General features: G+C 57.0%; 187 protein-coding genes, 2 tRNA genes and 2 pseudogenes (2 of these 191 cut by a window edge). 100 read left to right on the plus strand and 91 right to left on the minus strand.

Annotated elements, in window-relative coordinates; genetic code table 11:
• On the minus strand, window positions 1–610 hold the 5' portion of the coding sequence (locus OHL23_RS06230; RefSeq protein WP_263350923.1) for a TIGR00266 family protein. Its footprint begins 146 nt before the window's first position; 610 of the gene's 756 nt are visible here — the first part of the coding sequence; the start codon lies at window positions 608–610; its stop codon lies beyond the left edge, outside the window.
• A 248-nt stretch (window positions 611–858) separates the two neighbouring features.
• On the opposite strand from OHL23_RS06230, the gene OHL23_RS06235 reads away from it, so the two are divergent.
• The 5 genes from OHL23_RS06235 to OHL23_RS06255 all read left to right on the plus strand — a co-directional run bounded on the left by OHL23_RS06235 (window position 859) and on the right by OHL23_RS06255 (window position 4,760).
• The gene (locus OHL23_RS06235) at window positions 859–1,479 is read left to right on the plus strand and encodes a hypothetical protein (protein ID WP_263350924.1); all 621 of its coding nucleotides are present in this window, start codon (window positions 859–861) and stop codon (window positions 1,477–1,479) included.
• A 69-nt stretch (window positions 1,480–1,548) separates the two neighbouring features.
• On the plus strand, window positions 1,549–2,292 hold the full coding sequence (locus tag OHL23_RS06240; RefSeq protein ID WP_263350925.1) for a hypothetical protein: 744 nt from the start codon (window positions 1,549–1,551) through the stop codon (window positions 2,290–2,292).
• Window positions 2,289–3,266, plus strand: a complete 978-nt coding sequence (locus OHL23_RS06245) for an ATP-grasp domain-containing protein (protein ID WP_263350926.1) — start codon at window positions 2,289–2,291, stop codon at window positions 3,264–3,266. The genes OHL23_RS06240 and OHL23_RS06245 overlap by 4 nt, the downstream gene beginning before the upstream one ends.
• A 176-nt stretch (window positions 3,267–3,442) precedes the next feature.
• Complete coding sequence (locus OHL23_RS06250) at window positions 3,443–3,919, plus strand: DinB family protein (RefSeq protein ID WP_263350927.1); 477 nt, start codon at window positions 3,443–3,445, stop codon at window positions 3,917–3,919.
• Window positions 3,920–4,022: 103 nt separating this feature from the next.
• Window positions 4,023–4,760, plus strand: a complete 738-nt coding sequence (locus OHL23_RS06255; RefSeq protein ID WP_263350928.1) for a DNA polymerase ligase N-terminal domain-containing protein — start codon at window positions 4,023–4,025, stop codon at window positions 4,758–4,760.
• A 57-nt stretch (window positions 4,761–4,817) separates the two neighbouring features.
• Here OHL23_RS06255 and OHL23_RS06260 read toward each other — a convergent pair whose 3' ends face one another.
• Window positions 4,818–5,150 (minus strand): hypothetical protein, encoded by a 333-nt coding sequence (locus OHL23_RS06260; RefSeq protein WP_263350929.1) that lies wholly within the window; start codon window positions 5,148–5,150, stop codon window positions 4,818–4,820.
• A gap of 138 nt (window positions 5,151–5,288) precedes the next feature.
• Between OHL23_RS06260 and OHL23_RS06265 the strand changes: the two genes are divergently transcribed.
• The gene (locus tag OHL23_RS06265; protein ID WP_263350930.1) at window positions 5,289–6,359 is read left to right on the plus strand and encodes a class I SAM-dependent methyltransferase; all 1,071 of its coding nucleotides are present in this window, start codon (window positions 5,289–5,291) and stop codon (window positions 6,357–6,359) included.
• A 50-nt stretch (window positions 6,360–6,409) separates the two neighbouring features.
• Here OHL23_RS06265 and OHL23_RS06270 read toward each other — a convergent pair whose 3' ends face one another.
• On the minus strand, window positions 6,410–6,865 hold the full coding sequence (locus OHL23_RS06270) for a hypothetical protein (RefSeq protein WP_263350931.1): 456 nt from the start codon (window positions 6,863–6,865) through the stop codon (window positions 6,410–6,412).
• A gap of 160 nt (window positions 6,866–7,025) precedes the next feature.
• Between OHL23_RS06270 and mnmG the strand changes: the two genes are divergently transcribed.
• Complete coding sequence (gene mnmG / locus OHL23_RS06275) at window positions 7,026–9,056, plus strand: tRNA uridine-5-carboxymethylaminomethyl(34) synthesis enzyme MnmG (RefSeq protein ID WP_263350932.1); 2,031 nt, start codon at window positions 7,026–7,028, stop codon at window positions 9,054–9,056.
• Between the two features lie 28 nt (window positions 9,057–9,084).
• Here mnmG and OHL23_RS06280 read toward each other — a convergent pair whose 3' ends face one another.
• Together OHL23_RS06280 and OHL23_RS06285 are read right to left on the minus strand one after the other, a co-directional pair.
• Window positions 9,085–10,374 carry a cytochrome c3 family protein gene (locus tag OHL23_RS06280; protein WP_263350933.1) on the minus strand — a complete coding sequence of 430 codons (1,290 nt, stop codon included), beginning with the start codon at window positions 10,372–10,374 and terminating at the stop codon, window positions 9,085–9,087.
• 46 nt (window positions 10,375–10,420) lie between these two features.
• Window positions 10,421–11,011, minus strand: coding sequence for a nuclear transport factor 2 family protein (locus OHL23_RS06285; RefSeq protein WP_263350934.1), 591 nt, complete (start codon window positions 11,009–11,011; stop codon window positions 10,421–10,423).
• Between the two features lie 115 nt (window positions 11,012–11,126).
• On the opposite strand from OHL23_RS06285, the gene dnaB reads away from it, so the two are divergent.
• The 4 genes from dnaB (at window position 11,127) to OHL23_RS06305 (ending at window position 14,755) form a co-directional block, all read left to right on the plus strand.
• Window positions 11,127–12,533 (plus strand): replicative DNA helicase, encoded by a 1,407-nt coding sequence (dnaB, locus tag OHL23_RS06290; protein ID WP_263350935.1) that lies wholly within the window; start codon window positions 11,127–11,129, stop codon window positions 12,531–12,533.
• A gap of 117 nt (window positions 12,534–12,650) precedes the next feature.
• On the plus strand, window positions 12,651–13,580 hold the full coding sequence (locus OHL23_RS06295; RefSeq protein ID WP_263350936.1) for an STM4504/CBY_0614 family protein: 930 nt from the start codon (window positions 12,651–12,653) through the stop codon (window positions 13,578–13,580).
• A gap of 142 nt (window positions 13,581–13,722) precedes the next feature.
• Window positions 13,723–14,325, plus strand: a complete 603-nt coding sequence (locus tag OHL23_RS06300; protein ID WP_263350937.1) for a nucleotidyltransferase — start codon at window positions 13,723–13,725, stop codon at window positions 14,323–14,325.
• Complete coding sequence (locus OHL23_RS06305; protein WP_263350938.1) at window positions 14,303–14,755, plus strand: hypothetical protein; 453 nt, start codon at window positions 14,303–14,305, stop codon at window positions 14,753–14,755. Before OHL23_RS06300 ends, OHL23_RS06305 begins: the two co-directional genes overlap by 23 nt.
• 23 nt (window positions 14,756–14,778) lie before the next feature.
• On the opposite strand, the gene OHL23_RS06310 is transcribed toward OHL23_RS06305, so the two are convergent.
• Together OHL23_RS06310 and OHL23_RS06315 are read right to left on the minus strand one after the other, a co-directional pair.
• Window positions 14,779–15,324, minus strand: a complete 546-nt coding sequence (locus tag OHL23_RS06310) for a hypothetical protein (RefSeq protein ID WP_263350939.1) — start codon at window positions 15,322–15,324, stop codon at window positions 14,779–14,781.
• Window positions 15,324–15,632 (minus strand): PadR family transcriptional regulator, encoded by a 309-nt coding sequence (locus OHL23_RS06315; protein WP_263350940.1) that lies wholly within the window; start codon window positions 15,630–15,632, stop codon window positions 15,324–15,326. Before OHL23_RS06315 ends, OHL23_RS06310 begins: the two co-directional genes overlap by 1 nt.
• Window positions 15,633–15,790: 158 nt before the next feature.
• On the opposite strand from OHL23_RS06315, the gene OHL23_RS06320 reads away from it, so the two are divergent.
• On the plus strand, window positions 15,791–16,780 hold the full coding sequence (locus OHL23_RS06320) for an NAD(P)-dependent alcohol dehydrogenase (RefSeq protein WP_263350941.1): 990 nt from the start codon (window positions 15,791–15,793) through the stop codon (window positions 16,778–16,780).
• Window positions 16,781–16,810: 30 nt separating this feature from the next.
• On the opposite strand, the gene OHL23_RS06325 is transcribed toward OHL23_RS06320, so the two are convergent.
• Entirely contained in the window at window positions 16,811–19,006 is a 2,196-nt protein-coding gene (locus OHL23_RS06325) for a S9 family peptidase (RefSeq protein ID WP_263350942.1), read from the minus strand.
• A gap of 172 nt (window positions 19,007–19,178) precedes the next feature.
• On the opposite strand from OHL23_RS06325, the gene OHL23_RS06330 reads away from it, so the two are divergent.
• Complete coding sequence (locus tag OHL23_RS06330) at window positions 19,179–19,754, plus strand: cupin (protein ID WP_263350943.1); 576 nt, start codon at window positions 19,179–19,181, stop codon at window positions 19,752–19,754.
• Window positions 19,755–19,826: 72 nt separating this feature from the next.
• Window positions 19,827–20,846: a carbohydrate kinase family protein gene (locus OHL23_RS06335; protein WP_263350944.1), complete on the plus strand. Its 1,020-nt coding sequence runs from the start codon at window positions 19,827–19,829 to the stop codon at window positions 20,844–20,846.
• 16 nt (window positions 20,847–20,862) lie between these two features.
• On the opposite strand, the gene OHL23_RS06340 is transcribed toward OHL23_RS06335, so the two are convergent.
• The 4 genes from OHL23_RS06340 to OHL23_RS06355 form a co-directional block, all read right to left on the minus strand.
• A complete protein-coding gene (locus OHL23_RS06340; RefSeq protein WP_263350945.1) occupies window positions 20,863–21,672 on the minus strand; it encodes a DUF4145 domain-containing protein in 810 nt (269 codons plus the stop codon).
• A gap of 331 nt (window positions 21,673–22,003) precedes the next feature.
• Entirely contained in the window at window positions 22,004–22,423 is a 420-nt protein-coding gene (locus OHL23_RS06345) for a RidA family protein (RefSeq protein ID WP_263350946.1), read from the minus strand.
• 55 nt (window positions 22,424–22,478) lie between these two features.
• Window positions 22,479–22,874, minus strand: a complete 396-nt coding sequence (locus OHL23_RS06350; RefSeq protein WP_263350947.1) for a hypothetical protein — start codon at window positions 22,872–22,874, stop codon at window positions 22,479–22,481.
• Window positions 22,871–23,572 (minus strand): RNA polymerase sigma factor, encoded by a 702-nt coding sequence (locus OHL23_RS06355; RefSeq protein ID WP_263350948.1) that lies wholly within the window; start codon window positions 23,570–23,572, stop codon window positions 22,871–22,873. Before OHL23_RS06355 ends, OHL23_RS06350 begins: the two co-directional genes overlap by 4 nt.
• A 196-nt stretch (window positions 23,573–23,768) precedes the next feature.
• On the opposite strand from OHL23_RS06355, the gene OHL23_RS06360 reads away from it, so the two are divergent.
• Entirely contained in the window at window positions 23,769–24,233 is a 465-nt protein-coding gene (locus OHL23_RS06360) for a hypothetical protein (protein ID WP_263350949.1), read from the plus strand.
• Window positions 24,234–24,335: 102 nt separating this feature from the next.
• Here OHL23_RS06360 and OHL23_RS06365 read toward each other — a convergent pair whose 3' ends face one another.
• Complete coding sequence (locus tag OHL23_RS06365; protein ID WP_263350950.1) at window positions 24,336–26,303, minus strand: DUF6600 domain-containing protein; 1,968 nt, start codon at window positions 26,301–26,303, stop codon at window positions 24,336–24,338.
• Window positions 26,304–26,478: 175 nt separating this feature from the next.
• On the opposite strand from OHL23_RS06365, the gene OHL23_RS06370 reads away from it, so the two are divergent.
• The 6 genes from OHL23_RS06370 (at window position 26,479) to OHL23_RS06395 (ending at window position 31,958) form a co-directional block, all read left to right on the plus strand.
• Window positions 26,479–27,111, plus strand: a complete 633-nt coding sequence (locus OHL23_RS06370) for a hypothetical protein (protein ID WP_263350951.1) — start codon at window positions 26,479–26,481, stop codon at window positions 27,109–27,111.
• Between the two features lie 232 nt (window positions 27,112–27,343).
• Window positions 27,344–27,922 (plus strand): hypothetical protein, encoded by a 579-nt coding sequence (locus OHL23_RS06375; protein WP_263350952.1) that lies wholly within the window; start codon window positions 27,344–27,346, stop codon window positions 27,920–27,922.
• Window positions 27,923–28,022: 100 nt separating this feature from the next.
• A complete protein-coding gene (gene pyrR, locus OHL23_RS06380; RefSeq protein WP_263350953.1) occupies window positions 28,023–28,598 on the plus strand; it encodes a bifunctional pyr operon transcriptional regulator/uracil phosphoribosyltransferase PyrR in 576 nt (191 codons plus the stop codon).
• Window positions 28,599–28,639: 41 nt separating this feature from the next.
• Window positions 28,640–29,677 carry an aspartate carbamoyltransferase catalytic subunit gene (locus OHL23_RS06385; protein ID WP_263350954.1) on the plus strand — a complete coding sequence of 346 codons (1,038 nt, stop codon included), beginning with the start codon at window positions 28,640–28,642 and terminating at the stop codon, window positions 29,675–29,677.
• Window positions 29,674–31,017, plus strand: a complete 1,344-nt coding sequence (locus tag OHL23_RS06390; protein ID WP_263350955.1) for a dihydroorotase — start codon at window positions 29,674–29,676, stop codon at window positions 31,015–31,017. The genes OHL23_RS06385 and OHL23_RS06390 overlap by 4 nt, the downstream gene beginning before the upstream one ends.
• 32 nt (window positions 31,018–31,049) lie before the next feature.
• Window positions 31,050–31,958: an alpha/beta hydrolase gene (locus OHL23_RS06395; RefSeq protein WP_263350956.1), complete on the plus strand. Its 909-nt coding sequence runs from the start codon at window positions 31,050–31,052 to the stop codon at window positions 31,956–31,958.
• 15 nt (window positions 31,959–31,973) lie between these two features.
• Here OHL23_RS06395 and OHL23_RS06400 read toward each other — a convergent pair whose 3' ends face one another.
• Entirely contained in the window at window positions 31,974–32,789 is an 816-nt protein-coding gene (locus OHL23_RS06400) for a hypothetical protein (RefSeq protein ID WP_263350957.1), read from the minus strand.
• 67 nt (window positions 32,790–32,856) lie between these two features.
• On the opposite strand from OHL23_RS06400, the gene OHL23_RS06405 reads away from it, so the two are divergent.
• The 4 genes from OHL23_RS06405 to OHL23_RS06420 all read left to right on the plus strand — a co-directional run bounded on the left by OHL23_RS06405 (window position 32,857) and on the right by OHL23_RS06420 (window position 35,797).
• Window positions 32,857–33,174 carry a hypothetical protein gene (locus OHL23_RS06405; protein ID WP_263350958.1) on the plus strand — a complete coding sequence of 106 codons (318 nt, stop codon included), beginning with the start codon at window positions 32,857–32,859 and terminating at the stop codon, window positions 33,172–33,174.
• Between the two features lie 49 nt (window positions 33,175–33,223).
• Entirely contained in the window at window positions 33,224–34,975 is a 1,752-nt protein-coding gene (gene dacB, locus OHL23_RS06410; protein WP_263350959.1) for a D-alanyl-D-alanine carboxypeptidase/D-alanyl-D-alanine endopeptidase, read from the plus strand.
• Window positions 34,976–35,070: 95 nt separating this feature from the next.
• Window positions 35,071–35,400: a c-type cytochrome gene (locus tag OHL23_RS06415; RefSeq protein ID WP_263350960.1), complete on the plus strand. Its 330-nt coding sequence runs from the start codon at window positions 35,071–35,073 to the stop codon at window positions 35,398–35,400.
• A gap of 13 nt (window positions 35,401–35,413) precedes the next feature.
• On the plus strand, window positions 35,414–35,797 hold the full coding sequence (locus OHL23_RS06420; protein ID WP_263350961.1) for a hypothetical protein: 384 nt from the start codon (window positions 35,414–35,416) through the stop codon (window positions 35,795–35,797).
• A gap of 5 nt (window positions 35,798–35,802) precedes the next feature.
• Here OHL23_RS06420 and OHL23_RS06425 read toward each other — a convergent pair whose 3' ends face one another.
• Window positions 35,803–38,484, minus strand: coding sequence for an LPS-assembly protein LptD (locus OHL23_RS06425; RefSeq protein WP_263350962.1), 2,682 nt, complete (start codon window positions 38,482–38,484; stop codon window positions 35,803–35,805).
• 258 nt (window positions 38,485–38,742) lie between these two features.
• On the opposite strand from OHL23_RS06425, the gene OHL23_RS06430 reads away from it, so the two are divergent.
• Window positions 38,743–40,416 (plus strand): RDD family protein, encoded by a 1,674-nt coding sequence (locus OHL23_RS06430; protein WP_263350963.1) that lies wholly within the window; start codon window positions 38,743–38,745, stop codon window positions 40,414–40,416.
• Between the two features lie 82 nt (window positions 40,417–40,498).
• Here OHL23_RS06430 and OHL23_RS06435 read toward each other — a convergent pair whose 3' ends face one another.
• The 3 genes from OHL23_RS06435 to OHL23_RS06445 all read right to left on the minus strand — a co-directional run bounded on the left by OHL23_RS06435 (window position 40,499) and on the right by OHL23_RS06445 (window position 44,842).
• The gene (locus OHL23_RS06435; protein ID WP_263350964.1) at window positions 40,499–41,410 is read right to left on the minus strand and encodes an ROK family protein; all 912 of its coding nucleotides are present in this window, start codon (window positions 41,408–41,410) and stop codon (window positions 40,499–40,501) included.
• A gap of 133 nt (window positions 41,411–41,543) precedes the next feature.
• The gene (gene sthA, locus OHL23_RS06440; RefSeq protein ID WP_263350965.1) at window positions 41,544–42,944 is read right to left on the minus strand and encodes a Si-specific NAD(P)(+) transhydrogenase; all 1,401 of its coding nucleotides are present in this window, start codon (window positions 42,942–42,944) and stop codon (window positions 41,544–41,546) included.
• Between the two features lie 191 nt (window positions 42,945–43,135).
• A complete protein-coding gene (locus tag OHL23_RS06445) occupies window positions 43,136–44,842 on the minus strand; it encodes a HAMP domain-containing methyl-accepting chemotaxis protein (protein WP_263350966.1) in 1,707 nt (568 codons plus the stop codon).
• 196 nt (window positions 44,843–45,038) lie between these two features.
• On the opposite strand from OHL23_RS06445, the gene OHL23_RS06450 reads away from it, so the two are divergent.
• The 4 genes from OHL23_RS06450 to OHL23_RS28725 all read left to right on the plus strand — a co-directional run bounded on the left by OHL23_RS06450 (window position 45,039) and on the right by OHL23_RS28725 (window position 47,283).
• Window positions 45,039–45,587 (plus strand): YceD family protein, encoded by a 549-nt coding sequence (locus tag OHL23_RS06450; protein WP_263350967.1) that lies wholly within the window; start codon window positions 45,039–45,041, stop codon window positions 45,585–45,587.
• Between the two features lie 146 nt (window positions 45,588–45,733).
• Window positions 45,734–45,922, plus strand: a complete 189-nt coding sequence (gene rpmF, locus OHL23_RS06455; protein WP_263350968.1) for a 50S ribosomal protein L32 — start codon at window positions 45,734–45,736, stop codon at window positions 45,920–45,922.
• 14 nt (window positions 45,923–45,936) lie between these two features.
• A complete protein-coding gene (plsX, locus tag OHL23_RS06460; protein ID WP_263350969.1) occupies window positions 45,937–47,019 on the plus strand; it encodes a phosphate acyltransferase PlsX in 1,083 nt (360 codons plus the stop codon).
• Window positions 47,020–47,028: 9 nt separating this feature from the next.
• The gene (locus tag OHL23_RS28725) at window positions 47,029–47,283 is read left to right on the plus strand and encodes a Trm112 family protein (protein WP_396127292.1); all 255 of its coding nucleotides are present in this window, start codon (window positions 47,029–47,031) and stop codon (window positions 47,281–47,283) included.
• On the opposite strand, the gene OHL23_RS06465 is transcribed toward OHL23_RS28725, so the two are convergent.
• The 7 genes from OHL23_RS06465 to OHL23_RS06495 all read right to left on the minus strand — a co-directional run bounded on the left by OHL23_RS06465 (window position 47,268) and on the right by OHL23_RS06495 (window position 57,947).
• Entirely contained in the window at window positions 47,268–47,432 is a 165-nt protein-coding gene (locus OHL23_RS06465) for a hypothetical protein (RefSeq protein WP_263350970.1), read from the minus strand. The two genes, OHL23_RS28725 and OHL23_RS06465, sit on opposite strands and share 16 nt — an antisense overlap.
• Window positions 47,425–48,792, minus strand: coding sequence for an ABC transporter permease (locus OHL23_RS06470; protein ID WP_263350971.1), 1,368 nt, complete (start codon window positions 48,790–48,792; stop codon window positions 47,425–47,427). The genes OHL23_RS06465 and OHL23_RS06470 overlap by 8 nt, the downstream gene beginning before the upstream one ends.
• A 248-nt stretch (window positions 48,793–49,040) precedes the next feature.
• Entirely contained in the window at window positions 49,041–52,829 is a 3,789-nt protein-coding gene (locus tag OHL23_RS06475) for a TonB-dependent receptor (RefSeq protein ID WP_263350972.1), read from the minus strand.
• Window positions 52,830–53,077: 248 nt separating this feature from the next.
• On the minus strand, window positions 53,078–54,064 hold the full coding sequence (locus tag OHL23_RS06480; RefSeq protein WP_263350973.1) for a transglutaminase family protein: 987 nt from the start codon (window positions 54,062–54,064) through the stop codon (window positions 53,078–53,080).
• 78 nt (window positions 54,065–54,142) lie between these two features.
• A complete protein-coding gene (locus OHL23_RS06485; protein WP_263350974.1) occupies window positions 54,143–55,105 on the minus strand; it encodes an alpha-E domain-containing protein in 963 nt (320 codons plus the stop codon).
• Between the two features lie 114 nt (window positions 55,106–55,219).
• Window positions 55,220–56,608, minus strand: a complete 1,389-nt coding sequence (locus OHL23_RS06490; protein WP_449701813.1) for a circularly permuted type 2 ATP-grasp protein — start codon at window positions 56,606–56,608, stop codon at window positions 55,220–55,222.
• A 322-nt stretch (window positions 56,609–56,930) separates the two neighbouring features.
• The gene (locus OHL23_RS06495; RefSeq protein WP_263350976.1) at window positions 56,931–57,947 is read right to left on the minus strand and encodes a glutamine synthetase; all 1,017 of its coding nucleotides are present in this window, start codon (window positions 57,945–57,947) and stop codon (window positions 56,931–56,933) included.
• Window positions 57,948–58,279: 332 nt separating this feature from the next.
• On the opposite strand from OHL23_RS06495, the gene OHL23_RS06500 reads away from it, so the two are divergent.
• Window positions 58,280–60,292, plus strand: a complete 2,013-nt coding sequence (locus OHL23_RS06500; protein WP_263350977.1) for a M61 family metallopeptidase — start codon at window positions 58,280–58,282, stop codon at window positions 60,290–60,292.
• 111 nt (window positions 60,293–60,403) lie between these two features.
• Here the strand turns inward: OHL23_RS06500 and OHL23_RS06505 are convergent, their stop codons facing one another.
• Complete coding sequence (locus tag OHL23_RS06505; protein ID WP_263350978.1) at window positions 60,404–61,561, minus strand: YncE family protein; 1,158 nt, start codon at window positions 61,559–61,561, stop codon at window positions 60,404–60,406.
• Window positions 61,562–61,777: 216 nt separating this feature from the next.
• Between OHL23_RS06505 and OHL23_RS06510 the strand changes: the two genes are divergently transcribed.
• Window positions 61,778–63,721 carry a CocE/NonD family hydrolase gene (locus OHL23_RS06510; RefSeq protein ID WP_263350979.1) on the plus strand — a complete coding sequence of 648 codons (1,944 nt, stop codon included), beginning with the start codon at window positions 61,778–61,780 and terminating at the stop codon, window positions 63,719–63,721.
• On the opposite strand, the gene OHL23_RS06515 is transcribed toward OHL23_RS06510, so the two are convergent.
• From OHL23_RS06515 to OHL23_RS06525, 3 genes are all read right to left on the minus strand, one after another.
• Complete coding sequence (locus OHL23_RS06515) at window positions 63,718–64,254, minus strand: TlpA family protein disulfide reductase (protein ID WP_263350980.1); 537 nt, start codon at window positions 64,252–64,254, stop codon at window positions 63,718–63,720. The two genes, OHL23_RS06510 and OHL23_RS06515, sit on opposite strands and share 4 nt — an antisense overlap.
• Before the next feature lie 77 nt (window positions 64,255–64,331).
• Window positions 64,332–65,447 (minus strand): hypothetical protein, encoded by a 1,116-nt coding sequence (locus OHL23_RS06520; RefSeq protein WP_263350981.1) that lies wholly within the window; start codon window positions 65,445–65,447, stop codon window positions 64,332–64,334.
• A gap of 421 nt (window positions 65,448–65,868) precedes the next feature.
• On the minus strand, window positions 65,869–66,867 hold the full coding sequence (locus OHL23_RS06525) for an Ig-like domain-containing protein (RefSeq protein ID WP_263350982.1): 999 nt from the start codon (window positions 66,865–66,867) through the stop codon (window positions 65,869–65,871).
• A 330-nt stretch (window positions 66,868–67,197) separates the two neighbouring features.
• On the opposite strand from OHL23_RS06525, the gene ruvA reads away from it, so the two are divergent.
• The 4 genes from ruvA to OHL23_RS06545 all read left to right on the plus strand — a co-directional run bounded on the left by ruvA (window position 67,198) and on the right by OHL23_RS06545 (window position 69,693).
• Window positions 67,198–67,788, plus strand: a complete 591-nt coding sequence (ruvA, locus tag OHL23_RS06530; protein ID WP_263350983.1) for a Holliday junction branch migration protein RuvA — start codon at window positions 67,198–67,200, stop codon at window positions 67,786–67,788.
• Between the two features lie 21 nt (window positions 67,789–67,809).
• On the plus strand, window positions 67,810–68,619 hold the full coding sequence (locus OHL23_RS06535) for a DUF2461 domain-containing protein (RefSeq protein ID WP_263350984.1): 810 nt from the start codon (window positions 67,810–67,812) through the stop codon (window positions 68,617–68,619).
• 248 nt (window positions 68,620–68,867) lie between these two features.
• A complete protein-coding gene (locus tag OHL23_RS06540) occupies window positions 68,868–69,164 on the plus strand; it encodes an HU family DNA-binding protein (RefSeq protein ID WP_263350985.1) in 297 nt (98 codons plus the stop codon).
• Between the two features lie 97 nt (window positions 69,165–69,261).
• The gene (locus OHL23_RS06545) at window positions 69,262–69,693 is read left to right on the plus strand and encodes a DUF4260 domain-containing protein (RefSeq protein WP_263350986.1); all 432 of its coding nucleotides are present in this window, start codon (window positions 69,262–69,264) and stop codon (window positions 69,691–69,693) included.
• Here OHL23_RS06545 and OHL23_RS06550 read toward each other — a convergent pair.
• Window positions 69,641–70,762, minus strand: coding sequence for an oxidoreductase (locus OHL23_RS06550; RefSeq protein WP_263350987.1), 1,122 nt, complete (start codon window positions 70,760–70,762; stop codon window positions 69,641–69,643). The two genes, OHL23_RS06545 and OHL23_RS06550, sit on opposite strands and share 53 nt — an antisense overlap.
• A gap of 169 nt (window positions 70,763–70,931) precedes the next feature.
• Between OHL23_RS06550 and OHL23_RS06555 the strand changes: the two genes are divergently transcribed.
• Window positions 70,932–71,312, plus strand: coding sequence for a hypothetical protein (locus tag OHL23_RS06555; RefSeq protein WP_263350988.1), 381 nt, complete (start codon window positions 70,932–70,934; stop codon window positions 71,310–71,312).
• 71 nt (window positions 71,313–71,383) lie between these two features.
• Here OHL23_RS06555 and OHL23_RS06560 read toward each other — a convergent pair whose 3' ends face one another.
• Both OHL23_RS06560 and OHL23_RS06565 read right to left on the minus strand, forming a co-directional pair.
• Complete coding sequence (locus OHL23_RS06560) at window positions 71,384–73,435, minus strand: EAL domain-containing protein (protein WP_263350989.1); 2,052 nt, start codon at window positions 73,433–73,435, stop codon at window positions 71,384–71,386.
• A 143-nt stretch (window positions 73,436–73,578) separates the two neighbouring features.
• Complete coding sequence (locus tag OHL23_RS06565) at window positions 73,579–74,328, minus strand: methyltransferase family protein (RefSeq protein WP_263350990.1); 750 nt, start codon at window positions 74,326–74,328, stop codon at window positions 73,579–73,581.
• 121 nt (window positions 74,329–74,449) lie between these two features.
• Between OHL23_RS06565 and mnmE the strand changes: the two genes are divergently transcribed.
• The gene (mnmE, locus tag OHL23_RS06570; RefSeq protein WP_317891651.1) at window positions 74,450–75,856 is read left to right on the plus strand and encodes a tRNA uridine-5-carboxymethylaminomethyl(34) synthesis GTPase MnmE; all 1,407 of its coding nucleotides are present in this window, start codon (window positions 74,450–74,452) and stop codon (window positions 75,854–75,856) included.
• A gap of 122 nt (window positions 75,857–75,978) precedes the next feature.
• Here mnmE and OHL23_RS06575 read toward each other — a convergent pair whose 3' ends face one another.
• Window positions 75,979–80,346 carry a PAS domain S-box protein gene (locus OHL23_RS06575; RefSeq protein ID WP_263350991.1) on the minus strand — a complete coding sequence of 1,456 codons (4,368 nt, stop codon included), beginning with the start codon at window positions 80,344–80,346 and terminating at the stop codon, window positions 75,979–75,981.
• 98 nt (window positions 80,347–80,444) lie between these two features.
• Window positions 80,445–81,785 (minus strand): sigma-54-dependent transcriptional regulator, encoded by a 1,341-nt coding sequence (locus tag OHL23_RS06580; protein WP_263350992.1) that lies wholly within the window; start codon window positions 81,783–81,785, stop codon window positions 80,445–80,447.
• A gap of 600 nt (window positions 81,786–82,385) precedes the next feature.
• Between OHL23_RS06580 and OHL23_RS06585 the strand changes: the two genes are divergently transcribed.
• Both OHL23_RS06585 and OHL23_RS06590 read left to right on the plus strand, forming a co-directional pair.
• On the plus strand, window positions 82,386–83,210 hold the full coding sequence (locus OHL23_RS06585; RefSeq protein WP_263350993.1) for a sigma-70 family RNA polymerase sigma factor: 825 nt from the start codon (window positions 82,386–82,388) through the stop codon (window positions 83,208–83,210).
• 93 nt (window positions 83,211–83,303) lie between these two features.
• Entirely contained in the window at window positions 83,304–84,266 is a 963-nt protein-coding gene (locus tag OHL23_RS06590) for an aldo/keto reductase (RefSeq protein WP_263350994.1), read from the plus strand.
• A gap of 173 nt (window positions 84,267–84,439) precedes the next feature.
• On the opposite strand, the gene tsaA is transcribed toward OHL23_RS06590, so the two are convergent.
• The 6 genes from tsaA to fdhF all read right to left on the minus strand — a co-directional run bounded on the left by tsaA (window position 84,440) and on the right by fdhF (window position 90,764).
• Window positions 84,440–84,886 (minus strand): tRNA (N6-threonylcarbamoyladenosine(37)-N6)-methyltransferase TrmO, encoded by a 447-nt coding sequence (tsaA, locus tag OHL23_RS06595; RefSeq protein WP_263350995.1) that lies wholly within the window; start codon window positions 84,884–84,886, stop codon window positions 84,440–84,442.
• A 26-nt stretch (window positions 84,887–84,912) separates the two neighbouring features.
• A complete protein-coding gene (locus tag OHL23_RS06600; protein WP_263350996.1) occupies window positions 84,913–85,710 on the minus strand; it encodes a HugZ family pyridoxamine 5'-phosphate oxidase in 798 nt (265 codons plus the stop codon).
• Window positions 85,711–85,759: 49 nt separating this feature from the next.
• A tRNA-Ser gene (locus OHL23_RS06605) sits at window positions 85,760–85,849 on the minus strand.
• A gap of 143 nt (window positions 85,850–85,992) precedes the next feature.
• Complete coding sequence (locus OHL23_RS06610; protein ID WP_263350997.1) at window positions 85,993–87,204, minus strand: L-lactate MFS transporter; 1,212 nt, start codon at window positions 87,202–87,204, stop codon at window positions 85,993–85,995.
• 50 nt (window positions 87,205–87,254) lie between these two features.
• Entirely contained in the window at window positions 87,255–87,740 is a 486-nt protein-coding gene (locus OHL23_RS06615; RefSeq protein WP_263350998.1) for a DUF1641 domain-containing protein, read from the minus strand.
• Window positions 87,741–87,758: 18 nt separating this feature from the next.
• A complete protein-coding gene (gene fdhF, locus OHL23_RS06620; protein ID WP_263350999.1) occupies window positions 87,759–90,764 on the minus strand; it encodes a formate dehydrogenase subunit alpha in 3,006 nt (1,001 codons plus the stop codon).
• A gap of 383 nt (window positions 90,765–91,147) precedes the next feature.
• Between fdhF and OHL23_RS06625 the strand changes: the two genes are divergently transcribed.
• The gene (locus tag OHL23_RS06625; protein ID WP_263351000.1) at window positions 91,148–92,257 is read left to right on the plus strand and encodes a LacI family DNA-binding transcriptional regulator; all 1,110 of its coding nucleotides are present in this window, start codon (window positions 91,148–91,150) and stop codon (window positions 92,255–92,257) included.
• Between the two features lie 21 nt (window positions 92,258–92,278).
• On the opposite strand, the gene OHL23_RS06630 is transcribed toward OHL23_RS06625, so the two are convergent.
• The 5 genes from OHL23_RS06630 to rpmH form a co-directional block, all read right to left on the minus strand.
• Entirely contained in the window at window positions 92,279–94,387 is a 2,109-nt protein-coding gene (locus tag OHL23_RS06630) for a S46 family peptidase (RefSeq protein ID WP_263351001.1), read from the minus strand.
• 197 nt (window positions 94,388–94,584) lie between these two features.
• On the minus strand, window positions 94,585–96,303 hold the full coding sequence (gene yidC / locus OHL23_RS06635; RefSeq protein WP_263351002.1) for a membrane protein insertase YidC: 1,719 nt from the start codon (window positions 96,301–96,303) through the stop codon (window positions 94,585–94,587).
• A gap of 161 nt (window positions 96,304–96,464) precedes the next feature.
• Window positions 96,465–96,803 carry a membrane protein insertion efficiency factor YidD gene (gene yidD, locus OHL23_RS06640; protein WP_263351003.1) on the minus strand — a complete coding sequence of 113 codons (339 nt, stop codon included), beginning with the start codon at window positions 96,801–96,803 and terminating at the stop codon, window positions 96,465–96,467.
• The gene (gene rnpA / locus OHL23_RS06645) at window positions 96,800–97,300 is read right to left on the minus strand and encodes a ribonuclease P protein component (RefSeq protein ID WP_263351004.1); all 501 of its coding nucleotides are present in this window, start codon (window positions 97,298–97,300) and stop codon (window positions 96,800–96,802) included. The genes yidD and rnpA overlap by 4 nt, the downstream gene beginning before the upstream one ends.
• Before the next feature lie 110 nt (window positions 97,301–97,410).
• Entirely contained in the window at window positions 97,411–97,566 is a 156-nt protein-coding gene (gene rpmH / locus OHL23_RS06650; protein WP_263351005.1) for a 50S ribosomal protein L34, read from the minus strand.
• Window positions 97,567–98,201: 635 nt separating this feature from the next.
• Between rpmH and dnaA the strand changes: the two genes are divergently transcribed.
• Complete coding sequence (gene dnaA, locus OHL23_RS06655) at window positions 98,202–99,662, plus strand: chromosomal replication initiator protein DnaA (protein WP_263351006.1); 1,461 nt, start codon at window positions 98,202–98,204, stop codon at window positions 99,660–99,662.
• Between the two features lie 104 nt (window positions 99,663–99,766).
• On the opposite strand, the gene OHL23_RS06660 is transcribed toward dnaA, so the two are convergent.
• A complete protein-coding gene (locus tag OHL23_RS06660; protein WP_263351007.1) occupies window positions 99,767–101,728 on the minus strand; it encodes an alpha-L-arabinofuranosidase C-terminal domain-containing protein in 1,962 nt (653 codons plus the stop codon).
• A gap of 136 nt (window positions 101,729–101,864) precedes the next feature.
• Window positions 101,865–103,976 carry a molybdopterin-dependent oxidoreductase gene (locus tag OHL23_RS06665; RefSeq protein WP_396127293.1) on the minus strand — a complete coding sequence of 704 codons (2,112 nt, stop codon included), beginning with the start codon at window positions 103,974–103,976 and terminating at the stop codon, window positions 101,865–101,867.
• A 111-nt stretch (window positions 103,977–104,087) separates the two neighbouring features.
• Here OHL23_RS06665 and OHL23_RS06670 point away from each other — a divergent pair, with 111 nt between their 5' ends.
• On the plus strand, window positions 104,088–104,561 hold the full coding sequence (locus OHL23_RS06670) for a YybH family protein (RefSeq protein ID WP_263351009.1): 474 nt from the start codon (window positions 104,088–104,090) through the stop codon (window positions 104,559–104,561).
• Here OHL23_RS06670 and pabB read toward each other — a convergent pair.
• On the minus strand, window positions 104,549–106,510 hold the full coding sequence (gene pabB / locus OHL23_RS06675; RefSeq protein ID WP_263351010.1) for an aminodeoxychorismate synthase component I: 1,962 nt from the start codon (window positions 106,508–106,510) through the stop codon (window positions 104,549–104,551). The two genes, OHL23_RS06670 and pabB, sit on opposite strands and share 13 nt — an antisense overlap.
• 24 nt (window positions 106,511–106,534) lie before the next feature.
• Window positions 106,535–109,960, minus strand: coding sequence for a carboxypeptidase-like regulatory domain-containing protein (locus OHL23_RS06680; protein WP_263351011.1), 3,426 nt, complete (start codon window positions 109,958–109,960; stop codon window positions 106,535–106,537).
• Window positions 109,961–110,218: 258 nt separating this feature from the next.
• Between OHL23_RS06680 and obgE the strand changes: the two genes are divergently transcribed.
• The 3 genes from obgE (at window position 110,219) to OHL23_RS06695 (ending at window position 113,030) form a co-directional block, all read left to right on the plus strand.
• Window positions 110,219–111,256 carry a GTPase ObgE gene (gene obgE, locus OHL23_RS06685; RefSeq protein WP_263351012.1) on the plus strand — a complete coding sequence of 346 codons (1,038 nt, stop codon included), beginning with the start codon at window positions 110,219–110,221 and terminating at the stop codon, window positions 111,254–111,256.
• A 440-nt stretch (window positions 111,257–111,696) separates the two neighbouring features.
• Complete coding sequence (locus tag OHL23_RS06690) at window positions 111,697–112,023, plus strand: hypothetical protein (protein WP_263351013.1); 327 nt, start codon at window positions 111,697–111,699, stop codon at window positions 112,021–112,023.
• A gap of 101 nt (window positions 112,024–112,124) precedes the next feature.
• Window positions 112,125–113,030: a YidC/Oxa1 family membrane protein insertase gene (locus OHL23_RS06695; protein WP_263351014.1), complete on the plus strand. Its 906-nt coding sequence runs from the start codon at window positions 112,125–112,127 to the stop codon at window positions 113,028–113,030.
• Window positions 113,031–113,379: 349 nt separating this feature from the next.
• Here OHL23_RS06695 and glgP read toward each other — a convergent pair whose 3' ends face one another.
• The 4 genes from glgP to OHL23_RS06715 form a co-directional block, all read right to left on the minus strand.
• On the minus strand, window positions 113,380–115,149 hold the full coding sequence (gene glgP / locus OHL23_RS06700) for an alpha-glucan family phosphorylase (protein ID WP_263351015.1): 1,770 nt from the start codon (window positions 115,147–115,149) through the stop codon (window positions 113,380–113,382).
• A 500-nt stretch (window positions 115,150–115,649) separates the two neighbouring features.
• On the minus strand, window positions 115,650–116,804 hold the full coding sequence (gene galK / locus OHL23_RS06705) for a galactokinase (RefSeq protein ID WP_263351016.1): 1,155 nt from the start codon (window positions 116,802–116,804) through the stop codon (window positions 115,650–115,652).
• 99 nt (window positions 116,805–116,903) lie between these two features.
• Window positions 116,904–117,917 carry an aldose epimerase family protein gene (locus OHL23_RS06710; protein ID WP_263351017.1) on the minus strand — a complete coding sequence of 338 codons (1,014 nt, stop codon included), beginning with the start codon at window positions 117,915–117,917 and terminating at the stop codon, window positions 116,904–116,906.
• A 113-nt stretch (window positions 117,918–118,030) separates the two neighbouring features.
• A complete protein-coding gene (locus tag OHL23_RS06715; protein ID WP_263351018.1) occupies window positions 118,031–119,467 on the minus strand; it encodes a pyridoxal phosphate-dependent decarboxylase family protein in 1,437 nt (478 codons plus the stop codon).
• A 222-nt stretch (window positions 119,468–119,689) separates the two neighbouring features.
• On the opposite strand from OHL23_RS06715, the gene OHL23_RS06720 reads away from it, so the two are divergent.
• Window positions 119,690–119,890 carry a cold-shock protein gene (locus OHL23_RS06720; protein ID WP_117300112.1) on the plus strand — a complete coding sequence of 67 codons (201 nt, stop codon included), beginning with the start codon at window positions 119,690–119,692 and terminating at the stop codon, window positions 119,888–119,890.
• Window positions 119,891–120,028: 138 nt separating this feature from the next.
• Here OHL23_RS06720 and OHL23_RS06725 read toward each other — a convergent pair whose 3' ends face one another.
• From OHL23_RS06725 to OHL23_RS06735, 3 genes are all read right to left on the minus strand, one after another.
• Complete coding sequence (locus tag OHL23_RS06725) at window positions 120,029–121,324, minus strand: glycosyltransferase (protein WP_263351019.1); 1,296 nt, start codon at window positions 121,322–121,324, stop codon at window positions 120,029–120,031.
• A 56-nt stretch (window positions 121,325–121,380) separates the two neighbouring features.
• The gene (locus OHL23_RS06730; protein ID WP_263351020.1) at window positions 121,381–122,946 is read right to left on the minus strand and encodes an adenosine deaminase family protein; all 1,566 of its coding nucleotides are present in this window, start codon (window positions 122,944–122,946) and stop codon (window positions 121,381–121,383) included.
• 62 nt (window positions 122,947–123,008) lie between these two features.
• Window positions 123,009–123,965, minus strand: coding sequence for a hypothetical protein (locus OHL23_RS06735; RefSeq protein ID WP_263351021.1), 957 nt, complete (start codon window positions 123,963–123,965; stop codon window positions 123,009–123,011).
• 170 nt (window positions 123,966–124,135) lie between these two features.
• Between OHL23_RS06735 and OHL23_RS06740 the strand changes: the two genes are divergently transcribed.
• Window positions 124,136–124,210: transfer RNA gene (locus tag OHL23_RS06740), tRNA-Phe, on the plus strand.
• 68 nt (window positions 124,211–124,278) lie between these two features.
• On the opposite strand, the gene OHL23_RS06745 is transcribed toward OHL23_RS06740, so the two are convergent.
• Window positions 124,279–125,397 (minus strand): tyrosine-type recombinase/integrase, encoded by a 1,119-nt coding sequence (locus OHL23_RS06745; protein ID WP_263351022.1) that lies wholly within the window; start codon window positions 125,395–125,397, stop codon window positions 124,279–124,281.
• A gap of 55 nt (window positions 125,398–125,452) precedes the next feature.
• Between OHL23_RS06745 and OHL23_RS28730 the strand changes: the two are divergent.
• Window positions 125,453–125,515: pseudogene (locus tag OHL23_RS28730) on the plus strand (hypothetical protein); the annotation flags it as partial.
• A 198-nt stretch (window positions 125,516–125,713) separates the two neighbouring features.
• Here OHL23_RS28730 and OHL23_RS06755 read toward each other — a convergent pair.
• The 4 genes from OHL23_RS06755 to OHL23_RS06770 all read right to left on the minus strand — a co-directional run bounded on the left by OHL23_RS06755 (window position 125,714) and on the right by OHL23_RS06770 (window position 129,621).
• Entirely contained in the window at window positions 125,714–127,207 is a 1,494-nt protein-coding gene (locus OHL23_RS06755) for an ATP-binding protein (RefSeq protein ID WP_263351023.1), read from the minus strand.
• A gap of 150 nt (window positions 127,208–127,357) precedes the next feature.
• Window positions 127,358–127,699 carry a hypothetical protein gene (locus OHL23_RS06760; RefSeq protein ID WP_263351024.1) on the minus strand — a complete coding sequence of 114 codons (342 nt, stop codon included), beginning with the start codon at window positions 127,697–127,699 and terminating at the stop codon, window positions 127,358–127,360.
• A gap of 561 nt (window positions 127,700–128,260) precedes the next feature.
• Window positions 128,261–129,382: a tyrosine-type recombinase/integrase gene (locus OHL23_RS06765; RefSeq protein ID WP_263351025.1), complete on the minus strand. Its 1,122-nt coding sequence runs from the start codon at window positions 129,380–129,382 to the stop codon at window positions 128,261–128,263.
• A 14-nt stretch (window positions 129,383–129,396) separates the two neighbouring features.
• A complete protein-coding gene (locus tag OHL23_RS06770) occupies window positions 129,397–129,621 on the minus strand; it encodes a helix-turn-helix domain-containing protein (RefSeq protein ID WP_263351026.1) in 225 nt (74 codons plus the stop codon).
• Between the two features lie 1,244 nt (window positions 129,622–130,865).
• Between OHL23_RS06770 and OHL23_RS06775 the strand changes: the two genes are divergently transcribed.
• Complete coding sequence (locus OHL23_RS06775; RefSeq protein WP_317891671.1) at window positions 130,866–131,066, plus strand: cation:proton antiporter; 201 nt, start codon at window positions 130,866–130,868, stop codon at window positions 131,064–131,066.
• 363 nt (window positions 131,067–131,429) lie between these two features.
• On the opposite strand, the gene OHL23_RS06780 is transcribed toward OHL23_RS06775, so the two are convergent.
• Window positions 131,430–132,506 carry an IS30 family transposase gene (locus OHL23_RS06780; RefSeq protein WP_263351028.1) on the minus strand — a complete coding sequence of 359 codons (1,077 nt, stop codon included), beginning with the start codon at window positions 132,504–132,506 and terminating at the stop codon, window positions 131,430–131,432.
• Between the two features lie 1,056 nt (window positions 132,507–133,562).
• Between OHL23_RS06780 and kdpF the strand changes: the two genes are divergently transcribed.
• The 13 genes from kdpF (at window position 133,563) to OHL23_RS06840 (ending at window position 151,220) form a co-directional block, all read left to right on the plus strand.
• Window positions 133,563–133,658, plus strand: coding sequence for a K(+)-transporting ATPase subunit F (kdpF, locus tag OHL23_RS28735; protein WP_396127294.1), 96 nt, complete (start codon window positions 133,563–133,565; stop codon window positions 133,656–133,658).
• A 1-nt stretch (window position 133,659) separates the two neighbouring features.
• Window positions 133,660–135,390 (plus strand): potassium-transporting ATPase subunit KdpA, encoded by a 1,731-nt coding sequence (gene kdpA / locus OHL23_RS06785; protein ID WP_263351029.1) that lies wholly within the window; start codon window positions 133,660–133,662, stop codon window positions 135,388–135,390.
• Between the two features lie 35 nt (window positions 135,391–135,425).
• Entirely contained in the window at window positions 135,426–137,459 is a 2,034-nt protein-coding gene (gene kdpB, locus OHL23_RS06790) for a potassium-transporting ATPase subunit KdpB (RefSeq protein WP_263351030.1), read from the plus strand.
• An 11-nt stretch (window positions 137,460–137,470) separates the two neighbouring features.
• Window positions 137,471–138,037, plus strand: coding sequence for a potassium-transporting ATPase subunit KdpC (gene kdpC / locus OHL23_RS06795; protein ID WP_263351031.1), 567 nt, complete (start codon window positions 137,471–137,473; stop codon window positions 138,035–138,037).
• A gap of 717 nt (window positions 138,038–138,754) precedes the next feature.
• The gene (locus OHL23_RS06800) at window positions 138,755–140,680 is read left to right on the plus strand and encodes an outer membrane beta-barrel protein (protein WP_263351032.1); all 1,926 of its coding nucleotides are present in this window, start codon (window positions 138,755–138,757) and stop codon (window positions 140,678–140,680) included.
• A 200-nt stretch (window positions 140,681–140,880) separates the two neighbouring features.
• Window positions 140,881–142,023: an efflux RND transporter periplasmic adaptor subunit gene (locus tag OHL23_RS06805; protein WP_263351033.1), complete on the plus strand. Its 1,143-nt coding sequence runs from the start codon at window positions 140,881–140,883 to the stop codon at window positions 142,021–142,023.
• Between the two features lie 30 nt (window positions 142,024–142,053).
• Entirely contained in the window at window positions 142,054–145,215 is a 3,162-nt protein-coding gene (locus tag OHL23_RS06810; RefSeq protein ID WP_263351034.1) for an efflux RND transporter permease subunit, read from the plus strand.
• The gene (locus OHL23_RS06815) at window positions 145,212–146,501 is read left to right on the plus strand and encodes a TolC family protein (RefSeq protein ID WP_263351035.1); all 1,290 of its coding nucleotides are present in this window, start codon (window positions 145,212–145,214) and stop codon (window positions 146,499–146,501) included. The genes OHL23_RS06810 and OHL23_RS06815 overlap by 4 nt, the downstream gene beginning before the upstream one ends.
• A 70-nt stretch (window positions 146,502–146,571) precedes the next feature.
• Window positions 146,572–147,231 (plus strand): bifunctional 4-hydroxy-2-oxoglutarate aldolase/2-dehydro-3-deoxy-phosphogluconate aldolase, encoded by a 660-nt coding sequence (locus OHL23_RS06820; RefSeq protein ID WP_263351036.1) that lies wholly within the window; start codon window positions 146,572–146,574, stop codon window positions 147,229–147,231.
• Between the two features lie 287 nt (window positions 147,232–147,518).
• Entirely contained in the window at window positions 147,519–149,006 is a 1,488-nt protein-coding gene (locus tag OHL23_RS06825) for a sensor histidine kinase (protein WP_263351037.1), read from the plus strand.
• On the plus strand, window positions 149,003–149,740 hold the full coding sequence (locus OHL23_RS06830; protein WP_263351038.1) for a response regulator transcription factor: 738 nt from the start codon (window positions 149,003–149,005) through the stop codon (window positions 149,738–149,740). The genes OHL23_RS06825 and OHL23_RS06830 overlap by 4 nt, the downstream gene beginning before the upstream one ends.
• Before the next feature lie 208 nt (window positions 149,741–149,948).
• On the plus strand, window positions 149,949–150,554 hold the full coding sequence (locus OHL23_RS06835) for a cadmium resistance transporter (RefSeq protein ID WP_263351039.1): 606 nt from the start codon (window positions 149,949–149,951) through the stop codon (window positions 150,552–150,554).
• Window positions 150,555–151,088: 534 nt separating this feature from the next.
• A complete protein-coding gene (locus OHL23_RS06840) occupies window positions 151,089–151,220 on the plus strand; it encodes a hypothetical protein (RefSeq protein WP_263351040.1) in 132 nt (43 codons plus the stop codon).
• A 651-nt stretch (window positions 151,221–151,871) separates the two neighbouring features.
• Here OHL23_RS06840 and OHL23_RS06845 read toward each other — a convergent pair.
• Both OHL23_RS06845 and OHL23_RS06850 read right to left on the minus strand, forming a co-directional pair.
• Window positions 151,872–152,006 carry a hypothetical protein gene (locus OHL23_RS06845; protein WP_263351041.1) on the minus strand — a complete coding sequence of 45 codons (135 nt, stop codon included), beginning with the start codon at window positions 152,004–152,006 and terminating at the stop codon, window positions 151,872–151,874.
• Window positions 152,007–152,324: 318 nt separating this feature from the next.
• On the minus strand, window positions 152,325–153,014 hold the full coding sequence (locus OHL23_RS06850) for a metal-dependent transcriptional regulator (protein WP_263351042.1): 690 nt from the start codon (window positions 153,012–153,014) through the stop codon (window positions 152,325–152,327).
• 221 nt (window positions 153,015–153,235) lie between these two features.
• Between OHL23_RS06850 and OHL23_RS06855 the strand changes: the two genes are divergently transcribed.
• Window positions 153,236–156,679: a TonB-dependent receptor gene (locus OHL23_RS06855; protein WP_263351043.1), complete on the plus strand. Its 3,444-nt coding sequence runs from the start codon at window positions 153,236–153,238 to the stop codon at window positions 156,677–156,679.
• 440 nt (window positions 156,680–157,119) lie between these two features.
• On the opposite strand, the gene OHL23_RS06860 is transcribed toward OHL23_RS06855, so the two are convergent.
• The 3 genes from OHL23_RS06860 to OHL23_RS06870 form a co-directional block, all read right to left on the minus strand.
• Complete coding sequence (locus OHL23_RS06860; RefSeq protein ID WP_263351044.1) at window positions 157,120–157,521, minus strand: methyltransferase family protein; 402 nt, start codon at window positions 157,519–157,521, stop codon at window positions 157,120–157,122.
• A 101-nt stretch (window positions 157,522–157,622) separates the two neighbouring features.
• A complete protein-coding gene (locus OHL23_RS06865) occupies window positions 157,623–158,498 on the minus strand; it encodes a hypothetical protein (protein WP_263351045.1) in 876 nt (291 codons plus the stop codon).
• A 92-nt stretch (window positions 158,499–158,590) separates the two neighbouring features.
• Window positions 158,591–159,553 carry a nucleotidyltransferase domain-containing protein gene (locus OHL23_RS06870; RefSeq protein ID WP_263351046.1) on the minus strand — a complete coding sequence of 321 codons (963 nt, stop codon included), beginning with the start codon at window positions 159,551–159,553 and terminating at the stop codon, window positions 158,591–158,593.
• 294 nt (window positions 159,554–159,847) lie between these two features.
• On the opposite strand from OHL23_RS06870, the gene OHL23_RS06875 reads away from it, so the two are divergent.
• The 5 genes and pseudogenes from OHL23_RS06875 to OHL23_RS06895 all read left to right on the plus strand — a co-directional run bounded on the left by OHL23_RS06875 (window position 159,848) and on the right by OHL23_RS06895 (window position 162,448).
• Window positions 159,848–160,552: a tyrosine-type recombinase/integrase gene (locus OHL23_RS06875; protein ID WP_263351047.1), complete on the plus strand. Its 705-nt coding sequence runs from the start codon at window positions 159,848–159,850 to the stop codon at window positions 160,550–160,552.
• A 129-nt stretch (window positions 160,553–160,681) separates the two neighbouring features.
• Window positions 160,682–161,014 (plus strand): annotated as a pseudogene (locus OHL23_RS28740) (DUF6878 family protein).
• Window positions 161,015–161,087: 73 nt separating this feature from the next.
• Window positions 161,088–161,447: a DUF6915 family protein gene (locus OHL23_RS06885; RefSeq protein ID WP_263351049.1), complete on the plus strand. Its 360-nt coding sequence runs from the start codon at window positions 161,088–161,090 to the stop codon at window positions 161,445–161,447.
• A 44-nt stretch (window positions 161,448–161,491) separates the two neighbouring features.
• Window positions 161,492–161,710, plus strand: coding sequence for a toll/interleukin-1 receptor domain-containing protein (locus tag OHL23_RS06890; protein WP_263351050.1), 219 nt, complete (start codon window positions 161,492–161,494; stop codon window positions 161,708–161,710).
• Between the two features lie 114 nt (window positions 161,711–161,824).
• A complete protein-coding gene (locus tag OHL23_RS06895) occupies window positions 161,825–162,448 on the plus strand; it encodes a hypothetical protein (protein WP_263351051.1) in 624 nt (207 codons plus the stop codon).
• A 140-nt stretch (window positions 162,449–162,588) separates the two neighbouring features.
• Here OHL23_RS06895 and OHL23_RS06900 read toward each other — a convergent pair whose 3' ends face one another.
• The 3 genes from OHL23_RS06900 to OHL23_RS06910 are packed head-to-tail and all read right to left on the minus strand — an operon-like array spanning window position 162,589 to window position 164,832.
• Window positions 162,589–163,113: a hypothetical protein gene (locus OHL23_RS06900; RefSeq protein ID WP_263351052.1), complete on the minus strand. Its 525-nt coding sequence runs from the start codon at window positions 163,111–163,113 to the stop codon at window positions 162,589–162,591.
• A complete protein-coding gene (locus OHL23_RS06905) occupies window positions 163,095–163,667 on the minus strand; it encodes a phospholipase D family protein (RefSeq protein WP_263351053.1) in 573 nt (190 codons plus the stop codon). Before OHL23_RS06905 ends, OHL23_RS06900 begins: the two co-directional genes overlap by 19 nt.
• A 37-nt stretch (window positions 163,668–163,704) precedes the next feature.
• Window positions 163,705–164,832: a Fic family protein gene (locus tag OHL23_RS06910; protein ID WP_263351054.1), complete on the minus strand. Its 1,128-nt coding sequence runs from the start codon at window positions 164,830–164,832 to the stop codon at window positions 163,705–163,707.
• Between the two features lie 336 nt (window positions 164,833–165,168).
• On the opposite strand from OHL23_RS06910, the gene OHL23_RS06915 reads away from it, so the two are divergent.
• Entirely contained in the window at window positions 165,169–165,579 is a 411-nt protein-coding gene (locus OHL23_RS06915) for a hypothetical protein (protein WP_263351055.1), read from the plus strand.
• Window positions 165,503–165,724: a DUF3768 domain-containing protein gene (locus OHL23_RS28745; protein ID WP_396127320.1), complete on the plus strand. Its 222-nt coding sequence runs from the start codon at window positions 165,503–165,505 to the stop codon at window positions 165,722–165,724. The genes OHL23_RS06915 and OHL23_RS28745 overlap by 77 nt, the downstream gene beginning before the upstream one ends.
• 92 nt (window positions 165,725–165,816) lie before the next feature.
• Here the strand turns inward: OHL23_RS28745 and OHL23_RS06920 are convergent, their stop codons facing one another.
• The 5 genes from OHL23_RS06920 to OHL23_RS06940 all read right to left on the minus strand — a co-directional run bounded on the left by OHL23_RS06920 (window position 165,817) and on the right by OHL23_RS06940 (window position 169,240).
• On the minus strand, window positions 165,817–166,641 hold the full coding sequence (locus OHL23_RS06920) for an HAD family hydrolase (RefSeq protein WP_263351056.1): 825 nt from the start codon (window positions 166,639–166,641) through the stop codon (window positions 165,817–165,819).
• A 147-nt stretch (window positions 166,642–166,788) separates the two neighbouring features.
• Complete coding sequence (locus tag OHL23_RS06925) at window positions 166,789–167,061, minus strand: hypothetical protein (RefSeq protein WP_263351057.1); 273 nt, start codon at window positions 167,059–167,061, stop codon at window positions 166,789–166,791.
• Window positions 166,985–167,815: a ParA family protein gene (locus tag OHL23_RS06930; RefSeq protein ID WP_263351058.1), complete on the minus strand. Its 831-nt coding sequence runs from the start codon at window positions 167,813–167,815 to the stop codon at window positions 166,985–166,987. The genes OHL23_RS06925 and OHL23_RS06930 overlap by 77 nt, the downstream gene beginning before the upstream one ends.
• A 418-nt stretch (window positions 167,816–168,233) precedes the next feature.
• Window positions 168,234–168,602: a hypothetical protein gene (locus OHL23_RS06935; protein WP_263351059.1), complete on the minus strand. Its 369-nt coding sequence runs from the start codon at window positions 168,600–168,602 to the stop codon at window positions 168,234–168,236.
• Window positions 168,599–169,240 carry a replication initiator protein A gene (locus OHL23_RS06940; protein ID WP_263351060.1) on the minus strand — a complete coding sequence of 214 codons (642 nt, stop codon included), beginning with the start codon at window positions 169,238–169,240 and terminating at the stop codon, window positions 168,599–168,601. Before OHL23_RS06940 ends, OHL23_RS06935 begins: the two co-directional genes overlap by 4 nt.
• A 656-nt stretch (window positions 169,241–169,896) precedes the next feature.
• Here OHL23_RS06940 and OHL23_RS06945 point away from each other — a divergent pair.
• The 10 genes from OHL23_RS06945 to OHL23_RS06990 all read left to right on the plus strand — a co-directional run bounded on the left by OHL23_RS06945 (window position 169,897) and on the right by OHL23_RS06990 (window position 181,682).
• The gene (locus OHL23_RS06945; protein ID WP_263351061.1) at window positions 169,897–171,291 is read left to right on the plus strand and encodes a glutamate decarboxylase; all 1,395 of its coding nucleotides are present in this window, start codon (window positions 169,897–169,899) and stop codon (window positions 171,289–171,291) included.
• Between the two features lie 172 nt (window positions 171,292–171,463).
• The gene (locus tag OHL23_RS06950) at window positions 171,464–172,462 is read left to right on the plus strand and encodes a hypothetical protein (protein WP_263351062.1); all 999 of its coding nucleotides are present in this window, start codon (window positions 171,464–171,466) and stop codon (window positions 172,460–172,462) included.
• Between the two features lie 63 nt (window positions 172,463–172,525).
• Window positions 172,526–173,470, plus strand: coding sequence for a hypothetical protein (locus OHL23_RS06955; RefSeq protein WP_263351063.1), 945 nt, complete (start codon window positions 172,526–172,528; stop codon window positions 173,468–173,470).
• A gap of 39 nt (window positions 173,471–173,509) precedes the next feature.
• The gene (locus OHL23_RS06960) at window positions 173,510–174,850 is read left to right on the plus strand and encodes a hypothetical protein (RefSeq protein ID WP_263351064.1); all 1,341 of its coding nucleotides are present in this window, start codon (window positions 173,510–173,512) and stop codon (window positions 174,848–174,850) included.
• Between the two features lie 2 nt (window positions 174,851–174,852).
• Window positions 174,853–175,404: a hypothetical protein gene (locus tag OHL23_RS06965; protein ID WP_263351065.1), complete on the plus strand. Its 552-nt coding sequence runs from the start codon at window positions 174,853–174,855 to the stop codon at window positions 175,402–175,404.
• Window positions 175,405–175,530: 126 nt separating this feature from the next.
• On the plus strand, window positions 175,531–177,741 hold the full coding sequence (locus tag OHL23_RS06970; protein WP_263351066.1) for a hypothetical protein: 2,211 nt from the start codon (window positions 175,531–175,533) through the stop codon (window positions 177,739–177,741).
• A 113-nt stretch (window positions 177,742–177,854) separates the two neighbouring features.
• Window positions 177,855–179,027, plus strand: a complete 1,173-nt coding sequence (locus OHL23_RS06975; RefSeq protein WP_263351067.1) for a hypothetical protein — start codon at window positions 177,855–177,857, stop codon at window positions 179,025–179,027.
• 89 nt (window positions 179,028–179,116) lie between these two features.
• Window positions 179,117–179,350 (plus strand): hypothetical protein, encoded by a 234-nt coding sequence (locus tag OHL23_RS06980; RefSeq protein ID WP_263351068.1) that lies wholly within the window; start codon window positions 179,117–179,119, stop codon window positions 179,348–179,350.
• A gap of 47 nt (window positions 179,351–179,397) precedes the next feature.
• Window positions 179,398–180,813: a dipeptidase gene (locus OHL23_RS06985; RefSeq protein WP_263351069.1), complete on the plus strand. Its 1,416-nt coding sequence runs from the start codon at window positions 179,398–179,400 to the stop codon at window positions 180,811–180,813.
• A complete protein-coding gene (locus OHL23_RS06990; RefSeq protein WP_263351070.1) occupies window positions 180,810–181,682 on the plus strand; it encodes an amidohydrolase family protein in 873 nt (290 codons plus the stop codon). The genes OHL23_RS06985 and OHL23_RS06990 overlap by 4 nt, the downstream gene beginning before the upstream one ends.
• A gap of 57 nt (window positions 181,683–181,739) precedes the next feature.
• Here the strand turns inward: OHL23_RS06990 and OHL23_RS06995 are convergent, their stop codons facing one another.
• Window positions 181,740–182,189: a response regulator transcription factor gene (locus tag OHL23_RS06995; RefSeq protein WP_263351071.1), complete on the minus strand. Its 450-nt coding sequence runs from the start codon at window positions 182,187–182,189 to the stop codon at window positions 181,740–181,742.
• A gap of 531 nt (window positions 182,190–182,720) precedes the next feature.
• On the opposite strand from OHL23_RS06995, the gene OHL23_RS07000 reads away from it, so the two are divergent.
• The 4 genes from OHL23_RS07000 to OHL23_RS07015 all read left to right on the plus strand — a co-directional run bounded on the left by OHL23_RS07000 (window position 182,721) and on the right by OHL23_RS07015 (window position 187,212).
• A complete protein-coding gene (locus OHL23_RS07000) occupies window positions 182,721–183,695 on the plus strand; it encodes a CHAD domain-containing protein (protein WP_263351072.1) in 975 nt (324 codons plus the stop codon).
• Between the two features lie 186 nt (window positions 183,696–183,881).
• Window positions 183,882–184,355: a (2Fe-2S)-binding protein gene (locus tag OHL23_RS07005; protein ID WP_263351073.1), complete on the plus strand. Its 474-nt coding sequence runs from the start codon at window positions 183,882–183,884 to the stop codon at window positions 184,353–184,355.
• Entirely contained in the window at window positions 184,352–186,652 is a 2,301-nt protein-coding gene (locus OHL23_RS07010; RefSeq protein ID WP_263351074.1) for a xanthine dehydrogenase family protein molybdopterin-binding subunit, read from the plus strand. Before OHL23_RS07005 ends, OHL23_RS07010 begins: the two co-directional genes overlap by 4 nt.
• Complete coding sequence (locus tag OHL23_RS07015; protein WP_263351075.1) at window positions 186,649–187,212, plus strand: hypothetical protein; 564 nt, start codon at window positions 186,649–186,651, stop codon at window positions 187,210–187,212. Before OHL23_RS07010 ends, OHL23_RS07015 begins: the two co-directional genes overlap by 4 nt.
• A 31-nt stretch (window positions 187,213–187,243) precedes the next feature.
• On the opposite strand, the gene OHL23_RS07020 is transcribed toward OHL23_RS07015, so the two are convergent.
• Window positions 187,244–187,645 (minus strand): DUF1801 domain-containing protein, encoded by a 402-nt coding sequence (locus OHL23_RS07020; protein WP_263351076.1) that lies wholly within the window; start codon window positions 187,643–187,645, stop codon window positions 187,244–187,246.
• 91 nt (window positions 187,646–187,736) lie between these two features.
• Between OHL23_RS07020 and OHL23_RS07025 the strand changes: the two genes are divergently transcribed.
• The 6 genes from OHL23_RS07025 to OHL23_RS07050 all read left to right on the plus strand — a co-directional run bounded on the left by OHL23_RS07025 (window position 187,737) and on the right by OHL23_RS07050 (window position 200,004).
• The gene (locus OHL23_RS07025; RefSeq protein ID WP_263351077.1) at window positions 187,737–188,342 is read left to right on the plus strand and encodes a hypothetical protein; all 606 of its coding nucleotides are present in this window, start codon (window positions 187,737–187,739) and stop codon (window positions 188,340–188,342) included.
• A 506-nt stretch (window positions 188,343–188,848) separates the two neighbouring features.
• The gene (locus tag OHL23_RS07030) at window positions 188,849–190,141 is read left to right on the plus strand and encodes an MFS transporter (protein ID WP_263351078.1); all 1,293 of its coding nucleotides are present in this window, start codon (window positions 188,849–188,851) and stop codon (window positions 190,139–190,141) included.
• A gap of 103 nt (window positions 190,142–190,244) precedes the next feature.
• Window positions 190,245–191,978 carry a CRTAC1 family protein gene (locus OHL23_RS07035; protein ID WP_317891652.1) on the plus strand — a complete coding sequence of 578 codons (1,734 nt, stop codon included), beginning with the start codon at window positions 190,245–190,247 and terminating at the stop codon, window positions 191,976–191,978.
• A 490-nt stretch (window positions 191,979–192,468) separates the two neighbouring features.
• Window positions 192,469–196,161 carry a Plug and carboxypeptidase regulatory-like domain-containing protein gene (locus tag OHL23_RS07040; protein ID WP_263351079.1) on the plus strand — a complete coding sequence of 1,231 codons (3,693 nt, stop codon included), beginning with the start codon at window positions 192,469–192,471 and terminating at the stop codon, window positions 196,159–196,161.
• 214 nt (window positions 196,162–196,375) lie between these two features.
• Window positions 196,376–198,433, plus strand: coding sequence for a tetratricopeptide repeat protein (locus OHL23_RS07045; protein WP_263351080.1), 2,058 nt, complete (start codon window positions 196,376–196,378; stop codon window positions 198,431–198,433).
• A gap of 293 nt (window positions 198,434–198,726) precedes the next feature.
• Entirely contained in the window at window positions 198,727–200,004 is a 1,278-nt protein-coding gene (locus OHL23_RS07050; RefSeq protein ID WP_263351081.1) for a PAS domain-containing sensor histidine kinase, read from the plus strand.
• Between the two features lie 94 nt (window positions 200,005–200,098).
• Here OHL23_RS07050 and OHL23_RS07055 read toward each other — a convergent pair whose 3' ends face one another.
• The 10 genes from OHL23_RS07055 to OHL23_RS07100 all read right to left on the minus strand — a co-directional run bounded on the left by OHL23_RS07055 (window position 200,099) and on the right by OHL23_RS07100 (window position 215,145).
• Window positions 200,099–201,148, minus strand: coding sequence for an NHL repeat-containing protein (locus OHL23_RS07055; protein WP_263351082.1), 1,050 nt, complete (start codon window positions 201,146–201,148; stop codon window positions 200,099–200,101).
• Between the two features lie 33 nt (window positions 201,149–201,181).
• Entirely contained in the window at window positions 201,182–203,467 is a 2,286-nt protein-coding gene (locus OHL23_RS07060) for a PPC domain-containing protein (RefSeq protein WP_263351083.1), read from the minus strand.
• A 191-nt stretch (window positions 203,468–203,658) separates the two neighbouring features.
• Entirely contained in the window at window positions 203,659–205,098 is a 1,440-nt protein-coding gene (locus OHL23_RS07065) for a WD40 domain-containing protein (protein ID WP_263351084.1), read from the minus strand.
• Window positions 205,099–205,105: 7 nt separating this feature from the next.
• Entirely contained in the window at window positions 205,106–207,748 is a 2,643-nt protein-coding gene (locus tag OHL23_RS07070) for a DUF1549 domain-containing protein (RefSeq protein ID WP_263351085.1), read from the minus strand.
• Between the two features lie 82 nt (window positions 207,749–207,830).
• Entirely contained in the window at window positions 207,831–209,210 is a 1,380-nt protein-coding gene (locus OHL23_RS07075) for a DUF1501 domain-containing protein (protein ID WP_263351086.1), read from the minus strand.
• Window positions 209,211–209,418: 208 nt separating this feature from the next.
• Window positions 209,419–209,616 carry a CsbD family protein gene (locus OHL23_RS07080; protein WP_263351087.1) on the minus strand — a complete coding sequence of 66 codons (198 nt, stop codon included), beginning with the start codon at window positions 209,614–209,616 and terminating at the stop codon, window positions 209,419–209,421.
• A 217-nt stretch (window positions 209,617–209,833) separates the two neighbouring features.
• Window positions 209,834–212,119 (minus strand): PA14 domain-containing protein, encoded by a 2,286-nt coding sequence (locus tag OHL23_RS07085; protein ID WP_263351088.1) that lies wholly within the window; start codon window positions 212,117–212,119, stop codon window positions 209,834–209,836.
• Window positions 212,120–212,269: 150 nt separating this feature from the next.
• Window positions 212,270–213,010 (minus strand): serine O-acetyltransferase, encoded by a 741-nt coding sequence (gene cysE, locus OHL23_RS07090; protein ID WP_263351089.1) that lies wholly within the window; start codon window positions 213,008–213,010, stop codon window positions 212,270–212,272.
• A 92-nt stretch (window positions 213,011–213,102) separates the two neighbouring features.
• Window positions 213,103–214,074, minus strand: a complete 972-nt coding sequence (gene cysK, locus OHL23_RS07095) for a cysteine synthase A (protein WP_263351090.1) — start codon at window positions 214,072–214,074, stop codon at window positions 213,103–213,105.
• A gap of 255 nt (window positions 214,075–214,329) precedes the next feature.
• Window positions 214,330–215,145, minus strand: a complete 816-nt coding sequence (locus tag OHL23_RS07100) for a transglutaminase-like domain-containing protein (RefSeq protein ID WP_263351091.1) — start codon at window positions 215,143–215,145, stop codon at window positions 214,330–214,332.
• Window positions 215,146–215,294: 149 nt separating this feature from the next.
• Between OHL23_RS07100 and OHL23_RS07105 the strand changes: the two genes are divergently transcribed.
• Entirely contained in the window at window positions 215,295–216,014 is a 720-nt protein-coding gene (locus tag OHL23_RS07105; RefSeq protein ID WP_263351092.1) for a peptidase, read from the plus strand.
• On the opposite strand, the gene OHL23_RS29170 is transcribed toward OHL23_RS07105, so the two are convergent.
• Window positions 216,011–218,629 carry an FG-GAP-like repeat-containing protein gene (locus tag OHL23_RS29170; RefSeq protein ID WP_263351093.1) on the minus strand — a complete coding sequence of 873 codons (2,619 nt, stop codon included), beginning with the start codon at window positions 218,627–218,629 and terminating at the stop codon, window positions 216,011–216,013. The genes OHL23_RS07105 and OHL23_RS29170 overlap by 4 nt on opposite strands.
• A 445-nt stretch (window positions 218,630–219,074) precedes the next feature.
• Between OHL23_RS29170 and typA the strand changes: the two genes are divergently transcribed.
• From typA to OHL23_RS07125, 3 genes are all read left to right on the plus strand, one after another.
• Entirely contained in the window at window positions 219,075–220,892 is a 1,818-nt protein-coding gene (typA, locus tag OHL23_RS07115; protein ID WP_263351094.1) for a translational GTPase TypA, read from the plus strand.
• Between the two features lie 197 nt (window positions 220,893–221,089).
• The gene (locus OHL23_RS07120; protein WP_263351095.1) at window positions 221,090–221,422 is read left to right on the plus strand and encodes a hypothetical protein; all 333 of its coding nucleotides are present in this window, start codon (window positions 221,090–221,092) and stop codon (window positions 221,420–221,422) included.
• 143 nt (window positions 221,423–221,565) lie between these two features.
• Window positions 221,566–222,609, plus strand: a complete 1,044-nt coding sequence (locus OHL23_RS07125) for an LOG family protein (protein ID WP_263351096.1) — start codon at window positions 221,566–221,568, stop codon at window positions 222,607–222,609.
• A 21-nt stretch (window positions 222,610–222,630) separates the two neighbouring features.
• On the opposite strand, the gene OHL23_RS07130 is transcribed toward OHL23_RS07125, so the two are convergent.
• Together OHL23_RS07130 and OHL23_RS07135 are read right to left on the minus strand one after the other, a co-directional pair.
• A complete protein-coding gene (locus tag OHL23_RS07130) occupies window positions 222,631–223,581 on the minus strand; it encodes a class I SAM-dependent methyltransferase (protein WP_263351097.1) in 951 nt (316 codons plus the stop codon).
• Between the two features lie 19 nt (window positions 223,582–223,600).
• Complete coding sequence (locus OHL23_RS07135; RefSeq protein ID WP_263351098.1) at window positions 223,601–224,257, minus strand: TetR/AcrR family transcriptional regulator; 657 nt, start codon at window positions 224,255–224,257, stop codon at window positions 223,601–223,603.
• A gap of 78 nt (window positions 224,258–224,335) precedes the next feature.
• On the opposite strand from OHL23_RS07135, the gene OHL23_RS07140 reads away from it, so the two are divergent.
• From OHL23_RS07140 to OHL23_RS07160, 5 genes are all read left to right on the plus strand, one after another.
• Window positions 224,336–225,025, plus strand: a complete 690-nt coding sequence (locus tag OHL23_RS07140; protein ID WP_263351099.1) for a DUF2306 domain-containing protein — start codon at window positions 224,336–224,338, stop codon at window positions 225,023–225,025.
• A 30-nt stretch (window positions 225,026–225,055) separates the two neighbouring features.
• A complete protein-coding gene (locus OHL23_RS07145) occupies window positions 225,056–225,814 on the plus strand; it encodes a hypothetical protein (RefSeq protein WP_263351100.1) in 759 nt (252 codons plus the stop codon).
• A 198-nt stretch (window positions 225,815–226,012) separates the two neighbouring features.
• Window positions 226,013–227,188 carry a hypothetical protein gene (locus OHL23_RS07150; protein WP_263351101.1) on the plus strand — a complete coding sequence of 392 codons (1,176 nt, stop codon included), beginning with the start codon at window positions 226,013–226,015 and terminating at the stop codon, window positions 227,186–227,188.
• A gap of 98 nt (window positions 227,189–227,286) precedes the next feature.
• Window positions 227,287–228,513, plus strand: coding sequence for a glycosyltransferase (locus OHL23_RS07155; protein ID WP_263351102.1), 1,227 nt, complete (start codon window positions 227,287–227,289; stop codon window positions 228,511–228,513).
• A gap of 84 nt (window positions 228,514–228,597) precedes the next feature.
• Window positions 228,598–230,310: an amidase gene (locus OHL23_RS07160; RefSeq protein ID WP_263351103.1), complete on the plus strand. Its 1,713-nt coding sequence runs from the start codon at window positions 228,598–228,600 to the stop codon at window positions 230,308–230,310.
• A gap of 68 nt (window positions 230,311–230,378) precedes the next feature.
• On the opposite strand, the gene OHL23_RS07165 is transcribed toward OHL23_RS07160, so the two are convergent.
• Window positions 230,379–230,686 carry the 3' portion of a glycoside hydrolase family 13 protein gene (locus tag OHL23_RS07165; protein ID WP_263351104.1) on the minus strand. It continues 1,504 nt past the right edge of the window, so the window shows 308 of its 1,812 coding nt (coding positions 1,505–1,812); the start codon falls outside the window, past its right edge; the stop codon is at window positions 230,379–230,381.

The following is a 230,686-nucleotide window of genomic DNA, read 5'->3' on the forward strand; positions in this document are numbered from 1 at the left end:
CGGTGAGTGCCGCGAGAAAGATGCCGTCTCCGCCGAAGATCATGTTCTTCAGGCCGCGAACGATGGTGATCTGGAAGGAAACCGAGCCTTGGAACGCGCCGACGTGCCCCGGATGAACGCGCAGCGTCTCGCCCGGCGCGAGATCCTTGACCACCACTTCGCCGGAGAGCTCAAGCCACGCCGTTCCGATGCCGCCGACCTTCTGCAGCAGGAAGCCATCTCCGCCAAAGATACCCGCTCCGAGCGACTGCTGAAATCCGACGCTCAACTGGATCTGCTCCGTCGCGCACAAAAAGCCATGGCGATGGATGTAGTACTCGTAGCCCGGCTGCACCTCTACCGGCAAAATGTGCCCCGGTACACGCGTTGCAAAGGCAACCTCGCCCACGCCGCCCCATGCGCGGTATTCCGTCATGAACAGGCTACCGCCGCCAGCCACGCGCTTGAGCGCGCCAAAGAATCCGCCGCCGCCCATCATCTGCGTATGCGTCGTCATCTGGATAGCGCTGGACATCCAGGAAAGTTCGCCAGCCTCGGAGATGATGGCGTCATTCGGCTGCAACAGGAACTCAAGAACGGGCATCGTTGTGCCCACAATGCGGCTTTGCATGGCGATTCTCCTCGCGCGGCGTAAGTTAGCGCCTTTCGAGGGGAAGTATACAACGCGGGCCATCTTCGCGTGGCCGGTTTCCAGCCGGTTGCGGCTTCCACTCCTCACCGCAAATGTTTTGATTCCCTTCCCGAATGAAACGTTGGCGCTTCTCCGCTCACTACCCTCACACACGTTGCAAGCGGATTTCCCGGCCCAGCCGGCGATGCCGTCCTAGTTGCGAACCCCATCGACAAGGAGAAATCAAAGTGCCTACCAAACAGTTCATTGAAAAGCAGATCGCTTTGGAGAAGGATCTGAAGCGCGAGTACAAGGAAACCAAAGAAACCAAGGACATCAAAGATAAGGACAAAGACAAGGATAAGGACAAGGAAAAGGAAAAAGAGCACAAGGAAAAAGAGATTTTCAAGGAGATTCACAAAGAAGAGCTTCTTGAGTTTCCGCAGACTCATTATCCGGGCGTGGGCCCTGGGCCCGAGGCGACCCAGCCCGCTGTGGAAGCCAACAAGATCGTCGAAACCAAACAAGTCGCCGAGAAGTTCAGCGTCAAGGAGTTCAAGGTCGAGAAGTACGAGATCAAGGAGTACAAGCACGAAATCAAGGAATTTAAGCACGAGATTAAGGAAATCGAAAAGATTCCCATCGAAGGGAAGGTGTTGACGGATGGACCCTACAACCCCGGCCAGGGTGGCGATCCTTACGCCCAGCGTCTTGCGGCTCTCGAAGCTACCGTGGCGCAGCTCGTCCATTTCATTCCCGCCGAGTTGCGGCCTGATCTCAGCCAGGGCGCGCTCAAGCAGGAGCCGGAGGCGACAGAGGCCACGGCCTCCAAGGCAACCGCGCCGAAAGAGAAAGACGCCAAGAAGTAAAACCATCAACCCGTAATGGGATGGATCGGGCAGGCATCAAACCTGCCCATTCTTCCGGAGATCTTCGCCATGTGGCTTGTACTGTGTTCCTCCGCAGATGCCTCGGCATTGTGGGCCTATCAGAGTCTCAAACAAATGGGGATAGCTCCGCTGGAACTGGTGACAGCGGAGAGCCTGGCTTGCGCCAGCCGATGGGAGCATCGGCTTAACAGTACCTCGACCCAGATCAAAATCACGCTTGCGAATGGCCTTGTCATTGATGGCTCGCGAGTCCGCGGCGTCCTCAACCGCCTCCACGCGCCCTCGGAATACGCGACACAACACGCCGTTGCAGCGGACCGGGACTACGCTCAGGCGGAACTCCTTGCCTTCTATCTGAGCTGTCTGCACGCACTGCCAGGAGTGGTCGTCAACCGGCCTACGCCGATCGGCCTCTGCGGACCATGGTTCCATCCTTCGGAGTGGGCATTCCGCGCCTGCCGCGCTGGCCTGCGCACTCCCGTCTATCGCCAAAGCGCCCGCGACGATCACAGGCAGCGCTCCCATCCTGCTTCCGCTGAGAACGCGGTTATGCAAAGCGTCGTTGCCCTGCGTGGAGAGGTCTTTGGCGGTGAAGTTCCCGGCAGTGTCTCCAAAGGCTGCGGTAAGCTCGCGGCCGAAGCAGAAACCGAGATGCTGGGCATCGATTTGAGCCTGGATTCCAACGGGCAGTGGCAATTTGCGAGCGCAGCGCCGTCGCCGGATCTCAGGCTTGGCGGGCCGCGACTGGTGCAACGACTCGCGCAGATTCTTCTTCAAGGAGCACGTTCATGATTCTTATTTGTGGCATCCCTTCCGAAACACCGCTGCGCATGGTTATCAATCGCCTCGAAGAAGCGGATGCGGAGTTTGTTCTCTTCAATCAGCGGGACTTCGCCGATTGCGACATATGGTTTGAGATTGAAGATTGCGAAGTTCGCGGAGAGCTCCGCATCGGCAAGCGCACTTACAATCTGCAGGAGTTCACCGGCGTCTACCCAAGGCTCATGGATGATCGCCTGCTGCCTGAGTTATCGAACGAACCGGAACACTCGCCTCTGCGAACTTACTGCCGCGCCTTCCACGACACACTCGTTCGCTGGATGGAGATTTCCTCCGCGCGAGTCATCAATCGCTGCGCGCCCATGGCCAGTAATTCCTCGAAGCCTTACCAGGCGCAGCTCATCCGCGAGCAGGGATTTCTTGTTCCCGAGACGCTGATCACCAACGATCCGGACCTTGTCCGCGCCTTTCGCGCCCGGCACGGACGCGTGATCTACAAATCAATCAGCGCCATTCGATCCATCGTGCAGGAACTGACCGACGGCGACGAAGAGAGACTCGAATTCATTCGCTGGTGCCCGACGCAGTTTCAGGCCTTCGTCGAAGGCATCAATCTGCGCGTGCATACCATCGGCGGAGAAGTCTTTCCCACGGCAGTGGATAGCGAAGCCACGGACTACCGCTATGCAGCCCGGCAGGCCGGCGAAGCTGCCGAGTTGCGCGAAGTAGTTCTTTCCGACGAACTCGTCGAAAAGTGCCTGCGTCTCTCCGCATCGCTCGGCCTCGAGTTCGCGGGCATCGATCTGAAGATCACCCCGGACAACGAGGTCTATTGCTTCGAAGTCAACCCCAGTCCGGCGTTTAGTTATTACGAGGCGAATGCCGGGCAGCCTATCTCGGCTGCCGTCGCGCGTTGCCTGGCAAGCGGCACGGCAACGCGCGAGGGGGCTACACGGGAAAGCTCGATGGCAGTCATGGCTGGGTAATTCCGGCTGGTTAGTCCAATGTGCAACGGTGCGCGTTAATAAGTTGCCGCAAATCGGGATTCCTTGCATCCTATCCAGAAGATTAGTGAGATTGGTGGCGGCCCTGCGCCGATGACGCGGTTTCTGCGCAAGCACGGAAACTGTTGCGAGCGACAGCCTGAATAGGAGTCAAAGAGATGCCAGAAGACGCACAGCTAAGACAGCACCTACTAAGCCTGCTCAACGACGGCAACGCGCACGTGACCTTCGAGACGGCCATCGAGGGCCTGCCACCGGAAAAGCGTGGAATTCGGCCCGACGGAGCGGATCACTCTCCCTGGGAGCTGCTCGAACACCTGCGCATCGCCCAGTGGGATATCCTCGATTTCTCGCGCAACTCGAACTACAAGGCGCATAAATGGCCCGATGACTACTGGCCTGCAACCCCCGCGCCTCCAAGCGATGCCGCCTGGGACGAGAGCGTGAAAGCCTTTCGCAAAGACCTCAAGACGTTCTGCGAGTTGGTCGAAGACAAATCCACCGATCTGTTTGCCAAAATCCCCCACGGCGACGGTCAAACTATCCTGCGAGAGGCGCTGTTGGTCGCTGACCACAATGCTTATCACGTCGGTCAACTGGTGCTGGTGCGCCGGCTGCTTGGCGCTTGGGGATAGGCGGGGTTAAGTTCCCGATTGCCGTCGAGTCTTTAATCCCCACAGGCAAAATTTCTCTTGCAAAAAGCGAATAAAAGGCGAATATTGGTCGCGAGGTGATCCAATGACGCGCAGGCGCACAAACAAGCGAATCAAGAGAAACGGCACAAGTGGTATTTCCACCCAAATTGAACTGTTTCATTTCAATCCTCCTATCTCTTTCGAGGCACGGGATGGCCGAGGCAGGACGCTAAAAAGCGCAGAGGAAATTGCAGTACACAATCGTGCTGCTGCGTTGCTGCGATTTGTTGTTAAGAAACATCGGGCAAGCCGCCTCCACTACGATTTCAGGCTTGAGTGGAATGGTGTGTTGATGAGTTGGGCGGTGCCGGAAGGGCCTAGTTGTTGCCCCAGTGTTCGCTGTGAGGCCATAGAAGTTGCAGACCATAAGATAAAAAACATCGCGTTTGAAGGCGTGTTCCCGGACGGTATGCCTGGCGCGGGCCCTACGATGCCGTGGGACTTAGGGTGGTGGGAGCCTTTACCGGGATATCTGGACGTCGACGATTGCTTTCGCAACGGGTGCCTCAAATTTACGTTGCGCGGCGAGAAATTAAAGGGCAACTGGATGCTCCTCCGGCGGCCCGGCAGTTGCAAAGGTGGTCGAAGGCAGGTTTGGGATCTCGTGAAGTTGCCCGATTCATTTGCGAGAAGTATGGACGCACCAGCCATCGTGGACGAACAGCCGAACAGCATTCTTTCCGGAAAGAGCCTGGAAGAAGTGGAACGTGAAGGAAAAGCAGGCAGGACAGGCAGGAAAAGACGCAGATCGGAAACAACGCTATTCAAAATGGATGAGTGAAACGCTGGCTCAGCTGAACACAGAGTCGCTCACCGGCAATCCACTCTGTCAGCGATTTCAGAAATGAATGTCCCGGTAGAAGATGCAGTGCGTCTCCAGATACCAGGCGAGCAGAAAAAGCACCGCCATGATTCCAGTCGTCCAGAAGAAGAGTTTGACCGGGAATGTGCTCGTGAGGTAGGGGCTGGCTGCGGCCGGATGGTGCTTTCCTTCGCTGAAGGTCAATCCGCTCAACAACGAGATTCCGGCGGAGAGCAGCAGCACTCCAAGCGAATCGTAAAGCCGCTGCTGAAAGCTCGTCTCCGACCCTAGAAATGCGGTGTGAAAGACAGCAAGCAGAGAGATCATGCTGGCAAGTAAAGTAACCGGCCTGGCCAGCTCCAGCAACATGCCGCGAACCTCACGCTGGCATCATTTTAGCGCGGACCCGGTATTTCCTGCGATAGACGAAGACTTCCGATATTTGCTGGTGCTATGATCTGCTCCAAATTTTGACGCCGAGCAAGTCGGAGCAAGGAGATGCAAACCATGTCCCAAACCATGACCATCGACACCGAGAAACTGCACGCGCTTCTGGGCAAAGCCGTAGTGGACTTTGGCGCAACTTTTCACGCAGCGCTGGTGCGCGTCGGAGACAAGCTGGGCCTGTACAAGGCAATGGACGCAGGCGGCCCTCAAACTCCCGCAGAACTGGCCAAGCGTACCGGGACGTCGGAACGTTACGTGCGCGAGTGGCTCTGCAATCAGGCTGCGGGTGGGTATGTCACTTATGACGACCAGACCGCTAAGTTCTATCTTAGCGAGGAACAAGCCTTTGCGATGGTCGACGAGAATAGCCCCGCGTTCCTTCCGGGCATGTTCCAGGCCGCGCTGGCTGCGATCAAAGCCGAGGAACTGATCACGGAGCGCTTCAAAACCGGAGAAGGTTTAGGCTGGCACCAGCATCACCAGGATTTGTTCGTAGGCACCGAGCGATTCTTCCGCCCCGGCTATGCGGCAAACCTCGTAAGTTCGTGGATCCCCGCCCTCAACGGAGTGAAGGAAAAACTTGAGCAGGGAGCAACAGTTGCAGATGTTGGCTGCGGCCTTGGCGCCTCCACCGTGTTGATGGCAATGCACTATCCAAAGTCCAGGTTCTTCGGATTCGATTATCACGACAAGTCCATCGAGACGGCTCGGCAGCGCGCCGAAGACGCTGGCGTAAGTGGTCGAATTGAATTCAAAGTTGCAAAGGCGAAGGACTATCCCGGAGAGGGCTACGATTTTGTCACGTTTTTCGATTGCCTCCACGATATGGGCGATCCGGTTGGCGCGGCTGCCCATGTGCGCGAAACTCTTTCAGCGGATGGAACATGGATGATTGTTGAGCCATTCGCCGGGGACAGGATTGAGGACAATCTGAACCCCGTCGGCCGGGCCTTCTATGGTGCGTCGACGCTTATCTGCACTCCTGCGTCGCTCTCTCAGGAAGTAGGTCTGGCTCTTGGCGCGCAGGCAGGAGAACAGCGGCTGCGGGAAGTGGTCTCGGCTGGCGGGTTCCGCCATTTCCGCAGGGCCACACAAACGCCGTTCAATCTGATTTTTGAAGCGAAGGCGTAGAGCAGGCAATCGACTTCCAGGGGAGAACTGTCTTGGTTCTGGAGCCGTTTTTAGCGCTCCCAGGACTCTCGTTTCCAGAGGGGATAGCCAGATAACTTTGCGGCTCCGGCGAGGAAGACGAGGCCAAAGACCAGTACTCCCGGCGCGATGGTCCAGCGGCCTTCAATGCAATCCATTCCGGCATCGAAGAACTGAACCAGAGCTACAAACGCCATCAGATTGCCGAGCGCGCGTTTCGCACCCAGGCCCAGCAGAGCGAGCAGCAGAATCGCGAGCGCGAAGTTGCGCGACGCAAGATAGCCCGCGTAGATATGAACCGCTCCATTGATCGCGTCCTGCGGAGAAACCAACATCGCCGGATTCACCAGCGCAATCACCGCGCCAGCGCCTGTGAGGAGTGCGCCCAGGCAAACGGCGATTCGAATCCACCATGGAATCGTGGAGACTCCATTCGTCGCGACTGTGGCGATGGCTCTTCCTTCCGGATGCTCATTTTGTGTCGGCATCGTGCTGTTTCCTCCGTTTCGCAAGCGATTGTGAGGCCAATCAATTGTGAGCTTTGTCCGCATGCAATACGCGATTAAACGTCGCTAAGTTCCACTCCAATGGCATATAACACGATTGCCTGCGGCACAGAAATTCGGAAGTCCGTAAAATAAGGAGACGATGAGCTTCACCGAACAATTCGATGTGGCCGTAGTCGGCGCGGGCCACGCGGGCTGCGAAGCGGCCATGGCCGCGGCGCGCATGGGCCTGAAGACGGCGATCATCACCATGAACCTCGACCTGATCGCGCAGATGTCCTGTAATCCCGCAATCGGCGGCATCGCCAAGGGCCATCTGGTGCGCGAAGTGGACGCCCTCGGTGGCGTCATGGGCGAAGTCGCAGATGCGGTCGGCATCCAGTTTCGCCTGCTTAACACCTCGCGCGGCCCTGCCGTCTGGAGCCCGCGCGCCCAGTGCGACAAGCAGCTCTACCGCGTAAAGATGCGCGAAGTGCTGGAGAATCAGTCGAATCTGCACATCAAGCAGGCTGAAGCTGTCGATCTGGTGATCGAAGAAATCGGCGATCCCGCCCCTGCCGCAAACGACGCGGCAAGGGTGGGGCACCCAGATTTGTTGCCTCGACGCCGGGTGCTCGGCCTGAAGCTGCGCGATGGCCGCCAACTCCTTGCCGGAGCCACCATCATCACCACCGGCACTTTCCTCAATGGCCTCATCCACTGCGGCGAAGAGCGCTACCCCGCCGGCCGCAGCGGTGAGCCCGCGTCAGTCCTGCTCGGCGAAGCCCTGCGCCGTCTCGGCCTGCGCACCACCCGCCTCAAGACCGGCACGCCGCCGCGCCTCGACGGACGCACCATCCGCTGGGAGGCGTTTGAAGAGCAGCCCGGCGACGCCGACCCGACGCCCTTCAGCTTCCGGACGACGAAAATTGTCCAGCCGCAGATAAGCTGTCACATCGCTTACACCACGCCCGAAACACTCCAGATCATCCGCGACAATGTGGGCCGTTCAGCCATGTATTCCGGTCAGATCGAGGGTATCGGCCCGCGCTATTGTCCGTCCATCGAAGACAAGATCGTCAAGTTTCCCGAGAAGACGCAGCACCAGTTCTTCCTCGAACCCGAGGGCCTCAACACCCACGAAGTCTACGTCAACGGCATGTCCACTTCGCTTCCTATGGAGGTGCAGTTCCGGATTGTCCGCAGCATCCCCGGCCTAGAAAACGCCGAGATGCTCCGCCCCGGCTACGCCATCGAATACGACTCCGTCGACGCCACCGAACTCGACCGCGCGCTGAAGATTAAGTCCATGGAGGGCCTGTACTTAGCCGGCCAGATCAACGGCACGAGTGGATATGAGGAAGCCGCCTGCCAGGGCATCATGGCTGGCATCAATGCCGCGCTCAAGCTCAAGGGCGAGCCACCATTTACCCTCGACCGCACGGAGGGGTATACCGGCATCCTCATCGACGACCTCATCTCCAAGGGCACCAACGAGCCCTATCGGATGTTCACCTCACGCGCCGAGTTCCGCCTGCATCTGCGCATCGACAACGCCGACCGCCGCCTGACTCCCTATGGCCGCAAGCTCGGCCTGATCGGCGACGAAGCCTGGACGGAATACGAACAGAAGCAGGCGCGCATGGTTGCGCTGGCGCAGCTTCTCGCGACAAAGAAAGTCGATTCAGACGGACTGGCAATTGCCGCCGAAGGACTGGACCTGAGTGCAGTAACCGGCCAGACGTGGGCGCAACTCCTCAAGCGGCCCGAAATCCAGATTGAACAGCTGCTAAAGGCGCTCGCATCCGAACTCCATCGGGACCCGCTCCTGGTCGGCCTGATCGAAGTCGATGGTGAGCGCCTCGCCTCCGTTCCGCGCAACGAAGCCCGCGCCGTCGAAACCGAAATCAAGTTCGCCGGATACCTGGAGCAGCAAAAGAAAGCCATCCTGAAGCTCAAGGAAGCCGAAAACGTCCGCATCCCGGAGTGGCTCAACTACACCACCATCAGCGGCCTCTCCCGCGAAATGCAGGAGAAGCTGGGCCGCGTCCGCCCGCAGACCATCGGTCAGGCCAGCCGCATCCCGGGCGTGACGCCTGCCGCGCTGGGGCTGGTGCACGTGTCAATTCGAATCCAAGGCAAACAACAGAGCGATGCGCCCGGCGAGCGACAAGAGAAACAAGGCGTGGCATAAGGTCCAGCTTCCCTTTGTTCCGCGCTGACTACTGGGCTACACGCCACGGAGAAGTCGTGGTCCAGCTTTTCAACTCATTCTTCGCCCAACCAGTCGATTTGTCCGTGTGGCACGACGTGCATGGATTCGGAATCCCGGACTGTTCCGTCTGCGCAGGAGTAATAAAACGGAACGTGTGCGCGCTCACGAAGTTATCCTTGATCGTCTGCTCGATCTTAGGCATATGGCAGGCGACGCATTGGCTGCCCGCGCTGCCTGCGGCGTGATGCGTGTGTTCGCTCACTGTGCCCTTCAGGCCAGCCGGGTTGTCCTGTGTGTGGCACGAGAGACAGAGTTCGTTTCCGGGTAGCTTCAGACTCGCCGTGTTCTTGCTGCTATGCACATCGTGGCAGTCGAAGCAGCGCAGTTCACGGTGATACATGTTGCTCTGCACAAAATCATTGCCCTGCATCCGATTCTTATGTGCAGTAAGATCGGCAAACTGGAAGAAGTTTGTAGTTCCCGGTTTAACCTCCTCCAGCTTCCATACATCGGCCAGACGCTGTCCGGGCAGATAGCCTACCGGCCAATCGTAGTATTTTCCCGCAATTGGATTCGCCAGCGGCTGCCCCTGGCTATGGCACTGGATGCAGGTATCGTTGCCGCGCACAGAATCCAATGCGCGGGGATTGACGATATTCGCCTTGGTCGGATGAGCAACGTGCAGACTTCCGGGTCCGTGGCACTTTTCGCAGCCCACATTCCATTCTGTTACCTGCTTCGTTTCAATGTTGTAGTTCACCGAGTGGCAGCCGTCGCACGTCGGTCCCGTCGGACGATCAAAGTTGCTGGGACCGTAGTGCGGAACCCACCAGTCTGTGCCCTCTTCCACATGGTAGGGAAGCCACTTAGCCTTCTTCACATCCCACTGAGCCGGCAACGGAAAATAATCCTCGCCGCGTTTTGTGAAATAGCGCTGCTTCCAGCGGCTGCCGTAGACAAACGCAACCTCATCGAGGCCAAATGACCGGACCGGATCGGGATGGGCGAAGTCGCCGAGCACCGCTTCGGGATGCTGATGCGGGTCGCGTACCACATTCGCCATGCGCGTTCCCTTCCACCCCGCATAAGCCTTGGCGTGGCAGCCCGCACATTTTTCCGAGCCCACGAACTGGGCCTTAGCCTCAACTTCTTTGTCGTCCCGGGCGGGTCTTTGCAGGGCCAGCGCTGAACAGTAAAGCCCCAGCGCGACAAACACAAATCCCGCAGTCTTGAACGCTTCCCTCATGCGCAATTGCATATCCACTCCGCCGGCAATCTCGGCAGCCAAGGCGATCAAGACACCTCGTCTGCCGATTCTGGCATTAGGTCTAAGTTGCAAGGAGCTACTGGTTGGAACTGTTGCTCTTGTCGCTTTTCGAGAACAGCGGAATGTGGAACGGCAGCTCTGCGTCGGACTTCGTTTTCGCCTTGGATGCCTTCTTTCCCGGCGCTTCTTCGCGCAGTAGCGTGCGCTGAGCGTTCAGGCAGACCCAGTTTCCGTGCTGGCGCTGGAAGACGTGTGTGAAGACGCCCTTTTCCTCGACCATGTTGCCGTTGAGCTTGTGGGTATAGGTATACGTTCCGTTGGCCACGGCCACATCGCCCAACATGCGCACCGTGATTACCCGCGCATCGGTTGTCGCCGTCTTGTCTTCCTGGTTGATCAGGGAGACCACCTGCTGGTTGCGGGTAGTGATGTCGCCATTCGCGGAAACGTTGACAAACAAAGGCGATAGCACCAGCTCCAGGCCATACTGATCGCGCTGGTTCAACGCATTGTCCCAGGAGTCCTCAATCTTCTGCAGCTCTCGAATCTCAGGCGACTCCGCCGAGGTGGCCGAAGTAGCTGACCCAGCGGCAGCCGGAGTCTGGGAAAATGCAGCGCTGGAAGACAGCGAAAGGACAGCAAAAGCGGCAAAAATGGCGGATTTCATAAACGATTACCCCTATAGACCATGATAGAACGCCGCAGGTGAGCCAACTTTTCGTACCCGGTTATGCACCCTCATCCACACTTTCCACACGCCGCCCATTCCGTACACTCTAGAAATGGCCGCACCATCCAGCTTCGCCCCCGGTTTCGCATCAGATTCCGGCCTTCCATCCAATGTCTCCGCCGAAAAAATGATCCTCGGCGCCATCCTGCTCGAGAACTCCGCCATCTCCGAGGCGGAAGAACGGCTCACCCCCGAAGATTTCTCCCTGGACTCGCACCAGCGCATCTACCTGCGCATGACCGAGCTCGGCGGCGAAGGTCACGCCATCGACCTCGTTACCCTGGCTAACCAACTGGCCAAGTACAAGGAAATCGAGTCCGTCGGCGGCGTCGCCTATCTCTCCTCGCTCACCGAAGGGCTACCGCGCCGCCCGGTCATCGAAGAGTACATCCGCATCGTCAAGGACAAGAGCCTCCTGCGCCAGCTCATGCTCATCTGCTCGGCCGCTATCGCCCGCGCCGCAGACCAGAGCGAGACTGCGCTCGACGTTCTCAACGCAGCCGAATCGCAGCTCATGGTGGTCGGCGAAAAGAGCATCACCAAGGGTCTCGCGAGCCTCGAAGAGATCGTCGCCGGGTCTTTCGGCAGCATCGACAACCTCTACAGCCAGGCCCGCGAAGTCACTGGTCTCGCTACTCACTTCACCGAGTTCGACAAGATGACCTCGGGTCTGCAAAAAGGCGAGCTCATCATCATCGCCGCCCGCCCGTCGATGGGCAAAACTGCGTGGGCCATCAACATCGCGCAAAACGCCGCCGTGCAGGGCGGAGCCGTCGTCGCCGTCTTCTCGCTCGAAATGTCCAAGGAAGCGCTGCTTCGCCGTATGCTGGCCTCGCAGGCATGGGTCGACCAGCGCAAGCTGCAAACCGGCTTCCTCGGCCGCGAAGATCAGGCCAAGCTCAGCCACGCGCTCGAACAACTGGTTGAGTCCAAGGTCTTCATCGACGACACGCCGGGCATCTCGCTCGCCGAAATGCGCGCCAAAACCCGCCGCCTCAAGCAGGCCAACGGCGGCAAGATCGACCTGATCGTAGTCGACTACCTCCAGCTCATGTCGGCCAGCCTGCCCAGCCAGGGCGGCAAGAAATTCGAAAACCGCACGCAGGAAGTCTCCGCCATCTCGCGCGGTCTCAAAGCCCTTGCCAAAGAGATGGATGTCCCTGTCATCGCGCTCTCCCAGCTATCGCGTAACAGCGAGCGCCGCGGCGACGACAAGAAGCCGCTGCTGAGCGATCTTCGCGAGTCAGGATCAATCGAGCAGGACGCTGACGTAGTTACATTCATCCACCGCGAGAGTTACTACAACCGCGACAAAGAAGAAAACCCCGAAGATAAAAACAAAGCCGAAATCATCATCGCCAAACAAAGAAATGGCCCGACGGGCACGGTTGACTTAGCGTTCCTGAGTCAATACACGCGGTTTGAGAATCTGGATACTGTGCACGGAGATGGCGGCTAGTGCGCAGTCCCGTTCTTAATGATCCACTGGTCAGATAGCGAGTGGCCAGAATCTTAGTTAGTTGTAAGGCAGAAGCCGCTCAATCAAGATATCTTACTTCGTCTTCGGAGTATTTGCATGGGGATAAAGGAAAAGTTCTCTCTACGTCAACGAAAGCTCAAAGGCCAAGTTTCAGATGTTTTCATCTATGACCACTTGCCGAGAGCCCTGCGGTCGCAGATTTGCCATATTTTGGCAAGGTGTTTAGGGGCCGAGCAGCGCGACTATGTCGGAAAGAACCGCGCCTATCGGGAGCTTCGACAAAAGATGGCCGAGGAGCTGGGCGTCTTCAATATTGGCAATCCCCTTCGCGGAGATGACGCCGCCATCATGGAGTTTTTCAGAGATGATGCAACTGACGAAGAGGCACTAGATTTAATAGAGACTGCATTTAACTACGCTTTAGAGAGGAACGGGGATTGGCAGTGGCGACAGGCATTCTGTGTAACGGTGTCAATGGACGAAGCTATTAACGATCTAAATAGACGCTTTTTGGAGCATCAGGTCGGCTACACGTTTCTGGGCGGCGAAACTCCTCAACTCATTAAACGAGACAATGACCATTTGCATCAGGAAGCCATTCTACCGGCGCTACGTTTGCTACATGAGGAGGGATTTGAGGGCGCCAACGATGAATATAGGAAGGCTCACGAGCATTATCGCCAAGGCAATCAGAAAGAATGTTTAAGCGAGTGCCTAAAGGCATTCGAAAGTACGCTGAAGACCATCTGTAATCGCAGAAAGTGGGAATGTAAGCCTACAGATACTGCAAAGCCCCTGATTGACATCTGTGTGGACAACGGGCTCTTTCCTTCTTTTATGGAGAGCCACCTCGGAGCGATCAAAGGAGCACTTGCGACCGCTATTCCGACAATTCGAAACAAGATGGGGGGCCATGGGCAGGGCGAACTGGCCGTAAGCGTGCCGCAGTTTTATGCCGAGTATCTCCTACATGAGACTGCCGCTACGATTGTGTTCTTGGTCGACGCCTATAAAGCAATGGGATAGATAGAATTCAAATTTCTAAAAATCTTTGGAGCCTGCCCCCAGGTATCGCTTTTGAGACCTGGGCACTCATTCATGTGCAGCAGGAACCCCAAATTGGCCATTCTCTACAATTGTTCTCAAAAAGAGTACAATTGTTCTCGAAATGAGAACGGAATCAAGCCCACTCGGCGAGTTGCTATTTGGACAGACCAGAGGACGCATACTGCGGCTCCTCTTCGGCCATCCTGATCAGCTATTCTTTGTCCGCCAGATCGCCAGAGAGACCAGCATAAGCGTCGGCTCCGTCCAGCGCGAGTTGGAGGCTCTGTCACAGGTTGGCCTGATCGTGCGTTCAACGTCTGGCCATCAGGTCTACCATCAGGCCAATCGCAACCATCCGGTCTTTGCCGAAATCCACGCATTGGTTGCAAAGACCGTAGGTGTCTTCCAACTGCTGAGTTCCGCTCTCGCGCCGCTCGCACAGCGAATCTCGCAGGCATTTGTGTATGGCTCGGTCGCCAGCCGCAGCGAGAACGCTGAGAGCGACGTCGACCTGATGATTGTCGGGGACGTAACTCTCGATGAAACCCTTGCGCAATTAGCTTCGGTCGAACCGCTGATAGGACGTACTATCAATCCAACCATATATTCGTCAAAAGAGTTCGAATCCAAGCTTCAAAGCGGCAACCACTTCCTCAGATCAGTTATGCGCAGCGAAAAAGTGTTCCTGATCGGAGCAGAAGATGACTCTCGCAAAGTGGGCTGAATATGGCTGGCTCAAAGCCGAACCAACCAGCCCGGAAGAAATCCGCGATCTACTCGGAATCGTGAGCCGTGACCTTGGCGACGCCAGCGTCGAAGCAATTTCAGACGACCGTCGATTCGAAGCCGCCTTCAGTGCCGCTCGTACCTGTTCCAACGCAGCGTTGCGAGCTTGCGGCTACCGTACCGCAGTCCAGCAAGGCCACCATCAGAAGACCATCGAGTCTCTGGAGCTGACGATTCAAGCCGACTCCAGGCTCATCCACAAATTAAGAGTTCTGTCGAAAAAGAGAAACGCAACCAGCTACGATGCAGCCGGCAACGTTTCGCACAATGAATTGGACCAGGCAATTCAGGTCGCCCACGAACTCCAGCAGATGGTAACAACCTGGCTACGCCAGAACCACCCAGAGTTGATCAATGGGCCAAAGTAGGCCGATTCGTGAGCAGCACCAAGTTAGCGGCTGACAAGGAAAACCACGACGTGAGCGCCCATCAGAAGGGCCGGCACCAGCAGTCCGACAGCCACCGGCGCTCGATTGCGTCGCCACAACAGGATCGCGGCTACCACCACAATCACCTCGGTCGGTACGATCACCGAAAAAATGTGGCTCCACATGGTGCGCGGAATGCCGACTGCCAGAAGCGCATCGGCGATCACGTTGCGCAGAAGAAAAGCGACGACTCCCAACGCCAGAGCCATTCCGATTCCTGACAAAACTCCCAACGTCTTTTTTCCTGTCGAGTTCATTTTGTTTTCCTCCTGAATTGGTCGGATTCCCAAGAGATTTGCGATTTGCCTCCGAAGCCACTCACCCCATCCGCGCAGGCACTCCCGGAAGATCGCAGTTGTGCATCCCAAGGCCCAGAACAGCGCGGGCCACTCGCCTTCGATGAAGTCCAGCTCGCGCAGCATCGCCTCAACCCAGGCGCGTTTTTCCTCCGGCGCGTACCGCAGCATGGCCTGCAGCAGCTTTGCGGCGAGGGTGCGTGCTGCGCCCACTAGCCTCGCGCCTCATTCAAAACTGGCACGCCGACAGAGCCCGCCATGCGCGACTCGCGCCGCTCGCGGGCGAACTGCATCCCTTCCGGAGTAAACCGGTACATATGCCGTGGCGGCTTACCCATCTCACTTGCCTCCCACGCTGTCTCCAACAGCTTGCGGTCGGCGAGCCGCATCAGGATCGGATAGAGGGTGCCCGACTTCAGCCCGGTCGAACGGCTGAGGTCGTAGCCGTACTTCCATTCGGCTGGATGATCGAGAAACGCTTCGAGGATCAGCAGGGTTTGCGGGGAGAGCTTCAGTTTCATGCGACAAACTCTACATATGTAGAGTTTGTCTGTCAACTGCTATTTCTGGATTTTCGGTTGACGCTGAACCGAGCCGGAGTTGGCCGCGCATACCTCATTTTTGAGAGTCGCAGCGCGAGGCAACTGGAGTATGGTTGTTGCTGTCAGCGAGCATGGTTATGAATGCGATCGTATTCACGCAATACGGGCCACCGGATCTGCTGCGCTTCCGGCAGATACGCACCCCCGTCCCTGCGGACAATGAGGTTCTGATAAAGATTTGCACGGCTTCTGCCAATCCTCTGGACTGGCGCATTATGAGGGCCGATCCATTCTTCGTGCGCCTTTTTATGGGTCTGTTCAAGCCTAAGAGCCAATTTCTCGGTTCGGATTTCGCGGGGCGCGTAGAAGCGGTCGGCAAAGATGTAAGGCAGTTCCGGCCCGGCGACGAGGTCTTCGGAGCCAAGGGCTTTCAGGGCGGTGCATTTGCCGAATATGTCTGCGCTCCGGAAGACCAACTTGCCATGAAGTCAGCCAGTGTTTCTTTTGAAGACGCGGCTTCAATGCCGGTGGCCGCCATCACCGCCCTGCAGGGGCTTCGGGATAAGGGGCAGATCAGAAAAGGACAAAAGGTTCTGGTGGATGGAGCTTCTGGAGGCGTTGGGACGTTTGCCGTCCAGATCGCCAAATCATTTGGGGCTGAAGTCACAGCGGTATGCAGCACAGCGAAGATGGATACCGCATTGTCGATTGGCGCGGACTACGTGATCGACTACACGCAAGAAGACTTTACGCGGAACGGAAAACGTTACGATCTGATACTTGCGGCGAACGCGTTTCATTCGATTTTCGACTACAGGCGCGCGTTGAGTGCGGATGGGATCTGTGTCAAGGCCGGAGGCAAGCCGAGTTTTCAGGGTGTGTTCCTGGATATGTTTGTGGCGCCTGTCCTCAACCTGCTGGGGAGCAAGAAAACGTGCGGTGTCTTCGCAAAGATGAACCAGAGCGATCTGAGGATTCTGACCGAGATGCTCGAAACGGGAACGGTCGTTCCCATTATCGATCGACGTTACCCTCTATGCGACACGGCCGAGGCTCTTCGGTATCTGGAAGAAGGCCATGCGCGCGGAAAGGTTCTTATTACTGTGGATGACTGCATCGGTATTTAGCTGTTCCGCTTGTTGAATACGCAGTTTCTCTCAAGGCTTGAGATAGCGCGCAAAGAAATCCGTTTCGGCGTCGTAGGCTTTCAGCCAGTCCCGATGCAGGAGGAAGTCGTGAATTTCATCGGGGAAGATGAGTTCCTCGATGTGCACGTTTTGCTTGCGCAGCATCCCGGCCAGCTTGGGTGTCTGCGAAAACTGCACGTTGCGGTCATCGTCGCCGTGAATCAGGAGCACCGGCGAGCGCCATGTCGAGACAGAAGCGACTGGCGAGGACTCATAAGCGACACGTGCGCGATTGGGGTCGGCGTTGGGATCGAAGGCCGTGTTCCAGTTGCCTAGTTCGATGTTCCAGTCGTGAACGCCGTGGAAATCCACTCCGGCTGCGAAGAGATCAGAAGCGCGGGCGAGTGCCAGCGCCGTCAGATAGCCTCCATAGCTGCCGCCCCAGGAGCCGATGCGCGCGGGATCGACATCGGAGCGGCTGCGCAGGTATAGACCCGCGCCGAGGACGTCGTTGAACTCGCTCGCGCCCGCGGCTCCGTAGTTGAGCGCCTCGCGAAAGTTGAGCCCATAGCCGATGCCGCTGCGGTAGTTCACTGAAAGCACTACGTAGCCTTTGCTGGCCAGATATTGATTCATTCCGTAGGAGTTGTTGTAGTACTGCATGTAATGCCAGCCGAGCAGCATCTGCCGCCGCGAGCCGCCGTGGAAGAAGACCAGTGCGGGATGCTTGCCTTCGCTACCTGCAGGCGGGAGGAAGAGCTGTCCGTGAATCATCATGCCGTCGGCGGAAGACAGGATTACCTGCTGCGGGACGACGAGTTGGCTGGCGGGAAAGTCTTTCGGGATCGCTTGAGGGTCGAGATCGGCGAGTGTGCCGGATTCCGTAACGGAAGCTACGCGGAGCGGCAGGCGAGCGTCGGAGCGAAGGAGGAAAACTGTCTTGTCATCGCTGGCGACTACAGGCTCCACTTCAATGCCATCGCCGCTGGTGATCGCGATTGGTTTGGCGATGCCCGAGTCTGGATTCGAGTCGGAAAGAGAGAGTTTCCAGATATGTCTGCGGTCGATGTCGTCCTGGTTCGAAGAGTAAACCAGAGTCTTGCGGTCCTCGCTGAGAGCCACGTGCTCGACCTCAAACTCGCTGGGAGTGGCCAGCGCAGGTATGCCGCCGGAGACAGGGAGAGCGTAGAGGTGCAGCCAGCCGTCAAGCTCGCTGGGAAAGACGATGCGGTTGCCTGCGGTCCAGAAAAGCTGATCGGAAGAGGCGAGCGGACGAAAGACGCTGCCCTGTCCGGCGGCTGCCTTCCAGAGTTCGCGGCTGCGGCCAGTCTTGGGGTCGGCGATCCGGATCGACCAGGGCAGCGCGGCCGTGCGGCTGGGGGCGAATTCGTAGTCGTCGTTCCCGGTCGCGGTGCGGATGTAGGCGATCTGGTCGCTCTCGGGCGACCATGCGGGAGCGATGTCGTCGTCCGTGCTTGGGTCAAGATAGATCAGCGATTTGGCTCGCAGATCGTAGACGCCGATGAAGCTGTGGTCGTCGCGTTTGCTCACGAAGGCAAGGAGCGATCCGTCGGGCGAAAGCCTGAGCGAGCCGATGTTGCCGCGCGTGTGCAGCAACTGCCCTGGCTTTGGCTGTTCGGCTGTGGCTGGCGCTGCTTTGGATTTGCCCGGTTTCGTGTCCGATGCGAGCTGGACGCTCCAGAGCTGACCGCTGGAGAGATAGATCAGGGCGTCGCCTGCGTGAGTAAAAACAGGAGAACGCCCGGCGGCGATCTTGACTGGCTCGGTTGCAGCGCCGGATTTCAGGGAAATGAGCCAGATGTTCTGGTCGATCCCCTCGGGCAACAGCGCGGGGTTTGCGCCGGGCTTTGCGGGCGCTTCAAAGTCGCCGCCGCGAACGTAGGCGATCTGCTGCGCGTCGGGCGACCATGCCACTTCGCCCAGGTCGACGCCGTCGTCGGCGGAGTAATGCGTAAGCTGGCGCGCGCTGAACTTGCCTTGAAGCTGCTCCGCGATCCACAGATTGCGTCGGCCTTCCGTATTGGAGAGCCAGCTGATCCGTCCGAGAGCGGGCGCAGAACGCAATTCCGTAGGGAAGGGTGCGCTGAGAACCTGCGGCAAAGTAAAGCCGCCGGTGGCGGGACTCTGTGCGCAAGCCAAAGATCCGGGAACGAGACAGAGGTTGAGGGCAACCATCAAAACGCGGCGGGACACAATTCGAAGCAAGTCCGATTCTCCCTGGTTCATATCAGCATTCGTTCGGCGTGCGTATCTAAATTCGTATTTAGGGATGCTTTCATTCGCCCTGCGAATTGTCCAGAGACTTTTGGTTCCGGCGTGGCATTGGACGCATCGAATGCTGGTGAGTTCGGAGCGTTGCCCATCGGGAGGAGTTTCAATGGATCGAAGACGATTTAATACATTGCTGGCGATGGCGGGTGCCGGGATGGGAACTCGTGCATTTGCGGCAGAAAGCGCTCCGGAAGTCCTGCGCCTTTCGCGTAATGGCTGGATGCCAAACAACGAAGTGCTGCCCGTGCTGCTGTACCGTGGCGCTTTCGCGCCGAGCAGCGATATGGCCTCCGCGATGGAGGCTGCTTTCGAGCGGAACGGCTGGCCTCCGCAATGGCGCAACGGCGTCTACGACTTTCACCACTACCACTCGACGGCGCACGAAGTACTGGGGTTTGCGCGTGGCTGGGGCCGATTGGTGCTTGGCGGCGAAGGCGGCCATGAACTGGTCGTCAAGACCGGCGATGTTGCCCTGTTGCCAGCCGGCACAGGACACTGTCGGCTTGAGGCGAGTCCTGATTTTCTTGTGATTGGCGCTTATCCGACGGGCGAAACCTGGGATGTCTGCCGCAGTGCTCCGGATGAGGCGGCCCTGGAACGGATGCGCAAGGTCGTCTTTCCGCAGTCGGATCCGGTCAGCGGAGTTGGCGGTCCGCTGATGAAGCATTGGCGCGTCGCGTAGATGAGATCTGATCAGATAGGGGTTCGATTGGAAACGAGTCTGGTAGCGAATGTGCCCATTTATAGTGAAGAGATGACCGAATCGTCTCCGATTGGCCTGGTGGATCTGGTTGGCGTTGGACTGAACGCCACCGACACGCTGATTCCCCTGGCAAGCTATCCCGAACGTGGCTCCAAGATGGAATATCGCTCGGAAACGATCCTACCGGGCGGCCAGGTCGCCTCCACGGTCGTGGCATGCCAGCACTGGGGCCTGCGCACACGGTATGTCGGCAAGCTCGGCGATGATGCTGCTGCGGCCTTGCACCACGCGGCTTTTGACCGCGAGGGAGTCGAAACGCGGATTGTGACTGTGCCCGGAGGCGTCAGCCCGCAGTCGTTGATTCTGGTGGAGGGTTCGGGCGAGCGGACGGTGCTCAATCGGCGCGATGACCGGCTTGTTCTGCAACCGGAGGAACTGACGCGTGATTGGATTGTGCGGGCCCGTGCGCTTCACGTGGATGGCCACGACACCGCCGCTGCGATACTCGCCGCTGGCTGGGCTCGCGAGGCCGGCATACCTGTCGTTGCCGACCTCGACGAGCTCTATCCCGGCGTTGAAGTCCTGCTCGAAAAAATCGACTATCTCATCGTCAGCCGTGATTTTCCCTGCCGGTTGATGGATGAGGCCGATCTTGAGACCGCGCTGCGCGGCATGCGGGAGCGCCATGGCTCCATTCTTGCCGCCGCGACGCTGGGGCAGGATGGCGTGCTGGCCTGGGATGGAGAGCGCTTCCACCACACGCCCGCGTATTGTGTGCCTGTGGTCGACACCACCGGCGCTGGAGACATCTTCCATGCCGGGTTTATCTACGGGCTCTTGCAAGGCTGGTCTCTTGATCGCCAGCTCGATTTTGCGTGCGCGGCCGCCGCGCTGAACTGCACTGCGGCCGGTGCGAGGGGTGGAATCGCGACGACAGGCGAGATCGAAACTCTCATGGCAACTGGTATCCGGCACGATTCGGCATTCCACGGCGCATATCCTGTGAGCATTTCCAAAAAGCTCGCGGATTCTGTGCTCGATCCGGCGCCGTATGCGGCTGCGCGCCGCTAAAAACTGCGACGAGGTTCTATCGTTGCAACAGCATTTGCAGGGCTTCCCGGGCATTTTGCAGGCATCCGCGCGCTTCATCTTCTGACAGCAGTCCCTGATGGACAGCCTTCTTTCCTACGTCGTTGACCTGATTGGCCAGGCGTGGGAAATCCGGGGCAATGCCGGTCGCAAGCAGGTTGTTGTTGATTTCATGCAGTAGATTGCCGAGCGTCGGCGTGTTCCGGTAGCGGGAACGAATCAGCCTGCGCAGTTCATCGGGAAGCTTCTGCTTGATCGCTTCCTCCAAGACCGATCGGCACATGACGGCGCAGGCGGTAAAGAGGGCAAAGAAATAACAGCGTGTCGCTTCATCCAGATACCGGTCGGCTTCCTCCGATGAGGCTGAGGCGACGACGCATTCGCGCAAGTGCGTGGCGCGTGCCACGGCCGGCTCGACCAGGTCGAGGAATTCCGCAGCTACGGCGGCGCGCAGCAGGTCATTCTGCCGGGAATCGAGGGCGCGCTGGATCGACTTCCATGCTGGAGTAAATCGGCTGTCCGCCTGCTGCAGCCGGGTGAGAGAGGTGAGTCGTTGGCGCGCATGCTGGATGAAACCATGCTGCATCTCGTGCGCAAGATTCTCCCACTGCTCGATGAATCCGACGGGATCGCGCTGATAGCGGTCCCAGAGCTCGTCATAGACTACGGGTGGGAGAACCTGCCCGAGGTTGGCGAAGCGGCCCGTGCGCGCCAGATCCGCGATGGCTGCGGAGAACTCCCGTCCCGGGGCGTTCTCGTCGGCCATCTTCAGGAGCAGCTCTCTCAGACGATCAATCTCAATCGCCATGGCCGGATCGCTCGCCGATGAGATTCCCCTCTGCGCTCCAACGCGTGCTGAAGCAGAAACAGGAAAGATGTGGCCTCGACAAATTTGGCGAAGAGGACTTTTTCTTGGCGAAAAAGTCCGTCGAGATCCGTGCCTCCGGATACAGCAATCCTGTTTCTGCTTTGATTGTCTCGCGAACGCTCGGTCCGAAGCTCATGCCTCAGTGTAGGGGCGATTTCGGGCCCCAACTACTCGAAATTCGTACGCAAGAAAGATCGTTTTCCCCACTGGGGAATGCTCTGAGAAGGGACCGGAAACGGGACAGGCGCGCCAGAGCGTCTGTGACCGGCGCTCAATCGGCGGTGACGATGGCTACGAGATCGATTTCGACGAGCACGTCCTTGGGCAGGCGGGAGACTTCAACTGTGGTGCGGGCTGGCGGCTGGGAGCCTGCGGCGGCGAGATGGTCGGCGTAGATGGCGTTCATGGCCGCGAAGTCGTCGAAGTTCTTGAGGAAGACGGTGGCTTTGACGACTTGCGAGAAGCTGCTGCCGCCGGCCTCGAGAATTGCCTTGAGATTGGCGAAGACCTGGGTTGTCTGCTCGGCGATGCCTCCGGTGACAACCTGCTGTGTCTCGGGGTCGAGCGCGATCTGGCCGGAAGTGAAGAGCAGGTTTCCCGCGCGCACGCCCTGGGAATAGGGGCCGATGGCTCGCGGGGCTTCGTTGGTTGCGACGATGCTTCGGGTCGTGCTTTCAGGCGCTTGGCTCATGAACACATTGTATCGGCTGGTGTCCGTGACGGCGATACGTGGGCTGGTTGTGCGCCTATCGCGCAGAGCGCATCCCGGTGAGCCGGCGGCAAAGCCATACGCAGCCCCAGGAGCCGGCGATTGCCAGCAAGGCAGGCACTGCCTGGGTGCGCAGAAGCGTTGCATTCACAGCATTCGACGGGAGCCAAGCTGGGAGGTCTATCGCGATTGACGAGGGCAGGCTGGTGGTTCGAAGGGCTGTATACAGGAACCAGAGTCCCGCTACGCAAGCGATGAACAGCAGCGCGAGTCCAGGCAACGCGAACTTCCACGGGAATGGGAGGGGCGCAGGGGCGGCGGACTCCTGTTGGATCGCGTCCAGGACGGATTGCGCGAAGCCAGAGGATGGCAAAAGAGTGTCCTGCGTAAGCAGGATTTTGTCCAGATTATCTTGCTGATTCATCGAATTCATCGCTTTCCTCCGTTCTCCGGTCGGGCGCCTGATCCTGCCGTCTGCTCTCGCAGTTGCGGGAAGCGCTGCCGGAGCATCTCTCTCGCCCTCGAAAGCCTTGCCTTCATCGTACCTTCGGGAAGTCCCATGGTCGCCGAAGCCGCCGTCAGGTCCATTTCATGAAAGTAGTACAAGATCAAAGGCTCCCGGTACTTGACCGGCAGTGCAAAGACGGCGCGTCGCACCGCTTCATCCCTGGCTGCGCCGTCCAACTCGGCGTCCTGGACGAATGCGTGAAAGGGTTGGGAACGCTCCGGGAGTTGATCGTAGGAGAGGCTGACTGGCGGGATACGTTTCAGTTCGGTGCGGTAAACATTGGCTGCGACGGAGAAGAGCCAGGTCGAAAAGCTACCCTCGCGCCGCCATTTGCCAAGCCCGCGCCAGATGCGAAGGAATGCCTCTTGAGCCATCTCTTCCGCGCGCACCCAATCATGACAGTAACGCCACGCCATGTTGATCAGCGGTCCCTGCCAGCGTTCTACGATTGCCGCAAAGGCTTTGACATCCCCAGCCAGTACGCGTTCCACGGCTGCGACATCCATTGCGACATTCTCGGAGGAGTGCGAGGATGCGGAGCCTTCGATCAAGGAGTGGAGCGACCGCCGGGCGACTCCGGAGTCGGGCCGGTGAGGATCTGCGGCGATGGGATTCAGATTCACTCCCGATGGCTCCTTCCCCCAGGATGACGCACAACATTACTGTGGGTGGGACCAAGCGTACTCGAGGTTGGTTGCATTATCTTGGCTGACTACGCTACAAGCAGGATCGACCGCCTCAGCCCAAGAAAATGCAACCGCAATTGCCGGCCCTCTGTCGTACAGGTCGCAATGGGAGACACCCAGCCAGGAGGAAGCCATGGTATCAAGCGGTCTGAGTATGTTGTTGACGGAAGACTATCGCGCGGTTGCGGGGGGAGCGCTGTTTCTCTTCCTGAGCGTATTGATGATTTCGGTATTTACGTTCGTTTCGATTGCTGTGTGGACGGAGGCGCGACGCAAGGAGCGAGAGGCGTATTACAAGGCCGAGTCATTGCGGCGAATTGCGGAGATCCCGGGCGAGGGGGGCAAATATGTAATCGAGATGATGCGGGAAGAGGAGCGTATCCGGCAGGAGCGAGAGCGCAGTCAGCGGGGCAAGAGCCGCGAGGGGTTTATTGTCGGAGGGATGGTCAATATCGGTATTGGAGTGGGATTGGGCATCTTTTTGTACAGTCTTGGCGGCCACGACTCGCCGTATCTTGTCGGAGCGATTATGGTTTTTATCGGACTGCCGCTGCTCATTTATGGCCTGTTCATGCTACCCAAGCCTTCTGACCGGTAAAGCCGCTGGAACGGCTTCATCCTGGCGTAAAGCCCCGTACAGCCGGGTCTGGAATGACCGGTGATACGGGGCTTTTCTGTGAAAGGAATTGAAGAGAATCCGCTATTCCGGTTTCTTTTCCTCTTCTTTCTTCTCGTCTTTCTTCGCTGGTTCCGGCTTCTTCTTGGCGTTGTTAGCCGTTGGAGCAGGTTTAGCCCCTGTTGTAGGAGCAGGCTTTGTTTCCGGAGCGGCTGGCACTGGTTTGGCTGCCGGCGCAGGTTTGGTTGTTGGCGCCGGTGTCGGCTTCGCGAGCGGAGCCGTTGCCTTTTCAGGCGCAGCCGGAGCCGGTGCCTTTGCCGACGGCGTTTCCTTTAGAGGCGCAGCGGCTGCCGGCGCTGGCGGTCTGACCGTGGGCGGAGCCGGAGCCTTTGCGGTAGGAGCTGCCGGTTCGGGTTTGATTGCTGGCGTAGGTGCCGGTTTGACGGGCGGAGCCGTTCCCCTTTCAGGCGCAGCTGCCGGTGCGGGGGACTTGGCTGCCGGTGGCGCTGGTTTGGCTGCAACCGGCGCGGCGGGCGCAACCGGTTTGCCGCCTACAGTTGGCGTTCCGATTGCAGCGTGCCCAGGGATCGGCTTCGGAGCCGGTGGCACGGCTTTCACAGGAACGGCCACTGGCTTGGCATTGGGAGCGGCAACCGCCTGCTGCCCCTTGTTATTGATCAGCACGGGACGCTGCTGCGGCGCGGCGGCTGGCTTGGCTATCGGGTGCAGAATAACGGGCCGCGCGGGGGGCTGGGCAGCCGGTGCAGCCGGCTGGATATGAGCCAGTTGTTGCGGTTCGATCTTGACAGCGGCTACTGCTCTTGTCGATTTGCCCGCGGCAAAATCCTCCTGCCGCATGGCGGTTACGCCAACTGTGCGGTTGACGTAAGTAATGTTCGTCACATTGGTTACGTTCACGACGTTGACGTAGGTGGTCTGCACGTGAACGACCCGCGACTCATGGATGTTGGTGATGTTGATCCGATCGACGTATTGGGGGCTGCACGGATACCAGGGCTTGTAGGGCTCTCCCGGGCCGAGCGGGAACCAGACGGATACTCCGCCGCCGCCGAATGAGACGCCTCCAGCAAAGACTACCTGCGCGGGAGACCAAACGGGATGCCCTTCGCGCGGGCCGGGAATCCAACCCCAGCGTCCGCCGACCACAACCCAGCGGCCATAGTGGAATGGCGCGGCGCCCCAGGGTTCATCGGCAACCCACGACCAGCCGAAGAACGGAATGTGGACCCAGTGCCCGTAATGATATGGAGCCCAGCCGGCCTCGACACGCGGGAACCAGATGGGACCGTAGTCGGATTCCGGCTGCCAATCTCCGGCAGCATCGAGTTCGTCATAGCCTGGCATCTCCGGGCTTACGTAGCGGGCCGAGATGGAATTGAAGCGGTGCGTTTCGAGGGCGCTGCTCCAGTGCTCAAAACCGTCCGGTTCCGCTGGTTGCAATGGTTGTGCGTAGACGGGGTTGGTGCCGGTGAGCTGGATCGATTGCCCTGGCGGCAAAGTCATATAGAAGCCGCCACCGCCATTGAGCGTGAGCACGCTCTCGTTGGGATAGTTGGTGATGATGGTGGTCTGCTGATCGGGATAGACGTCCACGCGAAACCCGGCCCTGGTTGCTACCGTGATTGCGCCGTTCGGGGTCTGGACGGAGAATCCGTGACCGGGCTCAAACCCATCACTGAAGATGTTGAAGGAGCCCTGCCCCACGCCGAGATTCACGGATATGTAGTCGAGATTGACCAGGGTCAAGTCGGAGTTGGCGCCGAAATAGGCGCGTATCTGGGCTGCCTGTAGCTCGCCCATACCGCTCTGGTCGGTGAAGATGCGGTCACCCGCAGAGGCTGGCATGTTGGAATAGGCTTGTCCCCAATCATCGACACCATAGGGTTGGATTGAGACATTTCCTCCAAGATGAGCGAGACGGGCTGATCCCATCGGGGGATCGTTTTGTGCACGCGACGGAGTAGCAACGAGCGCCATTCCGGCAAGCGCGCCGGCTAGGAGCAGAGTCTGAGCAAGGGAAAAGTGGTTCACGTACATATGTCGTTCCTTCAGATTGGCATTCGTGCTGCCTGTTCTGTTGTTGCGAATCGATACCTGGATACTACTGCTCCCTAACCCGGAAACATGCAAAAAGATGTGCGCACAGGGTACATTTGGTGGAACGGACAGTCCGCATTTGGCGTAAGTCCCTGATGAGGTGGAAAGTATGGAACCCCGGAATTTCAGAAAATTTTTCGGCCTCGCGGCCATTGGAGCAGCGCTGGCGGCGTCGGTTGGCCTTGCCGGATGCCGCGTAAATGTAGATAAAGATGCAAATGGCAAGGAGAAGAAGGTCCAGGTGGATACTCCGTTTGGCGGGGTACACGTGAATACCGATCAGACCTCTGCTGCCGATCTCGGGCTGCCTCTTTATCCTGGAGCAGAGCCGGTTACCGACGACGACAAGCACAAATCCGCGGACGTCCATCTGGGTTTCGGCGAGTGGCAATTGCGAGTGAAGGCAGTCTCATACAGCACGCCGGACAGCCAGGAAAAAGTCGCCGCCTTTTATAAGAAAGCACTGACGCGCTTCGGAGATGTGATTACCTGCCACGGAAACAGTCCGATCGGAACCCCCACTGTGACCCACGAAGGGTTGACCTGTTCGGACAATGGCAAGAATAGTAAGGTCAAATTCGACGATAACGACTTCCGGCAGGACTTCCAGTTGAAGGCCGGCTCAAAGCGTCATCAGCATATTGTGGGATTCGAGGACGCCAAGGCGGGCAAGACCCGGTTCGCCCTGGTGGCGTTGGATTTGCCTGCCAATCTGGATAATGACGACGATAAACAGCAGTAGCCGGAAGTTGGGCCAAATCGCCCACGGATTGCGGTGTTTTGGCCTGAGGGTATAGCTTCAGGGATGGGACTGGTCGATAGAAACGGATTTGGAAGCCACCTGCCAACGATGCCACGAAACGCTCCGCGAGACGGACAGATACTGTCCTGTGTGCGGATTACCCCAGCTGACATATGTCGACGGCGAATCGCCGACGGTCCTGCAGGGTGATGATTCTGCCCAGAATCGAGGTGTGGCGACGAGTGGCCGCGCCGGTATGGCGGATGGTATCGCCTGGCGTCCTGCCCTCAAAGCTGCCCTCATGTTGGCTGTTCCCGCCGCCGTGCTTTGTTCCGGGCTGATACCGGTCGGGCAATCCCTTGGGGTGCTCTGGATAGCAGCAGCGGCTGCGTGGGCGGTCAGCCTCTACTCCAAACGAACCAGTTCAGGTTGGCTTCCCACGGGGACCGGCGTTCGAATTGGTCTCGTTACGGGACTCCTCGCCAGTTGGTTAACGCTGAGTGTCAATGGCGTCTCGCTCTGGTTGGCTCGATTCGTCCTGCACCAGGGCGGCCAGATGGATTCGCTATGGCAGAACGAAGTCGAGACCAGCCTGCAGGCGAGCCAGCAGATGGTGGCCCAGATGGGCATGACCAGTGCCCAGGCAGCTGAGTCCACGCAGTTTTCACGCGCACTGATGCTTTCCGCGGAGGGACGCGCGGGAATCGCGCTGTCGACATTTCTGGCCGGGGCGGTATTTCTGGTTCTTTTTGCCATGATCGGCGGAGCGCTGGGGGCGCGATGGCTGGCCCAGCCTCGGCGGCCATCGTGACGGCCTGGGTGACAGGCCCGCTCGCCGAATGAGTGGCCGCACCGCGCCTGAACGCGAGGCCATACAATAGATCGAAGCCCGCATCGGAACGAGAGAGTTTATGAGCGAAACACCGGAAACAAAGCAACCAGTACTGCGCGAAAAAGGCCGTTTGATGTCCGCGTCAGAGATCGAGAGGACGCTGGTACGCCTGGCCCATCAGATTGTCGAAAAAACCAATGCCAGCGAAGGCCTGGCTCTTGTCGGAATCAAGCGCCGCGGCGTACCGCTGGCAGAGCGGCTTGCAACTCTGATTGGCGGCATCGTAAAGCATCCGGTGCAGACCGGCGTACTCGATATTCAGTTCTACCGCGACGATCTGAGCACGCACGGTGTGCGCCCTGTGGTCCGCGAAGGCGAATTGGGTCTGGATGTGAACGACCGCGATGTGATTCTGTGCGACGACGTGCTGTACACGGGCCGCACGATCCGCGCCGCACTGGACGCGCTCTTCGCCCATGGCCGTCCCCGCCGGGTGCAACTGGCTGTGCTCATCGACCGGGGACACCGCGAACTACCCATTGAAGCCACGTACATCGGCAAGCACGTACCTACCAGCAGCCGCGAGATTATCGAGGTGAAATTTCGCGAAGTCGATCACGACGAACAGGTGCTGCTTGTGGAGAAAGTCGACTAAAACGTAATCCTGCCCTGCATCTCAACTGTTTGCTGGATCTTATGTCACTGAAGGCCGTTTCTGCCCGCCCTATCATCGTTCCGCCGGAACTACCGGCAAATATTTCAGCCTCTTCCGCCGGGGTAACCGGGTCGGTGCTCTCCGCGAGCGACCTTACTCTTGAAGCGGTGAGCGAAATCCTTGCTCAGGCCACGCTGTTGGAGCGCGAGGACCCGATCCAACGCGCGCAGCGGCTGGCCAAGCGCCGCATCGCGCTGCTCTTTTACGAATCGTCGACGCGCACGCGCACCAGTTTTGAGCTTGCCGCGAAGGGGCTGGGCGCGGATACGACCCTAGTTTCAAGCCTCTCGTCGAGCATCGAAAAAGGCGAGACGCTGAAGGATACTGGGCTCACGCTGCGCGCGCTGGGAGCCGAGGCCATTATTCTGCGTCATCCTTCGTCGGGTTCTCCGTGGCTGCTGGAGCGCGAAACCCAACTGCCGGTGTTGAACGCCGGGGACGGGATGCATGAGCATCCGTCGCAGGCATTGCTCGATCTGCGCACGATTCTGGCGCATCTGCGGCCTGGCATCGAAGCGGTGACGGCGGAGACGCTGGCTGGCGTTACGGTCGCCATCACTGGCGATATTCTGCACAGCCGCGTGGCGCGCAGCAACATGACTCTGCTGCCTAAGCTGGGCGCGCGGGTAATTCTTTGCGGCCCAAGGGAATTGCTGCCTGAGATTGCTGCGCAAACCGGACCAGGCGTCGAAATCGAGCGCGATTTCACTCGGGCGCTTCAACAATCGCAGGTGGTGATGATGCTTCGCATTCAAGCCGAACGGCTGGCCGGGTTGCAATTGGATCTTGAAGAATACAAGGCCGGTTATCAGCTTACCGAGGAGCGGCTTGCCAAGCACGCGCCGAAGGCGTTGGTGATGCATCCTGGGCCAATCATTCGCGGGCTGGAGCTGACCGGTGAAGTCGCGGACGGGCCGCAATCGTTGATTCTCGAGCAGGTGCGTCATGGTGTCGCAATCCGAATGGCGCTTGTACAGCGAGCTTTAACGGCGCAAGTGCGAAAAGGGGCAGGCGCATGAGCACAGTTTTGATTCGCGGCGGCCATCTCATCGATCCTGCGGCTGGCGTTGACGCGCCACGCGACATTGTTCTCAAGGATGGCCGTGTCGCGGAGGTGGCGGAGCCGGGCAAGACAAGTCTTGGCAAAGCGAAGGCCAGTTCTGATCTTCAAATCATTGATGCGAAAGGGCTAACTATAGCGCCTGGGCTGGTAGACATCCATGTCCATCTGCGCGAACCGGGTCAGGGCCACAAAGAGACTATCGCTACCGGCACGACCGCCGCGGCGGCGGGCGGATTTACCTCCGTTGCTGCGATGCCGAACACGGTGCCGACCAACGATTCGCCGGAGATTACCCGCTGGATGCAGGCTCCGGAGCGCGGCGCTTCCGTTCGCGTCTTTCCTATCGGCGCTGCCACTCGCGCGTTGAAGGGCGAAGTGCTCAACGACTATGCGGCATTGAAGGCGGCTGGAGTTGTCGCTGTGACTGACGATGGCCATCCGATCCTCAAAGACAGCATCATGCGCGAGGTGCTGATCAACGCGACGCGCAGCGGGCTCAGCGTGATTCAACATGCGGAGGACACGCGCCTGACCGGTGGTTGCAGCATGAACGCCGGGCCAATGGCTTTTCGGCTGGGACTGCGCGGTATGCCGCCTGAGGCCGAATATGGCCTGGTGGAGCGAGATATTCGGCTCGTGACCGAGCTTTCCATGAATGGAAAGGGCGACAAAAATGGCCATCGGCCGCATCTGCATGTGGCGCACACATCCACGGCTCAGGCGGTTGCGGCGGTAAGGCAGGCGCGACGCAATGGACTGCGCGTCACCTGCGAGGTTGCGCCACATCACTTCCTGCTTACGGAAGAGCATGTGGGTGCGTACGACACCAATGCCAAGATGAATCCGCCGCTCCGTTCGGCTGCCGATCGCGACGCGATGATTCAAGGCATTCTCGACGGCGTTGTGGATGCTATCGCCACGGACCACGCGCCGCACGCCGCGCATGAGAAAGAAGTGGAGTTCGAGCGCGCGCCGAATGGCATTACCGGCCTCGAATCCGCGCTGGGCTTGAGCCTGCGCTGGCTGCATCATGAGTGGAAGCTGCCGATCGGTCGCGTATTGAGCTTGTTGAGCGCTCAGCCGGCTGCGCTGCTGGGCTTGAAGGGCCGCGGCACGCTCACTGTGGGCAGCTTTGCTGACGTGATGGTCTTCGATCCGAAGCAGGAGTGGACCTTCCATGCGAAGGACTCGCGCTCGAAGTCGAAGAACACGCCCTTCGATGGCTGGACGATGCAGGGCAGGGTCCATTGGACGATCAGTGAAGGCCGCGTCGTCTACAAGGCCGAGGCTTTGTAAGCGAAGTGGGTCTGCGCCGTGGAGGAATTCCTATGATCAAGTGGCCGATTGTGTCGATTCTCTTTACTGCTTGCGCGGTGCTATTCGCACAAACCCCTAACCATGCAACTGGGATCGTGCACACCGAAGAGGTCGATATTGGCTATGAGACCTTTGGTGTTCCGGGTCCGGCGATTCCAGTGATTGCCGTGAACGGCGGCCCTGGGCTGTCGCACGCTTACATGGTTCAAAACGATGTGTGGCAACGCGTTGCCAAGCATCGCCTGGTTGTCTTGTACGATCAGCGCGGCACAGGCGTCTCCAAACGCATGAAGCCCGGCGCTCCGCAGACGATGGACGCGCAGGTTGCGGATCTGGATGCCGTTCGCGGAAAGCTTGGGCTGGATAAAGTCGCTCTGGTGGGTGACTCCTACGGCGGGATGCTCTCCATGGCCTATGCGGTCGCTCATCCCGAGCATGTTGCGAAACTGGTTCTGTCGGATTCCCCGCCGCCGTCCTGGAAGACTATGGTGCATCTTCTCCCAGAGGTATTTCCCGACATAGAAGAACAGGATGCGGCTGAGGAGAAAAAGCTTGGCGAGTCCACGGACGCGGCAGCTAGGGCAAGTCTGCGGAACCATTTTCGGATGATTTTTTACTCGCCGGAGAAGTGCGACGCTTATATGGCGAATGTCGACGATCTGGGATTTGAGCCAAAGGTGGCGGAGGCAGTGCAGCAATCAACCGCTGACCTGGATCTAACCGCGAAGCTGGCGGACTTCCGCTTCCCGACACTCGTCATCACTGGTCGCTTCGATATGAATGTGGCCCCACTCACAGCATGGCGGCTGGCTCACGCAATTCCCGGAGCGAAAATCGTCTTCTTCGAGAAGAGCGGGCACCTTCCGGCGTACGAGGAGCCGGAACGATATGTGGAAGTCCTTGAGAAATTCCTCGACTGAGGCTATTCCTTCCGCTCAGCCCTTGCGCCGGTAGAGAATCTGGAACTCGTAGCTGTCATTTGCGGGGAACAACGTGGCGACATGGCGCAGTCGCTCCGCAAGCGCAGGCGCGGCCAGCAGCGGGTATTCACGCTCTCGCAGATCGTGATAGTCGAAGTCCAGCGAGAGCGACAGCATATAAATCGCGAGTGAGTCAGAGAATGCCGACTCCTCGTAATTTTTGCGGGCGCGTTCGTCGAGGGGCATCGCGGTTCCCTGGGCATTGGTGACTGGATCGAGAGCGCGGCGGCGGGTTTCCCAGGCATCCTGGCTGGTTTCGCCGCGCACCCCGGCCTGGGCCTGGGACCAGGTCAGCGATGCAAAGCTCTCCGGAACGCCGACGGCGTCGACGAAGTTGTGCGCCACGTTGATGAAGAACTCAAAGGCCAGTCCGAAGCGATCCTCGACGAGTCTTGTCGACAGAAAGACTGCGTCAGTGGAGCCTAACGTAACATTGCGGTGGCATACGGCGCGGTCGCCAAGATCGACTGTATAAGCCGGAGCGGCCACAGGCTGATCGCCTTCCACGATGACGAGCGGAACGAAATAGTAGCAGCGCTTTACTAGGGCGGGAGCCAGGGTGCGCGGCACTGCTCCGACGAGCCGTTCCAACTCCGGTTGCGAGACGCGCGTCTCGCCCCATGCCGCGAATCGGACGCCATTGGGAGCTTCTGCGATCGAACTGGCGGCGGCAACCTTGTCTGCCGGCCACGGTCCGGACGATGCTGGCGGCAGAACCTGGCCGGGAGGGATTTCAGAAGGAACAAAGTCGCTTTGTACAGGAGCAGTCACAACTCCTTATACTAAAGCGGAAGAGTGGTTCCTGCACTGCGAAGGGCCGGTTTTACAGAGGAGAATCATGGCTAGAGGCGTGAATATTGCCAATGCGGGACTCGATTCCGGGCGGCTATCCGGTTCATTTCTAGGCTTTCCGCTTGAGGGATTCGGCTTTTTCACGAGCCTGTTGCTGGCGCTCAGTTCCGGCTTTTTCACGTTTTTTCTGGTGACGGCGCTGTCGATTTTTGGGCTGCTGATCTGGAATCAGGTCCTACATCACAGCGTGAATTACGCGAACGCCTATCTGTTCTTTGGCTTTCCGGCAGCTGTCGCGGTCTGGACGATTGCCTTCGCGGTCTTCGGAACTCTGTGGATTCGCGCCAGGATTCATGCCCAGTAATCCTTCCCCGCGCGGCATGTAATACACTCTGCCCATGATATTTAAAGATGTGGCTTCCCTTCGTTTCCTCCGCGTTATCTGTCCGCTGCAATCTCTGGCGTTGTTGATGCTCATTGGAGCGTCTTCGAGTGCTGTGCCAGCCTCCGCGCAGAGTCCTGTTCACGCGGCCGCCCTGCACAAGCAGGCCGGACCGAAAGTCACCGTCTCAAAACAAGACGCGAAGCTGGCTGCTGCGATCGACGCCCTGTTGGCTGATCCGGCGCTCGGGCACGCACATTTCGGTATCAGCGTGACCAGCCTGGATGGACGGAAGCTATTTGGCCTGAACGATGGAGAGCTCTTTGTGCCTGCTTCGAACGCGAAATTGCCGACGACGGCTGCCGCATTTGCGTTGCTTCCCGTCGACCGGCTGACCTGGACCACCAACCTGGTTACCGCCGGTAGTGTCGATGCGAGCGGCCATTTGCATGGGGATCTCACATTGCTGGGGGCTGGCGACCCAACGATGAGTGGCCGGAGCTATCCATATCACCGCAGGATCGACAGCGGAAACCAGAGCACCCCCGCGCCGGCGCCGAAACCTCTCGCAGCTCTTGAGGAGATGGCTGATCAGATCGTGCGCTCCGGAATCCGGGCGATCGATGGGGATATCGTCGGCGATGACACATTCTTTGTGAGCGATCCTTATGGAAGCGGCTGGAGTTGGGACGACTTGCAATGGAGCTACGGCGCACCGGCCTCGGCGCTGAGCGTGAACGACAACGTGGTGACGCTGCATCTGTTGCCTGATCCGGCGAGCAGTGGGGCAAATACCTCTACTTCGGGCAGGACCCTTGCTTCGTGGCAGCCGGAAACGCCGTTCTACACGCTTCAGGGGGCGATGCTGCTGGCCGCTGCTGGAGTGAAAGCGGTGCCGGGCGTGGGGCCTGGTTTAGAGAGGCCGCTTGGTTCGCGGGTCATTCGCGTCTGGGGAACGGCGCCTGCCGAGGGTTATCATGCCGTGCTGGCCATCGACGATCCAGCCGAATATGCGGCGCGTTCTCTCTTGGCCATGCTCACGGCACGCGGAGTTGCGGTTAGCGGAACGGCGCGCGCACGGCATCGTTACTCAACCTCGACCGACGGATTCAGCGGCGGCCCGGGTGCTGCCGGCGCAATGATTCCGCTGAGCCTCGAAACGGTTGAGGCGCCACTTGAAGGCCGGCGGGTGCTGGCCTCCCATGTTTCCGTGCCAGCGGTCGAAGACCTCACGTTGACAAACAAAGTGAGCCAGAATCTTCACGCTGAACTGACGTTGCGTCTGCTCGGGCGGCTGTTCGCGGGACAGGGACCGGATCAATCCGCAGCGATGGAAGGCAATGCGCCGGAAGCGCAGGGCAGCGTCTCCGAAGGAACTCGCGTGGTACGGCGGTTCCTGTTAAGCGCGGGAGTGGCGCCGGAGGATTTCTTTTTCTACGATGGCTCGGGCATGAGCGCGAACGACCTGATCGCGCCCCGTGCTTATACAACGCTGTTGACTTACGCGGCCCGCCAGCCGTGGGGCGACGCATGGAAGGCGACTTTTCCAGTGGCTGGAGTGGACGGGACGCTGGGCGGGCGGTTCAAGTCGTCTCCGCTGGAGGGCAAGCTTTTTGCCAAGACGGGCACTCTGAATGAAGTGAACGCGCTTTCCGGTTACCTGACGGCGGCGAGCGGCAAGACGCTGGCGTTTTCTATCCTTGTCAACGGACACCTGCCCGGCAGTGACGCCGAGATTCATGCCATGGACCGGATTTGCGAGGCGATTGCGGTTGCGGAATAAGCGCTATTGCCCCGGTTCAATGTCTCGAACCTCTCGCGGTATCATCGCTACAGATGCTTTCCCGTTTTTTCCGTTCTGAAGTTAAGGGGTTCGTAGTGGTCAATCTTCTTGCGTGCGCGGGAATCCTGACCGGCTGCAAGCCGTTGCCACCGTCGAAGCCTGAGGCGCAGTTCACGCCGGAAGAGGCACGCGGAGCGCAGGTATTTCACGCGTACTGCGCGCGATGCCACTATCCCACGACTACGAGAGGATTGAAGGGACCGGGATTGCAGGCGCTTACCAAGGTCAAGGCCATGCCTTCAGGCGCCCCACCCACGGATGAGCGCATCACTCAGACTATCCGCCATGGACACGGCATGATGCAGGCCGTGCCGGTTGGCGATGAGGATCTGCAATATCTGCTGGCGTACCTGCACACACTATGAGCCTATATACGCTATGAGCATCGAACCAAAGGAAGTGCTGCAAGACGAGCCCGGGACTGACGGCGCGAGAAAGAGTACGCTGCCGCTACCCGGGATGGTGGCCATTGGGCTGTATATGCTGGTGCTCGCGGCAGCGGTCACCTTTGGAGTGGTGAGCGGGCATATCCCGCGACTTCTGCTGATTCTGGTGCCGCTCTTTGTGGCTGCCAGCTTCGGATTGCTGCGCTTGTTTCGCTGGGCCTGGGCGCTAACGCTTTCGGCGGTGTTTCTGTTGATGACCTACAACCTGTGGATCTTTTTCGAGCAAAAACAAGCCCCCGGTGCAATTCAAGGCATTCTGAATCTGGTTTTTTTCTTCTACCTGGTGCGACCCGACGTGCGCTCCCGACTGCATTAGCGTTCTCAATACATCAGGTTCAGCAAGGCGGGTGTCGGGAAGACCGACGATGTACGGTGAATGTTTCCGGCGGTTCCGATGCTGGACAGTGTGAATCCCCACAGCCACTCTCCTTCATCGCGCAGGGAACCTAATTCAAAACGGCGATAACCGGCCTGCAGGCCACAGCAATTCCAGTTGTAGATTGCCTCGACTCCGCCGTATTGCAGTGTGCCCTGGGTGAAATCATAGCTGGCGTTCATGGCGACGCTCAGGCCTACATCGGATGGCTTACCGAAGTAAACAAAAGGCTTCACCAACTGGCTCTGAAGGACGGTTGCGCTGCTGCCGCTTTCATCGACGGCATTCAGCAGCGCATGGCCGACTCCTATGGTGGTGCGACCCCAGCTGTAACCGGCAAAAAGATTGTTGGCGCCGAAGCGTCCGGCCTTCGGATCGTAATCCAGATCCCACTCGACGCGCAGATGGTCGATGGCCTCAAATCGCAGCCGTGAAATGACTGGCGAAATGTTGCGTGGAGAGGTGAGAAACGCAATTCCGGTCAGATCCAGCGTGGAGTCGAAGACATTGCGGCGGTTAGGGATCAGCGCGCCACCGAAGTTTGGATCGATGAAGAACTTCTGCGCAATCTGCCAGCTCGCCCACTCACGCGCAGGCGGGCGACACGTACCAGTCTGGTCTGTCGAATTCGTTGTCGTGGACTCCTGGCCGGAAACATCCCCACCCATGGGGTCGAGATTTGGCACGTTCTGATTCGGTACATCCTGAGAATTTTGTTCCTGTGCGCCTGCTTCGGAGTTCCCCCGGGAATCGCACGGCTTGGCCTGGGTGTTCTTTACATAAAAGCGCTGCGTGAAGGAGTAGCCGGCTTCGTTGGTGTCGGTGGCGATGTCCACCATGTCAAATTGCAACGTTTGCTGCGCCTGGTTGATGCCGGTTACGTAGTGGTAGAAGATCTCTGGCTCAATGACGTGGCGGAGTTCGCGATGGAGCCCAGGCAGCTCAAAGTCGCGCTCGACCGCCGGAGGCCGAATGTCCAGGGAGGCTTCGACATCTGATCGGTTCAAGGCATTGTGCTGTACATACGGAACTCCGCCGAAGTGTGTGCCTGTCAGGTCTGGGATCTGGCTGCCGGAGTACTCGGTGGTGCGCACGGCAAACTGGGGCAGGAAGTTCCAATCGCCTAGATGAATGGGCCATTCTATGTGCGGGTAAAGATCGAACCGGCCGACATTGCGCGCATGGAATCCGGGTTCGGCGCGGTCCAGATCGACAACCGAGGTGTCCAGTCCCCAATAAACAGGGGACAAAGCCCTGGAGGAGCTGGGCAGCAGGGGACGGTCAACCACGTCATATCGTAGAGTGGGAAGGTGCAATATGCGCACCTCTGGGACGCTCACCACCGGGCCCGTTGTCGTTGTGCCCGCATAGCTCTCGAAGCGATCCAGTGAGAGCGACGGTACAAAGCCGTTGTGCCAGTGCGTCAGGGCGGCGTTGCTAACCACTTCGGAACTGGTGGCCTGTGCCAGATTCTCATCAAATGCCAGGCGATAGATGTAGCTTGAGAGGTACTCGACGGCGCCGGCAACACGGGTCTGCGGGCTGAAATACTTGTGGCCATAAGCGATGATGTCCGCGCCACCCTGGTTGACCAGCGTTGGCGTGGTTGCGCCGGTTAGGGTCTCCTCGATGCCGCGATCCAGCAGGGCATTCCAGCGCACCGTCAACGCATCCAGGCCCGGCCCGCGGTAGCGGAAGTCGCCTGTGGGAGCATAGCCGCGCTTGCTCCAGTATTGCGCGCCGGCCGTAATATCCATGCTGCGGTTGATAGCCCAGTAGAATTCTTCTCCAATCACCAGACCCTTCACGCTGGAGTTCTCGCCCTCTGGCAGTAGAAATCCGCTCTCTCGTCCGGTTTCGTCGAGGTTTCGCTGAACAAACGGCAGGTAGACCAGTGGAATATGCCAGAACTCGAAGAAGCTGTTGCGCGTGGTCGCCTTTCCGTTCACAACCTCAATCGAGCGCGTAATCAGTTGCCAATCGGGTTTTGGCAGCCGGCAGGAGGTCATGGAGCCATCCACAATCCGGTAGGCTTCTTCGCCCGTCTGCAACAAGACCCGGCCCGTAAAGATAAAGGGATCCGGTGTGCTGTAGATCAGGGTCTTGCCAATGTGGCGCACGCCGAAGGAGCCGGTTACGTCGTAAAAGGTCGCGGTGTTCTCCTGCAAATGCATTTCCCCGTGCGATGCGGTCATGACAGCGTCATTGGGGCCGCCTTCCAGTTGCAAATGTCCTTCCGCTTCCACGGTCGATGTGGAGTGGTGATAGACAATCCTGTCGGCGTGGAGGACGTAATTCTTGTAATAGAGCACGACTTCGCCAGTCACTGTCGAGACGTCTCCGACATGTTCCTGATAGCCATTTGGCCCGGTTGTCCAATGGACGGGAACGCCCGTTGTGGGCAGAGGCTCTGGCCTGGCAATCGGCAATATCTGCTGGCTGGGGTCGTCCGGAACATCGGGGGAAGCGGATGCGGCAGCGGCCGGAATTGCAGGCTGCTGCACCTGCTCCTGAACCGCTGCATTGCCAGCGCCGGTTCCGGGTAACGCATTAGTTAACAGCTGCGCATGCATCTGCTCATGACAGAGCAGAAACAGCGTGATAAACCAAAAGTAGCGAGAATACATCACCGGATCAATGCCCAGCATAACAAAGCTGTGTAGTGCACTCAGGTAAGACGGGATTCTCGCAGCTCTGGCTGCAAAGAAAAGCCGATCTCTCTCCGCGCGGGCTGCATCCCCGTGCGAAAGGTGCTATTTGGCGCAATCTTCTTTCTCTGCGACTTCTTCTCTTCGGTGCCAGGGATGTCCGGACGCCCAGATTGATCGAAGCGGCCTCCGGCCAGCAACCGCAGTCATCGCGCTGCGACAGAAGGGAACCAGCTTTTGAGCAAATCGGCCAGCTTACCCGCACAGCCATTTGACGCATTCGATCCACCATCGAATGAATCCGCCGCCACGCCTACCTGGAAGCAGGAGGTCAACCAGCGTCTGGCGGCACATCGGAATCGTCGCGGAGGGCCACAGGATTCCGCAGATGGCCACGCGGCAGAAAGTCCGCGTGCGACCAGCGCCCGCGCCGCTGAAGCTGCGGCCCGTGTCGCCGCTCGCTATGCCAAGGCTCCAAGCTATAGCGAACTGCTGGCTGGCGAGGCGAGAGCCGTGGTCCGCGCGGCAGGCGCTGCCGCTGAAGCCGCGCGCAATGCCCAGGCCGCAGCTCAGGCCGTGCTGGCTGGTCTTGAATCCGGTCCAATCGCCTCCGGCTTCTGGGAGCCGCATCAGCATGAGACTCGGCGGGAATCGAATGCCTCCATTCCCGCTGCTCTGCCAGAGACGGTCGCTGCGCCGCGATGGCAGGACGAACCACCTGTGTCTGCCACGGAGCGCGCCCGAGAGAATAAGGAAAACAACGAAAACTCCCTCACTCCTTGGGCGGGAGCTCAGCCGAGGTGGGAAGAGACATCGCCGATGGCCTCTTCAGCACCGCAGCAGGGCCAGGATGTCTGGTCGGAGATGCGCCTCCATTCTGGGCATGAGATTGAGTACGGGCAAGGGGCCAAAAGACACGTAAGGCAAGGTCATGCGCAGAACGTGGAAGAGCTAGAACTCTTTTCAGAAGAGTCATTGGATTTTGACGACTCGTATGATTCGCGAGATCCTCTGCGCAGCGCCACCGTCGAACCGGTGCAGCATCTTCCCGCGAACCTGATCGAATTTCCCCGGGAACTGGTCGCCACGCGTAAAGTGCGCCCCCGGTTGGCCGAGGGGCCGTTTTATAACGCATCGCACGAGAACTCGCAGCTCAGCATCTTTGAGGTCGATCCAGACCTTCTGGCTTCGCCAGCCGACTCGGCTCACGCTGTCGCGCCACCGGAATGGGCTTCAATCGAGCTGGATCATCCGGAGCAGCATACCGGGCAGCAGCACTCCACTGGCGGTGAGGACCAGCAGGTTTACGTTGAGCATCGCTATCCCGCAGAGATGCATGGCGGCAACGTCGAGGCAAGGCAACTGTCGGCAACTGCCGTCGAAGAGCTGCCCGTGTCGCCTGTGCCGGAACCGTTTGTCAACTCAGTGAGGAACGCGCCCCCGAAGCGAAGTTCGCAGGCGCAGGTTTCGGCATCTGCTCCCGAGAACGCTCCTGCCGAACTGCTGGTGGCGACGCTCAGCGATCGCCTGTTGGCAGCGGTTGTCGACGGGGCGCTTGTGACGCTGGCTTTGGCAGCAGCGGCTGTTGTGGTGATCGCTTCCACATCGCATCCGCCCACCGGACGCCTCGCGTTGATCGCGAGCGGCTGTGGATTGCTGCTCTTTGGATTGCTGTACCAATTCCTGTTCCTGAGCTACGCCGAAGAGGGCACGTTGGGCATGCGTTACGCGCGCATCGCACTTTGCACCTTCGACGACGACAATCCTACCGTTGACCAAATGCGCCAAAGGATTCCGGCGCTGCTTCTGTCCGCTTTGCCTGCCGGGCTGGGTCTGCTCTGGGCGATCTTTGACAAGGACCATCTGGGCTGGCATGACCGCATGACCCGCACCTACCAGCGCAAGTACTAGAGCGATCTACAAACTACGAGGCCGATGGAACGATTCGTTCCATCGGCCTCGTAGTCTTTTATGTGGCTCTCGCCGACTTCCCTTACCAGCTCTGCGAACGCAGCGCGGCCACTCCTGCGCCGAGGATGGCCGTGTCGTCATCTTCCTTGAGAACTTCCAGGGAATAGCTTTGCAGCGGGCTCATTTTGACCATGGCTTCGAGGTATCCGCGCAGAACCGGCAGATCGAGGAAGCCCACATTCAGCCCGGTAATATAAAACTTTCCAGGACCGCCCAGATGTATCGCCGTTGCAGTGCCGGCTGCAAGGGCGCGATGCCAGAGATCGACGAAATCGCGGCAGCGTGAGTCACCCTGCTTGGCGTTGTCGAAAACCTCCTCCGGCTCCAGATCGAGGAAGCGCAGCCGCATAGCGCGATTGCCCATAATTCCTTCCAGATGGCCCAGTCCGCCGCAACCGCAGTATCGCTCCTTGGGGTCCAGCGTGACCGTCGTATGACCACCCTCCCACACGCCGTCCACCTGGGGCCAGCGTCCGTAGCCGATGCCGTTGCCCAGCGTCCACACCCGAATCAGACGGTCGAGATGGCCGCCCGAGGCCGCAAGGCCGGCAGCAACGGCGTCCGCGTCGTTGAGCACATAGACAGGCGTCTTGATGCCCTGCGATGAAAGCACTTCTCCCAGCGCGTCGGCCAGGCGAATGCCTTTGATCTGCTGAAGGTTCGGCGAGTCTTCCACGACGCCGTTGCGTACGATGCCCGGTACGGCGACGCCAATCGCGGCAACCGGTTCGCTGCTCTCGGCGATCAGGGGTGCAATCTGGCTGGCCAGCAGTTCATACACTTCGCCAGCCGGCAATCCGATCAACGCTTCCGATTCCGAGGGATCGACGGGAAAGCGCAGCCGTCCTCCCTCCAGTTTTTGGTGCCCGAGTGGACCGGTAAGGCGGCCGGCCACAATGTGCTCGGTCATTACTACGCCAATTGAGGTGGTCATCTGAGTCTCCAATTTCAATGCAGACGATAGTACCGCTTTAGCCGGGTTCTGCGGCAAGCGGCGGCTGGAGTGGAGCGCATTGCCAGCCTGAACGCCTGCCTTTATAAGTTTTCTCGACCGTTCCTTTTGCTTGTCACTGATAGCGATGAAGCCGTCCCACGCCATTGAATGCCGCAATCTTGTAACACTCGGCAAGCGTCGGGTAATTGAAGACTGTTTCGATGAAGTAATCGACTGTGCCGCCCAGGGTCATGACGGCCTGGCCGATGTGGATCAATTCGCTGGCGTTTTCCCCGATGATATGGACACCCAGCACCTTGCGCGTATCGCGATGGAAGATCAATTTCAAGCGGCCAGTGGTGTCGCCGCGAATTTGCCCGCGGGCAACTTCCCGGTAATAGGCCATTCCTACTTCGTATGGCACATCCTCGTCGGTAAGCTGCTCTTCCGTCTTGCCGATGAAGCTGATCTCGGGAATGGTGTAGATGCCGTAGGGATAGAAGCCGGGGTTAGAGACGGTGATCATGTCGTTAAAGGCACGCGCGACGGCGATTCTGCCTTGTTCCATGGACACGGAGGCGAGCGATGGAAAGCCGATGACGTCGCCAACCGCGTAGATGGAAGGCGTCGAAGTCTGAAAATTCTCGTCTACCGAGATGCGACCTCGAGAGTCTGCTTTCAGACCAGCGTTTTCCAACTGGAGGTCTTCGACGTTGCCCTGGCGGCCGACCGCGTAGAGCAGAGCGTCGCCGGAGATACGTTTGTTGCTCTGCATGTTGGCAACAACGGTTCCGTCTTCCAGCTCTTCGACGCTGGCCAGTTCCTCGCCCAGACGCATCGTGACACGGCTGTCGCGCAGATGGTAGCTGAGGGTCTCCACGATCTCCTGGTCCGCGAATTCAAGCAGCTTATTGCGCTTTTCGATTACCGTGACGCGAACGCCCAGAACCGCGAACATACAGGCGTATTCCACGCCAATGACGCCGCCGCCAACGACGATCAAGGTGCGCGGCAGCTTGGGCATGTCCAGAATCTGATCGCTGTTGATGATTGTGCGGCCGTTGATCGGCACCTGATCCGAAGTGGCTGGTCTGGTGCCAACGGCGATGATCACCCGGGCCGCTTCGAGAGTTGTACTTGTCTCCGGACCCTCCACGCGCAGCGTCTCGGGAGTGACGAAGTGCGCCACTCCGTGGATGACATCGATTCCGTTGCGGGAAAGCTGGGCTTCGGTGACATCGACTTCGGTTTTGACCACGCCTTGTACGCGGAAGGCTAGATCGGCCATGGTGATTTTTTCTTTGACGCGGTAGTTCATCCCGTAGACAGTGCGGTAGTTGTAGCCGGAAAGATGCAGCACGGCTTCGCGCATGGTCTTGGATGGAATTGTGCCGGTGTTAATGCAAACGCCGCCGACGACCGAACGAGATTCGACGATCGCAACTTTCTTCTTCAGCTTGGAGGCAGCGACTGCGGCGCGCTGCCCGGATGGTCCGGAGCCGACAACAATCAGGTCATACTTGACGGCGCTCATGCGTTGATCCCCCAGGGAAGGAAGAGACAGGTATTCAAGAGACTCTCCACAACCGGAGGCTAACACAGTGCGCTGCCTCGGGCGATGTAACGGAGGTGAGGATTTTCGCGAAATGCAAGACTGGGAGCGACTTTTTCCGCTCCCAGTCTTCGGTTCCAAATACCGCTTGAATCCGGTTCGTAAGGGTTCAATTACGCAGTCCGCCAGGACCGGGAAACCGGCTCTGACGCCTTGCCGCGAAGGTTTCCGCCGGGCTGCGTTTCCTCCTGGAGATGGAACTGCCGGATGACGCCGTCCAGATCGTTCGCAAGCCCCGAAAGTTGCTTGCAGCCATCCGCGGTCTCCTCCGCGGTCCGCGAATTTTCCATTGCCAGTTGCGAGATATGCGCGGCGGATTCGGAGATTTCGCCGGCCGCGGAGGTTTGCTCCGTGGCGGCTGTCGCAATCAGGCGAATCATGTGCTCCACTTCGCGCGCCGATTCGATGGTCGCTGCCAGGCTCTGCCGCGCTCGGCTGGTTTCGCCTATTCCGCTGTCGACGGCGCGGTGGCTTTCTTCCATCAGGTCGAGCGTGGCGCGCGTCTCGTCCTGAATGCCGCGAATGGTGCCGGCAATCTCCTCGGTAGCGCTTCTGGTGCGTTCGGCAAGGCGGCGAACCTCGCCGGCAACTACCGCGAATCCGCGTCCATGGTCACCCGCGCGGGCGGCTTCGATTGCTGCATTCAGAGCCAGCAGGTTGGTCTGCTCGCTGATGTCCTGAATCACGGTGACGACCTTCCCGATCTCCTCGGAGCGCGCGGCCAGACCGGTCATTTTGCCCGCCACGGAGCTCGTCGCCGAAGAGATTCGCTCCATGGTCAGCGCGGCCGTTTGCATCACGGCGCCGCCTTCGCTTGCGGTTTCAGCAGATTTCCGGCTGATGTTCGAGGCCGTCTCGGCATTCCGGCTGATCTCTCCGATGGTCGCGGTCATCTCCTGCGCGGCGGCGGCGATCTGGTTGGTCTTGCCCGATTGAGCCTGCGCATTGGCGTTGGCCTGCACCGATCGCACGCTCATCTCTGTTGCGGAGGCCGTTAGGTTTTCGGCTCCCTGGGCAACAGTTCCCAACACCAGACGCATCGCGGCAACGCAGGTATTCAGCGCAGTGCACATGCGGCCGATTTCATCGGTTCCAATCGCTTCTACGCTCACTGTTAAGTCTTTGGCTGCCACCTGCTCCAGAGCCGTGGTTGCCGCGCGCAAAGAAGGTGCAATGAGGTGGGTGAGCATGACCCCGGTCAAAGCGCAGAGGACGACAGTGACTATCACCAGGCTGACGATCAGCATCAGAGATTGGCGGCTCCGGCTGATGGCTTGATTCCCTTCCTGAACACCGACGTTGAAGGCCAGATCGTTGGCGCTGTCGGCGGCTTGCTGGGCCAGGTCGACGGCTTTGGTCGCCGATGGGTCCATGAAGATCTTCATGGCGACATCTACCTTGCCTTCTGCGGCGGCTTCGCGCCCCTGCGCGCTCAGCCTTTGATACTCGGCAAAGTTTTGCTGGAAGCTTTCAGAGAGGGCCTGCTCGCCGGGATGGCTGATCAGCGGGGTGTATGTACGTACGCCGGCGGCAAAACTCTCCGCCGCCTTTTCGCGCTTGGCTTTGTATGTCGTGGTGCATTCGTCGGTGGCGCAAAGCAGCAGAGCCAGATCTGCTCGCCGGGTCTGGGTGATCGCCATGCGGATTTCGCCCAACGCCTGCCTTGCCGGCATCGCGTTCTCCGCCATGTCGCTCAGAGTCGAGTTGATTTTGACGAATCCATAGATGGCGAGCGCTCCCTGCAAGGCACAGAGCAGGCAGACGATTCCGAAGGCGAACACAAACTTGCGTGCGATTGGGAGGTTGCGAAAAATTGACATTGGAAGTGCTCCGTTTTCTGTGGATTAGGGCCGGACACCTTCGGATCTTGCGGTTCCGCGCGCAATCCGTGGCCGGGAATCTCCGGACATCACCGTCATCGGCAGTTAGGTGGGGGACTTGAGGCAGAGAGGATCGGCTCGCCTGCGTAGCCGATTGCGTATTGACGCGGAGATTCCCGCGTCTTAGGCTCGAAATATGCAATTTCTACTCAGCGACCTCGAACGCGAGCCGATCCAGTTCTCCGTGGCGCTGCCGGCAGCCGCCATTGACTTCGGCGGAGAAGCCGAGCAGGTCGGCAATCTGGCAGCGGAAGGGCGCGCCGAGGTGCTTCATGAACATCGCGGACCCAAGGAGATCGTCTCCGATATTCGCCTGAAGGGCAGCTTCCAGGGTGACTTCCAGGTGCCGTGCGCCCGTTGCGTCGAACCGGTCCAGCACCACCTCACGGGTGACTTTGATCTGCTGTTTCGTCCGCCCGGAGTGGATGCAATCGGTTCTGAACACGCAATTTCCACGCCGGAGACGGAAATCGGGTATTATGAAAACGGTGGCCTTGCGCTTGAAGACGTGCTCCGGGAACAGGTGCTCCTGTCCCTGCCGGCCCGGACGCTTTGCCAGCCAGATTGTAAGGGACTTTGTCCGCGCTGTGGCCAAAACCGCAACGAGACAGCCTGCTCCTGTGATTCGGGTCCAAGCGACCCACGCTGGGAAGCGCTGGCCGGCTTAAGCCGGATGAAGAACTAAAGACGGGATACACGAAATTCCGGAAAGACCTTGAAACGGTTCTTTCGACGCCCGGCGGGATCAACCCTAAATGCCCGCGCCAGTGTTGCTTGCGCGATGAGCGTAGGGAAAAACCACCCGGGCCGGAACAAGAGAGGAACAGTACCATGCCTAATCCGAAACGGCGTCACTCGAAGCGCCGCACTGCACTTCGCCGCTCGCACGACTTCCTGACCGCGGGCTCGCTTTCGATCTGCCCCAACTGCCAGGAAAAGAAGCTGCCTCACCGCGCTTGCCCCAAATGCGGCGAGTACAAGGGCCGCGCGGTTATCGAAACCAAGGAAGCCGTCAGCTAATCTTTAACTCTCCTATGCTTCCAGCGCCCAAGCTTCCGGTTCCAACGCTGATCGACATCGCGCTGGACGCTTTTGGTTCGGACAAGGCTCCTGAGCCGGAGATTCGTGGAGCTATTGAGGCCTGCAGGGCTCTCCCCGTGCGTGTGCACATGGTCGGGCCTGAGCCGGAGCTGCGGGATCTGCTCGACGAGTATCTCGAGGACGAAGATCTTCCCATCGTCATCCACCATGCCTCGGAACGCATCGGCATGGAGGAGAAAGCTGCGCACGCTGTCCGCTCCAAAAAGGACAGCTCCATGCGCGTCGGCCTTAAGCTGGTGAAGGAAAAGAAGGTCGCAGGCTTCGTTACCGCCGGAAACACCGGCGCGGCGATGGCAACGGCCAAGATGGTGCTCGGCGCGCTGCCGGGCGTGGACCGTCCGGCTCTGACTGCGCGTATGCCTACCGTGACCGGTTCGCCCTGTGTGCTGCTCGACGTTGGTGCCAATGTGGACTGCAAGGCATACAATCTGGAGCAGTTCGCGGTGATGGGCGAGATGTTTGCCCGCTTTGTGCTCAAGATTGCCCGGCCGCGGGTCGGCCTGTTGTCGATTGGCGAAGAAGAAACCAAGGGCAACGATCTGACTCGCGAGGCTTTTCCGTTACTCAAAGCTCTGCCCATTCATTTCATTGGGAACGTCGAGGGGCGGGATATTTTCAACGGTAGCGCGGACGTGATCGTCTGCGACGGCTTTGTCGGGAATGTTGCGCTGAAGACTGGCGAGGGAATCGGCCGCCTCTTCCGCGACCTGCTGCGTGAATCTCTGACGCGCACGGTAACGGCGCAGGTTGGAGCCATGCTCTCCCGCAAGGCATTCAACGACTTCCGCCGCCGCCTGGACTACAACGAGTATGGCGGCGCTCCGCTGCTTGGTGTGCGCGGCGTCTGCATCATCGGCCACGGCTCCTCGAACGAAATCGCGATCTTTAACGGCATCCGCGTCGCCATGGAATTCGCCAAGGCGGGTATCAACACCCGGATTGAACACGAACTATCCAACCGGCCGCAACATCCTCCCAGTTCCAACGCGAAGCCGGACGATTCGATCATCCAGTAGTATCGCCTCATGCCCGTCCCGCACCGCTCACACGAACAATCTCGCGAGTTCAACGGCCACGGTTTCGACAGCCTAACTCTGGAGCAATTGGTGTGCCCGGTTTGTTTTGGCGCGTTGCGGCTCGATTTGCGGGATTCACGGATTCATTGTGTCGATTGCAAGCGGGGTTATCCGCTCATTGACGGAATCCCAGTGTTGATTCCTGAACGCGCTGTCTGTCGTGAAATGCCTGATTCGGACCGAGACAACTACTGTCGCGCGTAAAACGGCCAGATGACCATCGCGGCAAAGCCCATCGCCGCCAGCAGACCCAGCGCCAAAAGTGCATAAAGCGGGATCAGATTTGGGCTCTTCGGCTCTGTTTTCCGTTCTGATTCCGGCGAACTCTGCAGGTCGTCCGCTAGTTTACTCATATTTGAGCGACTCCACCGGATCCATCTGTGCTGCGCGTGTCGCGGGGACGGTGCCGAAGATTACACCAACCAGCAGCGAAACGCCGAGCGCGACGACGATCGACCACGGCGAAATCGGAATCGCGTAACTGGTAAACAGCCGCACGGAAAGCGGAAGGGCAAGGCCGAGTATCGTGCCAACAGCGCCTCCTGCCAGCGAAATCATCACGGCTTCGGTCAGGAATTGCAGTCGAATCTCGCGCGAGGTGGCTCCGAGAGCCTTGCGAATTCCGATTTCGCGAATACGCGCGCGTACGTTGGCCAGCATGATGTTCATGATGCCTACGCCGCCGACAGCCAGTGTAACCATAGCTACGGCAATCAGCACCGCGGTCAACCCTTCGGATATTTCAGCGGCTGTGGTCAACAATTCCTTCAAATCGGTCGTTTTGTATACCGAGTTGGGTTTGTGCCGCGCCTTGACGATGTTACGTATGGCGATTGCCGCGTCCGGCACGTCGTCCATGCTGTGCAGGGAAAAGTAAATCTGCTTCACATTGTCTGTGCCGGTGAAGTATCGCGCGACCGAATACGGGATCAGAATGGTGTTGTCGGTGAGTTCGGACTGCCCGAAATCGTCCACACTCTCTCTGAAAGTTCCGATGATCGTGAACGGGATCCCGCTGATCTCAAAGCTCTGGCCAACCGCCGCGTCTGCGCTGCCATATCTCTCAATCGCAAATGGGATCGTCACGACGGCACACTTGATATGCGCGTTTTCGTCTTGATCGTCCATGAATCGGCCGTCCGTCACAATCAAATTCCGCACCTGTTGATACTGCGGAACGACGCCGAGGACGAGCGTGTCTTTGACAACTCCTCCGCCAAAGCTGATCCTGTCGTGCATTTCGAGCACGGGCGAGGAGAAGAGAACGCTGGGCACCTGCGAATCGACGGCTCGTTCATCGTCGCGAGTCAGATAGTCGTTGTACATCGCGCTTTCCGTGCCGGTTGCCCCGCCGCCTGCGTACTCCAACTCAACCATGTTGGTGCCAATCTTCTCGATCAGCCCCAGCGCGTAGTCGCGTCCCGTCAACCCGATGGTGACCACCAGAATCACGGAAGCGGAACCGATCACCATTCCCAGTGCAGTCAGCGCAAAACGTCCTTTGCTGGCGCGAAAGCTATCGATTGCCAGGCTCATGGTTTCGCTGAAGGCGATGGTGCGCCGCGCACTGAGGAGGGTGCGTTTGAAGGAGTCGTACCGGGCCTGGTCCTGTTTGGTTTGGTCCTGTCGGTCCCGCTCCTGCCGCGAAACCGGCTCGGGCCTCGCAACCACCTTCTTCTGTGCTTCTTCCCGGGATTGTTCGACAGGATTCATAGGATTCTCTTCTTGGATGCGGCCGGAACCGAATTGCTTCCCAAACCTTTTCGCAAAGCCGCTCTTCCTCAACTAGCTTACTCGCCATGCCCACCAAGCTCGGGGACGGGTGTGGGAGTTTGAGCCGATACGCTCGTTCGAATCCCGCAAAGCAGGGGCATTCTTAACTCTACAGGCACAAAATGAAGAACGCCGGAGGAGTGGAACTCCCCCGGCGTCCGGCTTTGATCCGAATGAATCAAGTCCTCTCAGAAGTCGTATCGGAGCCCGAACTGCATGCGGCGGAAGTTGCTCTGTGCCGGAAGAGTCGTACCGTAAGCGCCAAGCGTGCCGCCGGTGAGGCCCTCGGTAAGGCTGCTTGTGTCAAAGCGGTTGGTGTTGGTCACGTTGTACACTTCGCCGTCGAACTTCAACCTGCCTATGTCTCCCATCTTCCAGACCTTGCTCAGGGTGTTGTCGATGTCAAAGTAGCCGTCGCCACGAAAGTTATTGCGGGAACCTGGTTCACCGGGATAGGGCAGGCGAACGGGACCAAGCGAAGTTTCAACTCCGGCGTTAATTGCCGAGGGATTGTCAAAGACCTGCTCCTGTCCGTTGATGGAGTGCTTACGGGTCTTGACGTATCCGGTCTGTTCGCCGTAGCCCTCCAGATTCCAGTCGGTAGTCCAGCCAGGCTCAAAGAGGGAGAACGGTAGTCCGCTCGTCCAGCGCGTAATTCCGCCTATCGTCCATCCTCCAAGAACGCTGTCAATCAAGGCTGTGCTGCTGCCGAGGAATCTCTTGCCTCGGCCGACTGGCAGGTCATAAACCAGATCACCAGTCACGAGATGGCGCGTATCAAAGTCCGAGACACCCTTGTTCAATTTCGGACTCCAGGTATTTTGGATCGCCGAGCCGCTCAGGGTGTCAATTTGGGCGAATTCTGAGGCGCGTTCCGTTCCGGAGTTCATGTCGATCGACTTGGACAGGGTATAGCTGACATCGACGCTTACGCCGTGGCTGGTGGGGTGCCGTAAGGTCGCCTGCAGGGCGTTGTAGGAGCTGGTGCCGATAGTGTCCCATGCGTAGAGAGAGGAAAACTGGCCCTGCCAGAACTTGCTCCCGCCGTTTTGGCAGTAACCCCCGTAGTTGCAATAAAAATCGATGTCTGCGAGCGCGGTCGTTTCCCCTGCCACGTAGCGATTGGGCGCCCATTCATGGTTATAAGTCGCCTCGGTCGCCGATTCACCCATGAAATCGAGGTTCTTCATCTGCGGGAAAACGTCCTCGAAATACTGAATTGTCGGTACCGAGACCGGCGTCATGCCATTTCCGGAGCTTCCAGTGCCATAGGCTCCCTGGTGTTGGTCCACGAGCTTCGAGAGCTGGGCGGCGGCAGCAAAGTACGTTCCGCCACCTTGCGGGTCGTTGAAGTTCACCGGTTCGGCCAAGTCGATCTGCTGCAGAAGATGCCGTCCAAGTCGCCCAACATAGGCCTCTTCAAAGATGAAACCTCCGGGCAACTCTCGCTGAAATGAGAGGTTGAATGCCTCGGAGTAAGGAGTTTTCAAACGGTTATCCACGCCAACGGTGTCCAGAAACGAACGGGTCGGCGGCGTATATGGAAATGTCGCCGATTGGACCGGGGCCGGCAGACTGATGGCGGGCAGTGCGCTCGCGCTGGTAAAGCGCGGTGAAGTCTCAAAGCCGAGAACATCCCCCTGGTTCTGGAGATCGGTGCTCAGGCCAAAAGAGCCATTCTGGCTGAAGTTACTGGTCAGAGCCTCGCCGTAATGGTCAAAGTAAATACCCGCTCCGACGCGAAGCGAGGTTTTGGTATTGGGCGACCAGACTGCAGCGAGCCGGGGCGCGAAGTTATTCTTTGCCTTTGGCCAGTATCCAGGCGCGTTATTGGCCTTGCCGGCAGGAGAGAATTGCAGAGCTGGCTCGTAAACGACTCCCTGCGCTGCGGCGTCGCCGCGTTGTTTGAACCAGGCATCGGTGTTGATCGTAGGGGCGACCTGCTGACCGTTGGTTTCGTAGGGAGTTTGGAGAATTGTATGACGCAAGCCAAAGATTAAGTTGAGATTAGACCGGACGCGCCAACTGTCCTGTACATACCACTCATACTCGTTGGCCTTGAAATGACGGCTGATGGGCGCTCCGTCGACCATTAACGTAGCTGCGGTTGGCGAAGATACCTTGTAGTTGTACGCATTGGTGAGCTGCGGGACGGTTCCCACGAGCGTCGCATAGGCAATCACATACGAGTTCTCAAAACTTGAACTCACGGCGGGAAGACCGGTGCCAAGCGAGGAGGGGTCGGCGGGAGAGCCACCAAGCCAATACGGATTGGTGCTGGCGTTGTTGAACGAAAGAGCATCTGAATTGTTGATGCTTTGCACCAGGCGCCAGTTGGCGCCGAGAGTGATGGTGTGGTTGCCCTTGGTCAGGGTAAAGGTGTCCGTGATGTTGTGGACCGGCACATCATTCACGGTCATGAATGTCTGTGCAGTTGGCTGCACGATGAATCGGAAACTGATGTAGTCGCCTGTTACCAGTCCCGACTGACCGTACCCCTGGCGCACATAGCCGTAACGGACATCATTGACGATGTTGCTGGTCGGCGTCCAGGTATGCCCAAAGGCAAGACCCTTGGTGTTGAATTCCTTCAGATAGGAAGGAGGCTGGCCCGGCAGATTGGCGTCTCCGGCGTAGGTATCTTTCTGGTAGTTGCCACGTGCAAAAACCTGCTGTTTGTTGGTCAGATTGGCATCTAACTTGATGATGCTCGTGTTCTGCGTCGTCGGCACCTTGACCGGGAAGAATAGCGAACCGTTGTTGAGTCCGTCGCCCGATGCCGATCCGGTTGCAACGGGTACTTTTGCGTAATACGACAGTACATTGGGATCGGGACCCGGACCCCAGGGGCATACCGGCGCGCCATTGAACGTGTTGGAAGCGCATGGGGCGTCCAGGGCTTGAAGCTCTGGAGTTGTAATAGTGTCGGTGTTGCCGTTGCCGTCCTGATATTGAATCGTCCCGGCCTGAAAGGCGGCCGTAGGGACAGTTTGCGTGGCGATGTCGTCAATAGCTTGGCGCAGCCCTTCGAAGTTCGCGAAGAAGAAAATCTTGTCCTTCTTGATAGGGCCACCAGCGCTTGCTCCAAATACGTTCCTGAGATACTTCGCCGGAATATTGGGCTGACCAGCCGAGAGTTGTGAGTTCTTCAGAAACCAGTTGTTGCTGACGGTGTTGGTCGGACGGTAATACTCGTACGCCGATCCGTGATATTTATTGGTGCCCTTCTTGGTGATCAGTGAGATCTGGGCTCCGGAGGAGCGTCCGGCGTCCGCCGTTCCATTGGACGTGGTCACGCGGAACTCTTCTGTCGAGTCAAGCGTCGAGCGCAGAACGCCGGTAAAAGCGTATCCGTTAACCTGATCGTTGTCATCCAGCCCGTCGAGGGTAATGTTTCCCTGATCGGAACGGCTGCCGGAAACGGCTCCCTGTCGGCTGTCGGTGTTCTCCTGGTTTCCGGTGGCACTGTTGCCGCCGCCTTCGCCGAGATATAGCACGCCGGGTTGGAGGGCGAGCAGCGAGACCGGATCGCGGCCATCCATGGGCAGGGATTGAATCATCTGATTGTCCACCGAGTTGCCCATGGAGGCGTCGGTGGTGTTCAGCGTCTGTGCACTGGCGGTTACATCCACCGTGACCGAATTCGTCTGAATGGAGAGCTTGAAGTCGATGGTCGCCGGCTGGTTCACAAGCAATTCGGCGGTTTTGGACTCGCTTCCCAGCCCCTGGGCCGTAACCGTAATCAGATATCGTGCTGGCGGGATCTGCGGAAACTGGTAGGTGCCTTCATTGTTGGTGGTTGCGGTTAGCGTCTTATCTACGCTCTGATCTGTAATAGAAACCATTGCGTTCGGAACGAGGGCGCCGCTGGGATCCTTGATCGTACCGCGAAGCGAAGTGGTTGCGGATTGGCCGAAAGCGAGGCTACAGGAAAGGACGATGCACAAGAGCATCGCTCCCAGATGGGATCGTTTCACGTCTATTCCTCCGAAATCGTTCAGGTGCAAAAGGGTGAGTTTTATTGGGGATTATTACAATTCCCCGGGATGGTCTTGCCGGCTGGGTCCAGATAGAGGTGGTTGTCGGACCTTCCCACTCTTATAAGTGCCTATATCTTGCACGATAATTCTTTAAGATTCAACAGGAATTATTCCCTCCGTTTCGTTGTGAATCCTGATAAAGGAACCATGGTGCACATAAGCACAATCGCTAATTCCATGGCGGTCTACTGCTGTTGCTGTTGCATCTGCTGGGCGTCAAGCATCGGGATCGCCCGCTCCGGGGGCTGCTGAGCGCGCTCCACGAGAACGGACCAGTCGTCCGGGATCGGGAGCTTCCGGTCGAGCGGCGGCGGATCCATGCTAGCTTCTACATGCACTGCGACATACAATTCGCTGTCGGTTTTTCCACGAAATATCCCATGCGTCGGAGGCACATCGGCATAATCGCGCCCAACGGCCGTGCGAATGTGCCGGTTGTATGCGATCAGGTCGTTGGTGGGGTCGAGGCCGACCCAGTTCAGATGTGGCAGCAGTACCTCGACCCAGGCGTGCGAGACATCCGGCGTGGAGCGGTCATGATCTTCCCTGCTGCGATACAGATATCCGCTCACATAACGCGCAGGTATGCCGATATGGCGTAGCAGCGCAATCATGGTGTGCGCGAAATCCTGACAGACGCCCTGATGGCTTGCGATTGCCTCGTCAATTGGCGAGTCCACGCGCGTCGAACGCGGCACGTACTCAAAATACTCATAAATGCTACGGTTCAACTCGTGCACGACCATGAGTGGATCGTCCCGGCGAACCACGTTCAGCTTTCTGGCCATTTCCAGCAGTGCGGGAGTTGGCTGTGCAAATGTGCTGGGCAGGAGCATCTCGCCGTAGTCGCCGTCGGCCACCATAGCGTCCAGAGCATCCCATGCATCAGGGGATAAAAAAGCGGGTACATCCACCTGGGCCTGCTGTTCCACCAGGGACTCGGCCACGATCACCAACTGGTCGTGCTCGCCGGGAATATCGAAGTGCTGCACATTGTTTCCGTATTGATCGCGATAGCTGAAGACACGGCACCGAGGGCTTACAGAAAGAGAAAAAGACAGGCAATGCTGATTGTGATCCGAGCGCGGATGCATCCGGGTTTCCATGATGCTTTCGCTTACCGGGTCCTTGTAGCGAAAGCGGGTAAGATGACGGATCGAATAGAAATTCATGCTCGCTCCCGATGCGGATAGGCCTTTGGAAAAGTGTCAAAGAGTTACGGCGAGTTACAGCGCGTGGCTGGGAAACTCCTAAACTGCCAGCGCTGACTGGATGGAATATTGCACGTAATACCGATAGATCAACTCATGAATCTGCTTGCATTGCTCACGGATGGAGTGCAGAAACGCGCCCGGATTGCCTTCAAGGATCTCATTGATCGTTGTGTAGCGAAGCATGGAGTGCAGCTTGCCCGCGGTCGCGAGCAACTCATCCGGTGGACGCCGTCCTCCCGCGCGCTGGATGGCGTCGAGCGATTGCCGGACCCCGTCAATCGAATAGCGCAGTGCGTGCGGGAAGTCCCGATTGAGCAGCAGGAATTCGAGAATGCGATCCGGAGAAAGATCCGCTGTATAGACCTGGCAGTAGGCTTCAAACGAGGTGCAGCAGCGCAGCAAGCCCACTTGCTCCAGGTATTGATAACCGGAATGCTCTTGTTCGGCCAGATTCAGCAGGCTCTCCTGATACACCTCCAGCAGCGTGGCCGTGGCATAGGCCCGCTCCAGATAGCGCCCAAGGCGAATGAACTGCCAGCCCTCGCCGTGAATCATCGTTGTATCGCTCACGCCTTTGAAGAGGTGAATGCCATCGATGATCGATGCGAGGAAGTCGTTCATATTGGCCCGGAATTGCGCCTGCGCATGGGGGGAATGCATCTGGTGGTAGAGCCGGTTTAGTCGCTGCCATTGTTCGGTGCTGATCTCCTCTCGCACTTGGCGCGCATTTTCGCGGGCTGCATTGATGCAGGTGGTAACGGAAGCGGCATTGGTCGGGTCGAAGATCAGGGCGCGGGTCATCCCGTCCGCATCGCCGGTCCACTCCACTCCTGGCGGGTTGCCTAGCGAGGTCAGCAGGCGCTGCCAGCGAGTGTCCGCACTGGTCTCTGAGGAATCTAGCAGCAGACTCATGGTCACGTCGAGCTGGCGCACAGTGTTTTCCGAGCGCTCCAGGTAGCGGCTCATCCAGTAGAGGCTGTCGGCGACGCGTGAAAGCATTTGGACTCCTGAAAATGAGCTGCTAGCTGCCAGCTCCTAGCCGCTAGCTTCCTCTCTGTTCGATCAAACCGCTTCCTAGCTGAAAGCTGGAGGCTAGGAGCTAGAGGCTGAAAGTTACTCCAGCACCCACGTGTCTTTGCTTCCGCCTCCCTGTGAGGAGTTCACTACCAGCGAACCTTTTTCCAGAGCGACGCGGGTCAGGCCCCCGGGGACGATGTTTACCTTGTCGCCGAAGAGGATGTAGGGCCGCAGGTCGACGTGCCGGGGCTCAATTTGGCTGCCGAAAAGGCATGGCGCGCGCGAAAAATCCAAGGTGGGCTGGGCAATGTAGTTTCTCGGATTCGCCTCGATCGCCCGGGCAAAATCCGCTCGCTGAGCGGTCGTCGACTGTGGTCCGATCAGCATTCCGTAGCCGCCGCTCTCGCCTACTGCTTTCACTACGAGTTTGTCTAGGTTCGCCAGCACGTGCTGACGAGACTTTTCCTCGGTCAGCAGGTAGGTCTTCACGTTGGGCAGGATCGGGTCTTCGCCGAGGTAGTACTTGATGATATCCGGCACATACGCATACATGGCTTTGTCGTCGGCGAGGCCGGTGCCAAAGGCATTCGTGACCGTGACATTGCCGGCGCGATAGGCATTGAAGAGGCCGGCGCAGCCCAGTCCCGAGTCGGCGCGGAAGATCAGCGGATCGCTGAAGTCATCATCGACGCGGCGGTAGATCACGTCCACCCGCTTTAGACCGTCTGTGGTGCGCATGTAGACGATGTTGTCGTGCGTCACCAGATCGCGTCCCTCGACGAGTTCGATCCCCATTTGGCGGGCAAGATAGGTGTGCTCGAAGTAGGCCGAGTTGTACACGCCCGGAGTCAGCAGCACGATATTCGGCTCCGGCCTGCCTTCGGGAGCGAGCGACCGCAGGGTATTCAGCAGCAGTTGCGGATAGTGCTCGATCGGCCGCACACCGTAGCTGTGGAATAGCTGTGGAAAGGTCCGCTTCATGACCCTGCGATTGGTCAGCATGTAGCTGACGCCGGAGGGGACGCGAAGATTGTCTTCCAGCACGACAAACTCGCCGGTCCGCAGCCGGAGCAGGTCCGTGCCGACGACGGCAATATACACATTGCGCGGCACTTCCAATCCGCACATCTGACGCCGGTAATGCTTGCAGCTATAAACGATGTCGCGTGGAACGACGCGGTCGTTCAGGATCTTGCCTTCGCCGTAAACGTCGCGCAGAAAGTGATTGAGAGCGGTGATGCGCTGGGTCAGTCCTCGTTCGATCCGATCCCACTCCTGGGCGGAGATCATCCGGGGCACCAGGTCGTAGGGGAAGATTCGTTCCGTTCCCTCATCGCGGCCATACACGGTGAAGGTAATGCCCTGGGTCAGGAACGACAGGTCGGCGGATTGTTTGCGCCGCAGCAGTTCCTCCTGCGGCAGGCAAGCCAGTGTCTCGACCAGCGCCTTGTATTGCGGTCGGATGCTCCCATCCGGCGTGCGCATCTCGTCATAGGCTCCGTCCAGCAGGTAATCGCGGAATAGCCTCTCTACTTCGATAGGCTTGCCGGCGCCGGAGGCACTGACGGGTACGTTGGCACTCATCTGAGAGATGGCGGAATCCTTAAAAGAAAGATGTCGATCATGAAAATTTGTTGGGAATCGTGTTGCAGTTCCCAATAGAGTACACCGGAAGGAGGAAACGGCAACCCAGGAAAATGTTCCGGTGCGGGAGAAGCCGCGACCGTTACACCACGAACAAGCGGCACACCCGTTACAGGTATGCCGCGTTCTCGCTTTTTCGATTTCCGCTCTGTCCCCCTTTGAATCAGGGCTTGGGAACGTTGTTGATCGTATGCAGAATCCGCGAGACGATCTGGTAGGGATCGCCTTCGGAGTTCGGCCGGCGATCTTCCAGATAGCCTTTGTAGCCATTCCGGATGAAGTTGACGGGCATCCGGATCGAAGCGCCGCGGTCGGAGAGGCCGTAGCTGAACTTGTCGATTGCCTGCGTCTCGTGATGACCGGTCAGCCGCAGATGGTTATCTGGGCCATAGACGGCGATGTGTTCGGAGACATTTTCCCCAAACGCCTTCATCAGCGATTCGAAGTATTCTTTGCCGCCCACCTCGCGCAGGTACTTCGTCGAGAAGTTGGTGTGCATGCCTGACCCATTCCAGTCGCCCTTGATCGGTTTGCAATGCAATTCCACATCGACTTCGTATTTCTCGCAGAGACGCATCATCAGATAGCGAGCGGTCCAGAGATCGTCGGCGGCTTTGGCCGAGCCTTTGGCGAAGATCTGGAACTCCCACTGGCCCTTCGCGACCTCCGCGTTGATGCCTTCATGGTTGATTCCCGCGGCGAGGCAGAGTTCCAGGTGCTCTTCGACAATTTGGCGGGCGATGCTGCCCATGTACTTGTAGCCGACGCCGCAGTAGTACGGACCCTGCGGAATATTCGGATAGCCACCTTCCGGGAAGCCGAGCGGACGGCCGTCCTTGAAGAGGAAGTACTCCTGCTCGAAGCCTATCCACAGGTCCGGATCATTTTCGATCGTGGCGCGGTAATTGGTGGAGTGCGGCGTGCCATCGGGATGCATGACTTCGCTCAGGACGATATATGCGTCCTTGCGGCTTGCATCGGGATAGAGAGCCACCGGTTTCAGCACGCAATCGGAGCTTTTGCCCTCGGCCTGCATGGTGGAGCTGCCGTCAAAACCCCAGTGGGGCAGGTCGGCAAGGGTGGGCGGCGTCGCAAAATCTTTGAGAAGAGTCTTTCCGCGCAGGCCAGGAACCGGCTTCTTGCCGTCAAGCCAGATGTACTCGAGTTTGTATTTGGACATAAATCTCCTTTTGAAATGAAGGAATCAAAACAGGACAAATCTTGGGGTTCAATTTTCGAGAACATCAAGGAAACGGCCTTGATGCGCTTTTTGTCTGCGAGGTACTTCAATTCAATAACAACAACGCAGCAAAGGAAGTGGTCTGCTGATGATTGTGAATTCAGGGTAAACCGGGAGAGGCCGAGACATATAAAGAAAACGTAAGCGCGCGGCCAAGGCCCGGAATTTTGCACGGAACATGACTACGCGGGGCGCGGACTTGCGGCTCGGGTTTCGCTCTGCCCGGCATTCCGGGACTGATAGCATCGTTTTCAAGGAGATTTAACCTAAATATGTCTTCCCGGCGTCGCCCCTGCCTTAGCCCCAGACTCTTGTCCGGCCTATCGATAGTTGCCCTTGCTGTATTCCTCGCTGCGAGCCCGTCCCCGATTCAGGCCGAAAAGCAATCCCCGAAAAAGACCGAGAAAGCTGCCGGGCAAACGGCTCCGCGCACCCCCATCCAGATCACGGCCATCCTGACCGACGCTCCGCGCAAGCTGTATCACGCCGAGGTGGATCTGCCGGTCACAGAGGGCGCGCTCACGTTGACGACCCCGGAATGGATTCCGGGCAATCATCGCCCTACCGGTCCGGTCGATGACATCACCGGCGTGGTCTTTACCGCCAACGGTCAGACGTTGCCGTGGCGTCGTGATGATGTGGATCTGTATCAGTTTCATCTGACCATCCCCAAGGGAGTGACCACGCTGCACGCGCATCTGGATTGCATCGTCACCGCCCGCGTCACGCAGAAGATGGCGGTCCTTGAATGGGAAAAGCTGCTTCTGTATCCAGCGCATGTTCCGGTCCGCGATATTCCGATTCAGCCTTCGCTGATCGTTCCCGCAGGCTGGGGAATCGGAACTGCACTGACGCCGGAAGGCTCCGGCCCATATCCCGTTCCCGCTGCCGGGGCGACGACCAAGTACGCGGTCACGAACGTCGAGCAGCTTGAGGACTCGCCGGTCATCTCCGGTCAGTACTTCCACGAGTTTCCACTCGCTCCCGAGATCACCCCGAAGCACTATATCGATGTCGTCTCCGACCAGCCGGAAGACTCAAATCTCCGTCCTAGTGTCCTGGCGGAAGTGAGCAACCTGGTCCGCGAAGCCAGCGTCGAATACGCCTCGCATCACTACCACGTCTACCACTTTCTGCTCACGCTTTCCGATGTTGCCGGCGGCGAAGGCCTGGAACACGGCCAGTCCTCCGACAACGGAGTCGGCGAAAAAGGCTTCGCCGACGACAATCACCAGTTGGCCGAGTCCGACCTGCTCTCGCATGAATTCACCCATAGCTGGAACGGAAAATACCGTCGTCCCGTCGGCCTTTACCAGCCTGACTTCGCCACCCCTCAGCAAGGCGCGTTGTTGTGGGTCTACGAAGGAATGACTCAATATCTGGGCAACGTTCTCGCCGCCCGCTCGGGGCTCAAATCCCAGGTGCAGTACCGGGAAATGCTCGCATTGTCTGCCGCTCAACTCGATTACAAGGTGGGCCGCGACTGGCGCCCAACGGAAGATACTGCGGTTGCCGCCAGCATCCTGCGCGGAGGCAATCCAGCCTGGTCGAACTGGAAGCGCGGGCAAGATTACTACCAGGAAGGCGAACTGCTCTGGCTCGATGCCGACACGCTGATCCGCAAGCTTACCGACAATAAGAAGTCTCTTGACGATTTCCTGAAGATCTTTCTCGGCTTAAATGGCGACACCGGGCCGGATATCGTGACCTACGACCGCGAAGAGCTGATCAAGGACTTGAACGCGGTGGTCCCTTACGATTGGGCCAAGTTCCTCCATGACCGCGTCGACCTGATCAACACGCGCGCCGACGTCGCCGGCATCGAGCAGGGCGGCTACAGGCTCGTCTACCACGACAAGCCGTCGAAATCCGAACGGACGATGGCCTCCGCGGGTGGCCCGCGCCGCGCCGGACTTGACTGCTGGTACTCGCTCGGCCTTCGCGTCAATTCAGAAGGCATGATCAGCGACGTTCGCGAAAACGGTCCGGCGGACAAATCCCGAATCGCGCCCGGCTACAAAATCCTCGCCGTCGATGGGAATGTCTTTTCCAACGATGCTTTGAAAGACGCGATCAAGGCTGCGAAGGGTAATACTGACCCGATCCACCTGATCGTCCAGGCCGATACCTTCGTTTCCAGTTTCGACATCGACTATCACGACGGCGAACGCTACCCAGTTCTGGAGCGCATCGAAGGTACTCCGGCGTATCTGGATAACATCACCGCACCGAGAACCACGCCCGAAAAAGCTCCGGCAGAAGCAAAGAAGGACGACGAGCAGTAAGCAGATTCAGTCAACAAACCAACAAGCGAAGGTCCCCACCGCGATCAGGACACCGTTCCCGGTGAGGACCTTTGCCATTTGGCGCAAGTGAAACGTTGCGCCGAGATGCAGTTAATCCAGATTCAAAGTCCAGACGATCAGCGTCGATGTATTGTCGTCCACTGCGGCAAAGAACGCCTGATCCTCTGTCGTGCGTACTGCCAGGCCGAACGATCCACCCTGAGCCGGATCGACCGAAATCTCCTTTACAAACTCACCTTCCTTGGTAAACTCGACGATTTCGCTCGGTTGATTCGGGTCGGGATTGATGCCGTCGTTGTTCGTAACCAGCAAATGTCCATTGGGAGCTTCTGCCAATCCCAGTGCCCCATGCAAATGAACATTGTCTTCATAAACGATCGAACCTATGCCACCATCGCTCTTACGGTCGGCCGCGTCCCATACCTTATAGACCGCGTTGTCGCCTGTCGAAGCGACATAAAGCACGTCACGCCTCGCGTCGTAGACCAGCCCTGTAGGCGCAACGAAAAACGTCACCGGATCGCCCCGATGCACGTATCCGGAGGCAATTGTCGTTGCCTTCAATAGCTTCAAGCCACCGGAACTCACGCTGAAGTCCAGCCGGCTCACCGTCCCGGTCAGTGCGTTCGTGACAAATGCGATGGCGCGGTCGCCACGGTCCACTAGAGCCATATCCCAGGGACTTTGAATCCACGCACTTGTAATTGTCTGGATGAGCTTGCCCTGGTTGTTGATGACGAGCAACGACCCTGGTCCCGCCGTCGCGGAAGTGCCGTCGACGGACGGAGCATTGCCGACTACAACGAAGCCAGATCGCAGCGTTCCCAGCGCCGTGGAGAGGCCTATTCCGGCGCTGCCCTGGAAGAACAGCGTTGCCGGTCCGCTCTTCGGAACCCGCACGATGGTCGTTCCGGTGCCCTGCAGATTCAGGCTGTTGTTGAAGTTAGAGACGAGAATGTCCCCGTGCAGTAACGGTCCTGACCCAGTCGGGAAATCGCGAGGCACAAAGGCTACACCGTAGGGATTCACATCTCCGTTGGCGGGCACAGTCGAAACGACTCTAACTGGGCTGGGCAGAAAAGCATCATCCCGGTCATGATCTCGATCATGGTCCTGCGCAATGCCAATTCCAGTTGTGCCGGTCACTACGACGAAGACAGTGAGAGCCTTCTGCCAGTGGGACATCGCGGCACGACGGGCTAGCGGAACATTCTTTCCATCAAAGGTGAAAATTCCCAGAATTCGCATGTCGTTCTCTCCTGACGGTGCGATTCTTCGTCCAGCGCGGAACGAACCAGGTTCCAGACCGCAGATAAAGGCGCAATCCGCCGCCCCAACACTATCTCTGGCCAGCGATGAAACTTGTCTTTCTTTTGTCATTTCATTGTCAGCGTCTCGTAATGCTGCACGCGGAGCGGTCGTGCTCGTAGCGTAATCTGTTGGCTCAGGAGATTCCGCTCACCTATGCCGAAAGCATTCAAGACTTCCCTGTTATTTCGATTCAGCCTGCTCGTCATGCTTCTTGTTCCCGCGTTGCCGTGGCTCCCGGCCCAGCAGCCTGATGCGCCGCAGGAAAACTTCGTCAAGTCGCACTACACCAAGTACGAGTACCGGATCCCCATGCGCGACGGCAAGAAGCTCTTCACCGCCGTCTACGTGCCCAAACAAAGCGCATTTCCTGGCGATCCCGGTCCGTACCCGTTCATGATGGATCGCACCCCGTATAGCGTTGGTCCTTACGGGGAAGACCAGTATCCCGCGCATCTCGGTCCATCCGATGAGTTCGAAAAGGGCGGCTATATCTTCGTCTACCAGGACGTGCGTGGGCGTTGGATGAGCGAGGGCGATTTCGTCGAGATGCACCCCCACATCGATGAGAAGAAAGGTCCGCAGGACGTGGATGACTCCAGCGACACCTACGACACCGTCGAATTCCTGCTCAAGCATGTCGACAACAACAATGGCAAAGTAGGCATCTGGGGCATCTCCTACCCCGGCTTCTACACCTCGGCCAGCATCATCGATTCGCACCCGGCTATCGTCGCCGCCAGCCCTCAGGCGCCGATGACTGACCTTTTCAAGGGCGACGACTCCTACCACGGCGGAGCCTTCATGCTCTCAGCTAACTTCGGCTTCTATGTCTTCTTCTATCCGCAAACCGAGCCGCAGACACCGCACCCGACGCCTGGCTTCGATTTCGGCACTCCCGATTCGTATCGCTTCTATCTCGACGCCGGCAGCCTTGCCAATATGGAAGCGAAGTATCTCAAGGACTCGAACTGGCTCTACAACGACCAGATGAAGCACGACACCTACGACGACTACTGGCAGGCACGCGACCTCTCTCGCCACATGAAGAACGTAAAGTGCGCCGTGCTTGTCGTCGGCGGCTGGTATGACGCCGAAGATCTCTCCGGCCCCTACAAAACGTTCAATGCCATCAGTAAATTTAATCCCGAAACACCAACGACGCTTGTGGAGGGCCCGTGGGTCCACGGCGGCTGGGCGCGCAGCGATGGCAGCCGCCTCGGCGACATCGACTTCAATGCAAAAACTGCCGAGTACTTCCGCGCTAGTGTGCAGTTTCCTTTCTTCGAGCACTACCTCAAAGGCAAGGGTGCAGCCCAGCCCAAGGCTGTTGTCTTCGAAACCGGCGCCAATGTCTGGCACAACTTTGAGAGCTGGCCACCGAAGGCCGCAACTCCAAAGACGCTGTATTTCCACGCCAACGGCAAGCTGGGTTTTGACCCCCCGACGGAAGCGGCAAGTTCGGACAGCTACGTCAGCGACCCGGCTCATCCTGTGCCATTCGTCGGATACACGACGGACACCGTACCGCAGCGCTACATGGTCGACGATCAGCGCTTTGCCAGCTACCGGCCCGACGTGCTCGTTTACGAGTCCGACATCCTCACTGAGGACGTGACCATCGCCGGTCCAATCAGCCCCAAACTCAAGATCGCAAGCACTGGCACCGATTCCGATTTTGACGTGAAGCTCATCGATGTTTATCCGGAAAACTATCCCGACCCCGAAGAATCCGGACGGCCTAACAAGCGTGTTCTCGATACGCCTCCGCTGCACATGGGCGGCTATCAGGAACTGCTGCGTGGCGAGCCGATGCGCGCCAAGTTCCGCAATAGCTGGGAAAAGCCGGAGCCGCTCACGCCCGGCAAAATGACCGAGGTCGATTTCACCATGCCCGACCTCTACCATACTTTCCGCGCCGGCCATCGCATCATGGTTCAGGTACAGTCGAGCTGGTTCCCATTAACCGATCGCAATCCCCAGACATTTACTGATATTCCAAACGCAAAGCCCGATCAGTTTGTGAAGGCCACGGAGCAGGTTTTCCACCAGAAAGATGCAGCCTCGGGTGTCGAAGTGCTGGTGTTGCCCAGGCCTTAATAGCGCTTCGTGACGGGCGTGGGAGCGGGGCCGGTTCTGCCATTGAGCAGCCAATCCACTGGCCCCTTCACGTCGTCTTCGTGTGCCTCACCCATCACCCTGGCGACGATTTCCCCCTGCTCATCCAGAATCACGGTAGCGGGCAGCACGTTGCCCAGTTGCAGTCGATCGAGCATGTCCAGATCCGCGCCGAGCCACACCTCCATCGCCAATTTTTGATGGCTTAGAAACAGGTCAATCTTCGCCCGCGTCTTGGGATTGTCAGCAGACTCATCCGCTGAAATCGCAACAAAGCGAACCTTCTTGTCCGCATACTCCTGGCTAAGTTGAGAAAGCAGCGGCAATTCCTCCACGCATGGCCCGCACCATGTTGCCCAGAAATTGATAACAGTAATGGAACCGCGCAAGTCTACGATCTTTTGCGTTTGCCCGCTCAGGCTCTTAAATTCCAGATTTGGCGCGCGCTTTGCCTGGGCCATCGGAATCAGGCAACAGACCAGCACGACAGTCAGGCTACGAAGATATCTGCTCATAATTCTTCCTCTTTGCGAATAAGTAGAGCCCTATCGGCACAGGCCTGCCGATAGGGCATTGTTCTGCAGAATCGAAGTTAGAAGCGATGCGTCCAGCTTGCCAGCCAAACGTACTGGGCAAACGCTGCATCGCCATGTGTGTGATACACAGAGTCCGGATAGCTCGAAGTCCGGTCTCGATGCACCGCTTTATATATTCCCGCAGTCAGGATGTTGTGCCCGTGCACATATTGCCCTCCCGGACCTGCCGTGACTGCAAAGCCTGGTCTGCGAAATCCATCGTTGCTGTTCGGGAAGAGGTTATAGGCGGGGACGCCTTCATCACGGGGCCCAAATGTCGCGCTCAATCCCTTAACTTTGTTGATCGGAACCTCAACCCCCGCTTCCAACAGATACTGGTCCGAGATAGCCACATAGTTGTTCAAGGGTTGCGTCGTGCTCAGTGTCGCGCCACGCTGTACGCCATTCGTGCCGCCCTGCGTGGCAATGTAGTCGCCGTCGCTGTAAAAGGTCAGCGACTTGTTCAACCGCTCATATCCAGACCATTGCATTACCATCCCCCAGCCGCCGTTTCCCGGTTGGATCGAGTAGTCCACCGGCGCCGTGACCTCGACAGGAGCGCCAACACCGGAGGTGTTGCTGTCGTATGTGTTCTGCACGTCGTCGTTGCCGGAAGGTATCAATACGCCCAGACCCAGCGACAGATTGTTGCGCGGCCCGTGCTCAGGATTGCGAATCCACACATTCGCGCCCAGGATCGTGTCGCCCAAACCCGATGCGGCGTACTTGATTGGCGAATTCTGGCTCTTGCGTGTCGCAAATAGCCACGGCATATCGATCTCGAGGCTGATCCGCGGTGTCCATTGGTAGGTGAGATTCATCGTGAGCAGGTTGATCCGGTTCTCGACCTGCGTATGATCCTGGGCGCGGTACTCCTGGTACACATCGCCCACATAGTGCTGGTAGGAAAATTGGTGCCGCTCGCCCACGGTGATCTGAAAGTGTCCGGGTTCCAGCACACCGCCTTCACCGGTTGGCAACCCACCCTGCTCCGGTGAGCGTGCGAGGATGCAGCCCTGCGCCCATAGCTGCCCTCCTGACAAAGACAGCAGAGCAGCCGCCGCAAACAGCACGGTCAGCCTTCTTGCGGTACTTCCGGTTCTAACTACGTTTCGCTCTTGCCTGCGTGTCATGGCATAAGTTCGGGATAAAAGATTCTGCACTTTCGGCGACCTCTCAAATGGGGATTTACTTGCAGGTCACGGACAGGGCGCACGAAGGCATAGACAGAATAGGGCGAAGAAACGCCGTCCTATTGGTCATTTCAGATCGTGGACCTACTCTGTCGTAACTCGCAGATAACCTTAGCGAGATGGGCTGCGGAAGCGCATCCAGCCAAGCATTGAGTTATTTATGCATATTTCGATGGAGAGAGGCGCGACAAGGTTGAGGTGTCTTGCGATCTTGCTTTCGATCCTGAAGCTCCTGCCTAAGTCCCGCGTGAAAAGGGTCAGTGGTAATTCGGACGAATGCGTCGATCTCCAAAAGAAAAGAGCGCAAACTGTAACAACCCAGTTAGCGCCCTTCGCATTTTCCGATCAACTTTTGGCTGCGTCAGTTCACCGTCAGAGGCATGGTAAGGAACTGCTCGGCAGCGGAGACGCCGTTGCTTGTCTGCGCCCAGATCGTGAGCGTATACGCTCCTGGAAGCGTACCGTAGTTGGGCGTCGGCGGATGATTCAGGTATTTGTAACGTGCATTGCAAGCGGAAGTCCCAAGCACGCCGATTGCTCCCACCATCAGCACGAGGGCGACCTTCCCAAACAACTTTCGTTTGCGGCCAAGCACGCCGAGTCCGATGACTCCAGGCAAGAGCACTGCCAGGACAAGCGGAGCTCCCGCATCGCGTCCGCGAACTGCGTTCAGGCCTTTGCGATTCTGCGCGAGTTGTCCGGCCGGAGCCGTCGTTTGAACCGAAAAAGAGGAAGTGAAGGTTTTCGCAGAGGAGGTTACCTGCAGGTTCTCAGGCGTAAAGAGGCAAGTAACGCCGACAGGCAACGCGGAATCCGTCGCCGAGCCTGTGCTCACAGGCGGACCTGCGCACGAGAGGCTGACAAAGCCCGTGAATGCGGACCCCGGTGTGATCGTAGCCACCACGGTAGCAGCGTCGCCGGGCGCCGCGATGGTCACGGAGGTCGGTGCGATAGACAGCGCAAAGGTGTCTGCGCTCACCTCTGGACTCACTGTCACGCTCTCCGATTGCGATGCTGCATGCACCGTGTCACCGCTATAAGAGGCGGTCAGAAGATGATTACCGGCAGCCAATCCGTCAAGCCGGATATTGGCCTGGCCTGTAGAATCAAGCGCTGCGCCGGCCAGGTTCTTGCCTTGCTCGGTCAGCATGACGACGCCCTTCGCCGGCGTGTCGTCATCCCCTACGACATTCGCCGTGTAGGTTGTCACGGTTCGTCCGCCAACTTCAACCGAACCGGTCGTCAGCGTGGTGTGCGTTGCAAAGCTCGCCGACTGCGCCAAGCCCGCCGTTGTGGCCAGCAAAGTCGCGAAACCGGCGGCCAGCGCCACAACCATCCATTTTCGCGCCAAACGGCGCATGCCCATCAATCTCGTCACCCGCTGTCAACCCCTGTCCCGAAAGTCTTGCTTCGACTTGAAACCCCGAAAAACCGCACCAAACCGTAGCTTGAAACCCTATTGTATCTTCCAGCCCCCACCCCTAGCGAACCGAGGATGAAGATCCGTCCCGGGCAAACCCGCGAGGGACAATGCGGAAGCAACCTGCATTGAAAAGACGAATTCACAGCTCCGAAGTAAGCCAATTCCAACCAGATAACGGTCGTGCGCCCGGAGCGTCACGCTAATATCAAGACTGCGGAGCACCAGACAGATACGAGGGCAGACCCCAAGGCAGACCCAGGGAAGACAATGATCGCTCACCTACGCGGCAAACTGATCCACAAACAACCCGGCCAGGCCATCGTCGAAGCTGCCGGGGTGGGTTACGACGTCACCATCTCCGTCCCCACCTTCACCGCGTTGCCTGCAGTTGGCGCGGAAGCTTCGCTGCACATCCACACCCAGGTTCGAGAAGATCAGATCGCGCTCTTCGGCTTTCTGGAGCGCGACGAAAAACGCCTCTTCGAGCGGTTGATCACCGTCACCGGCGTCGGCCCCAAGCTGGCCGTCACCCTGCTCAGCGGACTCTCGCCCGAACGCGCCGTTACCGCCATCCGTGCCCAGGACCATGCAAGCCTCACGCGCATTCCCGGCGTCGGCAAGAAGCTGGCTGAGCGCCTCGTGCTCGAGTTGAAAGACAAATTAGACGACTTCGCCACCGCGCCCGTCCCAGCCGCCGTTCAGGGAGCCGCGGCCGAGGACGTGCTCTCTGCGCTGACCAACCTCGGCTATCAGCGCCCTGCTGCCGAAAAAGCAATCCAGCTTTCGGTTGCAAAAGAAGCCGCGTTAGCCGCCGATTTCGATGGTTTGTTCCGCGCCGCGCTGAAAATCATTCGCTGATTTTGCTAATCTTGCGAGGTCATGCCAAGTCCCGCAAAGCCCCGCCCGGCTAAATCAACTGCAACCGCCCCGCACCTTCGCAAGGAAGGCATGGCCTTTCTCCGTGCGCTCATTCGCGTCAACAAGACCGACCCTGTCGAAGCCCGCGAATGGTTCCAGGCCAACAAGGCTGTCTATGAGGCCGAGTTGAAGGAGCCGATGCTGGCCATCATCCGCCACGTCACGGACGCCATGCTGGACTTTGCCCCCGAGCACGTTCGCCCGGCGGAAAAATCCCTCTTCCGCATCTACCGCGACACACGCTTCTCCAACGACAAGCGCCCTTACAAGGAGCACATCGCCGCCTGGTGGACGCACACCGGGCTCGACAAGACTTCGGGCGCGGGCTATTACTTCCACATCTCTTCGAAGGACGTGATTATAGCCGCCGGGGCCTACATGCCGGAGAAGGATCAACTCGCCGCCATTCGCCACTGGCTGCTCGATCATCATGCGGAGTTTCGCAAGCTCCTCGAAAAGCCCGCCGTCAGGAAGGCATTCCGCGAGTTCGAAGGCAACGCTCTCACGCGCCCGCCCAAAGGCTTTCCCGCAGATCATCCTGCTCTCGATCTCATCCGCTGCCGCCAATGGGGTCTGGCCGCCACGCTGCCAGCCGAGGCCGCATTGGAGCCCAATCTTGCCGCTCAAGTCGTGCGGCATTTCAAGCTCGCGGCACCCGTGGTGGCGGCTCTCAATACGCCTATTGCGGCAGCTTTGGAAGAGACTCGCAAGCCACGCAAACCGGTGCTCTTTGGTCTGCCGCAAGGCCCAAAAACGGCCAAAAACCGGTAAAAACCGAATTTTTCGGGCAAAAACCCTGAAAATCTTGTGGAAATATGGCTTTTCGGGTTGACTTTATGCCCCCAAAAGACGCAAGGTATCCATCGACAGGTTTCACCGGACCCGCGTCAACACTGGAGATTTGCGCACACGTTGTCCAATCTGTCTAGGCGCATTTCTTCGGCGGGCAACACCAAAACCGGCGCTACCACGGCAACAATACGGATGCCCTAAGCGGCAGACATCGGAGGAAACAAAGAATGGCAACAGGATTGACCAAGACAGCCCTCATCCGCCTTCTGGCTGAAAAGCTGGAACTCACCAACAAGCAGGTTGCAGCGTTTCTCGACACCCTGGCGGAAACGGCCGTCAAGGAGACCAAGAAGAACGGGGTATTCATCATCCCCGGCATCGGTCGCCTCGTCAAGGCCGAGCGCAAGGCACGCGTAGGCCGCAACCCGCAAACCGGCGCGGCCATCAAGATCAAGGCCAAGACCGTGGTGAAGTTCCGCGTAGCCAAGGCTGCCAAGGACGTCATCGCGCCCGCCAAGAAGTAACGCAGGCCCACCGCCGCAACGAAGAGAAGGCGAGCCGCAAGGTTCGCCTTCTTTGCAGTCGTGTGGCGCAGCGATCCCTGCCTGCATCCAATCCACCATGACTTCAGCCAGCTCTCTACCCGCCGAGAAGCCTGCCGTCGCGCCGCCGGTTCTCTGGTGGCTGCGCCTGGAGGGTCTTGCTGTCGCAGCACTGGCAGTCGTCCTGTACGCACGCACAGGCGCAAGCTGGTGGCTCTTCGCGGTGCTCTGGCTAGTTCCAGATCTATCGATGGTCGGCTATTTTGTCGATCCGCGCCTGGGCGCCAATTGCTACAATGCAATCCACTCCTACCTGCTGCCGATAACCCTCGCGGTCGCCGCGCTATCGTTTCAACGAGCTGCGCTGCCCTTTGTCCTGATCTGGTTCAACCACATTGGGGTGGATCGGCTGCTGGGTTACGGCCTGAAATACCCAACAGCCTTTGGACACACCCATCTCACCGAGCCGCGACGTTTGCAAGCTCCCAGGCAGCACGCTCCTCAGAAGTAAGCGGAATGGGCAGCACCTGCCCCAGACGTCCGGACTCGAACGATGCCTCCAAGATAGCCATCACAGCGACGCCATGCTCTCCCGAGATTGGAGCCGGCTGTCTCTCCAGGATTGCGTCCCGCACACCCGCATAATAGGGCCGCTGATCGCCAACCGGCGCAGGAATTTCGGTCTCTTCCCCAGTCTCGCCGTCGTAGAGAATTCCCGGGTCATCGTCGACGCCAAAACCCGGCGCATCCGGCAGCATTCCGGCGATCAACTGCGGTTCCTGCACGTCTCCGCCGAACTTGGCCCAACTGGCGCGCGTGCCATGCAGCGCAGACCGTGGCCCTCCGCTCACGCCATTTCCCCATGCCACCAGCAACGAGGCTTGCATCACCACGCGGAGCCGGTCGTAATTGAGTTGCACATGAGCCCAGTCGTCGGTCTGGCCGCCCTCCCGCTGAATCGCGAAGTTGGCATTTACCGAATTGGGCATCCCGAAAAGGTGCAGTGCCTGATCGATCAGATGCGGCCCCAGATCAAACCACAACCCCGCGCCGACTCCGGGCTCCTCACGCCATCGCTGGCGCACATTGGGGCGAAATCGATCCATGTGGCATTCATAGTGAACAATCTCGCCCAGCGCGCCAGATTGAATGACAGCCCTTGTTGCCAGCACTTCGCTGTACCAGCGCCGGTTCTGGAAGACCGAGAGGATGCGGTTGTTTTCGCGCGCAATCCGGGTCAGTTCCCGCGCTTCGGCAAGCGTCACGGTGAAAGGCTTGTCGACCACGACATCTTTGCCCGCCCGCAGCGCCGCTGCCGCAAGCGGAAAATGGCTGTCGTTGGGCGTGGCGACGACCACCAGATCGACATCGGGATGAGTCGTCGTTTCTTCTGCGGAACAGACCGCAGCCTCAGGAAAATCCTTGATCACTTCGTCGCGTCGCGTTGATCCGACAACTGTCACTTTTAATCCAGGTACCGTTCGAAGCAGCGGGCCATGAAATGACCGTCCTGCAAAGCCATATCCAATCAATCCAACCCGAATTTCGCCAGTTTGCATCGCGTCTCTATTTTTAGTCATTCCGTCCTCACGACTATCGTAACCGTCGAGCCGGAGAGCAAATTCCACACCTCCTCCGTGTCGTTCAAAAATCCCCCGTGAAAATTTGCATCGATGGTGTACTGTGAAATGTCTGTAATGGAAGCGCAATTTCCCGTCGCTTGCCTCATTCACATAGGAGTGCCTCAACATGAAGATTGTGACCCTGATTGCCCGTGTGTTGCTCGGTCTCACGTTTGTTGTCTTTGGACTTAACGGATTTCTGAACTTCATTCCCCAGCAGCCGCTGCCCGCCGGGCCAGCGCTTCAGTTCATCCTGGCGCTCGCGGCCACGCACTATGTCCATGTCGTCTTTGCCATCCAGCTCATCGCGGGAATTCTCTTCCTCGTGAACCGGTTTGTGCCGCTCGCGCTCACGCTGATCGCTCCTGTGATCGTAAATATTCTTCTCTTCCACGGGTTCATGGCTCCCAGCGGTATCCTGCCCGGCGCGCTCGTGACCATCTTCTGGATCATCCTTTACGTGAATCACCGCCATGCCTTCGCGGGAATCTTTGAGGCTCGCTCGTGAGGTCCGGTCATTTCAGGGTGTCGGTAAGGGCATCGGTCTAGCGATTGGGAGCAGGATGACGGCAGGGGCCTCTAGTTCGTTGAGTTGGACAGCACTCCAAGTTGCTCAATGCGCTTTTGTAATTTTGCAATCCGGTCCTGTATCGCTAGTTTCTCGCGTCTGAGGCCGTCAATGTCGAGCACCGCAACCACGCCGCCTACGATCTCCCCGTCCGGACCGCGGACCGGCGCGGCAGTGGCGCTGACCCACCCATCCGAGCCGTCGGCGCGGCGAAGGAGCAATTCCTCCGGCCCCACCGGTTCCCCGCTGATCAGGGCGCGCGCCAGTGGATATTCTGTGGCCTCCATCGGACGCCCGTCGGTCGTGTGGGCTCCTGCTTTTCGATAGTCGTCGATTGTGTCGGCGACGATCACATTGGGAGGAAGGAGGCTCTCTGCCTGCGGATTGCTCATCACAATGCGCCCGCTGGGTTCCGCAATGATGAGCCCGACCGGCACCGCACTAAAGACGGCTTTTAGCAGCGCCTCGCTCTCGATAAGCGCCTGTTCCGTCTTCTTGCGGTCGTCAATGTCTTCCACGCTGCCGTACCAGCGGATGATCTTGCCAGAATCATTCCGCCGCGGAGAACCACGTGTTCGCATCCACCGCCACTCGCCATCTCCTTTGGAGATTCGGTATTCCATGTCGATAGACTCGCCGGTCTTGAGCATCACTTCCATCCTGTCGACGACACGGGTAACGTCATCCGGGTGCAGCGCCTCCAGCCAGCCAAGCCCTTGGGACTGCTCCAACGTAAGGCCGGTCACCTCCTTCCATCGCGGGCTGATTTCCGTGTTCATGCCGTCGGCATCCATCGTCCATGGAATCTGCGGATTGAGTTCCACGGAATGGCGGTAGTGATCCTCGCTTTCTTTCAGAGCCACTTCGACGAGCTTGCGGGCCGTAATATCGACGACCCCAACCGAAACGCCGATTACTTCATCGGCCTCGTCGCGAGCTGGCTGGTATGAAAGCAGGAGCGTCCGGGGCCGGGGGTCGGGTCCGCGCTTCGGAGAAGTTATTTCAATGCCGCTCAGTGATTCTCCCCGCAAGGCCCGTTGGATGAACGGCTCGACGATTTTGAACATGTCAGGATGCACATCCACAACGCGCCGTCCGAGATGATCGACGACGGGAGCTCCGTTCATCTCCGCAAGGCGTTTATTGATACTCACGTATCGCATGTTGGTATCAAGGAAACAGAGTCCAACCGGCGCTCCATCGTAAATCGCCTGAAGTTGCGCCAGTTGCTGAGCAGGCCTGCCCTCCAGGCTGGCCGTAATTGTTTCGCTCGTAGACCCGGAAGGCGATTCCGTAACGGGAGAGAAATTCCCTCGCGAGACGACCGCAGCAAGCTTTTCCCGCGGTACGGGCCGGCCATAAAGCCAGCCCTGGCCTTGTTCGCAACCCAGCCAGTGCAGCATCTCCGCCTGCGCTGCGGTTTCGATGCCCTCAGCAACGGTGATCAGGCCAAGACTGTGGCCCAGTCCAACCACGGCCGCCGCAATTTTTCGACTCTCGCGCGTCTGATCCATTGAGCGAACAAAGCTCGCGTCGACCTTGAGTTCGTCAAAATGCAGAGCCTGCAAATGGCCAAGGCTGGAGTAACCCGTGCCAAAGTCATCGAGAGCAAGCCGGACACCTATCTCCTTCAGTCCCTGGGAAATCTCGCGCGCCTGCTGCATGTTATCGACCAGAGCGCTCTCGGTGACTTCGAGAATCAGGCGATGCAACGGAAACCTGCCGATGTTTGCGGCCTGCTCAATCTTCAGCGGTAACTCCCGATCGCGAAACTGTACCGGAGAGATATTCACAGACAGGGATAACGGACCAGGAATGTCAGAGGCAGCCGCAAATGCCTTGCGCAGCAGCCTTTCAGTAAGCAATCCAATCAGGCCCGTCTGTTCGGCAAGCAGAATGAACCTATCCGGCGGAATCATGCCCGAGATTGGGTGAATCCACCGGGAAAGTACTTCGAATCCAGTGAGTTTGCCCGTGTGCAGCTCCACTATCGGCTGAAAATATGGCACGATCTCATCGCGCTCTAAAGCTTCGGCGAGGTCAACTTCGGTGGGGGAAGCCATGCTGACTAGACATACTACGCCTGCCAGAGACTTTTAGCGTCCTCCACTCATCGGTAATTGACAAAGTCATGCACTTGTAACACTCGAAATCGCCGGATGCACAGCATTCCAATCGTTCTTTTCAGCGTCAGGCGAGCCCAGTCTCACCGCCCAGCAACCGGCTGAGGCGATCCTGGTCTGGGCAGAATCACTGCCCGCACCACAAGCGACAATCCAAAGCTGATCAGCACAGCGCGGATCAGCAACTCTGCGTTGTATTGCCAGCTCAACGTCGCAAAGCTGGCAAGGACTCCCAGCGGCATTATCTCGCCAAGCAGCGCGCGTCGCCAATGGGGCTTCTGCCCGCTCGCCACCACCCGAGGCCGCAGGCTGGGAACCAGGCGGGGAACAGCTTTGAAGTAAGCGGCGTATGACTCGCCCAGTTGTGCGTCGAGAAAAGCTTCTTCGCCCAGAATCAATCGCAGCAGGAAAATGGTGAGCAGAACCATCGTCACAAGCGCGCCGGTCGGTGACATCAACACAGAGATAGCAGCCACCATCAGCCAGCTTCCGAGATAGAGCGGATTGCGCACATATCGGTACGGACCATCGGCCATGACCGCTCCGGCCTTCATCTCAGTGTTGTTGACAGTTCCCGTGCCCAGGTGAGCCGTTCCCCACACGCGCACAGCGGCAGCCGCAGCCGCAACCAGAATCGTAAGCGCCGTCGCCAACCGAATGCCCACTGCGGAAGAGATCCCCAACCCGCTAATTTCAAATCCGAGCCACAACCACGCTGTGGTTCGTGTACCCCAGTGCAGATACTCGATCCACGGCGCCCAGAACCCAAGCACGATCACCAACGTCATGAAAATCAACCGAAATCGGAACTCCAGCGCAGTGGCTTTCATCATCTTCCTCACCCATCGTCCAGACTAAACTGATCCACACGAAATCGATGCAGGCAATCCGTCGTAGCGAATTCCACGATTCGCCAGCTCAACCCGCGAGGGCCACATTGCCTACAATGACAGAGTGTCCATCGACGTCTCAGCCAGCGAAACCATTGCAGCCATTTCCACTCCTGCCGGCCGCGGCGGCATCGGCATCGTTCGACTGAGTGGTTCCGAAGCCCTCCAGATTGCCGAGCAGCTCGTGAGCCTTCGTGGTCCACTGGAACACGCGCGTGCCCGCCTCGCGGACGTCCTTGATCCCGAGCGCCCTGAAGATAGTTCCAGAATCGACGAAGCGTTGGTCACGTGGTTCGCCGCGCCCAATTCCTACACAGCCGAAGACCTCGTCGAGATAGCGGCGCATGGTTCGCCCATCGTACTCAATCTGCTCCTTCGCCAGGCCCTCGCCCTGGGAGCGCGCCTCGCCGAACCTGGTGAATTCACCCATCGCGCCTTTCTCTCGGGACGCATCGACCTCACGCAGGCTGAAGCAGTGCGCGATCTGATCGAAGCGCAAACACTGACTCAGGCGCGCCTCGCCGCCAGCCAGATGGGCGGCGCGTTGAGCGCGCGCGTCATGCCCGCGAAGCACGAATTGCTGGAGTTGATAGCATTGCTTGAGGCAGGAATCGACTTCGCTGAGGACGACCTCGCCGTAGCGCCGGAGTCCGAAATTGCGCGCCGAATCGCCGCGATTCGCCCGCCGCTCACGACGCTCCAGGCGACATTTGCTCACGGACGCATCTTTCACGATGGCCTGACGCTTGCAATTGTTGGCCGTCCAAACGCTGGCAAAAGCTCCGTCTTCAATGCTCTTGTTGAGCGAGATCGCGCCATCGTGACCGCAATTCCCGGTACGACGCGCGACACCGTCACCGAGCGCATCGCGCTGGGCGGCATTCCGCTCGAACTGGTCGATACAGCCGGTCTGCGTGAGGCAGCCGACGAAGCCGAGCGGCTGGGCATTGTGCGCAGCCGCGAAGCACTGGCCGATGCAGCGATTGTGCTCATCGTCATCGATGCGTCTGAGATGGGACCGGCCACTAAGCTCCATGACGAAGAGCGCCGCCTCATCGAGTCCGTGCAGGGCCGCGCGGCGCTTATCGCGTTGAACAAATGCGACCTGGTCTCCGGCGTATCGAACCCCGCCGTACACGATTCGCTCGACGGCACAGAGTTGCCGGTCCTTGCGACCTCGGCTGTAACAGGGCAGGGGATTTCCGAACTGCGTGAAGCCATCCTTAAACTTGCCACCGGCGGAGCCGCAGCCGAGCCAGGAATGCTGACCAGCTTTCGTCATCACCAATCCATCACACAGGCCATCGAAGGACTGGACGACGCAGCTAATGCCGTCGCCTCGGGCATTCCCCACGAGATGGTCTTGCTGGACCTCTACCGTACACTGTGGGCGCTCGATTCGCTGACAGGACAGACCACTCCGGACGACATTCTGAACCTGATCTTCAGCACCTTCTGCATCGGAAAGTAGCCGGAATTGTTTCTGATTCTCGCATTCGGTATTGCCGGCGAAGCGAGGAGCGAACAGCGCAGGCCACGTGCATAAAATTTGCTCGTTCCGTATTGCTATGTAAACAAAGTGCGTGAAGGAAGTCAGTTTTGGTTCAGCACCCCACGGATTTTACTTGCTAGTTCTAGTCGCGTATATGGCTTATTCAGTAACTCTACCGTTTCGCTCAAGACTCCCCTTTGAATAAAGGCGTCTTCTGCATAACCAGAACAGAACAGAACCTTTAAGGCCGGGTTAAGCTGGCGCGCTTCTTGGGACAGTTCATGGCCATTCATTCCGCCCGGCATAACCATATCCGTAAACAGGAGCTTGATGCTGCCGTTTTCTCGAACGGCATTCAGCGCGTCTTTTCCGGTAGCTGCCTCAATAACTTGATAGCCTAGAAGACCCAGTTGCAACTTCGCAAACTCGCGCACATTGTCGTCATCTTCCACCAGCAGGATAACTTCCGAGCCACTGCCTCCAGGAGCAGGCTCCTGTTGACTCATCGCTATCTCGCTTTCCTGAACGGACCGCGGAAGGTATATCTTTACTGAAGTGCCAAGCCCAGGCTCTGAATAAATCTTCACATGGCCCCGAGACTGTTTGACAAAGCCATACACCATGCTCAGTCCCAGGCCAGTGCCTTTTCCAATCTCCTTGGTGGTGAAGAATGGGTCGAAGACACGGCTTAGAATCTCCTGGCTGATACCGCTGCCTGTGTCAGATACTTCAATGAGGAGATAGTGCCCCGGTGTAACTTCCCGGTTATGTTGTGCGTAGCCAGCGTCCAGAATCTTGTGATCTGCCCGTATCGTAAGAGTTCCGCCCGAGGGCATGGCATCCCGTGAATTTAGGCAAAGGTTGAGCAACGCGCTCTCCAATTGGGTGGGATCAACATTTGCTTCGCAGTTATTCGGGCCCAGGATCACGCGCAGGTCAATCTCGGCGCTGAGCGTACGACGCAGAAAACCTTCCATACCCAAAAGCAGCTTGTTGATGTCGACCGTCTTCGGCTGTAGAGTCTGCCGGCGAGCAAACGCAAGCATCCGATGCGTCAAATCCGCGCCGCGTTGGGCTGCGGTTGATATCATACCCGCCATTTTGCTGAGACGCGGATTCTGCTGAACCTCCTCGCCGATCACCTCGGAGCAGCCCAGAATAACTGTCAGCAGGTTATTGAAGTCATGGGCAATCCCTCCGGTTAGTTGGCCCACCGCTTCCATCTTTTGAGCCTGGCGGAATTGATCTTCCAGTTGCCGCCGCTCCGTGATATCACGGAAGGTCCAGATCCGGCCATAGTAATTGTTTGCCGCGTCCCGAACGGGAGACGAATATCGCTCCAGGATGGAGCCGTCGAGAAACTCAATCTCATCCCTGCTGACTTCCTCAGGATGAGACATGAGATAGCGGGCCTTCTCAGCAAACTGACCGGGGTTCTTGATCCGCGAGGTGACAAAGTCTATCTGTTGGGAAAAGTCCGAATTCTCAAAAACATCTTCCGGCAGTTTGAGCAGGTCGTTCAAGCGCCGGTTTTGGAGTATCTTGTGACCTGCGCCGTCGACGACTAATACGCCGTCCAGAGAGGAGTCCACTTGCGCTTCAAAAAGCGCGGTCCGCCAGCGTAAATCCTTCTCTGCTTTTTGACGGATTTTTTCATTTTGATTTACTTCAAGGGCAAAAGATATATCCATCGCCATTTCGTCCAGAACCTTATTCTCGTCGTCATCGAAAAATCCCAACTCGCCTGCATAAAGACAGAACGTGCCAATGACCTGGCCGCTAGATCGCAGCGGAAATGCTCCGATCGATCGATAACCGTTGTTCAGTGCCTCGGCTCTCCATGGCCGGAATAACTCGTGTTCGACGTCATTGCAGAGGACGTGCTCTCCTTCAAAGAAGCACTGTGCGGCTGGTCGATTGGCCCTTTCCGGATCGTTCAGGTCGATCTTGACGTGATCGAGATATCCATTCACAACGCCGGCGAATGCGATTGGCCGCAGTTCCTGTGCCGTCGCATCGACCATGCCGATCCAGGCCATCCGGAACTCACCCTTCTCCACAGCGATGCGGCAGGCAGATTCCAGAATCGCCTGTGAGTCTTTCTCCCGAACAATTGTTTGATTAATGTCGCTGAGGACCGTATACACACGGTTGAGTCTTCGAACGTGCTCTTCCGCCCGTTTGCGTTCCGTGATGTCGATGTCGATCTCCATCACGCCAGCGGCCTGTCCATCCTTTTGCCGTTGCATGGCCCAGCGGCTGGCTACCACGATCTGTGAGCCGTCCCGGGTAGTATGCAGCAGTTCACCTTCCCAGCGCCCTTTTTGCAGCATGGTCGCTTCGATCTCAGCGAGTGGCTGGGGGAAGACGGTGCCGAGCAGATCGTGCGAGCTTCTGCCCAGCGCCTCTTGCTTGGAGTACCCGTACATCTCTTCCGCGCCACGATTCCAAAAGCGAATCATCCCTTCCGTATTGCGGACCATGATGGTGTCGTGAGCCAGTTCAATAAGATCACTCTGCTCGCGCAACGCAGCCTCTGCGCCGATTCGTGCGCTGATGTCGTTAAAGACAATCGCAACCCGTCGCTGCTCCGGCTCGCCCACGCGATAAGCGCGAACCTCATAGTGACGGTTTAACGCTTTGGCTTCATTGACGAAATGCGCTGGCTCACCGGTTAGTGCGATCTTTCCATAAATCTCAAACCAATGCTCCTCGTGGGATGGAGCAATCTCCCGCATCCGTCTTCCAACTGCGTTATGCACTCCGGTCTGTCGTTCAAACGATGCGTTGACCTCCAGGAAACGGTAGTCGTTCGCCCGGTCCTGCGCATCGAACAAAACTTCAATGACGCAAAACCCTTCATCCATCGAGTTAAACAAACGCCGATAATGCAATTCGCTTTCGCGCAATGCAGCTTCGGCCTTTTCGCGCTCAGTGATATCTTCCGTGAAAACCACAATCCCACCCACTTCGCCAGATGTATGACGCCATGGATGCATTTCCCAGCGAATTTGCTGCAATGAGCCGTCAGATCGTTGGAACGACTCAGAGTCCACGCGCAGCACTTCACCAGCCATTCCGCGACGGTGGGGTTCTTCCCATTGCTCAGAAGCTTTCGGGAAAAGCTCGAAGTGCGACAGACCGGCCACGTTCCTGTCTTCCAAACCATAGTCGGCCAACCAGCGGCGGCTGGCGCAAATGTAGCGCATTGCGGAGTCAAACATCGCCAATGCCACAGGAGCATGTTCGATGAAGACACTGAGTTGTCCCGTGGTTCTCTTAAGAGATTCCGCTGCAATAGTTCGCTGTGTGACATCCAAAGATGTACCGGACATCCGGACTGGAACCCCGGTTGCGTCGCGTATCACGTAGATGGTGTTGCTGAGATACCGCATGGGACCGAGGGCTGGATTTGTTCGGCTTTCAAATTCAAACGCCTCGGCTGAGTCAGCAATATTGTCCATCTGGTGCACAATCGTTCGCCGGTCGTCCTGGTGAACCATCTCGAGAAAATCCTCGAAGGTTGGAGCGCCGGAGGTGGGATTGCGGTAGTAGATGCGGCACATTTCGGCGGACCACGTTCCCTTCCGTGTCGCCAGGTCAACTTCCCAACTGCCAAGATGGGCCAACGCCTGGGCGGTGGCTAAACTGGCCTCGCTAGCAAGCAAGGATTTCTCGATACGCTTTCGTTCCGTAACGTCCATGCTGACGCCGATGAATCGATCAGACCGGCGTTCTTCGCCCTCTCCGATGAAGTACACACGGCCATCCGATGCCAGCCAGTGAATCGAGCCATCCGGCCAGACAACGCGAAAAACCTCGTGCCATACCCCTTCGTCGATTCGGGCCATCGCCTGCCGGAAGCCAAATTCCACTGTCGCGCGGTCGTCCGGATGAATGCGCCCAACCACCTCGTCAAAGGTGATGTGATCATCTGCTTGAAATCCGAACATCCTCCGGCAGTTATCATCGGCGGATATTTCTTGCGTTCCACGGCGGAACTCCCAGGCTCCCAATCCAGCCGCATCGATCGCCAATTGCTTGTATTCCGATACCTGACGCAGCTTGTCTTCGCTGCTTCTGAGGGCTTGTGCTTCCTTATAAGCCGCCACAGAGCGCTGGCTTCGCCGATAGCTCTCGGCTATCAGACTCATGAGTATTCCCATGACGGTGAAGAAAGAAAGAGTTACGACTTGCGAGGCCTTTGCGATTCCAGGCTGTCCCACCGCAGGCAATATCAGATAGCGCGTCGCCAATGCGGATAAAACTGTGGCAAATAGTCCGGGCCAGAATCCGGCAATCATGGCGATCACCATGATTGCTGGGTAGAAAGTGAGAAAAAGGGGTAACTCCATGCGGAAGTACTGAACCATACCGTATCGCAGCAACAAGGATGCAATCACGATTGCGAACGCAATAGCGTAACCAATCGCCGGTCTGTTAGTTACTTGCTTCGAAATTCCAGGCATCGTATTCGTTAAAAAATAACTTCATTGATCGCTCAGTTAGCAAACAATAGCACAGGAAAAGACCATAACATGCTGTCTGAGTGCGCCAAAAATCATACTTAGACACCATGTTCCTGGATCTTGGCATACAGGGAGCTTCTGGGCATTCCCAGACGTTGTGCAGCACGGACAACATTCCCCCCCTCCGCTTCAAGAGCCTGGAGAATATGCCGTTTTTCCATTTCCTTCAGGGTAAGAGTTCCATTTGTAGCATTTTCGGTGAAGTCCTGGCGCAACGGAGCTTCGAACTCAAGTCCAGCCTTGTCGATGACGCCGTCATCGGAAAGCAATGCGGCGCGTTCAAGCACATTGCGTAACTCGCGAATGTTTCCAGGCCAGGAGTATCGCTGTAGTGCCATTCTGGCGTTGTCAGAGATCCGAAGTGGGCCGTGGTTCATGTCGCTTCCAAGTTGCGCCAAAAGCCTGTCCGTGATCAATGGAAGATCTTCCGGGCGTTCGCGCAGCGGAGGTATGCGCAGAGGGAAGGTGTTAATGCGGAAATACAGGTCGCTGCGAAAGGTGCCTTCCGCCGCCAGTTTCTTCAGATCGCGATGGCTCGCCGCAAGGATCTGTACGTCGGTTTTGCGCTCCAGCACATCTCCCAGTCTGTAGAAACGCCGCTCCTCGACGACCTTAAGGATCTTAGGCTGAACCTGCGGATCCATGTCGCCAATCTCATCCAGGAATAACGTGCCATGATTGGCCGCTTCCAGAAATCCGACCTTATTGCTGACCGCGCCGGTGAAGGCTCCTTTTTGGTGACCGAATAGCTCCGATTCAAATAACTCACGGGAGAGCGCCGCGCAGTTCAGATCCACAAAAGCTTCATTGGAACGCGAACCCATTTTGTGCAGCCAGCGCGCCAGCACTCCCTTTCCCGTGCCTGTCTCACCCTGAATCAGCACGGTGACGCTCGCCTCCGACGCCCGCTTCGCCATCTTCCTTAACTCCAGGATGGCCGGACTGTTGCCAATGAAAGGGTCTCGGGCATGGCGCGATTGCTCCAGTTTGCTAACGGCATCCTTTAGCTGGAATCTGGAATGCTCCAATGTATGGCGCAGCATCTTAGTCAGAAAACCGAAGTCGACGGGCTTCGGGATGAATTGTTCGGCCCCGTTCTTGACAGCCTGAACCGCCAGGTCAAAAGTCGCTTCACCGGTAAGCACAATGACTGGAACACGTACGTCGCGGGCCTTGAGCCATGCCAGTAATTCGAATGCTGTGCCGTCCCCTAACTGATAATCCGTCAGAATGACGTTAGGGGTCGATTTCTGAATCTCTAACAAGGACTGGGAAAGGCTATCCGCCGTGATGACTTCGAATCCTTCGACGCCAAGTCTGTCGGAAAGCAAATCCAGCATCAAATCATTGTCATCGACAACCAGAATCTTGTTTCCCATCTCACACTCATCCCGCTTACGATTTCATTCTTTTTCCTTGGGAGCCCGGATGATCTAGAACGATTCAATGAGAGCTACATAGCAAGTCTCAATATCTAAACGGTCTCGGTAGAAAGGTGAGCGCGCAGGGCTCCTCAATCCGACGATCCTCCAGTGATACAAAACATGCTCCATAGCCCGAATCCAACAACGAACATTCCCGTGAAAACATCTCTTTCGAAATATGCCGTTAATTCACAGAAACTTTCGCTTCTGCATGAGCGATGGGGGTGATCTTGAACTCTCCGAAAGCCGAGGCCATGATGTCGTCTTCTGAACAAAATCCAGAATATAGACAATTACGGGAATTCGTCTGGATTATAGACAGACAACCTAACGATCTTCCGCACTTCGTTTGCGGATGATGGGCATAACTGCCATTAAATCAACGCAATAAAAATCAACAGGGCCAATTCCCAAAATGGCCCCATAGATGCAATAGGTACAGCAACGTGACCTCCACATAGTTCAAGTTGCCATAGAACAGGACCGGCAGGACACGTCAGAAGTTGGATATTTTCAGACTCACCCAAATATAGGGACTGACGAAGAGAGGATCTTATGCGAACCCGGACAACGACACATGCAGTACTGCCTGGCCCCGTTTCGAAGCAGAAAGTGGCCCTGATTGACTATTTGCCAATGGTGCGATTTCAGGCGAAAAAAATCCATAGACGGCTTCCTTCCAATGTCGAAATCGATGACCTCTATGCCGCGGGTTTGGTTGGCCTGTGGGAAGCCTATGCCAAATTCAATCCCGGGAAAAACGTCCAGTTTTCGACTTTTGCCCAGTTTCGCGTCCGAGGCGCCATTCTGGATAGTTTGCGCAGCGTCGATTGGGCTCCCAGGAATCTGCGGTCCAAAGGGCGGGCAATCCAGGAGGCGGTCGGGAAGCTGACTTCCCGCCTTAACCGGGCGCCATCTGAAGAAGAAGTCGCCGCTGAACTCAAAATCAGCCTCGAAACTTACCAGCATCTGTTGGGAGAACTGCACAGCCTCGAGGTCGGGACAATTCACCGGACGCCTGATGAAGACTCGGGGGATGAAGTGATGATCTCAATACCAGGCGCGCCGGGCGATGACCCGCTCTTTCGCTGCCTCCGAGGAGAGGTCACCGACCGCATTGCAGGAGCGATAGAGAATCTTTCCGAAAATGAGCGGTTGGTTGTGACCCTTTTCTACTACGAAGAGTTGACACGTCGCCAAGTCAGCGAGGCGCTGGGGATGACGGAAGCCAGAGTGCAGCAGATTCGCAACTCGGCCGTTCTTCACCTGCGCTCAGCACTTTCAGATCTAGCAAGAAGTGGTAATAAGGGCCTCAAACTCGTCCGGAAGACAATCTCGAAATCGCTGCAGCCTGTGATGAAACTGGGTCCCGCAGCGTAATCGTTGCGGGATCGTGTTTGTGCGTTGGCCCACGGAGACCAAGTGAGACTTTCAGCGAATCTACACCTTCTAATACAAAGAGGAGATTCGTTGATGGAGAAACGAAAACTGGGATCTGCCGGGCCTGATGTGCCGGTAATTTGTCTGGGTGCAAACGTCTACGGGTGGACATTACCCGAGGCGGAAACTTTTCGGCAGCTGGACATAGCGCTTGACGCCGGGCTGAACTTTGTCGACACTGCAGATGTCTATTCGCGATGGGCGCACGGTAACATCGGCGGCCAGTCGGAAACGATCATCGGTAAGTGGTTCGCGAAGACCGGCAAGCGCAAAGATGTAATCCTGGCGACCAAGGTCGGGATGGAAATGGGCGAGGGCAAAAAGGGGCTTAAGCCGGCATACATCCGGCAGGCGGTTGAGGATTCGCTGCAGCGCCTCCAGACCGACTACATCGACCTGTATCAGGCACACAAAGACGACGCCGAGACTCCTCTCGAAGAGACGCTTGCGGCCTTCGATGAATTGATCAAGCAAGGCAAAGTACGATACATCGGCGCCTCGAACTACAGCGGTGCGCGATTGACAGAGGCATTGGAAATAAGCAGTAAGCATGGCTTCGCGAAGTACGTCTCCTTGCAGCCGCATTACAACCTTGTCGAGCGTGAGTCCTACGAATCCGATCTGCTGCCAGTAGTGGAGAAGTACCAGGTAGGTGTGATTCCCTACTTCTCGCTCGCCGCTGGCTTTCTCACCGGCAAGTACCGCAGCAAGCAGGACACGGAGCAGGCCGCGCGCGGAGCGATGGTGCAAAAGTACCTCAACGACTGGGGATTCGGAGTCGTTGCAGCACTTGATGAAGTGGCAAACGCCCACGGATCGACTCCCGCGCGTGTAGCCCTCGCGTGGCTCCTCGCTCAGCCCGGCATTACCGCGCCGATTGCCAGCGCAACCAGCGAGAAGCAATTTGCAGATCTGGTCGAAGCCACAAAGCTGAAACTGGATGCTCCATCGATTCAGAAGTTGAACGAAGCCAGCATGCAAAAGTCTCTCGCATAAGCTCGAGCGGCAAAAGGCCTAAAGACGAAACGTCATCTCAGACCGTGTCCGATCCCCCGCGAACGATGCGGGTAGTCGGACCGATTTGATTTCCTGACAAATCGCGATAGAAAAAGCAATCAACCGAGGACAGAGATTCGAAGTCAGTCCTTTGCGAGCCTCAGGCAAGAGAGTTACTCATTTCGAGCTTCAGCTTCCGCCAGCCATCCGCGACGAAGTTTTTCCAACGGAATGCTGGACAGATAGGGTTTGATATCGAGAATCGGAGTTCCATCGAGCATGTCTACACCCAGAACGTGGAGCGATTCGCCCTCTCGGCGTAGCAGCTCAACTACAGTGAGGCCGATTGGATTCGGCCGGCGCGGTGAGCGAGTTGCAAATACACCGTGCGGCCGGTCGTCGGCGGGCGGTTTGCCGATCAGGTCGAAGCCGCCAGAGCGGTCGAAGACCCAGAGTACCATCAGATGCGAGAACCCCTCGATGTTTGTAAGCCCAACTTCGAACTCAGGAAGAATTTTGAGCACGTCCTCTGCCTCGTGCCTGGCGCCAAGGCCCTTGGGAATTGCCGCTTTATCCGTGTAAGGGCTGCTCACGAAGCCAATCGGCCGTGGTGTAAACATAGCTTTCTCGTCCTGTTATGTGCGGATCAGCTTCCCGCCTTAGCTTGCCGGACCATCTCGACCAGCACGGCGCGAGTGTCCTGCGGGGTAGCAACTTCGCGAAGAAAGCTGATGCGAGCGCCTTTTATCCCGCCATTAGTTTTCAATCTCAATGAAAACCCCAGGCGATCAACCGAAGTCATCGCTGCTTCGGTCGCTTCGATCCCTGCGTATGACCGGGCCAGCAGGATCATCGCATCCACATGATCCGCGTTCATGTGAGTGAGGATGCCGGGCGCGGTCTGGGCAAGCGGGTCTGGAGCTGCGCGTTCATAGTCCTGGGAGTCAACCCAGCCCATTACGCCAAATCCACCGACGTAATACAAATCAACAGGTTCAAGGCGGAAGAAGTTGAAGTCGGAAAAGTCAATCCAGTAGCGGCTGTTTTCATGGCGAGTGAGATACTGCTCCCGAACAGAAGCGAGCTCCTCTTCTGACACCGGTTCGGCATGCCCCAGCAGAGTGGCTCGCGCGGCCCCAAGTGCGTCTCCATCTGAACTCGGTTCGCCGACGAAGAGGCTGCAGCGCGGATCTTCCTTCAAATTCTGCGTATGCATCGCCATGTTGCTGATGAGGAAGATGGGCCGGCCTGCAGAGTCCAGCGCGAAGGGCATCAATGAGCCGAATGGAAACCCCGGATGCTTCCGGGAGAGAGTAGACAGCGTTCCGGTCGGCACGAGTGACAGGAGGGTCTGGACGCGCTCGGCGTGGGTCGGTTCCGGTAGTTGCGGCGCTACTGGCCCGGTATGTGCGTGCTGGCGGGTTGTGGATTCATTTGGCACCATTAGCGTTCCACTCGCTTCTCCCATTGCAACGGGTTGGCGATAGGACGAGTGGCGGAGGGAGAGGGATTCGAACCCCCGGTACCTTTTCAGGCACAACGGTTTTCAAGACCGCCGGTATAAACCGCTCACCCATCCCTCCGATCGGGAATCTAAACCTTAGATCATTGTACCCCGGTTCCGTTCTTGCATTGAGCCGGAACCGGGGTCGTGAGGCCTATCGTGTGTGCCGCAGCGCTATTGGATCGCTTAAGCAGGCCTTGAGGCAGGGCAGAGTGGTCCAACTCATTGAGCGCGAGCTTTTGGAGGGGAAACAAAGAGCGGAAAGAGCGTAGAGACAGCCATAATTCCACCAATAACGTGCAACCCTCCGCCGTAGGATCCCGACGCCTGACGAAGATTGGCTATCAGCAAAGGACCGAAGGCGCTCGCAGCGCCCCACGCCGTGAGCATCAACCCGTAGATGGGCCCTACGTTCTTGGAGCCGAAATAGTCTGCCGCAAACGCGGGCATCGTTCCAAAACCGCCTCCGTAGCACATCAGAATCACGAACGAAATTGCGGTCACGATGGCCACGGAAGTAAGACTGGGAAGAAGCCAGAAGAGCGCCACCTGCAGGACGAACATGACCACGAAGGTCCATCTGCGAGTGATGGCGTCCGAGACCCAGGCCCAGAAAACACGCCCGAAAGCATTACCGATGGCGACGATCCCGACCATTCCGGCGGCGACTGCCGCAGATGCCTTTGTAAGTTCCTGAAAGATCGGTGCTTCCTGCGAAATGATTGAGATGCCGGCGCAACTGTTCAGGAAGAGAAGAAGCCAAAGCGCCCACCATTGCCAGGTCTTGAGCGCGCCGCCCAGGGTATAGTCTGATTTAGCGCGCTGGGAGGCCTGACTGGCTGAGGGTTTCCAGCCAGCAGGCTTCCAACCCGCCGGCGGGTTCTGCATAACGAAGCCTGTGGCCATGGTGATCACCAGGAATCCGATTCCGAGCCACGCAAAAGTTTGCATGATGCCAATGCTTTGAATCAGCCGATTAGCCAGTGGGGCAGTGACCAGCGCTCCAGCCCCGAATCCGCCGACGGCGATTCCAGTAATAAGTCCACGGCGATCAGGGAACCACTTCACCAGAACGGCAACCGGGACAATGTAGCTGAAGCCAAGTCCGATGCCGCCAATGACACCATAGCTGATGTAAAGCCACCATAGTCTGTCCGCGGAAAAGCTTGCCAGGAAAACGCCGAGGCCATATAGAAACCCGCCGGTAAGCGCCACAGTGCGCGGGCCGACGCGGTTATTCCACAGACCGCCAAAGAAAGAAGAGATACCGAGCACCGAAATGCAGATGGTAAAGGTGAGAGTGACGTCCGACGCGGACCAGTGAAATTGACGAGTGAGAGCTTTCTGAAAGACGCTCCAGGCGTAGACAGCTCCTAACGCCATCTGCAGCAAGATGCCGGCGGCTGCGATGCCCCAGCGATTTGAGCTTTGCAAGTAAATTACTCCTTTGATGCTTTTGATGCCAGGCAAATACTTCGGGAGTCTTAATGGTTTCGGTTTGATTGCGTTCGTATCTTTAACTGGTAAGCGAGATTCTTCAGTAATGTGCTGATAAGTGCCATGCCTCGACGCAAATCCCTGCTCGCGAGGGCTGTAAAAAGCGCAAAAAGACTGGGCGGCTCATACGCAACGGACTTTGCGTTGCCAAAGGTCTGGCTGATCGCTTCGCACGTGCCATGTAAGACTTCGGGATCAATCGAACCCAGCATCTTGGCCAGAATGATCCCGTTCCGCATGATACGGATCGCCTCCGGCGAATTCGCCCCAGCCGAAGCCGCCTCGACGAGCTTGTCCGATGCCTCGAGAGCTCCGCGTACTGTCGTGAATACGCCGTGCTCGTGTAACTGCTGTAATAACTCGTAGCTATCCAGCAGCGCCGCGGCATATTCAGCCGGGGCCTGTTCCAGGCGCGTAAGCAACTCCTGTTTAGGATCGCGAGGAGGTATCTTGAGTGCAATCGGTTGAGCCATAGCTATTCCTCTCCTTGCTTAGTTTCCCGCTGTCTTGATCTGTACCAGTTCCTGCCCCGGCATCCGGTAATCCGCGCGCTTCCACTTGCGCTCCACCTCAACACCACGCTGTGGCGTCGGATGGCCGAAGCGCGAATTCGTCTTTGGCAGCGGACTCTTTGCGGGGGCCGCAGTTGTCGAAGCCAGCACCTTCATGTGTACGGATGTTTCCTTGTATGCCGGTGTGTGCGTAGCGGTATCGGTGTGGCTGCTGGTGAGACGATTCACGGCCTCATCCATGTCGTCCATGGAGTTCATCGGCATATACAGTTCGTGGTCATGAACTCGATCTGTGACGAGCGTCTGTACGCGCACTTTCCCATAACGTGATGTAAGCTGTACCCAGCTACCCGATTGAATTCCCCGTTCGCCCGCGAGAGACGGCGAGACCTCAACAAAGGCACAAGGCGTCTTCTCGCGAATGCCCTCCGTGCGATAAGTCATATTTCCTTCGTGGAAGTGCTCCAGAAGACGCCCGTTATTGAGATGCAGATCATACTCTTCGTCAGGCTGATCTGTAGGCTCCGACCATGCAACGGGATAAAAGCGCGCCTTGCCGTCCGGGAATGCAAACTCCTTTGTGTAAAGCAAAGGCTGATCGCTGCCATCCGCTGCCACCGGCCATTGTAGCGTCTTATATCCTTCCAGCCGCTCATAAGTCACGCCCGCCATCAGCGGGGTTAGCGGAGCTATCTCTTCATAGATTTCAGATGGGTGCTGGTAGTTCCAGTTCGCTCCCAATCGGTTGGCAATCTCCTGAATGATCTTCCAGTCCGGGCGACTCTCTCCGAGCGGCTCAAAAACCTGATAGAGCCTCTGAATACGCCGCTCCGTGCTCGTGAATGTGCCTTCCTTTTCAAGGCTCGGGCTCGCCGGCAAAATAACATCGGCAAAACGGCAGGTCTCCGAAAAGAAGATCTCCTGCACGACAAAGAAATCGAGCTTGGCTAATGCGTCGGCGACATAATTCGCATTCGAATCCACCAGGCTCATCTCTTCGCCAAAGAGATACATGCTCTTCAGCTTGCCTTCGTGAATCGCATCGATCATCAAGTGGTTGTCGAGGCCCGGCTTCGGTGGCAATGGTACGCCCCACGCCTTCTCGAACTTGGCCCGAATCTCCGGATCGTCAACCTTCTGATAGCCGGGGAAGTAATTCGGCATCGCGCCGTGATCGCTGGCCCCCTGCACATTGTTATGCCCGCGCAGCGGATACGCGCCCGCCCCAGGGCGCATATAATTCCCCGTGGCAAGCAGTAAGTTCGAGATAGCCGTCGAAGTATCCGACCCCATCGAGTGCTGCGTAACTCCCATCGCCCACAGCACGCAAACGCCATCGGCTTCGGCGATCATGTGCGCCACCTGCTTGAGTGTCTCGACAGCAATACCGCAGCGCTCGCTGGCCATCTCCAACGTGAAACTATCGAGGCTCTTCCAATAAGTGTCTGTACCGTTGACCCACTGCTTCAGGAACTCAGTCTTGGCCAGTCCGTTATCGAGAATGTAGCGCGTAATTGCAGAGAGCCAGAGCAGATCGGTGCCAGGGTTGGGATGCAGGAACACATCGGCGCGCCGCGCCATTTCATGCTCGCGCAGATCGGCAACAATGAGCTTCTGCCCGCGCAGCTTGTGCGAACGCTTCACACGAGTCGCGAGCACCGGATGGCTCTCGGCGGTGTTGCTGCCGATGATGAGCACCAGCCCGGCCTTTTCAATATCCTCGATCGATCCCGCATCGCCGCCGTAGCCGACCGTGCGGAAGAGCCCCGTCGTTGCAGGAGCCTGGCAGTAACGTGAGCAGTTATCCATGTTGTTCGTGCCGACAACCGCGCGCGCCAGCTTCTGCATCAGATAGCTTTCTTCATTCGTACACTTCGAGGAAGAGATGAAAGACAGCGCGTCCGGACCGTACGTAGTCTTTATCTCGGTGAACTTACTCGCAACCAGCGTCAGTACCTCATCCCACGTAGCCTCGCGGAATTCGTTTCCTTCGCGAATCAGGGGTTTCGTAAGCCGCTCCTGGCTGTTCACATACTCCCAGCCGAACTTGCCCTTGATACAGGTAGAAATCCCATTCGCGGCGCCATGCGCCGGCTCAACCTTCAGAATGTGCCGCTCGGTCTTCGACTCCTGCGTCCAGATATCAAAGCTGCAACCGACGCCGCAGTAAGTGCACACCGTTTTGGTCTTCTTGATGCGGTCTTCGCGCATCGCAGATTCAATCTCCGAAACCTGGAGAATCGCCCCGTATCCCAGCTCCGGCTCAATGCCCTTGACCACGTCGATCATGTTATTGAGCGCCTGCTTCGGCAGACCCGTAAAGTAGCCCGCGTGTTGCAGCATGGGCTTCTCCATCAGCGCATTACACGGACACACCGTCACGCAGTGGCCGCAGGAGACGCAACTCGATTCTCCAATCGGCGCGCCTCCATCCCACAGCACTCGTGGATGATCCAATTCCCAGCCAATCGACAGCGTCTCATTCACCTGCACATTCTGGCAGGCCTCTACGCAACGCCCGCACAGGATGCACTGATCCGGGTCATACCGATAGAAAGGATTCGACATATCCACTGCATACGGCTTGGGCTTATATGGAATCGTCTGATGCTCGACTCCCAGCAGCGCTGTCGTGTTATGAACCGTGCAGTTGCCGTTGTTGTTATCGCAGACCGTGCAGTAGAGCAGATGATTGCCTAGAATGCGGTCAAACGCCTCACGTTGCGCCGCGTCGGCCAGAGGCGATGCGGTCAGGACGTGCATCCCTTCCGCCGCTGTCGTTCCGCAGGCCCGGGCGAGCTTTCCATCGATTTCGACCATACAGGTATCGCAGGTCTGAATGGGACCAAGCCTGGGGTGGTAGCAGACTTGTGGCAGAGCAGCGCCCGAATCAGCAATGGCCCGATTGATCGCCTCAATCAAAAGTTCGCCAGGCTTAACTTTGCAGGTCTTACCGTTGATCAGGATCGTAGGAGCTGAGGACATAGCTAATTGAACCTTCCTGGGCACGAATTCCTCGCGCCACTAAAAAAGGAATAATACTCGCCAGATTCGCGACACGAAAGCCGCTTGTCTGCCAAGCATTTGGATGCCACAAGCTTCCGATTCGGCGCAGCGACGTTCGAGAAAAGAGGTAGCTCCGATACACGCGACGCAAACACGATTTGGCCCGATGAAAACAGTTACGCTGACTCATCGAAAGGTCGTCGGGAACGGGCGTTCCACCTCGCCAGATTGCAAAGAAGCTCGGTCAAAGCAGCCATCCCTGCCGTTTGCCATAAAACTAGTTGAACGCTTGCGTCGGGGCTGTGGCGCGCACCGGCGAGAATTCAAGGCCAGAACCTGCCCGAAAGTGCTACAAAGTGTTCATGGCAAAGCGCAAAGCCTCCGGACCCCTGCCGGGTCAAACCATCAGTCTGCGAACGCTGGGCGAGTACCTCAATCTCTCGCCGGCCACGATCTCTCTGGTCCTGAACAACGCCGCCGGCGTACGATCCATCCCCCAGGAAACACGCGAGCGTGTGCGCGAAGCCGCCAAGCTCTTTGATTACAGGCCAAGCTTTTTCGCACGTTCCCTGCGCAAAGGGCAGACATTCTCCGTCGGCGTGCTCGTTCCCGACCTCAGTGACGGTTACGCCGCTCAGGTTCTCGAGGGCGTCGAGGATGTGTTGCTGGAGGAAGGCTATTTTTATTTCACCGCCAGCCACCGACGCCGGCAGGATCTCCTGGAGGAGTATCCACGCCTGCTTCTATCCCGCTCCGTCGAGGGGTTCATTGCCATCGACACCGCGCTGGAGCATGAACTGCCGGTTCCCGTCGTGGCTGTCGCAGGCCATCGCAAGATTTCGGGAGTGACCAACGTCGTACTCGACCAGACGCGCGCGGCCCAACTCATCCTGACCCACCTGCACCAACTCGGCCATCGCAAGATCGCCTTTATGCGTGGCGGCAGCCATAGTTCCGACGCCGACGAGCGCTGGGAATGCCTGATGCGGGCCGCGCGCGATCTGAAGCTGGCTATCCGGCCCGAGTGGCTCGTGCAACTCGAGCTCAAAATCTCAACGCCGGAGCTTGGCTACGTTCCAACCATGGAGCTTCTGAACCGAAGAACAAATCCGGCGGACCCGGACGGTCAATTCACTGCCCTGGTCTGCTACAACGACATCGCCGCCATCGGAGCGATCCGGGCACTGCGCGAGAACCGGTTGCGAGTGCCGGAAGACGTCTCCGTCGTGGGTTTTGACGACATTCAGGCCGCAGCCTTTCAAAATCCCAGCCTGACTACGGTTCGACAGCCATTGCGCAACATGGGAACCACAGCCGCGAAGATTCTCTTGCGTCGGATTCGCGCCCAGGGGAGCGACCCTGAGATGGTTCCAGTAATTCCCGAACTGGTGATTCGCGAGTCGACCCTGCCACCCAAGACTTCCAGATCGAGGAAATCTCGTGCTCGTGAGCCGTTAGCTTCCAGCCTCTAGCTAAAAGCTGGCAACTGGAGGCTACTCTTGCCGCTTGCCCTCGATCTCATCCGCCAGCTCGCCCGCCCCATACAGCTTGCGCAGCGCTTCGATCATGCCCGCGCTGTGCACAGCAACGGCGCGGTTGCGCTCGCCCTCATACACAAAGTCCCCGGCCAGCGATTCGATATTGCCATCGAAGATCAGCCCGACCAGTTCCCCATTGCGGTCAACCACCGGCGAGCCGGAGTTGCCGCCAATAATATCTCCCGTCGAAACAAAATCAATCGGTGTCGCCAGGTTCAACTTCGATTGAGCATCGGCAAAGTGCTTGGCCAGGTCAAAGGGAGCCTTGTCGCTGAAGCTCGTCGCGCGGTCATACAGTCCATAGAAGGTCGTAAACGGCGGAGCAACCGTGCCGTTCATCGGGTAGCCCTTGACCGTTCCATAGCTGAGCCGCAGCGTAAAAGTCGCGTCGGGATAGGCATTCTTACCGTATGCCAGGAAGCGCGCCTTCCCCAGCTTCTCTTCAGCCGGTGTCAAGACGCTTTCGATCTCATCGTGGATCATGCGGTTGCGTTCCCGGACAATCGGGTCCAGCCGCCTGGCCACTACGATCATCGGATCGGTGGACGCAGCAACGGCCGCCTCGCCGCCATCGAGAAGCGCTTTGCGAACCGCCGGATCGGCAAGCTTCGTCCCGTCCACTAATGCATTGGAAACCGCCACGGGGTCGCCGCCCTGCAGCACGGCCTGCATGTACGCGTCATCCTTGCCCAGCTTCTCGGTTCCCTGCGTCAGCGCGCTGGTCATGAAAAGCTTCTCCGTAGCTGGATAAATCGGCGCGGGCGACAGAAGCTGGTAGCGCAGCGACTCCAGGCCAGCCTCATGGAAAGCAGCCAGCCGCTCGCCGTCCGGCTTCTTCACCTCAGCCACATACTGCACGATCTGCAAGGCCAGCCTCATAAGGGTGCTGTCCGTGCGGCGGTAGATGCTTCCGGGGAAGAGAGGCCGCTGCTTGCCGACTGCTGCCGAGATCGTCTCCCACGTATTCCCGTACTCGCGCTTCCATTCCGGATTCGCGTCGATCCTGCTTCGAAAATCGGTCTCCTCAGCCTGTTTCTTTGCGGTTACGGCCTTATCATTTAACGCCTCGTCGCGTCCGACATAAGCTTTCAAGGCGTTCTGCAGTCCAAAGATAAGCGTAGCAACCTGGCGCGCCTGCTCCGGCCCCTGTGTGGCATACTGCTGGGCGACCTCAATGCGGTGTTTGAAATAGGCGATAGCGGCCGGCTCAACTACTTCGCGCTCCATGCTCAATTGAGCCACGGTATCCTGCCGTTGCGTCGAACCGGGATGGCCGGAGATGAAGATCAGGTCGCCATCCGCGGCGCCCTTTACGTTCCATTTCAGAAAGTTGTCTGTGTGGATCGGTTTGTCGTTCTCATACACCCGGAAGATGGCCATGTCCAGGTCATAGCGCGGATAGGTAAAGTTATCCGGATCGCCGCCAAAGAAGGCCGCCTGTTGCTCCGGCGCAAAGACCAGCCGCACATCGTTGTATTTCTTGTAGCGATACAGCCAATACTCGCCGCCGTTGTAAAGCGCAACTACATCCGAGCGAAGCCCGGTCTTGTCGGTGCTCTCTTTTTCGATAGCCGCAATCGCCGCGTCGCGAGCCTTCAGCGCCTTTGTCTCCTCCGCAATTCCCCTGCCCGAGGCATCCACCTTCTCTGTCACGTTCTCCATGGATTCGAGCACATCCACTTCAAGATCGGGCGACTTCATCTCCTGATCCGGAGTGGTTGCGTAAAATCCATTCCGTATATAGTCGTGCTCGGCCGTCGAGTTCTTCTGGAGCTGGCCCCGCGCCACATGATGGTTCGTGAGCAGCAGCCCGTCCGCGCTCACAAACGAACCCGATCCCCCATCGTTCAGCCGCACGCTTGAGAGCCGAAGATGGTCCAGCCACTCCTTCGTGGGAACGAAGTTGTATTTCTCCTTGAGCAGCTTTAGCGGAGGATTGTCAAAGGTCCACATGCCCTCTTCTGCATGCAGAATCGGAGTGACAGTCGCAACCGCAACAGTCAGCGAAAGGGCAAGAAACGGCTTTGCCTGCCGCTGGAGCAAGGAAAGAAATCGCGTGAACATTCAGGGCACCTCAACTTCAACTTGCACGAACACTCTGAAATCTAGTTCGATTGAGCAAGTGTAATTTGAACCGGCGCCGAATCGCTGAAATCTGTTTTCAGCGCAAAACTGACCCAATTCCAAATGACGCCCAAAAGGAAAACCCCACTTCGATTCGCTCGAAGCGGGGTCCAGTCCTGTGATTGGGGCAATTGCCGTCAGCGCCGTCCCTGGATCGTTTTGTTGCCGGTCTTTGCAGCGCGTTTCGCCGCCAGCGCGTGTAACTCTCGCCCCATGCCGGAGTTATTGATTCCCAACTGAATTCCCAGGTTGAGCAGGTTGCCCGTGGCCCAGTAGAGCGCGAGGCCGGAAGCAAATCCCCACATCGAAAATCCAAAGATTGCTGGCATCATAAAGGCCATCATCCGCCTCTGCGCCGGGTCCATCCCTGGCGACGGCGTAATAAACTGCACCAGGAACATGCTGGCAATGATCAGAATAGGCAGAATATGCCAGGGATCGGCAATCGCCAGATTCGGCAGCCACCCCCAGCTTGCCTGGCGTAGCTCGATGACGTTGGCCAGCACCCGATAGTAAGCAAAGAAGAGCGGCATCTGCACCAGGATCGGCAAGCAACTGCCATACATATTGATGCCTTCCTCCTTGTAGAGCTGCATTGTCTCCGCATTCATCTCAGCGCGTTTCGGATCGGTAGCCTTGAGATGCGCGTACTTCTTCTTGATCGCCTCCATCTTCGGCTGAACGCGCTGCATTTTCAGCGAAGACTTCATCATCATGAGCCGGGTCGGCAGCATCAGCAGGTTGAAGAAGAGGGTGACGAGAATAATCGCCCAGCCCCAGTTCCCGACGTACCGGTAAACAAAGCGCAGCAACAGGAAGAGCGGCTCGGCGATGACCTTGAGGAAGCCGAACTGGATCAGCGGCTTCAGATCTTCTCCGTCGGTCTTGCCATCCGGGCTGGTCGTGTGGATCGAGCCCAGAACATCGAATTGCAGCGGTCCGGCAAAGAGCCGCGTATTCGTCACGCCGCTCGTGTCGCCAACAGCGACGCCAAGGACCGGCGACTTGAACTTCTCTGCGTTCGGCTGCGCGGCGTCCTTCGGCGCATCGATGGCGTTATGCAGAGTAATGACCGTAGCCCGCGCAGGGACAGACGGCAGAAACGCAGCAGCAAAGTACAGGTCGATCGCCGCTGCATAGTCATACGACTGCTCCAGCGTCGCATTGCCGCTGACCTTATTGGCTGTCACGGAGTCCCGCTTGCCGTCAATCGAAGTGGCGAACTTGCTCGCCGCGTACTGCGACACTTCCTCCTGGTCGCCCAGTCCGCTGGGCCACGCCACCAGCGCCCGCACCGGCAAACCAGATCGAATCACCGAAACCTGCGCATCGATCACGTAGCTGTTGTTGAAAGTGAAGGTTTTGGTGACCGTCAGCGGTCCATTGGCGTACTTGAAGACAATTCCCGCGGGCGCGGCGACGACGCCAGTAGCGGAAGGCTGAAACAACGCCTGATTCAACTCTGCCGTCAAAGCCGGCTCATACGTGTAAAGCGAGAGCGGATAGCCGAAACTCGCCGCCGCGTTCTGATTGACCATATCCAGCGGCCGCCCGTGCGAATCCTTGTACTTCTTGAGAATCCAGCTCTTCACCTGCGCACCGCGATTGGTGAAGGTGATGCGATACAGCTCATTCTCAACAATCGTCTGGCTCTCAGAGGTGGCAACGACTGCCGGGGAAGCGCTCATCGCCGTCACCGCTGACGCGCTGGAGGCAGGCGAGCCCGCAGTCTGCGCCGTCTGATTCGCCGCCTGAGATTGCTGTTGCTGCGTTGGCGTGGGCGTCTGGGGTTTGAAATATTGAAAAGCAAGCAGCGCCACAATCGCCAGCACCGTAAAGGCAAGCATGGAGCGCATATCGCCCCCACCGCTACCCCCCGGGCCCTGTGTTGGAGCGTTCGGATTACGAAGTTCAGCCAATGGGTCAGTCCTATCGTTGTGCGGCCTGTCGTTTCACGGCCTATCGTTGATTGCTGTTGTCTGCTGCGGAGACGCGCCTGATCAAAAGCGCCACCCCTCTATGGTAATGGTTCGCGAAGGGCCGCGTTCGCCAGGCGGCCATGGTCTAAATGGTCTAAATCATCCAACTTGTCCAGATCGGGAATCGTAGAGACCGCCCTGCCAGCTTCCAGTAGCGGAACCGGGTCAAATCCTCCCCGGCTGAATGGATGGCAGCGCAGCAGCCTGCCAAGCGCCATCCCGCCACCGCGCAGCGCTCCATGCACAGCGATCGCCTCGGAGGCATATTGCGAGCAGGTTGGCTGGAATTTGCACCCGGTTGGCAACAGAGCATGAAGTACTGGAGAAGCCCAGTAACGGTAGAGCCGAAGAAATGCGAGCAATATGCGCCTGGTCATGGATTCAGCTGTGTATTCGGCTGCTTATTTTCCGGAGTCTTCGTTCCGCGTACCTGTGCCGCAGCCTGACGGAATATACGCAAAACCTCGCTATCCAGTTTCACAAAATCCATCGTCATCACCGAACGCCGGGGATGCAGGATCAGATCCACTCCATCCGGGAGCGCCGCAATGTGCTGCCGAACAACCTCACGCATCCGGCGCTTGATGCGATTCCGTTCATGCGCCTTACCCAGCACCTTGCCGGCCGTGAGTCCGACACGCGGCCCTTGACTCCCATCCACGCATTCTTGCGCTTCAGCGCGCGCGGCCAGGAACCAGGTCATCGAAGTCGAAAACTGCTTCCGGGTCGCCTTGTACACTCGCTGATAATCAGCGTGTTTGCGCAGCCGCGCGTCACCCGTCCTGGCATCTGGCACATTGGCAGGGTTCTTCGAGCCAACCACGTTGTGTCCTGCAGGCGGCTTCGGGAGCGGAGATTGCGAAACTTGGATCATGGTCAGTCATTGCAGGCTCATACAGCTATTACGCCGCAACCTGATCGGAGTTGCCGCCGCCTCAGCGCTCGTAGAAGCAATTTTGGGCGAGGCGGCGAGGGCTGGCAGTGCTAGTCGCGGAATCCGGCGCTGACAGCGACGCGCTTGCGACCTTGCGCGCGACGGCGGCTGAGCACGGCGGCTCCGCTCTTGGTCTTCATGCGGGCTCGGAAGCCATGGGTCTTGACGCGCTTGCGGCGGTTCGGCTGAAATGTGCGCTTGGGCATGGGAATGCGCTCCTGAATCGTCTTGAGAAAAATTTTGCCTGGTCGAAAGGTGCAACCGGTTCAGTGTACCGGAAATTCCTGCCTGAACGGCAAGTCTCAAGTATAGCGCAGACCCGTTTTGGAATCCAGTCGCCGGCCCGCTCAATTACCGGAAAGACGCCACGGAAAGCTGTTACGTCCGGTGCTTTTCCGGTGGCCCCTCGGGGTGTAAAATCCGAATTCGTACCCAAAATTACCTTGGTTGCGACGGATAGGTATAGCAGTGCAGATGGAAACGAGATCGGTGGTTTTGGTGGACTCACAGCGAGCGCCCAAGTCGGCTTTGGGCTGGTTTCACCAAGGCTGGTGCAATTCCCGGAGTTATGTGAATGAGACGTTGCAGAGGCACCAAATTGTGCTAGTATCGGACCCGTTCAGCAAAGATTCCGAACACACCGCTCAACTGAGTTTCTGTCTACGAAGTCGATGCAAATTTCAGGCGATTCAGCCTGACCGTCTCTCGGCAGATAAGTAATCCAAACCGACGCGCAGTTACCTGCTGCGCGCCGAGGGCGAAGCATTGTTTTTAGGGATGTATCAATTTGGAACAGCGGCCGGAATCTTCGGTTAGTACACAGTCAAGTAAGGAATTCATGATGTCATTCGCAACTACGCCAGCAACGGCGATCAACCCCTGGATGCAGATTCTGGCGGCCCTGGAGAAGAAGGTGAACCGCCAGTCCTTTGAAACCTGGCTCAAGCCCACCCGATTCAGCCACATCGCCGGTCGCACGCTTTACGTGCGCATTCCAACGGAGGAGTTTCAGCATATTGGCGACAAGTACAGCGATCTCGTCCAGGAGGCGATCGATCTGCTCAAGCTGGATCTGGACGACGTAGCTTTCGTCACTGCGGAAGAGGATCCGTCCCAGCCACCGGTTCGCAAGGACGGCGGATTCGGGCCAGTGCCGACTCATGCTATGAGCGCTCCGCCTGTGAACAACGGCGGCCACGCGAATCATTCACCTCAACACGGTCGCCGCGGGTCCTATTCCTCGCAGCCGTTGGAGCAGCAGAGCCGTTTCGACTGGTCCACTGCGGCGCAGCTGAATGCTCGTTACACCTTCGACAACTTCGTCATCGGCAACGGCAACCAGTTCGCGCGCGCGGCCTCGCTGGCCGTGGCCGAACGGCCATCCCGCGCCTACAATCCCCTCTTCCTCTACGGCGGCGTCGGTATGGGCAAAACCCACCTCATGCACGCCATTGGCCACGAGGTAAAGCGACGTCAACCTATTGCAAACATATGCTACGTCTCCGCGGAAAAGTTTACCAACGAGATGATCAATTCGCTGCGAAACGACCGCATGACCAGCTTCCGCGATCGCTTCCGCGGCGTGGATGTTCTGCTCATTGACGATATTCAATTCATTGCGCAAAAAGAGCGCACGCAAGAGGAGTTCTTCCACACCTTCAACGCGCTGCACGAGAGCATGAAGCAGATCGTCATCGCCTCTGATCGCCCGCCCAAGGAGCTTGCGGAGATAGAAGATCGCTTGCGCTCCCGTTTCGAGTGGGGCCTCATCGCCGACATTCAACCGCCGGATCTTGAGACCAAGGTTGCCATCCTGCAGAAGAAGGCAGAGAGCGAACAATCAAGTCTTCCCACGGATGTGGCGATGTTCATCGCTTCCAACGTACGCACTAACGTGCGCGAACTGGAAGGTGCTCTGGTGCGCCTGATCGCCTGGTGCCAGATGAACAACATGGACATCACCCTCCAGTCCACGCAGCAGTGCCTCAAGCAGTTCATCGACACGCAGGTTCGTAAGATCACCATCGATGCAATTCAGAAAGCAGTGGCCGAGAACTTCGCCATGCGCGTAAGCGAACTCAAGCAGAAGAACAACTCGCGGGCTGTGGTCGTGCCTCGCCAGATCGCCATGTATCTGGCCAAGAACCTTACCGAGGCCAGCCTGCCTGAAATCGGACGGCAGTTCGGCGGAAAGCACCACACTACCGTGATGCATTCCATCGGAAAAATTGACGAGCTGCGCCGCACCGACAAGGATCTCAACCGTACCATCAACAAACTTCAGGAGATACTGAACGGATAGTCTCTCCGGTAATTTAGCCTAGTCCTTTCAGTAACCAGAAAAATAAGATGGCCGCCTCCGAAGTTATTCGAGGCGGCCATCTTATTTTCGGGGTATTTTTCTTGTTACTTGGTATGTAGTTCGATCAATTCAAAGGAGTAACCGGGAATAACATGCTTCAAGTTAGTTGCAGTAACCGGAATCGAGCTCTCCACAGGAACGATATGCTTCGGATCGGTAATACTGTTGGTGTCCACGGGCGAAAGCGCATGCAATCGCGTCAGCTTCGCCGGACCAGTCACGCTGTCGACGCCCTTCAGTTCAATCTCCAGTTCCTGCGAGGTCGGCGCGCCATTCACAATCTTCAGGAAGACCTTCCCGGTCGATTTCTGGTTCGTAACGGAGTAGGCAACCCGCGGCCCGACGCCCGTCAGGCTCGATTCCGGAACCGAATCGCCCACATTCCCGGCAAAGAGCGAGAGCACATAGTAGCTCGGCGAGCCGTAGCTGGTCAGGCCGTCATACCCAATCAGGTCCGGATGCCACTGCATCCCGCCGTTGTGCACATTCACCAGCAGCGGCGCGTAGCTCGACATCACCACCACGTCGCTGTTCCGCTCCACTCCCGTCAACCAGGCTGCGTCCCCCAGCGCCGCGCCAAAGTCCGCGGTCGGTGAGCCTTCCATCGTGGCATATTCTCCCATAAAGATCTTCGGGCCGTTGCGATCGAACTTGTCGTAGTGGTGAATATCGTTGAAGTAGTTCTCCGCGCTCAGGTAAAAGTGGTCGTCGAGCACGTCCGGCTTGACACTCTTGACCGGCGCGGTGGCAATCAACTGCTGATCGGGATACTTCGCCTTGATCGCGTCGTGGAACTGCTTGAATCGTCCGTCATAGCTGCCGGATTTGTCGAACCAATCCTCATTACCGACTTCGACATACGCCAGCTTGAAGGGCGCCGGATGCCCGTCCTTGGCCCGCTCCGCGCCCCATTTCGTATCGGTCCCGCCGGTCGCGTACTCGATCTCATCCAGCGCATCCTGTACGTATGGTTCGAGCGCTGGCCCCGGCTCCACGTGCTCCTGCTTCATGGAGTAGCCGCCGTAAACGGCCAGCACCAGGTTCATATGCAGATCCTCGCACCACTCCATGAACTCAAGCAGTCCAAGGCCGTCCGACGAGTGGTAATTCCACGGGCTCGGATGCGTTGGCCGGTCCACCAGAGGCCCAATGGTCTTCTTCCACTCATAGCGCTCGTTGATGTGGTCGCCTTCCAAGTAGTTGCCGCCAGGGAAGCGCAGAAAGGCCGGATGCAGACCCGCGAGGATCTCCATCAGGTCAACCCGGTTGCCGTTCTCGCGATTCTTGTATGTCGGCGGAAACAGAGAAACCAGCGTCATCCAGACCGTTCCCGGTTTGGTCACGGTGAGTTCGAGGTGGTAGGCCTCCGATGCCTCGATCTTTCCCGTATGCAGAGTAACCGTATACTGCTTCCAGTCGCTCCCGATCGACGCAATCTCGGCGCTGGCCACGCTCTTGCCTGTCCGGTTGCTGACCAGGTTCCAGTGCAGCGGGCCAACCCCGGAACCTGGGCCAGCAGAATCCGCCTTGGCATACATCGAGCCCTTGTACGTCATATCCGGCCGCAGCGGATAGCCCCAGTAACCCTGGTTGCGCAGCCCGGCAGGCTCTTCAGGCGAAGCTGAAGTCACCGTCAACTTGATGCTGTCGGTGAGCGCCTCCGATGGCCCGGTCGTCTTGTCTTTCTCCATCGTTGCGCCGGCGCTTGCATTCTGTACCACCAGCCAATCCTGCTGGTTCCAGTTCGGGTCTCGCAGCGTCCGGTTGCGCACCATCTCTGCGTAAAGGCCCCCGTCGTAGGAGTAATTGATCTCCTCCGTCATCATCCCGTAGAGCGTTGGGCTCACGCCATGCAGCGTCTTGTTGACCTGCACGCTTAGCACCGCCGCCGGCTTGGCAGTTGACTGGCCGGATACAAACACGCTGGAAGAAGTAACCAGGAACAGACCCACCAACATCCGAACGGCAGGCTTGCGCAGATTCGTCAAAACTCGAATGAAAGACATTTCAGGAGCCTCTTTGGGTAAAGGTTTACTCGAAAAGCGAGTTTAGCCGTTACACCTGCACTTGGCAAGGCTTCTAGCTACTTTCGCAAGGAGTCGAATCCGGAACCCGATCAGAGCCTGCCGGAGTGTTTCTGGATCACGCCCTGGCCACTTCCACCAGCGTCGAGTAAAACGTAGGAGCCGCGCCAATGTCGGTAAGCCGCTCGCTCGTGAGCGCGTTGACGTTCCGGCCGCCAGGGCTCAATTTGTTCCAGTCCAGCCGCCCCGCAACTACGCCAGCCGGTACGCGATCGGAAATCAGCGCGGTCAGCTCCAGCGTTCCCCGATCATTCCAGATCCGAACCGGATCGCCGTCCCCAATTCCACGCGGCTTGGCATCGGAGGGGTGAATCTCCAGCCGGTGATTGGTCCGTGCCTCCATGCCGCGATGCCCATCCAGGTTCGCGAATGTGGTGTTCATGTAGTTGTCCGCCTTGCGCGGCAAAAACTCGAGCGGAAACCGGCCCGCATCCGGCCCCAGCCGCGACTCAATCGGCGGAATAAACGCCGGCAGCGGATCAATTCCAGATTCAGGGCCGGCAGCGGCCAGAACCTCCGAATAAAACTCGATCTTTCCGCTCGGCGTAGGCAGCAATCCGTCCCTGGCGCTGCTGAAGGGCAGAAAGTGATGCCCGCCAACCCGATTCGCAAACGAGAGCGGAATATGGCCCTGCTCAACCAGCAGTTCGGGCGTGATGTGTTCCATATTCGGATTGCGAGAGTGGCCGTTCTCACCCACATTCAACGCCTGGCGGATCATCTCCTCCGGCGTGTCGCGGAAGCACGATTCCGGAAAACCCATCCGCTGAGCCAGCTGCGAAAACAGCCAGACATTCGAGCGAGCCTCGCCCAGCGGCTCAATCGCCTGATGCGACCGCTGCACAAAGTAGTGTCCGTAGGCCCCTTGAATGTCCGTGTGCTCCAGAAATGTCGTGGCCGGCAGAACGTAATCCGCGTAATCCGTCGTGTCCGTCATGAATTGCTCATGGACAACGGTGAAGAGATCCGTCCGCTCGAATCCGCGGCGAACCGCGTTCTGATTCGGCGCAACGGCAGCCGGGTTGGAGTTGTAGACAAAAATCGCATGAACCCGCGGACCATCCCCGGCAGCATCGCCCAACTCCGTAAGGGCATTGCCAAGACGGGACATATTCACCACCCGCGCTGGACTGCCAAGCGGTGAAGCCAGCATCAGATCTGGCCGTTCAATGGCCGCGCTGTCGAACTTGAACGCACCTGACATCGAGAGCTGCGCCCCCCCGCCCACGTGTTTCCATGCTCCGGTAAGCGCCGGCAGCATGGAAATAGCCCGAACAGCTGTCCCGCCATTCTGTGACCGCTGAACGCCGTAATTCATGCGGAGAACAGCAGGCTTCGTGGTTCCGTATTCGCGGGCAAGTTGCTCGATCTCAACCGCGGTCAAGCCGGTCCACGCGGCGACGCGCTCGGGCGTGTACTTGCGGACGCGTTCGGCCAGTTGCTCAAAACCGTGCGTCATTTCGCGAATGTAATCGCGGTCTTCTAATCCATCGCGCAGAATGACATGCATCATTCCCAGAGCCAGAGCAGCGTCTGTTCCGGGCCGGATGGCGATGTGCCAGTCGGCCAATCCTGCCGTCCTCGTGCGATAGGGATCGATGACGATGAATCGTGCGCCGTTCCGCCGCGCCTGCTCGACAAATGGCCAAAGATGAATGTTGTTCCCGTGGATGTTCGCGCCCCAAGCAATAATCAGCTTCGCGTGCGGAAAATCCTCATTCGGCGTGCCGAGCTTTTTGCCGTAGACCAGCTTGAAAGCCTGCCCGCCCGCCTCAGCACAGATCGTCCGGTCAAGCTGCGAAGCTCCCAGCCGATGAAAGAACCGCCGGTCCATCGAGCCATAGCCCAGCACGCCAATCGTCCCCGCATAGCTGTAAGGCAAGATCGATTCAGGCCCGTATTGGTCGCTCACCTGTTGCAGCCGCGCGGCGATTGCATCCAGCGCCTCATCCCACGAAATCTGCTCGAAAGACTCGAGTTCGTGACCTTTTTTCAGCGGGCCTTTCGCAACGCCGGCCCTGCGCCGCAAAGGGTGCAAAATGCGCTGCGGAGAGTAGACGCGATCCAGATATTTGGCGACCTTTCCGCAAAGAAAGCCCTGCGTCACCGGGTGCGACGGATCGCCCTGAACCTTGACGGCGCGGCCTTCGCCGTCTACCGTAACCAGCACCGCGCAGGAATCGGGACAGTCGTGCGAACAGACTGTGTGTACGATTCGGAAAGGTTCTGTTGCGGAACTAGCAGCCATAATTCATTGTAGAGTGACATCGGAGGAGAAACTATGCGAATTCGCGGGGCTTTGGCGGTGCTGGCGCTGGCCTTGGTGCTCGGCTGCTCGGGGACGATCCAGGCGCAGGAACGAAAAAGCGAGGAAGCAGCGATCCGGATTGTGTTGGAAGAGCAGGTCGCTGCATGGAATCGCGGTGACATCCCGGGTTTCATGGCAAGTTATGAGGACTCTCCTGAGACCACCTTTGTTGGAACCGCGTCGGTCAACAAGGGATTCCAGCCCATTCTTGAGCGTTACAAAAAGGGGTACGCGAGCAAGGAACAAATGGGCGCGCTCACCTTCAAGGAACTCGATATCCGGCTGCTGCCGACCGCCGGTGGCGTCACGGAATACGCTGTAGTGACAGGCCGTTTTCATCTCGAACGGACAGCCCGGGGCGCGGCGACGAAGGATGACGGCGTCTTCAGCCTGGTGTGGCACAAGGGTCCGGGCGGATGGAAGATTCTGCTTGATCACACCGCCTGAGTCTCCGATCTGATACCCTCAATAGCCGTTACCTCCGTGCACCCGCGAATGGCGTTGCAAAGGTAAACTGCATCGGCCGAGGCGAGGTCGGCCAAGTGAAGCACTTTCTCCGTCGCGTCCGGCCTGGCTTCAAGCAGATGACGGCGGTAGACGCCGGGCAACACCCCACAGGAAACTGGCGGCGTGAACCACTGGCCGTTCTTCACGACAAATAGGTTGCTGATGGCTCCTTGCGTGACTTCGTCGCGCTCATTCAAAAACAGCACATCGACAAATCCCAGCGCGGCAGCCCACTGATATTGCTCGTCAAAGAGCCTGCGCCGCGTAGTCTTGTGGCGCAGCAAACGGTCGCTGGAGCGGACGCGGTGCGCGGAGACAACAACCTTTCCCGGCATGTTCTCTGCCGCCGCGGCGTGAGTGATCTGCATCGCTCCGTCGCGGTCCAACGTCAGCCGCACCTTGGTTCGCTGGCCGGGAGTCAAGTCGCATTCCACGGCCTCCAAGGACGCGAGGATGGCAGTCTGGTCGAATCGAAACCCGAAATACCGGGCCGAGAGCTCCAATCGCTCGATATGCATGGAGAGACGGCAGTAGCCATCCTGCCAAAGAATGCTTTCGATCAATTGGAACGGCTCGTTTTCAGCTTCCCGCTTCACGCTCCCGGTCAGGAATCGAGACTTCAACCGGCACTCGCGATACTCTTCGTTGGCTTGCGAGTCGATCACAATGCCGCTGCCTACGCCCATTTCGCCTCGACTACCGGTCAGCAGGACCGTGCGGATGGGAACGCTGAAGACAGCCTCCGAATGTGGCGAAAAGAACCCGATAGCGCCTGTATAAACGCCGCGCGGTTCGACTTCGAGTTCCCGGATAATCTCCATGGTGCGAAGCTTGGGCGCTCCGGTGATGGACCCGCATGGAAACAGGCTGCGGAAAATCTCATCGTTGCTCACATCGGCGCGCAGCGTGCCGGAGATTTCCGACGTCATCTGAAAGAGCGTCTCATATTTCTCAATGGAAAACAGCCGCCTCGCGTCAACGCTGCCGAACTCGCAGATGCGCCCAAGGTCGTTGCGCAGCAAGTCTACTATCATCACGTTTTCGCTGCGGTTCTTCCCATTGTTCTGGAGCCATGCTGCCATTGCCTCATCTTCAGCGCAATCCGCTCCTCTCGGAGCAGTGCCCTTCATGGGCCGTGTGAGGATCTGAGAACCCTTGCGCCGAAAGAAAAGCTCCGGCGAGAACGACAGAATCTTCCAGTCTTCTGCGTGGAGAAAAGCGCTGTACGGCACGGGCTGGCATGCCGTTACTGCGCGAAACAAAGCCGCTGCGGAGCCCGAAAAGTCGAAGTGCAGCTTATGCGTGAAGTTGACCTGATACGTGTCTCCTGCTCGAATGTATTCATGAATTGCTGCGATCTCCCAGGCATAATCCTCGCTTGAAAGAGACCAGCGCAAATCGCTGATTTCGTAGTTCGCCTCTGGCGGCGATCCCTCATCTGACGCGAAATCCGTTGGCGCATCGCCTTCAAATTGGCCGCTTCGGTGGTTGAAGACAAAGGGCTTTGCGAAGACGCCAAGCCACGCCAGCGGAGTCGGGCTGTTTTTCGCGTCGCCGTGGCCCCTGGACTGCATTTGAGCGCTGTATTCGTAGGAGAAGAATCCTGCCACCCAATCCCCATCGGCCAGTGCCCGCTCTATCGCCACGAAGAGCGATTTGTGGGCATACGAGTCCGCCGCGCCGAGGATCTGCCGGGGACGAGTGAATAGATAGCTACGGTAGTTCTCCGCATCCATGCGCGAGGTTTGAAGTAGAACGCTGCCCGGCGTGGACGCGGCAAGCGTGAGACATTGTGGGGGAAGTGGAACAAAAGGATTCAAGGATGGAGCGCGCAAGGGCGCTCCATCCAGTGTAATCGGGCAGATACGCCTGTTCGGAACTCTTGGCATCCAGGGCTCCGATGCGTCCTTCTCTTAAAAACGCGTGCGAACGCCTAGCTGGATTTCACGAGGCCGGTACGAAGTGGTGGCGTTTACGTCGAGTGGCTTGCCAAATTCTGGAATGGTGCTGGGAAGTCCGGTTTTCGTGAGGCCGGTGAGGAAGTTGAGCGTCGGCAGATCGCCCGCGATGGTACCGCGCTCGATCGTGTAGCCGGTGGTTTCGATCTGCGTGACATTCTGGTGGTTGAAAAGATTGAAGCTTTCTGCGAGCACTTCCAACTCTCGATGTTCCCCGAGGGAAAAACGCTTGCCGAGCCGGGAGTCGGCAGTCCATGTCGCGGGGTAACGATAGGTGTTGCGACCGATTCCGTAGAGGCGGTTGTCGCCGCCTGAGCCGTTGATGCCGGGGCCGGCTCCTTCGATCAGGTGGCCCGTGTCGCTGTAAAAACCGGGGATATATCCGCCGGTGCGCATGGTAAACGGGAGTCCGCTGCGGTATTGGCCGATGGCTGCGAACGTCCAGCCGTTGGCGACGGCTCCGGCGAAGTGATTCAGCTTCCAGCGAGTCTCGTAGAGCAGCGTCAGACCACCCGAATTACGAATATCCAGATTCGATGTCCCGTATTCGAGGCGAAAATCTTCTGGATCGAGGAGATCGTCGACCGCGACATTGCCCGATTCGTTGGGATTCCAGTCCGTAGCATGAGCGTAGAGATAATGTGCGCGCAGGTTGAGGCCGTGACGTCCGTAGCGCGCGAGCTTGATCATCGTGGTCTGGTAAGTGGAGTTGGCGCGGCCCTCGATGGAGGAAAGCTGCTGGTAGGCCGGGTTGAGCCGAGCCTGGTAGAACGGGACGGTGATCTGCGGGGTCTTGATCGGTCCAGCCTGGATGGCGTCGACGACGGCGTAGGTTATTGTTTGCGGGCTTTGACTGGGGTCAAAATTCGTGTCGATCGAGATCGGCAACCTGCGTCCCAGGCTGGCCATTCCCTCGACCGAGACGATCCAATGGCCGGGGAGTTCCTGTTCAAGGCCAAATATGGCTTGGTCCACTTCCTGTGGCCGAAAGTTCGACGCAAAGGAAACCGCGCCCGGCGTGACGGCCGTTATCGGCTCGACGGGAAAGACATAGGGGAACGGCGGCGCGCCCTGATCCGTAGGTCGAAAGAAGAAGTTCAGGTCGCCGTTGGTTGAGCCGGTCTGCGTAAGCGCGGCCAGGACGACGGAGTTGTCGATGCGCCCATAGTAGAGGCCAGCGCCAAGCCGGAGCACAGTGGTCCTCCATGGAGAAAACGCAACGCCGATGCGCGGACCCCAGTTCAGCGTTGTCGGCGGGAGCTTCTCGGTTGCCGGAAGCGCAGCGTTTTGCGTTGCGGTAATCGGCGGTGGCAATTGTTCAGCCTCCACACGAACCCCGGCTGAGATTGTAAGGCGATGGAGTGGTTGCCACTGTTCCGTAACAAAGCCCGCGAGGTCGTTGGTGCTGAGGTTCCAGTTTGAAGGGCCGATGCGCTGCGAGTACGACGAATAGCAGGGCAGATAGCCCAGGCCGCCGAGGCTGCCGCCGCCCGTTGCGTAGACGCGGCCTGTGACGTCGCAGTTATGGTTGATTCCGGACGGGTTATCGAGACCGTTGAAGCCGTATTGCAGAAAACTGGCTGCGTCGGAGATGAAGTTGAGCACATTCGGATAGGAGTAAGTGCCAGTCTGGTTGACGAGCGTGCCGACGACGTCGAAGATGTGGCCGAAGCTCGCCCCGGCCTTGAGCAGATGTGCGCCGTGGACCCAGCTCAGAGTATCCTGTGCGACGAAAACGCGTTCATCCGGGAAGCTGGATTTGCCAAGTCGCGCTGGTTTGCCGAGGATGAATCCGTATTTGGAGTCGGCGATGATCTCGGGCAACTGCCCCAGCGCGTTGGCAAGGAAGGGCGCTTCAAACGCAGAGGGAGTCTGCGGAGTCTCGCTCTGGATGTGGCGCGAGTAGAGCGCCGCAACGTCGTTGAGCAGGTTGGGTGTGAGGAAGCTGTCGAGTTTGGCCAAGCCCCATGTGTCTGTGGCGTTGCTGTTGCCGAAGCTGTGGCTGCCGTAAGTCTCCGAACTGCGGGTGAGCGCGCCTGCGGGAGCATTGACATTCGTTGCGTTCCCTTCGACTGTCACGTGCTGGCGCTCGTTCTGCCAGTCGAGGCGTCCAAAGCCTTGCCACTGGCTGGCGGTACGCGGCACTGGGCCGAGCAGGCCAGCCATCTCATTGAGCCAGTTGGAGTAGCTGGTGGCTGCAGCTTCCTCGATTGCCGGGCCGGGCAGGTCGAGCCGGGCGGCGAGCATGATCAGGTCATCGAGCGTGGGTTGGGCAAAGAAATCTGTAGGATGGCGGACCGATGCGACGGCGGGGTCGTTACGCAACAGGCCGTCCAAAGCGGCAAACCAGAAGAGCTTGTCGCGCCGGATATTGCTACCGATGCCGATGCCGAGGGTCTGGCGCGTGTTTGGGGGGGTATAAGGCTCGGCGGTGAACTGTGCCGTGTCGCCCCCGCTTGCGGGGGCGGTCTGCTGCACCCATTGCGTGTAGGGATTCTGCGCACCCCAAAGATTCTGCTTGTCGAAGTAGAAGGCCTGGCCATGCAGTCCGTTGTGGCCCTGATTGGTGTTGAGCCGGATCGCTCCACCTGAGGATCGTCCCTGATCGGCTGCTGAATTGCTGGTGCGCGCTTCCATGGAGAGCACGGCGGATTCGCCGACTGACTCGGTCTGGCGGCTTTCGCGGTCGCTGCTGGTGCGAAAGCCGGGTGAGTTCTCGATGCCGTCTATGCTGGCGGCCGTCGGATTGGCGATGCTGCCGCTCATCGCTAGGGTCTCGTGCTGCGGATCGCTAGCGTCTTCAGGCTGGTCGCCGATTTGGCCACTACTATTTTCGCCCTGCGCTGCGGAACTGGCTGCGGGAGTGATGGCGGCGAACTCTTGCCAGTTACGCGCGCCCATCGGCAGGGAACTCAGTTCTTCGCCTGGGATCAGCGTGGTGACGGCGGCGGAGACAGGGTCGAGTTCGTGAAGATCGGCTTCGATAGGGAGTGCCTGGTTCGGAAGCTGCATCGCCAGCGCAGCCTGGACGCGCGTCGCGTGCCCTGCAGAGACGAGGATGCCATCGACGCCGCCCTTGCCCAACGCAGGAACTGAGGCTTCCAGTTGATATTCGCCTGCTCCGAGTCCTGTAAAGCGATAGCTGCCGTTTTTACCGGTGACGCCGCGCAAGGTCGCGCCGGTCGTCACATTGCGCACGACGACGACGGCTTGCGCGAGCGGCGTGCTGTTCAAGTCTGTTAGTTTGCCGTCGAGCGTGCCAGTCGCGGCGGCTTCGGGGGACTTGGCCTGCGCGCCAGCAACAGTCAGAATGGTCGCAGCTAGCCAAAGAATTGCGGCTCGCGTTGGCTGGATTCTCCGGAAACCACTCTTGCTCTTCATCCCGTTGCGCTCCAAAGGCGACCGTTCGCCCGCGTTTCCGATGGCGAGGGGCCTGACTTAGAGCAAATCCGGGAAGAAAGTTACAGAATCTAAGTATTTCCGCACGGACCAGGGTAGCGGAAATACCGCGGAGCCAGTTCGGAGTGCGTGAGCGACCCGCTTTGAAAGTCGTGCTTTCCTGCGAGGTTCTTGGGTGTTACGAGCGAGTATAGTTGCATTCCGCTAGACTGGAAAGACAGGAAGTTGGATTTTGTACTTATGTTCATTGATGAAGCAAGAATTCTGGTCAAAGCCGGCGATGGCGGCAACGGTTGCGTTGCCTTCCGGCGGGAAAAGTTCGTGCCGCGCGGCGGTCCGTCGGGCGGCGATGGCGGACGAGGTGGCGATGTGGTTATGCAGTCCAGCCAACAGCACAATACGCTGATCCATTTTCGGTTCAACCCGGAGCACAAGGCGGGACGCGGGCGGCATGGAGAAGGCTCCAACTGCACGGGGAGCGACGGCGAGTCGATCACGCTGAAAGTTCCGGTAGGGACGAGCCTTTTCGACGCCGAGACAGGCGAGTTGGTACACGATTTTGCGTTGCCCGGCGAGAGTTTCGTGATCGCCAAGGGCGGCCGCGGAGGACGCGGTAACCAGCACTTTGCCACGCCTGTCCATCAGGCTCCGAGGGAGTCGGAACCGGGGAGGCTGGGCGAGGAACGCACCTATCGTCTGGAGCTGAAGCTGCTTGCGGATGTCGGTCTTGTCGGCTATCCGAACGCCGGAAAGTCGACACTGATCTCGCGCGTCTCGGCGGCCAAGCCCAAGATCGCCGATTACCCGTTTACGACGTTGCAGCCCAATCTGGGCGTGGTTACGGTGGGCGACGTTCCGAATGAAGAGAGTTATGTTGTTGCCGATATGCCCGGTCTCATTGAGGGCGCACATCTTGGCGCGGGGTTGGGAATTCAGTTTCTGCGGCATATCGAGCGGACGCGTGTACTCGTACACCTGATCGATGTTTCAGATAGCTCCGGGCGGCCGGACCCGATTGAGGACTTCAAGGTGATCTGCGCAGAGCTTGAGAACTTCGGGCACGGTTTGGCGGAAAAGCCGATGATTATGGTTGCATCGAAGGTTGATACCGCGAACCCCGAGAAGCTCAAAAAACTGACCGCGTCGGCCAAGCGGCGCAAGCTGGAGTTTCACGCGATTTCAGCGGTGACGGGACAGGGGATCGAGGATCTTAAGTGGTCGCTGGCCAAGCATGTTCGCGAAGCGCGGGATGTAGAGGCTCCAGAGCCTGTGTTTTAGTGTTTGATTGATTGAGCCGGTTGTGATTCGCGAATTCTCTGCATTCATGCTGAATTGGGAGCGACGGGGAGATTCTTTCCTGCTTTAGGCGAAGAAGTGGCGAATTTGAAGCTGTCCGCTCGGGGAGGGGGTGGGGGTACCCTGTTTTTTCCGCGTAAGTTGTTTTATATCATAAAGCTATAGTCTGAAAACATGTCGGAAAACGCCCCAAAAGTGGCAAAAAAGGACGAATTATGCGCATGAGAATTCCTTTCTTCGCAGATGGCGGCGTATGGGACAAGTGCTTTCTTTATTGTGCGCGTTGGGAGGGTAATTCTCCGCAAACGGGTTTCCGATGGTGTAACAGGTTCACTTAGGCTGAGGCGCACAAACCGGCCGGATTGAGCAGCTTCAACACCAAGCGGTCACTCGGTCGTACAATGATTTCGATCGGAGAGCGCGTGAGGAAACCTGAAGGCTATCGGCAGGCGGCTCTAGAGGAGTGCTTCTGCCTGCTCGTGCTGTGCCTTCCGTATTATCAGGCCCTCCTGTTTGCGGGGATAAGCGGGATGGTCTCCGTTCTCCTGCTCACATGTCTTCTACTTTTTGTGGTCGTGCAATCCCCAGAGATCTATCGCACGATTACTGGTCACCTCAAGGCGTTCCCGCTCTCATGGACTCCGCCACTCGGCCGCAGAGATCTTTGGATCTCGGTGCCTTCGCGCGTTGTGGTTCAAGGACCACGTCTCGCCCCTTCCTTTCAGCGGCCTCCGCCTATCTTTTCCTGATTCCAGTGGATTGCACGAGCATTGCGCGATTTTGATGGCGATGCATTCGTTTGTCTTTCAACTGTTTTCCGGGCCATCGTCCCGGAAGGAAAAGGTGTCCTTTGTCCGAAATTTTCAATCCCAATCTTCCGAATCAAAATTCCGGTGGTGGCGATGGCCGATCCATCCTGGTTCTCGCAATCCTGGCGTTCGTGATTCTGTGCAGTCTCCTATATTTCGTCAATTCCAAGCCCGGTACGCCAACACTATTGAACCAACTTGCTGCATCCAGCACGCAGGATGGGAGCATATCCAAGGCCGCAACCGCGCCGAATCAGTTTGGCTGGCTCACCGTGCTGGCCACGCCACTCTATTTGGCGTTGTGCCTGGTGCACGAACACTTAGTTAGTAATTGGGGCTGGGCAATCATCGTCCTCACGGTGATTTTCAATGCATTGATGCTATGGCCTCGGATGATGTCGATGGGGTCCTCGTTGAAAATGATGCGCGTCCAGCCCAAGGTCGATGCTCTGAAGAAGCGCTACGCGCATCTCAAGATGAACGATCCCAAGCGCGTTGAGATGAATGCGGAGCTGATGGCCCTCTACAAGGCCGAAGGCACGAATATGTACGGCGGCTGTCTGCCGATGCTGCTGCAAACACCGTTGCTTTTCGCCTACTTTCGTGTGCTGCAGAATGCGACTGAGTTGCGCCATGCCCATTGGTGTTGGCTGACAGACCTCTCCGCGCCCGACCCGCTGCACATCTTACCGATCCTCATCGTCTTGACGATGTTCCTTACGCAATTTATTACGCCTTCGCCCGGGATGGACCGTGCCCAACGACGGATGCTGGCTTTTGTCATACCGGTGATTATGGGATTTACGCTGTGGCATTACGCCTCAGGACTGGCGCTTTACTGGGCTACGGGCAACATCTTCAATTTAACGATTCAATTTGGGATCAATCGTACGAGGATGGGCAGGGAGATGCAGGCAATCAGCCCTCGTGCTAATGAAGGGGGATAGGGGATTTCGCAAAGGATCGTTTTCTGAGATGCAAAATGGCAGAGGCCTTTGTCTGCCATGTCGGAGAGAATAGAGCGGGCCTTCAGCCCTTGGTCTCTCTCTTTTCTTCGTTACCCAGGCCGATGGCCTGGGCTGATGACGCGCCGTTGACGCTAGGATTGCTTCAGCTCCTCATTGACGGATTGGATCTGCAGAACGGAAATGGGTTCGTGGCGCGGAAAAGCAGAAACGGATTTCCTACGGAAATGACAGAAAGAAAGGCCAGAGCAAATGCAAATTTATTAAGCCCCAAGTCTCGATGATGAGCCCCGGGGCTTTTGTATTTCGATTTGCTGAGGTTGGTACTTTGTTAGCGGCTGACCGCCGCTGGTTCTTCGACAGGGGCAAGCTCCGTCAGGGTTAGCGGGTAGTAGGCATTGCTGATGTACTGCTTGACCATGCGGTTGGTGTTGAAGAAGGAGCCGTTGTAGGCGACGGTGGTGCGCATCATGTTGCCCCATGCCTCGGGGGCTTCGCGATAGAGCGGAACTACGGATTTTTCGAGTTTTTCGTAGAGCGAGGTGGCTTCGGCTGCGTCGTCATCGCCGTCTTCAATGGCCCAGCCGGTGTAGCCTTCCAGGCAGCCCTCGATCCACCAGCCGTCGAGAATGGAGAGGCTTGGCACGCCGTTCAGCGCAGCCTTCATGCCGCTCGTTCCGGAGGCTTCGTAGGGGCGTTTGGGGGTGTTGACCCAGACGTCGACGCCGGCGGTGAGGAGCGCGCCGAGTTCCCAATCGTAATTTTCGAGGTAGACGACACGCAGATCTGAGCCTGAATACTTGTGCGCCTTCTCGATGACGCTGTGGATGAGCGCCTTGCCGGGCTCGTCCATCGGATGCGCCTTGCCGGAGTAGAGAATCTGCAATCCGCCGGCTGATTGCGCGATCTCGAGCAGGCGGTCGGGGTCGGTAAAGAGCAGGTCGGCGCGCTTGTAGGTGGCGGCGCGACGGGCAAAGCCGAGGGTGAGGACTTTGGGATTCAATACAAGGCCGGTGCGCGAGGCGACTTCGGTAAGGAGGGTTTCCTTGGCCTGGGTGTGGGCGGCGATGATCTCCGGCAGCGGAATCTGGATTGCGTTACGAAGATAGAGATTGTCTCGCCGCCAGTTGAGTATGTTCTTATCCAGCAGATCCTGGAATGGCTCGGAAACCCAGGTTGGCGCGTGGACTCCGTTGGTGATGGCGTCGATCTGGTAAGCGGGGAACATTTCGCGGGAGACATTGCCGTGCTGCAGTGCGACGCCGTTGACGTAGCGCGAGAAGCACAACGCGACGTAGGTCATGTTCAGCATGTTTTCGTGACAACAGCCGAGCGATTCGAGGCGCGCGGTTCGTTCGCCGCCCAGGATGCGTGCCGCCTGTTCCCGGCTGAAGCGGTCATGGCCGGCGGGAACTGGCGTGTGGGTGGTGAAGACGCACTTCTGGCGAACAGCCTTCACGTCGAGGTCGGTCACCTTGTTGAGAGGACCGCCTCCGAGCTGGGCTTCGAGAAGCGCGAGGGTCAGCAGCGCGGCATGGCCCTCGTTCATGTGGTAGACGTTTACGCGATGACCCAGCGCATTGAGCATGCGTACGCCGCCCATGCCGAGAATGATCTCCTGTTGCAGGCGATAGTTGGAGTCGCCACCGTAAAGGTGGTCGGTCAGGCTGCGATCCCATGCCGAGTTTTCCGGCAGATCGGTGTCGAGCAAGTAGATGGGAATGGTGTGGCCTGCGCGGCCGACCATGTCATAGCGCCATGCGCGGACGGTTACGGTGCGGTCTTCGACCGTAACGGCGATTCTGGGGGCCTCTTCGGTGCAGAAATCCGCAACCACCCAGGGCTGAATGTCTTCGGTCTGTTTGCCCTCCTGGTCGAGATGCTGACGGAAATAGCCTTTGCGGTGCAGGAGGGTGAAGGCGACCAAAGGGGTTCCTAGATCGGCAGCTGAACGGAGAGTGTCTCCGGCCAGCACTCCCAGACCGCCGGAGTATGTCGGCATGCCTGGATTGATTGCGACTTCCATGGAGAAGTATGCAACTACACCACTTTGAGGAAAAGAATCATAGGAACACTGCTGTTGAGATGAGGAGTTGGACATGATATTAGGGTCTCCGTGGGCGTGCATAAGGACAGTACCTGCGTGCAATCTCCGATACGGTCCTTTATCGGCCAGAAATGGGAATTGATTGTTCCTCTTTGATCTGGCAGATTTTTGAACAAAACGTGCAAATCAGAAACTCGTCCGATTTTAACAAGCGACCCGTTTTCGGAATAGCGAAATCTGGTCGGTTGGCAGCTTTTGAGGAGGCTAGTAGAAGCGCCCTGTAGGAACAATCCCACCTTCGTGCAGGTGTGGATTTTCGCCTAAGCCCTCAGAACTGGGGCGGTTGCCCCTCAATGGAAAGATGCCTGGCACCCCAGTAAGGAGTTGATTTTCATTTTGAAATAGCCAAAATATAGGTCGGAAATTGGGGGCCGGGTTGATATCAAATGCCTGAGATCTAAGTGGATTTCTTAGGCATAAATCGATTCATCGATCAGCCAAGAATCAGCTCCGAGATGGAGCCGGGATCGGATCATCGATTGAGGTATCGCTCTTCATGCCACGCGATGCGCGCCAGCGGAAGCATGGCAAATGTGAATTTCGGGATCGATGCCTGTGGTCTGACGGTATCGCTCTTTGAGCGCCGCCGCGAAGGCTGTGGCCTCGTCGATTTCGACGACGTTGACGGTGCAGCCGCCGAATCCTCCACCCGTGAGGCGGGCGCCGATCAGGCCGGGGAGATCCTGAGCCAGATCGACCATCGTGTCGGCCTCGACGCAACTGCCTTCAAAATCTTTGCTATAGCTTACGTGGGCTTCGTGCATGAGCTTGCCGAGAGCAGGTAAATCGTGGCGCAGGAGGGCGTCGGCGGCTTCGAGGGTGCGCTGGTTTTCGGTGATGACGTGGCGGGCGCGCTTGAGGGCGTTTGGGGGGATTTCGTGGCCCCAGGCTTCGAGATCGGCTACGGTTGCGTCGCGCAGGAACTTGATTTCGGGCCGATGGGTGGCGAGAATGCGGCAGGCTTCTTCGACTTCGGCGCGCCGGGTGGTGTAGCCGTCGCCAGCGACGGAGTGCTTGACCATAGTATTGGCGATGACGAGGGCCATGTTGGCGGGAATTGGGGCTAGGCGATAGCTGAGGTCGCGGCAATCGAGGAGCAGGGCGTTATCGGCGGCGCCGTTGACAGAAATGAACTGGTCCATGATGCCGCAGTTGGCGCCTACGAACTCATTTTCTGCTCTCTGGCAGAGCCGGGCGAGCTTTGGGCCCGGAATAGCGGCTCCGATGAGAGATGTCACCGCTGTGGCGGTGGCTACTTCGACTGCGGCTGAGCTGCTCAGGCCTGAACCGAGAGGGACATCGCCCCAGAGGCTCAGGCTTAGTGGCGGAATGGTGTAGCCCTCGCCGGCCAGAATCGCCATCACGCCCAGGGGGTAATCGCTCCAGTGGCCGCTTGCCTTGGTGGGCAAGGGGTTGGCAGGGAAGCTTCGCTCTTGGTGGAAGTTCTCAGCGTAGATCACGATTTTTCCGTCATTGCGCGGAGAGATGGCGGCTAATGTGGCGAAGTCGATAGCGACCGGCATGACGAAACCTTCGGCGTAATCCGTGTGTTCGCCAATCAGGTTGACTCGCCCTGGGGCAACGAATATTTCCGGCGTGACGCCGAAGCGATGCTCATGGATTTGGCGAAGTGCGGCGGGGTCTTTCATTCCTTTTGTTCCTCAATTGAAGCAGCATCGGTTCGGATTTCGATAGCCCCGAGGTTCCCAGTTTCGAAGTGGGTATATTCCTCGATTCATCCGTTTGATTCATTTGTGTGATTCATGCAAGCTGTTGAGTTTTTCCTGTTCGATTCGGTCGATCTGCAATTCCATTGGCCAGGTATAGGTCTCGCCTGGCGAGAGCTGACGAGACCAAGCCTTGGTCCTGTGCCCTGTCTTGGCCAGTGAGTCGACGGGGGCCGTGGTCGGTTCAGGTGCGACGCAAATCTGTTTCGGTCCCGGGCCTTCGGGCCATCCTCCATAGCAGAGCCACAGACCGAGATACGGTGTAAGCGAGGGTTCGAAGCGAATGGTGACGCGAAGGCCGATCTGTGGGCGCTCGATAGAGCACCAGCCCTCGGACAGTGGAGTGACGGCTCCGGCAAAGAGCTTGTCGCCGATTCCTGAATCGGGGCTTGCGGCAAGGCTCAGGTCGATTTCGGAGCCATGATTGGAACTGGTAACTGGCCACTTGACTGTTAACGGGCTGGATTGAGCCGTGTCCGATGTTCCAAGGCGATTGCCAGCGGAGCCCTCGACATTCAAGGAATGCACATCTTTCGGCAGTACGATCCTGTCACCTGCGGAGACCGCAAATAATGGATGCGCCGACCAGGCCCACGGAACGTTGTATGCCCCGAGATTGGTCAGGGAGTACAGGAGTTGCAGCCGCCAGCTGGAGGCCACTTCGGTGAGAATTGCCGAGCGAGTGAGCTGCAATGGGAGCGAGAAGCAATTGGCCCGGAGAGTGGCGGAGTCGTCGCTGGCGTTCAACACCTGCCATGGCACACGCCAAAGATCTCCGTGATCCGGAACGTGAGCCAGTCCGGCCTCTGTTTGCACGTCGCATTCGGCGACAGAGGGGAGACATTCGTCCCAGCCGCTGGCGTCTCCATCGGAGAAGGCCATGGTTCTGGTTCTGGGCTCATAGGGCTTGAGAGGAGATTGAAGCAATTCTTCGTTTCCGACTCGGAGCGAGCTGATTTTTCCGCCCAGCGCAGGCATCAGGGTGAGGGCACATTGCCCGGCCCGAATGACAACGTTTTCTTCCGATCCCGCCAAATCTGTCTCCTTCAGCCGCCCGACCCGGGTCCGCTTCGTCCAATAAGTTTATCCGTCTAATCGATCGCTATGAATCGGTGAAACGAAATTCTGACGTCCTTTGAATCGCGCATTCAGCTACCGCATCCGTCGCTCATCCCGGCGATTTCCTGGTTGGCAACCGTACTCAGGCGATCCCAGATTTCGTCCAGCCATTCCGCGTGTTCCGGCTTCATCAGAACCGAGCGCAAACAGGTCACTGCGGACTTGGCCGATAGGGCAGTTTGCGCGGTCGCGGAATTCAAGGTGAACATCGCTTCGGGTAATTGTACTAGCGCCAGATGGAGGTTGAGAGCAGCGCAGCCATCAAAAATCCGTTGCGCCAGATTGGAGCGCTTCTCAAGCGAATCGGACTTGGCTGGCTTGGCCTGCCATACAACGATATCCAATTCCGGCTTACCGGCAAATGGTGCAAATGCATCATTTGCGCGAATTCGCCGATCAAGTTCGATCGCGGCGCGACGGCCTGCGGCGAGGCCGCGGGCAAACTCGCCATTCGCGACCAGCGGAAGCAGGCGCTGCGTGGCCCACAGCGCAACGGCGGAAGCGCCGGCTCGCGAACACTCCAGGCTGATTTCGCCCAGGTGCAGCTCATTGGAAGTGAAATAGGTGTAGGGCGAGTCGTGCTTGTAGAAGCGCCCGACGGACGGGTCCTTGAACAGGACGCATCCGCACCCGTAGGGCTGGAGGCCGTGTTTGTGCGGGTCGACGACGATGGAGTCGGCCTGATCCATCGCTTCGAATGCGGATCGGGCCGACTCCTCCAATTCGTTGGCGATCAGCCGGAAGTAACCGCCGTACGCGGCGTCGAGGTGCACGCGGAATCCATATCGATCACGCAATGAGAGGATGTCAGGCAATGGGTCGACGGAACCGAGCGCCGTGGTGCCCATGGTCACGACGACCGTGCCTATGTTGCCGCGACGCAGTTCGTCTTCGAGCGCGTTCAAGTCCATGCGTCCGAAATTGTCCGATGCGACGGTAGTAAAAGGAATCTTCAGTACCGAAGTAATGCGCTTGTGGGTGTAATGGGCTTGTTCCTGGGCTACGATTCGTTTTTCCGGAGCAAGCTGGCCGGCGACCCAGAGGGCTTCCAGATTGGCAAAAGTGCCGCCCGAGGTCAGATGGCCGAGAAAGCCTTCTGCGCCAGTGCGGGGCCATCCGAACATGCGGGCGATTTCGGCGACGGCTTCAATCTCCATCTGCGAACTGGCGCGGCCGCCGTCGCGCGCATGATTATTCGGGTTGATAGCCATGGCGAGCATGTAGGCGGCTCGCGCGATCGGGTGCGGAGGCTTCAACATCTGTCCGGCATACAGGGGATGGAAATAGGGATAGTTGTCGCCCATGCGTTTGGCGACCTCGGCCAGGACAGCGCCCATTGCATCGTGATCGGAAGCTCTGTTCGGGAGGGAATCGAAGGCCGGAAGATCAGTGAATGACTCGGCCAATCGGGCTACCGGAGCTTCGAGCAGGTCCAGAATCGGGTCACGTTCAGAGTTGGCAGCCATGGCGAAAGACCACCATACCACTTTGCACGCTGTGGTCCCAAGATTGCGCAAAAGGAGACACTTGCAGATTTTCGTACCCGGATTTCCAGATCGATGCTAAAATCATCGCAGCGTAAGAACAGAACCGGGCGTGAGCAGTACTCGCCCAACCAAGCAAGAATCTGCCAGTGGTCGCTCCGTTTCACTCAAGCGCAATTCAAAGTTTAGGAAATACGACTCAAAATGGAACAAGGTACTGTTAAGTGGTTTAATGACGCGAAGGGCTTCGGCTTCATCTCGCGTCAGAACGGCGAGGATGTCTTCGTGCATTACTCCGCCATCAACTCGAATGGCTTCAAGAGCTTGCAAGAAGGCCAGGCCGTTCAGTTCAACGTAGTGAAGGGTCCCAAGGGCTGGCAGGCGGCTGACGTTCAGCCTCTGTAAGCTCCTCTGATACAGGACTCCGAGGGATTCTGGCAGAATCCGCAATCAATCAACAGGGCGAGGTGCGAACCTCGCCCTGTTGCTGCGAGTTGATTCGTCCGAGCTGAAACCCTCAAAATGTTCACATTTTGTTAGACGCTAGACTTCGCGAAAAGGACTGCGCTTTCGCCGAGCAAGTTCCTCCAGTGCATTGCAGGCTGTAACCACTCCGTTCTCGCTATGTAACCGCTGCGCGGTCAGCTCAGCCCGGTGGCTGTAAATTGGGCTTTCGAGCAGTTTTCTGAGTTTTTTTGCTACGCGAAGCGGGGTGAAATAGCGCTTCTGGATGGTCCGCGCCACTTTGAGCCTGCGCATCCGGCGTGCGTTGTCCGGCTGGTCGTGACTGTAGGGCATGATCAGCATCGGTTTGCCTGCCCTGAGACACTGCGCCGTAGTGCCGACACCGCCCTGGTGAATGACGGCTGCGGCCCGCGAAAAGAGTGCCGAGTAGGGCGCATATTCCGCAATACAGATTGAATCGGGGAGTGGGTGGCGCGGGCGATTTCGCATATCCGACCCGATCAGCAGCACGGCGCGCATTCCCAGTCTCTCCGCAGCGCGCGCGCCGTATTCGTAGAAGCGTCCAGCGGCCAGCACAGCCGCCGATCCGAGTGTAAAGACCAGTGGAGCCGGACCGTTGGCGAGAAACTTTTCCAGATGCGGGGGCAGCTTTGTATCGCCAGCATCGGAATCGTAAAAGCAAAATCCTGTGATCTTTGTGTTTGCTGGCCAGTCCGGCTGCTCACGGCCCAAGACCCGCGAAAAGAGAGCCAGCACCAGATCCGGGGAGTGTTTGGCGTCAAAGAGGGGGTTGCGGCCTCGCTCCAACCCGAGTTCACGGCGGAGGTCGTAGACGGGCTGTGGCCATTTGCGGCTGACGAAGCGCGCCAGCCGCCGGATGACTCGGCCCATTCCGGGCACGGCCTTATCTGCGCGGGCCAGGCGGGGATACATTGGGAGTACGGGCGGATCGAAGGCGGAAAAGAAGGATAGCGGGGCGAGGACGTAGCTTGCCCATGGAATTCCGGTCATTTCGGCGACGAGCGGGCCGGCGTAGTTCAGCTCGCCGAGCAGAAGCAGATCGGCGCGGGCCGGCATCGTGGCTGCCGCGGTCAGATCGTCGTATGTTTCGCGCAGGGCGGGAAAGAGGAATTCACGCAGACCGCGCTCTGTTCCTTTGCGAACGTCGTAGACCATCTCGGCCAGGATTGTGTTTTTCGGGTCGAGGTCGGGGCGCACGGCATGGAATTCAATTCCGAGCGGGATAACCTTCGGGCCGTACATGGCCGGGACGGCCATTACGGGTTGATGCCCACGCCGCTTCAGCTCAAGCGCGATCGCAATGAGCGGATTGATGTCGCCAAAGGTGCCAATGTTCGATAAGACAATCCGCACGTTGTCGGTAGCCTCTCCTCGATCATGCTATCGCAACGCGTTCATGGACAGCCCTGTTACCACTTCGCCTCGAATGCCCGGAAACGCCGCTCCTGTTCCCATTGGGCGGAGGCCTTTTCGCTGCTGTCGAGGAAGGCTTTGCACTTTGCGGATGGTTTATCGCTGCCGAGAGTCTGACCGACGCATTCGCTCGCTGGGGTGGTGAAGACGTCTTCCTTTGCCCAAAGGCTTTTGCCGGGTAGGAAGTTGTGCTCCATGCCTGTGCGGGCCATCTGCTTGAGCTCGATGTAGCTCAGATTGAAGTCCTCGGCGGCGCGCACGTATTCGTGCGTGAGGTCGATGCGGGAGACACCCTCATCATCGGTAGAGAGCGCTACCGGTACGCCTGCTCTACGATAGAGCGGAAGAGGATGATCGGCGCCTTTGATGCCGAGAATCCCATCATTGGAGGTCAGGTTGATCTCGATCATGATGTGCTTTGCAGCCAGTTCCTTGAGCAGGGCTGGGGCGTCGTCCTCATACATCACATCTACGCCGTGGCCGATGCGCTCGGCGTGACCCAGTTCGACGGCCTGACGGATGTGGAAGCGGAGCCCGTCCGGCGGCACCATGCCGGAAGCAAGTTCTCCAGCGTGCAGCGAGATATGCACTGAAGGATAGACGGAGTGCAGGTATTCGAGCATGTGCATCTGGAGGGTGTAGTCCTTCATGGAAAGATAGCCGTCCTCGGGCTGCACAAAATTGATGCCCACAAACTCGGGCAGCTTGGAGATGGTCTCGAAGCCGAGGAGGGTCTGCGCGAAGACCTGCTCTCTGGGGGCTCCGCGAAGTATCTGGTAGATGAATCGCACTTTCACCTGACAAGCGGGCGTGGCATCCGGTGTTCCGCAGTGTTCGAGTTTGTTGCGCAGGTCATTTGCGTTCTGGATGCGCTCCCGAGCGGCATCGACTTCGTCGTCGAGGCCGTGATCGAGGAGTTTCTGGCGGAGTTCGGCGAGGTTCGCGTCCCATCCAAGCTGCGTGGCGATGGTTGCCGCGTGGCTGAATGGCGGGGTATCCATCAACTCCATGTACTGCTCGTTCTGCGAGGCGGCGCGGGTTGCGACTTCGTCGATCCATTCGCCGGAATGGCGCTTGTCGGTGCCGCTGAAGTGGGCGAAAGTGGCGAAGAACTGATCGTGGCCGCTCCATCCTGCGTAGGGCACAAAACTGCGCATGGAAAAGGCGTCGATCAGCTTGTCATATACATCCTGATTGGCGGGAACCTGCGTATGCGATAGCAGATCGGCGGCGGCAATCTGTCCCAGGATCTGTGGACAGCCACCGGATGGCGGTTTGGCGAAGGTGAGCGCCTTGGTGTCGATGCACAACCCGTCTTCGCCTGCGGCGCGAATCCAGCTCTCAGCGTAGACTGCGCCGCTCAGGTGAACATGCAGATCCGCGCCTTTCGGCATGCCGAGCAGGAAGTTGCGAAGCGCTAGCGGGCCTTGCCTCTTGGCAGCGTCAAAGGCGCGCGTGGCTCGCGCCTCGTGGGAGTCGGCTGCACTCGATGGACCGCCCGGCTGCGCAAGAGAGGAGATGGAAACGACCGCAACGAAGAGAACGGATGGGAACAGACGCATGGGGCCTCGCTGAGATGTATGGGCTGATGGCTAGTGTAATGGACGAGATGGGGACTGAGTCTTCATAACTCCAGCTTCAGAGGCAGTACGTTCGTACTGGCCTCCTCGCCGGGGGCGAACAGGAGCCAGGTGGCGCCGGCTGCCATTAGAAACAGCCCTAGCCAGGTTCGCGGGCGTAATTGCCGGATCAATTGGAAGACTGTCGCTTCGGCGAGGATTGCGAGCACTGGCGCCCAGATGAAACGCGACGCCATTTGTGTCGCGGAAAGCCGAGGCATCAACCAGAAGAGCAGCAGGAGAGCGGGCATCTCCACCGCGATTGACCAGAGCAGTTCTGGCGTCGGAGCGTTCCATTTCCAGAGGCTCCGTTCCAGCAACGCGCCTGCGAGGCCGTTCGCGATTGCGGCGGTCGATGCGGCGACTGCGACGATCGCCGCAAATGAGGCGTGGGAGTGGCCTCGAAGCCGCGCCGCCGCTACTCCGAGGCAATTTGCCGCGGCGATGCTTAAGGACGCCATGGCTACTGCGACAAAGGCTCCGCCTGCTTCCACGCTGGCCGGAATCGCGACGGGGAAGACAAACAGGGTTCCGACTACGGCAAGGAGAGCCGCCGCCAGGCCACCGCGTCGTTGCGCTTCGGAGGCCAAGCCAACGTACGGCTCAAGCACGACTGCAAATACCGAAACCAGGGTAAGAAGTCCTGTGCGCGTCGGTCCCGATACCCAGCGGCTCGAAAAGGAGACAAGCACACCTGGCGCGACAAACAGTCCTAGCCCGATCAGGGCGGGGATCCACAACTGACGGCGGTCCGGCCACCTTGCCTGCCGCATGACCACAATGGTTGCAGCGGCCAAGGCCAGCAAGGCGAGTGGGATAACCTGCCGTTCGAGAGGCGGCAGGGGATCCAGCGCCAGACCGGACATCAGGTCTGTTTTCAACACGGAGCAAGCTAGCAGTAGGCTCAAAAGCAGCAGAGCTGCCGCTGAAGCGGGAGAAATCCTGCGATCTCTGCGATCCACGCGCGGCATCCTGCACCTAATGAAAACACATCCGGCGGGTTAAGGCCGGTCCCGCGACGGGTTGGCGGCAGCCGATCCTCTTGCTATACTTAAGCAGTCGTTGCAGAAGCGCAGTATGCCCGCCTGTCGGTCGATTCCCGCGCAGATCACCCTTCCTGCAATTGCACTGAGGCCAGATAGCTCAGTGGTAGAGCGCGGCCCTGAAAAGGCCGGCGTCGGCGGTTCGATCCCGTCTCTGGCCACCACATTCTAAAGTACTTAGCGGCAACCAGAAAGTTAGTGTTTTAGCCGTCCGAACAATATCCGAACACTGCTACGCAATGCCCTGTTGTTCGGCCTCTTCCTGCTCTGTTTTCTTGTCCAGCATGTTCCAGATCACCTTCGCCGTGTTGCCGGTTTTAGCGATGTGCGCGCGCCCGAGCTTGGCATAACGCTCGGTCATCTTGATGTTGGCGTGACCGAGAATCTTCGCCAATTCGTAGAGATCGCCGCCGTTCATCATGTACCAGGACGCGAAGGTGTGACGCAGATCGTGGAACCAGAAATCCCGAATCTTCGCTCGCTTGAGCAAGTCATCGAAACTCCCTTCCAATCTCTGACGCTTACTCTTCGGTCCGCCCTTCGGCGGGAAGATTCGTTCCTCATCGATCACCGCCGGATATCGCCGAATCTCCGCGGCGAGTTCCGGAGCCATGGGAACGTAGCGCTCCTTACCCTTCTTCAGCTTTGCCCGGACTGCGATCAGACCTTCGCTGTACTTCACGTCGGACCATAGCAGCCGGTGGATCTCGGCGGAGCGCATCCCTGTCGATACAGCGATCAACACGATAAGCCTCATCCGAAGATTCGTCCGATTAGGGTTTTTAGTGCCCTTCTGAAGCATCCGATCATCCAGCGCAAGCTTCAGGCGGTGGAGCTCCTCTGCCGAAAGATACCGCTCTCTTGAATCGTCCGGACGATACACCTCGACCAGATCGGCCGGATTCCGGTCGATGCCGGTTTCCTTCGACCAAAGAGTCGAAGCCTTCTCCATCATGTGATGTATGACATTGAAGTGCCGCACTGCGGTGTTTTCGGCGAGGCCACGCTTGCCGGTCAGGTTTTCGTACCATCGCTGGACGGCGATGCCGTCCACCTCACGCACGAACTTACTACCCAGTTCGGATCGAATCCCTTCCACGATGCTCATCTCGCGATCTGCCGAAACTTTCTTGCTTCCATAGTGCGTCCAGTAGCGATCAATCAAATCGGACATCCGGTAGTTGATCTCCTTCTTCACGTCGAGGTGCCTGTTCTCGTCCCGCGTCGACATCTTTTTGCGCGAGACCTTTCGTGCCAGATCTCTACTGCCATGTACCGTCTGGCTTTTGTTTCGACCTCCTTCTCTCCAACGAACCTCATACAACTCTTCATCCAACTTGTGTACAGACATTCCGCTTCTCCTTTATGCGAAAAATCTCACAAGGCAATCCGCAGAGGCACTCGTATTGTCACGTCGACATGACGGCCCCTTTCGCTCGGCTGAAGACCTTGCCCAGCGTGTTCCATCATTGAACCGGAGAGAGCTGACGCGGCTCGCGCAGATCGGCGCACTAAACCACCTCGATGGCATCCAGCATCGCCGCGATGCGCTCTGGCAGGTCGAGCGCGCTGGGAAGCTGGAAGGACCGCTACTCCGGCAGGGCAGCAGCTGGGGTCTGCATAATCTGGGAGAAGGTTTGGAGTCCGGGCAAATCTGCAGCTTCCGCCTAGCTATCATTCGGGCGGGGCAGCATATCGGGCCCCGAAACGAGGTAGAGCCGTTCAGCCGGATCAGCGGCGAGTTGGAGCAGCTCAGGAGAGAAACCACCCAGGGCAAAGAGTATGTAGCTGGGCTTGTTCCGCCAACGCGCCTCAGGCAAGCTGGCGACCTTGGCTTGCAGGACGCTCAGATCATTCAGCCGTGTAACGCTTTCTGTACGCCATTTGCATTCGCCGAAGAGAAATGTTCCGTCGTCGCGTTCAGCCATGAGGTCAATCTCCGTGCGGCCATCCCGGCTCCAGTATCGGGCCATCTGTCGAACGTTGAGGCCGAGGCGCTGTTGAGCGTTCCGCTGGAGCCATTGGCCGCATATCTCTTCGAAAACTGACCAGCCCATGTATTCGGAGAGTCGCGGGGCGACCTGTGCGGCGTATACCGAAGTCGGGTCGGAGAATTGCAGAGCGCTGGCAAGCGGCGCGACGAAGCGATACCAGAAGGTCAGAAAGGGATCGGCAACACGGTAAAGGGCTCTGCGCTCCGAGCTTTCGCCGAAGGGAAACTCACGCCGAATCCACCCCAGTTCCAGCAATGTTCGCAAGGAACCGGAAAGGGCACCGCGCTCCACGCCAATCAACTGCTGAATGCCATTAAATTTCGTTTCGCCGCCGGCAATCGCAGCCAGGATGGCATTGTACGGAGCCGGGTCACGAATTTGTTCGCTGCCGAGCAGGAATCGGACTTCATTTTCCAGAATTGCGCGTGGCTGCATCAGCAGCGTAACAATCTCCTCGGCTGGAGGGCGCGACGTATCGACGAGTGCGTGGTAGCGTGGCGTTCCGCCAAAAGCGCCGTACATGAGCAGCTTCTCGACAACGCCGTAGTGGGGGCTGCCTGCGTAGAAGGCCGCCACGTCTTCGTAGTGAAGCGGGTCAAGGTGAAAAATTCCGGCATTGAACCGCCCGAATAGGGGGGCGCTCTCATGTCCGAGAGCGGCCATGGCGGAGAGCTGCGATCCGCAGAGAACTATGAATAGGGGAGAATGAACAGCCTCGCGATCCCACCATGCTTGCAGGATGGAAGGCAACTCCGGAGTCTGGTCCACCAAGTACGGGAATTCATCGAGGATAAGAGCAAAGCGGCCTGCTCCCTTCTTGCGCCCGTTTGCCTGTTGCGAAGCGTAGCGAAGAAGAGCGTTCCACGAAACAGCAATATCCTCGGCGGAGACACCTTCACTGGGAAATGCTGCGATCAATTGGCGGGCGAGCGTGAGCCGCTGTGTGGTGGCAGTGGACTGCTCTGCTAGAAAGTAGCAGTGTGGCTTTTCGGGTTCATTTCCGTCTACGCCAGCCGTGAAGTAACGCTGCAAGAGAAACGTCTTGCCCAACCGCCTGCGTCCATACAGGAGCAGCATCTGCCCACCTGCTCCGTGGCGCTTCCATGCGCGGTCCAGGGCTGCAAGTTCGAGCTTTCGATCATAAAAAGGATCTGGTTTGATGGTCATGCCGAGCGCCGGCTGGGTGGCCGTTCCTTTCGATGAAGATTATGAGTTGTCAGTTTATGAAATGTCAACTCATAAATAGACAAAATCCGGGTGATCGATCAGTAGCAAGCTCTTGGGCCAAATACCTCGCATGAGCGATAGAACAACGCTTTATCGCTCACGCTCTGCGCCAGGCTTTGCCTTTGCTTGGCGATGGTGTTCCAGCTTGGGATCGCCGGGTACCGCAGGTCTCGGCTGCGGCTCGGGCAATGGGACCGGTTGCGCAACGGTGGGGGTCGGCGTTGCAGCCGCCGGAACTGAATCCCGCCAGCTTTGAATGCCCATGTCGCCCAACAATCCGATCAAGAGAGTCGCACCAGCAATGAGGGGAATCCAGATGCGCAGAAGATCACTTCTCACTTCACGCAAGAGCGCGTCCACTGCTTTGGCGCGGTTATCCAAAGAATACGTCATCGTAGCCAGGGCAAGACTGTTGACACAGTCGTTATCCATGATCCCGCGGGCAGCCTCACTTGTTTTGATTGTCTAATTTGCCTTGACTTCTTTCGGCCAGGTCCTGGATGGCCAATCCCGCCAGCAACGTGTGAGCGTAGCAGCCGTGCCGCAGGTGTTGGAGACCGGAGCTAAGGCTACGCTTGAGAAGGACGCGGTTCGGGTGACGCTGCCGCTGAGTGCAATGCTAGGCGCAGGAGTGAAAGTTGTTGTCTGGCTCTCCTCCCCCAAACAACGTGCGGAGCGACGAGACCGTTGCCACGTTGGGCACCAATGGCCGCGCGGCTTCAGCGATTCTTCCCTGGCCAAAGGACGTGCGCGGGGCTCGCGTGGAAGATATTGGCTGGTACCGCATTGGGTACCGTCTGGTCCTCGATGAAAATAGATATATCCTGGGGGCATATTCGGGGGCAATTGTTTGAGATTACCTCTGTAAATTGTTGCAAATAAACGTGATGATACGCAAATATGGTGGCGTCTCTGGCCACCACATAATAAAGAACTTAGCGGTATCCAAAGAATTGTTGATTTAGTTCAACGTCCAAATAGCGTCCATGGCTGCTAGGCCGTGAGCGCTTGTTGTTCTTCCGTCTGCAAATGGCTGCTTCCGAGCAAGTCCAGAATCGCCTTTGCCGTGACTCCCGTTTTGGCGATATGCGCACGTCCGAGTTTTGCGTACCGCTCCGTCATCTTGATGTTCGCGTGCCCGAGGATCTTCGCCAGCTCGTAAAGATCGCCGCCGATCATCATGTACCAGGACGCAAAAGTGTGCCGTAGATCATGGAAGCGGAAATGTCTGATCCGGACCCTTAAAAGCAAGTCTTCAAAGCTGCCTTCTAGCCTTTGCCTTCCACTTTTGCTCTTGCCCCGTGTCGGCGGAAAGAGACGATCTTCGTTCTCGACGACCGGGTAGCTGCGAAGCTCCTCGGCGAGTTGCGGAGCCATCGGTACATAACGCACCTTGCCCTTTTTGAGCCTGGCGCGCACAGCGATGAGTCCCTCACCGAACATTACATCCGACCAGCAGAGACGATGAATCTCTGTCGAGCGCATGCCCGTAGCGAGCGCGATCAGTACGATGAGCCGCATCCGGAGATTCGTCCGGTTGAGGTCCTTCGTGCCTTTCTGCAACATCCTTTCATCGAGTGCCACCTTCAGCCGTTCGAGCTCTTCCTTTGAAAGGAAGCGCTCCCGCGTGTCATCAGGCCGCAGAACCTCGACCATATCGGCTGGATTTTTCTCGATACCGGTATCCTTCGACCAGATCGTCGCGGCCTTCTCCATCATGTGGTGCATGACGTTGAAATGCCGGACGGCCGTATTGGCCGCGAGGCCGCGCTTGCCGGTGAGGTTCTCATACCAGCGTTGCATGGCGGCGCCGTCGGCTTCGCGGACAAACAGACGGCCGAGCTCCGCCCGGATGCCTTCCACGATTGAGATCTCGCGATCCGCCGAGGCCTTCTTGCTGCCGAAGATGTCCCAATAACGGTCAATCAAATACGACATGCGGTAGTTGATCTCTTTCTTAACGTCGAGATGCCGGTTTTCGTCGCGAGCGGACAGTTTCTTCCGCTCGATTTTCTTAGCCAATTCGAGCCCGCCGTTAACTTGCAGGCTCCTGTACCTTCCTCCCTCACGCCAGCGGACCAGATAGAGCCCGTCAGCCTTCTTCTTGATGGACATTTATGCTTCTCCTTTCAGTCAATGGTTTCGATTGTGTGTTGCTCGATGTAGCGCTCTAGCGCCTTCACATCGAACCGCAACGCACGACCGACCTTGACGCAGGGAACTTCCCGTAACCGCGATTTCTTGTAGATCGTATCCACTTCGAGGCCGAGATAAAGGGCTGCCTCCCTGACATTCAGGAGCCGCCTACCGATGAGTCCATTTTGCTCTATTTTGCCCGCCTCTTTGTGAAGCATTTCTTGTCAACCTCGACGCGGATCCGCGGATTTCGATTTCCCTCGTTGATGAGCTTCAGCGTGTGTACTCACTGAAGGCGTTCAAGGGGAAGTCTAGCCAAAGCGAATTTGGAGGATTCGGAAACATTTCTATACCATTTCCGGATTTTCAAGAGAGACTCCCAAGCGTAATCCAGACGCGAAGAAGCGCTGCGCGCTTTGGCTCAACCCATCAGTCTCCAAGAATCGCATTCAGCGCGTTTATCGATAGCCCAAAAGTCTCTCACTCCTATCAAGTCGGCCCAATTTGACTCCGGCGGTTTCAGCCCTAGAAGCGCGCTTTGGCCTGATAGCAACATTCTGTGAGCCTTCATCACCCAGCAACCCAGCAATTTGGGGTTTCACATCCCAGCCGAAACTGCAAAACAGCTGTGCGCATTGGGATACCGGCTCGATTTTGCAACTAAACGCGAGAGGGACCAGCGTCACCGTGAACATAAATACTAGACTGGCGAAGGACCGAATCTGACTCGATTCATCGCGATTAAACCGTTCAGAACTGATTTCCTACAGCAATCCGAGCCGCTGAGGTGAGAACGATGGGCAAAGTTCAACATGAGCTTTGGTTTAATGAACCTGTCTTGGGTGCCCTTCCAATTGACGTTGCGGCTCGTAAATTGACAGAGCTGGGCGAGCCAGAGCTGGCTGCAGCTTTGCTATCGGCTCCAAGGAGGCAGATTTTCGGAAGCCCGGTGATTGGCGGCGGCCGTTCCGAACCAAGGCCTGGCAGCATACGTCGCATGCGTTTGGATTTATCTCTCCTCTAATGGCTACGAAAGGCATCCGCGAAATTATGGATGTGGGAGCGATCGAGGCAGACCGTCCACTTAAGCGTACTCGCATAAAGATCACGCTGGATGCATTTCGTATTGAGGAATATCCTGGTGCTGGTACTCACCACATTCTCATGGATTTCTACGCCCAGAATCAGATTAGACCTGCCCCGGAGCACCTTCACTTCAATGCAACTTACAGAGTTGGACAGGGGGAATCTGCTGCTGTCCGTAGGTATCCAAGTGGCCTACCCGATGTTCTGCACCAGTGCGATTGTTAGTGTAGCGCAGCGTTTGAGTTAGTTATTTCGCCGCAGTCGGGGGTGTGGAAAAGTGGGAAGCGTTCTTTGTTTTCCACTTTTCCATGCCCCTGGGATGCTTCGGTCAGCCTGGACTTTGTCGTGGAGAGAGTTTCAATGAAACTTCGCGAGCATTGCGATGCTCGCGGTAGGACTGGTGTCGTTCACGGTTCTGGGGCTGGCGATGACAGCGGGATCATTGTTGCCTGGGTTTGATTGGGAATCCGCAGTGCTGTTGGGCGCGGTCGTGGCCGCGACGGACGCCATTGCGGCGACCTCAATCGCTCGGAGAGTAGGACTGCCGCAACGCATCGTCTACGCCCCTGTGCCATAATCTCGTTCTCAGAGATACACTGCGAGTGCTTGGCACAGGAGTGGAGCGTTCCACTGTACCGGCAAGGATACGAACATCGGAGCCTGGGAGGATTACCCTGAAGTCGATCACATCGATCTCAGGAGCGTCATGAACAGCCGGGATAAGGCGGCATCCGTATCAGCGAGAGACTGTTCAGTGAATTGAAGCTCATGCTCCGTGCGCTCGCAGTTGCGATCCCACGGGTGGATCTCTCTGGCGCGCCATTCGATCTCCAGACGATGAGTTGCCCGGATCAGTGTCAATCCATCAGGCCGTACCTCGCCCTGCGATGAAGCGCCAATGCATTTTCAATCGCTCGTCTGCTGTCATAGGGGGGCGGATTCAAGGTACAAGTGCAACGTGGTTGATTTTAGGTGACCAGTGTTGAACGAAGTCGAAAGCGTCTTCTGGTAGGAAGAGTTCAGCGGGCGCTTTCCATCCCAGGGTTTTTCTTGGCTGGGTGTTGAGCCGCCATGCAATGTCATCCAGCTGATCCTGGGAAAACAGGGACAGGTCGGTTCCTTTAGGCAGGTATTGTCGGAGCAGTCCGTTGGTGTTTTCGCTGATGCCGCGCTCCCAGGGAGCATGGGGATGTGCAAAATAGACGTCGACGCCGGTGTTGGCCGTCAGGGTCTTGTGGTGCCTCATCTCGGAGCCTTGGTCGAAGGTCATGGAACGGCGTAGCTGGCTGTCGAATCGGTTGAGTATCTCTGTGAAGGCCTGGGCCGTAACGTCGGCCTTGCTACTTGTCAGCTTGACCAGGGCGACAAACGGGGTAGTACGTTCTACCAGCGTGCCGACCTGCGAGAGGTTGCCCTTGCCGATAATCAAATCGCCCTCCCAATGACCGGGAATGAGGCGCATCCGGATCTCGACGGACCTCTGATCGATGAGGGTCATCTCGGGAATCGACGGCTTGCTGCGCCCATCCTGGCGGCGGTGTGGCCTTCTGGCGCGATGCCGGCGGCGCATCAGAGCCAGAAGGCTGGACCGCAGATGCCCCCGCGGCATAGTGTAGAGCGCGGTGTAGATGGTCTCGTATGAGAGCTGAACCGGGTCAGGCATACGAGCCAGTGTGGACCCAATCTGGGCCGGACTCAAGCCATGGCGGAGATGATCGACCACGACGATCCATAGCGGGTTGCCGAGGATCAGCTTGCGCGCTACACGCGGCTTGGCAGCCAGTAGACGGGCTCGCCGGTCGGCTGCGACGCATCTGTATCCTCCGGCAATCCTGGTTCTACCCAGGCGAGACAGCTCTGCAGGGGCCAGCCAACCGTTCCGCCGTATCTCGCGGGTGACGGTGGAAGGCGCTCGCATGAGTCCAGCGGCGATCGCCGCTGGACTCATGCCCAACTTCAACTGCGTCTCTATAAGCGCACGTTCCTGAACCGCAAGGTGAGTGTAGCTTCTCCGCATATGCAACTATCTCCTCTTCGGAAACGTTGCACTTGTACCTTGAATCAGCCGAGCTGTTCTTGCTGTGCTGGGCCAGAAATTGACAAGCAGCGGGAGGTCTCGTGATGTCGACAAGCTAGTCAAGCATTTCGGAATCCGCTTTGAGTCTTCCATGCGCGGACTAGCGTATCTCTTTCCTCGCCCAGAGGACCTTGCCGAAGCTGACCTTTCTAGATCCGGAATTAGCCCTGACCGTGCCGCTATCCTCAGAAAGCTCGCCATTGCAGTAGCTCGCAAGAAACTCGCCTTCGAAAGTTCGAGACCATTGGACGAAACGATCGAACTGCTGCGCACGATATGCGGGGTTGACGAACGTGTAGCCCAATGGATAGCGATGCGATCCTATGGTGAGCCGGATGCATTTCCCGCCGGAGATAGGGGCTTGCGGCGAGCGCTGGGAATGAGAACAGCTATTACGGCCAAGTTGGCCCTACAAACCGCTGAACAATGGCGCCCTTGGCGAGCATACGCAGCGATTCACCTTACGGTATAAATGCAATTGGATCGGCAGCGCTGCGCAGGGTTATCTTTGCTAGAATCGCTTTTTGGAAAGAGATATTGAAGTCTCAACTGACGCGAACAGCCCAAGTCGCTCTCACAGAAGACGGCAGCATATGATTTGTGGCTTTCTGTATAGCGATCTAAAGTAGCATCAACATATTGATTCTAAACGCTTTCTGTCCAATAAGAAAGCTTCTTTAAAGCGTGTATGTAAGCGCTCGTTAGAAATGTCCTACACCCTTAATAGCCTCTCGTAGATCCTTACGGTTCACTTAGAGAACCTTTCGGATACCAAAACGTCGCGTAGTCCAGAATGAACCTTGGTGCATCCATGGCCCGGGATCAGCGTACTGCACTGTCTTGAAGTTAAGCGGCAGTTGCGGTGTGGGAGGAAGTGGTCATAGCCAGGAATTGAGAACTCTACGATGCAAGATGTAACTATGTTGTTGTTCACGATAGTATTCTTCGCCCTGGCATTCCTGTACGCCAAAGCATGCCAGAAGTTGAGGTAGTCCCATGCATGTCGATATCGTCACGATAGTTGCGTTGATTCTCTCCATCTTCTTGCTGGGCTATCTGGTCCTAACCCTACTCTTCCCGGAGAAGTTCTGAAATGTCTGCCAACGGTTGGTTGCAGTTTGCTCTCTTCTCCTTGATTTTGTTTGCGAGCGTGCGTCCTGTGGGCATATATCTGTCCCGCGTGCTGGAAGGAGAGCGCACTTGGTTGGATCTGGTGCTCCGCCCCGTAGAACGGCTCATCTACAAGCTATCCGGGGTTAATTCAAAGGATGAAATGACTTGGCGCCAGTATGCCTTCGCGGTTCTGGGCTTTTCGGCCGTTAGCATGCTGATGACCTACGGTATCGAGCGGCTGCAAGCGTTCTTGCCGTGGAATCCCCAAAAACTCGCCAACTTGGGTCCAGACCTGGCTTGGAATACAGCTGCAAGCTTTACAACGAACACCAACTGGCAGTCCTACACGCCCGAAACGACCATGAGCTATCTCACGCAAATGGTCGGCCTCGCATATCACAACTTCGGGAGTGCGGCGGTAGGCATTGCAGTCGCAGTGGCTTTGATCCGTGGAATCAAGCGAACGACCTCCGGCACCATCGGCAATTTCTGGGTGGATGCGACGCGAACTATCCTCTATGTTCTGCTGCCAGCATCGGTGATCTACGCACTGGTTTTGGTCACACAAGGGGTTCCGCAGAACCTGCATGGCTACACGATAGCCCATACGCTTGAGCAACCGTCGCAGATCCAGACGATTGCCCAGGGGCCGGTGGCTTCGCAGGAAGCCATCAAGATGTTGGGAACCAACGGCGGAGGATTCTTCAATGCCAACAGCGCCCATCCCTTTGAAAACCCCACGCCGCTCTCGAACCTTCTCCAGATGCTCTCCATCTTTATTATTCCAGCAGGCCTGACTTATACGCTAGGCCGCATGACCGGATCGCCTGGCCACGGATGGGCTGTACTGGCCGCGATGTATGTGCTGTTTGTTGCTGGCTTCGCGACGGTCTACTGGGCCGAGTCGCAACCCCATTCGCTCATTCATGGAGCCGCCCAGACAGGCACCCTGACAGCGCCTGCCGGCAATATGGAGGGCAAAGAAGTGCGCTTCGGCGTCTCGCAGTCGGCGCTCTTCGCAACCATCACTACGGACGCCAGTTGCGGCGCGGTCAACGGAATGCACGACAGCTTTACCCCGTTGGGTGGCATGGTGGTGCTGACCAACATCATGCTCGGCGAGGTGATCTTTGGCGGTGTGGGCTCAGGTCTCTACGGCATTCTTATCTTTGTAGTCCAGGCAGTGTTCATCGCTGGCCTCATGGTGGGACGCACGCCCGAATATTTGGGAAAGAAAATCGAGTCCTATGACGTGAAGATGACCATGCTCTACGTGCTCATCTTTCCGCTCATCATCCTCACTCTCACTGCCGTCTTCCTGCTCTCGCCCAACGTCGGTCTTTCCAGCTTGAATAACAGCGGTCCTCACGGAATGACGGAAATTCTTTACGCCTTCACATCTGGTGCTGGAAACAACGGCTCGGCCTTCATGGGTTTGAATGCCAATACCTGGTGGTACAACGTGGCCCTCGGATGGACCATGCTTGGTGGACGGCTCCTCATGCTCATTCCGGTACTGGCTTTGGCCGGTAACCTCGCTCAGAAAAAGAGCGTACCGCCTTCGCCAGGAACTTTCCCAGTGAACACTTCACTCTTCACTGTGCTCCTGGTGAGCGTGATTTTGATTTTGGGTGCGTTAACATTCTTTCCGGCGCTGAGCCTTGGGCCCATATTGGAGCACCTGCTGCTCAAGTCAGGCCAGTTATTTTAACGAAACCGCACAAGGGCCACACGAAACGGACTGTCATGGCAGACAAGAAGAGTCTTTGGAGTATTGATATTTTGCGCACGGCATCGATCGATGCTGTGCGCAAACTGAATCCACGGTTGATGGTGAAGAACCCCGTCATGTTTGTAGTGGAGGTCGGCAGTGTGCTGACAACGGCGCTGCTCATCGCCGATACGATTCATCATCGCGCTGGGCTTGGTTTCAATCTGCAAATCACGCTGTGGCTCTGGTTCACTGTGCTCTTTGCTAACTTTGCGGAGGCTATGGCCGAGGGGCGAGGCAAGGCGCAGGCAGATACCTTGCGCAAGGCCAAGGGCGAGACGATCGCGCGCAAGTACAACGTCCATGGCGTGCTGGAAGACGTGACCAGCAGCTTGTTGCGTGCTGGAGATCTCATCTACGTTGAGGCAGGCCAATTCATCGCTGGCGACGGCGAAGTGGTTGAAGGCGTGGCCTCAGTGGATGAGTCGGCTATTACCGGCGAGTCCGCGCCGGTGATCCGCGAAGCGGGCGGCGACCGCTCGGCTGTTACGGGAGGCACGAAAGTGCTTTCGGACTTCATCAAGGTCAAGATCACTTCGAATCCAGGCGAGACGTTTCTCGATCGCATGATCGCGCTGGTGGAAGGCGCAACGCGGCAGAAAACGCCGAATGAGATTGCGCTGAGCATCCTGCTATCAGGCTTGACGATCATCTTCCTTCTGGCTGTGGTTACACTGCAGCCGTTCGCAATCTATTCGAAGGCTCCGCAGACAGTATTCGTACTGGTTTCTCTGCTGGTCTGCCTGATTCCGACTACGATTGGTGGACTGCTCTCGGCGATCGGAATTGCGGGCATGGACAGGCTTGTTCAATACAACGTGCTGGCGATGAGCGGACGTGCTGTGGAAGCCGCCGGCGATGTGAGTACGCTGCTGCTGGACAAGACCGGGACCATCACGTTGGGCAATCGGCAGGCAACGGAGTTCTATCCCGCGCCCGATGTAAGCCAGGAGAGGCTGGCGGATGCTGCGCAGCTTTCTTCTCTGTCGGATGAGACGCCGGAAGGGCGGTCGATTGTGGTGCTGGCCAAGGAGAAGTACGGCCTGCGCGGTCGCGATCTTTCCAGCATCCATGCAGAGTTTGTACCCTTCACTGCGCAGACGCGTATGTCTGGCGTGGACCTGCCTGGGTCGCGCATTCGTAAAGGCTCGGTGGATGCGATTTCTCACTTTCTGGAAGAGCAGGGATCGAGTCTTCCGCGCAAGGTTCGCGACCAGGTGGATGAGATTGCCCGCGCGGGTGGCACGCCGCTGGTGGTGGCTGAGAACGCGACTGCGCTGGGTGTGATCTATCTGAAGGACATCGTCAAGGGTGGGTTGAAGGATCGGCTGGCGCGGCTGCGTGCGATGGGTATTCGCACCATCATGATCACTGGCGACAATCCGCTGACGGCGGCGGTGATTGCGCGTGAGGCAGGCGTGGACGATTTCCTGGCCGAGGCGAAGCCTAAAGACAAGATGGATCTGATCAAGCGCGAACAGGCTAAGGGCAAATTGGTGGCGATGACCGGCGACGGCACCAACGATGCTCCAGCGCTGGCGCAGGCCGATGTGGGCGTGGCGATGAATTCGGGCACACAGGCGGCGAAGGAAGCCGGCAACATGGTCGATCTCGATTCGAACCCGACCAAGCTGATTGAGATTGTGGAGATTGGCAAGCAGTTGCTGATGACTCGCGGTGCGCTTACAACATTTTCAATCGCCAACGATGTAGCTAAATATTTTGCTATCATTCCGGCGATGTTTGCGGGCGTGTTCCCTGTACTCAATGCGTTGAACATCATGCATCTGGCGACGCCGCAGTCGGCGATTCTTTCTGCAGTGATTTTCAACGCCGTGATCATCATTGCGCTGATTCCGCTGGCGCTCAAAGGTGTGAAGTACGAACCGAAGGCCGCTGCTATATTGCTGCGCCAGAATTTACTGGTCTACGGCGTGGGCGGCGTTATCGTTCCATTCATAGGCATCAAGGCCATCGACCTTGTATTGGTCGCGCTGCATCTGGCTTAAGGAGAACTCTCGTGCATTCGGTCTGGAAGACTTCAATTCGTTTCACGCTGGTCACTACGGTATTACTGGGACTGGCTTATCCTCTGGTTATGACGGGTATCGCAGGTGTACTTTTTCCGCGTCAGGCAGGGGGCAGTCTCATTCTCAAGGACGGCCAAGTTATCGGCTCGTCTCTATTGGCACAGAGCTTCACCAGCGATCGTTATTTTCATCCGCGGCCGTCGGCGGCAGGCAATGGTTATGATGCCACCAGTTCAGGCGGTTCCAATCTTGCGCAGTCGAATCAGAAGCTGGTGCAGCGTATTCAGGGAGATATCGACAAACTCGCGGCGCAAAACGCCAGCAAACCTGTGCCGATTGACTTAGTAACGACCTCAGGATCTGGGCTCGATCCGGATATCACTCCCGACTCGGCTTATTACGAGGCGCATCGCGTGGCGCTCGCTCGCCATATTAGTGACGACACGATTAACAAGCTCGTTGCTGCGCATATTACTCCTCGTACGCTCGGAGTCCTGGGCGAGCCCAGAGTGAATGTGCTGGAGCTCAATCTAGACCTCGACAAAAGCGATCGGTGAGATCAGGCAAATCCTCGAGCCTGGAAGAAGTCGTATATCTCGCGGAGCAAACTAACTTTGCGGCAACCGGGGCCGCGCCATCACCTCGGTGACCTTATGCAGCGGCTCAAGGATAACCGCATCGAGCGCTAATCTGGCGCTCCTTCGCCGGGCGGGGCTGCCATGTGCACAAATCTCAACCTGTCTAAAAGTCGATGCTCCTCAAGCGCAGAAGTAGGCAGATAATGCGACTCGGAGCGCGAGGCCTCGGTTTCTTTGCGCAGCGACCCTTGCCTGGATCGGGCCGAAGCCTTTCTACTCCCGTGCGTTAATTACTCAAGTACGCGCATCGCCTGCTGTGCTCTGAGTATCTTTGATACATCCTCGTCCACTGAATACGGAAACCGTTTGCAAGCCGTAAGAAATCCCTATTCATTCTTGCGAATCTCTTTATGCGGTTTTCATGTCCAATGATTAAAAATTGGAGAATCATTGGCAGAACTCGCAGCACTCTGGTTGCGCTCATGTGGTGAAGGCGCGGCATGAGTAGAAGTGTGCGTTACTGGTTCTACTGCTTATCAAACTCATATGACTTTCTGCACTTCTCCTTGCGGTTTCTTTATGCCGCGTCGCATAAGAATCTTAATTGAGCATGGTCCGATATATGCCGACCATTCCTCACAGAGTTAAGACACTTATTAACCCGGCGACGCAGAGCGTCGCGGAGAAATGATACCGATGAACAATACTTTCAGGACGGCCATCCTATTCGGAGTTGGAATCGGCGCTTTCGCTCTTCAGTTCACATGCCAAGCGCAAAGCTCGACTTCATCCTCGGACAAAGTCACTTCGCAACAAACCGGACCCGTTACGCAATTACTGGCGGCAGTCAGCGGAGAGCAGCCGGTAACCCCGGCGGCCGCGCCGGCCAAAGCCGCGCCGGAAACCTCCACCGTTGACCCGGTTGCTGCGACGCCCACAGTACCGAAGATCCCACTCAACAATGAAGTTATCGCGAGGGAACTCGCCGAAATGAAAGCGCGCATCGCGCAGCTTGAAGCGGAGTTGAAGGAGAGCAAAGACGCAGGTGACGCCGTGACGGCGGATAAGGACGTCAACGCATTGCGTGCGGCCGAGGCTGCAACAACCAGCGGAGTTACCAGCAGTTCGACGGCAGGCATAACGCAAGATTCTGCTGCTCCGGCAACAGCAGCGGCTCCCGAGATCAGCTCTCAAATCACCACCAAAGGCGAACCATTTCCTGGAGACTGGACATGGCTCAACAGCAACGGGCATGCATCGGACAGCCCAATGAGCACCAAGTACTTTACGCCTGAATTTCGTGCCGATACGAACTACACGCTGGATTACAACCACCCGAAGGATGACTCGCTTGGCGGTTCGACGGAGACCTTTCGTTCCGATGAGTTTCAAGTCGAACAGTTGAGCTTCGGCGGCGACATTCACATCAACAATGTGCGCGGCAGATTTCTGACCATGTACGGCATGTTTGCCACGACGACTCCACGGAACGACGCCAGCCCTAATCGCGGCCAATGGAATCTGGCTGATGCGTATAGATACATCTCTGAAGCCTGGGGCGGCTATCACTGGGATGTTGCTCATGGTTTGAACGTGGATGCCGGCATCTTCGTCTCGTACATTGGTCTTTTCAGCTATTACAACGCAGACAATTGGACCTACCAGCCCTCGTTCGTCTCCTCCAACACCCCTTGGTTCTTCAACGGCCTACGCGTCCAATACTTCCCGACGAAGAAATTGAAGATCGAGCCGTGGATCATCAATGGCTGGCAATCGTATGCCCGCACTAATGGTAAGCCTGGTCTTGGCGGCCAGATCTTGTGGCGTCCTAAACCCTATCTCGATTTCGTGTGGAATAATTACGGTCTTGGCGAAGACGCCGCCGGTTTCCCTGGCCGCTCGCGCATCCATGCCGACTATAGTGCGCAAGTGAAGTACTACGACCAACCAACGAAGTTCTTTGACAAGGCAGCCTTCACGGTCACAGGTGACTTGGGTTGCGAGTATGGCGGCGGTCCTTCCAGCGGAGCCTACGATCCGAAGGGTAACTCTCCTGAGATGGGGTCGAGTTCAACCTATACGGGTGGCGTGAACTGCATGAACAGCAAGAATGGCCGGCCGAAGCAGGCTTTCATCGGCTGGATGGCCTATGAGCGCATGTGGTTCAAGAAAGACCTATATGCTGTGACCTTGGGCGGCGGTCAGATGAATAACCCTGGACGTTACCTCACCCTGCTGCCTCCGATCAACGGCGCAACAGCGACAACCGGTACCCCTTACTTTACAGAGAACGGCGGGGATCGCGCTCAGATGCATGACGGGACTATCACCTTCGACTACATGCCCAGTCAATTCATTACCTTCCGGTTGGAGGAAGGCTATCGCTACTCCGACGTCCCGTACTGGACTGGCCGCGGCGGCATTACGCCTCCAGGCGGCAACAACGGCAACCCGGCGCACTATCAATGCGCAGCGGGCGGAGATTCCGGCTTCGGTTACGGTGCGCTTACGGCCGCGGAGACTTTCTGCGGCGGCACTGGCGCTGGTACCAGTGCAATCTGGTGGCCTGACTTGAGAACCAACCAGACCGTTACAACGGGTGCGATCATGGTCCGATTTTAAGCTTCGGTCCGCCTAGCAGTAGGCCTTGCACATGGCTAAAGATGCCAGCCTTCAAAGGCAGCACCGGGGTTCAGTTCACTCAGGTGCTGCTTTTGGGAGCGAAATTCGCCACTGAGCGGGCTCTCAGTTCAGTACCGAACAGGTGCTCGGAGATACCTGTGTCCGGGGAAGGCCAAGTCGCGAGAATTGCAGGAAATCCTATGAAAAACAAAGCTCTGAAAAGTGGTTTGCTCCTGATTGCCCTATCCGCATCTTTGACGGTCATCGGTTGCAAGAGCGAAAAGGGTGACGCAAAGGCCGAGGCACCGCCTCCCGCCAAGGTAGTTTCCGGAGTGGATGTCACCTTCTTCGCAGTCGAGCATCCCGAGCGGTATCCCATCGCTACGGCGACCGAATACCAGGCCCCGTCACAATTGTTCGTGACTGGCACTGTAATTCCGGATATCGCGCGAACTGTTCCGGTGATTTCGCTTGCCTCCGGTCGCGTTGTGGACATTCGTGCTCGCGTCGGCGACACAGTGAAGAAGGGCCAGACCTTGCTGCGTATTCGCAGCGACGACATTTCGGGAGGCTTTGATGCTTACCGCAAGGCCATCTCCGATGAGTTCCTTGCGCGCAAGCAATTGGATCGAGCGAAGGATTTGTACGCGCATGGGGCCATAGCGATGCAAGACCTGGAGGTTGCGCAAGACACCGAGGATGACGCTAAGACCACCCTCGATACCGCTACGGAGCATCTTCGCCTGCTCGGCAGCGATCCCGATAACCCGAAGGGAATTGTCGACATTCTTGCCCCGGTTTCCGGCGTCATCACCGATCAGCAAGTGACGAATGCGGCGTTCGTGCAAGCCTATTCTGCGCCGAACCCATTCACTATCTCGGACCTCACCTCCGTGTGGATCGTCTGTGACGTCTACGAAAGCGACATGTCCAACGTGCACATCGGACAACCTGTCGACATCAAGCTGAACGCCTACCCGGACAAAGTTCTCAAGGGCGCTATCAGCAACATTGGGTCGATTCTCGATCCGAATATCCGCACAGCGAAGGTCCGTATTGAAGTGGCCAATCCGGGCGAGATGATGCGGCCCGGCATGTTTGCCACAGCCACTTTGTACAGCAAGGAGAAGCGGAACTACACGGCTGTCCCAGCATCCGCGATCGTGCATCTGCACGACCGGGACTGGGTTTTCATCCCTGTGCAGGAGAAGTTCAAGCGGATTCAGGTCGTCAGCGGGGAACAGTTGCCGAACGATATGCAGGAGATTCTATCCGGGTTGCAGCCCGACCAACAGATTGCGACAAACGCGATCAATCTCCAAAATGCGATCGACAATGAATGACGCTCAACTTCGAGGCCTGAGGAAGAAACCATGATTCGCAATCTCGTAGATTTTGCTCTCAATAACAAGTACGTTGTGCTGGCCATCGGGTTGCTATTGCTCTCTTGGGGGGCGGTGTCGTTTCACAACATGCCAGTCGAGGTCTATCCGGATATCGCTGACAATTATGTGACCGTCATCAGCCAGTGGTCCGGGCGTTCCGCCGAAGAAATGGAGCAGCAAGTTTCGGTTCCCGTCGAAATTCAGTTGTTTGGGATTCCGCATCTCACAACGGTGCGGTCGGAATCGATCTTTGGCCTTTCTCTGATTACGTTAATCTTCGACGACCAATCGGTCAACGAATGGAATCGCCAGAAGGTGCTTGAAAGGCTCACGCAGGTCAATGTGCCGGCAGGCGTGGTGCCTCAAATAGGTACGGACTGGAGCCTCACGGGCCAGATTTATTGGTATACGCTCCGGAGCAAAAATCCGGCATATGATCTGATGAATTTGAGGAGTATCGAAGACTGGACTCTGTACAAGGAATTCAGGAAAGTGCCGAACGTCGTGGACGTGAGCGACTTCGGGGGCACCGCGCGCGAATATCAGGTGCGTGTCGACCCGAATAAGCTCATCTCCTACGGCTTGAACATCAGCCAGGTCGAGAACCAGTTGACCAACAACAACGTGAACGCCGGCGGCAGCTTCGTCGAACAGGGCTCGCAGCAACTGAATGTCCGCGCGCTCGGGCTTTTCCGCAATGTGCAGGATATAGAGAACACCGTCCTTACGACTTCAAATGGAGCTCCAGTCCGCATAAAGGACATCGCAGTCGTCGACTGGGGGCCCAGAATTCGGTTGGGGCACATGGCCAGAGCCGATCATCGTCCGGATGGCGTCATCGTCGATGAGCCCGATGTCATTCAGGGCGGCGTGCTGATGCGCAAGGGGGCCGAAGAAGGCCCCACGATCGATGGGATTCACGAGAAGGTGGAAGAGCTCAACAATCACATCCTGCCCGAGGGTGTGAAGGTCGTTCCCATGCTCGACCGCAGCGATCTGCTCCATTACACATTGCACACAGTGCTGCACAACCTCGTCGAGGGAATGATCCTGGTTACGATCATCCTCTTTCTCTTTCTCGGCAATGCTCGGGGAGCCTTCATCGTTGCGCTTACCATCCCGTTTTCCTTGCTTTTTGCATCCATCTTTCTCAACCTGAGCCATATCCCTGCAAACCTGATTTCACTTGGCGCGCTCGACTTCGGAATGGTGGTGGATGGCGCCGTGGTGATGGTGGAAAACATCATGAGGCACTTGAGCCATGGCAGAAACCGTTCGCTGGAAGCGGGACGCAATACCATGAGCTTCAAGACGCCACTGGAGATGATCCGTGATGCTGCTCACGAGGTTCAACGGCCGGTTTTCTATGCCATCGCCATCATCATCACTGCCTACATGCCGATCTTCACTCTTCAGCGAGTCGAAGGGCGTTTGTTCCGGCCTATGGCCTGGACCGTTGCCTTCGCACTCCTCGGCGCTATTGTGTTCTCCATTTTTCTTGTGCCTGTGCTTTCTGCCCTGCTATTCCCGAATGGTGTCAAGGAATGGCGCAATCCGGCGATGGAGTTCCTGAAGGAGCGGTACCGGGGTGCAGTGAAGTGGTCCATTCAAAATCGTTGGATCACCGTGGGCTTTGGCTTGGCTTCGTTGGCCGTCGCGCTTTTCCTCACATTCAGCGGACTCATTGGCTCGGAGTTCCTGCCCCATTTGGACGAAGGCGCCGTTTGGGCGCGTGGCGCAATGGCCAACAGCGTAGGCGAGACGGAAGGTACGCGCTTCGCCCAGCAAAACCGCTATATCTTCGCCTCATTTCCGGAGGTCACGAAGGTGATTTCGCAATCCGGAGCGCCCGACGACGGAACCGACACGGGCGGATTCGGCAACACGGAATATTTCATCGACCTCAAGCCGAAAGACCAATGGCGACCCATCTTTCATCAGAATAAAGAGGAGCTAATTGCCGCAATGGATCGCGAAGTGGAGAAACACCCAGGGGCCTTCTGGAATTTCTCCCAGCCCATTGAAGACAACATGGGTGAAACGCTAACCGGCACGAAAGGCGGACTGGCTGCCAAGCTTTACGGGCCGGACCTGGACGTCCTGGAGCAAAAGGGCGAAGAGATCAAAGATGTTATGGGCAAGATCGGCGGTATCACGGATTTGGGAATTCAACGCGATACCGGCCAGCCTAATATCGATCTCACCGTTGATCGTCTGGCGGCTGCACGCTTTGGTATCAATGTAGCCGATATACAGGACGCCGTCCAAACTGCCATCGGCGGTAATTCCGTCAGCCAGGTCCTGCAGGGAGAGGCAGTCTACAACGTTGTCGTGCGCTATCAGAAACCGTATCGGGATACCAAGGAGGCAATCCAGAACATCCGACTGCTCTCTCCATCGGGAGAACGCGTCTCCCTGGCTCAGTTAACCAAAGTCCAGGTTCGCGATGACGCTTATGACATTTACCGAGAAAATGGTTCCCGCTATCTGGCCATCCGCTTTGAGGTTCGTGGGCGCGATCTCGGAACCACGGTTAAGGAGTCCATCGACAAGATCGCGAAGAATGTGCAGTTACCGCATGGCTATCACCTCGAATGGTCGGGAGAATACGATAGCGAAACGCGAGCCGAAAAAAGGCTGCTCTTCGTCCTGCCCCTGACGATCTTTTTGATCTTTATCATTCTTTACGCCATGTTTCGTTCCTTCAAATGGGCGCTGCTGATTCTCCTCAACGTGGCTATGGCTCGCGTTGGAGGCCTGCTCGCTCTCTATGTGACCGGCACATTCTTCAGCGTGTCATCCGGAGTTGGTTTCCTGGCGCTCTTTGGGGTCTCGGTTCAGACGGGAGTCATCATGCTGGAATACATCAACCAATTACGGGCTCGTGGACAGACAATACCAGATGCTGCCGTCGAAGGTGCTGTCCTGCGACTTCGCCCCATCATGATGACAATGCTAGTGGCCACGTTGGGACTGCTCCCTGCTGCCATGTCCCACGCGATTGGGTCCGACTCACAGCGCCCGTTTGCCATCGTCATCGTGGGGGGATTGATTTCCGACCTCCTGTTGAGCATCTTCCTTCTGCCGACGCTCTATGTCTGGGTGGCGAGAGAAGGCGACAAGCTCCCGAAACCGGAGGTGGCAGCTTGAGGTCTAATTTGATATTCGCTCTTTCCCGAAGCATGGGCGGTTGCATCATTGGCTTTGCTTTTCTTGCCGTCTCCGCCAGCGCACAGCAGGCACTTACATGGGACCAGGTAAAGGCAGAGTTCGAGGCGGCAAACCCCACACTGAAAGCGGACGAGATCAACGTGCAGGAGATGAAGGATGAGGAGATAACGGCGTATCTGCGCCCCAACCCAACGTTAACATTCTCAACGGATGGTACTCAAGTAGCACGCCATGACGGGGTCTGGCAACCGTTGGCCGGCACTCAGTATCAGCCTAATTTTAGTTATCTGCACGAACGTCGGCATAAGCGAGAGTTACGGCTGGAGAGTGCGAAGGAGGGAACTCAGATTGCTGGATCGCAACACGAAGATCTTGAGCGGAATCTGATCTTCAACCTTCGCACCGTTTTCGTGCAGACCTTGCAGGCTAAGGCGGTTCTTCAACTCGCACAGGCGGATCTCGAATACTACGACAAAATCATTGAGATCAGCCAGGCACGATTCAAAGCCGGCAATATTGGACAGGTCGATCTGGATCGCATTGAACTGTTGCGAGTCCAGTACGAGTCAGAGATTCAGACGGCGATCGTCAACCTGCGCACATCGAAGATTCAGTTGCTGCAACTCCTGGACGACCGGACCTCTTTGGAAAAATTCGATGTGGTTGGTCCGTTTGATTTCTCGGACCAGTTTCAGCCGCTGGAGACCTATCGCCAGATGGCTCTCGACAACCGGCCCGATCTTAGGGCTGCGCTTGAGTCCATTCAACAGGCAGTGACCAACAATAGGCTCGCTATCGCCAATGGATCGACGGACCCGACATTTGGCGCGTGGTACACCTACAATGGGTCGTTCAACAACCCTAACTCAAATCAGACCCTCGGCCTCAACGTAAGCGTCCCGCTGAGAATATTCGACCGCAACCAGGGCGAGAAGAAGCGCACATTGATCGACATCGACCGCAACAAGAAGTTGACCGACGCGGCGCGGGCGCAGGTCTTCAGTGACGTCGACTCAGCGTATGAACAGGTACGAAGCAACATCGCGCTGCTCACTCCCTATCGCGACAAGTACAAGGATCAGGCAACAAGGGTGCGCGACACAGTAACTTATTCTTATCAAAGAGGGGCTGCATCGCTCATGGATTTTCTGAATGCGCAGAGCGATTATCGCGTGGTGCAGTTGGCGTATATGCAACTGGTGGGAGCGTACTTGACCGCCGCTGGTCAGTTGAATCTCGCTGTGGGTCGTGAAGCGATTCAATAATGTACATCTTGTCTACGACGAGTGAAAATGGTTGCGCTGACTTGAACAACACTTTGGAAGGGCTTGGTTGATGAACAGAAACGAGATCCGTGCTTGTATCGAAGAAGTAGGTATCTTCCCGGCCGTTCGCGTTACTTCCGCCGAGCTTGCGCACTTTGCAGCGACCTCGGTATACGAGGCGGGTATTCCTGTCGTGGAAATTACCCTCACTGTGCCGGGCGCGGTCGATGTGATTGGCCAGCTTGCAAATCAGTATCCCGACCTCATCGTCGGCGGGGGAACAGTACTGGACGCGGAGATGGCAAAGCGCTGTCTGGATGCGGGCGCCCGCTTTCTCACGAGTCCCGGATTAGTTCCAGAAGTTGTCGAATTTGCGCTTCGGAATGACGTCGTAATCATCCCGGGCGCGCTGACACCCAGCGAAGTGATCGCGGCTTGGAAGGCGGGAGTTGACTTTGTCAAGATATTCCCCTGTGCCCCGGTGGGTGGTGCGAGGTATATACGGGCATTGAAAATTCCGCTACCTCAGATACCCCTGATCGCATCTGGTGGAGTCGATCAAATTACAGCGCGCGACTTTATCCTTGCCGGCGCCAGCGCTATCGGAATTGGAGCAGAATTGATGCCTCGCGAGGCTCTTCAAACACGGAAGAAAGAATGGATACACGAACTTGCGCGTAGATTTTCGGCAATAGTACGCAATGCACGAGAAACAATGAGTGCGGTTTGAGCAGCCTCTGTCCTTCAAGTTCTATCCAGAGGAATATGGAGTCTTCGCAAAATACCTTTGCGAAGACTCCATGAACCAGTGAGCAAGATCGAAAGCTCTTGGAAAGATAATTTAACCGCCCTTGGATTCTGGCTGACATCAGCTTGTCTATTTCGAGAGAGCTTGGCTAAAAAGTACGGGGTATGGAGGGCAACGGTTTCTCTTGATGCCGCCGAGGCGTCTTCTTTACAACTTTTTGATGGCCGACTGTTTAGGCTTTCCTTAGCTCGTCCGTGCGACGAACGATCATGGTGCAAGGCTTGACAGATCGACGTTACTTAGCCTGGATTAAACCTGCGGGGAGGTTCAGAGCGCTGGGGGAATGTCTTGCCGTTGGCTCAGGCCTCGCGGTGTTGACCTACGGTGGGACCCTCCTGCGGGTTAACCTGACGACGATCAGTTTTCTTAATTTGCTCCTTGTGCTAATCGTGGCGTTGTTTTGCGGTTTCTGGCAGGCGTCACTTACCTCCCTTCTGGCAGTTGCTTGCCTAGACTATTTCTTTTTACCGCCTCTCTTCAGATTTAACATTGCCGATCCACAAGACTGGGTCTCCCTTGGGGCATTCGAGTTTACAGCGATTGTGGTAAGCAGGTTGTCTGCAAGGGAGTTGCGGAATGCAAACGAGGCGGCCATTAACCGCAAAGGGATGGAGCAGCTGTATGAGTTGAGCCGAAGTTCGTTGTTACTGGATTTGCGCCGAGCACCCGGTCCGCAGCTTGTGGTCTTGATTCAGAGGATATTTGAAGCAAGCGCGGTTGAATTGTACGACGCAAACCTCAGTCGCACGGACAAAATTGGCGACTGGGAAGTGGGCGAGGAAGAGTTGGCGGAGGAATGCTATTTGCATGGTGCAGTGCAGGGCGATCAGAAGTCGCCGACATTGCAATGCATTCTGCGGGCTAGTCATGGATCTGTGGGCGCATTGGTCGTGCGGGGAAATCTAAGCACTCTTGTACTTGATGCTTTGGGATCTCTGGCGGCTATTGCGATGGACCGCCACCAGTCATTTGAGAATGAGGACAGAGCAGAAAAGGCGAAGCAAAGTGAGCAGTTACGCACCGCCGTACTAGACGCATTGGCGCACGAGTTCAAGACCCCGCTGACCGCGATTCAAACCGCAAGCGCGGGTCTGCTGGAACTTGGAGAGTTAGGAAATTCTCAAAGCGATTTGGCTACGTTGATTGAGCACGAGGCAGTTCGATTGGAAGAGCTGTGTACGCGATTGCTGCGGACCGCGAAGCTGGAAGCAAGAGAAGTCGGATTGCAAATCAGCAATGTGAACGTGCAGCAGTTGATCTTTGAGGTCTTGGCCAGTCCAACCGTGAAAGAAGCAAGTGACAGGATAAAGGTCACCTTGGATAACCCGGTGCTAACTGTTCGCGGAGATCGTGGCCTATTATCGATGATCCTTACGCAGTATATTGATAACGCTCGAAAGTACTCCACGCCAGGCACGAAGATTGAGATTGCAGCGCATGAAGATCCCACGGGGCTATTAATATCCGTTCATAACGTCGGTTTCACTATTCGCATCGAAGATCGCGAGCGGATCTTTGAGCGATTCTATCGTTCGCCGGATTCCAAAGAGTCCGTCTCCGGCACCGGTATAGGGCTCTCTGTCGCAAGAAATGCGGCAGAGGCCCATCATGGCCATGTATGGGTCGTAAGTGATGAAAAGGAGGGAACGACTTTCTTTCTCTCCATTCCTAACCGAGCAAGGAGCAATCTGTCATGAAAAAATCACTAGGAGCCGGAGAAGGCACAATCTTGGTAGTCGATGATGACAGTTCTACGCGACGCGCGTTGCGTGTGACTTTGTCCGGCATGGGATACACAGTTGTAGAAGCTTCCCGAGGCGAGGAGGCTGTGTCACTTGTGCGTGTCACGTGGTTCGACGCGGTATTGTTGGACGTGGATATGCCGGGAATGGGCGGAGTGGAAGCATGCAAGTCGATCCGCCATGCGATTACACATTTGCCCATTCTGATGTTGTCGGTGTTGGATGATGAGGACGACATGGTGATGGCGCTTGAGGCCGGAGCCGATGATTACATCACGAAGCCCTTTCAGTTGCGCTTGCTTACCGCACGGTTGCATTCGGCTGTACGTCGCCGGAACGCTGTGCAGAACGATCATGACATGCCGATTCGATATGGTTACATCGAGTTGGATCCGGTAAAGTACCATGTGAAAAAGCGCGGAAAGCTGATTCACCTGACACCCAAGGAATTCGAGATGTTGCACTACCTGATGAATCACGCTGGCGAACCCGTACCTCACGAGCGGCTGTTGCGATCCGTGTGGGGCCCAGGGTATGGAAGCGAGTTTGAGTACCTGCGGACGTATATGCGCCAGCTGCGCACGAAGATTGAAGACGACCCGACCCATCCGCAATACTTGTTGACGGAAGCTAACGTCGGCTATAGGTTTAACGATCAGCAACCGAATGAGGAGAACTTACCCGCTTGAATGCTAGACCGAAAGATCCGATACACCGCCTAGCGGCTCTCCTCCGTATTGTCTGTTTTTACGATCGACTGAACGCCAATTATAAGAATGGCGCGGATTGGCCGGTACGTTGTTACCCGCGGCATTGCAGAGTCGCCCTATGGCCGGTTGGGGCCTGTTGAACAAATGCTACACAGAAATGCGAACGGTTTGATCTATGGAATCTTCGTTGGCCCTAGTTGGCTTGGCTCTTCTATTGTTTGCTTCCACAAATGTCGACGATATTTTTGTGCTGGTTGGATTTTTCTCCGATCCCAGACTTCATGTGCGAGACATCGTAATCGGTCAATACGTTGGGATAGCTGCTCTCTTTGGAGTAAGTGTGGCTGTGTCCCTGCTTTCTCTCGTGATTCCCAGCGCCTATATGGGTTTACTGGGGATAGCTCCCATCCTGATTGGCGCGAAAAAACTCCTTGAACTATACAGAAGTCGCGACAGAGTCGAGGAGAGTCTCGAAACTCGCTCGGTTTCCGGAGCCTACATGCGAACTACAGCCGTCGCACTTGTGACGATCGCGAATGGCGGTGACAACATTGGCGTTTACACGCCGACCTTTGCCATCCGATCGGGTCACGCGATCACAATGATCGCTCTCGTATTCGCCGTCATGACGGCACTTTGGTGTTTTATCGCTCATTCGATCGTCAGTCACCCGAAACTAGGCGCACCAATTCGCCGCTACGGGCACCGTGTCGCACCAATGGTGTTAATCAGTCTTGGCTTCTTGATCCTCTTTCAGTCAGGCAGCGTTGGATTGCTGCTTCAACATGCTTGATCCTAGAGAATCGTTGGGACCCGCCCTGTCGGACGTCCTTCACGTTTGTAACAGTAGCGAAGCCTGGTGTCGGAATTGAACCAGTGGCTCAGCAGGAATCACTCCAAACGTTCCAACAGCGGATATCAGAAGCGGTAGATCAGATTGTTACTGAATGCTTCGAGGCGTGTACAATCGTCGTGGCGCACTCCGGCACCATCTGAGCGGCACTGCATTACCTGCTGCAACTTCCCTTGAGCGCGTACGAAGTCCCTTCCATACCTCAGGGCGGCATTGTGGTAGTGGTGAAGCATTTCGACGGTTCGTGGAACGCAGCAGGATGAAGGAGAGCCGACGTTTGCGAGTTTATTCTTGTTACCACTCTCAAACCTGGTGTTGGACGTCTTCGTAAAGCGCGAAGCGTGGTGTCGATCTTAAGTAGCACACCGTTTGTGCTTGAGTAGAATAATCGCGAGAACAACAAACGTCAGGAAAGCGATGATCGATTTGAAAAGTTGATGTGGCATTTCCGAGACAAATGATCCGGAAGTGGAGATGATCATTGGTGAGATAGCCATAGCAGGTACCCGCCTCCAGTCAACACTTGACGCCGTCTTCCATTCGTTGTTTCACTCCACCAGCCTCTACGAGGCTTACGTTACGCGATTTACCTGGGTACCGAACTAGGGAATCAAGAACGCATCTATGAGCAGAAGAAGTATAAGAACGAGGATCGCAAACACGAATGCCCCTTTCCTTCGGTCCTGCTCCTCCTGCACTTCCAATGTCCTCGAGTGGAGACGAATAGCCGAGAAGACTCCATCCGACTTCGTCTTGTGCTTGGCGCCGCTGCTTTGCTCCATCGCCATGAACACAATTTGCTCTTAACCCATAAGCGAAGGATAAAGAGGTCTATGATAGTGCGGGCACTTCGAGTTTATCCCAAGCGCCTCATCGATAAAAGATTTAACCATTCGCCCATTTACTCATCCGGCCGACGAAGCATTCCGATGGTTTAACCGACCAATTGAGTTTCCTTCGAAGAAATCTCAGTGCAGGTACTGAGGCCGCCGAACGATAAAAGTGTCTGATGGAAACTTCTCTTCAGAGTTCTTGTTTTCTTGTTGGTCTCAAGGGCGACAAATGGCATGTTTTGCGGAGGGGAGTCGCCTTGGAGGTCTCGCACGGAGAAATGTACTCACGTAAAGCAATGCCAACCTTGTGGGGATTGATGGTTATGCTTCTTCGCTGAATGTTGCGTCTGGGCAGGGCGTACCAGTCGTGACTTGGATCGCACGTTTTCTGCTTAGGCGTTAGGGCTGATTTGAAAGCAATAGTTTAACCTGAATCGAAGCAGGAAGACATGATGCGCAATGCGAAATGGTTATTGCCGATGATGGCGGGAATAGCCGCATCGTGATTGATCTCCGCAAAGCCCTTCAACGTTTTATCCTTCACCCTCGCTTTAGCCATCGAACCTTCTCCTGCATGGAATCGACGACCGCGGCCCGGGTGCCATCGGTTTAGAAAACTCTCCAACGGGGTCAAGCTGTCTCCAGCCGTCACCACATCTCAAATCGCCAGCACACCGGAACCACGCTCCATAGCGGGCACAAAGCTCCAGAGTGACCGAGGTCATAGCTTGCCGGGCCGTCCATATTTCGACGCGCCTCGCAGCTTCTGGTGTCAGTTTCTGGAATCGCGAAAGGAGGGAACCGCCCTGCGCCGCTCCATACTGACTGTTCGCAGCAGTTGGCTCTGCCTTCTCGGAACGCGTGTCATTCTCGTTCGCTAATGCGCAGAGCGGACTCTGACTGCCGCCGCAAGATCGCGAGAGAGGTGCAAAGCCTTCGAAGCGCTGGCGGCGTGCAGAACGAACTCATCCGAGGATCTGGATTTGATCTGTAACTGCGCGCCGGGAGTGACGCCGTGGGCCTTGAGCCGCTTCAACAAAGGCGCATCCTCATCTGAAACGCTGTCCACAATAAAAGTGCCCTGATCACAAATATCCGTCAACGGCTCGGAGGTCTGTGCGGGCATTTTCCCGTCCATTGCAGGGATGCAATGCCCGTGTGGATCGAACTTCGGGTGGCCCAGCTTTGCGGCGATGCGCTCCTCAAATCGCTCAGAGATGAAGTGTTCAAGCCGTTCCGCTTCCTCGTGAACCTCTTCAAGAGGATAGTCCAGCACTTCGTAGAGGAATGTTTCGATGAGCCGATGATGGCGCAGCACTTCGAGAGCGCGCCGTTTGCCTTCTGCGGAAAGGAGAACGCCGCGATGCCTTTCGTATTCCACAAACGGCAACGCAGAAGAAGCCAGTTTCTGCAGCATATTGGTGACCGAAGCCGGCGCAACTCCCAATCGGTCGGCCAGTGCGGTACTCGATACGCGCCGTTCTTCTGGTCCGCCGAGGGCGAGGATCGCCTTCAAATAGTTGTCCACTGATTCGGTGTTGACGTTCCCTTGACGGCTCGATGGCATGGCCTGGCATCTCCTGGACAATTTCCGGCGAAAATTTGACACTTTGGCTATTTTAGGCGAACCTAATCTTTTAGGCGCGCCTAAATATTGCATATCCCAGGGGAATTCTCGTCCCCTGAGCGTGGTTGCAAGGGCCAGCGCTTTTTCATGGGAATCGTTCCCAATCTCCAGAGGTCATTCTCATGCGAATCCGAAATGTAAAGAGCCTCGCGATCTTACTGATGTTAACTATAGTTAATGCATCTCTTTTGCGTGCTCAAAGTGGGACGAGCAGCGCACTCACGGGAAGAGTCAGCGATGGTTCAGGAGCCGTGGTTCTCAATGCCACGGTGAAGGCTACGGAGGTAAATACGGGAGCGACTCGAACGGTAAGAAGTAATGGCGAGGGGCGTTTTCTCTTCGCGCAGATCAATCCCGGCACCTATCGCGTGGTCGTGCAGGCCGAAGGCTTTGGGTCAGCCGAATCGCAACCTTCCGCCGTCGCCGTAGGCCAGACCATTGCGGTGAACTTCACTCTGTCGCCCGCAGCCACTTCGCAGTCGGTCGAAGTTACAACGAACAGTGGACTGTTGAGCCTGGACAATCCGAATGTCACAACGACAATGGACGCCAAGACAATTGAAAAGCTGCCGAATCCAGGACAGGACCTTACCTACATCGCACAGTTCGCGCAGGGAGCGTTGATGAACACGGCAGGCTCTTCCAATGATGCCAAGGCTGCTGGCGGCTACGGTAACGTGGAGTTCAATGGGCTGCCTGCGACCTCGAACGGTTATATCCTCGACGGCTACGATACGAACGATCCCTGGTTGGGTCTGAACATCGGCCTTTCCACGAATCTCGTGATCGGGCTCGATGCCGTGCAGCAATCAACGGTCAATACCAACTCGTACGCTGTCGATCAGGGAAGGTACGCCGCAGCGCAGGTGAACTACTTTACTAAGTCAGGCACCAATGCGTTTCACGGCGACGCGTACGAGATATGGAATGGCTCGCTGCTTAACGCGGAGGACTATTTTCTTCACGCGAACGATACGGCGAACAGCGTTGCGAAGAAGCCCCGTTCCACTGTCAACGAATTTGGCGTCAGCGTCGGGGGACCGATTCGTAAAAACAAGCTATTCTTTTTCGGGCACTATGAGGGCATTCGTATTGCTCTGCCGCTCGTCTCCCAGATCACGCTGCCGACGCCGGCTTACCAGCAATATGTTCTAAACCAACTCGCGACCGGCGGAACGGACCCTGTCACAGGCACGGCTCTTCCGGCTCAGCCTGCGGAGATCCCCTTCTACCGAAATATCTTCTCCCTGCTGCCGGCAGCGGGCGGCTCGCCGGTGCCTATCATCGGATGCCCGCTTGGGGCAAACGGAATAGACGGCGATGGTTGCGCCAGCCAGCGCCAGGCTTCGCTCAATAACAGCGACAGGGAAAACCTCATCGTGGCGAAGATCGATCATACGATCAACGCCAACAACAGCGCCTGGTATCGGTTTCAGCAGGACACCGGGCTGCAGGCAGTGTGGACCGATCCTATCAATCCTGTTTTCAACTCCTATTCGCCCCAGCCGCAGCGCACTCTGGTCGCGGACTATACGCATTTATTTGGTTCGAATCTCGTGAACCAGTTCAATCCTGGGGCGAGTTGGTACTCCAGTATCTTCGAGCCGAACAACTTCTCCCAGGTGCTTGGAGCCTTTCCCATTGTGCTGGCGTCCGGCAGCGACAGCGTTCCGTTCACAACCATCGGCGGGGATGACAATACTTATCCGCAAGGTCGCAAGGTCACGCAATGGCAGATCAATGACAACCTGACGTGGACGCGCGGAAAGCACACGTGGAAGTTTGGCATCAACACCCGGCGTCTCGACGTAAGCGACTACGACCTGGGCGAAGGCACAGCGCCAACGGTGACCTTTAATGATCTCGCGCAGTTCACCTACGGAGCTGCCTACACGGCCAGTCAGAGCTTTCCGGTTTCGCTGAAAGAGAGGCTCTCGGCGGGCAATCTCGAATACTACGCAATGGACACCTATAAGCCGAGCGACAGGGCCACCATAACCTACGGCATGCGCATAACATGGAACACCAACGTCACCAGCGAAAAGAATCTCTTTGCGCGCATGGCCGGGTCGTTTCTTGACGCTTCGCATGACGTCGACGAGCCCCTGAACCAGGTTGTCTTGGGCAATGTCCACGACCTGTTTCCAGCCACGCCGCTGTTTATCTATCAGCCGAGGGTTTCATTTGCATATCAGGTGCTTCCGCGAACGGCGATTCATAGCGGCTTTGGAGTCTTCAACGACATCATTCCGATGCAGATTGCCGATCTTGGAGCCATGAACGCGCCCAACGATCCGACCTTCGTTGGCGGGATCGCTGGCCAGGTCGGCGGCATCGGCATCGCTCCCGGCGTTCCCGGCAGCGCGATTGATGCTGCGGTGAACGCGAACAATGCATTCCAGACGAGCTTTCGCTCTGCTGGCCCTCCCTGCGCGGGTATTCAGCAGGGCGCACCGACGTGTCCGCTGGCGGTCAGTCTGAACACCTTCCCGAGAGGAACACTCAAAACGCCGTATTACTACCAATACAACTTTGGCATGGAACACCAGATCGGCACGGGCGGGAACCTGCGAGTCGATTTCGTCGGCACACGAGGGCTTCATGAGCCGTACCAGGTGCAGCTCAATGGCTACCAGACGGTTTGCGATGGATGCTTCGCGCCGTATCCGTATCAGAAACCGCTCGATCAGCGCTTTGGGAATGTGAATGAGTTTCGCACGGAGGCCAACAGCAGCTACGCCGGACTGCAGACCGCCTATACCCAGCAGTGGAAAGGACTGACGCTGCGCGCGAACTACACGTTCAGCCATTGCCTCGATGAGGTTTCGAACGGCGGTTTGCTCTCGTTCTCCACCCAGGGATTGCTGTCGCCTCTGCCTGGAGAGCTTCGCCGGCAATATGCCAGTTGCGACTATGACGTTCGGCACAACATCTCCGCCTATGGGATGTACCAGGTTCCGTTTTATTCCGGCAGTCCGTTGCTCCGTCATATCTTTGGAGGATGGTCGGTCTCGGAGACTGCCATCCTGCATTCCGGCTTGCCCTTCAGCGTACTCAGCCAGCCGTATATCGCAAATGGCAACGGTGTTTTTCAGGCGAACGGAGCGAGCACCATTCAATTCAATGCACCCGCCTACGCGAACCGGGTTCCGGGCGTACCCGTGTATCAAAAGAACTCAGTCGCTGGTGTCACTGTGGCGGGCACCAAACAATGGCTCAACCCCAATGCATTCGTTTCAGTGGTCGATCCCGCGACAGGAGCATGTACAGGCGGCGATTCGCCGGCAAACTGCCAGTTCGGCAACTCTGGCCGTAACTCTGTGCGCGGACCGCACTATACAAACTCCGACATCTATATCACCAAAACCTTTCCAGTTAAGGAAGGAATCACGTTCCGGTTCGACGCTCAAATGTTCAACGCATTCAATCATCCTAACTTCGCTCTGCCCAGCGAGGTTGAAGCCGGCGTCCCCGGCGCGTCGATTCCGGCCAGATTTGGAACGCTTGAAAGCACGATCTCGCCCCCGACGGGGCTGCTGGGCGTTGGACTCGGTGGCGATAGCTCCCCGCGCATGATCGCCTTTCAGGGAAGGATCGAGTTCTAAAACGACGCAAACCCAATTGCGCCGGATGGCGGCCTGATCGCGTCCCTTCGTCGTGCGAAATACAGTCAAAACATGCATTATCGCCAATGCACTCACCGACAATGGAATGCGAGCCACATGGCAGAAAAGTCGGCATCTCGGACAAGTAGTTTTCCGTTGGAACTCGTGACAACAAGCCAATGTACTCACCGAGGGGGCGACCAACGCAGCGGGAAGTGTGGATGCCTTCGCTGGCTTGCTAACCAAAAAGGACGTTATCACGCGCCATCTCAATGAGCGCTTTGCCCTGCTGTCGCTAACTGAGCTTGTCTCTCGCTGATTGCAGTGCGGCTTGGTTGTCGACTCAGCTTCCCCGGCACGCAGTCGATCGTCGCGAGGTTCTGGCCTCTGGACCTGGGCGAGATGGCTCTTTTGGCGTGAGATCGCGTGCGAGGGCGGTCTTAGTTGTTGGTCTTCCAGAACCAACGTGGAACGCTGCTCTTGTATTGGAGATAGGTCTGACCGAACGCCGCTTCCAGGCTGCGTTCCTCGCGCGGCAGAATGATTATCGTCACAATGCACCACAAGACCAGAAATCCGATTAAAACGGGTAGGCTCCCGAAAAAAATAGCCCAGGCAAGCCATAGCCCCAGTTCAGCGACGTACATCGGATTGCGTGTGAATCTGTACGGGCCACGCATCATCAAGTAGGGGGGAGTCAGCCCTAACTTGACCCTCTCAGGAGTCTGGGTAATCGATAAGGCCAAAATCCAGATAAGAACGGCGGCCGCAAGAGCAACCACGATCAGGCCAAGTCGATTCCAAATCCCCGGTGATCCCTCTGCCCACCCATAACGTGGCATACGCGTTGAGAGTGCCCACGGAAGTACTCCATGTGCCAGTGGAATAACGATTAGGCAAACGAATAGGGCCACACTGACAGCCATCGAGCGCCGCACGGTGATCATATTCGTGCTCGCTTGATTGGATGAATCAGGCTCATATGCAGATCACCCACCGATTGGTGATTCCGTAAAGGCAGCGCAATACGCGAAACACTGTCAGAGCGTGACGCTCCGAGGAGGTATGTCAGATGTCCAGGTTGCCCAGGAATGGATGTGCTTCCTGCATTCCACTCATAGCCTTCGAATCTTTGAGTAAGTTCCGATAGCTCGGCTACCGTGTAAGACCGAAGTTGAGAGACGACGCCGTCCCAACAGCATATAAAAGGGACGACCGGAATCAAGTAGGTCCATAGCAATCGCCTCCATTGGAAAGGTCGTATGAACGGCGTTGCAAAGAAAACAAACAGGGGCGTAAGCAGCAGTGAAATGGCTGTGAGCAACCCGCGTTCCGGGAATTCAAAAATGCAGATAGGTTGCCCTGCTTTGACTGCATCCTTCAACACGCTCCTTGCCACTCCCGGCGAAAAGTGATGGAAGGCATTGAATATAGTACGCACGCCAATCAACTCGGACGGTACTCTTGTGGCGTCGACGGAATCTGAGATATAGCCGAGATTCAGCGGATATTGAGAGGAAATATCGCGAAATGCTCTCAGATTGGGAAACTTGTCGGTCAGAGTGAATTTAACGTTGATTCCTTCGGAGGCAAACGCTTCGTATAATGACAGAACCATTCCCCCTCGTGCGGAGCAAAGATCGACTACGTTCGATGTACCGGTTTGTTCAAACACCATCCGCAGAAGAGGCAACACAGGCTTATACAGTGCGAAGCGTACTTCCAAAAATCCTAAGTAGTCCAGCGCAAGATCGCGAATCGCATGCGGAAACCATTCCAGATCTTCCCATTCGAATAGATGTAACCGTGGTAAAAACATTTGCTTTCAGTCCTCGTACGGCTGATCGCTTTGCAGAGGGACGCCGCTGCCCGGCAATCAACCTTACACAAAGGTCTTCGATAGATCGTGGATCATTCCTCTCGCAGTTCGCTTTCCAGGCTGGTGCTCTTTCGCAGAACCGTATTTCGTGACACAGGTTGAGGAAACTGGTTATCTTGCGTGGTTCGGAGATGCAATTGGAACAGAACTGGTAAGCTGCTCACCACAAATGCGAACGACGGGGTATACCTTTTCCGCAGACTTAGCAGATCGTCGGAAATTTTTCGCTGGCTCACACGGAAACTCAAAAACGCGACTTCTTCCTGCACAGATGCTGTCCTCTGGTGATAGCAGAAATAACAGCTATGTAGAGAGTGTTTGAGGACCCCCATAGCGTATCTCGTTGCGTTCCGAAAAACGGGAAATACCGCTGCAGCCATGATCATCGCGCTCAGGAAATTGAAGAGCGCCTTCAAAACATCGAGCCGGCGAAGCGCAGGAATTGGAACCTGCTCTAACAGTTCCTCACCCCAAACGGTTACAGCAGAGACGATCACGCCGGCAAATACAATTCGGTCAACGAAGACCGCTTCGAATGGCGAGAGTCCGAGCACTCGGGTCACTTCTCCCGATAGAAGATCACTTCGAGTGCAAACAAAGCCGGACAGAGAATATCCCGCACAGCGCTCCAGATACTTTTCAAACCATCCGCGCGTCCGATTAGACGGAACCCGGAAACCATGCATAATCTCAAGGGCAAACACCTTCTCCTGAATCTCGCGTCGATCCGCTTGGCTCGCACTGTCGGGGAGAACGATAATCAGGTCCACATCCGATACAGCGACCGTGAAAGCTCCCTTTGCCGCACTGCCGAAGAGAATCATGCTAACTAAAGGAGCGCCATTTGACAAACGCAGTTGTGCAACGGACTCGAGATATTTCCGAATAAGAAAACGAGCGTCGGCGGACATCTCGTGAGGCGCGAGAATCGCTGCGTTAGGCTGATCCGGGACGCCGTACGCTGCCGCCTGTTGCTGACCTTCGCTACCAGGCATAAGTCCATTTTAGTCGCCTTGCGGGAAAGGACCACAATCGCTATAACTTGCATCGTCACTTGGCCGTCATCTATGTTGAAGCCGTGGGAACCCGATCGTGCTCGGCCGTGTTCCAAATCACCCTGGCTCTGAGTCAGGGATCAAAAGGTCCTCAGTTTAGACGACAGAGGACGTTCACATCAACAACCCGTCCACCCATTTCCCAAGGCGAGAAACTTAGTGCATACGCGGCTCCTCGCCGCCGAGTTTCCGCGAGGAAGAAACTCTGGAGGCGGCTAGAAGGAGCCGCCTCCTATGGTCCTACAAAATCAGCTTGGTTCCGTCAGCCTTTCTGCGACGGCCACCATCCCTGAACTTCAGCAATCTAAGACGGCCGTGCTCAATACACTTGCTTCTCGGCACTCACGGCGCAGCTATGAATACGCCATCGACAGATTGATCGCCTGGTACTGCAGCGAACCCAGATTGGAGTTCAATCGTTCCGTCGTGGTCAGATACCGTTCATTCCTGGAATGCCTTTCCCTGTCCGTAGCTACGATCAACCTGCATCTTTCCGCGATCCGGAGGCTCGCTGATGAATCTACCGAGGGCGGTTGGCTAAGCCCGGAACTGGCGATTGGAATTCGACGGGTTAAAGGAGTCAAGCGGCTCGGTCGGAAGATGGGCAACTGGCTTACCCGCAATGAGGCTCAAGAGCTAGTGAACGCTGCTTCGAAGACCATTCTACGCGGCTGGAGAGACGGAGCGATGGTCGGACTGCTGTTGGGATGCGGGTTACGACGTTCGGAAGTTGTCGGTTTGAACCTCGATCAGCTGCAATCGAGAGAGGGCCATTCAGTCATTGTCAATCTGATCGGCAAGGGAGCGAGAATACGAACCGTACCAGTGCCATGGTGGGCCAAGGAACTTGTCGATGCGTGGCTCCGACATTCCGGCGTGAGCGACGGCAAAGTATTTAGGCAAGTCTTGAAGGGAGGAAGTTACCCCAAAATTCTATGACAGCCGCGCTCAGAACGACGGCGTGGCGTGCCCTCTTTCGCCCCGCCGTGGGGGTCACTCAAACGAAAGAGGCACATCATGACGACCCGCGAAGAACTTGAAGCCAGATGGAAGCGTTACACAGAAGCTATGGCAAAAACCAATACTCTCAATCGGGCTGTTGTTTTCGCAGCGCTCTCAGCCGACGGCCTATCGCATGTCTTGATCGGCTTTGACGGCGAGGGCGATAGTGGACAGATCGACGGAGGAGCGGCTTTCAAAGACGATCAAGCCGTCGACTTTCCGCAAACGATGGAAGAGATCTTTCGAGCACAGTAGGGAACCGAAGATTTCGCAACAGCCGAAGTTCCCTTGCGCGATGCTCTCGAAGAGCTTTGTTACGGCTACCTCGAACAAGATCATGGCGGGTGGGAAAACAATGACGGCGCCTTCGGTGAGTTCCGCTTCAGCGTGGCCAAATAGACGATTGATCTCGAAATGCACACGAGGGTAGCTGATACCATCCTCAGCGGCCATTCATATTGAGGGTGACGCCATGGCACATCCTTACCACCATTCGCTTTCAAGCGTCCGCAAATGGGGCGGCGTGGTAGCTGATTATCAGCGCATCCACGATTGGTTCGACGAATCAAAGAAGATCATTGTTGATTTCCGGCATCGAGCCTTACGCCATCATGCCGAGGGAATCTTTATGGCCGAGACGATCTTCGGAACGACCGTCACGCTCGGAAACGGGCGTTTGATCCCAGTCCGATTGATCGGTGAACAACACGTCCGCGAAGATCTCGGATTTGTTCCGTCCTTTGCGGATTGGGTCAAAGCTATTCGTCCCGAGCCCTGGATGGGCCGCGCCGTGCGGCTTGACGATAGCTCAGTGACGTCTCAGGGTATGTGATCTAGACTTGGCACCCATGCGAAAATTGATAACGAGGAGTTTTGGTGCCAAGTCTTTTCTTTTCGTACTCTCACAAAGACGAGAATCTTCGCGATCAGCTGGAAACGCAGCTGGCTGCCCTCCAGCGGCAGGGGCTGATTTCGTCGTGGCATGATCGCCGCATCACGGCGGGCACCGAGATCGATACCGCAATCGACAAGCACCTCGATGAAGCCGATGTCATCTTGCTTCTCATAAGTCCGGATTTCATTGGCTCCGACTAATGCTATAACCGTGAAATGGAGCGAGCTCTCACCAGGCATAACAAGGGCGAGGCTCGCGTCATACCCGTCATCCTCCGCCCCTGTGACTGGCATGGCCTGCCTTTTGGAAAACTGATGGCGACACCGTCGGACGGCCGACCAATCACGATGAGCCCCAACACCGATCAGGCCTTTCTCGAAGTCGTTCTTGCGATCAAGAATGCCTTGGCTGAAATGGGCCAGAAGCAGAAACCCGCCACAACACCTTCCGTTTCGGCAGGAGTGCCCAGCGGGGCAAGCCGCATTCAGGAAGTTGCCCGATCCAGCAATTTGCGCATCAAGAAGCAATTTACAGATCTCGATAAAGACCGTTTCCTGCACGACGGATTTGAGTATGTCGCGAAATACTTTGAGAATTCCTTGAAGGAATTGGTCGAACGTAATCCGGACATCGATCAAACATTTCGGCGCATAGATGCTACGCAGTTCACGGCGGCGTTATATCGGGCAGGTGATAAGGTCTGCGCCGGATCGGCCTTCATCGGCGGCACAATGATGAGCAACAGCATTGCCTATGTCATGACGGATGAACCCCGGCACGGCGGAATGAATGAATCCGTCAGCGTCAAAGCCGACGATCAGTCGCTTTATTTCGAGGCGCTCGGGATGCAATCGTATGGAGGCCGTAAGGATAATCTGTCCTTCGAAGGCGCAGCGGAGCTCTTCTGGGAAATCTTCATTCGTCCCATACAGTCCTAATTGAACGAGAACGCGAATTTCTCCGGTAGGATAGTCGCCTGCATCATGGATGGTTTTCTTTCCTACTGCCCGTCACTGCGGGGCGATACAGCCTTGAGCTCGTTACCATTCCGGGCGGACGATCCGGTGCACTCATGTCCTTAGACTTCTACATGCACTCCGAACTCTTTGAGCATTGCCGCGAGTTGATCGAAATCTGCTTTCGTCAAAGCATGGATGGTCCGCCTCAGGGATTGCTTGCCCAATGCGTCTGCAACCAGGTCTCTTGGCAGGTCCATGTTGATTTCCTGAATGACGGCGTCGTGTTTGAATCTCCACTTGCCTTTCTTCCGTCGTTCGGCTCGAAACGGACCGATGACCCTGGCAACTCCATGAATGTGAACGTCCTTCTTTTGAGCAGCGGTATAGCCACGGCAAAGCAGAACAATATCGCCGTTTTTTAGGCGCACGAATTTTTCGATCAAATCCACGGCAACGCTCACTCCCCTGCTCGAATCATCCTCGTATGTCTCTTCTAGGGCCGCGCGCAATTCAGTATTGGATACTTTTGATGGATCTACCGGTAGATCTTCCCATCCGATGGCGACAACATTTTCAGCCATGAACATCGGCCAATGCTGTTCCCCCGTTGAACCTGATGTTGTTTTCAAGGCCCAATAACCCACCTCATTTGTGGCCTCATTTGCGGGTCTTGGAACGCGACGATATTGAGATTGCGCGTCGTAAATCGACTTCGTCTGATCAAGATCGGGCCGTCGAGCCCTTTGGAACAGGCATCGAACCATCTTCTGATCTCCAGCGCACATGCGTCATCTGAGAGATTGCTCGATTCCAGAACCATGCAGGCTTCCTGATTCGAAAACATCCGTTGGTGCGTCAGGTTGGCCGATCCGATAAGAGTCCAATACGAACCATCACGCCGTTTGAGTATTAGAATCTTGGCATGAAGTTTTCCGTGGACATCATCGGGTGCAATGGAACGCAACATGTCGAGCTTGAGTTTCTCAAGCTTGTATGGATTGTTGACTGTGAACTCTTCGGAGACAATCAGTTTTAATTTAGGTAGCTTCGCTAGCGCATCCATCATCCGGTCATCCGGATTGAAGAATGCCACGGCAACAGAAGCCTCACACGCTTTGCCCAGTTCTTTCATTACCAAGTCGCCGATATTATGATCTAAAAACTTCACCGATGGCTCCTCCATACCTTCTTGACGCATTAAACATGAAGATCCAATTCACTCAATCGTGTATTGCTCAGGTGATTCTGGCCAGAAGATAGGATGTACTCCGGCCCCCGGCTGCCTCTTTCGCCAGAACTCCCTTTCGGACCAGATCCTCAATATCGCGCAAGGCCGTGTCCTGCGAGCATTTGGCGAGCTTCGCCCATTTGGACGAGGTCAGCTTGCCCTCAAAGCCATTGAGCATCTGGTTGACGATTTTCCGTTGCCGCTCGTTGAAGGCCGTCGCCGCATGTTTCTCCCAGAAGCGCGCCTTCCTGAGAACCGCCTCCAATGTCGTTTCGGCGCGCGCAAAGGCCCGCCCGAGGCACTCAAGAAACCATTCAAGCCAATTCGTGATATCGAGGTTACCCTTCTGCGTCGCTTCGAGGATGCCGTAATAGGCTTTGCGCTCCTGCCGGATTTGGGCCGACATGCTGTAAAAGCGCTGCGGGCTGCGCTCGGACCGGGCAAGCACCATATCCGCAATCGCGCGGGCAATACGCCCGTTGCCGTCGTCGAACGGATGGATAGTCACAAACCAGAGATGCGCGACCCCAGCCTTGAACACAAGGTCCGTCGAGCTGTCCCCCTCGAACCAATCCAGGAAACGCTTCATTTCATGCCGAAGATCTTCGGCCGCAGGCGCTTCATAGTGGACCCGCTCTTTGCCGATCGCGCCCGAGACCACTTGCATTGGACCCTTCTTGTCGTCGCGCCAGGCCCTCACCTTGATCTTTGACATGCCGCTGCGCGCGGTCGGAAACAGGGATGCGTGCCAGTCAAACAGGCGCCGGGCGGTCAAGGGCTTCTCATAGTTCTGCGTTGCATCGAGCATCATCTCGACCACACCCTCGACATCGCGGTCGGCCGGCGTCAGCCCGCCAATATCGATCCCGAGGCGGCGCGCGATCGAAGACCGCACCTGGTCCCTGTCGAGCGCCTCGCCCTCGATCTCGCTGGATTTGATGACATCTTCAGTGAGTGTCTGTAGCACGGCTTCCGCGCGCAATGGAAAGCCGAGCGTTTCCATGCGGCCGATGAGACGGCCTTGCCGGTGACGCACATCGACGAGGCGCGCGGAGACGCGCGCATGGTCCCAGCTAAACCGGGGCCAGTTCTTCAGCTGGTGGATATAGATCTCTCGCTTTATTCGCCGCGTCATGTGCGTCGAATTTACGCCCTATTCGCCGCAAAGGCAAGATTAATCGCCGCATCTTATGCGGTGAATATTATCGCTAATCTCCGCATCCCTGCCTCAAGTCGCAGCCATTCCTCGAAATATCTCTTTTCCTACTGCCCCAATTACAGTGGGGCGATGGCACTCTAGCTGCCGTCGCTTGCCGTCAATGACGGATTTTGGCTCCCCTCCTCCGCTGACGAGCTGCGCTCTGGAGCGGGGCAGCCACCCAAAATCCTATGACCGCTGCGCTAAGGCCGGCGGCATCTTGTGCCCTCTTCGCCCCCGCTGTGGGGATCACTCAAACGAAAGAGGCACATCATGAACGACGAAAATATCTCCTTCATCGACTATTGGGATCTGGTTGACGATGCGTTGCTGAAATTATTCGGCATCGACACCACAGATGCCGGAATTGAACCCGAACTAATTGCCGGGGCGCAGGAGGAATGTCAGACACCTGAGGAATTCGCCCGCTGGTTCGGCGAGAAGTACGGCCTCGATTACATCGAAGACTTGAAAACAGTCTTTGGTATACCAAGCGCGCAAAGAACCACTGCGAAGATCTCCTTCCTGAATGACATGTGCCGTCGTGCAATGGGCGTCGCCAACCGCCTCGTCCAGACGAGCGGCATCAGCGCCCTGCCCCTCAAGGATCAATCAGCGATCCGCGAGAAAGTCGAGACCTTCGGATGCATTCACGACCGACGACGATCCGCATGGCGAACGTGACTTCGGAGCGTTCGAACACAATGGCGAGCGCATCTTCTGGAAGATCGATTATTACGATGCGACATTGACCTATGGCAGCGAAGACGCCGCCGATCCAACGAAGACCATCCGGGTCCTGAAGATCTTGCTTGCGTCGGAATACTGACCGGTCAACCCGCCGATCTCACCCGCGCGGATTCGTGTTTCGTCGGGCGCTCGGTAATGAAGTCTCTTCATCGACATCGACGGCACACTCTATCAGTTGAGTTCGCGTGCGATACGCCCGATAATCCCTTTCACGACGATTTCCATCTGCGAATGCCTTTCGTAATTTGCTGGCGCAACGAAATTAACCCGGCCGTCTGAAATCAATCGGTGGATCTTTTCGAGGTCATTCTTTTCGCGCTGCTCATCGTAAACTGCGATCGAATGCCCACCTTGATGGCTGACCATTTTCATTGCGGGGATGTCTGTGTCACCGTCGCCCACAAAGATCATGCGTTTGAACGGGACCGGCCGCGACGTCTCGGACATAAATTTGTTTATGGCCGCGTTATCCCAATGATTCTCAACGCCCTTGTTGATCCGAAAAAGATACTGCGTTTTTGTCGTGTAGTTAAGTGCGACTCCGGGCCAAGCCGCTACATCTCCCTCGTAAATGTACTTCGAGGCGTAGATCCTATGAAACGCATTCTGAATTGAGCATCCTCGAATCATTTCTTCTATACCCGAGGACACGATGTAGTGCTGCAACTGAAGGCCGTGTTCCGCCGCGAATTTGTTCATGCGTATGAACCAGGATTCTTCCTCCAGACCACTAAATAGCCTGGCACCCATTCCGTGTTTACGTAGCATCTGCTTGGTAACGACCTCACCCGCCATTTTCGCCTTTTCCAGCATTAGGTGCATGTACACGAGAATTTCGTCTGCGTCCTCTTCGCGAGTGCGCCGTTTAACCTCATCCCAAAACGCTGTACGTGTCATGTTCATCTTGGGAATGAAGCTACATTCTTGAAGATTTCCACGGGCCAACGTGCCATCGAAATCGTACACAATCGCGGCTTTCGCGAGTTGATTTGTCACTGCATGTTCCATGGAGTTCTACGATACCGCAAATTGCCGGTGCTCAGTCACAGGGAGATCCAATCAACCCTTTTGGGGAGTTCGCGATCTATCATCGCTTCGTGCGGTAGTAATTTCACATGGACGACGATCCTTGGCGCGCTATGACTACTTCTCCAGCGCATCGAGCGCGAGGCGTAGCAACTCACCGAGCGGAACGTTGCGGTCATCGGCGGCTTTGTAGAACCGTTCCAGCGTTTCTTCTGTAGCCTTGATACCAAGATGACGGTTACGACCCGTTCGGTAACGGCGTTGCTTGCGCTTCGGCGGCGCCGCCGGTTTTGATGGCTGCCGGCCCGGAAAATTATTCTGGCGCGCGATGTCCTCGATTGCGGTTTCGTCCGCGCGTTTCTCCGGCTTCGGTTTTGTCGCAAAGGCCACGGGCTCTTTCAGAATGGCAAAGGGGCCTACGCGTCCGCTCATGCTGCACCTGCGACGTCTGAGGTTTCATCATCTTCTTTCCTACCGCACCCTGCCCCAGCTTGAGCCGCGCAACGACTTCTTCGACGAATTCCCAGACATTGATCTTGGCTTTGTCGAGATTGGCGACGTCGGCGGGGTTGAGACCGTCGAGCGTCTGCTGGAATGAGAAGATTGCCCGGAACGCGTCACGCTCGTTGAGTTCCGTGTTGAAGGCCGGGATGCCTGCCGAGATCAGACCGTTCTGGATATGCGATTGAGTCCGCGTTCTGGTCGAAGAACTCGTGCGTGTCAGAAGCACTGCGTAGGGTGTTTCATTCTTCGTCATTTTCTGGCTTTGCATGACGACGCGGATCGCCCTGCTCGCTTCGTTCGCGTCGAGTTGCGAGCCTTGCGTCGGGATGATGACGAGATCGGCCTGCGAGATTGCGTAGACCACGATCTTGGATGCCGTTCCTTCGAGATCGACAATTACGAAGGGCGTCCTGGATGCGGCATCCTCGATACGTTCGATGATCGTGTCCTCATCTACATCGGAGACCACCGTCAAACCCGGAGGTGCGTTCCCGCCGTTCGCCCAGGTTTGGATGGGATGATTGAGGTCTGCATCGATGACGGTCACGTCTTGAAAGCGCGCGAGCGATGTCGCGAGCAGAAAGGCGGAGGTGGTTTTCCCGGCTCCTCCCTTCGGGGATACAAAAGCGATGGTCGGCATTGGAGTCTCGCGACAAGAGGTGAAGGAGAACGGATCGAGGGAATCAGAGCCCGGATGATAACCAGTCAGCTGTCCGATGACAAGCAGACATCCTTGAGTGACCTGCCAGATGTTTCACTAGCATCTTCATGGTGTCTTATTGGCAACATGAGGATGCCATACAGTCAACTGACCGGTATCAAACAGTCGCCAAGCAGGTGCCTGAAAGGAAACCATCGAGACACCAAACAGGTGCCAGTATTGCCGTTCCAATTCCAGCTCGTTGCCCGAGTACGATTTCAGAATCAACGCCAAGGCGGAAAAACTCGCGCAGGAAGAGGGCAGGGACCTCGAAGGCAGGGTCGCCGCAGAAATCTCCCAAAGACTCCTCCACGCGCTTCTAATGCAATCTCGCTCTTGGGGGCAGGGGACGGGATATTTAGCCGTCATGGCTTGCCGCGCGCCGCTTAATGGGTGCCCTCTGATGACGCAGCTTACAGAAACCGACAAATGCGGCAGGCGGATCATGGAGTTTTTGTTTGCCACCTGTGACCCACCACTCCCGCCATTCACTTTCCAGTCCATGAATGTCGTAGCCAGGGGCAACCTCACGAGCCTTCTCATAAGCTTCTGCGGGCAGCGATGGCAGGAATTCATCATCTGACGAAGAAGAAACTGGACGCTCGACCCATCTGCCGTCACGATTGAAGAAGATGACCATATCGGCCTCTTCATCAAAAACGAGCCGGTAGTCGGGCAGGTGGTCATGACTGGCGATTTCCTTTACATGCTGACGAAAACGTTTCATCGAGCTTTGCGAGCCCGATTTTTTAGAAGAGTCTCCGTCGAAATATGCCAGGTCGGTTGCCGTCCGCAATGCTTGCGGGCCAACTCGTAAAGCTTGCGTTCGAGAGGTTTGCCGAGGCGGAAATAGTCACGGTGTAGCGTCAGTACCTCGTGGCCTCTGATAGCGTTGAAAATCCAGTCGGAAAGCTTCAGTTCCACCCAGAGCAAACGGCCGTCGAGGCCATGTTTGCGGCGAACAGCAGCAGCGTCAATCAAACCGAAGCTTTCGCGCTGCTCCTCATCGCCCGTGCGGATATTGGTTGTAATACGCGTGCCTGCAAGGCGATCAATGGCTTCGACCAAGGCATCATAATCGCGACCCGAAGTGCCACAATTTGTAAAGACGAGCAAATCGTAACTCGTGATCCTGACCCGCTGACTGACCTTCTCTTGCCGCTTCAGCTTCTCCATGATTTGGGAGATGCAATAGATCAGGATGTCCTTATCGTAGATGGTGGCCAGACCTTTGACACTCGGCACGATTTCAAGCCAGTTGCCGTTGTGCTCGTATTTGCGAATCGCTGTATCTTTCTTCTTGGATAGGGAGAAGAAAGGGTGTTCCATTTGCGGGATGAGGTCCTTGAGCGCCGCATCGGCCACATCACAGATGAACAAATCGCCATTGCTGTGCTTGGCAGGCAGAAGACGTTCATGGGGATTCGTGGTTTCAGGTGCCGAACTTCGGGGGGTCATGTGCACAGATTCGTTGTATCAGGTGCCAGAGTTCGTGATTTCAGGTACCGGGGATCAAGAATTCATAAAGACGGGCAGGGGGTTAAGCCGATTCGTCACGGGCGTAACACTACTTAACACAGACTCTAACTTTAATAACACTGGGCGAGGCAATGATCGACGACCGACAGCCATTCCAGTGGAACGAGGACAGTAGGAAAGAAGGCGGGGCTGAGTGAAAAGATTCGGGTTACGTGTTTGAGTGTTGTGACTTGCAAATGGCTCTCGTAAGCTTGGAGCATGCTTACTGCCCTGCAACGAATCTTTTTGCTGTTCATGGTGGTCTTTGGCCTCACGCCATCAGCAGGGCCGCTATGTTCCTACATTCTTCCCGCCAGGAGGAACTTTGTTCGAGAGCTTCCGAATCGCTGGTTGTGATCGCACGTCAACCTTGGTGCGCGTACCCTGAATCGGCGACTTTTGGCTGTGATCGCGCGAGGGCTACAATGCGGGTCCGGAGGTGCATTGCCTGATACGGGGTGGTGAGACCTCACGTTGGAGATGTTCCCGGACAAGGGGTGGCCATGCCGATCCACTCGAAAGAAGAGGTTGTATCAAAGCTCCGTGACCAGGTGTACGGAACTAACTTCCTGCCGCATGCTCTGCCTAAATACAGGTTTCCCAAGCAGGAGACAGATCCGAAGGCTGCGTATCAACTGGTTCACGACGAACTGCTGCTGGACGGAAACTCGCGACAGAACCTTGCAACCTTTTGCCAGACCTGGGTTGAGCCGGAAGTCCGCAAGTTGATGGATGAGTGCATCGATAAGAATCTGATCGATAAGGATGAATATCCGCAGATGGCGGAGATCGAGTCGCGCTGCGTCCACATGCTCGCCGATCTCTGGAACTCGCCGGATGTCGCAAACACGCAGGGCTGCTCTACTACCGGGTCGAGTGAGGCGGCCATGTTGTGCGGGCTGGCGATGCGGTCGCGATGGGAACGCCGGCAGCGCGAAGCGGGCCTTTCGACGGCTAAGCCAAACCTTGTTTGTGGGCCGGTTCATGCTTGCTGGCCGCGATTTTCGCGCTACTTCAATGTGGAGCTTCGCCAGGTTCCATGCGAAGGCCGCAGGTTGTTGCTGTCGCCCGCGGAGGTGCTCAAGCGATGCGATGAAAACACGATCGGAGTGGTGCCGACACTGGGAGTCACCTATACGCTGCAATACGAGCCGGTGCAGGATATCGCGATGGCTCTCGATGATCTGGAGGAGGAACGAGGGCTGAATATACCGATCCACGTGGACGCGGCCAGCGGTGGTTTTATCGCGCCGTTTATTCATGCTTCGCTGGCGTGGGATTTTCGGCTTCCGCGCGTGAGATCGATCAATGCTTCCGGGCACAAGTTTGGCCTGGCGCCGCTGGGGTGCGGTTGGGCGATCTGGCGGTCGGCTCTCGATCTGCCGGAGGAACTGGTCTTCCGCGTGAAATACCTTGGCGGCAATATGCGAACGTTTGCGCTTAATTTCTCGCGGCCTGGCGGGCAGATCGTCGCACAGTACTATAACTTTGTCCGCCTCGGCCGGGACGGGTATGCGAGGATCACGCAGGACTGCGCCGACGTAGGACAGTGGTTTGCCGATCAACTCAAGAAGCTGGGCCTGTTCGAACTGATTTATGACGGCCGCGATGGAGTGCCGGGTTGCACCTGGACGATTCCTCGCGGGCACGATCCGGGCTTCACGCTCTACGATCTGGCGGATCGTATGCGGGTGCGCGGTTGGCAGGTGCCTGCCTATCCGATGCCGCAGAACCGAGGCGATCTTATCGTTCAGCGAGTGCTGATGCGGCTTGGCGTTAGCCGCGATCTCGCTGGGCTTTTGTTCGGAGATCTGCAAGAGGCGATCAAACATCTGAAGAAGAATCCGTCATCGAAAGCTCTCACTCGTCAGAGTGCGGGGGGCTATCACCATGGCTGAATTTCCGGTCATGTCTCGATTCATATTGCGCTGCTCTGTCCCACATTTTAGGGACTCATTCTGAGTGACCCTAAAAAGACTCGCCATAAGATGTGACTTTTCTGCGCCATTGCGAGAGATCTAGTCTCGCAGGAGTCAGCACCGGAACACCGACCGGAAGGAGGCCACAACAATGGCAGACCACGAGAGTGAATTGGAATTGGAACTTGAGGATGAATTCCACGAGGGTGAATTCGAAGGCGAGGATGAGGCTGGTCTGGAAGGTGAAGGCTGGCTGGGCGCTCTGGGCAGCCTGCTTGGCGAGAGCGAATACGAAGACGAGTACGAACTCGAGGATGAGTTCGAAGGCGAAGATGAGGCTGGTTTGGAAGGCGAGGGCTGGCTGGGCGCTCTGGGCAACATCGCAGGCAGTCTCCTGAGCGAAGGCGAAGAGGAGTACGAGGGGGAATATGAGGACGAATTCGAGCAATTTTCGTTTGGCAGCTTCTTCAAGAAGGCGCTTCCGGTTCTCAAGAGGGTCGCGAAGGTCGCGGCTCCGATTGTCGGCACGGCGATCGGCGGCCCAATTGGCGGCAAGCTTGGCTCGCTGGCTGCGGGAGCTCTCGAAAGCGAATACGAGGACGAGTATGAGGGCGAGTTCGAGGACGAAGCTGAGTCGGAAGTAGCCCACGAGATTGCTTCTCACGAACTGACGCACAATGAGGCGATGGCGGAGATGATGGCCGAAGCCGCATCGCACGAAGCGCATGAAGGCGAGGCGGAAGCTATGGCGGGAGCCGCATTTATGACGGTCATTTCGCCCCGCGACCGGAGAGCGCTACGGCGCATCCTGCCTCACCTTACACGTGGCACGGCTATTCTCACTCGTATCCTTCGCCGTCGTCGCAGCACACGTGCTGGAGTTCGGGCGGTGCCGACGATCATGCGCCGCACAGTGAAAAGCTTGAAGAGCCAGGCCGCGAAGGGCGTAAAGATCACGCGCCAGAGAGCGGGACAGACGGCGGCGAAGCAGGTCCGCAGCGTGCTTGGCAATCCGAAGGCTGCTGCAGCCGCTATCCGGCGTAACGCAAAGGTCAGCAGCGTGTACAAGCGGCCAACGCGTGCGCGCCGCCGGCCCGCAGCGGTAACTACCGGCACGACACGCCGTCGCCGACGCAGCAGTTTGCGGTAGAGATCACTCGGCCCGGGCGGGTTCGAAGCATCAAGTCCGAATCATCAAGCTGGAGGATTCATCATGGCATACGAGATGGAAAGTGAACTGGAAACCGAATTCGAAGAAGAGCTTGAAGACGAATCGGAAGAGGAGATGGAAGATGAAGCCGTTCTGGAAGGAGAAGGATGGCTCGGCGCCCTCGGCAACATCGCCGGAAGTTTGCTCAGCGAGAGCGAAGACGAATACGAAGGCGAGGACGAGTATGAGGACGAGATCAGCCCGGTCCGCAAGGTCTATGCCGACGCCATGATGGAGCACCTCGGCGAGCTAGCAGCCGAAGCGGAGACCGAGGACGAGGCTGCCGAACACTTCCTCCCGCTGGTTGGAATGGCCGCCAGCAAGCTTCTGCCAGTAGTGGCCAAGGCAGTTGCGCCTATGGCGAAAAAGGCTCTGCCGAAGATTGCGAGCGCGTTGACCAAAGCCACGCCCAAGTTGACGCGAGGTGTTGGTACGGTTGCGAAAGCGCTTCATCGAAATCCTCAAACGCGGCATCTGCTTCGCGCTGTGCCTGGCATCGCACGACGCACGGTGGGCAGCATCGCTCACAAGGTCGCACGAGGCGGGCATGTTACGCCGCGCACAGCGGTTCAAACACTCGCCCGGCAGACGCGGCGAGTGCTGGGTACGCCGCATCACAGGGCGCAGGCTCTGCGACGCCATCATCATCTGGAACGAAGGTTCCACCGGCACGTGGGACCCGGAATGGGCCGGGCTCATGCACACTACGGGCCAGCCGCACCAGGCACGCATACGCGCTACGGCTATGGAGTTCGGCGAGTTGCTCCTGGGGCGCCTCGAGTCACAGGGCAAAGTGTCCATGCTGTCCACCACGCAGCAGGCTCAGCGCCAGCCCCGGCCGGCACAACAACCACGCACTATGGGGCGGCCACGGCAGGACCTGGTGGTTGCTCGTGTCCTAAGTGCGTTGCTACCTACTGCCGATGCTGCGGGCAAGTCATTCGATAGCAAGTCATTCGAAAACAGGTTAGGCGCAGGGTGAACTCCATGGGAACGTTGGCCGAAAAATCGCCGGATGCAATCGAGCGGGAAGGACCGGTAACACGGAGGCGACCACGTGCCCATGGGGCGGCGAACGCAGTGTTATTGCCCTGGCTGAGAGCGCAATCGATCAATGTAACGCGTCATGCGGCGGCGCTTCGTCCTTTCAAGCGCGAGGAGTTTGGTACTGGAGCGGCGATGCCGTCGGAGGGACATATTCAGGTTGTCAACGACCTGATTACGAAGCTGCGGCGCGGCCTGCTCAAGATGTCGGAGCGGGTTCATGACTCTATCGCGACTGCGAGCGACAATCCTACCTCGGCCATGTTGCAAACAGTGGTGGCGCGCAAGGATAAAGCCCATCACTGGGTGCAGGGAATTGAAAAGATCTGGGATTTTTACTTCGAGCTCTTTGGTCAGCGCCAGGGCAAGTATGGAGATTGGTTGTTGAGCTGCGACAGGATCGCGATGGATTGCTATCAGGCTGCTTACACCGGGCTTGGGACAGCGCGCACCGTTCCTGCGCCACCGCCGTTCTGCTACATGAAGACAGGCTTTGCACCGGCAACGATCCGGCGTGGCATTCGGATGCGGAGGTTGGGCAAACAACTAAACCCTTTTCCGTTGGTGCAGCTGCCTTATCACAGGCTGGTCAATCCCTGGACGCTTGGTGCGGTGCTGCATGAGGTGAGCCACAATCTGCAGAGCGATCTGGGGCTGAACAAGGAGATTCCGCGTCAGGTCGGTCTGCGGCTGCTCAAGGCCGATCTTGGGCGGTCGGTCGCCTCGGTTTGGGTGCGCTGGAATCGCGAGATGTTCGCGGATATGAGCGCTCTGCTGCTGGGTGGGCCGGAGGTTGTTGGCTCGCTGATGGATGTGATCGGCCGGGCGCCCGCAGCGGTGTTTGGATTCAATCCGAAAGGGCCGCATCCGACGCCGTACTTACGGCTGCTCATCAGTGCCGAGATGCTGCGGCGGCTCGGCTTCGAGAGAGAAGCGGAACAGTACGCACGCGCGTGGACTCGAATCTATCCGAATCCGCAGACGGGAACCATCCCGAAGGCTGTGCTGGCGACTTTTCCCAAAGCGTGTGCGCTGGCAGTGGATGCGATGTGTTTTCATCCTTTTCCATCGCTGGGAAACAAGAGCTTGTCGCAGGTCATTCGTTTTGAGAAGAAGGACCAGAAGATGATTGAGGAATCAGCAAAGCGAATGGCGGCGGGCACAGATCCGGGCATTATTCCGGAGCGTTTTCTGATTGGCGCGGCACGCTTTGCGCTCAATCACCACATGGCTCGCCCGGGCGTTATCACCGACAACTTCTACAAGGAATTAGTGAGGAGATAGCCATGGCTCTGGAAGCGACATTTCGCGGGCTGTCTATTTGTCTCCATCAGCTGAACGATGCGCTGAATGATCTTCAAGTCACTTTAGGGGATAAGCCGCTCGATGACGAATTGGCGATGGCGGACGGGTTGGAGGCAGCGGTACTTGATGTAACCGGAACCTTGTTTGAGGCGCGGAAGGCGGCGGTGAAGGCGCGGAAGGCGGTTGGACATCCGCCAGACCTCGACCTGGCGCGACGCTCGCTGACTCTTTGCCAGGAGCGCTTTCACCGGTTCGAGAGGCAGTTCGGTGCTGATCTGGTGTCTTACGAGAAGTTGAAGGAGTTAGTGCGGATTGGCAGAGAGCGCAAAGCATGGCTGCCATGGGCCAATACGGTGAAGTTTGGAATCGATCAGTGCAGGCTGCCGCTTGAGCGCACCAGCCAGGCGATAGCGGCTTGCTGGCAGGAACTTGCCGAGCGGTTGGGGACGGTCAATCTCTCTGTGCAGACGATCGGACAGCAGATCAAGATGCCGGATACGACCAGGGATCGGGAGCCTGAACGTGTTACTTGAATGGCAGCAAATCTGGGCGTTCAATTGGCGTATCGGACGACGAGAGCTTTGCATCCACCAAGAATCGAAACAGGAATCGACACAGAAATTGAAACAGAGGATGACCGCGGCGGAAGGAGAACGAAGATGGCGACATTGAGAATCACTGGCTGCAGAGTGAACACGACCTCGATTACGATTTCCTTCTCGGAGGCGGTTGACCAGACTACGGCAGTCGCTTTGAACTCGAGCAATGCTACGAATCCAGCTAACTACACAATTTCCGATCCGGCGGCCGGATTCTTTGGGAATCCAACCGGGACTCTGACCGTGGTGGATGACCGATCAGTTGTGATCGCCATGCCGTCGGCGAATGCCTTCAATCCTGGCGACTGGGTCACGATCACGGTTAAAGGAATCGGGCTGGCGTCCAACCCAGGCACCTCCGCGATGACTTCAGAGTCCGTGCATCGGCAGGTTCCCAACGACGCGCGTCGAGCTACGCGGGACGTCGAAGACGCGGTAACTTATCCGATCCTTACCGAGCAGGTGCGGTTTCCGCGCTCGGGCGGGGGGCCGACGACAGGAGTTAGTTCATCGCAAAGCGGAGCGCCTCTCGGACAAACAGCGGCGCTGGCCATCGGCGATGTTCTGGGATGGAAGGTGAGCAGCACCGATCCTAAGGGGTTTGTCGGAGCTCTCTCGCAGGCTTTCACGCTGACCGATGTTGAAGGCCACGTGGAGTCGACCTGGAATCCTCGCACGTATGCGGTGCAGACCGATCTCGGTGGCGGCATCAGCGGCGCGCAGGCCAGCCTTTACACGCGCGCGAAAGATGCGCTCGACCAGTCTCTCTCGCTGCTCAATGGGCTCTATCCACTGGACTCCGATGCCGATCCCGAATATGTGAAGGCGCTGCGAGAGATGGCACGCAGCCAGATGACAGAGATTGTCCAGGAGTTCGGAGCGGTCGGGCTGCCTTCTATCCTGCGCATCGACACTTACTTTGAGATTCTGCTGGGGCAACACCCGACGCGCCATTCGAACCCGGTGCAGTTCGATCCGGACCAGGTGAAGGGCACGCTGGGACAGTTGAGGGATACTTACGGAATCTATTTCCGCGGCAATCCGTTTAATAACTCGATCGAGGACGAACAGGATATTACGAACTTCCGCGTGATCTCCGATTACATGACCTCGCTGCTGCAGAGTTGGATTGCCAACCGCGAGTTCTTCATTGTTTCGCCAAATCGCATTGCCTTCTTCGGCACGCAGCTTGTGCTGATCTCGCGTCAGCTCAATGTGATCGCGGAAACGGTCGATGAAGTGCGGTTCACGCTGGACTCGGTATTCATTGGGCCGAACGAGCGCCAGACTTTGCTGCTCAAGTTTACCGATCACACGCTGCCGCCGATGTTCCTCGAAGATGTACTGGTTGAGATCGAGCGATTTGTCGAGGATGAGGGACCGAGGCTGCTGCGGGATGGCGGCAAGATCTCCATAACCAACAACATTCTGCCTGTGGTGCGGTCTCTGAAGCACATGATTGAGCAGGCGCATGATCCCGAGAACAAGCGGGTATTGCCGGATGGCTTCAAGACAGCAAGAGTGCGCCACTCCCTGGACGATTTGCGGGACCAGCTTGGCGAGCTGATCAAACTGACGACGCAGGTCGAGCAGCAGGTGCCGTTCCCGGAGTACGATCTGAGGATCGACGGGGTTTCGGCTGCTTCTTCCCCGGATACCGGCGGTGACACTTACTCAGCCACGATCTCGTTCTTCGGAAATGCGATTGACTATGGGGCCAGCGTAATTCTCCATTCGCTTGTTCCGCTGGCGACAGCCGACTATACGGTTGAGTACTATTCGGCGGAGCGGATTGATGTTACGTTCACCTCCTTTAATCCTTCGAGTTTTCCGCTGGACAATGGAGACCACGAAGTCAGGGTTGAGAATCCTGACGGAGAACGCGCAACGTTCCGTTTTAGTGTGAACTGGGCTCTAGATTCCACCATTGGTCTCTACAGTCTTACGGTGGCGCCGGTCAATGGCGAAAGTGGGGATTACAGAAACAGTGGCTATACCGGCAGTTCCTTCGGGCAGGCAGCAGCAATCAGACGCTCTAGTGTTTCGCCAACTGCTGCGCTCCCATCTGCGCCTTCGGCGGCTCAGGGGAGTTCTGGCGCACCAGCTCGTCCTGCTCCGGCCCCGGCTGCACCGCCCGCTCCGCCAGCGGCTACGGTTGAGCACATCGCCGCGTTGCAGAAGAAGATGGACGACATGCAGACAGTTCACAAGAACCTCTTCGAACAGCTCGAAAGCAAAATCGCCGGGTTCTTCGAAAGAAAGCCGAAGTAAGAAGCTGAACGCGGAGAGCCAAAGGCGAGGTTTGCAGGGATACCAGCAGGGTTTTGGGAGTTGCAGCGGAATTCAAGACGTGGCACGGACTACGGCAGTGAGGAGGCGCATCAATGGCTTCAGAAAAAGACTACCAGGGTTTATACGATCGCATAGCAGCTCTTCGCGAGCAGGTTGCCAGCCGGCTTTCTTCGGACCTGGTATCCAACCCCTCGCTCGCCGACGCGATCACCAAGCAGATTGATGACATGCTGGCCTCCGTGGTGGACGCCGATTCCAGGATTCCGCCACCGCCGGACAAAGGCCTCAGTCAGCTGGCAGGCGTCGGTCCCGATGCTGCAAAAGCTCTTGGCGCTACGCGCATTCCGCAGGGTGTAGAGGCCTATGACGAAACCATTACTTCCGAACGCATTATTGCCGTCGGAGATATGTACTACCTTTGGCAGCATGAGAAGATCGGAGTCTTTCGCGCGGTGCAGAAGCTGCAGGAGCTATTCAAAGCAGGTACGGTACGGCTGTCTTCGGGGCCTGGGGCATTTGCGCTTTATCAGTTCGATCGTCGCGATGTGCTGCGCTACACCAAGGAAGACCGTCTGGCGGCTTACCGGCGGATCTTCGGCTATGGCGGCGCTCCGGCGCCTACGGGTTCACGCGCCAACACGGACTACCACAAGCTCTTCTCTCACTTCGTTCATCAGGTCACGCTGTTCTGGCGCGACAAGCGCATTTCAGACGTAATCCGGGAGCGCGCCTATGACCCAAGTTTCGGGTCGATCGCAATTGTGCGGCGCGCGGGACTGGATCTGCGCAATAACCTCAAGTGGTTGTCGTTTGGGCACCTGAACGTACTGCGCGTTGAAGTGATGCAACTGCTCGAAGAGGCGTTCAAGATCCTCGACTCGGACGACGTGAAACGCTTGTTCGGAGCCGACACCGGCTGGGATGTGCTGGAAGAAGTTTTGATTCGCTATTTCAACGAACGGCTTGTAACTTCACCTCGTCAGCGTATGGGTGTTACGGGGCGCGAAGTGCTTCGCTGGCTGGCGCAACCGCATATTCTACAAACCACACGATCGCAGTTTGAGACGCTTTTACTGGAGATTGCAGAGCAATCCGAAGAGTGGCTAACGAGTGCGCAGGCCATGGGGCTGGGCAAGAGGACGGGATCGCACCGGGTACTTCCTTGGGATCAGACTCAACCGACACCGATCAAATCAAATGGACGCCAGAAAGCAGGGGTTTCTCCGCAGCGAGCGCCGGCACGCGAGTTCGAGTATGAACTTTGAGAGCGCACGTCTGTCACGGCCCCTGTAACTGCAAAACGCAAGCAGATGCCCTGCTTCCAGCTTGGCGAACCAGAAAGTGAGGCTGTCCATTGAACAACGATCTTTTTCGGCAGGGGCGGATACAAGTGCGCAGACCGGCCATCGTCAGCCCATCGGCCTTCCCAACCTCCGCCAGCTACGTTGGGCGCCAAAGTCGATTTGACGAGCGTTCGCGGAGGAGGTACGGGGACTGGTCCGTCCTCGGAGTTCCGGCGATGTTGCTTTGGCTTGACGACGTCGCTGCGGCTGACTGTCTCGATAACTCCTGTGACGATAACTACTGAAACGATGGCCAGGCACTCAGACGACTTCCATACGATGGGGGTGAACCTTGGATCCACATCGCGCGCTCAACTATGCTCGTGCCGGCCGGAAGAGATTTGTTTCGGAACTGACGGAGTTCCTTCGCTTTCCCAGTGTCAGCTCTCAACCCGAGAGGGCCGGCGATCTCAGGCGTTGTGCAGCTTGGCTAGCGCGGCATCTAAAGAAGATCGGGCTGGATCACGTACGCGTTATACCAACCAAGGGCAACCCCATTGTCTATGCCTCGTGGCGGCGAACTCGCGATCGTCCGACTCTGATCTTCTACGGGCATTATGATGTGCTGCCGGGAGAGCCCCTGAGTGAATGGCGAACTCCGCCGTTCGTTCCGACGCTTGAAAATAATGCTCTTCATGCACGCGGCGCTGCGGATGATAAGGGGCAGCTTTTTTCCCATGTCAAAGCGATTGAGTCCTATCTGAAGACGGAAGGGGCTCTGCCTGTCAACGTAATCTGCATCTTCGAAGGGGAAGAAGAGATCGGCAGCCCCAATCTTTCTTACTTTGTTGAACGCAACCGTCGCGCGCTCAAGGCTATTGCCGCGGTTATCTCGGATACGCGCATGATATCCGCCGATCAGCCTGCGATCAGTTATGCGCAACGCGGCGGACTTCGCGCCGAAATCGAGGTACATGGGCCGCCTCAAGAGCTGCACTCGGGCGCATTTGGGGGAGCGGTTCACAATCCTGCGATGGCGCTCTGCAGTATCATCGCCGGTCTGCACGACGAAGAGGGCCGAGTTACCATTCCTGGATTTTATGACGAGGTGCGCGAATGGAGTGGAAAGGAACGCAGTTCTATGGCTCGATCCGGCCCTTCGGACGATGCGATTTTACGCGACGCAAAGGTCGAAGAGGGCTGGGGAGAACCGGGCTATAGCTTGTATGAACGCACGACGATACGGCCGGATGTTTCCGTCAACGGCATCCTGGGTGGACATACGGGACACGGCGCGAAAGGAGTGATTCCGGCGAGCGCATTAGCTAAGATCAGCTTTCGGCTGGTCCCCGATCAGGATCCGCATAGGATCGCGCAGCTCCTTCGAGATCATATCTCGCGCGTTACACCGTCGACCGTCAGCGTCACACTGCGTACGATGTCTTCCATCCATCCGGCGCTCATCAGCCGTAGTCATTCCGCGGTTCAGGCCGCGAGCCATGCTTACCGGAAGGCATTTGGAAAGCCGGCGGTCTTTATCCGTTCCGGTGGTTCCATTCCGGTGGTCCATACCTTTCAGAATGTTCTGGGCATCCCCGCGGTTCTGATGGGTTTCGGATTGCCAGACGATAACATCCACGGACCCAACGAGAAGTTTCACCTGCCAATCTTCTACAAAGCAGTTGAGACTTGCATCTGGTATTTCAAACTGGCATCTACGTTGGGACATTCGATTCGGGAACCGCAAGCAAAGGAATGGAGCCTATGATCATCGATTGCCATTGCCACGCGGGGAAGGGCGATCGCATGACGGCGCCGTGGAATACGGAAGCGGCGATTGAGCCTTATCTTCGGCGCGCTCGCGCGGCTGGTATTGCGAAGACCGTTGTGGTGGCGACCTTTCACAGCGACTATGCCAAAGCGAACGCCGATGTGGCTCGTATCATTGCCCGCTATCCAGACCGTCTCATCGGTTTTGTCTTTGTCCACGCTAGTCGCGACGCTGGCCGCATATTCTCAATGGTGGCACACGCCCTTCATCGCTGGCATTTTCGCGGCATCAAGATTCACGGCTACGAGGCGATGCCCACGCGTGAGGTTTGTGAAGCAGCTCGCAGGTTCCGCGTGCCGATTTTTGTCGATGTGGTAAGCCGCCCTGAAGTCATCGACATGCTTGCGCCACAATATCCCGATGTCAACTTCATTGTCGCTCATCTCGGCAGTTACACGGACGATTGGCGCGCACACCAGCAGGTGGTTTATCAAGTTGCCCGCTACCCTAATGTCTACGCGGACACTTCGGCGGTGCGGCGCTTCGACTACATCGTAGAAGCCATCAAGCGCGCTGGGCCGCGCAAGCTTTTGTTCGGTTCCGACGGTCCGTGGATTCATCCCGGCGTCGAGCTTCATAAAATCAGGATGTTAGGCTTGCCAAAGGAACAGAGCAAGCTCGTGCTGGGCGGGAACGTGATGCGCTTAATGCGCCACGCCCATGTCGGCGAGGCAGCATCGCATGTAGCCCGCAGTGAGAAATATAGCGGGGATGGCGAGCCAGAGCTTTTTGAGGCTTCGGCCCCAAGACTGTTATCGCCCGATCCCGCTGCGTCCGCGAGCGACTTCAACGAATACCGTCTTTAGCTGCGGTTACACGACAAGCGGCAGATGGAATCACCGTATAAAGTTCCTGAACAAAGCTCACTTTGATCCGACTGTCCCATGATGTTCCGAAGCAAGTCCGCCTGACTCCAGCAACTGCGCGACCATTGCCGCTCTTGATCCCACTCCAAGTTTGGCGAAGATACGGCGCAGGTGGGTGCAAACGGTCCACGAACTTATGTTGAGTACGTCCGCGATGACCTTGTTGGGATGCCCCTTGGCGACCATACGCACGATTTCCTGTTCCCGCGGACTAAGTCGAATTCGGCCGGATCTTGGTTTGGGCATTCGCACCAGAAGGTAGCGAGAACCCTGGATTTCGGTGTCGACGAGAACTTCTTCGGAAGCTTCATCTGTATCACTTTCGAGTGCTTTGCCAGCACCCTTTCTTCCGACCAACTCCACCAGCGTGCGTACCACCTCATCCGCACGTGTCAGGGTGAGTTCGGCAGGAAACTCCATGGCGACCAGGGCTGGGCTGCTTCGCATGGCAATCATCTCCATCTGCATGGCGTGAGGTCTTCCCCAACGCAATACATAGCTGCTACTTACATGTCACACTCCGAGGAACAATCAGAGAAATTGCATTCCTTCCTATCAAAGAGTGCAGGTGTAGCCGTAATCGCTACAAGAGAATCGACGAATTATGGAAAGATATCGTCAGGAGTGACCCAACACCAGTCGCCTATTCAGGCGAAGCCCATACTGACTACTTCCCAAAAATTCGAGTTTTGATTTCGACATCCGAGTTACTCGCGTCTTTCTTCGGCCTAGCAAGTCCTTCAGGATGAAGGCAAATGGTGAGTGGGCCTTTGTTGCGCGTAAGGGGAATTTCGGGAACTTTTTTGCGGAGAGTTGTTCCCATCGGATTCAGAAGATCCAATATAGATGAATGCGCTGGCGAGCCGCTATCAATTTCTATGAAGTTCAGCCTTTTTCTTAATCACGATCCGGTGGAACGTACGGCGAAACGCTGCATGCGATTGATGCGCTCCCCAAAAAAGACGAGAATCTTCGGTTATGAATGTCAAAGCCCGAGTCCGTCGCTTTCCGACACAGATCGCCTCGATCCATCACCAACCTTTCGATATCGCAAATCATCCAATCCACATGGCGTTGAATGCGGATCTATTGCAGAAAACGTTTCGTAACCTGCGCAAGGCATTGAAGAGTTTCCCGAAAGTGCCATCTCCGGACGAGGTACATGGTCTTCGTACGCAGACGCGACGTCTCGAAGCTACCCTTCATGCCTTGATGCTCGACAAGAACGAAGAGGGAAATCGTTTGTCGAAACTCCTGACGCCTGTTCGAAAAGCGGCGGGGGAAGTGCGAGATATGGATGTTCTTTTTGGATTCGTTTCCTCTCTCGCGATCGATTCCGAAGACGAATGTGTGGTGCAATGGCTGGAGCATCTTGGAAGCCGCCGCGTGCAGGCCGCCGCGGAACTTCACAAGATTATTGCAGCGCGGAGGAAGGAGGCGCGCCACTACCTTAGGCGATGTTCGACATTCATGGACGGGGAGTTCGAATCTGCAAAAGCTAGTATTTCGAATCGTTCGCGGGCGTCTGCAGATGTGATGGCGGTGTCGCTTCAGGTTGCTGCAGAGCTGGGAGAATGGCCAAAGTTGGATGCAGCCAACATGCACGCCTTTCGTCTCAAGGTGAAGGAGCTGCGCTATATTTTCCAGTTGGCAGAGGATAGTGATTCAACCCTTATCGAGGCCCTGGGCGAGGTTAAGGACGCCATTGGTGACTGGCATGACTGGAATGAACTTGCTTCGCTTGCGGACGAGGCCAGCGGAGATCGACCCGGCCGTAAGCTGACGAAGCGAATTCGAGACAGGGTGAAGGAAGAGTTTGAGAGAGCTCTCGCAGTTAGCAACCGAATGCGCAAACAATATCTTGGTGCCGCTAAGCAAAAACGCGAAGCAAGGCGCTCTCCTATCCGGCAGAAGGGCTCTCTCGTGGCGGCGACGTCTCGCCTGGCAGGTTAATGCAAGTGGAGATTTCTCTTGTAAACAAACGCACAAAGCTTTCAGTTATGTTGGACTTGGAGCGATCAAGGTTCGCATCCATACAACTCCGGCAGTCGAAATAGATACCAGTTCGGCGCGTTTCTCCATGAGCACAGCAACCTCCAGTCGGATTTCGCTACCGAATGAAGGAAAGAGATGAAGGGCGTGAGTTCCGTGAAACAGGTTCTCTTGGTGAACGGTAAGAGCCAGACAGTCGAGATCGATCCCGACACGCCCTTGCTGTTTGTGTTGAACGACGAGCTTCACTTGAATGCGCCTCACTTCGGTTGCGGCATGGCGCAGTGCGGGGCCTGTACCGTGATGATCGGATCGCAGGTCGTTCGTTCCTGTGTGAAACCGGTCGGCAGCGTTGGTCGGGAGCCCATTACGACGCTCGAGGGTCTTGGTTCTCCGGAGAAACCTCATCCGATTCAACAGGCTTTTCTCGAGGAAGGCGCAGCGCAGTGTGGGTACTGCCTGAGTGGGGTAATTCTGACTGCAAAGGCTTTGTTGGATGCAAAACCGCATGCAACGGATCAGGAGATTCGCGAGTCCCTCGGAGGGGTGTTGTGTCGCTGCTTTGCGCACGCTCGAATATTGCGTGCGATTCGCCTTTACCGAGACGGGAGGCATGGATGATAGCGCCGCGCCGCGAATTCCTTAAGGGGGCCGGAGTGTTGATCGTCGGCCTGTCTTCTAATTTTCTCGCATTTGCGCAGGAGGGACAGTTTGGAACACACCGGTCGCATGTCGATCCGGATAAGCTGGATTCCTGGATCGCTATAAATTCCGATGGGACCGTTACGGCATTCACGGGGAAATGCGACCTCGGCCAGGGCATCTTTACCGCGCAATCCCAATTGATCGCGGAGGAGCTATGCGTACCTTTGCAAGCTGTGAGGCTTGTTCAATGCGACACGGATGTCACGCCGGATCAGGGCAGCACTTCGGGTAGCCAATCGACGCCAACCAACTTTAATGTGCAAGACCTTGCGCTGGCAGCCGCAACGGCGCGGGAAGCCCTCATAGGCATGGCTGCGCTGCAGTTTGGAGAGGACGAGCGGACGCTGACAGCGATAGACGGAGCGGTCAGATCTCCCGGAGGCAGACAGATAACGTATGCCAGTCTCATCGGCACAAAGAAGTTCAGTCTGCCCGTAAACAAAGAGGCGAAACGCCGCTCCCCGAAGGAATGGACAATCTTAGGCAAGCCTGTTCGCGCACTCGATCACGCTGCACTGATGACGGGGGGATTTGAGTTCGTCCAGAATGTTCGCGTCCCCGGAATGCTCCACGGCCGGGTTGTGCGCCCTCCTGCAATGGGGGCAACGCTGCTATCGGCAGATAAGGCTTCGATCACAGGTATCCCCGGTGTGGTTGCGGTTGTCGTCCGTGAGGATTTCGTCGGGATTGTGGCGGAGACTCAGTTTGCTGCAGTGCAGGCTGCTCGCAGACTGGTCTGCAGATGGAATCCTGGTCCAGCGTTGCCGCCGCAGGACAGGTTCTTCGATCATATGCAGCAGCAGCCCTCGCATGACGAGTTGAGTGTGGATTCCGGAGATGTCGCAGATGGACTTCAGAGGGCACATCACGTTCTTCATGCGCGTTATACATATCCGTATCAAATGCATGGATCGCTCGGCTCCTCCTGCGCTGTTGCCGATGTAAAGTCAGATCATGCGGTCGTGTGGTCTCCCACGCAGTCGGTCTATCCGACACGAAACTGCATTGCGATGCTTCTCAATATGCCGCCCGACAGAGTCCGCGTCATCTTTGTGCGCGGATCGGGCTGTTACGGGCTGAACGGTGCAGACGCCGTGTCATTCGATGCGGCCGTGCTGTCGCAGGCGGTAGGAAGGCCGGTACGGCTCCAGTACACTCGGCAGGACGAGATGATGTGGGAGAATTTCGGGAATGCGTGTGTCATAGAACATCGCGTGGGTCTTGATGCAGATGGTTCTATCGTTGCGTGGGACAGGGAGAACTGGGTGGCCAATCGTGGCAGCCGCCCAGGCTACGACAAGCCCGGAAATGTCATCAGCGGAATGCTGCTTGGCTATGATCCCGAGCCATTGAAACCCACGCCCGCGAAGGCGCCCACCAGGAAATTGCGCAACGGCAGCAACACGGTCCCGGAATATGTCGTCGGCTGCGCAGGCGGAGTATGTAGTGGCAGCGGTACTGTAAAGAGCGAGCGCGTATTGACACATACTGTCGCGTCACCGTTTTATACAGGGCCACTGCGTTCACCGTTGCGCATTCAAAATACATTTGCGAACGAATGCTTCATGGACGAACTCGCCTATATGGCAGGCGCGGACCCGGTGGAATATCGACTGCGCCATCTCCATGATGAAAGGGTCCGTGGTGTTCTACAGACCGTCGCCAAAGCCGCGAACTGGCAGGCTCGATCGGTTCACCGAAAATCTGCTTCCGGGCATGAAGAAGTGACGGGACGGGGCGTGGCCTGTGTCGCCTATGAAGGCGATAACGGTTATGCCGCCCTGATTGCAGACCTGGCTGTGAACTTGCGAACCGGTGTTGTGCGACCGATAAAATTTACGATCGCAATTGACTGCGGGCCGATATCGAATCCCGACGGATTGCGCAATCAAGTCGAGGGCGGATTGTTGCAAGGCATGAGTCGTTCTTTAGTGGAAGAGGTCACCTGGGACGCAGAGCGCGTTACCTCGGTGGACTGGGAGGGATACACCAGCCTTCGTCTCGACTATAACGTTCCGGCTATAGAAACCATCTTCGTTGTGCCGGACGATGTGAGCGCGACGGGTGCGGGAGAGACTTCGATCACGGTGGCTCCGGCGGCCATCGGTAACGCGATCTTTGACGCAACCGGAGTGCGTCTGCGTCACGTGCCTTTCACCCCCGCGCGGTTGCTTGCAGCGATCCATCGCCGCTTTGAGGCGACGTCGGTATGAAGCGCATTTTGGCTACACTCATCGCGGGATACGCGGTAATGCTCTATGCCGTGCCACAGTCTGCGGGAACTGACAGCAGCCGCACCGAAGGAGTTGCGGCGTTCCAGGCAATTACCCCCGTGCTGCATCATCCCCGTTGCCTCGTCTGTCACTCAACAGGTGGTTATCCGCGCCAGGGAGATGATCTGCATCAGCACGTTATGGATGTGCAGCGCGGGCCAAACGGAGAGGGCGCCGCACCGGTTTATTGCAGCAGCTGTCATCAGGACCACAACCTCGTAGGCGCGCATATGCCTCCGGGTGCGCCGGATTGGCGCCTTCCTCCGCCCGACAACCCAATGATCTGGGAAGGCCTCTCCGCCCGCCAGCTATGCGAGTTGCTGACTGATCCCAAACGCAATGGTGGACGCGATGCGAAGGCGATTGAAACGCACATGCACACGCCACTCGTGTTGTGGGGATGGCATCCCGGGGATGGCCGCCAGCCGGTGCCGATGTCCGAGGAGACGTTTCTCAGGAAGGTGCACGAATGGACATCCGCCGGAGCACCGTGCCCGTGAGACCAGTAATTCGCAATTTGAAGTTGGTGGGTCAACCGTTTTCTACGCGCATCTTGATATCGGCGTATGCCGTCTCGATGAGCCTGTTGAGCGACGCGGCATCTATGGCCTCGCCCGTTCTTAGCTTTACGTGGCGCATGAATTTGCCGGCGCCTTGCAACAACCGGGCCGGATCCGGCAGCGCTGCGCCGTGAAAGAACCCCACGTTCACGTGCGAAATGAATACATTGACGTAGCCGAAGGGCACATCGCCGAAGCAGGCTACCGGACAGCCGTCATGCAGGACCTCGCGAACTTCATCGCCGCATTTTCGCATCACCTCGAACCACTCGTGCGCGATGGCACCCAGTGCTCCTCCATGCTTATGCATCCACACATCGATGGCTGGATCGCGCTCGACAGTTTCGTTGAATCGTAGCAATTGCGCTTTCATCGCCGCTCCACTTTCGCTTTCGGAATCTATCGTACGCGGTATCTCCCTACATGGAGCTTTTCTGCATCTAAGTTTCCAGGAGAGCCTCTGAATGAAAGCTATAAGCCTTTTGGGTGTGGGAATATGCGGCGGGGCGCTGATTGCCGCAGGATGCCGCAAAACGAATTTCGTGGACAAGATGGCATTCAAGTCGGCGATCAACAATTACTACAGCACCCGCCAGGACTGTGTGTGGCCGAGTCCCGTGAAATTTCCCGTGCAGGCGGACACTTCGAACTATGAGCAGACAAAAGGCTATGATGCATTGACAGACACGGGTTTCCTGGTCAGGAAGGCTGCAGAAAAGAAACGTTTCCTGATCGGGTCCAAGCAAGTCAACGACTATGATCTCTCAGATAAGGGTCGGTCGAGTTGGACGGCGGAACAGACGCAGCCGGGCTATGGCAACTTCTGCTTTGGTCATCGCGAGGTGACGACTATCGACGGATTCTCACCAGCCGATGTTTCGGATGCCACTCAATATAGCGTCAGCTATCACTATGACGTTGCAGGTGTTCCCGGCTGGGCTTCCACCGTGGAGATGAAGACGGCTTTTCCAGGAGTGGCGATGGACATGTCGGGCCAGCAGAGTGCGGTCGCGAATGTCGTAAAGTCAGATAGCGGGTGGCAAGTAAATAGCGTCACACCCACCGACTGAAGATGCGCCATAATCCAACATGATCCAACCGGCCGTCCGGGTTGGTTTCTCTAACAGATCTCCAGACAAGCTGAGAAGGGCACCGCGCAAATCCTCGGAGCTGCAGGTGCTTGGTGTTCTTCAGAAAGGCTGATTCCGATGGTTTTTCCCGCGCGAGGCATATAAAACCTACTTACAAGGCCGAAATTAGTCCAAATCATCGCACACTAACCTAAAACCGGACTTCTTCAAGTCACTTGCTATCAAACACTTCCGTTGATTCGAGGCCGGTTAGCCAACTTGGCGTCGGCGTTGCGATCTCGTCTTTGGCGACCATTTAGAATCAACGAATTAGGTAATGTAATCAAAGGCTTGTACCCCTGATGAAGCGTTTGTATGGGGTTTGGAACCTGCGATCGAGACAAGCCGGCCATTCCGAGAGGGCGTGGCTGGATTTCGGCATGGGGACATCGGAGCCCTGGTTGTTCCATGCTGGAACTGTGTACTTCAACCCAGTCGGAGTGATAATGATCGAAACAAGCCAAAGGCGCATGAATTCCCCAGGCCAGGTCTTATTTGCCAGCCTGGTGGGAACAACTGTTGAATTTTTTGATTTCTATATTTATGCCACAGCTGCGGTTTTGGTCTTTCCTCGCCTTTTCTTTCCAGCTTCGGATCCTGCTTCTTCAACGCTGGCCTCATTGGCAACCTTCGCCATAGCGTTCATTGCGCGCCCGATCGGATCTGCCCTTTTCGGACACTTTGGCGACCGGATCGGACGCAAGAAGACACTGGTTCTCGCGCTTTCGACCATGGGAGTGTCAACTTTCCTGATTGGTGCGTTACCCGCATATCAGACGATTGGTGTCGCCGCGCCGTTGCTGCTCGCTCTCTTCCGCTTCGGACAGGGCGTTGGTCTTGGAGGAGAATGGGGCGGAGCTGTTCTGCTTGCCGTTGAGAATGCTCCGCCGAGAAAGCGTGCGCTCTACGGCATGTTTCCGCAGCTCGGAGCACCCATTGGCTTCCTTTTCTCTGGCGGCATTTTTCTGCTCCTCTCCCGATGGCTCACGGACCAGCAGTTCTTCGCCTTCGGCTGGCGGCTACCATTCCTTGCCAGCGCGGTGCTGGTGCTCCTCGGTCTCTATGTTCGGCTGACCATCACGGAGACGCCGGTATTCCAAGCTTCCATCGAGCGCTCCGAGCCGGTTGGTGTCCCGATGTTTACCGTCTTCCGTCACCACGCCCGGTCACTGTTTGCGGGCATTCTTACCTCTCTCGCGACATTCGTTCTTTTCTATTTGATGACCGTCTTTGCGCTATCCTGGGGAACCAGCGCACTCCACTACAGCCGCGCCAGTTTTCTGATGATCCAACTACTCGGCATCCTCTTCTTCGCGATCACGATTCCTATCTCCGCCATGCTTGCCGAGCGCGGACGCCGCCCTGTTATGTTCACGGTCACTGTGTTGATCGCTCTCTTTGGCCTTGTGCTCGCCCCATTGTTCACGGCGGGCACTGCCGGAGCCGTAGTGATGACGTGTCTTGGCCTTTCTCTGATGGGCTTTACTTATGGTCCACTCGGCACCATCGTCTCAGAGCTGTTCCCAACTCCGGTTCGATATACCGGGAGCTCTCTCGCCTTTAGCGTGGCGGGGATTTTGGGCGCCTCCCTTGCCCCTTATATTGCTACCTGGCTCGCGAAGAATTTAGGCCTGCGATATGTTGGCTACTACCTCACGGCCTCCGCGGTTCTCACACTCCTGGGCTTGCTGTTGATCCGAGAAACGAAAGACGATGATCTCGTCACATCAAATCTTTGATCTGTATGCCGTAATTTGGGATGGCTAATGAAATGTGCCGAATATACGAGGTTCCTGCGTGATCTGCCGTTTGAGACGAAGAGACATCTTTGTATCTTTATATTTGATTGCTTTTCAACTGGCGCTTGGCCAGGAGATGAAGCGGCCTTCGGCGGTGCCCCACACACATGAAAGCACGGTCGCCAAAGCGTTGGAAGTGGAAGATATTACGTCCAGGACGGGTATTCACTTCGATCATCTTTCCTCTGTGGAGAAACGGTACATCGTTGAGTCGATGAGCGGCGGTGTCGCACTCATCGATTTTGATCGAGACGGGTGGCCGGATATTTTCTTCACGAACGCGCCTGACGTCGACATGTTTCTGGCTGGCAAGAAAGCGCGCAACGCGCTCTATCGTAACAACCACGATGGCACCTTCACCGACGTTACGGACAAAGCTGGCGTTGGCTTTCCCTGCTGGGCCATGGGTGCAACGGTAGGCGACTACAACAATGACGGCTGGCCCGATCTGCTTGTCTCGTGTTTCGGCGGTGTTGTCCTTTATCGCAACAATGGAGATGGAACTTTCACGAATGTCACTACGGAATCTGGCTTGAGCGCAGACAAGGGCTGGGCTACCGGGGCTGTGTTTGGAGACTACGACGGGGATGGATTCGTTGATCTCTTTGTTCCACATTATGTAGATCTGGATTTGAACGATCTACCTACGATTGGATCGAAGAGAACCTGCATGTATCACGAGATTCCGGTCCAGTGTGGACCGCGTGGACTCAAAGGCTCTCCCGACAATCTGTATCGCAACAATGGAGATGGCACATTCTCAGACGTTTCAGCGAAGGCAGGCGTGGGGGATGCGCAACGTTATTTCGGACTGGGCGCCGTGTGGTCGGATTTTGACAACGATGGCAAGCTTGATCTTTTCGTGGCGAATGATGGTGAGCCGAATTATCTCTACAGAAATGATGGTAACGGCAGATTCACGGATATGGCGTATCGAGCCGGAGTAGCTGTGAATGGAAACGGCAGCGAGCAGGCCAACATGGGTGTCGCCCTGGGAGATTACCTGCACAGCGGCAGATTCTCCATTGCCATTACGCACTTTAGTGAGGAGTACACGGCGCTGTTTCGTAATGATGGAGGCTGGAACTTCGCGGATGTGTCCTTTGATGCAGGTATTGCTAAGGCTACAGTTCCGTATGTCGGCTGGGGTGATGCGTTTCTGGACATCGACAACGACGGATGGTCGGACCTCGCGCTGGTCAACGGGCACGTTTACCCGCAGGTGGACACGAAAGATATAGGAACCAAATATCGTGAACCGAAAATATTTTTTCTCAATCAGCATAATGGGAAATTTCGCGATATCAGCAGAGTATCGGGGCCGGCTGTTCAGGTCCCGCAAGCGAGCCGTGGATTGGCCGTAGGTGACTTGTTCAACGATGGGCATCTCGAACTGGTGGTCGAGAATATTGAGGGTCGTCCGATGGTTCTGAGGACAGAGCCTGATGCGAGGAATCACTGGATCGGTCTGGAACTGGCGGGAACGAAAAGCAATCGGCTGGCATTGAACGTGCGGGTCCGTGTAACTGCCCGCGACCTGGTGCAGTCGGACGAGGTGCGAAGCGGCGGGAGCTATCTCTCACAGAACGACCTGAGGCTTCACTTTGGTTTGGGAGCACACGCAAGAATCGATAAGGTAGAGATCTTCTGGCCATCCGGGAAGCGGGAGACCTTAACGAATTTGGCAGTAGACCAGTTTTATTCGGTGCTTGAGGGGGAAGGGATAGTGCCCGCGGAACGGATCCGGCCGAGTTCTCCAGCGCGATCACATTTTTAAGGACGTCTCATATATAAAGTCAAATGGCTGGAGCGTCGAACTGCCGATCGTTCCGATTAGGCATCCGTCATGGCTTCTCATCTCAGAGGGCTTGGCCCTCCACGTCGCCATCCTTCGGTCCGTCTCTGAAGCTATCTTCTCAGAGGAAAAGCCTCTGAGGCCGCATGTTGTTGACGGCGTCTCCGTCTCCGATCTCATTCATGCTCAAAGACTAAAGGCGTGATTCCTCCCCTCGATTCAGTTCGATATATTCTTGCCACCGAAGTAAAGTTGACAGCCGCATATTCGTTTTTGTAGTGTTGTATGCCGCCGAAGTAAATCGAATTATTCCGGCATGAATAACTCACCCTCCGCAACAAGGGCGCCCGCCGAAATCTTGCGATGGAGGGAATCATAAGAATTTTTTTAGGAGACCAACTTAATGCCAATCTCGCGAGGGATCGTGAGCCGTTCATTGTCATGGGCGCAAACTCTAGTAACCGGAAGATCGGTGGCTGTGCTTTTGGTAGCACTGCTGCTGGCATTCACTCCCAAACTTCATGCACAGGCAGCAGCACAACTATCAGGCACCGTGACTGACACCACCGGAGGAGTAGTTCCGGGAGCTCAAGTTACCGTCATCAACGAGACAACGAAGGACTCGCGCATAACGGAGACAAACGGCACAGGCTTCTATGCTTTCCCTGCGCTCGTACCTTCGACTTATTCCGTGAAAGTCGATATGAAGGGCTTTCAGTCGAAGGAGTTGACCGGCCTCACGTTACACGCAGGCGATACGCTTGCCGTCCCTACCATCGCGCTTGACATAGCGAATGCAGCGACGCAGACGATCGAGGTTGTGGCTGCTCCCGAGGTTCTGCAGCAGAATAACGGCGAGCGCACCGCTGTGCTGGATGCCGAGCAGATTGAAAACCTTGCCCTGCAGGGCCGCGACACCACCGAGCTATTGAAGATATTGCCCGGTGCGACGACAACTTCAGGTGGTTTGACCCAGGCCAGCCCCACATTCAGCGATCTTAATATCTCCGCGAATGAGAGTTCGATTGGCAACGGCATCAACCTGAACGGCGCTCCTAACCGCGGCGGTACAGCGCTGCTCTCCGACGGCGTCAATGTACTCGATCCAGGTGACAGCGCCGGCTCGATCTCCATTGTCAGCCCTGAGATGACCCAGGAAGTCAGTGTACAAACTTCAAACTTTGGTGCGGACGGGCAATTTGGTCCCATCGTTGTCAGCGCCATCAGCAAGTCGGGTACCGCGAACTATCACGGCGAGGCCTATTTCGACGCTCGCAACGACATTCTGAATGCTAATGACTGGCAGGATAATAACCAGGGCGTATCGAGGGGCGATGCTCACTATTATTACCCTGGCGGCAACTTCGGCGGCCCTGTTCCGCATACTCATAAGACGCTCTTCTTCTGGGGTGGTTACGAGCGATTCCTTCAGAACCAGGGCAATGCCAACGTCCTCAAATCGTACATTCCCAGTCCCGAGATGCTGGCCGGTGATTTCACCTCGGACAACGCCGATAACGTTGCGCTTTGCCCGACCGGATTCTCATCGACGGTTCAGAACCAATGGTGTAACGATCTGACAGGCACGACTCTGCCGGATGGCACGACGGTCACGAACGGTCATATTCCGGGCCAGTTCCTTGACCCGGGCGCAAAAGCGCTTGCCAGCTTCTGGCCGACTCCGAACGCTAACCCAGCAACCACTAAGGGCGGCTACAACTACTATCAACCAGTCGACAATATCAATAACGGGTGGGTCTACCGTCTGCGGGTGGACTACAACCTGAGCGACAAGACAAAGCTCTACATCTCTTACCAGCAGGCCTATAGCGCCGAGCTTGCTCAAGGAAACGGAGCCCACATCTACTGGACGCCGGGGAACGCCATACCTTTCCCGGGAGGCGGAATTTACGGGTACGTCTATACGAAAGCGATTGCCGGCCACTTTGTCCATACCTTTGGCCCTACATCTACGAATGAGTTCATCGCAAGCTGGGGCTACGGCAACTTCCCATTCGGCGCGCCGAACATCAAATCCGCTTACAAGTCGACGCTTAACTATCCATATGCGACGGTCTACAACGGCGGTTCACAGCTGATCCCGTCCTATAGCAGCGCGGGCAACTTTACCTTCCCGGATTTCTCTCAGAGTGATATCTTCGAGAATCCTTTGGGAACGTATGAGGTTCGCAAGGAAATCCCTGCGTTTGCCGATAACTTCACCAAGGTATGGGGAGCCCATACTCTGAAGTTCGGAGGCTTCACGCAGAACGTCGGCAACATCCAAAGCAATGACGGTACGAGTCTGAACGGCAATATCTCTAGTTTCAGCGGTCAGAATCCGAACATCTTTACCGGAACCACCGTCGGCTCCCCGAATAACCCCGTAGCCAATTTCATCATGGGTAACGTGACTGGATACTCGGAGAATAATCTGGCTCCTGTCAGCGATATGGCTTACCAGACAACTGCGTTTTACGCAGACGATTCGTGGAAGGCCACAAGGCGTCTGAGCATCGAGTTTGGAGCGCGCTTCGAGCACGTGGGGCACTGGTATGACCGGCAGGGAACTGGCATGGCTGTATTCTTCCCGAACCGTGTTCTGTCGGACTGGAATTCAGGCAAGATCGATCCCGGCTATTACTGGCATGGTATCGACCCCGGCGTGCCACTCAGCGGGCAGCCCAACCGATTTGCTTTTGTCTCTCCACGCTTCGGTCTGTCTTATGATGTCTTCGGGACCGGCAACACTGTCGTTCGCGGCGGATGGGGCGCCTACCGCTTTACTGGCCAATACAACGACTATGCCGGTGCGCTCACGACGGCACAAGCTGTTCAGACCTACAATCTGCCCGGACAGAAGACAGTTCTGCTCTCCCAGATCGGACAGTTGAAGCCAGCAACGTGCACGATGCAATGCGCATCCGGTTCTCAAAGTGGTCTTGATGCTAATGACTATGGCGAACCCGTGACATATAGCTACAACCTCACGATTGATCAGCGTCTCAAGTGGAACACACTGCTGGACGTTGCCTACGTGGGAAGCAGCACAAGCCAGATTCTGAATAATGGCGAGACTATTGAGGGCAGCGGCTTCAGCGCACTCGCGGATCAGAACAAGACTCCGATTGGAGCTTTCTTCCAACCGGATCCTATCACTGGAGTCATCTCCAACAATCCTGAGAACATAGCTGAGAACACCAACGGCACGCCCACCGGAAACAAGGTTGCAGACTACCGGCCTTTTGGGTACGCATACGGCACCAGTAGCGTATACGAGTCTCAGAGTACCGACTACACAAACTACAACGGTCTTCAGGCGGCATGGATCAAGTCGTCCGGCAAGCTCTCCTACAACTTCAACTTCACCTGGTCTAAAACACTGGGAACGGGCTTGCAGAACAATCCGTTTGCTCTGCGCGCGAACTATGGTGTGGAGGCAATCGATCGCCCCTATGTCTTCAATTCTTCGTACACCTATCAGACCGGAAGTTTCCACTACGGCAATGCATTGGTAAAAGCTGCCATGAGCGGATGGACTATTTCCGGTACGTCCACCTGGCAGGCGGGCGGCAGCTTGCTGGCGCAGTTAGGTAATGGCGTACCGAACTTCGGACTGTCTTTGGCCTACGATCCGGCCACCATTCCCACTTACGCTGCTCCAACTGCTAGCAAACCAAATGCAACCACGACTAACGGCGTCACGACCGGCATTGGGGACCCAACTTACTATGGGACCGACGCGTCGATCGCGATCCAGCCGGTATTGACCTGCAATCCAAACTCGGGACTGGCGAAATATCAACGCGTCCAGTTGAGCTGCTTCGCCGCCCCCGCTGTTGGTACGTATGGTGGCCAGAAGTATCCGTATATGAGTATGGGCTCGTATTTTGACAACGACCTGGCTTTGTATCGGACAATCCATCTACCGCGCGAACAGAACGTCCAGTTCCGGATCTCGGCCTTCGACTGGCTGAACCACCCGCTGCCGGAGTTCAGTTCGCAGAATCAGCTCACCTTGAAATATCTGGTGAACTATGGCAGCAAGGCCATCGCTCTGAACACTGGCACCGGAGGTACAGTTCAGAACTTCGGCTTCATGGATACAAAATCGCAGGCTCCCTACTCGCGCATCCTTGAGCTGAACGTGAAGTACAACTTCTAACCTTGCTTTAACAACGAAATCCGGCCTTCCGCGACTGCTATGAAATGTGGTTTCGGCAGGTTGGATGGATACAGAAGGCGCTTCCATGCGGAGGCGCCTTCTTTTTGATCACCGCGTAAAATCTCAGAAGGATCGCAGGGTGCAGTGAGTGCAATTCGTTTCTGCAACAAATCGAAGCGCATGTATTAGTGACAGCACTCCGCGCAAATATGTCATGGAGATTTCCCTCAGATCCATCGCTACCGTTTTGTTCACCGCGCTTTGCTTCGCGAGTGCGAGCCGCGCTCAGGTCGAGGATGCTATCTCAAGCAGCTCGACATTGCAGGAACACTACGAGCATGCAGGCAAGCAGTTGGCCGCAAATAATCCAGAGGAGGCAGCTAAGGAATATCGGCTCTTTCTCGCAGATGCGCTCGGCGAACTGGCGGTTGGAATCGCCCACGCCGGGCAATATAAAGAGGCGGTTCCGTATTTCGATGAAGCACTGAGTTTTGCGTCGGACTCGGCGACCCTGAATCTGGATTATGCGCATGCGGCGCTGCAAAGTGGAGATATTGAGCACGCGAGCATTCTCGTGGAACGGGCAGCGCTCGATAGCCCGCAGAGCAAGGCGTTCGAGGCAAAGGTGCATATTCTTCGCGGAAGAATCCTGGTCAAGAAAAACTCGAATGAGCAAGCACGGCGAGAGTTGGAAGAGGCGGTTGCTCTTGACCCCACTTTCGAGGCTGGATATGAGCTCGCAGTCACGTGCCTGAACATGGAAGACAAGCAGTGTGCCGCGAAGATCTTTTCCGAAATGAGTGCATCGTTCGGCGACTCGGCCCAACTCCATATGTACTACGGTCGCGCGTACGAAAACTCTGACTTTCAGACGGAAGCAGTCACGGAATTCCAAAAAACAATCGTGATGGACAGTCACCTTGCAGGCGCGCATTACTCGCTTGCAGCCGCCTATCTTGCGATCGGCGGCAATGAGAAGCTCACCCGGGCTATCGATGAACTCATGAGAGAGATCCGGTTGTTTCCAAAGAATGCAATGGCCTATGCCGCGTTGGGCCACCTCGAAGCGGACCAGCACAAGCTGACGGAAGCGGAGAAAAACCTCAATCGCGCTGCGGCTCTTGATGCAAGAAATCCGGACACTTTTCTCTATCTTGGCCAGATCTATGCAGAAATGGGAAAAACAGTAGAAGCAGAAGGAGCGCTGCGAGCATCGATTCAACTCACAACCGATCCGTCGCGCAATCGCTACCAAGTGCAAAAGGCCCACTATCTTCTTGGAAGACTACTTGTGCAGTCCGGAGATGCCGCGGAAGGAAAGAAAGAGCTGGCGGCTTCCGAGGCATTGCTGAACGCGAATCTCTCACGCGACCGGGACAGGCTTTCGGATTATCTTGAGGAAAATTCAGGAATGGGGGCACAGTCCAGACTGCCGTCCGGGACGCAGGCGCTTGTTGTTCCCAAGTTATCAGAAGCCGACGCCGATCCGGAAGCACAGCGGCAGGTTGATGAATTCAAAAGGCAGATAGGACCGGCAGTCGCAGACAGTTACAACAACCTTGGAGCGATCGAGGCAAGTGAGAAAGATTTCCCCATGGCGCTTCGTTACTTCGAGCATGCTGCTGAATGGAATCCCGAGATGGAAGGATTGGATCTGAACTGGGGCAGATCCGCCTACTCCGCAGGCGAGTTCAAAGAAGCGATTGCGCCGCTCACGCGATACCTTCGCACTCATCCGGATGACAAAAATATGCGTTCTGAACTCGGACTCAGCGACTTCATCCAAAGAGACTACACGAACACGCTCGCCACGCTTGAGGTCATCGAGGCAGATCCTGGAATCGCTCCACAAGTAGCTTATGCATACGCTGAATCACTCGTGGAGACAGGGCAAGTTCGTGTCGGCGTAGAGCGACTGAAATCTCTCGAAAGCCGGGTACCAGGTGCGGCCGCAGTCCATAGAGCTTTAGGGGAAGCTCTCGCCGCGAACGGTGATACGAAGTCCGGAGTGCAGGAGTTGGAAACAGCAATTCAACTGAACCCGCAGAGCGCTGAATCCTACAACGATCTGGGGAAACTGCAGCTGAATCAGGGAAACACCACCGCCGCGATCGTCAGTCTGGAAAAAGCCGTGAGCCTTGCACCGCAGGATGGTGTTTTCCATCGTAATCTTGCTGACGCATATCGAAAAGCGTCTCGCGCCGCAGAAGCAGATCGTGAAATGCAGCTCTATAAAACGCTGCCTCGAGCCGATATTCATCAGGCACCCTAAGAATTCAGGGTGATGGGACTTATCCATAGCTTGCTTATAGCTTTACTTGATGTATCAAAGACAAGCCCGGCTCTTGACTCCGGATCGAGCGGACTTCGCCTAGAGGCTGATATGAACTTTGGGTCAGAGAGCGTGTCTGGTGTGCGAGCAAGAACTCAAGCAGGCGGAGAGTCGATAAAGAACGCGAAGCGATCGGGAACGAAAATTGTTGCAAATTGTCCGTTCTACGGCCCAGAATCGTCAGAGTGTGTTCAGTCGTCTGCGGGGGAGCCCCCTTTGCATCGGAGCTGAGCGTGTCCAGACTCGACCATCTTCCGTGGTCCAAATCGTCCCGGATTTCGCGGTACGGGGTTGCTCTTCTCTCGGCTACCGCGGTACTGATTATTTCACGACCTCTGTTCGTTCATTTAGGGACTCCTCCGGGAACTTTTTTTCTTTGCGCAGTGATGTTGAGCGCCTGGTTTGGCGGACTCGGGCCGGGTTTGCTTGCAACGGCGTACTCCGCTCTCGTGTTTTATTACTACTTCTTACCCCCTGTGCATTCCATGGGTGCAAAGCCCGGACAAATACCCAGGCTTGTCATGTACATCATTGCAGACCTTATTATTGGATTTCTGAGCGCTGCACAAAGGAATGCCAAAGAATCGCTCAGGAGCGCGCGCGATGATTTGAAACGCACGGTCGAAGATCTTCAGAGTTCCAACGAGGCGTTGCATGCAGAGAGCCGTGAGCGCAAGCAGGCCGAAGAGGCATTGCGACAGGCCCAAGCGGAGCTCGCACGCGCCAACCGGGCAAGCAGCATGGGAGAGTTGACTGCCTCGATAGCACACGAAGTTAATCAACCGATTGCGGCCGCCATCGCCAACGCCCATGCTTGCCTTCGCTGGCTAACCCGCGATCGACCCGACTTGGACGAGGCATGTGCGGCTGCATCGAGAATCTTAAAAAATGGAAATCGTGCGGGTGAAATCGTCAACCGGGTCCACTTGTTTTTCAAGAAAGATACTCAAGTACGGGAATTGGTTGATCTAAACGAAACAATTCGAGAGATGATGCTTATTCTGCACAGCGAGGCTATCCAATACACCGTGTCAGTGCGGGCGGACCTCGCTGCAGATCTCCCTCAGGTCTCGGGAGATCGTGTACAGCTCCAACAGGTGTTGATGAACCTCATGATGAACAGCATTGATGCTATGAAGGAGGTGGATGGGATTCGCGAACTAACCATCCAATCACAGCGATGTGAGCAGGGGCAGCCGCTCATCTCAGTCAGCGATACCGGCGCTGGCATTCCGCCGCAGCAGGCGGACAAGATCTTTGAGGCATTCTTTACCACCAAGACTCACGGCACGGGCATCGGGCTGAAGATCAGCCGTTCCATTGTTGAATCGCACGGGGGGCGCTTGTGGGCCGCCGACAACCATCCGCGGGGTGCGCGATTCTGTTTCACATTACCTGCCAACGGCGTGACACAAGACAAAGTTTCGTCGGGAGATCACACTGAATCGAGAGAAGGTCTTCACGCCAACAAGCCGGTTGTTGAGTTTATGGATATCAAACGCAGGACGTAGCGGAAGTGAGGTCTGCGAAACGCTCTTCCGTGACTGCACGAGAGTTACGCCGGCCTGTTTTCGCTTGCACTGGATCACACGGGACGGCGCACAACTATGCCACCTTTTGCAGCCGGCTCACTCGTCCTACTTCTACCCATTCGACAACGTAGATGTTACCTGAGTGGTCGAAGCATGCACCATGTGGGCAAACGAACTTACCTGGTTTGAAGTTATCTCGGGTCAGCTTGCGTGTGGCCATATAGTCGCTGGAGGAGTCGTCGCCAAGATGCAGCAGGATGTTGTTGTTCCGGTCCATCAAGGTGACGCGGGCGAACAGGTCGGGAACAACCATATCGCCGTTCTTGTAGATATTGAAATGGCACGGCGCATTAGTTCCATATAGGAAGTCGATGTGTCTGCCGTCAAGCGTAAAGCGCTGAATGCGCTTATTGCTGCGATCCGCGACATTGAGAAGCGGTTGAGCGCCGCGCGTGTCGAGAAGGATGCCGTGCGGGCAGAGCAATTGGCCGGCTTCTTTACCGGGGCCTCCGAAGGCGCGGATGTATTCTCCCTTGCTGTTGTACTGGAGAATGTAACTTGAACCATAGCCGTCGGCGACGTAGATATCGCCGTTGGGCGCGACGGCCAGATTGGTCGGGCTGTATTTCAGTGGTTTTCCATCAGGACCGGGCTTGACGTAGATCTCTGACTCTTTGGGGTATCCCAAAGTAAATACTTCTTCGCCGTTCAATGTTGTTTTGACCACGAGGCCACGTTGAATGTCACACAGGTAGAGAAACTCGGTTCCCTCCTCCTTGCGTATGAATAGGCCATGCGCCCCGCCCCGGAACTCCTTGCCCCAGCTCTTGACGAACTTGCCCTGCGCATCGAATACCACCATGCTGTCAGGCTTCTCGCTGGTGGAATACACGGTGTGATGAATGTAGATGTGCCCCTGTGAATCTTCACAGACGCCGTGTGTGTTGCCGTATTGAATATCTGCGGGAAGCTCGCCCCAATCATGCGTGACTTCGTAGGTATGTTCGCCTGAGCCAACCACAGGCTTATTGCTTCCTGACTTGTTCGTTACTCCAAGTAAGAGCGGGGCAACGAAGCCGGTGCCAACCTGAGCGAGAAATTCGCGGCGAGACGGATTCATCATTATTCTTCCTCGAAATCGGTTATTCGGAAAATGTCAGCGGCTCGGAGCCTGATTTGCGCTTGCCGACAGATTGGTTGCAGGAACCTTCAGCAGTAAAGGTGAAGAAGGGTGCATGGTCGGTGAATTCGATTCGACGATTCCAACGACGTAGATTGGCTGGTCTGCTGGCTTTGCCCACTCCTCGGCGCGCAGCGTGAATGTGCGGCTGGTCTGGGCCTCGGTTACGAGTACTCCGTTCAGTCCTACATTGACCACACGAACGCCGGGAGGAAGATTCTGCACGAAACAGGGCACGCGTCCCTTGAAGCCGTTGTGGCGGTCGACATGGAGCGTTACGGTAACTTCCTTGCCTGGTTCGATGGATATCTGCTTTGAATCGGTGGTTACGACCACATCGGGCGGAGGTGTGATGGACGCGAGTTGCAAGGTTGGATCTTTGTCTCCATCCCGGTTCGCACTGCGAATCATCTCGTGCCCGTCGATAGTGGCGTGGCCGATCACTTCTATCGATGATGGCGGTCCGTCGAGCGGAGCATTTGCCGTGGCCGATAGAACAACTACGGTCGAATCCTGCCCCGGCTCAATTGTCGCGGGATTTGCTATCACTCCCTGTGGCAGACCCTTTACGGAAATGGCGATTGGGGCCTCGTTACCACTCCTTGCAGCTACGGAAACGATCATCGTCGTGGAGCCGCCCCTGGGTATGTTGGGGTTGGCCGGCTCAGCCTTAAGGTGGAAATCCGGAGTTGCATCGCGGATGGTCAGACGGTAGGCAAAGTCGGGACCTTCCATGCCGCGAACATCCTTGAGATGCAGCAGGTAATCGCTATCGGCGGGGGCAACGAAGTCCAGCTTCGAGTCTGCTCCGTAGCCTTGTCCTCCGTCGTCGTTGCGCCAAGTAAGGTGAAATACCGGTAGTCCATTGGATGGCAGGTCGGCATCTGGAGGCAGAATCTGCGCCTTGTAGACGGGAGTGTTGACTGGATGGACATCGGGGGATGTTCCAAGATAGGCGAGACGAAGGTCGTCGATGCTTTTCAGAAGAGTATCCGCATCGGGCTGGTCGGGAATGAAATCGATCCGATTGAGTTCGTCGCCGATCATAAGGTAGTCCCCTTCCCGCAGTTCGGAGGTCGATATGAAACGAGTGTTGACGGTCCTCGAATCCCGGTCGGCGAGAGTCGTCGTTGTCTGGTTCAAGCAGCGAATCGTCGCCCGCGAAATAGAGTTGCCCTGCGCGTCGAGAATCTCTATCACGGAATCCAGCGCGGAGCCCAATCGCGCGGCTGCTACATCGATGCTGAGTTGTTCTCCCTTGTTCGCACGGAAGCGGAAGTAATCTTCGTCCGGGCTTCCGCCGGCTTTCATGCCGCCGTCGATGTGTCCATTGATCGTGACTGGCAGTGTGACGGATTGTGCCTGCGCAATGGTGTTATTGGGTTCCTGCTCAAGTATCTGGGGCTCGTCGCTGACTGCGAGTTTTACCTCATTGAGTGAAGGCAATCCGCTGCTTTTGATTACGAGCGGTATCGTCGTCCAGCCTTCCTGAGAGGCTGCTTCCACTCTTACTTCGTGCATCCCGCTAAGGTTGGCACCATCTATGGAGATTGATGCGGCTTCGCCAGCCCTCACTCCAAGCGGGAAAAAGCTTGTGATAAAAGGCAATGGCCCGGCATTCAGCCTATAGTAATAATCCTTTCCGCCTTCGCGATCGCGGTCGGTGATCGATATCGTGTATCTGCCGTCGTTAGGCAGCTTGAAGTGCAACACTGCGTCTGCATCTGCGTCATTTTTACCGGCGACGGCCAATACCCGGCCCGCATCGTCCCGCAACTCGAGCATCGACTTGAGATTCGAACCGAGCTGCGACGCCTGCACTTGAAGAACGATTTCGTCGCCGGCCTTGCCCTCGAAGGGATAGCTATCGTTGTCGCCGGGCGCGGTGATGGTTCCGATCAGTGTGGCCGGCAATCGGACGACTGCGGGCATCGCTTCGTTGTCGCGCCGCGTGATCTCTGGCAGTGCTCCGATAGCTAAGGCCATTGTGTTGGTTGTCCCGAGTGGAGTCTTGATGCGGAAGCGATGAATGCCGGGCGAAACATCGTTCGAGGCGACGATTTCAAGCTTCGCCGTCTGTTTTTTGCCCAACGGTACCTGCGCCCCTAGATCTTCTCCTGCGCGGGGCGGCGTGATTTGCTCGGGCACGTCCGTAATCTGGGTTAACTTTGCGCTCAATCCTGGCGCGTCAAAAATGACCTGCGTGGCGTCGGAGAGATTCCGACCTTCTACGCCGAAAATTGCGGTGGTGCCGCGCTTCATCCCTGCGGGCGAAATCCGCGCAACACTTGGCGGAATAATCGGGATAAGAGGAGCGCTCGCAGCACTCGGCCCATCGGCGTAAAGCGGTACTGCGCTTGTGAATACCAGACTAAGGAACAGGGTAAATCTAAGAGACCTGATGGTGTCGCGCCTATGTGCAGGGAGGCAGAATGTTTTGGAGTTAGAGGCATTCATTTCCCGGTAACCTCCTTGACTTGGTTCGGCATGGGCGGCAGACGAGGATCAAATACCAGCATCGGTGGCCGTAATTCCTGGTAACTCTTTACGTCATACAAGCTGAGTGTGCCGTCGTAGCGGCCTGCGGCAAGCCATCTTCCATCGGCGCTGATGTCAAGCGCTTGTACCCAATCGGATTGCTTATCGATTACTCCGACTGGGTCGAGCGTTGCGGCGTCGCGGAAACGGATCGACCTGTCGGATGAGGCGGTGATGATCATCTTGCTGTCCGGTGACCAGAGCATCGCGAGCAGACTGTCCGCGTCTGCGATCAGCGACTGACTAAGGTGACCATTCTCCCCCGCCAGTCGCCAGATGTAAATGGTTTTGTCGTAGCCACCGGCAGCTAACTGATCGCCTGCTTTGGAGTAAGCAATGCTGGTGAGGCCGTCCGATGCATCACTGAGTGTATATAAACGCCGTCCCGTTGCGACGTCCCAGATCTTTACCGTCCTGTCCTGCGAAGCGGATGCCAAATGCTTGCCGTCGGGACTGAAGGCAACCGCAAAGACAGCGTCGATATGATCCTGCAAGCTGCGAATTTCCTTGCCCGTCGCGACGTCCCATAACTTCACAAGCTTGTCGTAACTTCCAGAGGCAATCAGCTTTCCATCGGGACTCCATGTAATTGAGTAAATGCAATCTTTGTGGCCATGCATGGTCTTGATAAGCTGATGGGACTGTAGATCCCAGATGTCGATCTCTCCTTCGCTTTGTGGTGTTCCACTGGAGGCGGCAATCAGTTTGCCGTCGGGACTGAACGCTATCGAGCGGACAGAATCGGTCTGGCCAGAGAGCGTTGCGAGCAGTTTGCCCGTAGCTGGTTCGATGAGACGGACTGCCTCGTATCCCCCAACGGCCAGCACGCTGGCATCGGGCGAGAACCTTGCGGCTGTCACAGGAGAAACTACCTTGACGTCGGGATGAATATCAGGGGCGGTTTGAGGTGTAAGCGGCTGGGTTGATGCGCTATTGACAGGACCGGGTGCGCCGGCCTCGATCCACGCCTTGAGAATAGCAATTTGCGCACTCGAAAGCGGTTCGCTCTCAAGAGGCATCTGCGGATCGATCGTACCCTGGATCATCTGAAACAAGCGGCTATCCTTTGCGTCGTGCGCAAGGATGACCTTTCCGTGTCTACCGCCTTTCATCAACGAGTTATAACTGTCCAGAATGAGTCCGCTCTTGTGTTCCGTGCTTGAATGGCATCCGGCGCAGTTCTTCTGCAAAATGGGAGCAATCTCCGCACTGTAACTCGGCGTTGATGCCATCGCGCGGACTTCGAGAGCGTTGCAGTTAACTAAGACTGCTCCAATCGGCGCGATCATCGCGCAGGCCATCGTGATTGAGATGGCTCTACGGATGACGGGTTGGTGGAATATTGCAAATCTCATAGATACATCAGTGATTGAACATAAACTCTTTGCTGGTCAACAGGGCCCACGACAGGTCGATTAGCGCGGCACGACGTGGATCGTCCATGCCCGCGACCTTTTCCTGCTCGGCGGAAGCGAGACCCTGTACGAGCGCGGTACGCTCAGAGTCGGTCGCTGGACGGCTGAAGGCCGAGCGATAGAGATAGTCCACGATCTGATCGTCGGAGAAGCCGAGGCGGATCAGCATATCCAGCGAGCTGCCCGAAGCGCGCAGCTTGTTATTGAGTGTGTCTCCGTTGATGATGTGCAGCGCCTGCGTGATTGTGGGCACTGAGCTTCGCTCGCTCTCGCGCGTCTGCTGCCGAACGGGCCGTCCGAAGGCGGTGAGAAAGTAGGACTTCACCGCGGTATCGGGAAGCTGCATCCCGCGCATCCCGACGGGATAACCATCGAATTTCTCCGGAACCTGGGTGATCTGTGAATAAGCATCGAGCAGCACCTCGGCTGGAAGGCGCTTGATCAAATAATGAGAGCCGTACTTTTCGTCGTCTACGTTTTCTTTCAGTGGTCTCGATGAAGTTTGATAAGTCGCCGATTGCATGATGGTGCGGACCAGATAATCAACATCGTAGTCATGAGCGATGAAGTCTTTCACCAGTGCGTCGAGTAACTCTTCATTGGTTGCTGGATTTGTATCGCGAAGATCGTCGACCGGCTCGATCAGTCCGCGACCCATGAAGTTGCGCCAGACGCGATTGACAATATTGCGAGCAAAGAATGGGTTCTCGGGACTAGTGAGCCACTTGGCGAAATACTGACGGGTGTCGCCGGGAGTTTCGCTCGAAAGAGCCGCAGCATCGAGCGGCTTGGGCGGCAGCGGAATCATCAGGCGATCATCCATGAACTCGCCGGTGGGTGCGGAATAGACGGTCACGTTGTTGAAGAGTGGGCCAACAGCGGTTCGGAAGCCGGATGGCGCAAATGTCTTGAGCCGAACACGCGCAAAGAGATTGGCCATGCCGTAATAGTCTTTCTGGGTCCACTTGGCCAGAGGATGGTTGTGGCAGTGGGCGCAGCTGATGTTGATGCCCATGAAGGCCTGCGCCATATTCTCTGAAGTGTCCAGAGGATCGCGATGGATGAGCCAATAATTGGCCGCTCCATTTTGGAGCGTGTTGCCGGTCGCAGTCACAATCTGCGCTGCGAACTTATTCCACGGCGTGTCGTTTGCCACGCTCTCCCGAATCCAGTTGTAGTAACTCCACATTTCGTCGCTGGAAAGGTGATTGCTTGAAACCAGCAACAGATCGGACCACTTATAGGCCCAGTAATCGACAAACTCGGGCAGCTTCAACAGGGCGTCGATCAGCTTATTGCGCTTGTCTGGTGAAGCATCTTTGAGGAAGGCGTCGGCCTCGGATGGAGTGGGCAGAATTCCCGCCGCGTCGAGATAAGCCCGGCGTAGGAATTCAGCGTCGGATGCAGGCGGCGAGGGCGGAATGTGCAGTATCGCGAGGTGCTTCAGAATTGCGTCATCGATGAAGTTATGCCGTGGCGCTTTGGTGAAGACGACCTGCTCCAGCCTGCGTGGGAAGGGAATGCGCAGCCGGGAAAATGTTACGTGGCTCTGATACCAGACCGTAACTGGAGCCTCGCCATAGCCACGCATGATAACGTGGCCATTGCCGTCAACGCTGGCAACGCCTTCATCGCCGCTGTCAAATTTGGACCAGCGCGTAACGTCTGCTGTGTGCCCGTCGGAAAATACTGCCGTGACAATGAGTTGCTGCTCGGCTCCGATTCGGAGCGAGGCCTCGGCGGGTAAAACGCGTATCTCCGTTACGCGCGGGTCTGATTCCAGAGGGGCTGGCATGCCTTGCGCGAGCCACCCGGCAATCACCTTGTATTCCGGTGAGTTGACGTCGAAACGCCGTCCGCCGCCGTGCGGAATGGTGAGCGTAGGCTTGAGGAGGATCAGGCTATGGGCTGGCTCTATCCTGTCGGTGCGCCGGGCGTTGGCCTGATGGGTCAGAGTGTAGTAATCGACGACGGGGTCATACCCGCGCAGAGTCAGCTTAAATCCATTCTTGCCTGCGGCTGCGCCGTGGCAAGGCCCCGAGTTACAACCCATCTTGGTCATGACCGGGAGCACGTCGTTGCGAAAGCTCCAGGTCGATGCGGTCCGATAGTCTTTGACGGTGAGGGGAGCAGTCGCGCGATGACCCGCCAAGGACGCGGTAATTGTCGCCTGCCCATCGGCCTGCGGATCAACGGAGCGATCTTTGTCAACGTTAGCAACCTTCGAGTCCGAGATGGTGAAGGTAGAGCGCGAAGTGAGATCTTCCTGATGCCCGTCGGCGAAGGTTCCTTCTACGAGCAGACGCTGGCCGTTTCGCGGTCCGCTGATTACGACGGAAGCCGGCAAAATCTCAATCCGGGTAAGTGTGGCCAGGGATGTAACTGGCTTTGGGGGCGGCGCAGTGTTGTCAGTCGTTGTTGCTTCGGGTTTGAGCGTCCCGGCTGGATGAAACGGAGCATCATTCGGAACCCGGACTGCCGCAGCTTGTCCAGGTGCGGAAGCAAGAGCGCTGCGCGGAGCAGGGATTCCACCAAGCATCGCAACGAATGCAACGACAGGCAGAAACTTCTGCAGGTACTTGCTCTGCATAACTTCCCCTTAATGCAACCACCAAGACCATTGGTGTTTTGAAAAACAGCTTACAACTAAGTCACTTACTCTCACTTGCCGCCTAAATCAGAAGTTCTTCTATCGGGTCGAAGCCGTGATCCACAAGCCGCACGTCGCGCCCTTGCGGAGTCTTCAAGATCGTGTCAACCGGTATGCCGAGACACTTGTAAACCGTCGCTGCAACATGCGAGGGCGTTACCGGGCGGTCCTGAGGCGCCGCGCCGATTGTGTCGGATGCGCCGACGATGTTTCCGCCCTTGATGCCGCCCCCGGCAAATACAACGGTCCAGCACTGCGGCCAGTGGTCGCGGCCACCTGCGGGATTGATGCGCGGCGTACGTCCGAATTCGCCCGTAGCCAGTACGAGCGTGCTGTCGAGCAATCCACGCTGGCTCAGGTCTTCCAGCAGAGAACTGTAAGCGTTGTCAAACATCGGCCCGACTAACTCGCTGTAACAGCTAATTGGGCTGAAAGGAGCAGAGCCGTGTATGTCCCAGGTAATGTCGTTGAAGACTGTCTCGAACATGTTGAGGGTTACGAAGCGGACTCCACGCTCGACCAGCCTGCGCGCGAGCAGGCAGCCCTGTCCAAAGCGGTTCATGCCGTAACGCTTGCGAACCTCTTCTGGTTCCTGGTTCAGTTCAAAGGCCTCGCGCGCCTTCGCAGAGGTCATCAGCGTATAAGCCTGATTGAAGGTCGCGTCCATCAGCTTCGTATCTTGATTCGTTTCCTCGAAATACTGAACGGATTTGTCTACTTCTGCACGCCAACTTCGTCTTCGATCCACGCGGACTGCCGAAATGTATTCCGGCGGAAGCATGTCCGGCACCTTGAAGTCAGGGGCGGCGGGATCGGCATTCAAGACGAAAGGATCATAGCCCTTGCCGAGAAATCCCGCTGTGTCTCCGTGCGGCAAATTGCCGCCAAGCTGCCCGATCATGTATGGCAGCAGCACGTTGGGTGGCATATCTCCACGAGCGCCTTTTTCAAATCGCAGTACCGAACCGTAATTTGGCGACTCAAGGCCTCCTTGAAATAACCTACCCGTCTGCATCATCTGGCAGCCTGTATCGTGGACAGCAGCGGCCGTGTGATAAACAGAGCGGAGCAATGCGAACTTATCCGCATGTATCGCCATGCGGGGAAAAATCTCCGAGATTTCGATCCCGGAAACATTGGTTTTGATTGGCTTGAACGGTCCGCGAATTGAGGCCGGTGATTCCGGCTTCATATCCCACGTGTCGAGCTGGCTGGGGCCGCCTACCAGCATTAACTGGATGCAACTTACGTCTTTGTCAGGCTTTACGGCTCCCAGGGCTTTGAGCCGATAAAATTCGGGCATGGAAAGGCCGAGGAACGCGAGTGATCCTGCATGCAGAAAGTCGCGGCGCGTCACACCATCGCAGAAGTGAACTCGTTTATCCGCATCCAGCCGGAACATAGTCTCCGCCTCACGAAGCCAGCGCGCTTCGACTTGCGTCGAACCTGAATCGCGAGCGATCTTAACAGCCTGTTGAAGAGCCCGGCAAGTTTCGTAAGCGGGCGGAATATTCCGAGTCGTTAATTATGGCAGCATAAATCGTCCCAACAACGAAAGGGAGCCGACATTGGCGTCGGCTCCCCATGGATTGTGTGGCTTAGCTCCGAGGCTACTTCTCGAAGACTTTCTTGATATCGCCCACCTTCTTTTCGACGACGCCGCTGATTCTTTCGGCAGCGCCTTCGTCTTCAAGCCGGGGATTGTTGGTGACGTGTCCGATCTTCTGTTTCACCGCGCCCTTCACTTCATGGACCTTGCCCTCCACCTGATCGTGGGTGCCTGATGTTGGTGTTGTGGATGATGTCATACGAGTTCTCCTTGGGTTCCAAACTTGCTGGACGTGCTGGATGGGATGATGCGAATGCCCTCGAATATCCCGCGCGTAGATACTCCGCCATTGCGGATAACCTCTCAGCGCTTTCCCAAGGTAGTCTTTCAAGCTGTGCTTCGGTGTTCTGAAGTGGGCATCGCCGTTCTTTTCCGCGTCTGTTTTCCCCGAGTGAGCAAGATCGCACACTGCCGCATTATGGACTGACCGAGCTCACCGTGATGCCAGGCCGGGGCTGTATGGTGGCCACGCCTCCATGGCTGAGAGTGCCGGCGGGAAGATCGGCCAAGCCGATTCCGGGCCCCTCCCAGAGGAGCCGCGGGCTGCCTGGGCTCGTCGATTCCAGCGCTTCCAGTCTCAGGGTGTGTTTGCCGGCGCGGAGCCCGATCGTTCCCTTTGCGTAGCGCATTGCATTCACCGGCGAACCGCAGACTTCTCCGAAGGGTGGACCGGTCTGCGCGATGAGTTGTCCGTCGATGAAGAGCCGAGAGCCGTCCCTTACCATCAGGGAAAAGCTGTACCCTCCGTCTCTCGGAACGTCGACGAATCCGTCGTAAGAGACTGCAAATCGTGTGAATCCGCCTGTTTGGACCGCTGCCAGATTCGGTGCAACACCGTCTGAGGTCGGAGTCTCTGCGGCGAATGCGGGCAACTCGGGCCATGTTCCGGGGTAAACACGGTATTGCAAGCCAGGCAGAGTCTTACCCCGGGCCGTAGCAGACTGCCATCGCCCGACGACAGTGACATTCTGCTCCGCCCAGTCCTGGTGTCCCTGTTTGTCCTGTACTTGCAGCAGCACTCGAAATCCACCCGCTCCCGTGCCACCTTTGCCGCTCGTGTCGGTCCCGTCCAACTCAGTGCCCATCGCATCGGGATAGCGATGCCGCACGCGCCTGCCGTGGGCGATTGTTCCGTCCCCAAAGATCCAAGTGTATCGAAGGCCAGCCGCAGCGCGACCAGCAACCTCATCTGCCGTAAATGTTGCCGGCATGCCCGGTTGCAGTACCTCGGGGGTTATGCTGAATGCGGCCCGGATTGATTTGTCCACGGCTGCGTATGTGGGTTGTTGAGCGCCGCCAGTGACTCCCACGGGCACATTGCCGTTTGCTGTCAACGCCGTCTGGCCGTATTTCACATTGTCCAGATGCACATCTTTCACCTGGCCCTGTAGTCGCGAGGGGATCAATGGCGGCTGCCCGAGAGCCCAGATATTGCGGAAGGTGAAGCCGTGGAGATCGGGCTGCTCCTGCTCGATCTGGAAGAGGGAATACCAGTCATCCAGCCAGAGATTTTCGAATGTGTAGCCGCTGTGCTGTCCTTTCGCCCCCTGAGCGCCCCAGAAGGTGAAGAGCGCAAACGGCAGCCCGCATGAGCCGATACCGCCTTGCAGAATGTCTGAGTCGCGCAGCGTGAAATTGCGGGAGTTAAATGTCTTCTGGGGCCATCCGGCGCGTACGATATTCGAGATGCTGGTGGAGAGGACGCTATGTTCGACCAGGATGTTGGATACATCCTGGCCCGGAGCTACGAGCGCATCGTGTCCATACCCGTCCCAGTTTCCCTGAATGGCAAAGACATCGTCCGAGGCGCGGAAGAAGGAATCGCGAATGACGGCATCGCCGCCGCCCAACCAGTCCATTCCGTCCTGGTTGGCGTTGCCGGGGTTTCCGCCGATGACGCGCACGTCGTCGTACTCAAAGTCGGTCGAGTCCTTCATCTGGATCGACCAGGTGCGGCTGCGCACGACGCAGGTCAGTCCGCTGATGTGAATGTGATGCGATTGCAGTGCTCCGATGCAATGCCAGTCCGGCTTTTGCATCCAGCCCTCGTCGTCCTCGGGGTTTTGCGGGCCGTTATAGACGATCACGCCGCGGCCCGTCACGGTCACGTTCTGGACCTTCCACAGGTTGAGGCTGCCAAAGATCACCGCTCCCGGCGCAAGGTACCAGGTTTCACCGCTCTTTGGGTTCAGGCTCCCGCGATGCTCGCCTGGGCCAACGAAGTGGAATCCAGGCTGCTCTGTCATTCTCCTCGTGGGCGCGATGGGGGGACGCGATACAAAGAGAAAAAGCATTTTCGCGTGATTGAGAAAATCCTGAGGGCGGGAGATTGAGAGCTTTGCCGGGTCTCTGAGCAGGAATTCAATTGTGCGGCCTTTGCGCACAGGCCTGATACCTAATCGCCAGGGCTGAATATCGACGCCATGGTCCCAGAAGCCATCCTCGGCCGCAGTAATCGTGATCTTTACTGGACCGTTTGTGTCGATGTTGGCAAAGTCGTAGCTGGCCGCCGCGTGCACGACGTCTGTTGGTTTGCCATTGACAAGAACTGTAAATTCGGAGGACTTGAGATCTTGGGGAACGGGAATCTCGGCGACGCGCCCGTTAGCTGGGAGGCAGGTCGAGAGAACCAAGATAACTGACAGCACAACAAGGAGATGCAGTGGCTGATTCAGCAGGGAATTCAGTCTTCCCGTGATCATTACTGAGAATCTAGCGACGTTCGTAGAAATGGAAAATCCCCCGATTGAGGAGTTACCGAAGCGTGACGTGGGATTGACAGCGTCAAGATCGATCTGAAGGGGGAAATTCCCCGCCAACTTGGTCTGGCTGACGTCCAAATCCACTCCAGCTTAAATGCCTTCTCCCATCGAAACATAATCCCGCAACAACTCCAACTCCTGCCTGTAAGCTTCTCGCTCCTCGTCCTCATCGCGGAAGGTATGCGGCGCGGTCTGGACGCCGCCAATGTCAGCCTCCAGGCGCTCTACGCGCTCGGCCAGGGCAATGAGCGCGTCTGAAAGCGGATCTTTGATTTCATGCGGATCGGTGATCAGAACCCTGTGTCCGTTGCGGTAGATGATATGCGCCGGTACACCGACGACGGTCGAATTCGGCGGCACGTCGCGCAGGACGACCGATCCCGCTCCTACACGGGAATTCGCGCCGACGGTTATGTTACCGAGGATATTCGCGTTATTGCCTACAAACACGCAGTCGCAAAGTGTTGGATGGCGTTTTCGACTTACATTGTCGCTGCCTGTCCCGCCGAGCGTTACACCCTGGTAGAGCGTGACGTCATTCCCGACGATCGCGGTTTCGCCGATTACCACGCCCATGCCGTGGTCGATCAGCAGGCGGCGTCCAATTTGCGCGCCGGGGTGGATCTCGACACCGGTCCAGAAGCGCGTGATCTGCGAAAGAATGCGCGCGGTCAGACGCCAACCGCGCAACCAGAGCCAATGGTCGACGCGATGCGCCCAGACCGCGTGCAGGCCGGGCGAGCAGAGCAAGACCTGCAGTCCTGATTGCGCTGCCGGATCACGCTTCATTACGGAATCAATGTCTTCGCGAATCCGCGCCAGCCATTCCATGCAACGTCCTCGGTTGGAAGCCAGGAAATCTCAAAGTGTGGAGTGTGAAGTGTGGAGTGTGCGTGACCCGTCTTTCACACTTCACACTCGTCTTATAGATTTACCGGCTGCGCCTGTAGCGCCTGGACTTCGGCCCGTGTGGCTTCAAAGAGCGCGCTGGAAAGGTAGCGTTCGCCGTAGCTGGGAATGATGGTCACAATCAGTTTGCCCGCATTCTCGGGCCGCGCCGCCACCTTCAGCGCCGCAACTACGGCCGCGCCCGAGCTGATGCCCACCAGCAGACCTTCTTCGAGAGGCAAGCGCCGAGCCATGTTGATCGCTTCGTCGTTGGTTACCTGGATGACTTCGTCGATCAGTCTGGTGTCGAGAATTGCCGGCACGAAGCCTGCGCCGATGCCCTGGATCTTGTGTGGTCCGGGCTTGCCGCCGCTGAGGACAGGGCTGTCGGTTGGTTCCACGGCAATGGCTTTGAACTCCGGCTTGCGCTCCTTGATGTAGCTGGCAACGCCGGTCAGCGTCCCGCCCGTGCCGATGCCGGAAATGAGAATATCGGCTTTCCCATCGGTGTCGTTCCAGATCTCTGGGCCGGTCGTTGCATAGTGGATCGCCGGGTTAGCCGGATTGTCGAACTGACCCGGCGTGAAGCCGTTGGGGGTCGCGGCCAGGATCTCGGCGGCCTTGGCAATGGCGCCCTTCATGCCGTTCGGACCGGGGGTGAGCACCAGCTCCGCGCCAAAGCTGCGCAGCACAACCCGCCGCTCCAGGCTCATCGTCTCCGGCATGGTCAGGATGAGCCGATAGCCCTTAACCGCGGCGACAAATGCGAGGCCAATGCCGGTATTGCCGCTGGTCGGCTCGATCAGTACGGTCTCGCCCGGCTTGATCTTGCCGTCGCGCTCAGCGGCCTCGATCATGGCCAGTCCGATGCGGTCCTTCACGCTGCCCACAGGGTTCTGGCTCTCGAGCTTCGCCACCACGATCCCCGGTAGGCCTTCGGCTACACGGTTTAACCGCACCAGCGGAGTCTTGCCAATCAACTCCGTTACACTCGCTGCAATGCTCATAACAAGCTCCTCGTCTTGCGACATTTCATGGGATGAGTTTCTTGAGTCTTAAAATTTTTCTGGGATTGGCCGGGGCTGAAAGCCCCTGTCGCAGGTCATCGATCTAGAGAGTGTCGAATTTCCGCGCAAGAACGCCTCGGCGTAAGCACCAGACCGGTACTATCGACATCGAGACATGGCCAAAGGTTACGCCGCGAGGCCCCGTTTGCGCAACATTATCAGAAAAATCTCAGTTAAAAATCGAGGCGTGATCATTCAGACGCTTATTGGCTGTTCTACCTCGGAAACGACAAAGAATTTCACCAGGGTCGAACTCCCAAAAGAAGTCAGGAATGCCACATCCGCCGCATCGCGCCCGGTGGCCATCAGCACCCGTCCGATTCGAGGCTCGTTGTTGCGTGCGTCAAAAGCCCACCACTTGTGATCGAGATAGACCTCGAACCAGGCGCTGAAGTCCATGGGCAGCCGCAACGGCACGCCGATGTCACCGAGATACCCCGCAACATAGCGCGCGGGAATGTTGAGACATCGGCAAAAAGTCACGGCCAGATGCTGAAAGTCGCGGCAAACGCCAACCCGTTCTGTAAAAACATCCAGCGCTGTCTTAGTCGGCCGGGCGAAGTTGTAATCGAACCTCACCGCATTGTTGACCCAGTTGCAGATTGCCTGTACTCGGTTCCAGCCCGGCGCAATGCCTCCGAATAGCTCCGAGGCGACCGGGGACAAAAGGTCGACTTCGCAGTAGCGGCTATTGAGCAAGAAACGCAACACATCGTCCGGCAGCTCGTGCGGCGGAATCTCACGAGCATCCCAGGCAACCGGGTCCGGCAATCCCGAGTCCTCGATCAGCGTCGAGTTCCACAGTCTCAGACGGCCCGGCGGGGCAAGAAACCGCGTGCAGATGTTGCCGTAGCTGTCGCTATACTCGTGAGTAGCTACTCCGCCATCCACATGCAACACGTCAGCCTCACGCAGGTCAGCCGCGCGCGACGGATGCACCCGAAGCTGGGCCACGAAGGCCAGCGGCGCGGGAAGATCGAATTCAAGGTCGTAACCTAATCGAATAAGCATGGTCACTTTCGATGCGTTGTAGCATCCATTTGTTGTAGGAGCTGCCTGTATTCGTAGCTGCTGGGTTCAGGCTCGCGGCAAAGAAAGTTGCAGGGACCGGGGAAAAGATGACCTATTGTTTAAGCATCATGACACACGAAGGCTTGGTCATGGCATCGGATTCGCGCACGAACGCCGGATTTGACGACTTAAATGTCGTGCGCAAGATGCATACCTTTATCCAGCCGGATGAACGCGTTTTTGTAATCCTATGCAGTGGCAGTCTTTCGCTCAGCCAGTCGGTCATCAACCTGGTTCGCGCCAGCTTCGACGCAGGCGAGGGCATAGCCCAGGCCAACTCGATGTATGAAGCCGCCCGGGAAGTTGGCCAGGCGATCCGCCAGGTCTCCGATCTGGACCGCGCCGCCCTTGAACGCGACAGCTACAACTTCAATGTGCATCTGCTACTGGGCGGCCAGGTACGCGGGGAAGCGCCGCGGTCCTTCCTGATTTACCCGCAAGGGAACCCGCTCAGTTCGACAGAAGACTCGCCGTTTCTGCAACTTGGCGAATATAAATACGGCCGGCCAATCCTCGACCGCGGCATCGTCTATGACTCCACCAGCCTTAAATCCGCCGCCAAATATGCGCTTCTGTCCTTCGACGCCACCATGCGTTCCAACGTTACGGTAGGGCCGCCGATTGAGATCATCCTTTACCGGAAGGATAGTTTTCAGCTTGAGAACTACCGCAGGCTCATGGCTGGCGATCAAGAACTCGAGACAATCCACTCGCTATGGGAGCGCTACCTGAGAAATGCGGTCGAGGATCTGCCGATTCTGACCTTCGGACCGCATCCAGCGTACGAAAAGCAACCTGCCTTGCTCTAGTTCGCAATGATCAACGTTAGGGTCGAGCTGTGCGAAGGTCCTCCAGATGCTGCAGTTGAGGCCGTCACTGTCACGGTACTCGTGCCGGTCGGAGTGACTGGTCCCGTTGGCGTCGTCGCCTGAGAGCCGCCGCCCCCACAACCAGCGACGGCAATCGCCAAAGTCACGGCTCCAAGAACGAGCAGCATATTCGTAAACATCCACTTGCCGTCTTTCCTGTTTCTGCTGCGAACGCCAAGCAATCCGAGGAAACCTGCGAATCCAGCAGGACCGATGGGCAGAGCCAGCGCAAGCCACCCGGTTTTTGGGGGCTGTGCAAGCGTCGCTGCCTGGCTATTGACGTTAGTGGCAATCGTCAGAGTGAAAGTGACGGGTGAGCCGGTGGGAGTAACCGTCGCTGGACTGAAGGTGCAGATCGAATTGGCTGGTAGCCCTGAACAGGCCAACGTCATGCTTTGGCTGAATCCCCCAACTGGGGAGATCGTGAAAGCAACCGTGCCCGAGCCTCCTTGCGGGATGGTGAGCGAGGTCGGGTTAGCCGTGATCGAATAGTCCGGTACAATGACCGTCTCGGTAACGGCGGGAGACGTTGAGCCTGTAAAGTTCGTATCGCCTGCGTATGTGGCGGTCAGGCTGTCGGTTCCGGCGGGCAGCGATGTGAGGTTCAGCGTTGCGACGCCGCCGGAGAGCGTTCCGGATCCCACGCTTGTGGTGCCGTTCAAGAACATGACTGCCCCGCTTACGCTGTGATTCTGTGCTGTGCCTGGAGTCAACGTAGCCGTCAAGACGACCTGTTGGCCCAGCCCGGTGCTGCTGGGGTTAGTGGTTAGAGACGGCGTTGTCGCAACTGGCTCCGCTGTCAATCCGGTCGTGCCGGAAACGCTGGCTGCATAGTTGGTATCCCCCGGATAACTCACCTGCACCTGGTGCGTCCCTGAACCGACAACTGCGATATTGCTTGTTGTTGCGGTTGCGACCTCGGTCACCTGCGCCAGAAACACCGTGACAGCGTAGTAGAAGTGCCCTAGGACGCCCGCCAGATCCGCCAGGCCATCACCGTTAAAGTCTCCTACGGCTACAGCAGAAGCATTTCCACCGATTTCTGGACTATCCGGCTCTCGCACAAACGTTCCGTTCCCATTACCCAGCAGGATCGTTGATGTACTGTCGTCCGAGTTTGCCGTTGCCAGGTCGGGAATGCCGTCACCGTTGAAGTCTCCGACCACGATGGACTCCGGCCCATATCCCACTTTCACCGGACTGGATGCCGCTTGTGTGAATGGCCCATTCCCGCTCCCGAGCAGGATCGTCACAGTGGCATCTACATCGTTGACGGTCGCCAAGTCAGCAAAGCCATCCCCATTGAAATCTCCGACCGCAATGGATTCTGGCGACTGACCGACAGGAATTGGGCTATCTGGAGACTCGGTGAACGTCCCATTTCCGTTCCCCAAGAGGATCGCCACCGTGTTGGCGGGGTAATCGTTGGCTACGGCGAGGTCGGGGATGCCATCACCGTTAAAATCTGCGATTATGACGGACTTTGGCGAGATTCCGACGTTTACTGGACTATTCACCGCCTGCCTAAACGTCCCATTTCCGTTTCCCAGAAGAATTGTTGCCGTCCCATCCTCATGATTTGCGACGGTGAGGTCCAAATTTCCATCCCCGTTGAAATCACCTACTGCCGCAGAGAGCGGATCGTTACCTGTAGCCACCGGACTGCCTGTAGCCTGCTGGAACGTTCCATCTCCATGGCCAAGCAGAATTGTTACGGTTCCGTCCCCAACCTCCGTAACGGCTAGATCTTCAATTCCATCGCCGTTGAAGTCTCCCATCACTACAAATGCGGGATCGCTGCCAACGGTCACTGGGCTATTGGGCGCCTGAGCGAACGTCCCATTTCCTGCTCCCAGCAGAATTGTCACTGTGTTACCGGTCTCGTTGGCGACGGCCATGTCCAGCAAGCCGTCATTATTAAAGTCTCCTACCGCGATGGATGCCGGACTCTCGTCTGTCCTGAAAAACTCAGGTGAGGTAAAGCTCAAGCTAGGCACAGAACTATCCAGTGTCAGTGATTCAGTGCCCAGCACATAATTCGCATTCGCTGCATCGAGAAACGACACAGTTCCGGTAGGCAAAATACCTTCATTGCCCGAAACTGTCGCCGTCAACGTATAGTTGCCCGCACTGCCGCTTTGTGCGATCGAGGTCATAGTTGGATAGCTTCCCGTTCCAGCCACCGTCAGCGCCGACGCATTCGAAGAACTTGGCGCATTGCCGGTTGTTCCGAGGAAGACCGCTTTGTAACTATGGCTTCCAACTCCAGGCATAAACTTCAGCGTTGCGGTCCCGGCGCTGGTCAACTGCGCCACCCCGAGCAAGTGAATATCCGTGCAATACTTCGCCGTCGCGTCGCAGAACTCGACTTGCCCCGGTGTCACAGCAGTGCTCCCCGCCACTACGGTTGCGGTGAGCGTCACCGCAATGCCAGAAGGCGACGTTGTTACCGCTTTGCCGCCCGATGTCGCGGTCAGAGTAGTTGTCGTCGAGGCGCTTCCCCATCCCGGTAGCGAGCCTCCGCACACCAGGACGCATAGCCCCGCAATCGCCAATGCAATAGGTCTCGAAGTTATAGACATATGAAAGCGGCGGAAACTTATGAGTTTCTCGCAACGGCCCGAAAGCATTGAAGACATTGAGAGAAATCTCCGCAAAGGCTGAGACGGCATTGTCCATCGCAAAAAACCAGCTTGTAACTTGCTTCAAGCGAAGTCTATGAGCATGAATAGTGGAAACTTCGGGTAACTATAGATGACTCTGTCGCCGCTTGGCTACAAGAATGATCCTTGCGTCGTCATGCTGTGCCCCTCCTGCGGCCCGCAGCGGCTGGGGCCCGGGAAAGGGCTCCAGCCGAGCTGATAGAATTAAAGTGGCTAGAAGTGCGGCACAGTGCCCATTTTGCGCCCCCAACCGTGCGGCCCTCAAGTCAGAAGCGACCTGGCCGGACCAAGTGGCTGATCCGATTGGCCGAAACAGGATAAGGAAAACAGAATCTCCGTGAGTCAGACGATACGCAATATCGCCATCATCGCCCATGTCGATCATGGGAAGACTACCCTAGTGGACGCCATGTTGCGTCAGTCCGGCACCTTCCGGGCTAATGAGCAGGTTGCAGACCGCGTCATGGACTCCAACGACCTGGAGCGCGAGCGCGGCATCACCATTCTCGCCAAGAACACGGCTATCTTCTTTGGCGGCGGCAAGATCAACATCATCGACACCCCCGGCCACGCCGATTTCGGCGGTGAGGTCGAGCGCGGCCTCAAGATGGTCGACGGCGTGATGCTTCTGGTCGACGCAGCCGAAGGCCCGCTGCCGCAGACGCGCTATGTGCTCGCCAAGGCCCTCGAAGCCAAGCTCAAGCCCATCGTCGTCATCAACAAGATCGACCGCCCCGACGCTCGCGCGCAGGAGGTGCTGAACGAGGTATACGACCTCTTCATCGACCTCGACGCCGAAGAGGAACAGCTCGATTTTCCCGTTCTCTACACCGTGGCCAAGCTGGGGACTGCGACCACCGACCTGGCGAAGACTGGCGAAGACTTGCAGCCGCTTTTTGAAGCTATCGTCAAGACGATCCCGCCGGCAACAGGTGCCCCGGATGCTCCACTGCAGATTCTCGTAACCAACCTCGACTACTCCGAGTACTTTGGCCGCATCGCCATCGCCCGCGTCTTCCAGGGCACGCTCAATGCCGGGGATGAAGTGATGGTTTCGCGCCGCGACCTGTCTCTGCAGAAGGTCAAGATTACAAAGCTCTTTACCTTCGCCGGTCTCAAGCGCACCGAGACCACGGTGACGGAAGTTGGCGACATTGTGGCCATTGCCGGAGTGGAAGGCATCACCATCGGCGAGACTTTCACCAGCATCGAGAACCCAGCGCCGCTTCCGCTCATCGTCATCGACGAGCCCACCATCGCCATCCAGTTTTCGGTCAATAACTCGCCCTTCTGCGGTAAGGAAGGTTCGCTCGTCACCAGCCGCAACCTGCGTGAGCGCCTCGACCGGGAACTGCTGACCAACGTCTCCATCCGAGTAGAGGAAACCGGCAGTCCGGACAGCTTCAAGGTTCTCGGCAGGGGCGAAATGCAGCTCGGCGTTCTGATCGAAATGATGCGCCGTGAGGGCTTCGAACTCATGGTCGGCCGTCCCGAAATCGTCACCAAGACCGTAGACGGCGTGAAGATGGAGCCGGTCGAGCACGTCACTATTGACGTTCCGGAAGAGCACACCGGCGTGGTCATCGAAAAGCTCGGGCCACGCAAGGGTGAGATGACCAAGATGCACAATCACGGCTCGGGCCGCGTCCGCATGGAGTTCCGCGTACCCAGCCGAGGCATTATCGGCCTGCGCACCGAAATGCTCACCGAAACTCGCGGAACCATCGTCATGAACACGCTCTTTGACGGTTACATTCCGTATCAGGGCGAGATTCCGCAGCGGCCCTCGGGTGCGCTCATCAGCGACCGGCAGGGCGTTACGACCACCTATTCGCTGCATGGTCTCCAGGATCGCGGTGTTCTTCTCGTTGGCGCTGGCGTGGATGTTTACGAAGGCATGATCGTCGGCGAGCATTCCCGCGACAACGACCTCGATGTCAACGTGGTTCGCGAGAAGAAACTGACCAACATGCGCGCGTCGAGTTCGGACGAAGCCCTTCGCCTCGTTCCATATAAGATGATGAACCTGGAGCAGGCCATCGAATTCATTGCCGAAGACGAACTGGTCGAAGTCACTCCCAAAAACCTTCGCCTGCGGAAGAAGATTCTCCAGGCCAACCGCCGACCGAAGCAGCGCCAGAACTCCGGCGAATAGGAATCGCCATACGGGCCGGAAGAGCAGGAGCCCGCTATGGTACCGTTCAAATACGGCGCTGCGAGAGCGGCGCCCGTCTTTGAATGCCAGACCAGAACTTTAGCGTGCCTTCCGAGCTTCCAAACCCGGCACCTGCGCAGCAGGCGGACGGCCCACAGCAATCCGGTTCTGAACCAACTCAGCAGGATGTCAACCTGATGCAATCTTCTCCAGGCGGTCCGGCAGCGCAGATTACCGCAGCGACGGACCAGAATCAAGAGCCGGCTCCTCAGCGCATCCCCTATTGGCTTCAACAGGCTGAGCGATTTCTCCGCGTCATCGTTCGCCTGTATCTCGGCTTGCTGGTCTGTTGCGCGCCCTGGTATCCGGCCGCCTGGGACAACAATCCCCTCTTCGCATCGTCGCCCTGGCTGATGGCTTTCATTGCACATGGAGCCGTTCGTGGGGTGGTTTCCGGGCTGGGAATTCTCAACCTCTGGATCGCTGTCCGCGAAGCTCTGCGCGGCCCCGTCGGCCCGGGCAAGGGATAGTCTCAGAGATAGTTTCGGACCGACTCCGATGCAAATCCCTTCGCGTTGTTCGGCTTCGGCCGGGTTAGACAGGTACACTCAACTTCCAGGCATTTGAGAAGCCGCCGAGAAGAGCGCGATCCTGCTCCAACCGAGATATCAGCATGAGCGATCAGACCCGCAATGATTCAAGACCACACGCCGCCGATGTTCCCGCCGAGATTCCATCCAACCAATCGGGCCCAGATGCAACGGATCAGACCTCCCGGAGTTCCGCGCCGCCGCATCTGGAACGCGCGCCGCTGGCATATGAGAATCCGGCATTCCTCAACAGCGCAGATGGCCGCCTCATCCGCATTCTCGCCGAATACACTGAGCCGCTCGCGCGCTTCCGACGGGAACGCATCCAGGATACGGTCGTGTTTTTCGGATCGGCCCGTTTTTACGGCAGGGAAGAGGCGGATCGCGCGTTGGAATTGTTGGAAAATACTGGTTCTCTGGCCGCTGCGCCGCAACATGAACAACCTGCAAGTATTCCCGAGATAGCTGAGGGCACGGCTTCTGAACTCGGCCGTCGCCGCGCCGTCGCAGCTGTAGAAATGGCCCGCTATTATGAGGACGCGCGCCGCCTGGCGCACATGATCACCACCTGGGCCAGTTCCATCCCGTCGACCCGTCACCGCTTTGTCATTACCTCAGGCGGCGGACCCGGCATCATGGAAGCTGCGAATCGCGGCGCGCACGAGGCTGGCGGCAAGACCATCGGACTGAATATCCGGCTTCCGTTTGAGCAGCGCCCGAACGCCTACATTACACCGGCTCTGAACTTCGAGTTCCACTACTTCTTCATGCGCAAGTTATGGTTCGCCTATCTGGCGAAGGCGCTGGTTGTTTTTCCAGGCGGCTTCGGCACCATCGACGAGATGTTCGAGGTTCTTACCCTGGTCCAGACGCGTAAACTCGCTAAGAACATCACTGTGGTCATCTATGGCTCCGAGTACTGGAAAAAGGTCTTCAATTTCGACTGGCTTGTCGATACCGGTGCGATCTCACCTGGAGACGTCGATCTGTTTCACTTCGCCGATACCCCCGAGCAGGCCTTCGATCTGCTTAAGGTAGGGCTCACGACACATCATCTCGCGCTCGAAGCGCGCCCAGCCGTCAACCCGGAAGATGTATTCGGCCCTGAGTTTGCGCGGACTTTGTAGGAGAAATCCGCGCCCGTGCCTTTAGGGCTTGCGAAAATGCGTGATTGGATCCCGGCTGATTGCATCGATGTCGGCATCAATCACTTCGAAACCTGCATTGACAAGCGCCTTGCATGCATTTTCAACGCCCCAGTGGTACCAACTCGTTTGCCCCGAACCGTTGGCCAGATTCTTTTCCCGATCAGGGGAGACGCGTTCCAAGTCCATCTTCGAACGATACAAATACCATGTTGCGGAATAGGCTAATTTTACCGGGATCCACACTTTCCTCTTCTGATGGTCAAAGAATCGCTTCAAAGAGGACGTGTCTGCGTTATCCAGGCAGCGGATGTATTTGTGAAAATCCGCGCACATCAGAAAACCCGTCGCACCGGGCTGCATTTTGCGGGCAAGCGATTGTACGTACCTCTCGCACATATCAGGCCGCAGATGGCAGAATACGCCGAAGGAAAAGAAAAAGCCGATAGAGGCGTCTGGGATATCACTGAGTTCGAAGTCGTTCGCCACAAGATACGTAACGCGTTGGTCTCGTCCGATATAGTCCCAGAAGTGCGTGTGCTCCGCTGACGCGGCGTCTACCGCGTACAGCCGAGCGCAATTGCGGGACAGAATAGCCTTGGACCACGCTCCCCGTCCGGGACCAATTTCAAGCGCCACGGTATCAGGCCCGACGTATGGACGGATGCACGCCAGATAGATGGTGTGCAGCGAACTGTTATAGCCGTATACGCCATAAGTGGATTCGGCCATGGAATCCAGCGGGTCGCCTTCGAAATAGCCGCCGCCCCACGCTTCAGAAAACTGTCTCGTGAAATCGCGATCTGCCATGTCGGCATTGTATGCTCCCCTTGGAAATCCAATCACACGAAATATAAAAAGTAACTCTCTCACGGTATTGGCAAGTCGATCTGCGTAAGACACCAGGCGGGAGCCGAAAATCAGAATTTGCGCACATTTAGCGACCGGTTCCACCGCGCTGGAATCGGAGGCATTATGGTTTGCAATTCAGCGCAGATCTCGTCAGTTCGATGACCGCCTGAGTTGCTTCCTGCGAATTGCCCAGGCTCTCTGTCAGAGAGTCGAAAAACTCAAAAGATGTCAAAGCATACAGGGACGCAATCTGCCGCGTTCTCTGCTCCTGAGATGGCTGACCGTTGATTTGTGCCAGGCGGTCAACCACTCGTGTCGCAGCCATTTGACGGCGCTTGTTGCGGGCTTCGACGGCTGTTCCGAACTCCGGATCAATTGCCGCGATTCCGTGAATGCGGCGTATTAAATCCCGATGCTCGCTCCAGAATCCAGTAAATATCCTCACGAATCCACTTAGTAGTGCCCCGGAATTAGCCTCTTGCATTCCCTGACACATGAGATTCGCCATTTGCGCCATGCCGCCGTCAAGCGCCAACTGATCGAAGAGCGCCTCCAGCACGCCTGTCTTGGTTTTGAAGAGATTGTGCACCGTCTGGCGGGTAACTCCGCTTTGCCGGGCGAGCGAGTCCATGGTGAGACTGAGATAGCCCCCGTCCTCAAGCTGCGTACGCGCAGCCCTCAGAACCGCCTCGCGTTTTTCGCCCGACTGGTCTGCTCGCTTACCCAGTTTGTAGGGCCGCTTGCAGGCCGGATCGTTCCTGTTGGTCACCAAATTCATATTAACGCCGCTTATTTAATTTGACAATTAGTCAAATTAATTTGAGAATAGCGTTGTCGACAAAAGCAGGAGTCCGGCATGGAGACATATTCGAGGCGGAATCAGCAATTCCTTGAGTCAGATGCGTCTCCCCTGTTGCTGCGAATCGGCTTCTGGGCATGCATCGTTATCTCGGTGGCTGTTGTAGTGCGGCGATTCGTCGCCTTGGTCAATCCTCCCAAATCTGCGCCTCCACAGTTGGCAGCGCTGGACACCGCGTTTGCGTCCCATGCAATCCTCACGCTGGCACATATCCTGCCTGCCCTGGCGTTTGTGCTCATTCTGCCAGTCTATTTTTTGGGAAATTCCACAATTGCATCCTTCGCGGAGCGTCTGATCTTCCCACTCGGGGCAATTGTCGGGATTACGGCCTACGCAATGAGCGCTTACTCCATCGGCGGCTGGTTGGAACTCTCAGCCGTCCTGTTCTTCAACAGCATTTTTCTTATCTCCCTCGCGAGAGCTTATTGGTTCGGTCGGCGCGGTGAAGCAGGTCTGAAGCGAAGGTGGTTGGTGCGAGCTGTCGTTGTACTGCTCGGCATCGCGACTACGCGTCCGGTCATGGGAGTCTTCTTTGCTACGGCGCCTTTGACCCATCTTGCGCCCAGCCAGTTTTTTGGCATCGCATTCTGGATCGGATTTTCCATCAACACGATCGTGGTTGAACTCTGGCTTCGGACAACGAGGCAAAAATCTCTACAAATTGCTTCCAAGCCGGCCCCTGGCTAGCGAACGAATTCAAGTCGAAGGAGGATGGTGATGGCTCTAGCGAATCAAATTTCAGCTCCGCCTCAACGGGATGCTGGACCGAACCTCGGCGTCCTGGCAATTCTCTACACCGTACTTTTTAATGCCGGGCTTTACCCAGTTACTGCCCTCGCCGGAAAACCTTATTGGCCAGGCCCCTGGGAGTCAGCCAGCGTCATCGTTTCCTACTTCCAAAGTCATGGCGCGGCTGTGCTTACCTGCCTGTTTTTGCAGTCTGGCGCCACGATTTGTCTGGGACTTTTTGCGGCATCGGTTGTTGGGCGATTGCATTTCCTCGGGGTTCGCGCTGCTGGTCTCTGGATCGCCTTGCTGGGAGGATTTTTGACCGTCTTCAATGGCATCGCCGCCAGCCTAATGGTCTGGACGATGATTCGTCCCGAGATTATCGGTCAGCCCTCGGCGCTGCTGCCGCTCTATTACCTCTCTTACGCCTTCGGGGGGCCTGGCTTCTCTATTCCGATGGGTCTTTTCATGGCAGGCGTCTGCGTTCCCGCCCTCATCGTGAAACTTCTGCCGAGATGGATGGTCATCTTCGGGCTGGTGCTGGCCGTGGCCGGAGAACTGAGTTGGTTTCACCTGATCAGTCCCGGCGCGTTGTTCCTGATCCCGCTGACGCGTTTTCCCGGCTTTGTCTGGCTCATCGCATTGGGTTTTGTTCTACCCAGGACCAGAATGTCTTCTCTCAGGCAATCGTTCTCGAACGGTTCGTCGGACGTTCACGCGGGCCCGCTGCAACCTGCGCGAGGCTGACATCGGAAATAAGTTACCAACTTCGTGTTTTGGGGGCGCAGGTATCGGAAGTTTATGCACGATCTCCGATTCTGCCCGTTATTCCTTTGATTCCTTTGGGATTTGAACGCACATTCGCACTGCTTTCACAGCATATTTACCGATTTCGAGGCATACTGTTCGCAGCAACCGCAAGTAAGAGAGCGGACAGGAGACCGAATGCCCACTTCTACGATCTCGTACTTGTGGCGTGACCCCGGCGCGGCGCGCACTTACCAAACCGGAGTCTCTCTCCACAGCCACACCAACCAGTCCCAGGAAACCCTGGACTTCGTGGCTGACTGGGGATGCCAATACAAGCTGATCCGTCCCTTGCTGAACCGTCTTGAGCAGCGCTCACACAATAACCATGGCATTCCGATCAATTGGGCCCGCAGCTACTGGACTCCGCCGCTTACTCCCAAGCTGGCCTTTGATCTTGAGAGCCGCCAGATCGAAAAGCTCAACGTGGCCGCGCTCGTTTCGGTTTCCGACCACGATAACATTCAGGCTCCGCTGTTGCTTCGCTCCGTGCCATCAGCGCGTCACATTCCGATCTCGGTGGAATGGACTGCCCCTTACGCCGGTGAACAGAATTCCAAGCAGTACTTCCATCTGGGAATCCACAACCTGCCCAGCGCACGCGCCAGCGAGTGGATGGAAACTTTGGCTGAGTTCACTGCTCATCCGAACGACGCTCGCCTCACAGAATTACTGGTTGCGCTCAATCAAGAGCCGAACGTGCTGGTCATTTTCAATCACCCGCTTTGGGATCTCTATCGGATTGGGCAGGACAAGCACGAGTTTCTGGTCAATGAGTTCCTGCAGAAGAACGGCGCTCATTTTCACGCTCTCGAACTGAACGGCCTTCGCGACTGGGCCGAGAATCGGGCTGTGCGTCGGCTCGCCGAGCGCTGGAATATGCTGCTGATCTCCGGCGGCGACCGTCATGGCGTCGAACCGAACGCCAACATCAACCTCACCAACGCAACCAGCTTCAACGAGTTCGTCTATGAAGTCCGCAAGGAGCGACGCAGCTCGGTTCTCTTCATGCCGCAGTACGCCGAACCCTGGAAGCATCGCATCCTTCAGTCCACGATGGACGCGATCCGCAACTATCCCGAGTTCCCGCAGGGATCGCGTACGTGGGATCAACGAGTCTACCACCCGGACGCAAACGGAGTGATCCGCCCCTTGAGCGAAATATGGCCCAGCGGACGTCCGCCAAGAACTCTATCCACCTTGTTAACGATGGTGCGTATGATGGGCACAGGACCGTTCTCGAGCAGCCTTCGTTATGCCTGGAGCGACTCAAGCCAACTCCGCTTCGAACTGGGAGACCAGGAAGCATACTAGACTTCATTCGCAATGACGTCCCGGGTTTTGATTCAGCTTACGATGGTCGAAGACTGGGATTCTCGCCAATCACCACAAGTACACGCCCAACCTGCCTAATGTCGACCAATCAACCGCGAGTAGCGTACTTTCCGGACTCCTTCCATGAAGTCAACGGAGTTGCGCACACCAGCCGTCATTTCGAAGCCTTCGCCCGGCGACAAAATCTTCCGTTCCTCTGCATCCGCGCCGGAGACCGGTCCGAAAGCGGAGGTCAGGCCTTTATCGAAGACGGCAATGTGTGGACGCTTGAGCTGCCGCGTGGCATTTTCTCTTTTGCCTTGGAAAAAGACCTTCGATTTGACCCGGCATTTCCTCGCCACATCCCCATGATGGGAGAGGTTCTCGACCGCTTCCAACCCGATCTGATCCACATTACCGGCCCCAGCGAAGTCGGCATGCTCGGCGCGGGTCTTGCCTACCATCGCGACCTTCCCCTTGCTGCCTCCTGGCATACTAACGTGCATGAATACCTGGCCCGCCGCTCCGACTGGCTTCTGCGCATGCTGCCCGAGCGCCATTCGCAATCCACCGGCAGGAAGATTCAAGACCTGACTTTGGCTGCGGCGGCTCGCTTTTACTCGATCGCCAAAGTACTTTTCGCCCCCAATATCGAACTCTGCGAATTGCTCGAATCCTCGACGGGCCGTCCCTGCTTCCTGATGCCGCGCGGCGTCGATACGCAGCTCTTCAGCCCAGCCAAGCGACCGGCCACAGAATTGGATGCACCATTCGTCCTAGGATTCGTCGGCCGCTTGTCGGTTGAGAAGAACATTACGCATCTGGCTACCATCCATGACAAGCTATTGGCCCAGGGTCATACAAATTTCCGCTTCCTGATCATCGGCCACGGCGCTGAGGAGCAGTGGCTCCGCGATCACATGAGTCATGCGGAATTTCCCGGCGTGCTTCATGGCGAGGCGCTCGCACAGGCCTACGCCAGCATGGATCTTTTTGTTTTTCCATCGCATACCGATACCTTCGGCAATGTTGTTCTCGAAGCTATGGCCAGCGGAGTTCCGGCTATCGTCACGCCTGACGGCGGCCCGCGCTACATCGTTCGGGATACCGACGGCGCTGACGCCACGGGAAGGATCGTCCCAGACGAAGGGTTCACCGCCGTAATCGCCGGGCTGTTGACTGATGCAGCAAAGCTGGCCTCCATGCGAAGCGCCGCAAGGTCGCACGCTCTGACGGCATCTTGGGATGCGGTCTTCGAGGGCGTTTACGCGGGCTATCAGGGCATCCTGCCGGCCTCTCGCGAACTGACCGCCGCCGCATCGTAGCCGGGCCGCATCCGTCGGCTCAATCGCCCCGCGTTCGCGTACCAAATTCCTCTTCGCACCACGTCTCCAATGCGAAGATTAGTCATGCCCAAGCTGCCTTTGTTTCTCACTGTCCTGCTCTGCCTCGTCTCACCGGCTATCGCGCAGTCTCTTCCTCAGTCTGAGATCGATAAAGATCTCTTCGAAGTCACCATTCCGCAGCTCGAAGGCTTTTATGTCAGCCATAAGTACACCGTCACCCAGGTGGTTCAGTGGCACCTGGCGCGTATTCATAAGTACAACGGCATCTATCGCCCGGTAGAAACAGTGCTGGAGAAGGAAGCATTGGCTGCGGCAGCGAAGGAAGACGCTGACAACGGCACTGCATCCCATGGGCCTCTGTGGGGCGTGCCGATCGTGATCAAGGCCAACACAAGCATTGCCGGCCAGGTCACTACGGACGGCTGGGCTGGCTACACGATTCCTGGCCATGAACTGATCGCGCCACGGGACGCGACCATCGTAGCAAGGCTTCGTTCCGCCGGGGCCATTATCGTTGGCCACACCAATATGCCCGACTTTGCCGCCAGCGATACCAACCGTTCGAGTTCCTTCGGCCGCACCGGCAACGCCTACGATGTGCGCTTTTCGCCGGGCGGATCATCCGGCGGCACGGTCACGGCGGTCACGTCCAACATGGCCGTGCTTGGCAACGGAACGGACACGGGCAACTCGATTCGAATGCCGTCTGCGACGAGTGCCGTGATCGGAGTCTTTCCCACGCGCGGTCTGGTAAGTATCGCGGGTATTGCCCCGCTGGATTGGCTGCTCGACAACACTGGACCCATTGCGCGAAATGTCCCTGACGCAGCCATCGCACTCTCCGTGATGGCTGGAATGGATGAGAAAGGTGAGCCCGCCCCAGACCCGCTGGACCCGCGCACTGCTGAGTCAACCAAAGCCCAGCCAGGTCCATATACTCGATACCTCAAGCCAGACGCGCTCAAAGGTAAACGCTTCGGAGTCCCGGCATTCATTCTCAAGGGAACCGACGTTCCGTTTCAGGGCATCGCGGCAATCGTCCCCAATGATGTAGCGGAGGCGCAGGAGCGCAAGACCGATCTGCCGCTTCGTCCGGAGACTCGTGCGGCCTTCATGAAGTCGCTGGACGGTCTTCGCGCTGCGGGAGCCGAGATTGTTTTCGACGACTCCATCCTGCCCGATAGCTTCGCCAGAATCGCAAGCCGCGCCGGCACTTTGCCCTATCTTCGAGAGGGAACGGAAAACTTCCTGAAAGAGTTCGGACCGGCGCAATACCATTCGCCTGACGAGTACGTGAGAGCCGTCGGAAAGCCACTCCCTGCCACAATCATAGGCAGCGACGTCTCCGGCGACAGGCGCGGGCTGCCGGCGCAATCGCAGTCCCGCATCGAGACAGACCCGCGAGCTAAAGACAATTACTTCGCGCCCCGCGACAAGGCTCTGACTATCTTCAACGAAACTCTCGACAGACTGCACCTTGACGGATACGTCTACCCAGCTACGCAGATGCCTCCGCCGGATGAAACCATGCCTCAGAAGGGCGGGATTAGCGAAGGGCCGCACAGCGAGACCAGTTGGGTGAACATACTCGGCGTTCCGGCTGTCGTCGTTGTTGGGGGATGGTATCCGGGCGGCCTGCCCTTTGGCTTGGAGATTTCAACAAAACGTTGGCATGACGGGGACCTGCTTGGATGGGCGTACGTTTACGAGCAGTCCACGCATTACCGTCATCCGCCGGTGCTGGTGGAGCAAGGGCTGTTGCCGAATGCTCCGTAGCTTTCAACATTGAGTGCAAACAAAAGCGGGAGTCCAATTTGGACTCCCGCTCTGTTTGTGCCGAAAAGCTATTGCACTTCGCCTATATAAACACCGAAGGCAGGCAGTTCAACCTTGTCGATGCTTATAGGGTCAGCAGCCCCCGGAGTCTTCAACAGTGTCTTGACCTTCGTGCCCGAAACACCGGCGGAAGCAGCGCTGAGATTCACAGTTTGCGGCTCGGCGGTGAAGTTTGTTGCCACGACGACCGCAGAGTGATCCGAGCCTCTGCGTAGCCAACTCAGCACCTTGGGGTCGTCCGTATTCAGCATCACGTTCTCGCCTGAGAGGAACGCCGGATTCGTCTTCTTGAGCTTGATTAGAGCTTCGTACCAGT

It is taken from the genome of Acidicapsa acidisoli, from assembly GCF_025685625.1.
Classification (GTDB): domain Bacteria; phylum Acidobacteriota; class Terriglobia; order Terriglobales; family Acidobacteriaceae; genus Acidicapsa; species Acidicapsa acidisoli.

What these genes read in the sequence shown, in the direction of transcription:
- OHL23_RS06520 (WP_263350981.1), bottom strand. Translation starts at nt 65,447, where the DNA reads ATGACACGCAGGCAAGAGCGAAACGTAGTTAGAACCGGAAGTACCGCA.
- dnaA (WP_263351006.1), top strand. Translation starts at nt 98,202, where the DNA reads ATGTCATTCGCAACTACGCCAGCAACGGCGATCAACCCCTGGATGCAG.
- OHL23_RS06510 (WP_263350979.1), top strand. Translation starts at nt 61,778, where the DNA reads ATGCCGAAAGCATTCAAGACTTCCCTGTTATTTCGATTCAGCCTGCTC.
- OHL23_RS06975 (WP_263351067.1), top strand. Translation starts at nt 177,855, where the DNA reads ATGGCTTCAGAAAAAGACTACCAGGGTTTATACGATCGCATAGCAGCT.
- OHL23_RS06255 (WP_263350928.1), top strand. Translation starts at nt 4,023, where the DNA reads ATGACGCGCAGGCGCACAAACAAGCGAATCAAGAGAAACGGCACAAGT.
- OHL23_RS06285 (WP_263350934.1), bottom strand. Translation starts at nt 11,011, where the DNA reads ATGAAATCCGCCATTTTTGCCGCTTTTGCTGTCCTTTCGCTGTCTTCC.
- OHL23_RS06385 (WP_263350954.1), top strand. Translation starts at nt 28,640, where the DNA reads ATGTCACTGAAGGCCGTTTCTGCCCGCCCTATCATCGTTCCGCCGGAA.
- OHL23_RS06860 (WP_263351044.1), bottom strand. Translation starts at nt 157,521, where the DNA reads ATGCCACGTTATGGGTGGGCAGAGGGATCACCGGGGATTTGGAATCGA.
- kdpF (WP_396127294.1), top strand. Translation starts at nt 133,563, where the DNA reads ATGCATGTCGATATCGTCACGATAGTTGCGTTGATTCTCTCCATCTTC.
- OHL23_RS07020 (WP_263351076.1), bottom strand. Translation starts at nt 187,645, where the DNA reads ATGAAAGCGCAATTGCTACGATTCAACGAAACTGTCGAGCGCGATCCA.
- OHL23_RS06585 (WP_263350993.1), top strand. Translation starts at nt 82,386, where the DNA reads ATGCGAACCCGGACAACGACACATGCAGTACTGCCTGGCCCCGTTTCG.
- OHL23_RS06505 (WP_263350978.1), bottom strand. Translation starts at nt 61,561, where the DNA reads ATGCGAATTCTGGGAATTTTCACCTTTGATGGAAAGAATGTTCCGCTA.
- OHL23_RS06905 (WP_263351053.1), bottom strand. Translation starts at nt 163,667, where the DNA reads ATGCGTCAAGAAGGTATGGAGGAGCCATCGGTGAAGTTTTTAGATCAT.
- OHL23_RS28725 (WP_396127292.1), top strand. Translation starts at nt 47,029, where the DNA reads ATGCCCGTCCCGCACCGCTCACACGAACAATCTCGCGAGTTCAACGGC.
- OHL23_RS06660 (WP_263351007.1), bottom strand. Translation starts at nt 101,728, where the DNA reads ATGTCTTTCATTCGAGTTTTGACGAATCTGCGCAAGCCTGCCGTTCGG.
- OHL23_RS06730 (WP_263351020.1), bottom strand. Translation starts at nt 122,946, where the DNA reads ATGCGTCTGTTCCCATCCGTTCTCTTCGTTGCGGTCGTTTCCATCTCC.
- OHL23_RS06555 (WP_263350988.1), top strand. Translation starts at nt 70,932, where the DNA reads ATGAAGATTGTGACCCTGATTGCCCGTGTGTTGCTCGGTCTCACGTTT.
- OHL23_RS07160 (WP_263351103.1), top strand. Translation starts at nt 228,598, where the DNA reads ATGCCCAAGCTGCCTTTGTTTCTCACTGTCCTGCTCTGCCTCGTCTCA.
- OHL23_RS07075 (WP_263351086.1), bottom strand. Translation starts at nt 209,210, where the DNA reads ATGTTCCGGCTGGATGCGGATAAACGAGTTCACTTCTGCGATGGTGTG.
- dnaB (WP_263350935.1), top strand. Translation starts at nt 11,127, where the DNA reads ATGGCCGCACCATCCAGCTTCGCCCCCGGTTTCGCATCAGATTCCGGC.
- OHL23_RS06600 (WP_263350996.1), bottom strand. Translation starts at nt 85,710, where the DNA reads ATGGTGCCAAATGAATCCACAACCCGCCAGCACGCACATACCGGGCCA.
- OHL23_RS07065 (WP_263351084.1), bottom strand. Translation starts at nt 205,098, where the DNA reads ATGAGATTTGCAATATTCCACCAACCCGTCATCCGTAGAGCCATCTCA.
- OHL23_RS06990 (WP_263351070.1), top strand. Translation starts at nt 180,810, where the DNA reads ATGATCATCGATTGCCATTGCCACGCGGGGAAGGGCGATCGCATGACG.
- rnpA (WP_263351004.1), bottom strand. Translation starts at nt 97,300, where the DNA reads ATGATCCAAGTTTCGCAATCTCCGCTCCCGAAGCCGCCTGCAGGACAC.
- OHL23_RS07155 (WP_263351102.1), top strand. Translation starts at nt 227,287, where the DNA reads ATGTCGACCAATCAACCGCGAGTAGCGTACTTTCCGGACTCCTTCCAT.
- OHL23_RS06335 (WP_263350944.1), top strand. Translation starts at nt 19,827, where the DNA reads ATGACCGAATCGTCTCCGATTGGCCTGGTGGATCTGGTTGGCGTTGGA.
- OHL23_RS06995 (WP_263351071.1), bottom strand. Translation starts at nt 182,189, where the DNA reads ATGCGAAGCAGCCCAGCCCTGGTCGCCATGGAGTTTCCTGCCGAACTC.
- OHL23_RS06265 (WP_263350930.1), top strand. Translation starts at nt 5,289, where the DNA reads ATGTCCCAAACCATGACCATCGACACCGAGAAACTGCACGCGCTTCTG.
- OHL23_RS06590 (WP_263350994.1), top strand. Translation starts at nt 83,304, where the DNA reads ATGGAGAAACGAAAACTGGGATCTGCCGGGCCTGATGTGCCGGTAATT.
- OHL23_RS06240 (WP_263350925.1), top strand. Translation starts at nt 1,549, where the DNA reads ATGTGGCTTGTACTGTGTTCCTCCGCAGATGCCTCGGCATTGTGGGCC.
- OHL23_RS06625 (WP_263351000.1), top strand. Translation starts at nt 91,148, where the DNA reads ATGGCAAAGCGCAAAGCCTCCGGACCCCTGCCGGGTCAAACCATCAGT.
- OHL23_RS06970 (WP_263351066.1), top strand. Translation starts at nt 175,531, where the DNA reads ATGGCGACATTGAGAATCACTGGCTGCAGAGTGAACACGACCTCGATT.
- OHL23_RS06470 (WP_263350971.1), bottom strand. Translation starts at nt 48,792, where the DNA reads ATGAATCCTGTCGAACAATCCCGGGAAGAAGCACAGAAGAAGGTGGTT.
- OHL23_RS06840 (WP_263351040.1), top strand. Translation starts at nt 151,089, where the DNA reads ATGATCATTGGTGAGATAGCCATAGCAGGTACCCGCCTCCAGTCAACA.
- OHL23_RS07150 (WP_263351101.1), top strand. Translation starts at nt 226,013, where the DNA reads ATGCCCACTTCTACGATCTCGTACTTGTGGCGTGACCCCGGCGCGGCG.
- OHL23_RS06315 (WP_263350940.1), bottom strand. Translation starts at nt 15,632, where the DNA reads ATGAAACTGAAGCTCTCCCCGCAAACCCTGCTGATCCTCGAAGCGTTT.
- OHL23_RS06425 (WP_263350962.1), bottom strand. Translation starts at nt 38,484, where the DNA reads ATGTATTCTCGCTACTTTTGGTTTATCACGCTGTTTCTGCTCTGTCAT.
- OHL23_RS06810 (WP_263351034.1), top strand. Translation starts at nt 142,054, where the DNA reads ATGATTCGCAATCTCGTAGATTTTGCTCTCAATAACAAGTACGTTGTG.
- OHL23_RS06875 (WP_263351047.1), top strand. Translation starts at nt 159,848, where the DNA reads ATGGTCCTACAAAATCAGCTTGGTTCCGTCAGCCTTTCTGCGACGGCC.
- OHL23_RS06445 (WP_263350966.1), bottom strand. Translation starts at nt 44,842, where the DNA reads ATGTCAATTTTTCGCAACCTCCCAATCGCACGCAAGTTTGTGTTCGCC.
- OHL23_RS06885 (WP_263351049.1), top strand. Translation starts at nt 161,088, where the DNA reads ATGGCACATCCTTACCACCATTCGCTTTCAAGCGTCCGCAAATGGGGC.
- OHL23_RS06765 (WP_263351025.1), bottom strand. Translation starts at nt 129,382, where the DNA reads ATGTCCATCAAGAAGAAGGCTGACGGGCTCTATCTGGTCCGCTGGCGT.
- OHL23_RS06260 (WP_263350929.1), bottom strand. Translation starts at nt 5,150, where the DNA reads ATGTTGCTGGAGCTGGCCAGGCCGGTTACTTTACTTGCCAGCATGATC.
- OHL23_RS06295 (WP_263350936.1), top strand. Translation starts at nt 12,651, where the DNA reads ATGGGGATAAAGGAAAAGTTCTCTCTACGTCAACGAAAGCTCAAAGGC.
- OHL23_RS06465 (WP_263350970.1), bottom strand. Translation starts at nt 47,432, where the DNA reads ATGAGTAAACTAGCGGACGACCTGCAGAGTTCGCCGGAATCAGAACGG.
- OHL23_RS06550 (WP_263350987.1), bottom strand. Translation starts at nt 70,762, where the DNA reads ATGACTAAAAATAGAGACGCGATGCAAACTGGCGAAATTCGGGTTGGA.
- OHL23_RS06830 (WP_263351038.1), top strand. Translation starts at nt 149,003, where the DNA reads ATGAAAAAATCACTAGGAGCCGGAGAAGGCACAATCTTGGTAGTCGAT.
- OHL23_RS06825 (WP_263351037.1), top strand. Translation starts at nt 147,519, where the DNA reads ATGGTGCAAGGCTTGACAGATCGACGTTACTTAGCCTGGATTAAACCT.
- OHL23_RS07080 (WP_263351087.1), bottom strand. Translation starts at nt 209,616, where the DNA reads ATGACATCATCCACAACACCAACATCAGGCACCCACGATCAGGTGGAG.
- OHL23_RS06680 (WP_263351011.1), bottom strand. Translation starts at nt 109,960, where the DNA reads ATGAAGAGCAAGAGTGGTTTCCGGAGAATCCAGCCAACGCGAGCCGCA.
- OHL23_RS07145 (WP_263351100.1), top strand. Translation starts at nt 225,056, where the DNA reads ATGGCTCTAGCGAATCAAATTTCAGCTCCGCCTCAACGGGATGCTGGA.
- OHL23_RS07135 (WP_263351098.1), bottom strand. Translation starts at nt 224,257, where the DNA reads ATGAATTTGGTGACCAACAGGAACGATCCGGCCTGCAAGCGGCCCTAC.
- OHL23_RS06515 (WP_263350980.1), bottom strand. Translation starts at nt 64,254, where the DNA reads ATGAGCAGATATCTTCGTAGCCTGACTGTCGTGCTGGTCTGTTGCCTG.
- OHL23_RS06320 (WP_263350941.1), top strand. Translation starts at nt 15,791, where the DNA reads ATGAATGCGATCGTATTCACGCAATACGGGCCACCGGATCTGCTGCGC.
- cysK (WP_263351090.1), bottom strand. Translation starts at nt 214,074, where the DNA reads ATGAGCATTGCAGCGAGTGTAACGGAGTTGATTGGCAAGACTCCGCTG.
- OHL23_RS07120 (WP_263351095.1), top strand. Translation starts at nt 221,090, where the DNA reads ATGCAATCTTCTCCAGGCGGTCCGGCAGCGCAGATTACCGCAGCGACG.
- OHL23_RS07140 (WP_263351099.1), top strand. Translation starts at nt 224,336, where the DNA reads ATGGAGACATATTCGAGGCGGAATCAGCAATTCCTTGAGTCAGATGCG.
- OHL23_RS06745 (WP_263351022.1), bottom strand. Translation starts at nt 125,397, where the DNA reads ATGTCTGTACACAAGTTGGATGAAGAGTTGTATGAGGTTCGTTGGAGA.
- rpmH (WP_263351005.1), bottom strand. Translation starts at nt 97,566, where the DNA reads ATGCCCAAGCGCACATTTCAGCCGAACCGCCGCAAGCGCGTCAAGACC.
- OHL23_RS06360 (WP_263350949.1), top strand. Translation starts at nt 23,769, where the DNA reads ATGGTATCAAGCGGTCTGAGTATGTTGTTGACGGAAGACTATCGCGCG.
- OHL23_RS06420 (WP_263350961.1), top strand. Translation starts at nt 35,414, where the DNA reads ATGAGCATCGAACCAAAGGAAGTGCTGCAAGACGAGCCCGGGACTGAC.
- OHL23_RS07055 (WP_263351082.1), bottom strand. Translation starts at nt 201,148, where the DNA reads ATGATGAATCCGTCTCGCCGCGAATTTCTCGCTCAGGTTGGCACCGGC.
- OHL23_RS07100 (WP_263351091.1), bottom strand. Translation starts at nt 215,145, where the DNA reads ATGCTTATTCGATTAGGTTACGACCTTGAATTCGATCTTCCCGCGCCG.
- yidD (WP_263351003.1), bottom strand. Translation starts at nt 96,803, where the DNA reads ATGACCAGGCGCATATTGCTCGCATTTCTTCGGCTCTACCGTTACTGG.
- pyrR (WP_263350953.1), top strand. Translation starts at nt 28,023, where the DNA reads ATGAGCGAAACACCGGAAACAAAGCAACCAGTACTGCGCGAAAAAGGC.
- OHL23_RS06945 (WP_263351061.1), top strand. Translation starts at nt 169,897, where the DNA reads ATGCCGATCCACTCGAAAGAAGAGGTTGTATCAAAGCTCCGTGACCAG.
- OHL23_RS07060 (WP_263351083.1), bottom strand. Translation starts at nt 203,467, where the DNA reads ATGAAGCGCGGCACCACCGCAATTTTCGGCGTAGAAGGTCGGAATCTC.
- OHL23_RS06800 (WP_263351032.1), top strand. Translation starts at nt 138,755, where the DNA reads ATGAACAATACTTTCAGGACGGCCATCCTATTCGGAGTTGGAATCGGC.
- OHL23_RS06540 (WP_263350985.1), top strand. Translation starts at nt 68,868, where the DNA reads ATGGCAACAGGATTGACCAAGACAGCCCTCATCCGCCTTCTGGCTGAA.
- OHL23_RS06485 (WP_263350974.1), bottom strand. Translation starts at nt 55,105, where the DNA reads ATGCTTTCACGCGTCGCCGACAGCCTCTACTGGATGAGCCGCTACCTG.
- OHL23_RS06450 (WP_263350967.1), top strand. Translation starts at nt 45,039, where the DNA reads ATGCAATTTCTACTCAGCGACCTCGAACGCGAGCCGATCCAGTTCTCC.
- OHL23_RS06580 (WP_263350992.1), bottom strand. Translation starts at nt 81,785, where the DNA reads ATGGGAAACAAGATTCTGGTTGTCGATGACAATGATTTGATGCTGGAT.
- OHL23_RS07125 (WP_263351096.1), top strand. Translation starts at nt 221,566, where the DNA reads ATGAGCGATCAGACCCGCAATGATTCAAGACCACACGCCGCCGATGTT.
- OHL23_RS06965 (WP_263351065.1), top strand. Translation starts at nt 174,853, where the DNA reads ATGGCTCTGGAAGCGACATTTCGCGGGCTGTCTATTTGTCTCCATCAG.
- OHL23_RS06405 (WP_263350958.1), top strand. Translation starts at nt 32,857, where the DNA reads ATGGCTAGAGGCGTGAATATTGCCAATGCGGGACTCGATTCCGGGCGG.
- OHL23_RS06760 (WP_263351024.1), bottom strand. Translation starts at nt 127,699, where the DNA reads ATGGATAACGACTGTGTCAACAGTCTTGCCCTGGCTACGATGACGTAT.
- OHL23_RS06500 (WP_263350977.1), top strand. Translation starts at nt 58,280, where the DNA reads ATGTCTTCCCGGCGTCGCCCCTGCCTTAGCCCCAGACTCTTGTCCGGC.
- yidC (WP_263351002.1), bottom strand. Translation starts at nt 96,303, where the DNA reads ATGCGCTCCATGCTTGCCTTTACGGTGCTGGCGATTGTGGCGCTGCTT.
- OHL23_RS07085 (WP_263351088.1), bottom strand. Translation starts at nt 212,119, where the DNA reads ATGATCACGGGAAGACTGAATTCCCTGCTGAATCAGCCACTGCATCTC.
- OHL23_RS06615 (WP_263350998.1), bottom strand. Translation starts at nt 87,740, where the DNA reads ATGGCTCAACCGATTGCACTCAAGATACCTCCTCGCGATCCTAAACAG.
- OHL23_RS06305 (WP_263350938.1), top strand. Translation starts at nt 14,303, where the DNA reads ATGACTCTCGCAAAGTGGGCTGAATATGGCTGGCTCAAAGCCGAACCA.
- OHL23_RS06340 (WP_263350945.1), bottom strand. Translation starts at nt 21,672, where the DNA reads ATGGCGATTGAGATTGATCGTCTGAGAGAGCTGCTCCTGAAGATGGCC.
- pabB (WP_263351010.1), bottom strand. Translation starts at nt 106,510, where the DNA reads ATGCCAAGAGTTCCGAACAGGCGTATCTGCCCGATTACACTGGATGGA.
- OHL23_RS06850 (WP_263351042.1), bottom strand. Translation starts at nt 153,014, where the DNA reads ATGCCATCGAGCCGTCAAGGGAACGTCAACACCGAATCAGTGGACAAC.
- OHL23_RS06575 (WP_263350991.1), bottom strand. Translation starts at nt 80,346, where the DNA reads ATGCCTGGAATTTCGAAGCAAGTAACTAACAGACCGGCGATTGGTTAC.
- OHL23_RS06955 (WP_263351063.1), top strand. Translation starts at nt 172,526, where the DNA reads ATGGCATACGAGATGGAAAGTGAACTGGAAACCGAATTCGAAGAAGAG.
- OHL23_RS06545 (WP_263350986.1), top strand. Translation starts at nt 69,262, where the DNA reads ATGACTTCAGCCAGCTCTCTACCCGCCGAGAAGCCTGCCGTCGCGCCG.
- OHL23_RS07105 (WP_263351092.1), top strand. Translation starts at nt 215,295, where the DNA reads ATGGCATCGGATTCGCGCACGAACGCCGGATTTGACGACTTAAATGTC.
- OHL23_RS06915 (WP_263351055.1), top strand. Translation starts at nt 165,169, where the DNA reads ATGAACGACGAAAATATCTCCTTCATCGACTATTGGGATCTGGTTGAC.
- cysE (WP_263351089.1), bottom strand. Translation starts at nt 213,010, where the DNA reads ATGGAATGGCTGGCGCGGATTCGCGAAGACATTGATTCCGTAATGAAG.
- OHL23_RS07000 (WP_263351072.1), top strand. Translation starts at nt 182,721, where the DNA reads ATGAATGTCAAAGCCCGAGTCCGTCGCTTTCCGACACAGATCGCCTCG.
- OHL23_RS06960 (WP_263351064.1), top strand. Translation starts at nt 173,510, where the DNA reads ATGGGAACGTTGGCCGAAAAATCGCCGGATGCAATCGAGCGGGAAGGA.
- OHL23_RS06270 (WP_263350931.1), bottom strand. Translation starts at nt 6,865, where the DNA reads ATGCCGACACAAAATGAGCATCCGGAAGGAAGAGCCATCGCCACAGTC.
- OHL23_RS06950 (WP_263351062.1), top strand. Translation starts at nt 171,464, where the DNA reads ATGGCAGACCACGAGAGTGAATTGGAATTGGAACTTGAGGATGAATTC.
- OHL23_RS07030 (WP_263351078.1), top strand. Translation starts at nt 188,849, where the DNA reads ATGATCGAAACAAGCCAAAGGCGCATGAATTCCCCAGGCCAGGTCTTA.
- kdpA (WP_263351029.1), top strand. Translation starts at nt 133,660, where the DNA reads ATGTCTGCCAACGGTTGGTTGCAGTTTGCTCTCTTCTCCTTGATTTTG.
- OHL23_RS06865 (WP_263351045.1), bottom strand. Translation starts at nt 158,498, where the DNA reads ATGTTTTTACCACGGTTACATCTATTCGAATGGGAAGATCTGGAATGG.
- galK (WP_263351016.1), bottom strand. Translation starts at nt 116,804, where the DNA reads ATGAAAGACCCCGCCGCACTTCGCCAAATCCATGAGCATCGCTTCGGC.
- OHL23_RS06345 (WP_263350946.1), bottom strand. Translation starts at nt 22,423, where the DNA reads ATGAGCCAAGCGCCTGAAAGCACGACCCGAAGCATCGTCGCAACCAAC.
- OHL23_RS07015 (WP_263351075.1), top strand. Translation starts at nt 186,649, where the DNA reads ATGAAGCGCATTTTGGCTACACTCATCGCGGGATACGCGGTAATGCTC.
- OHL23_RS06630 (WP_263351001.1), bottom strand. Translation starts at nt 94,387, where the DNA reads ATGTTCACGCGATTTCTTTCCTTGCTCCAGCGGCAGGCAAAGCCGTTT.
- OHL23_RS07025 (WP_263351077.1), top strand. Translation starts at nt 187,737, where the DNA reads ATGAAAGCTATAAGCCTTTTGGGTGTGGGAATATGCGGCGGGGCGCTG.
- rpmF (WP_263350968.1), top strand. Translation starts at nt 45,734, where the DNA reads ATGCCTAATCCGAAACGGCGTCACTCGAAGCGCCGCACTGCACTTCGC.
- OHL23_RS06480 (WP_263350973.1), bottom strand. Translation starts at nt 54,064, where the DNA reads ATGAATTTCTATTCGATCCGTCATCTTACCCGCTTTCGCTACAAGGAC.
- OHL23_RS06350 (WP_263350947.1), bottom strand. Translation starts at nt 22,874, where the DNA reads ATGAATTCGATGAATCAGCAAGATAATCTGGACAAAATCCTGCTTACG.
- OHL23_RS07070 (WP_263351085.1), bottom strand. Translation starts at nt 207,748, where the DNA reads ATGCAGAGCAAGTACCTGCAGAAGTTTCTGCCTGTCGTTGCATTCGTT.
- OHL23_RS06715 (WP_263351018.1), bottom strand. Translation starts at nt 119,467, where the DNA reads ATGGCTGCCAACTCTGAACGTGACCCGATTCTGGACCTGCTCGAAGCT.
- kdpB (WP_263351030.1), top strand. Translation starts at nt 135,426, where the DNA reads ATGGCAGACAAGAAGAGTCTTTGGAGTATTGATATTTTGCGCACGGCA.
- OHL23_RS06755 (WP_263351023.1), bottom strand. Translation starts at nt 127,207, where the DNA reads ATGACCATCAAACCAGATCCTTTTTATGATCGAAAGCTCGAACTTGCA.
- OHL23_RS06300 (WP_263350937.1), top strand. Translation starts at nt 13,723, where the DNA reads ATGAGAACGGAATCAAGCCCACTCGGCGAGTTGCTATTTGGACAGACC.
- obgE (WP_263351012.1), top strand. Translation starts at nt 110,219, where the DNA reads ATGTTCATTGATGAAGCAAGAATTCTGGTCAAAGCCGGCGATGGCGGC.
- OHL23_RS06435 (WP_263350964.1), bottom strand. Translation starts at nt 41,410, where the DNA reads ATGACCACCTCAATTGGCGTAGTAATGACCGAGCACATTGTGGCCGGC.
- OHL23_RS06855 (WP_263351043.1), top strand. Translation starts at nt 153,236, where the DNA reads ATGTTAACTATAGTTAATGCATCTCTTTTGCGTGCTCAAAGTGGGACG.
- OHL23_RS06395 (WP_263350956.1), top strand. Translation starts at nt 31,050, where the DNA reads ATGATCAAGTGGCCGATTGTGTCGATTCTCTTTACTGCTTGCGCGGTG.
- OHL23_RS06495 (WP_263350976.1), bottom strand. Translation starts at nt 57,947, where the DNA reads ATGTCCAAATACAAACTCGAGTACATCTGGCTTGACGGCAAGAAGCCG.
- OHL23_RS06910 (WP_263351054.1), bottom strand. Translation starts at nt 164,832, where the DNA reads ATGACGCGGCGAATAAAGCGAGAGATCTATATCCACCAGCTGAAGAAC.
- tsaA (WP_263350995.1), bottom strand. Translation starts at nt 84,886, where the DNA reads ATGTTTACACCACGGCCGATTGGCTTCGTGAGCAGCCCTTACACGGAT.
- mnmG (WP_263350932.1), top strand. Translation starts at nt 7,026, where the DNA reads ATGAGCTTCACCGAACAATTCGATGTGGCCGTAGTCGGCGCGGGCCAC.
- OHL23_RS06820 (WP_263351036.1), top strand. Translation starts at nt 146,572, where the DNA reads ATGAACAGAAACGAGATCCGTGCTTGTATCGAAGAAGTAGGTATCTTC.
- sthA (WP_263350965.1), bottom strand. Translation starts at nt 42,944, where the DNA reads ATGAGCGCCGTCAAGTATGACCTGATTGTTGTCGGCTCCGGACCATCC.
- OHL23_RS06935 (WP_263351059.1), bottom strand. Translation starts at nt 168,602, where the DNA reads ATGAAACGTTTTCGTCAGCATGTAAAGGAAATCGCCAGTCATGACCAC.
- OHL23_RS06930 (WP_263351058.1), bottom strand. Translation starts at nt 167,815, where the DNA reads ATGCCGACCATCGCTTTTGTATCCCCGAAGGGAGGAGCCGGGAAAACC.
- OHL23_RS06330 (WP_263350943.1), top strand. Translation starts at nt 19,179, where the DNA reads ATGGATCGAAGACGATTTAATACATTGCTGGCGATGGCGGGTGCCGGG.
- OHL23_RS07010 (WP_263351074.1), top strand. Translation starts at nt 184,352, where the DNA reads ATGATAGCGCCGCGCCGCGAATTCCTTAAGGGGGCCGGAGTGTTGATC.
- OHL23_RS06370 (WP_263350951.1), top strand. Translation starts at nt 26,479, where the DNA reads ATGGAACCCCGGAATTTCAGAAAATTTTTCGGCCTCGCGGCCATTGGA.
- OHL23_RS06720 (WP_117300112.1), top strand. Translation starts at nt 119,690, where the DNA reads ATGGAACAAGGTACTGTTAAGTGGTTTAATGACGCGAAGGGCTTCGGC.
- OHL23_RS06770 (WP_263351026.1), bottom strand. Translation starts at nt 129,621, where the DNA reads ATGCTTCACAAAGAGGCGGGCAAAATAGAGCAAAATGGACTCATCGGT.
- plsX (WP_263350969.1), top strand. Translation starts at nt 45,937, where the DNA reads ATGCTTCCAGCGCCCAAGCTTCCGGTTCCAACGCTGATCGACATCGCG.
- OHL23_RS06525 (WP_263350982.1), bottom strand. Translation starts at nt 66,867, where the DNA reads ATGCGCCGTTTGGCGCGAAAATGGATGGTTGTGGCGCTGGCCGCCGGT.
- OHL23_RS07045 (WP_263351080.1), top strand. Translation starts at nt 196,376, where the DNA reads ATGGAGATTTCCCTCAGATCCATCGCTACCGTTTTGTTCACCGCGCTT.
- OHL23_RS06490 (WP_449701813.1), bottom strand. Translation starts at nt 56,608, where the DNA reads ATGCGCACGCCGGATGGGAGCATCCGACCGCAATACAAGGCGCTGGTC.
- OHL23_RS06670 (WP_263351009.1), top strand. Translation starts at nt 104,088, where the DNA reads ATGCGAATTCGCGGGGCTTTGGCGGTGCTGGCGCTGGCCTTGGTGCTC.
- OHL23_RS06245 (WP_263350926.1), top strand. Translation starts at nt 2,289, where the DNA reads ATGATTCTTATTTGTGGCATCCCTTCCGAAACACCGCTGCGCATGGTT.
- ruvA (WP_263350983.1), top strand. Translation starts at nt 67,198, where the DNA reads ATGATCGCTCACCTACGCGGCAAACTGATCCACAAACAACCCGGCCAG.
- OHL23_RS06250 (WP_263350927.1), top strand. Translation starts at nt 3,443, where the DNA reads ATGCCAGAAGACGCACAGCTAAGACAGCACCTACTAAGCCTGCTCAAC.
- OHL23_RS06895 (WP_263351051.1), top strand. Translation starts at nt 161,825, where the DNA reads ATGGCGACACCGTCGGACGGCCGACCAATCACGATGAGCCCCAACACC.
- OHL23_RS06390 (WP_263350955.1), top strand. Translation starts at nt 29,674, where the DNA reads ATGAGCACAGTTTTGATTCGCGGCGGCCATCTCATCGATCCTGCGGCT.
- OHL23_RS06805 (WP_263351033.1), top strand. Translation starts at nt 140,881, where the DNA reads ATGAAAAACAAAGCTCTGAAAAGTGGTTTGCTCCTGATTGCCCTATCC.
- OHL23_RS06560 (WP_263350989.1), bottom strand. Translation starts at nt 73,435, where the DNA reads ATGGCTTCCCCCACCGAAGTTGACCTCGCCGAAGCTTTAGAGCGCGAT.
- OHL23_RS06870 (WP_263351046.1), bottom strand. Translation starts at nt 159,553, where the DNA reads ATGCCTGGTAGCGAAGGTCAGCAACAGGCGGCAGCGTACGGCGTCCCG.
- OHL23_RS06845 (WP_263351041.1), bottom strand. Translation starts at nt 152,006, where the DNA reads ATGGCTAAAGCGAGGGTGAAGGATAAAACGTTGAAGGGCTTTGCGGAG.
- OHL23_RS06780 (WP_263351028.1), bottom strand. Translation starts at nt 132,506, where the DNA reads ATGCGGAGAAGCTACACTCACCTTGCGGTTCAGGAACGTGCGCTTATA.
- OHL23_RS06565 (WP_263350990.1), bottom strand. Translation starts at nt 74,328, where the DNA reads ATGATGAAAGCCACTGCGCTGGAGTTCCGATTTCGGTTGATTTTCATG.
- fdhF (WP_263350999.1), bottom strand. Translation starts at nt 90,764, where the DNA reads ATGTCCTCAGCTCCTACGATCCTGATCAACGGTAAGACCTGCAAAGTT.
- glgP (WP_263351015.1), bottom strand. Translation starts at nt 115,149, where the DNA reads ATGTCCAACTCCTCATCTCAACAGCAGTGTTCCTATGATTCTTTTCCT.
- OHL23_RS06535 (WP_263350984.1), top strand. Translation starts at nt 67,810, where the DNA reads ATGCCAAGTCCCGCAAAGCCCCGCCCGGCTAAATCAACTGCAACCGCC.